The 230,686-nt window shown below is 53.7% G+C and carries 199 protein-coding genes and 5 pseudogenes (2 of these 204 only partly in view); 116 read left to right on the forward strand and 88 right to left on the reverse strand.

Going from position 1 to position 230,686, the window contains the following annotated elements; all coding sequences use genetic code 11:
- Both HCH_RS32370 and HCH_RS14175 read right to left on the reverse strand, forming a co-directional pair.
- A protein-coding gene (locus HCH_RS32370; protein WP_011396980.1) for a sensor domain-containing diguanylate cyclase crosses the window boundary here: on the reverse strand, nucleotides 1-446 show its start. Its footprint begins 1,222 nt before the window's first position; only the first 446 of its 1,668 coding nucleotides appear in the window; the start codon lies at nucleotides 444-446; its stop codon lies beyond the left edge, outside the window.
- 211 nt (nucleotides 447-657) lie between these two features.
- Nucleotides 658-984: a hypothetical protein gene (locus HCH_RS14175; protein ID WP_041598661.1), complete on the reverse strand. Its 327-nt coding sequence runs from the start codon at nucleotides 982-984 to the stop codon at nucleotides 658-660.
- Nucleotides 985-1,429: 445 nt separating this feature from the next.
- On the opposite strand from HCH_RS14175, the gene HCH_RS14180 reads away from it, so the two are divergent.
- Nucleotides 1,430-1,720 (forward strand): hypothetical protein, encoded by a 291-nt coding sequence (locus tag HCH_RS14180; RefSeq protein WP_011396985.1) that lies wholly within the window; start codon nucleotides 1,430-1,432, stop codon nucleotides 1,718-1,720.
- On the opposite strand, the gene HCH_RS14185 is transcribed toward HCH_RS14180, so the two are convergent.
- The 5 genes from HCH_RS14185 to HCH_RS14205 form a co-directional block, all read right to left on the reverse strand.
- Nucleotides 1,715-2,356: a hypothetical protein gene (locus tag HCH_RS14185; protein WP_011396986.1), complete on the reverse strand. Its 642-nt coding sequence runs from the start codon at nucleotides 2,354-2,356 to the stop codon at nucleotides 1,715-1,717. The two genes, HCH_RS14180 and HCH_RS14185, sit on opposite strands and share 6 nt — an antisense overlap.
- A gap of 4 nt (nucleotides 2,357-2,360) precedes the next feature.
- Nucleotides 2,361-3,950, reverse strand: coding sequence for a hypothetical protein (locus HCH_RS14190; RefSeq protein WP_011396987.1), 1,590 nt, complete (start codon nucleotides 3,948-3,950; stop codon nucleotides 2,361-2,363).
- A gap of 21 nt (nucleotides 3,951-3,971) precedes the next feature.
- The gene (locus HCH_RS14195; RefSeq protein WP_011396988.1) at nucleotides 3,972-6,182 is read right to left on the reverse strand and encodes an SAM-dependent methyltransferase; all 2,211 of its coding nucleotides are present in this window, start codon (nucleotides 6,180-6,182) and stop codon (nucleotides 3,972-3,974) included.
- A 13-nt stretch (nucleotides 6,183-6,195) separates the two neighbouring features.
- On the reverse strand, nucleotides 6,196-8,043 hold the full coding sequence (locus HCH_RS14200) for a hypothetical protein (RefSeq protein ID WP_011396989.1): 1,848 nt from the start codon (nucleotides 8,041-8,043) through the stop codon (nucleotides 6,196-6,198).
- A gap of 97 nt (nucleotides 8,044-8,140) precedes the next feature.
- Nucleotides 8,141-9,931, reverse strand: a complete 1,791-nt coding sequence (locus tag HCH_RS14205) for a hypothetical protein (RefSeq protein WP_011396990.1) — start codon at nucleotides 9,929-9,931, stop codon at nucleotides 8,141-8,143.
- A gap of 716 nt (nucleotides 9,932-10,647) precedes the next feature.
- On the opposite strand from HCH_RS14205, the gene HCH_RS14210 reads away from it, so the two are divergent.
- The 3 genes from HCH_RS14210 to HCH_RS14220 all read left to right on the forward strand — a co-directional run bounded on the left by HCH_RS14210 (nucleotide 10,648) and on the right by HCH_RS14220 (nucleotide 12,194).
- On the forward strand, nucleotides 10,648-11,040 hold the full coding sequence (locus HCH_RS14210) for a GFA family protein (RefSeq protein WP_011396991.1): 393 nt from the start codon (nucleotides 10,648-10,650) through the stop codon (nucleotides 11,038-11,040).
- Nucleotides 11,041-11,142: 102 nt separating this feature from the next.
- Nucleotides 11,143-11,442: a hypothetical protein gene (locus HCH_RS14215; RefSeq protein WP_148212569.1), complete on the forward strand. Its 300-nt coding sequence runs from the start codon at nucleotides 11,143-11,145 to the stop codon at nucleotides 11,440-11,442.
- A 332-nt stretch (nucleotides 11,443-11,774) separates the two neighbouring features.
- Nucleotides 11,775-12,194 (forward strand): hypothetical protein, encoded by a 420-nt coding sequence (locus HCH_RS14220; RefSeq protein ID WP_011396993.1) that lies wholly within the window; start codon nucleotides 11,775-11,777, stop codon nucleotides 12,192-12,194.
- A gap of 62 nt (nucleotides 12,195-12,256) precedes the next feature.
- Here the strand turns inward: HCH_RS14220 and HCH_RS14225 are convergent, their stop codons facing one another.
- From HCH_RS14225 to HCH_RS14240, 4 genes are all read right to left on the reverse strand, one after another.
- Nucleotides 12,257-13,744: an aldehyde dehydrogenase gene (locus HCH_RS14225; protein WP_011396994.1), complete on the reverse strand. Its 1,488-nt coding sequence runs from the start codon at nucleotides 13,742-13,744 to the stop codon at nucleotides 12,257-12,259.
- A 21-nt stretch (nucleotides 13,745-13,765) separates the two neighbouring features.
- Complete coding sequence (dapA, locus tag HCH_RS14230; RefSeq protein ID WP_011396995.1) at nucleotides 13,766-14,647, reverse strand: 4-hydroxy-tetrahydrodipicolinate synthase; 882 nt, start codon at nucleotides 14,645-14,647, stop codon at nucleotides 13,766-13,768.
- A gap of 341 nt (nucleotides 14,648-14,988) precedes the next feature.
- Nucleotides 14,989-16,554: an RICIN domain-containing protein gene (locus HCH_RS14235; RefSeq protein WP_041599570.1), complete on the reverse strand. Its 1,566-nt coding sequence runs from the start codon at nucleotides 16,552-16,554 to the stop codon at nucleotides 14,989-14,991.
- Nucleotides 16,555-16,999: 445 nt separating this feature from the next.
- Complete coding sequence (locus HCH_RS14240; RefSeq protein ID WP_011396998.1) at nucleotides 17,000-18,247, reverse strand: NAD(P)/FAD-dependent oxidoreductase; 1,248 nt, start codon at nucleotides 18,245-18,247, stop codon at nucleotides 17,000-17,002.
- Nucleotides 18,248-18,406: 159 nt separating this feature from the next.
- Here HCH_RS14240 and HCH_RS14245 point away from each other — a divergent pair, with 159 nt between their 5' ends.
- The gene (locus HCH_RS14245) at nucleotides 18,407-19,408 is read left to right on the forward strand and encodes a 4-hydroxyproline epimerase (RefSeq protein ID WP_011396999.1); all 1,002 of its coding nucleotides are present in this window, start codon (nucleotides 18,407-18,409) and stop codon (nucleotides 19,406-19,408) included.
- 119 nt (nucleotides 19,409-19,527) lie between these two features.
- On the forward strand, nucleotides 19,528-20,205 hold the full coding sequence (locus tag HCH_RS14250; protein WP_011397000.1) for a GntR family transcriptional regulator: 678 nt from the start codon (nucleotides 19,528-19,530) through the stop codon (nucleotides 20,203-20,205).
- 96 nt (nucleotides 20,206-20,301) lie between these two features.
- Here the strand turns inward: HCH_RS14250 and HCH_RS14255 are convergent, their stop codons facing one another.
- On the reverse strand, nucleotides 20,302-21,066 hold the full coding sequence (locus tag HCH_RS14255; protein WP_011397001.1) for a PEP-CTERM sorting domain-containing protein: 765 nt from the start codon (nucleotides 21,064-21,066) through the stop codon (nucleotides 20,302-20,304).
- A 184-nt stretch (nucleotides 21,067-21,250) separates the two neighbouring features.
- Nucleotides 21,251-21,937 carry a helix-turn-helix transcriptional regulator gene (locus tag HCH_RS32375; RefSeq protein WP_049780954.1) on the reverse strand — a complete coding sequence of 229 codons (687 nt, stop codon included), beginning with the start codon at nucleotides 21,935-21,937 and terminating at the stop codon, nucleotides 21,251-21,253.
- Between the two features lie 398 nt (nucleotides 21,938-22,335).
- Between HCH_RS32375 and HCH_RS14265 the strand changes: the two genes are divergently transcribed.
- The gene (locus HCH_RS14265) at nucleotides 22,336-23,307 is read left to right on the forward strand and encodes a hypothetical protein (RefSeq protein ID WP_011397003.1); all 972 of its coding nucleotides are present in this window, start codon (nucleotides 22,336-22,338) and stop codon (nucleotides 23,305-23,307) included.
- 295 nt (nucleotides 23,308-23,602) lie between these two features.
- On the opposite strand, the gene HCH_RS14270 is transcribed toward HCH_RS14265, so the two are convergent.
- From HCH_RS14270 to HCH_RS14290, 5 genes are all read right to left on the reverse strand, one after another.
- Complete coding sequence (locus HCH_RS14270; protein ID WP_011397005.1) at nucleotides 23,603-23,902, reverse strand: hypothetical protein; 300 nt, start codon at nucleotides 23,900-23,902, stop codon at nucleotides 23,603-23,605.
- Nucleotides 23,903-23,956: 54 nt separating this feature from the next.
- Nucleotides 23,957-25,420: a winged helix-turn-helix domain-containing protein gene (locus HCH_RS14275; RefSeq protein WP_011397006.1), complete on the reverse strand. Its 1,464-nt coding sequence runs from the start codon at nucleotides 25,418-25,420 to the stop codon at nucleotides 23,957-23,959.
- Between the two features lie 108 nt (nucleotides 25,421-25,528).
- On the reverse strand, nucleotides 25,529-26,302 hold the full coding sequence (locus HCH_RS14280; protein WP_011397007.1) for a helix-turn-helix domain-containing protein: 774 nt from the start codon (nucleotides 26,300-26,302) through the stop codon (nucleotides 25,529-25,531).
- Between the two features lie 264 nt (nucleotides 26,303-26,566).
- On the reverse strand, nucleotides 26,567-27,307 hold the full coding sequence (gene xdp1, locus HCH_RS14285) for an exosortase-dependent surface protein XDP1 (protein ID WP_011397008.1): 741 nt from the start codon (nucleotides 27,305-27,307) through the stop codon (nucleotides 26,567-26,569).
- Nucleotides 27,308-27,828: 521 nt separating this feature from the next.
- Nucleotides 27,829-29,451 carry a hypothetical protein gene (locus tag HCH_RS14290; RefSeq protein ID WP_041598663.1) on the reverse strand — a complete coding sequence of 541 codons (1,623 nt, stop codon included), beginning with the start codon at nucleotides 29,449-29,451 and terminating at the stop codon, nucleotides 27,829-27,831.
- A 360-nt stretch (nucleotides 29,452-29,811) separates the two neighbouring features.
- Between HCH_RS14290 and HCH_RS14295 the strand changes: the two genes are divergently transcribed.
- The 3 genes from HCH_RS14295 (at nucleotide 29,812) to HCH_RS14300 (ending at nucleotide 32,314) form a co-directional block, all read left to right on the forward strand.
- Nucleotides 29,812-30,141, forward strand: coding sequence for a hypothetical protein (locus tag HCH_RS14295; RefSeq protein WP_148212570.1), 330 nt, complete (start codon nucleotides 29,812-29,814; stop codon nucleotides 30,139-30,141).
- A gap of 183 nt (nucleotides 30,142-30,324) precedes the next feature.
- Nucleotides 30,325-30,522, forward strand: coding sequence for a hypothetical protein (locus tag HCH_RS33150; protein ID WP_011397012.1), 198 nt, complete (start codon nucleotides 30,325-30,327; stop codon nucleotides 30,520-30,522).
- 25 nt (nucleotides 30,523-30,547) lie between these two features.
- A complete protein-coding gene (locus HCH_RS14300; RefSeq protein ID WP_011397013.1) occupies nucleotides 30,548-32,314 on the forward strand; it encodes a bifunctional protein-serine/threonine kinase/phosphatase in 1,767 nt (588 codons plus the stop codon).
- Nucleotides 32,315-32,406: 92 nt separating this feature from the next.
- Here the strand turns inward: HCH_RS14300 and HCH_RS14305 are convergent, their stop codons facing one another.
- Nucleotides 32,407-33,210 (reverse strand): AraC family transcriptional regulator, encoded by an 804-nt coding sequence (locus HCH_RS14305; RefSeq protein ID WP_011397014.1) that lies wholly within the window; start codon nucleotides 33,208-33,210, stop codon nucleotides 32,407-32,409.
- Between the two features lie 205 nt (nucleotides 33,211-33,415).
- Between HCH_RS14305 and HCH_RS14310 the strand changes: the two genes are divergently transcribed.
- Nucleotides 33,416-34,333, forward strand: coding sequence for a serine/threonine dehydratase family protein (locus HCH_RS14310; protein WP_011397015.1), 918 nt, complete (start codon nucleotides 33,416-33,418; stop codon nucleotides 34,331-34,333).
- Nucleotides 34,334-35,048: 715 nt separating this feature from the next.
- On the opposite strand, the gene HCH_RS14315 is transcribed toward HCH_RS14310, so the two are convergent.
- A complete protein-coding gene (locus tag HCH_RS14315) occupies nucleotides 35,049-35,492 on the reverse strand; it encodes a DUF6210 family protein (protein WP_011397016.1) in 444 nt (147 codons plus the stop codon).
- Entirely contained in the window at nucleotides 35,489-36,061 is a 573-nt protein-coding gene (locus HCH_RS14320; RefSeq protein ID WP_011397017.1) for a hypothetical protein, read from the reverse strand. Before HCH_RS14320 ends, HCH_RS14315 begins: the two co-directional genes overlap by 4 nt.
- A 231-nt stretch (nucleotides 36,062-36,292) precedes the next feature.
- Between HCH_RS14320 and HCH_RS14325 the strand changes: the two genes are divergently transcribed.
- Together HCH_RS14325 and HCH_RS14330 are read left to right on the forward strand one after the other, a co-directional pair.
- A complete protein-coding gene (locus HCH_RS14325; protein ID WP_011397018.1) occupies nucleotides 36,293-36,793 on the forward strand; it encodes a hypothetical protein in 501 nt (166 codons plus the stop codon).
- Between the two features lie 431 nt (nucleotides 36,794-37,224).
- On the forward strand, nucleotides 37,225-37,500 hold the full coding sequence (locus HCH_RS14330) for a hypothetical protein (protein ID WP_148212571.1): 276 nt from the start codon (nucleotides 37,225-37,227) through the stop codon (nucleotides 37,498-37,500).
- A 463-nt stretch (nucleotides 37,501-37,963) separates the two neighbouring features.
- On the opposite strand, the gene HCH_RS14335 is transcribed toward HCH_RS14330, so the two are convergent.
- From HCH_RS14335 to HCH_RS14350, 4 genes are all read right to left on the reverse strand, one after another.
- The gene (locus tag HCH_RS14335; RefSeq protein ID WP_011397020.1) at nucleotides 37,964-39,544 is read right to left on the reverse strand and encodes an ABC-F family ATP-binding cassette domain-containing protein; all 1,581 of its coding nucleotides are present in this window, start codon (nucleotides 39,542-39,544) and stop codon (nucleotides 37,964-37,966) included.
- 381 nt (nucleotides 39,545-39,925) lie between these two features.
- Entirely contained in the window at nucleotides 39,926-40,456 is a 531-nt protein-coding gene (locus HCH_RS14340) for a phage tail protein (RefSeq protein ID WP_041598665.1), read from the reverse strand.
- An 18-nt stretch (nucleotides 40,457-40,474) separates the two neighbouring features.
- Nucleotides 40,475-41,002: a phage tail protein gene (locus HCH_RS14345; RefSeq protein WP_011397021.1), complete on the reverse strand. Its 528-nt coding sequence runs from the start codon at nucleotides 41,000-41,002 to the stop codon at nucleotides 40,475-40,477.
- 21 nt (nucleotides 41,003-41,023) lie between these two features.
- The gene (locus tag HCH_RS14350) at nucleotides 41,024-41,539 is read right to left on the reverse strand and encodes a phage tail protein (RefSeq protein WP_011397022.1); all 516 of its coding nucleotides are present in this window, start codon (nucleotides 41,537-41,539) and stop codon (nucleotides 41,024-41,026) included.
- A gap of 389 nt (nucleotides 41,540-41,928) precedes the next feature.
- Between HCH_RS14350 and HCH_RS14355 the strand changes: the two genes are divergently transcribed.
- The 5 genes and pseudogenes from HCH_RS14355 (at nucleotide 41,929) to HCH_RS14375 (ending at nucleotide 60,371) form a co-directional block, all read left to right on the forward strand.
- Entirely contained in the window at nucleotides 41,929-42,750 is an 822-nt protein-coding gene (locus HCH_RS14355; protein WP_011397023.1) for a sulfotransferase, read from the forward strand.
- A 63-nt stretch (nucleotides 42,751-42,813) separates the two neighbouring features.
- Nucleotides 42,814-49,488, forward strand: a complete 6,675-nt coding sequence (locus HCH_RS14360; RefSeq protein ID WP_011397024.1) for a DUF4347 domain-containing protein — start codon at nucleotides 42,814-42,816, stop codon at nucleotides 49,486-49,488.
- On the forward strand, nucleotides 49,485-59,270 hold the full coding sequence (locus HCH_RS14365) for a tandem-95 repeat protein (RefSeq protein ID WP_011397025.1): 9,786 nt from the start codon (nucleotides 49,485-49,487) through the stop codon (nucleotides 59,268-59,270). The genes HCH_RS14360 and HCH_RS14365 overlap by 4 nt, the downstream gene beginning before the upstream one ends.
- A gap of 31 nt (nucleotides 59,271-59,301) precedes the next feature.
- Nucleotides 59,302-59,520: pseudogene (locus tag HCH_RS14370) on the forward strand (IS3 family transposase); the annotation flags it as partial.
- Nucleotides 59,521-59,639: 119 nt separating this feature from the next.
- A complete protein-coding gene (locus tag HCH_RS14375; RefSeq protein WP_011397027.1) occupies nucleotides 59,640-60,371 on the forward strand; it encodes a hypothetical protein in 732 nt (243 codons plus the stop codon).
- A gap of 125 nt (nucleotides 60,372-60,496) precedes the next feature.
- Here HCH_RS14375 and HCH_RS14380 read toward each other — a convergent pair whose 3' ends face one another.
- Nucleotides 60,497-61,066, reverse strand: a complete 570-nt coding sequence (locus HCH_RS14380) for a TetR/AcrR family transcriptional regulator (protein WP_011397028.1) — start codon at nucleotides 61,064-61,066, stop codon at nucleotides 60,497-60,499.
- 127 nt (nucleotides 61,067-61,193) lie between these two features.
- Here HCH_RS14380 and HCH_RS14385 point away from each other — a divergent pair, with 127 nt between their 5' ends.
- From HCH_RS14385 to HCH_RS14425, 8 genes are all read left to right on the forward strand, one after another.
- Nucleotides 61,194-61,844, forward strand: coding sequence for a glutathione S-transferase family protein (locus HCH_RS14385; protein ID WP_011397029.1), 651 nt, complete (start codon nucleotides 61,194-61,196; stop codon nucleotides 61,842-61,844).
- 525 nt (nucleotides 61,845-62,369) lie between these two features.
- Entirely contained in the window at nucleotides 62,370-63,371 is a 1,002-nt protein-coding gene (locus tag HCH_RS14390) for a hypothetical protein (RefSeq protein ID WP_011397032.1), read from the forward strand.
- A gap of 146 nt (nucleotides 63,372-63,517) precedes the next feature.
- The gene (locus HCH_RS14395; protein WP_011397033.1) at nucleotides 63,518-63,844 is read left to right on the forward strand and encodes an ArsR/SmtB family transcription factor; all 327 of its coding nucleotides are present in this window, start codon (nucleotides 63,518-63,520) and stop codon (nucleotides 63,842-63,844) included.
- Complete coding sequence (locus tag HCH_RS14400) at nucleotides 63,841-64,341, forward strand: SRPBCC family protein (protein ID WP_011397034.1); 501 nt, start codon at nucleotides 63,841-63,843, stop codon at nucleotides 64,339-64,341. The genes HCH_RS14395 and HCH_RS14400 overlap by 4 nt, the downstream gene beginning before the upstream one ends.
- Nucleotides 64,342-64,444: 103 nt before the next feature.
- The gene (locus HCH_RS14405) at nucleotides 64,445-64,996 is read left to right on the forward strand and encodes a pyridoxamine 5'-phosphate oxidase family protein (RefSeq protein WP_011397035.1); all 552 of its coding nucleotides are present in this window, start codon (nucleotides 64,445-64,447) and stop codon (nucleotides 64,994-64,996) included.
- Nucleotides 64,997-65,430: 434 nt separating this feature from the next.
- Nucleotides 65,431-67,608, forward strand: coding sequence for a catalase/peroxidase HPI (gene katG, locus HCH_RS14410; RefSeq protein WP_011397037.1), 2,178 nt, complete (start codon nucleotides 65,431-65,433; stop codon nucleotides 67,606-67,608).
- Between the two features lie 414 nt (nucleotides 67,609-68,022).
- Nucleotides 68,023-68,334: a hypothetical protein gene (locus HCH_RS14415; protein WP_011397039.1), complete on the forward strand. Its 312-nt coding sequence runs from the start codon at nucleotides 68,023-68,025 to the stop codon at nucleotides 68,332-68,334.
- Between the two features lie 649 nt (nucleotides 68,335-68,983).
- Nucleotides 68,984-71,203 (forward strand): NADP-dependent isocitrate dehydrogenase, encoded by a 2,220-nt coding sequence (locus tag HCH_RS14425; RefSeq protein WP_011397042.1) that lies wholly within the window; start codon nucleotides 68,984-68,986, stop codon nucleotides 71,201-71,203.
- A gap of 161 nt (nucleotides 71,204-71,364) precedes the next feature.
- Here the strand turns inward: HCH_RS14425 and HCH_RS14430 are convergent, their stop codons facing one another.
- Genes HCH_RS14430 through slyA form a run of 3 tightly spaced genes read right to left on the reverse strand, consistent with a single transcriptional unit; the run spans nucleotide 71,365 to nucleotide 73,950 of the window.
- Nucleotides 71,365-72,399 (reverse strand): DUF2955 domain-containing protein, encoded by a 1,035-nt coding sequence (locus HCH_RS14430; protein WP_011397043.1) that lies wholly within the window; start codon nucleotides 72,397-72,399, stop codon nucleotides 71,365-71,367.
- Between the two features lie 12 nt (nucleotides 72,400-72,411).
- Nucleotides 72,412-73,467, reverse strand: coding sequence for an HlyD family secretion protein (locus tag HCH_RS14435; RefSeq protein WP_011397044.1), 1,056 nt, complete (start codon nucleotides 73,465-73,467; stop codon nucleotides 72,412-72,414).
- Nucleotides 73,468-73,494: 27 nt separating this feature from the next.
- Nucleotides 73,495-73,950: a transcriptional regulator SlyA gene (gene slyA, locus HCH_RS14440; protein WP_011397045.1), complete on the reverse strand. Its 456-nt coding sequence runs from the start codon at nucleotides 73,948-73,950 to the stop codon at nucleotides 73,495-73,497.
- A gap of 244 nt (nucleotides 73,951-74,194) precedes the next feature.
- Here slyA and HCH_RS14445 point away from each other — a divergent pair, with 244 nt between their 5' ends.
- From HCH_RS14445 to HCH_RS33160, 7 genes are all read left to right on the forward strand, one after another.
- Nucleotides 74,195-74,740 carry a putative adhesin gene (locus tag HCH_RS14445; protein ID WP_011397046.1) on the forward strand — a complete coding sequence of 182 codons (546 nt, stop codon included), beginning with the start codon at nucleotides 74,195-74,197 and terminating at the stop codon, nucleotides 74,738-74,740.
- Between the two features lie 288 nt (nucleotides 74,741-75,028).
- Nucleotides 75,029-75,856, forward strand: a complete 828-nt coding sequence (locus HCH_RS14450; RefSeq protein ID WP_011397047.1) for a phytanoyl-CoA dioxygenase family protein — start codon at nucleotides 75,029-75,031, stop codon at nucleotides 75,854-75,856.
- Nucleotides 75,857-76,011: 155 nt separating this feature from the next.
- Nucleotides 76,012-81,264, forward strand: coding sequence for a DUF4011 domain-containing protein (locus HCH_RS14455; RefSeq protein ID WP_011397048.1), 5,253 nt, complete (start codon nucleotides 76,012-76,014; stop codon nucleotides 81,262-81,264).
- 142 nt (nucleotides 81,265-81,406) lie between these two features.
- Nucleotides 81,407-81,871 (forward strand): DUF6985 domain-containing protein, encoded by a 465-nt coding sequence (locus HCH_RS14460; RefSeq protein ID WP_041598668.1) that lies wholly within the window; start codon nucleotides 81,407-81,409, stop codon nucleotides 81,869-81,871.
- On the forward strand, nucleotides 81,816-82,469 hold the full coding sequence (locus tag HCH_RS14465; protein WP_011397049.1) for a DUF6348 family protein: 654 nt from the start codon (nucleotides 81,816-81,818) through the stop codon (nucleotides 82,467-82,469). The genes HCH_RS14460 and HCH_RS14465 overlap by 56 nt, the downstream gene beginning before the upstream one ends.
- 255 nt (nucleotides 82,470-82,724) lie before the next feature.
- Nucleotides 82,725-83,255: a hypothetical protein gene (locus HCH_RS14470; RefSeq protein WP_011397051.1), complete on the forward strand. Its 531-nt coding sequence runs from the start codon at nucleotides 82,725-82,727 to the stop codon at nucleotides 83,253-83,255.
- Between the two features lie 61 nt (nucleotides 83,256-83,316).
- The gene (locus tag HCH_RS33160; protein ID WP_083769772.1) at nucleotides 83,317-83,778 is read left to right on the forward strand and encodes a hypothetical protein; all 462 of its coding nucleotides are present in this window, start codon (nucleotides 83,317-83,319) and stop codon (nucleotides 83,776-83,778) included.
- 217 nt (nucleotides 83,779-83,995) lie between these two features.
- Here the strand turns inward: HCH_RS33160 and HCH_RS14475 are convergent, their stop codons facing one another.
- The 7 genes from HCH_RS14475 to HCH_RS14505 all read right to left on the reverse strand — a co-directional run bounded on the left by HCH_RS14475 (nucleotide 83,996) and on the right by HCH_RS14505 (nucleotide 91,068).
- The gene (locus HCH_RS14475) at nucleotides 83,996-85,765 is read right to left on the reverse strand and encodes a hemopexin repeat-containing protein (protein WP_011397052.1); all 1,770 of its coding nucleotides are present in this window, start codon (nucleotides 85,763-85,765) and stop codon (nucleotides 83,996-83,998) included.
- A gap of 506 nt (nucleotides 85,766-86,271) precedes the next feature.
- The gene (locus HCH_RS14480) at nucleotides 86,272-87,024 is read right to left on the reverse strand and encodes an anti-sigma factor (protein ID WP_011397053.1); all 753 of its coding nucleotides are present in this window, start codon (nucleotides 87,022-87,024) and stop codon (nucleotides 86,272-86,274) included.
- Nucleotides 87,009-87,575: a sigma-70 family RNA polymerase sigma factor gene (locus tag HCH_RS14485; protein WP_041599576.1), complete on the reverse strand. Its 567-nt coding sequence runs from the start codon at nucleotides 87,573-87,575 to the stop codon at nucleotides 87,009-87,011. Before HCH_RS14485 ends, HCH_RS14480 begins: the two co-directional genes overlap by 16 nt.
- A gap of 309 nt (nucleotides 87,576-87,884) precedes the next feature.
- A complete protein-coding gene (locus HCH_RS14490; RefSeq protein ID WP_011397056.1) occupies nucleotides 87,885-88,091 on the reverse strand; it encodes a hypothetical protein in 207 nt (68 codons plus the stop codon).
- A gap of 262 nt (nucleotides 88,092-88,353) precedes the next feature.
- Complete coding sequence (locus HCH_RS14495; RefSeq protein WP_011397057.1) at nucleotides 88,354-89,319, reverse strand: hypothetical protein; 966 nt, start codon at nucleotides 89,317-89,319, stop codon at nucleotides 88,354-88,356.
- Between the two features lie 51 nt (nucleotides 89,320-89,370).
- Nucleotides 89,371-90,264: a calcium-binding protein gene (locus HCH_RS14500; RefSeq protein ID WP_011397058.1), complete on the reverse strand. Its 894-nt coding sequence runs from the start codon at nucleotides 90,262-90,264 to the stop codon at nucleotides 89,371-89,373.
- A gap of 255 nt (nucleotides 90,265-90,519) precedes the next feature.
- A complete protein-coding gene (locus HCH_RS14505; RefSeq protein ID WP_011397059.1) occupies nucleotides 90,520-91,068 on the reverse strand; it encodes a COG4315 family predicted lipoprotein in 549 nt (182 codons plus the stop codon).
- 301 nt (nucleotides 91,069-91,369) lie between these two features.
- On the opposite strand from HCH_RS14505, the gene HCH_RS14515 reads away from it, so the two are divergent.
- From HCH_RS14515 to HCH_RS14535, 5 genes are all read left to right on the forward strand, one after another.
- On the forward strand, nucleotides 91,370-91,837 hold the full coding sequence (locus tag HCH_RS14515) for a CesT family type III secretion system chaperone (protein ID WP_011397061.1): 468 nt from the start codon (nucleotides 91,370-91,372) through the stop codon (nucleotides 91,835-91,837).
- Between the two features lie 50 nt (nucleotides 91,838-91,887).
- Nucleotides 91,888-92,577 carry a hypothetical protein gene (locus tag HCH_RS14520; RefSeq protein WP_011397062.1) on the forward strand — a complete coding sequence of 230 codons (690 nt, stop codon included), beginning with the start codon at nucleotides 91,888-91,890 and terminating at the stop codon, nucleotides 92,575-92,577.
- Nucleotides 92,578-92,863: 286 nt separating this feature from the next.
- Nucleotides 92,864-93,481 (forward strand): TetR/AcrR family transcriptional regulator, encoded by a 618-nt coding sequence (locus HCH_RS14525; protein ID WP_011397063.1) that lies wholly within the window; start codon nucleotides 92,864-92,866, stop codon nucleotides 93,479-93,481.
- Nucleotides 93,482-93,484: 3 nt separating this feature from the next.
- Nucleotides 93,485-93,772: a YciI family protein gene (locus HCH_RS14530; RefSeq protein WP_011397064.1), complete on the forward strand. Its 288-nt coding sequence runs from the start codon at nucleotides 93,485-93,487 to the stop codon at nucleotides 93,770-93,772.
- A 44-nt stretch (nucleotides 93,773-93,816) separates the two neighbouring features.
- Nucleotides 93,817-94,419 (forward strand): DNA-3-methyladenine glycosylase I, encoded by a 603-nt coding sequence (locus HCH_RS14535; RefSeq protein WP_011397065.1) that lies wholly within the window; start codon nucleotides 93,817-93,819, stop codon nucleotides 94,417-94,419.
- 150 nt (nucleotides 94,420-94,569) lie between these two features.
- Here the strand turns inward: HCH_RS14535 and HCH_RS14540 are convergent, their stop codons facing one another.
- Entirely contained in the window at nucleotides 94,570-95,469 is a 900-nt protein-coding gene (locus HCH_RS14540; protein ID WP_041598671.1) for a LysR family transcriptional regulator, read from the reverse strand.
- An 87-nt stretch (nucleotides 95,470-95,556) separates the two neighbouring features.
- On the opposite strand from HCH_RS14540, the gene HCH_RS14545 reads away from it, so the two are divergent.
- From HCH_RS14545 to HCH_RS14645, 23 genes are all read left to right on the forward strand, one after another.
- Nucleotides 95,557-96,180, forward strand: coding sequence for a class I SAM-dependent methyltransferase (locus tag HCH_RS14545; RefSeq protein ID WP_011397067.1), 624 nt, complete (start codon nucleotides 95,557-95,559; stop codon nucleotides 96,178-96,180).
- A gap of 321 nt (nucleotides 96,181-96,501) precedes the next feature.
- On the forward strand, nucleotides 96,502-97,500 hold the full coding sequence (locus tag HCH_RS14550) for a hypothetical protein (protein WP_011397068.1): 999 nt from the start codon (nucleotides 96,502-96,504) through the stop codon (nucleotides 97,498-97,500).
- Nucleotides 97,501-97,702: 202 nt separating this feature from the next.
- A complete protein-coding gene (gene sctC, locus HCH_RS14555; protein ID WP_011397069.1) occupies nucleotides 97,703-99,424 on the forward strand; it encodes a type III secretion system outer membrane ring subunit SctC in 1,722 nt (573 codons plus the stop codon).
- Nucleotides 99,425-99,555: 131 nt separating this feature from the next.
- Entirely contained in the window at nucleotides 99,556-100,896 is a 1,341-nt protein-coding gene (sctD, locus tag HCH_RS14560; RefSeq protein WP_011397071.1) for a type III secretion system inner membrane ring subunit SctD, read from the forward strand.
- Between the two features lie 23 nt (nucleotides 100,897-100,919).
- Nucleotides 100,920-101,171, forward strand: a complete 252-nt coding sequence (locus tag HCH_RS14565; protein WP_148212572.1) for a hypothetical protein — start codon at nucleotides 100,920-100,922, stop codon at nucleotides 101,169-101,171.
- Nucleotides 101,155-101,379 (forward strand): EscF/YscF/HrpA family type III secretion system needle major subunit, encoded by a 225-nt coding sequence (locus HCH_RS14570; RefSeq protein ID WP_011397073.1) that lies wholly within the window; start codon nucleotides 101,155-101,157, stop codon nucleotides 101,377-101,379. Before HCH_RS14565 ends, HCH_RS14570 begins: the two co-directional genes overlap by 17 nt.
- Complete coding sequence (locus HCH_RS14575; RefSeq protein ID WP_148212573.1) at nucleotides 101,376-101,777, forward strand: hypothetical protein; 402 nt, start codon at nucleotides 101,376-101,378, stop codon at nucleotides 101,775-101,777. The genes HCH_RS14570 and HCH_RS14575 overlap by 4 nt, the downstream gene beginning before the upstream one ends.
- Nucleotides 101,778-101,779: 2 nt before the next feature.
- Nucleotides 101,780-102,193: a type III secretion system inner rod subunit SctI gene (gene sctI / locus HCH_RS14580; protein WP_011397075.1), complete on the forward strand. Its 414-nt coding sequence runs from the start codon at nucleotides 101,780-101,782 to the stop codon at nucleotides 102,191-102,193.
- 2 nt (nucleotides 102,194-102,195) lie between these two features.
- Nucleotides 102,196-102,993 (forward strand): type III secretion system inner membrane ring lipoprotein SctJ, encoded by a 798-nt coding sequence (gene sctJ, locus HCH_RS14585; protein ID WP_011397076.1) that lies wholly within the window; start codon nucleotides 102,196-102,198, stop codon nucleotides 102,991-102,993.
- Nucleotides 102,994-103,024: 31 nt separating this feature from the next.
- Entirely contained in the window at nucleotides 103,025-103,720 is a 696-nt protein-coding gene (locus tag HCH_RS14590; RefSeq protein ID WP_011397077.1) for a SctK family type III secretion system sorting platform protein, read from the forward strand.
- On the forward strand, nucleotides 103,699-104,328 hold the full coding sequence (gene sctL / locus HCH_RS14595; RefSeq protein WP_011397078.1) for a type III secretion system stator protein SctL: 630 nt from the start codon (nucleotides 103,699-103,701) through the stop codon (nucleotides 104,326-104,328). The genes HCH_RS14590 and sctL overlap by 22 nt, the downstream gene beginning before the upstream one ends.
- Before the next feature lie 290 nt (nucleotides 104,329-104,618).
- A complete protein-coding gene (locus HCH_RS14600; protein WP_011397079.1) occupies nucleotides 104,619-108,779 on the forward strand; it encodes an RHS repeat-associated core domain-containing protein in 4,161 nt (1,386 codons plus the stop codon).
- 10 nt (nucleotides 108,780-108,789) lie between these two features.
- Nucleotides 108,790-109,407 carry a hypothetical protein gene (locus tag HCH_RS14605; protein ID WP_041598673.1) on the forward strand — a complete coding sequence of 206 codons (618 nt, stop codon included), beginning with the start codon at nucleotides 108,790-108,792 and terminating at the stop codon, nucleotides 109,405-109,407.
- A gap of 296 nt (nucleotides 109,408-109,703) precedes the next feature.
- Entirely contained in the window at nucleotides 109,704-110,303 is a 600-nt protein-coding gene (locus HCH_RS35025; RefSeq protein ID WP_274377840.1) for an RHS repeat-associated core domain-containing protein, read from the forward strand.
- Entirely contained in the window at nucleotides 110,300-110,560 is a 261-nt protein-coding gene (locus HCH_RS33810) for a hypothetical protein (RefSeq protein ID WP_148212574.1), read from the forward strand. The genes HCH_RS35025 and HCH_RS33810 overlap by 4 nt, the downstream gene beginning before the upstream one ends.
- A gap of 19 nt (nucleotides 110,561-110,579) precedes the next feature.
- Complete coding sequence (locus tag HCH_RS14615; protein ID WP_011397082.1) at nucleotides 110,580-110,951, forward strand: hypothetical protein; 372 nt, start codon at nucleotides 110,580-110,582, stop codon at nucleotides 110,949-110,951.
- A gap of 53 nt (nucleotides 110,952-111,004) precedes the next feature.
- Complete coding sequence (locus HCH_RS14620; protein ID WP_148212575.1) at nucleotides 111,005-111,439, forward strand: hypothetical protein; 435 nt, start codon at nucleotides 111,005-111,007, stop codon at nucleotides 111,437-111,439.
- A gap of 8 nt (nucleotides 111,440-111,447) precedes the next feature.
- Nucleotides 111,448-111,840, forward strand: coding sequence for a hypothetical protein (locus HCH_RS14625; protein ID WP_011397084.1), 393 nt, complete (start codon nucleotides 111,448-111,450; stop codon nucleotides 111,838-111,840).
- Between the two features lie 357 nt (nucleotides 111,841-112,197).
- Nucleotides 112,198-112,521: a hypothetical protein gene (locus tag HCH_RS14630; protein WP_011397085.1), complete on the forward strand. Its 324-nt coding sequence runs from the start codon at nucleotides 112,198-112,200 to the stop codon at nucleotides 112,519-112,521.
- 75 nt (nucleotides 112,522-112,596) lie between these two features.
- Nucleotides 112,597-113,004, forward strand: a complete 408-nt coding sequence (locus HCH_RS14635) for a hypothetical protein (RefSeq protein ID WP_041598675.1) — start codon at nucleotides 112,597-112,599, stop codon at nucleotides 113,002-113,004.
- A gap of 34 nt (nucleotides 113,005-113,038) precedes the next feature.
- Nucleotides 113,039-114,073 carry an IS630 family transposase gene (locus tag HCH_RS14640; RefSeq protein ID WP_011397087.1) on the forward strand — a complete coding sequence of 345 codons (1,035 nt, stop codon included), beginning with the start codon at nucleotides 113,039-113,041 and terminating at the stop codon, nucleotides 114,071-114,073.
- A gap of 96 nt (nucleotides 114,074-114,169) precedes the next feature.
- The gene (locus HCH_RS33815) at nucleotides 114,170-114,364 is read left to right on the forward strand and encodes a hypothetical protein (protein WP_148212576.1); all 195 of its coding nucleotides are present in this window, start codon (nucleotides 114,170-114,172) and stop codon (nucleotides 114,362-114,364) included.
- Nucleotides 114,365-114,847: a hypothetical protein gene (locus HCH_RS14645; protein ID WP_041598676.1), complete on the forward strand. Its 483-nt coding sequence runs from the start codon at nucleotides 114,365-114,367 to the stop codon at nucleotides 114,845-114,847.
- 419 nt (nucleotides 114,848-115,266) lie between these two features.
- Here HCH_RS14645 and sctU read toward each other — a convergent pair whose 3' ends face one another.
- The 9 genes from sctU to HCH_RS14690 all read right to left on the reverse strand — a co-directional run bounded on the left by sctU (nucleotide 115,267) and on the right by HCH_RS14690 (nucleotide 123,673).
- Nucleotides 115,267-116,304 (reverse strand): type III secretion system export apparatus subunit SctU, encoded by a 1,038-nt coding sequence (gene sctU / locus HCH_RS14650; protein WP_011397088.1) that lies wholly within the window; start codon nucleotides 116,302-116,304, stop codon nucleotides 115,267-115,269.
- A 65-nt stretch (nucleotides 116,305-116,369) separates the two neighbouring features.
- A complete protein-coding gene (gene sctT / locus HCH_RS14655; RefSeq protein WP_011397089.1) occupies nucleotides 116,370-117,155 on the reverse strand; it encodes a type III secretion system export apparatus subunit SctT in 786 nt (261 codons plus the stop codon).
- 36 nt (nucleotides 117,156-117,191) lie between these two features.
- The gene (sctS, locus tag HCH_RS14660) at nucleotides 117,192-117,461 is read right to left on the reverse strand and encodes a type III secretion system export apparatus subunit SctS (RefSeq protein WP_011397090.1); all 270 of its coding nucleotides are present in this window, start codon (nucleotides 117,459-117,461) and stop codon (nucleotides 117,192-117,194) included.
- Between the two features lie 67 nt (nucleotides 117,462-117,528).
- Entirely contained in the window at nucleotides 117,529-118,176 is a 648-nt protein-coding gene (gene sctR / locus HCH_RS14665) for a type III secretion system export apparatus subunit SctR (protein ID WP_011397091.1), read from the reverse strand.
- Nucleotides 118,163-119,356 carry a type III secretion system cytoplasmic ring protein SctQ gene (gene sctQ, locus HCH_RS14670; protein ID WP_011397092.1) on the reverse strand — a complete coding sequence of 398 codons (1,194 nt, stop codon included), beginning with the start codon at nucleotides 119,354-119,356 and terminating at the stop codon, nucleotides 118,163-118,165. The genes sctR and sctQ overlap by 14 nt, the downstream gene beginning before the upstream one ends.
- Nucleotides 119,353-119,970, reverse strand: coding sequence for a type III secretion HpaP family protein (locus HCH_RS14675; RefSeq protein ID WP_011397093.1), 618 nt, complete (start codon nucleotides 119,968-119,970; stop codon nucleotides 119,353-119,355). The genes sctQ and HCH_RS14675 overlap by 4 nt, the downstream gene beginning before the upstream one ends.
- Nucleotides 119,967-120,479 carry a type III secretion protein gene (locus HCH_RS14680; protein WP_011397094.1) on the reverse strand — a complete coding sequence of 171 codons (513 nt, stop codon included), beginning with the start codon at nucleotides 120,477-120,479 and terminating at the stop codon, nucleotides 119,967-119,969. Before HCH_RS14680 ends, HCH_RS14675 begins: the two co-directional genes overlap by 4 nt.
- Before the next feature lie 13 nt (nucleotides 120,480-120,492).
- The gene (gene sctN, locus HCH_RS14685; protein ID WP_011397095.1) at nucleotides 120,493-121,839 is read right to left on the reverse strand and encodes a type III secretion system ATPase SctN; all 1,347 of its coding nucleotides are present in this window, start codon (nucleotides 121,837-121,839) and stop codon (nucleotides 120,493-120,495) included.
- A 163-nt stretch (nucleotides 121,840-122,002) separates the two neighbouring features.
- A complete protein-coding gene (locus tag HCH_RS14690; protein WP_011397096.1) occupies nucleotides 122,003-123,673 on the reverse strand; it encodes an ATP-dependent nuclease in 1,671 nt (556 codons plus the stop codon).
- 295 nt (nucleotides 123,674-123,968) lie between these two features.
- Between HCH_RS14690 and HCH_RS33165 the strand changes: the two genes are divergently transcribed.
- A complete protein-coding gene (locus HCH_RS33165) occupies nucleotides 123,969-124,499 on the forward strand; it encodes an REP-associated tyrosine transposase (RefSeq protein ID WP_011397097.1) in 531 nt (176 codons plus the stop codon).
- A gap of 294 nt (nucleotides 124,500-124,793) precedes the next feature.
- A complete protein-coding gene (locus HCH_RS14705; RefSeq protein ID WP_011397098.1) occupies nucleotides 124,794-125,195 on the forward strand; it encodes a cupin domain-containing protein in 402 nt (133 codons plus the stop codon).
- 392 nt (nucleotides 125,196-125,587) lie between these two features.
- On the opposite strand, the gene sctV is transcribed toward HCH_RS14705, so the two are convergent.
- The 10 genes from sctV to HCH_RS14755 form a co-directional block, all read right to left on the reverse strand.
- On the reverse strand, nucleotides 125,588-127,678 hold the full coding sequence (gene sctV / locus HCH_RS14710; protein ID WP_011397099.1) for a type III secretion system export apparatus subunit SctV: 2,091 nt from the start codon (nucleotides 127,676-127,678) through the stop codon (nucleotides 125,588-125,590).
- Complete coding sequence (locus HCH_RS14715; RefSeq protein WP_148212577.1) at nucleotides 127,675-128,058, reverse strand: tetratricopeptide repeat protein; 384 nt, start codon at nucleotides 128,056-128,058, stop codon at nucleotides 127,675-127,677. The genes sctV and HCH_RS14715 overlap by 4 nt, the downstream gene beginning before the upstream one ends.
- Complete coding sequence (locus HCH_RS14720) at nucleotides 128,055-128,456, reverse strand: hypothetical protein (RefSeq protein ID WP_011397101.1); 402 nt, start codon at nucleotides 128,454-128,456, stop codon at nucleotides 128,055-128,057. The genes HCH_RS14715 and HCH_RS14720 overlap by 4 nt, the downstream gene beginning before the upstream one ends.
- An 11-nt stretch (nucleotides 128,457-128,467) precedes the next feature.
- On the reverse strand, nucleotides 128,468-128,845 hold the full coding sequence (locus tag HCH_RS14725) for a YopN chaperone SycN-like protein (RefSeq protein WP_011397102.1): 378 nt from the start codon (nucleotides 128,843-128,845) through the stop codon (nucleotides 128,468-128,470).
- Between the two features lie 49 nt (nucleotides 128,846-128,894).
- On the reverse strand, nucleotides 128,895-130,028 hold the full coding sequence (sctW, locus tag HCH_RS14730; protein WP_011397103.1) for a type III secretion system gatekeeper subunit SctW: 1,134 nt from the start codon (nucleotides 130,026-130,028) through the stop codon (nucleotides 128,895-128,897).
- 247 nt (nucleotides 130,029-130,275) lie between these two features.
- Complete coding sequence (gene sctB, locus HCH_RS14735; protein WP_011397104.1) at nucleotides 130,276-131,433, reverse strand: type III secretion system translocon subunit SctB; 1,158 nt, start codon at nucleotides 131,431-131,433, stop codon at nucleotides 130,276-130,278.
- A gap of 57 nt (nucleotides 131,434-131,490) precedes the next feature.
- A complete protein-coding gene (gene sctE / locus HCH_RS14740; protein ID WP_011397105.1) occupies nucleotides 131,491-132,618 on the reverse strand; it encodes a type III secretion system translocon subunit SctE in 1,128 nt (375 codons plus the stop codon).
- Entirely contained in the window at nucleotides 132,615-133,175 is a 561-nt protein-coding gene (locus HCH_RS14745; protein WP_011397106.1) for a SycD/LcrH family type III secretion system chaperone, read from the reverse strand. The genes sctE and HCH_RS14745 overlap by 4 nt, the downstream gene beginning before the upstream one ends.
- A gap of 18 nt (nucleotides 133,176-133,193) precedes the next feature.
- Nucleotides 133,194-133,490, reverse strand: coding sequence for a hypothetical protein (locus HCH_RS14750; RefSeq protein ID WP_011397107.1), 297 nt, complete (start codon nucleotides 133,488-133,490; stop codon nucleotides 133,194-133,196).
- 221 nt (nucleotides 133,491-133,711) lie between these two features.
- Nucleotides 133,712-134,317: a hypothetical protein gene (locus tag HCH_RS14755; RefSeq protein WP_238385000.1), complete on the reverse strand. Its 606-nt coding sequence runs from the start codon at nucleotides 134,315-134,317 to the stop codon at nucleotides 133,712-133,714.
- A gap of 290 nt (nucleotides 134,318-134,607) precedes the next feature.
- Here HCH_RS14755 and HCH_RS32385 point away from each other — a divergent pair, with 290 nt between their 5' ends.
- The 7 genes and pseudogenes from HCH_RS32385 (at nucleotide 134,608) to HCH_RS14785 (ending at nucleotide 141,793) form a co-directional block, all read left to right on the forward strand.
- Nucleotides 134,608-137,298 (forward strand): LuxR C-terminal-related transcriptional regulator, encoded by a 2,691-nt coding sequence (locus HCH_RS32385; RefSeq protein ID WP_011397110.1) that lies wholly within the window; start codon nucleotides 134,608-134,610, stop codon nucleotides 137,296-137,298.
- A gap of 96 nt (nucleotides 137,299-137,394) precedes the next feature.
- A complete protein-coding gene (locus tag HCH_RS14765; protein WP_011397111.1) occupies nucleotides 137,395-137,790 on the forward strand; it encodes a CesT family type III secretion system chaperone in 396 nt (131 codons plus the stop codon).
- A 189-nt stretch (nucleotides 137,791-137,979) separates the two neighbouring features.
- A pseudogene (locus HCH_RS33170) lies at nucleotides 137,980-138,695 on the forward strand (IS5 family transposase); the annotation flags it as partial.
- Entirely contained in the window at nucleotides 138,693-139,013 is a 321-nt protein-coding gene (locus HCH_RS35220; protein ID WP_420794877.1) for an IS110 family transposase, read from the forward strand. The pseudogene HCH_RS33170 and the gene HCH_RS35220, both read left to right, overlap by 3 nt.
- Nucleotides 139,014-139,097: 84 nt before the next feature.
- Complete coding sequence (locus HCH_RS33175; protein WP_158304960.1) at nucleotides 139,098-139,571, forward strand: transposase; 474 nt, start codon at nucleotides 139,098-139,100, stop codon at nucleotides 139,569-139,571.
- Between the two features lie 324 nt (nucleotides 139,572-139,895).
- A complete protein-coding gene (locus tag HCH_RS14780; RefSeq protein WP_011397115.1) occupies nucleotides 139,896-141,044 on the forward strand; it encodes a hypothetical protein in 1,149 nt (382 codons plus the stop codon).
- Entirely contained in the window at nucleotides 141,041-141,793 is a 753-nt protein-coding gene (locus tag HCH_RS14785; protein ID WP_011397116.1) for a hypothetical protein, read from the forward strand. Before HCH_RS14780 ends, HCH_RS14785 begins: the two co-directional genes overlap by 4 nt.
- Before the next feature lie 111 nt (nucleotides 141,794-141,904).
- Here HCH_RS14785 and HCH_RS14790 read toward each other — a convergent pair whose 3' ends face one another.
- Nucleotides 141,905-142,567 carry a hypothetical protein gene (locus HCH_RS14790; RefSeq protein ID WP_041598679.1) on the reverse strand — a complete coding sequence of 221 codons (663 nt, stop codon included), beginning with the start codon at nucleotides 142,565-142,567 and terminating at the stop codon, nucleotides 141,905-141,907.
- A gap of 436 nt (nucleotides 142,568-143,003) precedes the next feature.
- Nucleotides 143,004-143,820 (reverse strand): annotated as a pseudogene (locus HCH_RS14795) (IS5 family transposase).
- A 491-nt stretch (nucleotides 143,821-144,311) separates the two neighbouring features.
- Between HCH_RS14795 and HCH_RS14800 the strand changes: the two are divergent.
- From HCH_RS14800 to HCH_RS14830, 7 genes are all read left to right on the forward strand, one after another.
- On the forward strand, nucleotides 144,312-145,550 hold the full coding sequence (locus tag HCH_RS14800; protein WP_011397120.1) for an ABC transporter substrate-binding protein: 1,239 nt from the start codon (nucleotides 144,312-144,314) through the stop codon (nucleotides 145,548-145,550).
- Between the two features lie 85 nt (nucleotides 145,551-145,635).
- The gene (locus tag HCH_RS14805; protein WP_011397121.1) at nucleotides 145,636-146,502 is read left to right on the forward strand and encodes a carbohydrate ABC transporter permease; all 867 of its coding nucleotides are present in this window, start codon (nucleotides 145,636-145,638) and stop codon (nucleotides 146,500-146,502) included.
- The gene (locus tag HCH_RS14810) at nucleotides 146,499-147,392 is read left to right on the forward strand and encodes a carbohydrate ABC transporter permease (RefSeq protein ID WP_011397122.1); all 894 of its coding nucleotides are present in this window, start codon (nucleotides 146,499-146,501) and stop codon (nucleotides 147,390-147,392) included. Before HCH_RS14805 ends, HCH_RS14810 begins: the two co-directional genes overlap by 4 nt.
- A gap of 11 nt (nucleotides 147,393-147,403) precedes the next feature.
- Nucleotides 147,404-148,522, forward strand: a complete 1,119-nt coding sequence (locus HCH_RS14815; protein WP_011397123.1) for an ABC transporter ATP-binding protein — start codon at nucleotides 147,404-147,406, stop codon at nucleotides 148,520-148,522.
- Nucleotides 148,512-149,324 carry an MBL fold metallo-hydrolase gene (locus HCH_RS14820; protein ID WP_011397124.1) on the forward strand — a complete coding sequence of 271 codons (813 nt, stop codon included), beginning with the start codon at nucleotides 148,512-148,514 and terminating at the stop codon, nucleotides 149,322-149,324. The genes HCH_RS14815 and HCH_RS14820 overlap by 11 nt, the downstream gene beginning before the upstream one ends.
- Nucleotides 149,305-150,093: an inositol monophosphatase family protein gene (locus HCH_RS14825; protein WP_011397125.1), complete on the forward strand. Its 789-nt coding sequence runs from the start codon at nucleotides 149,305-149,307 to the stop codon at nucleotides 150,091-150,093. The genes HCH_RS14820 and HCH_RS14825 overlap by 20 nt, the downstream gene beginning before the upstream one ends.
- Nucleotides 150,093-151,085 carry a LacI family DNA-binding transcriptional regulator gene (locus tag HCH_RS14830; protein WP_011397126.1) on the forward strand — a complete coding sequence of 331 codons (993 nt, stop codon included), beginning with the start codon at nucleotides 150,093-150,095 and terminating at the stop codon, nucleotides 151,083-151,085. Before HCH_RS14825 ends, HCH_RS14830 begins: the two co-directional genes overlap by 1 nt.
- Nucleotides 151,086-151,150: 65 nt before the next feature.
- Here HCH_RS14830 and HCH_RS14835 read toward each other — a convergent pair whose 3' ends face one another.
- The 4 genes from HCH_RS14835 to HCH_RS14850 form a co-directional block, all read right to left on the reverse strand.
- Entirely contained in the window at nucleotides 151,151-152,635 is a 1,485-nt protein-coding gene (locus tag HCH_RS14835) for a Ca2+-dependent phosphoinositide-specific phospholipase C (RefSeq protein ID WP_011397127.1), read from the reverse strand.
- A 980-nt stretch (nucleotides 152,636-153,615) separates the two neighbouring features.
- On the reverse strand, nucleotides 153,616-155,433 hold the full coding sequence (locus HCH_RS14840; RefSeq protein ID WP_011397129.1) for a tetratricopeptide repeat protein: 1,818 nt from the start codon (nucleotides 155,431-155,433) through the stop codon (nucleotides 153,616-153,618).
- 117 nt (nucleotides 155,434-155,550) lie between these two features.
- Nucleotides 155,551-156,582, reverse strand: a complete 1,032-nt coding sequence (locus tag HCH_RS32390; protein WP_011397130.1) for a PEP-CTERM sorting domain-containing protein — start codon at nucleotides 156,580-156,582, stop codon at nucleotides 155,551-155,553.
- 597 nt (nucleotides 156,583-157,179) lie between these two features.
- The gene (locus HCH_RS14850) at nucleotides 157,180-157,725 is read right to left on the reverse strand and encodes a COG4315 family predicted lipoprotein (RefSeq protein ID WP_011397132.1); all 546 of its coding nucleotides are present in this window, start codon (nucleotides 157,723-157,725) and stop codon (nucleotides 157,180-157,182) included.
- Nucleotides 157,726-158,001: 276 nt separating this feature from the next.
- Here HCH_RS14850 and HCH_RS14855 point away from each other — a divergent pair, with 276 nt between their 5' ends.
- Both HCH_RS14855 and HCH_RS14860 read left to right on the forward strand, forming a co-directional pair.
- The gene (locus HCH_RS14855; RefSeq protein WP_148212579.1) at nucleotides 158,002-158,325 is read left to right on the forward strand and encodes a hypothetical protein; all 324 of its coding nucleotides are present in this window, start codon (nucleotides 158,002-158,004) and stop codon (nucleotides 158,323-158,325) included.
- A 108-nt stretch (nucleotides 158,326-158,433) separates the two neighbouring features.
- The gene (locus tag HCH_RS14860; RefSeq protein WP_041598682.1) at nucleotides 158,434-158,649 is read left to right on the forward strand and encodes a hypothetical protein; all 216 of its coding nucleotides are present in this window, start codon (nucleotides 158,434-158,436) and stop codon (nucleotides 158,647-158,649) included.
- Between the two features lie 73 nt (nucleotides 158,650-158,722).
- On the opposite strand, the gene HCH_RS14865 is transcribed toward HCH_RS14860, so the two are convergent.
- The 8 genes from HCH_RS14865 to HCH_RS14900 form a co-directional block, all read right to left on the reverse strand.
- Nucleotides 158,723-159,394 carry a siderophore-interacting protein gene (locus tag HCH_RS14865; RefSeq protein WP_011397134.1) on the reverse strand — a complete coding sequence of 224 codons (672 nt, stop codon included), beginning with the start codon at nucleotides 159,392-159,394 and terminating at the stop codon, nucleotides 158,723-158,725.
- 111 nt (nucleotides 159,395-159,505) lie between these two features.
- On the reverse strand, nucleotides 159,506-159,958 hold the full coding sequence (locus HCH_RS14870) for a MarR family winged helix-turn-helix transcriptional regulator (RefSeq protein ID WP_011397135.1): 453 nt from the start codon (nucleotides 159,956-159,958) through the stop codon (nucleotides 159,506-159,508).
- Nucleotides 159,959-160,075: 117 nt separating this feature from the next.
- The gene (locus HCH_RS14875) at nucleotides 160,076-160,876 is read right to left on the reverse strand and encodes a substrate-binding periplasmic protein (protein WP_011397136.1); all 801 of its coding nucleotides are present in this window, start codon (nucleotides 160,874-160,876) and stop codon (nucleotides 160,076-160,078) included.
- Nucleotides 160,877-161,033: 157 nt separating this feature from the next.
- Entirely contained in the window at nucleotides 161,034-163,019 is a 1,986-nt protein-coding gene (locus HCH_RS14880; protein ID WP_011397137.1) for a hypothetical protein, read from the reverse strand.
- Between the two features lie 63 nt (nucleotides 163,020-163,082).
- Nucleotides 163,083-164,198, reverse strand: a complete 1,116-nt coding sequence (locus tag HCH_RS14885) for a VWA domain-containing protein (protein ID WP_011397138.1) — start codon at nucleotides 164,196-164,198, stop codon at nucleotides 163,083-163,085.
- Complete coding sequence (locus HCH_RS14890) at nucleotides 164,188-166,524, reverse strand: DUF5682 family protein (protein ID WP_011397139.1); 2,337 nt, start codon at nucleotides 166,522-166,524, stop codon at nucleotides 164,188-164,190. The genes HCH_RS14885 and HCH_RS14890 overlap by 11 nt, the downstream gene beginning before the upstream one ends.
- Complete coding sequence (locus HCH_RS14895; RefSeq protein ID WP_011397140.1) at nucleotides 166,524-167,618, reverse strand: ATP-binding protein; 1,095 nt, start codon at nucleotides 167,616-167,618, stop codon at nucleotides 166,524-166,526. The genes HCH_RS14890 and HCH_RS14895 overlap by 1 nt, the downstream gene beginning before the upstream one ends.
- Nucleotides 167,615-170,662 (reverse strand): WGR and DUF4132 domain-containing protein, encoded by a 3,048-nt coding sequence (locus HCH_RS14900; protein WP_011397141.1) that lies wholly within the window; start codon nucleotides 170,660-170,662, stop codon nucleotides 167,615-167,617. Before HCH_RS14900 ends, HCH_RS14895 begins: the two co-directional genes overlap by 4 nt.
- Before the next feature lie 295 nt (nucleotides 170,663-170,957).
- Between HCH_RS14900 and HCH_RS14905 the strand changes: the two genes are divergently transcribed.
- From HCH_RS14905 to HCH_RS14920, 4 genes are all read left to right on the forward strand, one after another.
- Nucleotides 170,958-171,452 (forward strand): type III secretion system chaperone, encoded by a 495-nt coding sequence (locus HCH_RS14905; protein ID WP_011397142.1) that lies wholly within the window; start codon nucleotides 170,958-170,960, stop codon nucleotides 171,450-171,452.
- An 18-nt stretch (nucleotides 171,453-171,470) separates the two neighbouring features.
- Nucleotides 171,471-172,622, forward strand: a complete 1,152-nt coding sequence (locus HCH_RS14910) for a hypothetical protein (RefSeq protein ID WP_011397143.1) — start codon at nucleotides 171,471-171,473, stop codon at nucleotides 172,620-172,622.
- Between the two features lie 100 nt (nucleotides 172,623-172,722).
- On the forward strand, nucleotides 172,723-173,115 hold the full coding sequence (locus tag HCH_RS14915; protein ID WP_011397144.1) for a GFA family protein: 393 nt from the start codon (nucleotides 172,723-172,725) through the stop codon (nucleotides 173,113-173,115).
- A 111-nt stretch (nucleotides 173,116-173,226) separates the two neighbouring features.
- Nucleotides 173,227-174,411, forward strand: coding sequence for an alpha/beta hydrolase (locus HCH_RS14920; protein ID WP_041598683.1), 1,185 nt, complete (start codon nucleotides 173,227-173,229; stop codon nucleotides 174,409-174,411).
- Nucleotides 174,412-174,598: 187 nt separating this feature from the next.
- Here the strand turns inward: HCH_RS14920 and HCH_RS14925 are convergent, their stop codons facing one another.
- Nucleotides 174,599-175,504 (reverse strand): LysR substrate-binding domain-containing protein, encoded by a 906-nt coding sequence (locus tag HCH_RS14925; RefSeq protein WP_011397146.1) that lies wholly within the window; start codon nucleotides 175,502-175,504, stop codon nucleotides 174,599-174,601.
- A gap of 189 nt (nucleotides 175,505-175,693) precedes the next feature.
- Here HCH_RS14925 and HCH_RS14930 point away from each other — a divergent pair, with 189 nt between their 5' ends.
- Together HCH_RS14930 and HCH_RS14935 are read left to right on the forward strand one after the other, a co-directional pair.
- Complete coding sequence (locus HCH_RS14930) at nucleotides 175,694-176,338, forward strand: glutathione S-transferase family protein (RefSeq protein WP_011397147.1); 645 nt, start codon at nucleotides 175,694-175,696, stop codon at nucleotides 176,336-176,338.
- 34 nt (nucleotides 176,339-176,372) lie between these two features.
- A complete protein-coding gene (locus tag HCH_RS14935; RefSeq protein WP_011397148.1) occupies nucleotides 176,373-177,347 on the forward strand; it encodes a pyridoxamine 5'-phosphate oxidase family protein in 975 nt (324 codons plus the stop codon).
- An 823-nt stretch (nucleotides 177,348-178,170) separates the two neighbouring features.
- Here HCH_RS14935 and HCH_RS14940 read toward each other — a convergent pair.
- From HCH_RS14940 to HCH_RS14965, 5 genes are all read right to left on the reverse strand, one after another.
- The gene (locus tag HCH_RS14940; protein ID WP_011397150.1) at nucleotides 178,171-178,524 is read right to left on the reverse strand and encodes a histone-like nucleoid-structuring protein, MvaT/MvaU family; all 354 of its coding nucleotides are present in this window, start codon (nucleotides 178,522-178,524) and stop codon (nucleotides 178,171-178,173) included.
- A 308-nt stretch (nucleotides 178,525-178,832) separates the two neighbouring features.
- Complete coding sequence (locus tag HCH_RS14945; protein WP_148212580.1) at nucleotides 178,833-179,546, reverse strand: DUF6882 domain-containing protein; 714 nt, start codon at nucleotides 179,544-179,546, stop codon at nucleotides 178,833-178,835.
- Nucleotides 179,525-180,469, reverse strand: a complete 945-nt coding sequence (locus HCH_RS14950) for a hypothetical protein (protein WP_011397152.1) — start codon at nucleotides 180,467-180,469, stop codon at nucleotides 179,525-179,527. Before HCH_RS14950 ends, HCH_RS14945 begins: the two co-directional genes overlap by 22 nt.
- Nucleotides 180,470-180,478: 9 nt before the next feature.
- On the reverse strand, nucleotides 180,479-181,645 hold the full coding sequence (locus HCH_RS14955; protein WP_011397153.1) for a hypothetical protein: 1,167 nt from the start codon (nucleotides 181,643-181,645) through the stop codon (nucleotides 180,479-180,481).
- Nucleotides 181,646-182,263: 618 nt separating this feature from the next.
- Nucleotides 182,264-183,652: a PLP-dependent aminotransferase family protein gene (locus HCH_RS14965; RefSeq protein ID WP_011397155.1), complete on the reverse strand. Its 1,389-nt coding sequence runs from the start codon at nucleotides 183,650-183,652 to the stop codon at nucleotides 182,264-182,266.
- 247 nt (nucleotides 183,653-183,899) lie between these two features.
- Between HCH_RS14965 and HCH_RS14970 the strand changes: the two genes are divergently transcribed.
- The 3 genes from HCH_RS14970 to HCH_RS14980 all read left to right on the forward strand — a co-directional run bounded on the left by HCH_RS14970 (nucleotide 183,900) and on the right by HCH_RS14980 (nucleotide 187,757).
- Nucleotides 183,900-184,508 (forward strand): FMN-dependent NADH-azoreductase, encoded by a 609-nt coding sequence (locus HCH_RS14970; RefSeq protein ID WP_011397156.1) that lies wholly within the window; start codon nucleotides 183,900-183,902, stop codon nucleotides 184,506-184,508.
- A gap of 91 nt (nucleotides 184,509-184,599) precedes the next feature.
- The gene (locus HCH_RS14975) at nucleotides 184,600-185,667 is read left to right on the forward strand and encodes a TlpA family protein disulfide reductase (RefSeq protein ID WP_011397157.1); all 1,068 of its coding nucleotides are present in this window, start codon (nucleotides 184,600-184,602) and stop codon (nucleotides 185,665-185,667) included.
- A gap of 26 nt (nucleotides 185,668-185,693) precedes the next feature.
- Nucleotides 185,694-187,757, forward strand: coding sequence for a protein-disulfide reductase DsbD family protein (locus tag HCH_RS14980; protein ID WP_011397158.1), 2,064 nt, complete (start codon nucleotides 185,694-185,696; stop codon nucleotides 187,755-187,757).
- Nucleotides 187,758-187,821: 64 nt separating this feature from the next.
- Here the strand turns inward: HCH_RS14980 and HCH_RS14985 are convergent, their stop codons facing one another.
- Nucleotides 187,822-188,211, reverse strand: a complete 390-nt coding sequence (locus tag HCH_RS14985) for a hypothetical protein (protein WP_011397159.1) — start codon at nucleotides 188,209-188,211, stop codon at nucleotides 187,822-187,824.
- A gap of 217 nt (nucleotides 188,212-188,428) precedes the next feature.
- On the opposite strand from HCH_RS14985, the gene HCH_RS14990 reads away from it, so the two are divergent.
- Complete coding sequence (locus HCH_RS14990) at nucleotides 188,429-189,406, forward strand: AraC family transcriptional regulator (protein WP_158304961.1); 978 nt, start codon at nucleotides 188,429-188,431, stop codon at nucleotides 189,404-189,406.
- Here HCH_RS14990 and HCH_RS14995 read toward each other — a convergent pair.
- Complete coding sequence (locus HCH_RS14995; protein WP_011397161.1) at nucleotides 189,375-189,710, reverse strand: YnfA family protein; 336 nt, start codon at nucleotides 189,708-189,710, stop codon at nucleotides 189,375-189,377. The two genes, HCH_RS14990 and HCH_RS14995, sit on opposite strands and share 32 nt — an antisense overlap.
- A gap of 334 nt (nucleotides 189,711-190,044) precedes the next feature.
- Between HCH_RS14995 and HCH_RS15000 the strand changes: the two genes are divergently transcribed.
- From HCH_RS15000 to HCH_RS15015, 4 genes are all read left to right on the forward strand, one after another.
- Nucleotides 190,045-190,617 (forward strand): TetR/AcrR family transcriptional regulator, encoded by a 573-nt coding sequence (locus HCH_RS15000; protein WP_011397162.1) that lies wholly within the window; start codon nucleotides 190,045-190,047, stop codon nucleotides 190,615-190,617.
- A 50-nt stretch (nucleotides 190,618-190,667) separates the two neighbouring features.
- Entirely contained in the window at nucleotides 190,668-190,982 is a 315-nt protein-coding gene (locus HCH_RS15005; protein ID WP_041598684.1) for an SDR family oxidoreductase, read from the forward strand.
- A 121-nt stretch (nucleotides 190,983-191,103) separates the two neighbouring features.
- Complete coding sequence (locus HCH_RS15010) at nucleotides 191,104-192,231, forward strand: MBL fold metallo-hydrolase (protein ID WP_011397163.1); 1,128 nt, start codon at nucleotides 191,104-191,106, stop codon at nucleotides 192,229-192,231.
- A 66-nt stretch (nucleotides 192,232-192,297) separates the two neighbouring features.
- The gene (locus HCH_RS15015) at nucleotides 192,298-192,945 is read left to right on the forward strand and encodes a nucleoside-diphosphate sugar epimerase (protein WP_011397164.1); all 648 of its coding nucleotides are present in this window, start codon (nucleotides 192,298-192,300) and stop codon (nucleotides 192,943-192,945) included.
- A 43-nt stretch (nucleotides 192,946-192,988) separates the two neighbouring features.
- On the opposite strand, the pseudogene HCH_RS33820 reads toward HCH_RS15015, so the two are convergent.
- A pseudogene (locus HCH_RS33820) lies at nucleotides 192,989-193,166 on the reverse strand (arsenical-resistance protein); the annotation flags it as partial.
- Between the two features lie 9 nt (nucleotides 193,167-193,175).
- Here HCH_RS33820 and HCH_RS15020 point away from each other — a divergent pair.
- Both HCH_RS15020 and HCH_RS15025 read left to right on the forward strand, forming a co-directional pair.
- Complete coding sequence (locus HCH_RS15020; RefSeq protein WP_011397166.1) at nucleotides 193,176-193,634, forward strand: LytTR family DNA-binding domain-containing protein; 459 nt, start codon at nucleotides 193,176-193,178, stop codon at nucleotides 193,632-193,634.
- 128 nt (nucleotides 193,635-193,762) lie between these two features.
- A complete protein-coding gene (locus tag HCH_RS15025; RefSeq protein ID WP_011397167.1) occupies nucleotides 193,763-194,989 on the forward strand; it encodes a hypothetical protein in 1,227 nt (408 codons plus the stop codon).
- 484 nt (nucleotides 194,990-195,473) lie between these two features.
- On the opposite strand, the gene HCH_RS15030 is transcribed toward HCH_RS15025, so the two are convergent.
- Nucleotides 195,474-195,725, reverse strand: a complete 252-nt coding sequence (locus HCH_RS15030) for a hypothetical protein (RefSeq protein ID WP_011397168.1) — start codon at nucleotides 195,723-195,725, stop codon at nucleotides 195,474-195,476.
- Between the two features lie 400 nt (nucleotides 195,726-196,125).
- Between HCH_RS15030 and HCH_RS15035 the strand changes: the two genes are divergently transcribed.
- The 3 genes and pseudogenes from HCH_RS15035 (at nucleotide 196,126) to HCH_RS15040 (ending at nucleotide 197,240) form a co-directional block, all read left to right on the forward strand.
- Nucleotides 196,126-196,449 (forward strand): substrate-binding periplasmic protein, encoded by a 324-nt coding sequence (locus HCH_RS15035; RefSeq protein WP_337998591.1) that lies wholly within the window; start codon nucleotides 196,126-196,128, stop codon nucleotides 196,447-196,449.
- 47 nt (nucleotides 196,450-196,496) lie between these two features.
- A pseudogene (locus tag HCH_RS35225) lies at nucleotides 196,497-196,541 on the forward strand (hypothetical protein); the annotation flags it as partial.
- A gap of 60 nt (nucleotides 196,542-196,601) precedes the next feature.
- On the forward strand, nucleotides 196,602-197,240 hold the full coding sequence (locus HCH_RS15040) for a substrate binding domain-containing protein (protein WP_148212581.1): 639 nt from the start codon (nucleotides 196,602-196,604) through the stop codon (nucleotides 197,238-197,240).
- A gap of 371 nt (nucleotides 197,241-197,611) precedes the next feature.
- Here HCH_RS15040 and HCH_RS15045 read toward each other — a convergent pair whose 3' ends face one another.
- Nucleotides 197,612-197,932, reverse strand: a complete 321-nt coding sequence (locus tag HCH_RS15045; RefSeq protein ID WP_011397173.1) for a BON domain-containing protein — start codon at nucleotides 197,930-197,932, stop codon at nucleotides 197,612-197,614.
- A 257-nt stretch (nucleotides 197,933-198,189) separates the two neighbouring features.
- Between HCH_RS15045 and HCH_RS15050 the strand changes: the two genes are divergently transcribed.
- Both HCH_RS15050 and HCH_RS15055 read left to right on the forward strand, forming a co-directional pair.
- Nucleotides 198,190-199,044, forward strand: a complete 855-nt coding sequence (locus tag HCH_RS15050; RefSeq protein WP_041598685.1) for a transglutaminase family protein — start codon at nucleotides 198,190-198,192, stop codon at nucleotides 199,042-199,044.
- Nucleotides 199,045-199,067: 23 nt separating this feature from the next.
- Nucleotides 199,068-199,850 (forward strand): transglutaminase-like domain-containing protein, encoded by a 783-nt coding sequence (locus HCH_RS15055; protein ID WP_011397175.1) that lies wholly within the window; start codon nucleotides 199,068-199,070, stop codon nucleotides 199,848-199,850.
- 43 nt (nucleotides 199,851-199,893) lie between these two features.
- Here HCH_RS15055 and HCH_RS15060 read toward each other — a convergent pair whose 3' ends face one another.
- Both HCH_RS15060 and HCH_RS15065 read right to left on the reverse strand, forming a co-directional pair.
- Complete coding sequence (locus HCH_RS15060; RefSeq protein WP_011397176.1) at nucleotides 199,894-200,631, reverse strand: hypothetical protein; 738 nt, start codon at nucleotides 200,629-200,631, stop codon at nucleotides 199,894-199,896.
- A gap of 51 nt (nucleotides 200,632-200,682) precedes the next feature.
- Complete coding sequence (locus HCH_RS15065) at nucleotides 200,683-200,982, reverse strand: hypothetical protein (protein ID WP_011397177.1); 300 nt, start codon at nucleotides 200,980-200,982, stop codon at nucleotides 200,683-200,685.
- Between the two features lie 546 nt (nucleotides 200,983-201,528).
- Between HCH_RS15065 and HCH_RS15070 the strand changes: the two genes are divergently transcribed.
- The 10 genes from HCH_RS15070 to HCH_RS15115 all read left to right on the forward strand — a co-directional run bounded on the left by HCH_RS15070 (nucleotide 201,529) and on the right by HCH_RS15115 (nucleotide 211,823).
- The gene (locus HCH_RS15070) at nucleotides 201,529-202,047 is read left to right on the forward strand and encodes a hypothetical protein (protein ID WP_011397178.1); all 519 of its coding nucleotides are present in this window, start codon (nucleotides 201,529-201,531) and stop codon (nucleotides 202,045-202,047) included.
- Nucleotides 202,048-202,504: 457 nt separating this feature from the next.
- Complete coding sequence (locus HCH_RS32395) at nucleotides 202,505-204,124, forward strand: sensor domain-containing diguanylate cyclase (protein ID WP_011397179.1); 1,620 nt, start codon at nucleotides 202,505-202,507, stop codon at nucleotides 204,122-204,124.
- Between the two features lie 201 nt (nucleotides 204,125-204,325).
- On the forward strand, nucleotides 204,326-205,684 hold the full coding sequence (locus HCH_RS15080; RefSeq protein WP_011397180.1) for a hypothetical protein: 1,359 nt from the start codon (nucleotides 204,326-204,328) through the stop codon (nucleotides 205,682-205,684).
- A 61-nt stretch (nucleotides 205,685-205,745) separates the two neighbouring features.
- On the forward strand, nucleotides 205,746-206,219 hold the full coding sequence (locus tag HCH_RS15085) for a hypothetical protein (protein ID WP_011397181.1): 474 nt from the start codon (nucleotides 205,746-205,748) through the stop codon (nucleotides 206,217-206,219).
- 553 nt (nucleotides 206,220-206,772) lie between these two features.
- The gene (locus tag HCH_RS15090; RefSeq protein WP_011397183.1) at nucleotides 206,773-207,333 is read left to right on the forward strand and encodes a hypothetical protein; all 561 of its coding nucleotides are present in this window, start codon (nucleotides 206,773-206,775) and stop codon (nucleotides 207,331-207,333) included.
- Between the two features lie 338 nt (nucleotides 207,334-207,671).
- Entirely contained in the window at nucleotides 207,672-207,845 is a 174-nt protein-coding gene (locus HCH_RS15095; protein ID WP_083769874.1) for a periplasmic nitrate reductase, NapE protein, read from the forward strand.
- A 113-nt stretch (nucleotides 207,846-207,958) separates the two neighbouring features.
- Nucleotides 207,959-208,228 (forward strand): chaperone NapD, encoded by a 270-nt coding sequence (locus HCH_RS15100; protein WP_011397185.1) that lies wholly within the window; start codon nucleotides 207,959-207,961, stop codon nucleotides 208,226-208,228.
- Nucleotides 208,229-208,278: 50 nt separating this feature from the next.
- Entirely contained in the window at nucleotides 208,279-210,771 is a 2,493-nt protein-coding gene (napA, locus tag HCH_RS15105) for a periplasmic nitrate reductase subunit alpha (RefSeq protein ID WP_011397186.1), read from the forward strand.
- A 9-nt stretch (nucleotides 210,772-210,780) separates the two neighbouring features.
- Nucleotides 210,781-211,227 (forward strand): nitrate reductase cytochrome c-type subunit, encoded by a 447-nt coding sequence (locus tag HCH_RS15110; RefSeq protein ID WP_011397187.1) that lies wholly within the window; start codon nucleotides 210,781-210,783, stop codon nucleotides 211,225-211,227.
- A gap of 2 nt (nucleotides 211,228-211,229) precedes the next feature.
- Entirely contained in the window at nucleotides 211,230-211,823 is a 594-nt protein-coding gene (locus tag HCH_RS15115) for a NapC/NirT family cytochrome c (protein WP_011397188.1), read from the forward strand.
- Nucleotides 211,824-211,865: 42 nt separating this feature from the next.
- Here HCH_RS15115 and HCH_RS15120 read toward each other — a convergent pair whose 3' ends face one another.
- On the reverse strand, nucleotides 211,866-213,506 hold the full coding sequence (locus tag HCH_RS15120) for a methyl-accepting chemotaxis protein (RefSeq protein ID WP_011397189.1): 1,641 nt from the start codon (nucleotides 213,504-213,506) through the stop codon (nucleotides 211,866-211,868).
- A 929-nt stretch (nucleotides 213,507-214,435) separates the two neighbouring features.
- Here HCH_RS15120 and HCH_RS15130 point away from each other — a divergent pair.
- The 4 genes from HCH_RS15130 to HCH_RS15145 all read left to right on the forward strand — a co-directional run bounded on the left by HCH_RS15130 (nucleotide 214,436) and on the right by HCH_RS15145 (nucleotide 218,040).
- Entirely contained in the window at nucleotides 214,436-215,332 is an 897-nt protein-coding gene (locus tag HCH_RS15130) for an adenylate/guanylate cyclase domain-containing protein (RefSeq protein WP_011397190.1), read from the forward strand.
- A 395-nt stretch (nucleotides 215,333-215,727) separates the two neighbouring features.
- On the forward strand, nucleotides 215,728-216,561 hold the full coding sequence (locus HCH_RS15135) for a polysaccharide lyase (protein ID WP_011397192.1): 834 nt from the start codon (nucleotides 215,728-215,730) through the stop codon (nucleotides 216,559-216,561).
- A 310-nt stretch (nucleotides 216,562-216,871) separates the two neighbouring features.
- Complete coding sequence (locus HCH_RS15140) at nucleotides 216,872-217,720, forward strand: DUF6502 family protein (RefSeq protein ID WP_011397193.1); 849 nt, start codon at nucleotides 216,872-216,874, stop codon at nucleotides 217,718-217,720.
- Nucleotides 217,717-218,040, forward strand: a complete 324-nt coding sequence (locus HCH_RS15145; protein WP_011397194.1) for a hypothetical protein — start codon at nucleotides 217,717-217,719, stop codon at nucleotides 218,038-218,040. Before HCH_RS15140 ends, HCH_RS15145 begins: the two co-directional genes overlap by 4 nt.
- Nucleotides 218,041-218,166: 126 nt before the next feature.
- On the opposite strand, the gene HCH_RS15150 is transcribed toward HCH_RS15145, so the two are convergent.
- Nucleotides 218,167-220,980: a filamentous hemagglutinin N-terminal domain-containing protein gene (locus tag HCH_RS15150; RefSeq protein WP_011397195.1), complete on the reverse strand. Its 2,814-nt coding sequence runs from the start codon at nucleotides 220,978-220,980 to the stop codon at nucleotides 218,167-218,169.
- 342 nt (nucleotides 220,981-221,322) lie between these two features.
- Between HCH_RS15150 and HCH_RS15155 the strand changes: the two genes are divergently transcribed.
- Nucleotides 221,323-223,683 carry a Calx-beta domain-containing protein gene (locus HCH_RS15155; RefSeq protein ID WP_011397196.1) on the forward strand — a complete coding sequence of 787 codons (2,361 nt, stop codon included), beginning with the start codon at nucleotides 221,323-221,325 and terminating at the stop codon, nucleotides 223,681-223,683.
- A gap of 120 nt (nucleotides 223,684-223,803) precedes the next feature.
- On the opposite strand, the gene HCH_RS15160 is transcribed toward HCH_RS15155, so the two are convergent.
- The 3 genes from HCH_RS15160 to HCH_RS15170 are packed head-to-tail and all read right to left on the reverse strand — an operon-like array spanning nucleotide 223,804 to nucleotide 229,495.
- Complete coding sequence (locus HCH_RS15160; protein WP_148212582.1) at nucleotides 223,804-225,993, reverse strand: CHAT domain-containing protein; 2,190 nt, start codon at nucleotides 225,991-225,993, stop codon at nucleotides 223,804-223,806.
- Nucleotides 225,994-226,014: 21 nt separating this feature from the next.
- Nucleotides 226,015-227,784, reverse strand: a complete 1,770-nt coding sequence (locus HCH_RS15165; protein WP_011397198.1) for a ShlB/FhaC/HecB family hemolysin secretion/activation protein — start codon at nucleotides 227,782-227,784, stop codon at nucleotides 226,015-226,017.
- A 10-nt stretch (nucleotides 227,785-227,794) separates the two neighbouring features.
- Nucleotides 227,795-229,495, reverse strand: a complete 1,701-nt coding sequence (locus HCH_RS15170; protein WP_011397199.1) for a caspase family protein — start codon at nucleotides 229,493-229,495, stop codon at nucleotides 227,795-227,797.
- 257 nt (nucleotides 229,496-229,752) lie between these two features.
- On the opposite strand from HCH_RS15170, the gene HCH_RS15175 reads away from it, so the two are divergent.
- Nucleotides 229,753-230,686, forward strand: partial view of a DUF4185 domain-containing protein gene (locus HCH_RS15175; RefSeq protein WP_011397200.1) — the 5' portion only. Its footprint extends 1,118 nt past the window's final position; 934 of the gene's 2,052 nt are visible here — the first part of the coding sequence; it begins with the start codon at nucleotides 229,753-229,755; its stop codon lies beyond the right edge, outside the window.

Consider the following 230,686-nt stretch of genomic DNA (forward strand, 5'->3'; position numbering starts at 1 on the left):
ACGTTTTCCTCTTGATTGAAAGAAAAGAAGATATTGCCGTGGGCTGACGGCGGCGTACGCAGAGGTTGCATCGTACTTGCCGTACTGGAGACAGGATGACGACTTTTATCGTAAACCGTGATGCTTCTGATATTCTCCCGGCCAGCCTTGGCGTCCTCTATGATGCTTTTTATGGTCCGCGCTTCGCTCTGATTCTCCCTGTTATTCCAGTTGCTGAGGCTAACGCGCATTTGCGTTCGGCTGGAGATCAGCGCGGTGCTTTCCAGCAGACTTTCTACGGAGCCAAGCAGGCGGTTCTTGTGGGCGAGTGAAACTTCAGACAGGCGGGACTCGATTTTGGAGTGGTATTGTTCGGTAGTGAAACTGTTCAGGTACTGCAACGTGAACATGAGAGGAAGTGACGCAACTAATGTAAACGCGACAATCAGCAAATACTTGAGCTTCATCAGCCGGTCCTAGCCAGGAATTCCATTGGGAGGGTAGTAAAAGATTAGTTAAGCCGCCGAGAACGCGCAAATCCCCAGTAACTTATTAATCAGGCAGACAAATAGCTTCCTTCTATTTGTCTGCAACGACAGGGCCTGCACATGTCAGGCCCTGTCTCCCTCGGCTCTCCGCCACGGGATTAATAACACAGTCAGATAGCCGAATCCCTATTCAGTGAGCCTGGTACAACTGAAAATATTGCATTGCCCATTTCTTGAATAAACTGTTTTTAGGATAACTATCTTCCTGCAAGCGCTCTTCCACAAATCGCTGCATTTGCGACACCTCGGAATTACGGGACGCAATGTCATACAAGCGCCGTATTTCAACCGCTTTCTTGGCGATGGAGAATTCATGGCGCTTTCCTGAATCTTCTACGATCCGCCCTATGGATATGTCCAGTATCGCGCCAAGTCGGCTTGCGTTTTCCTGGGGGCGAGACATTGTGGCGTTAAGGTCTTGTATACCGGCGGTCAGGGTCGAATAGTTGATGTACAAGGGAAGTTCTCCTTCTACTTCGGCGTCACACATACGAGAAAAGTTGTAATGCTGTCCAGAATATACGGCTGACGCCCGCCTGAGTATTCGTACCGCTACGCAAAAATGAACAGTCATATCCGTAGCGCTACTGAGTCGGAGCGAAAAAACAGTAGTAAGCGTGGTTTATGACCTGGGTCTGCGCCAGATAAGACGATGGTTATGTGAGTTCATTAAGCTGGCGCTCAGTAATACTACGGAAATATTCAATAGAAAGTTCCGTAGCCGCCCGCATTACTCTCTCGCCGATACTCGCCTAGAGTAACGACTTGGAGATACTTAACTCTGGACAAGTCTGGCGCGCCAGCGTCATCCGTTTTGCGCCAGACTCTTTTTTCTACATCCTTCAAATTCTGAATAATGGCGGCTTCACAAGGGCCGTGGCCATTATGTTTAGAGGTCCGCTATGAACAACGCCTTATTGATTGACGAAGCCTGGAGCAGGATTGGGGTTACTTACCGGAAACAAGAAGCGTTAACCTGCATCAACGGAAAGATGCGCCAACTCTCCGAACTGGAAAGCGACAAGGCGCTGTCGGAAGACATACTGCGGCAAATCAGAATCTGCAAAAACTGGATGGATAATCTCAAACGTCACCTTGGCGGAGACGACCATATCACTCACCACTGCCTGACCACCGATGAGCTCAAGCTATTGGAGAAGATGGTGGTGAAGCTGAACGACCACGGGTCATAGTTCCATCTTTTCAGCGGGCTGGCGATCAGCCAGAACATCACGCCAGGGAGAGGCTACTCTGTCAGGCGCTTTGGCTTTGAATCTGAAGTCGCAACTGACCCGGGTGTGGTCAGTCTGATTGGGGAAGGTGCCGTGTTTCAATAACCCTCCGTCCCACAGCAACGCTTCGCCATATTTCAGGTTGAGCGGCTGGTAACGGTTGCTGCCGTAGCCGGCTTCGCACCATACCGTCGCGGTTTCGAAGACGTCGGTGAACGGCAAATAACAGTTGATCTGGTCCAGACGACCGGTAACGTCCGCATCCCGGTGAAAGTCGCTGACGCAGCCTGTTCCAGCCAGATGCACGCGCATCTTCGGGTGGGCGGAATAGCTGATTTTGCCTCCGTAGCAGGGCGCCAGCACAGCGGCGATCCAGGCGTGATAAACCTTGTAGAACGGAGAATCGTCAGGCAGACGCTGCATGAGTCTGCGCAGCGTCATGTTGTCCTGATAATGCAGTTTTTCCCGGTTATTCTGTCGCCGCCACGCCACATGAAGCTGATCCAGCCGCCGCACTTTGAACACATAGTGCGACAGCACTTTCTGAAACGGGTACAGCTCCGTATCGTAAGTCAGAGTCAGGGCGCGGCTGAGCATGGCGTCAGAACTCCAGCGTGCTTTCGCTGCTGAGTGTTCGCCCGCGGAATTTTGTGGATATTTTCATCGTTCCGCTGACTTTTCCTGATCCGGCGTCAACGCCGCTGACGTCGATACTGTAGGTCTTGCCGATGGTTTTGCCGTCCGCGGCGTACAGCGTCACGGTGACGGTTGTCGGCTTGCCGTCAGCCAGGTTGGTGATCACTGTTTTCAGCGGTGAACCGTCGCTGCGGGCGATGGTTTTTTTATAGGCCGTCGTTTGTCCGTCCGCATTCTTCATTGTGCTGGTGTGAGTCGCATACTGCGGCGTAGACGCCTGCGCCGACGCAGCGAGAAGCTCGCTGGCTTCGATCGCCGCGTTAACCGCTGTGGGAGAAGTAAAGTTCTTCACTGTCTCGACTGTGCTGGAATCCTGCAAATTGGTGGTGGTGATTTTCGCATGCCCGCCTATGGGCTTTCTGCGATAGTTAAACACCGTATTCGCGTAGTCGGTCTCGGTCAGAAACAGGGGCGTTTGCGTATCCGGATCAAGGGTGCGGCTTTGGGTCTTGCTGGGCGCGCCATGGCTGTCGTAGGTTGAGTCCGTCATGGATGTCAGCTTCTCGTTCGCATCATATCCACGCGTGTGGACGGTGCTGTTGATCGCCCTCAGTTCGTTGTCGAAAGCCGCTCCCTCATAGGAGGAAACCACTTTACTGTGAAGTTTTGCGTCGACATAGTTTTGGGTGACGGCGTTAGAGGGAACGCCGTTTTGATATGAAACGACGGTTTTACTCTGGATGACGTTATTGCTATCGCTGACGCTGTAATGCGCTTCCCCCCCTGAAATCTTGTTGCGGGCGTTGAACTGGGTGTTTTTGAACTCGGTCAGCACTTGGGATTTCAGTTGTGCGGTAGCCGGGTCGAAGTTCTTGGTGTGGATTTGATCAATGGCTCCGGTTGAGGTCATGAAAACGTGAGACTGCGCGTTTTCCGCCCGTGCCGCGTTTTTGGAGGAAACGGAAAAATAGCCGCCGGTAATACGGTCGCCAATGAACTTGGTCTGGCTGTAATCGATGTCCGTATAGCCTTCCACGCCGCCCTGTCCCTCGGGGGAATAGTGGCGGAAAGCGCCGGTGGCGATCTGTTCGTTGTCGTACGTCACCACGCCGTCGCTGCGCAGGCGCTGAGTGTCTCCCCGTCGTGAAGAGAACTTGACCTGGCCGCTGTGGATAGTAGAGGCGGGCGTCCAGCGTACATTAGTGAAGTCTGCTTCCACCTGTTTGGCTACGCCGGAAGCGAAGCGATTGTGGATGTCCGTTTTGGCGGAGGCCACTTTGCCGTTGGTGAAGGTGAGGGTGGAGCTGTTGATGGGGCGCCCGTCTGTGTCGGTTGACGTATGACTGAGGGTTCCCCCTTGAACAGCGCCCTCCGGAGAGAGCTTCAGGTTGGCGTAATCGGTTTTGGAATAGGCGGCGACGGTCTGGCCGTCGGGGCCATAGTGGGTTGTGGAAGCGTTCTTCGGCAGGCTTGCTATTTCACCCGCCAATTGGCTGACGTTGGCGATATGCTCTGAGGCTTCGAGGTGATCGCTGAGTTCGTGTGTGGCGTTCAAGGCGCATTCCTCCTCAAGGTTCTAAAGAAGATGGGTTAAATAGCGATTGACGATGAGCGTGGTGAGGTTGAACTTTTCCCACTTGTGCCATAACAACAATCCTCCCTTACTGCTGTTGCGATAGACGATATCCGCCACATAGCCCGCGGCCCAATCAGGGAGCGACGGGCCGCAGTATGCGGGCGGCGTCTGGACGATGGATGAGCCGTAGCAGGTGAACGCGCCGTCCTCTTCGTTGGAACGGGTCACGCCGTACAGCTCAATCGTATTGATAATGGGGTCGCGTAAAAAAGTGGCCTCTCCCTGATGGCACGCTTTATCGCCGCCGCGCCAGCGCAGTGCGCCGTTGCTGAAAGAGAACTCAGGCACGGAGCGCTGATTGATCGTCAGTCCCGTTTCCGACAATGTGAATTGGTTGATGTCGCGGTGGAAACGTCCATCGGTTCTGACGGCGTATTCGCCGTAAACCGCGCGCAGGTCATCGCATTCGCTGAAGCCGCACGCCCGCGCGCTGAGCGCCTTGCGTTCAGGGTTGGCTTCCGCTGCGACGAAAGCGGGCTGTGCGCCGTCGAGGCTGGCGTCGCTCCAGATTTTTCCGATCAGTCGCCGGCCGCCATTGGCGTCTATATCCAGACGCAGAAAGCCATGGTGGGGAATATGAGCGTTTGCTTTCCAGCGAATCGCTCCAGCCTCGAAGGCGAAGGAGCGAATACGTTGATCGTTGATGTAGAGAATGCTTTTGTGACGATGTTTGCGAGCGCCGATGATCGTAATGACGAAACGTTGTTCCGGCTCAATATAAATACCCGTCCAGGGGTACAGGTTATTGCGGAAAATAAAGTCGACGGCGCCACCCAGGCGTCCCCATTCGACCTGATGTCCGCGCGACGCCAGCCAGGCCTCAAAGGCGACCCTGGCTTCGGCTTTCGGCAGATTTCCCAGGGCTCTCATTAATCCCGTCGCGAAAGATTTTTGCGTCAGGCAGGCGGTCACCATGGCCTCCGTCGCCGGTGAGCGGATATAGGCGCCCTTGGCGGCGATCTGTATAGCGCCGGAATCCCGCGACGCCAGCATCGCCCGTTCACGGTCCGATAAGCCGCTAAAGCGCGGATCTTCCAGGGCGGCGAGAGGATCGCGGCGATACAGGTCCTGTAAGCGGGTGTCGAAACGTAGTTCAATCAGAAAGCGACTGGCGGCGGTTTGGTCTTGCCACTGGTAGGAAGCGGGGATGCGAAAGCGTTTGAAGGCGTCGAACGCCTTCATCTCCCTCGGCCCGTAGCGGTCGATTTCCCTTAAAGGCGAGCGGGGCGTCAATAGCTTTTGTCCGGGCTCGATGACGCCGAGATCCACGGCGGTTTGATAATCCGTCGGGACCGCCTGCATGGGGGGAATATAAAACGTGGAGAGTCCGGTGATCTTGATCTGAATTTCCGGATTGTGCAGCGCGCTGAGCTTGTAGGTCTCAATGACCGGATCAATGGTGGGATAGCGGGAGCCGATGTAATGAGTCACCTCATAGTCGTCGCCGTAAACAGACTGCAGCCAATGGATGAAATAGGAGAACTTGTTATTCAGATAGCCTTGTCTGCGATAACCCATTTCCCCGATCAGTCCGACTTGCCAGAGCACCACATGAAGGCTGGCGTCCAGATGGCGACGCCGGATCAGGCAGTCAGTGGCTTCGTGAGTCTGCAGGCCGGGGTAACAAGGGTCGATGCCCAGGTCGGAGCAGAGCGTATCCAACGCGCACACGCCGGCTTTCATGGTGGCTTTGTAGCCTTCCCGTCGCGCCAGCTTAATCGCGCGATGGGTGGACAGTACGAATACGCCGGGGTGACCATAGAACACCACGACTACTTTGAGTCCCTCGCGCACCCAGTAGAGCTGGGCTTCCGTCATCTGCATGTAGGTGGTGTAGCGGACTTTGTCTTCCCCGTACAGCACGTACAAGTCCAGGGCGTCGGGTCGTAACTGCTTCAGCCAGACCACGGTGGCGGGGTCCGCCACGCAGTACAGCACTTTGTCCGCTTCCTCGATGAGGCGAATGTCGCCGACGGAGACGCCAATGGTTTCGATGCCGGTTCCCAGAATGATCAGCTCGCCTTGCTTCGAGCCGGCGGGAATTTCGCCTTCTTCCACCTCTCTGACTTTGTCTCTCAGCGCCGCGATGCCTTGCGCCAGTTCTTCCCAGTGCTTTTGATGCTCTTCGTATTTAGGGTAAGCGCTCGCCATGTATCGGTCTCCCTTAAAGAATTTTGGCGACGAATTTCAGGGCGACGCTGGCGCCGACTTTCAACGGCAGCGTTTTACCCTGATAGGTGTAGCCGGCGAGCGTGGTGTACGCCTTGGGCCAGTCGCTTTGCGCGGAGTACTGCGCCATGGCGTTGACCGCCGCGTTCTCGTCGTCCTGACTCCAGCGCCAGGCGCTGAAGGCCTGATCCTCGGCGTCGTTTTTCAGGGAGAGAATGCCGGAGACGGCCATGTTCTGTTCATCGGCGCTGGCGCCTTGATCCACGTAGTAGGAGAAGGTGGTCCAGCGTTCCTGAATGGTGTTGGCGGGGTTTTCCATGTAATCCATCAACAGACCCAGCGGCGCGGCTTCGGAAGGTTGTTCGTCGGCGTAGCTGGCCCCGGCTTTTTTGCCCCACATGCCCAACAGTTTCTGGGCGGCGGTCATGCCTCCCATCACGGCGGCGTTTTTAAGCACGAACTTGAAAATGGCGCCTTTGTTCGCCCACAGAGACTGGCCGATGTTCTTCACCAACGAGCCCAGGGCGGAGCTGTCGACATTGATATCGGTGTCGATGTCGGTGTCGATATCGGTCACGTTGTCGACGACATTGTCCACTACGGTGTCCACATCCGTGTCGATGTCCACGTCGATATCCACATCCACGTCCACCACCACCAGGGCGTCGATATCCACGTCAATGTCGACGTCAATATCCACGTCTACATCCACATCCGTATCCACGTCGGTATCGACGTCAACGTCTACATCCACGTCCACATCGGTATCCACATCCACGTTCACCAGATCGCCGTTTTCCGCCGCCGCGCTGGTGAACTTGCTGGATATCCATTGCGCGACGTTGCTGAGGTCGGATTTGACCGCGCTGATCACCGCCTGGCCCCCGGTTTTCAGCGCGTTGAACAGCGTGGGCAGGTTCTTCGCCAGGGCGATGACCGTCTGGCTGATCATGATGATGTTAATGGCGGTGTAGGCGGTGTACGCCAGGTCATAGGCGGACATCCACCAGGCCAGTTGCGGAACCTGATAGGGCTGGACAATGACGTCGTCGCCATTGACTTTGCCGGTAAAGAACAGCTCGTAAACGCCGGCGTCGCCGCTATGCATGATCATGTCCTGCATCACCGCGCTCAGGTTGACGCCGCTGGTGTCGGTGGCGCCGTTGGAGGTCAGCGTCCCTTTGCTCAACGTAAGCTCCACCGTGCTTCCGCTGGTGGGCTGGTAGAGGGCGCTGCCGTCGGCGCCCAGGATAATCTGGCCACTGCTGTCTTTCGGCAGCACCAGCGGAATAATGGGTTGCGGCGGCTGTGGGTTATAGCAGTAGAGGGTCAGGCCCTCGCTGCCCGCCCAGGCGCGCACGTCGTTTTCCGCCCAATAGGAAACGGAGGAAAAGGTGTTGTAGTCAAAGCCGACGTTGTTGTCGGAGAACCATTGGTTCAGCTTCTGGTTCTGTTGCGTCAGGTCGCTGTTGTTCAGAATGATGTCGTTGACCGCCAGCGCATTGGGGCTGTATGGACTGCCTTTGTAGGCTTTGTAGAACGCAAAGGCTTTCTGCGCGCTGGTGAGGTCGTCCGATGTGATGGTGACATTGGTGTCGCCCAGGATATTGGTGACCTGATTCAGCAGCGGCATGCCATCGGACTGGCGCGCAAACGATAAATTCTCCAGCGGGTTGGAAGGGGTGTAGGTTTTTTTGGAGTTGGCGGCGACGGAGTCCACTTTGGTGTAGACCGGATACATCGTGCTGGGATTATCCGCCGAGGCGCCGGAGGGCACGGTAAACGTATAGATATCAAGAGCTTCGCTATATTGATTGTCGATGTTAACCACATTCGCGGCCATGCGGATCTCCTTCAAGCGTGGGTAGGACGTGTCAAAGGCGACGACGGGACCGCGCGTCGTCGTGCAGCCCGTCGCCAATGGTCAGTGGGTTAGACGTTTAGAAGTCTTCGAACGGCTTGATTTCGTCTTCCGCTTTGGGATCGTCGTTGGCGGCGTCCTCTTCCGCATTTTTCTCGGAATTCTCGATATCTTCGCTGACTTTTTCGCTGGCGGCCTGATTGCTTTCGATCTGCGCCTTCTGCTCGCTGGAAATGGTCTGATCGAGGGACTCTGTCAGTGCGGAGGTATTGGCCTGAATGTCTTTGAATGCGCTGGTCTGCTCGGTGACGACATCATGGAGATTCTCTTCTGTGGCGCTGTTCAGCGCGTCATTGGAGTTCTTGATGCTGGTGGCGCTGGATTCCAGTTGCTCCAGCTGTTGGCCATTCATTTCGCTTTCATATTGCGCCTGAATTTCCAGCGTGCTGGCTTCGGCTTTCAGGCCTTCTTCCAGATTGATGGCGTTCAGGTTGTCATCAATGGAGCCCCGTTCAGAATTGATTTCATCCAGCGCGCTTTCGGTATCCTCTGGGGCGTTCTGCTGGCCATTGGTGAGCTTCTGCACGGCGGTGTCGATCTTCTCGTTGAGGGCTTTCTCTAAAGCTTCCTGCTGTTGCTTGAACAGATCCTCAGTGGTTGGCTCTTTGGCTTTGCCGCGGTTTTTGACCCACTTGAAGATGCCGTACAGGGTCGATCCTGCGAAATGCAACATCATCACCGCGCCGCCAATGGTCATGATGGAGTTGAACACCTGCGCGGAGTTTTTCGGGTGGAACAGGGTATTCCAGAATTCCGAACTCTGGTCGGTGCTCAGTTGCGGAGAGTCGAACCCAATACAGGTTTCCCCGGCGATGCTGCCGGTTATAACCGGAATGATTTGGGTGTCGGACGGGTTTTGGGTGAAGACGCGTTTCAATTGAAATGTGCCTTTCACCGCTACGTCTGGGATATCCGCGTTTACGTTGTCCACAAATAAGGCGTTAGTGTAAGTCAGCGTTTTCGCCTGTGATGAGTCAACATCCACGGTGCTGGTGTCAGTGGGATTTTTCGCTGGGGTAAAGGTGCAGGTGTAGCCCGCATTGGGTTTGCTGAGATCCAGCGCGGACGGTTTGGTTAAAGAGAGCGTGCCCACAAAGGACGTGGTCTTGCTGTCGCTGCTGTACAGGTAATAGGTCGTACTGTCATATTGCGCCCACACGAAAGGGAACTTGCTGTAGTAGGACTCCACCGCGACCAGGCCAGCCAGGGTGACGTTCTGGAAGCCCTTGGTGGACGCAAAGAAAGCATTGACGCTATTGGTGATGGAGTTCGCCACATTGTCGGAAGAATTCGCGCTGCCGTCCGCCTGACCCTGCGCCGTGGTTTGCGCGCCGTTCATGGCGGCTTCATAGTTCTTGGTTAACTGGGAGGTAGGGTAGGCGGCGATGGTTTGATAGAAAGTGGCCGCATTTGCGATGGACTGTTGTTCGGCGGTGGTGACAGTCTGCGCGGGAAAGGTCACGGGCGTGCCGAAAATATTTTGCATGACGCCGATATTGTCTACCGGGAAGTACCAGCTGGAGGTGCTGGCCAGCAGGTTATAAACCAGCGAATACTGCTGCTGTTTGGTATTGGGATCAGTGTAATACTGATCCAGATAAACCGTTCCGGAACCGTTCTGACTGATAACGGTTCCGCCTTCGAGCAGAGAGAGAATTTCCAGATCCTGATCGTAAACACTGGCGTTCTGTGTATCGCCAGGAGCCTGTGCGGTAGTAGGAGACAGAATGACGATATCAGAGGTGCAGTTATTGGTGATCACACACTCTTTGCTTTGGTCCGGTTTAGTGGTGGAAGCGGCTGTTGACATGGTACTTGTCCTTGTTAATCGTTGTAGTGAATAGAGAGTCCTTCGTACTACAAACTTCGCCTTGCGGCAGTGCGCGCGCTTCCTTACTCACGGCGCGAGAACAGAGGGGGTTCGGCTTATCTCGCATGTCCCGGAGAAGCGTGCGCGGGAACGCGCCATACTTTTCGGCGCATACTCAGAGGAATGACTCCCCTGATGCGTCATAACTGTTTAGTCAGGATTATCGGTTTAAGCAAGGCGACCACGGAGAAAAAACTAAAACAGTTTTGTCTTACTTTTTATGGGCTGATCGCGGCCGGTTATATCGGGACGTCAGGCCATTGTTATATATTGATTTATGATTTTTAGGTTTTTAATTAATGGCGCGTGAGTTATAAAAAATATTTATTCTATAAATCTAAAAAGTATATGCGACATCCCTGAAAGTTAAGCCGAACGATTAATGTGATAAGTCAAGTTAATAGTTTAAGAAAAAGATTAATAAGAGAAACTCAATGACATTATTGATGTCTACGCCTATGTTCACGGAAGAGCCGCGAGTTTCGCTTGTAGGCGCCGAAGCGTTCAAGGGCGCTAGAGTGCAAGAGGGCGCCATATCCTTGCGGAAGGACGCCATTATGGGGGGGAGGAATAATGTCGGCGTCACTCTTTGTGGGATACACTAAGGCGCTGATTCGGGGTTTGTCGCCTCGGAAATCGTTAAGGAGAGTTGAATCATGATTTCAGGTAGCTGCCTGTGCGGCAGAGTGAAATACGACATTACGGGAAAAGTGGGCGACATCATCCATTGCCACTGCCGAACCTGCAGAAAAGCCCACGGCGCCGCTTTTTCCAGCGTGGCGCGAGTCGACGACAATGACTTCAACCTGAAAGGCGCTGAGCACCTGAACGCCTTCGAATCCTCCCCGGGAAAATCCCGCTTCTTCTGCTCCCATTGCGGCACGCAGGTCTACGCGAAAAGAGAAAACACCCCCTTCATCATTCTACGACTGGGCTCCTTGGATAATGACCCACAATCCCAGGAAAAAAGCCACATCTGGGTCTCCGACAAAGCAAGCTGGTATGACATCAATAAAGAGCTGCCGGTGTATGAGGAGTATGAGTCGTAGGCTTGTGCGGGCTACAGGTATACCGTCTTAAAACATCAATGGGGTGTGTCTGTTGATCTCCATGCGTCGGTTTGCTCCAGTGTGCGTGGAGAATGGAGAAAAGTGCAGGAAGTTGTCTATTTATCTGACTCCCTTTCTTGGATGGATGAAAACGAGATACATTACCTCGTCAAAGGATTAAGCATTGTTGATGGTGATATAAAAAAGTCTCTTGGAAAGGATGCGTTTATATATATTGAAGAAATAGACTTTAATGAATGTGACTTTCAGCCAGAGGGGCTATCCTGCGCTATGGCTGGCTGGGTCAGAGAATATCTCGGTTTGTCATTGAAGGAAGTCAATGTGGAGTTTGATAAACAATCTAGGCGTTACAGGTTTTCTATCAATGGCGTTGATTTGTAGATCCACGATGACAGGTTGCTCCTAGTAATCAAGGGCCTTTCGTTACCTAAAGCAGCCTTGGGTTGTTCTGTTCTCTCTCGTCAAGCAGGTTCTCCCTAATTCTCTTGAACCCCTTCCAGAAAGTGATGTAGAACATTTAATTTCATCTTAACTTACTGTTTATACGCCAGTTAATTTACTATCGAGGCATCTTGGCGGTGTTTGAGCTGAGAGGTTAATGCGCCGGCTTTTGTTGGCGTTATTGATCATGTTGTATGAGCAGAAAGAGGTATCCAAAGGGGATTTATTTCCTTTGGGAGAAATTAGAAGTTTGGCGAGTAAGGAGAACAGAAATGCCAGATGCGAGAGAGCGTATTTCCGAGGCGACCAAATCCAGCAAGAGTTGGTTTGGTCAGCTGGTATACGGAACGAACAAGTTTCTTGCGGAGAATAAAGTGCCTTTGAGCGATCAAAGCGCCAACTTTGTGATAGAAAACGCCAGAAAAGCGAATGACGGCGTAATTTTTTCCAGCACGGCGCATAGACGGGAAGCCTGGCACTGGTTGCGGGAATGGCGCAAACCGCAGGATATGCAGCTGAATAACGCGATCAGCTCCTTGGACCCTAACTGGTATCTGAGAGGCGTTGTGTTGAATACGGCGGCTTCGTTTTGGAATTGCATCGACCCCGCCAGTGAAGGGCTGGAGTTCGCGCAAACAGGATTCGATCCAGGCGTTGACGCCTATAATTTATTTAAGCGTTCTGCAGGCTAGGACCTGACGGATTTTTGCCAACGCTGCGCGGTGATGCGCAGCGTTATTGGCGCAATTAGACTTTATCCCCCATACCACAGTGTCTTGGTCTGCACATACTGCTCCAGTGCTTCCAGGCCTTTGTCCCTGCCGCCGAAGCCGGAGGTTTTGTAGCCCCCAAAAGGCGTGGCGATGTCGCCTTCGGAGAAGCAGTTGATGGAGACGGTTCCGGCTTTGATTGCGCGGGAGACCCGTTGCGCGCGGCGCAGGTCGGAAGTGTAGAGAGAGGCGGCCAGACCGTAATTGGTGGCGTTGGCCAGATGAATCGCCTCGGCTTCGGTTTCGAATGTGGTGACTGCGAGCACGGGGCCGAACACTTCCTCCTGGAACAACGTCATTTCCGCCGTGACGCCATCAAAAATCGTTGGCTCGACACTCATTCCCGCACCCAATTTCAGGGCTTCGCCGCCCCGTATCAATTTGGCTCCTTCCCCTTTCGCGGTTTTGATGTAACCGCAGACCTTCTCGAAGTGCGCCGGCTCGATCATAGGTCCGATAGCGGTTTCCGGATCTTGTGGATCGCCGACTTTCCAGCCGTCCACCAAGCGCTTTTGCAGTATCTTGAGCAGCTTGTCTTTTACGCTTTTGTGAACGATCAAACGAGAGCCGCAACTGCAGTTTTCACCCATGTTCCAGAATGCGGCGGAGAGAATACTGTCCGCGATTTCCTCCAGCGCGTAGCTGTCTTCAAACACAATCTGCGGGCTCTTGCCGCCGCACTCCAGCACGATTTCCTTCAGGTTGCTTTGCGCTGAATAAGTGAGGAACAGACGACCCACCTCGGTTGACCCCGTGAAAGACACCATGTCCACGTCGGGGTGCAGCCCCAAGGGTTTTCCGGTTTCTTCACCGAGGCCGGTGACAAGCGTCAGGACATCTTTCGGTACGCCCGCTTCGTGGGCCAGTTGCACGATGCGGTAGGCGCTTAGAGAGGTCAGCTCTGCGGGCTTGATCACCAATGAGTTGCCGGCGGCGAGGGCGGGCGCCGCTTTCCAGGCCAGCATCAGGGCGGGGAAGTTCCAGGGCAGCACGGCGCCGACGACGCCGATGGGCTCCTTCACGATCAGCCCAAGATTGTCGCTGGCGGTGGGGGATATTTTCCCGAACAGCTTGTCGATGGCTTCGGCGTACCAGGCGATAGTGTGAATGGTGTCGGGAATGTCGGTATTCAGACACTCTGTGATGGGTTTGCCGGCGTCCAGGCAGTCCAGCGCCGCCAATTCCTCATGGCGCTCCTGTAGCAGCGCCGCCCAGCGCAACATAATGCGTTTGCGCTCAGCCGGCGACAGTCTCGACCATACGCCGGATTCAAAGGCGGCGCGACCGGCTTTCACCGCCGCGTCCACATGGCCGCCGTTGCACTGTTGCACCCGTCCGATCACTTGCTGGGTGAACGGATTCAAGGTATCGAAATGAGGCTCATGGTCATCGTCCAGACCTGGGATCAGCGCGCCGGCGTATAGTTGAGCGTCCCGCGCCAGTTGAAATACGTCTTCTTTTTTTAAGGGCATGATGTTGCTCCGTCCCTGTCGTTATGAATTTACGATGGCGGCCGCCAGAGCTTCCAGAAACTCCGCTTTGTCCTCTTCGCTGATCGGCGCCAGTGGCGGACGGGTGTCGCCAACGGGATAGCCCAGATAAGCGCAGCCGATTTTGGCCTTCTGGTTGTAATCCGCTTTCTCCTGATTCTTGAGGACAGGAAGGATCTTGCGCATGCCTTCGCGCAGGCGCTGATAGTCGCCAGCTTGCGCCGCGTCGATCAGCGCGACATGCTCCTTGGGAAGATAGTTGGCCGCGCCGCCGATCCACGAACGCACGCCCCAGAAGAAATAATCCGCCGCCTGATCATCGGAACCACACACAACCTGAAAGTCAGGCAGGTCGGCGTTGATCAGCGTCAGTGCGCGGCTGAAGTCGCCGCTGCTCTCTTTGATGCCGATGATGTTTTTGTCCCGGGCGAGTTCCATGACCGCTTCTATGCCGATTTCTACGCCGGAGCGGGCGGGAAAGTTGTACATGATGACCGGCATTCCCACTGTCGCGCTGACGCTTTGATAGTGCTGAATAATTTCATGCTGCTGAGGCAGACAGTAAATGGGCGGCGCCAGCATCAGGGCTTGATAGCCCATCTCTCTGGCTTCCTTTGCTTTGGCGATGGAGCCGGCGGTGTGGGTGTCGTTGACGCCGGCGATCAATAACGCGCGTTGACCGACATGTCTGGCGATATACGCCATCAAGTCGCGGCGCTCCTCCACGCTGAGCGTGTAGTACTCGCCGGTAGTGCCGCAGGCGACGACGCCGCGTACGCCGGATTCTATGAGGTGGTCGAGCAGTCGGCCCAGCGCCGGATAGTCAATCTGATTGCGGTTATCGAATGGAGTGACGACAGGAACCAGTACGCCATCTATGTTCATCCTTATTTCCTTTGCGATTGATCGTTTTTGTTTTTCCATCCAGCCGCCTTGGTTAAGGAAAGGGGCTGGGCTGGAGTTATCGCTCTTCATCTTATGCAAAGCGTATATTGTATACAATATACATTTCCGGGAAATTTAGGATTCTGGTTCCCGGGGGAGAGACAAACCGTTATCAACGGCCAAACCCGAAAGCGTGGCTATGGCGAGGATAGATGAAAGGGAGAGCGAGTGCGGGAAGGAGCCGGAGAGCCGGGATGTAGCTGAATCTGACGGAGAGTTGGCGTCCTTGCCATGGGGGAAATGTCCCTGTCAAAACATGAGGAAGCGATGCCTTGCCCGCATCAACGAGGGCCGGTTTGCGACTTCAGGACAGAAGGCAGATTGGCGGCGCTATCCAACTTATAGGGATACATATCGATATCGTAAAAAACGCTGTCCCCCTCATCCCGTTTCGGGTCGGTGGCGGACGAGCTGGTATAGACGTTGCCGGATGCGCTCATGTAGCCGGATTCGTTCCAGTGTGGGGAGCGGGCGTTCTCAAAATGGTTATTTTGAATTAACCCCTGCGCGCCATTGGAGGTGCTGATGGAGAAATAGGTGATGTTATTCCAGTAGTTGTTATATATGTGCGCGCGAGTATCCCAGCCATACAGCTTCGGATTGCGGCCGGAGGCGCGATCCCAGAAGTTGTGGTCTATCGTGACCTGGGAGTCCTGCGCCAGCATGGTGTAGTGGTGTTGATTCCCGCACACATAGGGATTGTAGCCGTCGAAGTGGTTCCAGCTCAGCGTTAGGTTACGGCTGTTCCTGATGTCAATATGACCATCGCTGATCATTCTGGTCCGAATGTGGTCCACCCAGATATGACTGGCGTTTTCAATGGTGATGCCGTCGCCGGCCTCCACCAAGTGTGGATTTACGCCTTCGATTGTTAAGTTTTTGACGATGATATTTTTTACGCCGTTAATAATCAGTGTTGCGCCGATGATGCGACTGTTTGCGCCTTGGCCCATCAGCGTTTTATCGGATTTGATATGTATCCGGCTTTCATCGCGGTTGACGGATACGGTGTCGTTGGTCGCACCGCCAAGCTCCGTACATGTCTGGCTACCGACCGGGACTCTATAGAAAGTCTTGTTCTGGTCCTGATAAGAAGGGCAGGTCATGGCGCATGCGCTGACTTTGCGCACTGGCGTACGGCAATCAATGGCGGTGTTGTCAGGAACAATCACCGTTTTAGCGCCCTCGGAAGTCAGGGCGGTAGTCAGCGTCTGACAGTTGGCGGCGACAACCGTGGCGCCGCCGGCTCCACCAGTGGTGGCGGCTAGGCCGTCAGCCCCTTTCTGTCCGGCGAAACCGCTGGCCTGGCTGCACTCGCCATCGACAGGATTGAAGTACCAGCGCTGCAAGCCGCTGCCTATGTCCGCCGACTGTACGATGCGGGCGCCCATATCCCGGGATTGCGCGGTGAGCGCTTTCTCGGTGTGGCGCGCCCGAATGCTGTATCCGCCAGTGCTCGACTTCACCAGGGACCATTGCTGGTTGAGACCGCCCCAATACGGCCATTGGATAAGCTCAGCGTTGTCATGTTGAGCCAGGTAGAGGACATCCAGCGCCAGGTTGGAATGTATGGCTTCAATTTTCAAGGCGCCGCCGCCGACATCCGTGACTCTGAACTTTTGATTGGCGGAACCCTTCGCGCGCCACTGTACCACCGCCGCTCCGTCCGCTTTGCTGTAGCCGCTGATATCCAGAACCAGTCCGGTTTCCCTGTTTACGATGCTGTAAGTTTTACCGCTTATTGGCGTTGCTTCACAGTTGGCCGCTTCAGCATATGAAGGGGAGAGCAATGTGCCGGCGAGTAATGACAGGCTGACAACGCAAAAGCCTATCCTGTGTGTTTTCATGTTCATCTTTTTCCCTGGAATTATTTACTTTGTATATTTGAGGAAACGGAGGGTGAATTGAATATATTTTGATGGCGATGAAGAGTATATGAAACAGGATTTCTTTTGTGAGGTTTTTCACGGGAAAAGATAAATTAACTTTGTTTTTGTAATTATTTATTTGAGGTTTATATTTAATGGGTTAAGCCTAATGGTTTATTTTGTTGCGAGAGCCTTGGGTTCAACCAATAAGTGCAGCGCCGCTGGGCGAAAGTGATTTTCAATAAATCATCCGCTTTTTTTAAGTTAACAATATTAATTAAATGGAATTCAATTAAATAACTGTGCGACAGATATTTGCAGTGCAAGTGTATATTTATGGTTTGGGTATGTTTCGAGTAATACTTATTATGACACTCCTTTCAGGGAAGTCAGGCGTGGAGTAGACGCCTGACTTTTCGATTTTTTAAAAGCGGCTCAGACGCAAAGACTGTATATCGACAGTTGGCGTCTGATCTGTCGCCAACTGACGCACTAACTCGCCGGTCAGCGCCGCCTGGGTCAGTCCCAGATGTTGATGCCCAAAGGCGAGGATAATCTGACGTCGCTCGCCGACACGATCAATGACCGGCAGTGAGTCGGGAAGAGAAGGGCGGAACCCCATCCAGGTCTCGCCCGGAGTATCGTCCAGGCTTGGCAGCATGGCGCGGGCGTGGGTGGCGAGCATAGTCGCTCTGCGCATGTTGGCGGGTTGCTTCAATCCGCCGAACTCAACGGTGCCGGCGAGACGCAACCCTTCGCTCATGGGAGTCATGATGAAGCGCCGTTCTGCGGAGGTCACGGGAATCGACAGGGACGCGCCGGCGTTGCGCAGCATCAGGTGATAACCCCGCTCTGTATCCAGGGGGATTGATTTGCCGGTCAGTTGTTTCACCAACGGTTTGGACCAGGCGCCTGCCGCCAGCACCAGTTTGGGAACCCGAATCTGGCCGTCGTCGCAGTGCAGTTGCACGCCATCTGTTGTCGGCGTGGCGCTTTTTACTGTCCTGTTTAGCACGGTTCCGCCCCGACTTTGGAAAAGCGCTCCCAGCGTGCGGGTGAGTTGATAAGGGTTGGCGGTATGCCCTGTCTCCGGGAAAAATACGCCATGTTTTATGGCGGAGCCCAGTCCAGGCTCCAGCTCTCGCACCTGACCGCCATCCAGAACCTGGGTTTTGACGCCGCGGGTGCGAAGCGTTTCGAGCGTGGTTTGATAGTTTTGAAAACTGGCGTTGCGCTCGAAGGTCAGCAATGAGCCATTGACGCGGATCTGGCTTTCCTCGCCCGTGCCCGCCAGCAGGCGACGCCAGGCGGGAAGCGAAGCGGCGTTCAAGGCTTGTAAGGCTTTACCGCTGCGGTTATAGGAGGCTTCGCGGGTATTGAGCATGAAACGGACCAGCCAGGGGGCGATATAGGGCAGGTAGGACCAGCGTATGGCCACCGGTCCCAGCGGGTCCATCAGCATGCCGGGAATTTTCCACAACAGGCCCGGCGTAGCCAGAGGGAGGATCTGTTCAGTAGCAAAATGGCCCGCATTGCCTCGGGAGCACCCTTCGCCGACGCCCCGACCGTCTATCAGGCTGACCTTCATGCCCGCTTGCTGCAGCGACAGGGCGCAGCAGACGCCGACTATCCCGCCCCCCAGTACCGTGATGTCCGTGTCCAGCTCTTGCATCGAAAGTCCTCTTCATTTGTGAAATTGAATATTGTATAAAATATACATTTATCTGGAGGCGGACAATCCGTAACCGGACGCTATGGTCGAAGATCTATAGACTCGCTCTAATGAACATCAAAGAATCACTGCAAAAATAAGACACGAAGGGACAAGGATATGAGAGAAGGCACGTTTTTCTGTATTGACGCGCATACCTGCGGCAACCCGGTGCGGCTGGTGGCGGGAGGTTATCCAGCCCTGACTGGAGCTAACATGAGCCAGAAACGGCAGTACTTTATGGAGCATTACGACTGGATTCGCCAGGCGCTGATGTTTGAGCCCCGCGGCCATTCCATGATGTCTGGTTCTATTGTGTATCCCCCTTGTTCCGAGGACGCCGACGCATCGATCCTGTTTATTGAAACCAGCGGCTGTCTGCCCATGTGCGGACATGGGACCATTGGAACCGTCACGGCGGCCATAGAGAACGCCATTATTCGTCCGCGGGTTCCCGGCAAACTGATCCTGGACGTGCCGGCGGGCAAAATCGCCATTGAGTATGAGCAGCAGGGCGCTAAAGTTGAAAGCGTCAAAATCTATAACGTGCCAGCTTATCTGGCGCACAGCGAGGTGGCGGTGCAGGTTCCCGAAATGGGCGAGTTGGTGGTGGATGTCGCCTATGGCGGCAACTACTACGCCATCATCGATCCGCAGAAGAACTTTCCGGGATTGGAGCATTTCAGCGTGGATCAGATCCTGCGCTTCAGTCCGTTGGTGCGTCGTATTGTCGATGAAGTGGTGGAGTGCGTGCATCCCGATGATCCGACGGTGCGGGGCGTGTCCCACGTGCTCTGGACCGGCAAGCCCACGCAACCCGGCGTGGACGCCCGCAACGCAGTATTCTACGGCGATCGCGCCATCGACCGTTCTCCCTGTGGCACCGGCACCAGCGCGCGGATGGCGCAGTGGTTCGCCAAAGGCAAGCTGAAAGTCGGCGATACCTTTGTGCACGAAAGCATCATCGGCAGCCTGTTCGAAGGCCGGGTGGAAGATGTGGCGACTGTGGGGTCGTATCAGGGGATACGACCCAGCGTACAGGGGTGGGCCAGAGTCTATGGCCACAACACCATCTGGGTGGATAGCGAAGACCCCTACGCCCACGGGTTTGAGGTGAAGTAGGCGGTGTAAGTCTCTATCAATTTCAACGCTCGCCGCCGTGAATTTTCTTGACTACTGTGGAGAGCGCCTAAAATGTTACTATCGCCGTTCTTTGACACCGGGATCATTTATTGTCCGTTATGAGCACCGCAGCCGTTTATAAAACCCGTACACAGATGGTCGCAGATATCCTGCGTAAGAAAATTCTCTCTGGAGAAATTGTGGCGGGAGAACCTTTGCGACAGGACGCCATCGCCAAAGAGTTCAAAGTCAGCCGTATTCCGGTGCGAGAAGCGCTGTTGCAACTGGAAGCGCAGGGATTGGTTTGCTTCGAGCCGCACAAAGGCGCCACGGCGACGGAACTGCGCCCCTCGGAAATTCGGGAGCTGTTTGAGCTGCGGGCGCTGATTGAATGTCACGTGCTGGAGCAGGCCATCGATAACATGACTGACCAGGACCTGGCGGCGGCGGAAAAAATTCTCAAAGCCTTCGAGGAAGCGGTGGAAAGCGGCGATCAGGTAGAAAGCTGGAGCGAGCTGAATTACGAATTGCATGCCGCCCTTTATCAGCCCGCTAACCTGCCTCAGGCGATGGAAGTGGTGCGAAGCCTTAATATCAAATCCGACCGCTACATCCGCTTGCAACTATTGTTTACCACCGGCATAGAAAAAGCCGAAAGGGAGCACGCGGATTTATTGGAATTCTGTCGCCAGCGCGACAAAAAAGCCGCGTCGGCGTTGCTGAAAAAGCATATTCTGGAAGCCGGCCAGGCCATTCATGACCTACTGAGCGAACAGGCGGGCGGCGCGAGCCACTGACACAGCAATATCGCCGCCACGCTTACAGTATTATTAATCAGGCGGCGATCCCCGCCGCCTCTCTTCTTTGCGAACGACTCTGGCGCGGCAAGCGGATCAGACGTCTGTCCGCGCTTTTGATCGCGCCGCTTTTCTAACGCCTGCGCCAAGCAAGCCTAAAGATAACAGCGCCCAAGCGGCTGGCTCTGGCACGTCATGGGGCTCGCCGGCGTCAAAGGGCGTAAACTCGCCGGCGATCTGCAGGCCGGTGATAGCGCCTTCAAAGATGGCGAAACCAAAGCCCAGGCCGAACTCGCCGCCGACGCCAGCGATGCTTCCGTCTACGGGATACTCGTCAAAATCCACCTGATAATAGATGCCGTCACCCCAGGAGCCGTCCGCTCTGTAGCGGCTATTGGGCGCATCCGGCGCATAACCGATCTCGCTGTATGCGGTCAGCAGTGCGAAGCTCAGATCTTCAGTGCCGTAGAGGGTCAGCTGATAGGGCGAAAAGCTGGCGCCGGAGAAAAAGACGCGGTTGATGCCGTCAATATCGTCCGGCGCGGCGCCGACTCCAGAGTTTGAAAGTTCGTTGCCGCCGGCATGATGATAGAGGGCATCCGCAGCATGGTCTGTCCAGGCGACGCTGGCGTCAAACTGTTGACCTTGTTCATCGCGCAAGTGGGTTGGGGTGTCGCCCGCCACGACCTGATTCCAGTGCGCCCCGCCGGCGCTGAGAATTCCGTCCGCACCGACGTAGGCGGCTTCAGCGGCGCTCGTCGTGAAGTCGATATTGATCACTGTGGCGGATGCGGGAAGCGCGCAAAGTGCGAACATGGTTGGCGCCAGGGATCGGCTGAGTTGTTTCAGTAGGGGATTCATAATGTGACTCCAATACGTTTGATGAGCGATTCTCCCAGTGGTCTGGAAGAGCGTTATACGTTGCGAGCGATGGTTGCTCTGCGTTGGAGTGAACTTTAAGAGATCAGGCGCGGGCCTTACTTGTAAATATCCGCTGTCTTCATGTCAAAAGCGCTCATTAAGAGAGCGCAAACGTCGAGCCGCGTCATTCCTCTCTGACATAGTCACGCAGATACGCCAGTAATTCCGGCACGCTGATTTCGGAATAAGCCTGCGCCAGTTCGAAGTAGCCATACTGGACCCAGTCGGCGTACCACATGCGATTATGGGACGGACTGTTAATGGTGATGAGATCCTGCCCAACCGCCAGGAATTCTCTGGGGCTCATGCCGTAGTACATTTTCACCGATTTGTTCAGATGCGACAGATCGTAGAAACCCGCTTCCGCCGCCGCATGGGTCAGGTTATGAGCGATACTGTAGCGCTCGAAGAAATACTGCAGGCGGCTGACAATCTTGTATTTGTTGTAGCTCAAGCCGTTTAAAGCGCTGAACAAGGTCATGAATCGGGTCGGGCTCAAATGCACTTGCGCGGCTATCTCGTCGACGGACAGATCGCTGGTTGGATTGCGAATGATATGCGCGACCGCCCTGGCGATACGCTTATCGTATTTCTTCAGCGTAATGAGGCTGTCCTCTCCATAGATGGCGTTGAACAGACACCAGGTGGCGATGGGATGTGGTATGTCGCTTTCGTCAAGATAGAATAAGGTTTGCTGCAGAGAATCATTATCCAGCTTGTAAATAACGCCTTCTGCGCAGAAGTCCCAGGAGTAATTGCGTAGCAAAAAGACATGATCTTCCGCGGCGGGATTGAGTGTAAGCAACGCCATCCGCGGCGCTTCCGAACTTATTGTAAACGGTTTGTTGGGGGCTAGCAGAAAGGTATTGGAACAATATCGCTCTCCCATAATTTCAATGACGAACGGCTGACTCCCCATTAACAGGGTGGGCGTAATACCCATTGAATGATGCGGCTGGCGTCGACCGTTGTAAAAGAGCAGGGACTTATCGCCCCATTCGTAAAGCTTTGGCTGCATGAAAGTGGATAAAAATAAGATAAAAAAGAGATGACAAGGCGTTATGTTAGCAAATGCGCGCGAGGTCAGCTTGCAATAACCTGCTGTGTCGGGGCTTGCAGGCTTGGTTTAAAACCACAGATAAACGCCTATAATCATTCAACAAAACGGATTTCCCCTGACCATCTGCAAGCTGGCTGACAAAACCCATCATGGCTACTCTCAAATACGTACTGGCGCCCCTCTGTTTATTATTCGCCGCCGCTCATGTGAACGCGGAATATTGGTGCGGCTACAGTGATGACAACATTCGCGACTGGCGGGTCAATAAGGCCAGCGAATGCCGCCTGCCGACAGGGGCGGGGGAGTTAGTGCTGATCGAGGCCGAAAAGCACTTCAATGTATCCAGCAATACCTGGTTTACGCCGGTGAAGGGACGTCATCCTGGCGCTATGTTGCGCAAGTGCGAAGGGGGCAAGGCGACCACTTTATCCGGCGACACCATGCTGACCACCGCTAAACTGCAAAAAATCTGTAGCCTGCAAAAAGACGGCGCGCATGACCTGCTGACTTCCGAGGGCGTTCAGGCGACAGTGGAATGCCAAAGCTATCAGGCCACGAATATTAAAATCCAGACGGAAGCCGGCGAGAAGGACTGTGGCGTGCCGGAGGTTCTGAAGGTGGCGACGCCGCATTTTAAAATTGAATCCGCCAAATATGGGCTCGATAGCGCGGACGTCACGCGACGGGGCATCGCTCCGGAAGAGGAGCTGTGTTCGCTGGCGGTGACGGACCCAACCTATCCTGAAGACCTCACTATTGCGTTTGTCTGGGGCGACGCAGCTTGTCATTTGACCACCTACTACAAGGATAAGCACGCCTGCGGCTGGTTCGCTAACGATAACGGCATGCGCGGCTCGAAGATGTCCAATTTTTACGCGCAACCGATTCTGGCCAGATTGTGCCAGAAGACGAAGAACGGCGAAGTGGCGGTGACCAAACCCTTTCGGCGTCTCGATAATCATGATGAGAGCCTGTCCTACGTGAAGGGCTATATCCAGTGCGCCAAAGGCGCGCCAACGGGCATCAGGCTGGCGATTAAACCCCTGGTTGGCGAAACTCAGGAAAAGCAGTGTCCCATACCAGAGGCGTTGCTGAAGGATAAGCCCGTTCATAAATCCTGACCGCCAAAGAACGGGCTCAGTGAGTCCCGTCCTCTTTGTTCTTGTTGCTGAGTTGCGTTTTGTTGTAGCGGTGTCTCAATTCGCCAATCGCTGCTGCGCTCAGAATGAGGACAATAACAAGTGCTACGTTCATGGGGTTTCTCCGTTTGCGTTGTTGATGAAACGGATGTTAGGGCGACCCCATGCGCCGCTGAATCTCGCGGCTATCCAATCGCTCTCTAATTTATCTCAAATTTATATTAATGCTTATAAATCAATGAATTGACAGGCTTGCACGAGTGTGAATCCAGGGCGCTCAATCGAACAAATGATTGTCGATCAGCACAGCGGAGACCTCGCTAAGCGGGATCACCGCATCAAAGGCTTCCCGATTGCGCAGTTCCTGCAGGCGGATCACTTTGGCGCCGACCTCTTTCAATACGCCGTGTAATTCGACGCCGGAGTTCAGCAACACACCGATTTTTTTATCCGCCTGTCCGCGCAGCACGTCCTGCAGGGAATCATTTTCTTTGATCACCAGTTTGGGCTCGGCGGAGAGCGGCGTCGTCGAAACAAGAGCGATCAAAAACCCAAGCAGCCAGGTTTTAGCATTCATGGTTAACCCCTTTGTCGTTGCAGACAAATAGAAGGAAGCTATTTGTCCGCCTGATTAATAATATAGCGCGCAGGTCTTTTCTACGACGGCGCCCACGACGGGCTTGAACGACAGCTGAATAGCCTTGGGCTGCTGCTGTTCGCATAGCAGATAGGCATCCAGTGAAGTTTTGTCATTGTGCTCCGGTCGCCACCAGCCCGCCGGCGTTAAGGCCAATTTGTCCGCGCCGGCGGCGCAGTGGTTATGCAGTTGGTCCTGGGTGAAGAAGTCGCTCACCGTCGCCCCGGTGCGCTGCGCATTGTGACTGACGACGCCGCATCCGACTGGGTTGGAGCCGCTGTCCGCACAGCGTCGCGCGCCCCATATCCAGCCGAACTCGATGGTGTCGATCCAGGTTGGATCTTCTGCGTTGAGAGTGCAGCTGGCGTCTTCATCGATACCGAAGTCGGCGAGTTCGTCACGGCGAACTCCGTACCAGTAATCCGGATCTTTGACAGCGTTAGGATGATTCATCGTTAATGCGGGCGGCAACGGGCAGTGCTTTTCCGCCGTCGGCGTTTGCAAATGAATGGATTGCGGCTGGTATTCCGCGCAGACCAGCGACGCGCGAGCGCCGCTTCGCTCGGCGATGTCGACTTCGCCGTCCCTTTGCGTCATGCAATGGTTTTTCAGGGTGACGAAACTCAGCAGGGTATTACTTTTATGCCCCAGCCTCTTATGGTTGCTTTCGCAGAAGAAGATGTCGCCGGCGATATCGCCCGCGTCCGGCGATTGATAGTAGGACGAATTGATCTTCGCCATGCGCTCGCCGATGGCCAGTCCAAACTGCCCTTGTTCCGTCTCCAACATGCAGGCGCTGGCGGGATCGATTCCCAGCCGCTCCATCCTACCTGTGTCGACGCCGCACCAATAAGCCTGCGCCGGGGGCGCATCCTCGCGCCCGTACATCAGTTTGCCGATAAGCGCGGTCCCCGCCAGCAGGAGTAACGCACCGCCCAGCATCATGGACCTTGCGCGTCGCGGTGGGGCGCCGGGCGTCATTGTATGGGGATAGGGAGTCACTTCCGTTATTGGTTCTGGCGGCGGCTCCGGCGCGTTATCCGGCGTACTGGTCTCCGGCTCGGGAGTCGGAGCGGGTGCAGGCTCTGCGGAGGGCGGGGGCGTAATATCCTGTCTGGGCGCATAGGGTATGACGGAGACTTCCTTGAGCAGGCGATACCCTTTTTTAGGAATGGTTTCGATATATTCAGGGGCTTCGCTGCTGTCGTTAAACGCTTTGCGCAACTGCCAGATGGCGGTATTCAACGCCTGCTCGCCGACATATTCGTTCTCATTCCAGACTTTCTGGATCAAGGTCTCCCGGCTCACCGTTCGGCCGGGATTCTCCGCCAGCGCGAGAAGGACTTTGCAGACTTTATCGCTCAGCTGATGTTCCGCTGCTTCGCGATAGAGACGGTTCGTTTCCACATTGATGCGCCACTCGCCAATCTGCATTTCTTCATAATCTCGGTCGGTCATGGGCGCTCCTGCGCTGAAAACGGTTGGACTGCATTATACAAATCCTTTACCGGATATCAGCACTGGAGTTAAGAGTTATTCTCAATTCACTGGGCTCGCCCAGGGGGTTCAAGCCACGCAGATCTTAAGTTCAGACTCGCTCAGCCATAACTGCGAGGGGCAGATGCCGAACAATAATTTGTGGCATTTATTTAAGTGCGCCAGATCCGCAAAACCGGAATCATGGGCGGCGGTGGTCAAATTACGACTGCGCGAAAACTGTTTGATGAAATACAACACACGAACCCCCAGGCGAAAACGCGAGAAAGAAATATGGGTTTCCTGCTTGAACAATCGACTGAGATGCGCGGCTGAAATCGGCATAAGTTCCGCATAATCGTCGATAGATTGGGAAAGATCCGGGTTCTTCAATAATAATTCGATTAACTTGCGAACTCGGCGATCCATTAAAGGCGGAGCAAGTGGATATTGTTTTGGATTAAGAATCTGATCCAATATCTCCCTGGCGTCATCGGCGCTCGGGCGTCTCTTATATAAGTCCCGGAAAGCGCGCGCAATGTCGCAAGCATCCAAAAAGTCAAAAAGAAGACCGTCCTGCTCACAACAATAATAGTTATAGATCAGGGTGGTTTTAATATTGCGCCAGAAATGAGAAGACACAAATGCAATGCGCTGGTTGCTTATAATAAAGTCGCAACGGGCATTAGCGGGAATCATCAGGCAACGAGTGGAAATAATCTCGCCACTCGCCAGTTTAACGTCAAATTCATTATCCAGACTGACAATGAAACTATCCGCAATATGGCGCCAATGATAGGTCCCGTCAAAGCGACCCATATAAAGACATAAGTTGTTCCAATGATAATACAGCGACTGATCCATTTTTCACCTCACGCATCGATAACATGTCAATGCGATCGATTATCGAGAGGCGACGTTTTTCATGAATCTCGCGGGTATCCGGTTTCTATCAAATTTCTCTCAAATTTATATTTATCCTTTAAAATCAATAAATTGATTGGGTGGTGTTGGCGCTTTAGACCTTGGATTCAATCAATAGCTGCAACTCTCAGCGAATCCAGTCACAAGGTTAGAAAAAAGCCGGCGCAAGGCCGGCTTGGAATCGGGCGCTACTTGGAGGCCAGGTCAAGAGGCCTTGCGACGGCGCGCCGCCAACAGGCCCGCCAGGCCCAGACCGAACATTCCCAGAGTGGCAGGTTCAGGACACTCTACAGTGTCGATGGTCAGCATTCTCAGTTTGAAATGATCGTTCAGTTCGTTGCACAGCTCGCCCAACTCACCGAAGGCCGGATTGTAAGCGCCAATCAACCAGAACTTGGAAACCAGATCCGTGCTGGTCGCGGTTTCTTTGGTCATGGTGTTGGAGTAATTGCCGGCCACGCTCCAGCCGTCGCTGAGCAGTCCTTCCCAATCTTTATCATTCAGATTGTAGGAAGAGGAGCCGCCTGTGTAGGCGAGTAGAGACACGTCGGAGTCGTAGGCGTACCAGCCGTTTTGAAACGAACTCAGGCTGACCGCTTCAGAGAAGGACAGCATGATCATGTCAAAATCGCCGTCGCGACCGGGGTCATTGTCAGTGGAATGTTCCGGGGAGGCGCAACGAGTCTTGCTGTACTCGTCGTCGTTGCAGACGCCAAGTCCATTCCAGCGACCCAGGCGGGCGTCTTCAATTTTATCGTCCGCAGGACCTTTTGTGTCGCTCCAGCCGGTTACAGTCAGGTTCAAACCATCTTTCGAATAGGAAAGAGAGTTATTGTATGAGCCGTAAGGAACGCCTTCAGTCAGGTCCCAGGTGATTTGGCTTGCATAGGCGGAAGACACCGTCAGCGCTGATAATAACAATCCCTTGGTTAATGTTTTTAGCATATGAATACTTCTCTCCATTGTAGATTTACTTAACAAAGCAAATCGACCTCAGCAACTCTTATGCCACCCGCAAATATCAATGGTTTCAGCTATATAACAAGTTTTTAATGTCAATTAATTTGACAAAACATAGAGCGGAAATAATGTCGCTTTAATGTGATTAATAGTTACATATATAGAGTGTATCGATTATAAAATGGCCAAAAATAAACAATGTTAAGCAAAACTAATCTAAACCTTATAGTTAATAAGTTGGGGCCTCTCTAATTGGTTCTCCGTTAAGGGATAGTCTCTTGGGGATAGAGCAATGAAAAAACCTAGGGTTTTCCAGTGTAAAGGTGGGATTACACTGAAAATGACCGCTTTATACCCTTTTGTTTAAAGGGGGGTTGGAAACTGTCAGCAAAGCATTAAATCAGTAAAAAACGACAGGCTATTCGAACGTCAGAATGTAAAAAGGCGATAATGGAGACGCGCCCATTATCGCCAAAGATAAAGCAGTTAAGGCTTAAAGAAACAGATTATTGGAGATAAAAGTTAACTGTCTTCTCTTCGCTCCATACGCGCGTCGCATGCTCGCCCTTTATGGAAATGACATAGCTGCCGGTTCGCCAGTTGCGGTAGGCGCTGGCGGGCGCCAGTTCCACGCTGTAGTTATACGAGTACGGGGCGTTGGAGGAGGTGGTGGTCAGCACGTTCCAATCGCTCCAGCACTGACTGGTGGTGGAGCCTGTCGTCGGGTTGATGCATTGTCCGTTACGGGTGATCTTGCGCTGGAAGCGCGACATCTTGTCGTTACTTTTCACATTCCAGCGAAACAGAACGTTGCTGTTGTCGCTTTTGCTCACTCTACTGGGAGACACAGAGGCTTGACTCAGCTTGAATGAACCTTCGCCGGTTATGTTGATGAACGCCGAATTGCTCAGCTTGCCCCTGTCGTCCTCCGCCACGACGCCCCATTCGCCGGTCTGGGGCAGCAGGTTATCTTTGGTTTTGAAAGACACGCTGTAAAGGGTGTATGAGCGATAATCGGCGTCGTACTCCACCCGGGATGAAAACGCCGGGGCGCTGCTGGTGACCGCGGTCGTCAACAGGTCAATGGTTTTTGCCGGCACGGATACTCCATTGGGCTTTTCCGTCAACCAAAGACGCTTGATCGGCGTTAAAGAAGTGAACTTATAGTTATTGCTCGCCTGATTGACCACTTGGGGGAAGAAGCTGCCGTTGATGCGGAAGTGAGGATCGCCGCCGCCGGCGAAATTCTCAATGCGCTCCACCCAGCTCTGATCGAAGAATAAGGACTCGTTGACGCCCGTGTTGTAACGTCCTTTGAAGGGGGCGACCAAACGCGGCGACATATCCATATGCGTATGCGTGCCGCGCAATCCCGCATCGCCAGAATAGCCAATTCGCGCCAGTCGTTGCAGGGAGCTGACTCGCGCCGGCAGCTGAATGCGGGAGGAGGGCGCAGGCGCGCAGTTATCCGGATATCCAGTTACATCGTTGATCATGACTGTCCCGCACTCCAGATGCAGCAAGCGCATGCTCATTTTGCTCCAACTGGGAATGTCGTCAACGCACTGCTTGAAGGCGGAGCCTGATGGAAACGCGCGAGCGCAATCTTCCGGCGTTTTGTTCAGATAGGTGGTCAAGAACAAATGATTGCCCGACGACCCCACCGGTTGGTTGGGGGCGTCTTCTACGCCGTCGTAAATGCCTGTCACAAAGGTGTCGGCCCCTTTCGGGAAAGGGTTAACGAGATAGTTGCCGGATTCACCGGTTTTGCCGAAATCAATGAAGCTGGTCCAGAAATCCGTGCCGCTGTGTCCATCGTAAACCGGTTTGCTGGCGTCTCCGTCGTACGGCTGAGTGCTGGAGGTATGGCTATGGTCATAATAGCGCCAGATGCCTCGGAACTTTTTCCGTTCCACGGGTAAGGTGATTTTCGGATAGTAGCGACGGGCGAACTCTTTAGGGTTGCTGTAAAACAAGCTGCTGGCCTGCGCTTCGGTAATGGCGCCGCTTTGCAGGTCTTTCCGCAACGGATTGCTAAAGTGATAGTCCTCAAAGCGCATTGTGGACGCTTTCTGCGCCGACTCGTCTGCGTGGGCGATGGTAACGACAGCCGCGGCGCTTATCGCCAACGCTAAAACGCCAGGGAATGTCCGCATAAATAATTGTGGTGAAGAACGGTTAGATTTTGTTGATAGAAATGAACGCGACATAGATAAATTTCCTTTTACTATGATTGGATCTGCGCTGAGGACGCTCTTCGTGCGGTCTCTGTCAACGCAGCGAAGCGAAGCCATCTTATCCACGAGGCATCTTCCTGACTTGTAAAAAAACGGCGCCTTTGGCGGCCTGAGATCTTGCGTCTCGAAGCGCGCCAATGACGGTTGTAGTTATTCTGTCATGTTCATGGGGTATACCTGTCGATAGCGTTTCTCAAATCCATTCTGATGCACGAATGGCCCCTTCAAATACTCAACAAAAGTCAGTTATCTATGCAAGTACGGTTGGTTGATCACTCTTGGTTGGCTGCCGGGGATGGAACTCTGGATACGGGGACGATGTTGTCTCTGGTCAATCGCAAGCTGGAGCAAATCAAAGACATTGCGCAATGGATTGTACGCAAAAGCGGAGAATGCGCCCTGGAGCGGGTGCTCAATTACACTGCCTTGATGAATGCGCTCTTGCGTTGTAAGGACTCTCTCTCAGACCATGACGACGGCTTCAGCCAGGAAGTTTTTTGTGCGCTCAATGCGCACGCCACAGTACAACTACTGACGGCGGAGCGGAAAATTCATTACGAGTTTGGCCACTTGGGCCTGTAAGCGAGCGGTTTCTCTAAGCCTCGGCAAGCAGGCGTTCAAATACAACCGCCACACTTTCCCCGTTCAGGATGAGCCTGAAAACCCTATTCGCGCCTCAGAGTTTTTCTATGCACTGATAAGGACATTACGCATGACTTTGGCTCCTCATAGGGGGGCGATCGCCAGGTTCCGATAGCAGGGCTTGTGCGCCTTATTGGCGCAGCATGGATCATGGGCGGCGATTTCTCCATCATGGACTATTTCATTTGGAACGAGATTCCTACAGCATTGGGCAATCTGGTGGGCGGTCTGGCTTTTACAGGACTGACCCGGTACAGCACCCACTACAAAACAGCGCCCAAGCGCAAACTGGCGGCGTCCGGAAAGCAGGCAATCGCTTGATTCAAAACGTCCGATAAGACACTACATGAGGACAGTGGCGGGTCCCGGCGTCGATGAGCGGGGCCAGATATATATGCGCAACGAGCTGATGCTTTCCTTTGGTCAATGGACCGATAAAGGCCGTAAAGAGATCAATCAGGACTTTCATGGCGGTTATGTTCCCAAGGGCGCGCAACTGACGGTGAAAGGCGCGGCGTTTGCAATGGCTGACGGCGTCAGCAGCAGTTCGGTTAGTCAGATCGCCAGTGAAACGGCGGTAAAAAGCTTTCTCGAGGATTACTTCTGCACCTCTGACGCCTGGACTGTGCAGCATTCGGCTCAGCGGGTGCTGAGGGCGACCAATTCCTGGCTTTACGCCGAAGGTCAGCGTAGCGTCTATCGCTATGACAAGGAAAAAGGGTATGTCTGTACGTTCAGCGCAGTCATATTCAAATCCGATGTTGCGCATATCCTGCATGTCGGCGACACCCGCGTTTACCGTCTGCGGGACGGTGCTCTGGAGCAGCTGACCCACGATCACCGTTTGTGGGTGTCGCAAAGTCAGAGCTGTCTAAGCCGGGCGCTGGGATTCAGAGAGCACATTGAAATCGACTACCAGCCGTTGCGGCTCAGGTTGGGCGACATCTTTATCATGGCCACCGACGGTGTGTATGAATACTGCGACGCCCATACTTTGATCGAGGCGTTACAGGAGCCCGATGACCTGGACGCTATCGCCAAACGCATGGTCGATCATGCGTTGGAGCAGGGCGGCAAGGACAACCTGACGCTGCAGATCATTCGCGTTGAGGCGTTGCCCGGTGACGTGGATTCTTTGTTTCAACAACAGGTCGAAACCATACCGCTTCCCCCGATTTTACAGGCCGGAGCGGAGTTCGACGGCTATCAAATTTTGCGATGTCTGCAAACCAGCCGCCGCAGTCATGTTTATCTCGCGTTGGATATCGTTTCCAAAACCAAAGTGATAATAAAGACGCCTGCGACGGATCAGCAGGGCGATCCCGCCTACCTGGAGCGCCTGCTCATGGAGGAGTGGATCGCACGCCGCATCAACAGCCTGCATGTGGCGAAGGCCGCGCAGTTCGAGCGACCGCGGGCCTATCTCTACACAGTGAGCGAATACATTGAAGGCCGAACGCTGAGCCAATGGTTGCGGGACCACCCGCGGCCGGATCTGGAAACGGTGAGGGGTATTGTGGAGCAGGCGGCGAGGGGGCTGATGGCGTTTCACCGTATGGACATGCTGCATCAGGACCTAAAACCGGACAACCTGATGATCGACGCGTCCGGCATAGTGAAAATCATAGATTTTGGCTCAACCCGGGTAGGCGGCGTCGCGGAAAACGACCAAGGCGTGCGTCAGCCCAATCTGCTGGGCGCAGCGCTGTACGCGGCGCCGGAATATTTCCTGGGCGAAGTCGGCTCCCCCGGTTCCGATCTCTATTCATTGGGCGTGCTGACTTATCACATGCTGTCCGGCGGATTCCCATACGGCGCCGACGTCGCCAAAACCCGCACCGCCGGCGCGCAGAAACGCCTGACCTACAAACCCGTGCTCAGCGAAGAACGAGATATTCCCGCCTGGATCGACGCCACCCTGAAGAGGGCCGTCCACCCCAATCCCCACAAACGCTACACCGAACTCTCGGAATTCCTCCACGACCTCCGCCACCCCAACCCCGCCTACCTCAACCAAACCCGACCGCCCATTCTGGAGCGCAACCCGGTGATGTTTTGGCAGGGGGTGTCGCTGGTGCTTATGGCAGTGTTGATCTGGCAGGTGATGAGTTGATGGGGCGAGATTCAGTCCTTTAACAATGTTGCACTGGGGAAGTATTCATCAGTAAATAAGGCGTCGCAGATGTTGAGTGAAGTCACCTCATATCAATACCCCGACGGCGCCACCCCAAACGCCTGTTTAAACGCCCGGTTGAAATGGCTTTGGTCGTAAAAGCCTACCCGTTGGGCGATGTGTGCGACGGATAGGGAGCCTTGGGTGAGCAGGGCGCAGGCTTGTTCCAGGCGGAGTCGCAGTAGCCAGGCGTGGGGCGTCATGCCTACTGTGCGTTTGAATTGGCGGAGAAAGAGGAAGCGGCCCAGGCCGCATAAGGTCGCCAAATCGTCCAGCGTGATTTTTTCAGACAGGTTCGCCAGACAGTAATCCTGCATGCGCCGCCACTGTGCATGGGAAAGGGCGTTGGGATCGCGTCCGGACCTGATAGCCCCTGTTTGCGTAAATAACGCATCCAGCACGGACAACCATTCTGACTGTATCGCCAACGTGGAAACCGCCTCTGAACACATGACGTTATGCAACCGGAAAAGTCGCGCCGCCGTTTGAGGGTCTTCAAATACATTGCCGAGCAGTTCCGGGCCAGTATGCGCGTCGCTGAGTTCAGCGCTGGCTTCCAGCATCAATTTCTGTGAGACCCGAAAGGTTCTCAATGTATAGGCGTCGCTGTCGCAGGCTCCGTCATGGATTTCTCCCGGCGGCATCAGCGAAATAAAACCGGGCCCCAGCACCTGAGTTTCCCCTTTGTACTGCTGCCGCTGCACGCCCTCCGTCACAATGCCGATGTGATAATCCAGATGATAATGACGGCCGAAATCAAACTTGGCGAAACGTCCGGCGCCCAGCACCAGACCGGGGATATGGGGGAGTCGTTGATAGTGGACGCTGTCGTTCATTGAGGGATGAGTCGCCAGGAAGTGCAGTAAAACATACGGAGCAAAAGCGCTGGTGTAAGCGGTTTAATCTGCATGAAAAAACCGGTCAGCGTCAATATTTTACAATCCCCGCCGTGGGGGCGACGCTATCCTTTGTCCTTCTTATACTTAACTCTTCACACCAAGTTGGATTTGGAAACTGGATGGATGCAAAAGGTAGGTCATCATGAGCCTTCATATTGAAACGCCGCTATTGGAGTCGCTTCCTCTTAGCGTTAAATCGGGACGCGCAGTCTGGCTTAAAATGGAAGCGCTGCAACCGCCGGGATCATTCAAAATCCGCGGCGTGGGCGCCGCCTGCGAGCATCACAAAGCGCAGGGCGCACAGCGTTTTATCTCCTCATCCGGCGGCAATGCCGGGCTGGCGGTCGCCTATGCGGGGCGACGTCTTGGGATTCCGGTGACGGTTTTCGTGCCGGAAACCACCACCGAAAGAGCCATCGAGCTGCTGCGTTTGGAGCAGGCGGAAGTCATCGTTCACGGTGGAACCTGGCAGGAGGCGAACGAGCGGGCCCAAGCGTTTGTCGGCGCATCGGACGCCTTTATCCATCCCTTTGATGATCCTTTGCTGTGGCGCGGCCATGCGACCATGATCGATGAGGTCGCCAAGGCGGGAATGAAGCCGGATGCCGTGCTGCTCTGTGTGGGGGGAGGCGGCATGCTCTCTGGCGTGGTCGAGGGATTGCAGCGTAATCAGTGGGCGAATGTTCCCGTTATCGCTGTCGAGACTCAAGGCGCCGCCTCTTTTCATGCTGCTTTGGAGGCCGGCCATAGCGTAGAACTGGAGCGCATCGACAGCATCGCCACTTCCCTGGGGGCTAAGCGAGTATCAACGCGCGCCCTGGAGTGTGCGAAGCAGCATCCTGTTCACAGCGTCGTCGTCTCTGACGCCAGCGCGCTATCCGCCTGTGAGCGTTTTTTGACGGATCATCGTATTTTGGTCGAGCCGGCGTGCGGGGCCAGTCTGGCGGTTGTGTATGAAAACCATCCTGTTCTGGCGTCGTTCGACAGGGTTCTGGTGATTGTGTGCGGTGGGGCGACAGCGACGATTGATCAGATTCGAAAGTGGGCGGAAGCGGGATAAGTTTGTCGCTCTGGGAGGCCCTTCGACAGGCTCAGGGCGAACGGGGGTTACCCAGTTGGGTAGTCTTCAGGATGGCCTTCGACGGGCTCAGGGCGAACAGGGTGGGGTTGTCGTTTGTGGTTTGCTTACGTGTCCTTTCCTTTATCGGAAAGGCGGCAGCGATCTGGCTGTCTGGATAATAACAACCACCAAAAAACCGTTCGCCCTGAGCTTGTCGAAGGGCGGCAGTCTCGCAGTGACCTTCTCGCAGTGACCTTGAGCAAAAATGACCCAACGGGAAATAACGTCCACTTGAGCCGACTGGGTTGGAGGCGCTCCGGAAAGCCCTTCGACGGGCTCAGACCTAACGGGCTGGGGTTATCGTTTGTGGTTTGCTTATGTGTCCTCTGCTTTATGGGAAAATCAGCAGCAATCTGGTTGCTTGGATAATAACAACCACTAAGAAACCGTTCGCCCTGAGCTTGTCGAAGGGCGGCAGACTCGCAGTGACCTTGAGCAAAACTGACCCAACGGGAAATAAAGTCCACTTGAGCCGATTTGGTTGGGGCGCTCTGGGAGGCCCTTCGACAGGCTCAGGGCGAACGGGGAGTGGTTGCTTTGTGCAGTTGGGTGGTTTTTCGGGGGAGGCCTTTGGACGGGCCCGGGGTGAACGGAGTGGCTGAGTCGGAGAATCTTTCTGGGAGGAACCTTTGGTAGATTTAATGCAAATGGGGCGTCAATCGCTGTTCTGCCAGGTCAGGACGCCTTTCCTTGGATAAGGGCCGAAGCCGCTAAAAAGTGAGCGGCCCTCCACTTCGACAATATTGATATGTATCCATGCTTCGTGGGATTGACGAAGCCTACTGCGGTCAACGCTGATTTGATCGTCAAGCGCGTACTCTTGCAAGATCGCTTCTATCGCCAAGGCGTCATCTTCGGAGATGCCGCGCGTTGCTCCTCCGCCAAACCAAGGTGGGCCGGTGAAGTAATTTTCCAGTTCATTTTCAGGGCTGACCAGATTCAAGTCCGGTATACCAATTGTGTTCGCAATGGGGATCAATACGCCTTCGTATTCGGGCTGCAAGCAGGCGGTCCCGCCGGTTTGATTGCTGTAAACCACCCCGGATTTACAACTGATAATAATGGCGGTTCCAACAACGTCGTAGAGTGTGATTTTCATGGTTGTGCGGCGTCTACCCAGCGCTTCTTCGACGCAGAATACTGTTTCGCCAGATTGCGAATGCGTTTATTGGCGCCCTGGTCAGCCAGCTGTTTCATCATGTCCCGATCCATATCGCTACGTTCCAGCAGGATTTCATGAAGGCCGGAATCCTGCAATTGCAAACAATCGCGAAAAAGGGACGGGGTTAAGCCGCCGGCTCTCAGGCGTCGCATCAGGGCGACTCGCTCAACTTTGTCGGTTGTCCAGTTTCCGAACTCCTGCGACCGGCGACTGAGCAAGTCGAATTGCGCGTCTGTCAGCCAGGGGGCAGACAGTAACTGAATAAACGCGCTGCCGCCCATCATGCTGTCTGGATCATTAAGCGTCAGGTCAACGAAATGGTTGAGCGCCTCATCCGGGGCGGCGACCCTGGTTGTGATCCAGTGCAGAAATGCGGCGTATCGGTAGTGCTCTGTATTGCTATCGCCGGTTTCCTCATAGACCTGCCATTGCCGTTTGAATAGTTCTGGATCGAGAATCTGATATTCCAGCCATTTGTCGTGATATCCCAGCTTATGTAATTCCATCGTTGCGCACTCCGAAAAAGAGAGGGCGATTCTATCACTTCCAGGCAACCAAGGCCTTGACGCCGTTAAGCTAGATGAAAATGTCAGACGTGTAACGCCCATGTATAACTCAGCGAAAACGTTAGAAATTCTTAAAACAAATCCCTTGGCGAATTAGGTAAGATTGGCGGCGACGCCAATAAAAACCAGGCGCAGTAAACAAGATAGAATATTACCTAAAAGAGAACCCTAATGAGCATTGAATCCTTTGTGGGGACCTGGCTGCTGGTCAGCAGTATTTCCGTAAGCAGCGAGATCGCGCAGGAGCCGGGCGCGGTCCGTCACGACAAAATTAAATCCGGGCTGCGCGGCGCAGGTCAGGAACTGATTGAGAAAGCCAAGCCCACCTCCGGACTGGCCTTGACCATTGACGATAATGGCGAGTTCAAAGAAGAAAAAGAAGGCGAACCCCAGGTCAAGTGGTTCGATACGGATGGCGTTCTGACACCCAAGGTCGTCCCGTTCAGCGGCGTGGTAAGGGCAAACAAGTCTGGCGTATTTTTACAGGCGGACGACATTCCTTCGTGGGCGGCGCCCACCGACCGATACTCCGTGATTCTTCGCTTTGACGACGGCGACACCACAATCAGCGACCAGATCTACCTGATTGACGATAAATTGGTGCGCACCGTGAACGTGGTGACAGATGAAGCCTATCTGGACCGCACTGTGATCGTTTACAGCAGGCTCTAAAAAAGCAACGCGGCGACCCTCGATGAACAACGGTCGTGGCGAGCTTGTCACTCATCGAAGAAGGGAAGCTTCGATAGAACTAAAAATACGCGCTTATAACTGTGAGACTTGCGGGATCGCTGAGGTTATAAAAAAGTTACTGCAGTGAACGCGGAGCATTGCGGATAAAACAGATACGATGGGCGACCACTCTCACCCTTGGGAAATAGCGGGCGACCTTCTTCTCCAGCCTTTTCCAGAGAATCAGCGTATCTATTCGCTCTAGAAAGATTTCCCGGCTAACCTTACGCTTATTATCCTGGTCTTCGGCTTCGGAGCAGCCATCTGTTCCATGAAAAGCATTCCTGCTGAGTCGGGCTGCCGTATTATGAATGATTCTGGGAGTTATTCAGAGGTTCCCTGGAGGCCATTGGACGAATGAAGGTAAAACCATGAAAGGCATTAACGACACTATAAAAGCTTTTATGCAACATTATGCAGAAGAATTCAAAGATTCAGAGGTTCTTCTGGTTCTCGAAAAAGAGTCGATAGAGTCAGAAAATGAAGCAAATAGCGTTTTAAACTTTCTTGATAGTATGTGCAAGAAGGTCCAAGAAGATATGGAGTCAGGAGTGGTCGTACTAAATCAGAAAGTACATACAACTGATGCGGAGAAAGTATGTGATGTGGTTGAAGACTACATTGAAGGATTAGGGTACGAATTCTAATCGAGTTTTTGCCCAACGATGTCTAATCTGGATGGTATTGACAGAAGCCTTAAGAAGGCGTAGAGGGGAAGCTACGGAAGAATAGATATAAAGCTTAAAAATTAGAATTTAAGGGATATCTGAAATTAATTCGATCATCTGATTTGAATATTAAAACTGCTCGGCGCGATGGGTGTTCGCTCACCCGAAGCGCCTAGCCGCAATCTTTTTAGTCTCGTCAGTTACCATGTCAAATTACCGCCTCACACTGGATACACATCCGATTTAGTCGAAATTCGCGGGCAAATATGTTGTTATCTGGAAGAAGGAAGCCGGGAAATGGAAACTGCATCGGGACATTTTTAACAGCAGTGCGCCGATTCCGCAGTAATCATACAGGCGTTTACCGTAATGTATCATCAAGGGCGATCACGCGTGCGCGACGCCCTGAACTTCTTCTTTCAGCCGCGCCGAAGCTGCATGCTCAGCCATCAAGGCACACCTCTTCGCTCACTCCAATATCGTCAATAAAATCCTGATCATGGCTGACGACTAACAGGCTGCCGGTGAAATCGCGAAGCGCTTGGGCGAGCATCAGGCGGGAGTCCAGGTCCAGGTGGTTGTCGGGTTCGTCCAACAACAATAGGGTATCGCCGGGTTGATGACTGATAGCCAGCATAGCGACTTTCATCTTTTCGCCGCCGCTCAAAGTGGCTGCCGCCTGATCCGCTCGCTCTCGTCTCAGACCAATGCCCGCCAACAGCGTACGTTGATCCGTTTCCGACAAGTGCGGGCAATAATGCGCCAGATTTTCCTGTGCGGACTTGGCGCTATCCAACAGCGTGAAATGCTGATCCAGATAGCACAGGCCGGCGCGCACCTGAATCTCTCCGTGAACCGGCGACAGTCGTCCGGCGATAGCTTTCAATAAGGTGGATTTGCCGCTGCCGTTGGCGCCGGACAGGCGGATTTTTTCTCCGAAATTGACAGAGAATGTGATGTCGCTTTCCTGTTGGATATAAGGCAGACGCACTTCGGTGATATCCAGAATACGGGAGACGCGTTTCTCTGTTTGGCCCAGGGACAGGCTTTGCTGTTTGAGCATCTCATGTTGCTTGTTCAGCTTGCTGAGCTGGTCCTGAACCTGCGCCATTTGGCGGTTCTGATTACTTTCCCGGGCGCCGCCAGCGCGCTCCGCGTCCTGCTTCCTGGTGTTCAGAAGGACCTTCGCCTGACTGCCTGAGCGCGCGACCTGCTTGCCCTGGCCAGCCCGTTGTTGCGCCTTTTCCCGATTCTTTTGCATGGTCTGGCGCATCTGTTTGATCTGCGTTTTCGCATGCTCGATGCGTCGTTCCTGACTGGCCAGCTCGTTAGCGCGCTGTTCGGCGTAAACATCATAGGCGCCGCCGTAGTGACGCACGCCGAGACTGTTCAGTTCCAGGATGTCGTCCACACAGCGCAGAATATCGCGATCATGACTGATGATCAGCACGCCGCCAGGGAAGCGCCGCATTTGCTCAACCAACCAGCGTTTGCCCTGTTCGTCCAGGTGGTTGCCTGGCTCATCGAGAATGAGATAGCCATAGTCGGATTGGAAAAGTTGATGTAGCGCGAGCCGGGTCAGCTGACCGCCGCTCAGGGCCTGACAGGGCAATAAGGGATCTACAGGCAGTCCCAGCACCGGCAGTTGCTGCTCCAGCTCTTCCCGCAGCAGCCAGTTGTCGCCGATCAACTCAAAGTCATGAGGATCGCATCCGCCCGCAGCGACGCGGGAGAGGGCTTCCAGCTTGTCGCGAACGCCCATAAAGTCGGCGACAGTTTCATACTGAACAAGCTTTTCTTCCGCGCCAATCTGTCGCAACCAGCCAACGCGACAAAACTGCGTGACGGAACCGGAGTAGGGTTTTTTATCCCTTGTGAGCAACGCCGCCAAAACAGATTTTCCCGCCCCGTTGCGACCCACCAGACCGGTGATTTTATCGTCCAGGGTAAACGTCAGATCGGAAAACAGGGTGTCGCCGTTATCGAAGCGATAAGTTAAGTTTTGCACGCTGATACTGGCCATAAAACCTCCTGTCAATGGCGGAAAGAGGCGCGCCTTGAGATAACGCCCGGAATAGTTCCCTGATGAAGGCTGGGCGAAAATGGCGTTGGGCGGCGCGCGGAAAAAACCGGGAGTAGAGTAGCCCAAACCGGTTTTTGTTGCTATAGCTAACTCATTAACAAATATAGATATTTCATTTAAAACTGTCGTTGCAGACAAATAGAAGGAAGCTATTTGTCTGCCTGATTAATAGTTATTTGCCTGAGAGCACATGCAGAGTTCGTGAGAAAGAATCTGGTCGCTGAGCTTTGTGAGGTGTCAGGTGAAAATACACTTGAGAAAATGGCGCCTTGGATAAGAAGCGAAAGGGCGCATAGCGCCCTTTTTTGCGGCGTATGTTGATTAATTGCGCTGTGGAAACACTCCGTCTAGTGCAATGCAAAATGGTATGGACAGATAGGGCTGTTTATTTTCATGCCCTGCCGATGCGCCAGTGACTGCAAGCATCTGGTTAGACATGGTAACCAGCGTACCCAAAGGAGGTTGCTTGTAGTCTGGTTGGGCGTCGCCTCCCTGATACGCAAATAACTGGTTCCCAGGTTCAGGGGTGGTTCCTGCGCTTGTAACGGCGCTTAGCGTATGATTATGAGAGGGAATTTGACTGGACGTCAGCTGGATCGTAGAGGCGCCGCCGCTTTGCCCTGGTTGGTAACTACTTAGCCCGACACCTGTCCCCCAGGCGATTGGGGCTCGCCCCTCCAGGTTTGGAAGTCCGAAAGTAGTGCTGCCATTTCCTCCGTAAAGAGTGCCAATGACGGCATATAACCCTGGGTTTTGGTTAATCGGATAGATTTGTCCGCTGCAGTACGCCCAGTTTGCAGGTGCGAATTGATAGGTGAACATGCGGATTTCGCCGTAAAACGGTTCAGACATGGCTCCTTGCTCCTATAGTTAGTTGCGGGTCGGGTAGGTCCCGGACATGGAAATAATAAAAGCCAGTGCGAGATAAGGCATGATGTTGGAGTGGGCTCCACCTCCGCTGTTGTTTCCGATCGCTTGTGGCGATAAGGTCGTGATGCCTGTCGGGTCTGTCGTCGTTGTATAGAAACTGATGGCGGTGACCCCTGTCACCTGGTTTGATGGACTGACATTCACCGTCACTGCGTTGTTAGACGCCTGCAGGGCGTGCGTATGAGGAGGGATATTCGCCATGGTCAGCGTCACCGTTTCCGTACCCGTGGCGCTGCCCAGCGGTCGAGTGGTCAACCCCGTCCCGGTTCCAGTGTGAATGGGCGCGCGCCCTCGCATGTCCGGTAGCGCAAAATTTACCGCTCCGTCTCCGCCGTAGGCTATTCCTAACAAGCTATATAGGGCGGACTGCTGCGCGATGGTAAGGATTTCTCCGTTACAAAAACTCCATTGCTGCGGAACATAAGCCCCCGCAAACATTCTGATTTCACCAAGAAAAGAATCTGACATGATGCATCTCCTTTGCTGTGACTAGTTGCGTTGAGGGTATGCGCCGGATAACGCGATACAGAAATTAATTGTCAGTGACGGCTGCATGTTCGCGTGAGGCGTTACGCTGCCGCTGCTGCCGCCATTTAAGCCAATCGCTTGCGAGTTCATCGTCGTCAGGTTGTCCGCAGGGCAGTAAATATCTGGTGTTTCAGCCAGTATGCGGTCGCTTTTGGGGCCGCCTTTATCCGCGGGAGACGATGAGGCGTAGACGGGATGGTTGTGAGCCCCCATGGTGGACTCAGTAATAGTAACTTGCTCTAACCCGCCGGTGACGCCTACTTGGGAGGAATATGACGCGCCGAGATGAACTGGCGTTCGCCCACGAAGATCCGGTAGCGCATAGGTGGATGTGCCGTTGCCGCCGAAGTAAATACCAATGAGAGAATACAATGCCTGGTTCTGGGTGATTTGCTGGATCTGGCCATCGCATTGCGCCCAGTCTTCAGGCGGAAAGCCAAATCCCATCATGCTTATTTGTCCGATATACGGAGTCATTGAGGCGTCTCCTTGTTTGATCCTTGTACAGCCCCGTTGCGCCGACAGGGCGTCAGCCAACAGGTGGCTATCGAGAGTACTAAACAGCCGGAATAGTCTGCATTTAAGGCAATGCATACGGGGAAGATTAGTTGACGTTTTTTTAGGCGGCAAGAAAGTCGAAGGTTTGCTGATGGCCTACATGCCACTGCCTCTGCAGGTCGTAAGTCGACTTTGTAATCGCTTCTTCGTCATTTGGTAATTTCTTTTTGCCGCGCCCTTGCGAAATAGCTGGGTGCTCTATACTTGCTCATAATCTGAACACAATAAAATCAGATCGAGATTGAGCAGTGGCCCTCTCGGGATAGAGGCCATATATCGTTCTTGGGCTGGGAGACAGTCATTATTTCATGGAAAGCCAGGTTCACTTCATTGCAGGCTTGCCCCGGTCAGGGTCTACGCTTCTATCCGGTATTTTCAGACAAAACCCCCGTTTTTACGCCGCAATCAGCAGCCCGGTTTGCGCCCTGATGAGTGGTTGTCTGGAGCAAATGGGGGCGGAGTCGGAGTTCTATACGCTGTTTGATGAGAATCGGCGCAAGCTGATCTGCAGGGGGATTTTTGACGCCTATTATCAACCGAATTCGGACTATGCCCTGATTTTTGACACTAATCGCATGTGGCCCGCACGTCTGCATCAGCTTGTGGAGCTGTTTGATAACTTCAAAGTGATCTGCTGCGTGCGTAATCCGGCTTGGGTCATGGATAGTTTTGAAAGGGTGTGTCGCTCCAATCCTTTTGAATACAGCCGCATGTTTAACCCGCAAAGTCGGCAGACTGTTTATACCCGGTGTGAAGCGCTTGCGGCGGAAAGCGGTTCGGTAGGTATGGCGTTGACGGCGCTGAAAGAAGCGTTCTATGGCGAGTTATCTGAGCGGCTGTTATTGATCGACTACGATCTGTTAACCCAATACCCGCAGAAAACCATCTCTCTCCTGTATCAGTTTATTGGCCAGCGAGAGTTCCCTCATGATTTTAACCATGTTGAGTTCGACGCTGATGAGTTTGATCACGCCATTGGCGTAAAAGGCCTGCACAGGGTGAGAAAGAAAGTGGAGTTCCGCCCCAGGCCCAGCATTTTGCCCCCCGATCTTTTCAAGAAATACAGTGAGTTGGCGTTCTGGCTTGATACCTCAGGGACCAATGCGAGTTGCATCGCGCCCAGGCAATAACGGCGTCAGGCGAAGGTTATGGTTTACACCGACATCCGTGATGTCCGATAGCGAGTCAGGCTTATGAGCAGATTTCTGTTGAATGGATTGACCTCCGTCTTTGTTTCGCTGGGACTGACCGGCGCTTCACACGCCGCAGGCGGCGGGTATTCCTACCAGGGCGGTCGCAGGGGAAGTTCCAGGGGCGCCGACTCAGGTCTCATGACTCTGGCTTCCGTTGACGCTCTCTCCGTAAGGGAGGTGCTGAGGGCGGGATGGAAGCGCGATGGGACAAAGCCTGCCGGAGCTGATGAACTGGAAATCACAAACGCCGCCGCTATCCGAGAGTTGGTGATCATCGACGACGCCGTGCCGGAAAAGCGCAGAATCTATGAAAAGCTGGAGCCAGGCGTGGCGTTTGCGACGTTGCGTCCAGGCGAGGATGGGCTGGCGCAATTGAGGGCGATTTTATCCCGCTATCGCGACCTGCGGGCTCTGCATGTTTTTTCTCATGCCGAAGACGGTGCGCTTTACCTTGGCGACAGCGTGGTGACCAAGGAGACGTTAAGTCGGGAAATCAATACGCTGGCGTCTCTGGACCAGGCGATGCAGGACGGCGCCGACGTCATGTTCTATGGCTGCAATCTGGCCCAGAGTGAAAAAGGAGAAGCGCTGCTGGAATTGGTGTCCGCCAAGGCCCGTGTGGATGTCGCCGCCTCTGACGACCTTACTGGCGCGGAGCGACTCGGCGGCGACTGGGACCTTGAAATCAAAAAAGGCGATATTGACGCCAAACCGCGTTTCGATTCCATCGCCATGGTGGATTTCACTGCCGTATTGCCCTATACCGGCACGCTGGGGCTGGGCGGCGTAACCCCGGGGTACGCCAACGCCAAGAGCTATACGATCGGCGGCACTTCTTACACCATAAAATTCAAATCCGGCGGCAGCGGCTCCAAAGATCTGTACAACTACAACGCAGGGTATATTTACATCGGCACCAGAGACTCCACGCAAACCTCGTCGAGTGTCTATTTCACCAGTGGAGAAACGTTCTCCCTTAACAGCCTGTACGTCTATCACGGTTTCGGCGCGCCGACCAAAACCATCAGAATTACCTCCAGTAAAGGAGGAACTCAGGACTCGACTGGCCCGGTGGCGGCAAGCACAGGGGCCACAATCAATTTTTCCGGCGCACAGTGGACGGACATCACCAGTTTTACGGTGCAATACTCAGACAATGCGAGTCTGGATTGGCTGAAGCTGGATAACATCAGCATCGCCAATCTTCAGAGCAGTATGGACTCTGACGGAACCCTGACGGCCTCCGCCGTCGTTACGGAACCTGTGGGGTTAAGCTCCACCGTGGACACAATCGGGGAGGCGGTGGATCTATTTGACTTCACCCTGACGGATGGCGGGGGCGGGGATGGCCTGCCCATGACCGTCAGTCAGGTCGTCCTGAATGTCACCGGAACCAGCTCGGATACGGAGCGGGGCAATATTATCTGGCGTCTGAATGGGAATGACGCCAGCTTTGTCGCCGGCAGCTATAACGGCGTTTCGGACACCATCACTTTTTCCAGCCTGAGCATTTCCGTTGCGGACAATACTAGCGAAACCTACACAGTCAGTGGTTATTACGGTACGCCCACCGGTTTAACTGAAGATCACACCGTTATCCTCAGTGTGGACGGCGATAGCGATCTTGTCGTGGGATCATCCGGCACGCAGATGGCGAGCGGGCAAAGCGCCGTCACCAATGGCTCCGGCGCAACCTTGGATGTCACCGCTTCCAAGCTGACGTTTTCGACGCAGCCAGCAGGCTCAACCTCAGGCTCGGCGCTGACCACGCAACCGGTCGTGGCGGCGACGGATATTTTCAGTAATGTGGATGTGGATTACGCCAGCAACATCAGTCTGTCGGAATCCAGCAGCGGCTTTTTGTCCGGCACAACGACAATGACTCCCGTCAGCGGCGTAGCCACTTTCACAAACGTGGCCTACACCGCTTCAGCGGACCAGGAAAACTTCGCTTTGACCGCCGCCGCTTCCGGGCTCAGTGACGGGACATCCAACACCGTCACTTCAGACGTGGTGGCGACCCAGCTGAGATTCTCCACACAGCCGGCGCCGACCAGCATTGATAGCGGCTCTTCCACCAGCTTCACGACGGTTCCGGTGGTGCAGGCGGTGGATGGCGCCAATACGTTGGATGTCGGTTACAGCACGGATATCGTGCTAAGCGTAACGGACCCCAACGATAGCGTGCTGGATGGGACCGTCAACAGCCTGTCTGGAAGCGGCGATGGCGACGGTTCCGGAACTACGGTGACGCTTACGCCCAGCAGCGGTTCCGTCACCTATACCAATCTGGCGTTGCAGTACACCAATGGCGGCGCGACCGATACCATTGCGCTGCGAGCCGCCTCGGGCGGGCTAAGCAGCGCGAACAGCTCGTCCATCACCTCTACTGTGAATAACGCCCCCGTCATCTCCAATCTAAACGGCGATTCCGTTTCATGGGCCGGCGTCGGGGGAACCGTGAATCTCGACGCCGGCGGCGACGCCGGCGGCAGCGATACGGAGCTGGATGCGCTCAACGGCGGCAATGGCGACTATTCCGGCGGGACGTTGACCGTACAACGGGTTGGCGGCGCCGTCACCAGCGATCTGTTCGGGTTTGACGTCGACGGTGCTGCGTTTTCCGTCAATGGCAGTGATCTGCAATCATTTGGGCAAAGCTTCGCCTCATTCACCAACGCCAATGGCGTTTTGTCGATCACGTTTAACAGCTCCAGCACGGCGGCCACGACGGCGCTGGTGTCGAATGTGATAAGCCGGATCACCTACCGCAACGATACGCCCGGAGGAGACGCCTCAGTCCGCTTCACCTTAAGCGATGGCTCCAAATCCACCACTGCGGACGCCAGTGTGCAGTCCGACAGCATTTACATCACCAATACCACTGATACGGCCTCCATTGACCGGACCGATGGCGTGAGTTTCAGCGAAGCCATCGCCATCGCCAATGCGGACGGAACCGGTACTCAAACCTTGATTCTCGCCGGCGCCCTGGCGGCGCAGACGATTTCCGCCACCTCCGCCTCCAGTCTGGTGGAGAGTCTGACTCTGGACCTGGATTCAGCCTCCGGCGCGACTATCTCTGGCGGAACGCTGACCCTTGGCGGCGGCGTTACGCTGACAATGAATAACGGCAGCGGCGACACCGGCTCCATCGGAACCGTATTTGCGGGAACCGGAAGCCTGAGCAAAACCGGCGCGGGCGCGCTAACGCTGACAGGAGCTCAGACTTACAGCGGAACCACCACGATCAGCGCAGGCGCGCTCAGCATAGCGTCTGACAGCAATGTGGGAAGCGGGCAGTTGGTGTTGAACGGAGGGACGCTGACGGTGACTGGATCGACCACGATCAACAACGCCATCCATGTGGCGGCGGACAGTACATTTAGCGTCAGCAGCAATGTAACTGCCTCCGGCTTGTTGTCGGGTTCTAACCCATTGACGAAAACCGGCGCGTCAACGCTGACCCTGTCAAATACGGGGAACGCCGCCTCTTTCAGCGGCGCGATGACTGTCTCGGCGGGAACGCTGGCGGTTTCCAGTGACGCTAATCTCTCCAGCGGCGTCATTACGCTGGATAGCGGCGTGCTGAACCTGACAGGCGCAACCTTTACCGTCGATAACGCCATCGTACTTGGAGCCGGAGGCGGTACAGTCGGGGCGCTGGCGGGGACCAAGGTCCTGTCCGGCGTGGTTTCAGGGAGCGGCAGTTTCTCTAAAACCGGCGGCCCCGCATTGACCCTGTCAGCCACCAATACTTACACCGGCGGAACTTCCATTAACGGAACAAACGGTTTGATTATCACAGATAGCGCCAATCTGGGTTCAGGGAATGTGACATTAAAAGTTAACAGCCTTCTCAGTGTGACGGGGTCGGGCGTCACCATCGCCAATAACCTGGTTATGGAAGGCGACGCCACATTGAGCAACGCCAACGATATTACCTGGTCTGGCGTGATCAGCGGCTCCGGCGCCTTGGCCAAATCAGGAGCGGGCACATTGACGCTATCCGGTTCTCAGACCCAGACCGGCGGGTTAAGCATCACCACAGGAAGCGTCAGCATCGCCGGAGACAGCAACCTCGGGTCTGGGACACTGACGCTGGATGGCGGCTCACTTATCGTGACCGGGTCCGGGATAACCGTCGACAACGCGCTCAGCCTGGGCGGGAGCAATGGGACGATCAGCAACGCCAGCTCCTTAACCTGGTCAGGCGTCATCAGCGGCTCTGGCGGGCTGACTAAAACCGGAGCGGGAACGCTGACGCTGAGCGCAACCAACACCAATACCGGAACTATTGCGCTATCCGCTGGAACCCTGGATGTCAGCGGCGCTGTCGGAGGCGCAGTCAGCGTCGCCAGCGGAACCACCCTGCAGGGCGGGGGCTCTATCGGCGGACTGGTGACGGTAAGCAGCGGCGGGACGCTACAGATAGGAAGCTCCCCTGGCGATCTCACCCTCGGTAACGGCCTCACCGTGAACAGCGGCGGCGCGTTGGTGACGCGCATCAATGGAACCACCGCCGGCTCTGGCTATGATCAATACAATGTCACCGGCGCCGTCACTCTGGGCGGAACCTTGAGCGTCATTGGCAGCTACACCGGCAACGGCGGAGATAGTTTCGTGATCATCAACAACGACGCCAGCGACGCTGTCAGCGGTATTTTCAACGGGCTGTCGGAGGGGGATAAATCCACGACGCTGAATGGCGTTCCTCTGACCGTGAGCTATCTCGGCTCCAGCGGCAACGACGTCACGCTTACCGTGGTCCCGCCCACGGTCACGGACGCCAGGATCTCCATTTCCGGAGCCTCAGGAACCAGCGGCGCGTTCAAAATTGGCGATGTCGTCACGACCACCTGGGATGACACCGCCGCCACCGGCGATAACAATGGCGACATCGCCAGCGTGTCCGTCGACTATTCCGCTTTTGGCGGCGGGGCGTCGGTCGCCGCGAGCAATTCCGCCAACACCTGGACGGCGACATACACCATCACGGCAGGCGTCGTTGATGGAACCAATTTGAATGTCTCCATCACCGCGACGGACTCAGGCGGCGTCAGTAAGACCACGGCGGACTCCACCAACGCGACAGTGGACAATATCGCGCCGACAGTGACCGCCGGCAATATTTCCCTGTCGGGAGCGTCCGGAACCAGCAGCGCCTACAAAATCGGCGACATCGTCACCGCCACCTGGAACAATACCGGCGGCGGCGATAGCAACAGCGACACGATCAGCGGCGTGAGCGTCGACTTCTCCGCTTTTGGCGGTTCTTCGGTAGCCGCCAGCAATAGCTCCGATACTTGGACGGCGACCTATACTATTCTCTCCGGCGCGGTCGACAGCACGAACCTGAACGTATTGGTGACGGCGACAGATAATGCAGGCAACGCCAAAACCACGTCAGGCTCGAATAATGTCACCGTGGACAACATCGCGCCGACACTGACCGACGCCAAGATTTCCATCGCGGGCGCCACCGGAACCAGCGGCGCCTACAAAATCGGCGATACTGTTACCGCCACCTGGAATGACACCGCCGCCACCGGCGACAATAACAGCGACACGATCAGCGCCGTAAGCGTCAACTTCACTGCTTTTGGCGGCGGCGCGGCGGTCGGCGCCTCCAACAGCAGCGATACCTGGACGGCCAGTTACACGCTGGTCGCCGGCGCCATCGACAGCAGTAATCTGAATGTTTCCGTGACAGCCACCGACAACGCCGGCAATACAGCCCTGGTAGCGGACACCAGCAACGCCACGGTGGATACTCAGGCGCCGACGGTCTCCTCGGTCACTTCATCGACCGCCAATGGGAGTTATAAAACAGGGGATGGCGTATCAATACAGATCCTGTTCGATCAATCGGTGGTTGTCTCCGGAACGCCGCAATTGCAACTGGAAACCGGAATAACAGACCGTAACGTCGATTACGCTTCAGGCTCTGGCGGCTCCACGCTGAATTTCGCTTATACGGTGCAGTCCGGCGACGCCAGCGCGGATCTGGATTACACCGGAACCGGCGCGCTCGGCTTGAACGGCGGAACGATCGTTGATGACGCAGGCAATGCGGCGACCCTGACCCTGGCCGCCCCGGGCGCGGCCAATTCCCTGGGCGCCAATAAGGCGTTAGTGATTGACGCCATCGCGCCCAGCTTGAGCCTGATTACGCCGGTCACGACGCCCACCACCGACAGCACGCCCAATATCACCTTCAGTACGGATGAGGTGGGAACCCTCAGTATGGGCGGCAGTTGCGGAACCAGTAGCTCCACCACGATCAGTAGCACAGGTAACCACAGTATTACTCTGACCCAGACTGACAACAGCAGTGCATTGGGAGATGGAACCTATAGCGACTGTACGGTTACGGTCACTGACGCGGTCGGCAACGCCAGCACGGCATTGGCGATTACCGCCTTCACGGTGGATACCACCGCGCCCAGCGGACATAGCGTGAGCTTTGACGACAGCACGATCAGCTCCACTGAAGCGAGCAGTCAGAGCTTTACCTTCGCCAGCGCGGAAGTAGGGGCCAGTTACAGTTACAGCATCTCATCCAGCGGCGGTGGAACCGCCGTCAGCGGTAGCGGATCGGTAACCAGCGCGAGTCAGCAAGTGACGGGGCTTAACCTGTCTGGACTGAACGACGGAACATTGACCCTGTCGTGACCTTGACCGATCCTGCTGGCAACGCCGCTACAGCAGTCACGAACACCAGCACGCTGGATAAAACCGCGCCGACGGGCCACAGCGTGAGCTTTGACGACAGCACGATCAGCTCCACTGAAGCGAGCAGCCAGAGCTTCACCTTCGCCAGCGCAGAGGTCGGCGCTAACTATAGCTATAGCATCAGCAGTTCTGGTGGAGGAACGGCGGTGACCGGCTCCGGCTCGGTGACCAGCGCCAGTCAGCAGATCGCCAGTCTGGATCTGTCTGGCTTGAATGATGGAACGCTCACACTGTCAGTGACTCTGACTGATACCGCCGGCAACGCGGCTACCGCAGTCACCGATACGGCGACGTTGGATAAAACCGCTCCGACGGGCCACAGCGTGAGCTTTGACGACAGCACGATCAGCTCCACTGAAGCGAGCAGTCAAAGTTTTACCTTCGCCAGCGCGGAAGTAGGCGCGGGTTTCAGTTACAGCATCTCATCCAGCGGCGGTGGAACCGCCGTCAGCGGTAGCGGGACGGTAACCGGCGCGAGTCAGCAAGTGACGGGGATCAACCTGTCTGGCTTGAACGACGGAACGCTCACACTATCAGTGACTCTGACCGATCCCGCCGGCAACGCGGCTACCGCAGTCACCGATACGGCGACGCTGGACAAAACCGCGCCGACGGGGCATAGCGTGAGCTTTGACGACAGCACGATCAGCTCCACTGAAGCGAGCAGTCAGAGCTTTACCTTCGACAGCGCAGAGGTCGGCGCTAACTATAGCTATAGCATCAGCAGTTCTGGTGGAGGAACGGCGGTGACAGGCTCCGGCTCAATCACTAGCGCCAGCCAGCAAATCGCCAGTCTGGATCTGTCCGGCTTGAATGATGGAACGCTCACACTGTCAGTGACTCTGACCGATCCCGCCGGCAACGCCGCCACCGCAGTCACCGACACGGCGACGCTGGATAAAACCGCGCCGACGGGCCACAGCGTGAGTTTTGACGACAGCACGATCAGCTCCACTGAAGTGAGTAGTCAGAGCTTCACCTTCGCCAGCGCAGAGGTCGGCGCTAACTATAGCTATAGCATCAGCAGTTTTGGTGGAGGAACGGCGGTGACAGGCTCCGGCTCAATCACTAGCGCCAGCCAGCAAATCGCCAGTCTGGATCTGTCCGGCTTGAATGATGGAACGCTCACACTGTCAGTGACTCTGACTGATACCGCCGGCAACGCGGCCACCGCGGTCACGGATACGGCGACGCTGGATAAAACCGCGCCCAATGGCCACAGTGTGAGTTTTGATGACGCTACGGTCAATGCGACGGAAGCGGCGAGTCAGAGCTTCACCTTCGCCAGCGCGGAAGTAGGGGCGGGTTTCAGTTACAGCATCTCATCCAGCGGCGGTGGAACCGCCGTCAGCGGTAGCGGATCGGTAACCAGCGCGAGTCAGCAAGTGACGGGGCTCAACTTGTCTGGGCTGAACGACGGAACGCTCACGCTGTCGGTCATTTTGACCGATGCAGCCGGCAACACCGCTACGGCTGTTACCGATACGGCGACGTTGGATAAAACCGCGCCGACGGGCCATAGCGTGAGCTTTGACGACAGCACGATCAGCTCCACTGAAGTGAGTAGTCAAAGTTTTACCTTCGCCAGCGCAGAGGTCGGCGCTAACTATAGCTATAGCATCAGCAGTTCTGGTGGCGGGACGGCGGTGACAGGCTCCGGCTCGGTGACCAGCGCCAGTCAGCAGATCGCCAGTCTGGATCTGAGCGGCTTGAATGATGGAACGCTCACGCTGTCAGTGACTCTGACCGATACCGCCGGCAACGCGGCCACCGCAGTCACCGATACGGCGACGTTGGATAAAACTGCGCCGACAGGTCACAGCGTGAGCTTTGACGACAGTATGATCAGCTCCACTGAAGCAACCAGTCAGAGCTTCACCTTCGCCAGTGCGGAAGTAGGGGCGGGTTTCAGTTACAGCATCTCATCCAGCGGCGGTGGAACCGCCGTCAGCGGTAGCGGGACGGTAACCGGTGCGAGTCAGCAAGTGACGGGGCTCAACCTGTCTGGTCTGAACGACGGAACGCTCACGCTGTCGGTCATTTTGACCGATGCCGCCGGCAACGCGGCCACTGCGGTCACGGATACGGCGACGTTGGATAAAACTGCGCCAACGGGCCACAGCGTGAGCTTTGACGACAGCACGATCAGCTCTACTGAAGCAACCAGTCAGAGCTTCACCTTTGCCAGCGCAGAAGTAGGCGCGGGTTTCAGTTACACCATCTCATCCAGCGGCGGTGGAACCGCCGTCAGCGGTAGCGGATCGGTAACCAGCGCGAGTCAGCAAGTGACGGGGATCAACCTGTCTGGGCTGAACGACGGAACGCTCACACTGTCCGTGACTCTGACTGATACCGCCGGCAACGCGGCTACCGCAGTCACCGATACGGCGACGCTGGATAAAACCGCGCCCAGCGGCCACAGCGTGACCTTTGACGACAGCACGATCAGCTCCACTGAAGCGAGCAGTCAGAGTTTTACCTTCGCCAGCGTAGAGGTCGGCGCTAACTATAGCTATAGCATCAGCAGTTCTGGTGGAGGAACGGCGGTGACAGGCTCCGGCTCGGTGACCAGCGCCAGTCAGCAGATTCCCGGTATTAATCTCAGCGGGTTGCCTGATGGAACCTTAACCCTGTCGGTCACTTTGACCGATACTGCCGGCAACACCTCCACGGCTGTCACCGACACGGCGACGCTGGATAAAACCGCGCCGACGGGCCACAGCGTGAGTTTTGACGACAGCATAATCAGCTCCACTGAAGCGAGCAGTCAGAGCTTCACCTTCGCCAGTGCGGAAGTAGGCGCGGGTTTCAGTTACAGCATCTCATCCAGCGGCGGTGGAACCGCCGTCAGCGGTAGCGGATCGGTAACCAGCGCGAGTCAGCAAGTGACGGGGCTCAACCTGTCTGGGCTGAACGACGGAACGCTCACGCTGTCGGTCATTTTGACCGATGCAGCCGGCAACACAGCTACGGCGGTCACCGACACGGCGACGCTGGATAAAACCGCGCCCAATGGCCACAGCGTGAGCTTTGACGACAGCACGATCAGCTCTACTGAAGCGACCAGTCAAAGCTTCACCTTCGCCAGCGCGGAGGTCGGCGCTAACTATAGCTATAACATCAGCAGCTCCGGCGGCGGAACGGCGGTGACCGGAAGCGGAACTATCGCCAGCGCCAGCCAGCAAGTGACGGGGCTTAACCTGTCTGGACTGAACGACGGAACATTGACCCTGTCCGTGACCTTGACCGATCCCGCCGGCAACGCCGCCACTGCTGTTACAGATACGGCGACGCTGGATAAAACCGCGCCCAATGGCCATAGCGTGAGTTTTGACGACGCTATGATCAATGCGACGGAAGCGGCGAGTCAAAGCTTCACTTTCGCCAGCGCAGAAGTGGGGGCCAGTTACAGCTATACCATCAGCAGTTCTGGCGGAGGAACGGCGGTGACCGGTTCCGGCTCGGTGACCAGCGCCAGTCAGCAGATCGCCGGTCTGGATCTGAGCGGGCTCTCTGACGGCGCCCTGACCTTGTCCGTCACCTTGACGGATGTCGCCGGCAACGCGGCGATGGCGACCACGGATACGGCGACCTTGGATACGGCTTCGCCCACCGGGCAGACGGTGAGCTTCGACGATGGCGCCATCAACGCCACAGAAGCCGCCAGCCAAAGCTTCACTTTCGCTGGCGCGGAGGTGGGGGCGACGTTCAGCTACAGTATCGCCAGTGCCGGAGGAGGGACCGAGGTTACCGGAAATGGTTCGATCACCAACGCGAGCCAGCAGGTGACAGGAGTGAATGTGAGCGGACTTTCCGATGGAACATTGACGCTGTCCGTGGTGCTCACGGATGCCGGCGGCAATGCCGCCACTGCTGTGACCGCCACCGCAACCCTGGACGCCACGGCGCCGAGTCTGGCGGAAACCACGCCGGTGTCGACGCCGACGTCGGATACCACGCCGAACGTCAGTTTCTCCAATACGGAAGCGGGGACGTTGGCGGTGGGCGGCAGTTGCGGCAGTGCAGCGGAAGGCGCTGCGCCTTCAGGAACGCAGACGATCACTTTGACGGGAACGGATAACAGCAGCGCTCTGGCGGATGGAACCTATTCCGGCTGTACGTTGACGGTGACCGACGCCGCAGGCAACGCCAGTCCGGCGCTGACCTTGACCAGCTTCACGGTTGACTCCACCGCGCCGTCCGGTTTCTCAGTGGCTTTCAGCGACACGACTCTCAACGCCAGCGAAGCCAGCGCCGGCGCTTTTGTCTTCACTGCCGGCGAGGTAGGCGCGGAATACAACTACAGCGTCACTTCCAGTGGGGGGGGAAGCGCCATAACCGGTTCTGGAACCTTGAGCAGCGCAAGTCAGAATATCTCTCTCGCAAGCCTGTCGGGATTGAGCGATGGTGCGCTGACGCTATCCGTGACGCTGACGGACGTTACCGGAAATGTCAGCGCAGCGCAGACCGCCAGTGCGACGCTGGACGCCTCGGCGCCGACGCCGAATCTCAGCAGTACAGCCTCCGACCCCGCCAATGCGGCGTTCACCGTTTCCATCAGCTTTGGCGAGACCGTCAGCGGCTTCGCTGTCAGCGATATTGTCGCCGCCAACGCGATCCTGAGCGCTTTCACTGATAATGGCGGCGGCAGCTACAGCGTGACGGCGACGCCGTCCGCAGATGGCGCGGTGACTTTGGACATCGCCGCAGACGTGGCCGAAGACGCAGCTGGCAACGCCAACGCCGCGGCGACGCAGTTCAGCATCGTCTATGACGGCACAGCGCCGACGCCGGCGATCAGCTCGTCCGCCGACAATCCAACCAGTGCGGCATTTTCTGCGGCCATTGCATTTGGCGAGAGCGTCAGCGGCTTTGCGATAGACGATATCGCGGCCGGCAACGCCAGTCTGAGCGGACTCACCGACAACGGCGGAGGCAGTTTCAGCGTTACCGTTACGCCGATCGCTGACGGCGCCGTAACCCTGGATATCGCCGCCGACGCAGCCCAGGATGCAGCGGGTAATAATAACGCCGCGGCGGCCCAGTTTAGCCTGACCTACGACGGCAGTGGTCCGACGCTGCAAAGCTCCACTCCCGCCAACGGCGCAGTGGATGTGGAATATAATGCGACCTTGTCGTTTACCTTCGACGAGGATCTGGCGATCGGCTCCGGCTCCGCCACCCAGATCAGCCTGTATCGCGCGGCAGACGATGAGTTGGTGGAAGCCATTGAGATCAGCTCCGCTCAGGTCTCTGTCAGCGGATCGACGGTCACCGTCGCTCCGGCGGAAAACTTTACGCCAAACCGCGCGTATTACGTACGCATCGGCGCCGAGGCGTTGACCGATACCCTGGGCAACGCCTATGCCGGATTGAGCGGCGGGCTCAGCTTCACCGTGGGGAATCATGTTCCTTCCGCCGTCGCGGATACGGTGGAAACGGACGAAGACAACGCCATTTCCATTCAGGTCCTGGCCAATGACAGCGATGTGGACAGCCAGCTCAACCCGGCCAGTGTATTAGTCTCCACTGCGCCGAATCATGGCGCTGTCAGCGTGAATACCGGGACAGGCGTCGTCACTTATGAACCTGAGGCCGACTACAACGGCGCTGACAGCTTTAGCTATACCGTGGAGGATGTGCATGGCGGGATCTCTTCCGCCGCCCTGGTCTCTATTACCGTGACGGCGGTCAACGATGCGCCGGTGGCGATGGCGGATGTCGCCTCGACTGATGAAGACACGATGGCGTCCATTGATGTCGCCGCCAACGATACGGACATTGATGACGTAGTGGATGCGACGACGTTGGCGATTGTCGCCACGCCGTCTCATGGCGCGGCGGTGGTGAACGCCGGTAAGATCGATTACACGCCGGACATTGATTTTAACGGAAGCGACAGCTTCACCTACAGCGTGAAAGACGGGCAGGGCGCTTTGTCCAATGTGGCCTCGGTGATCGTCAACGTGACAGGCGTCAACGATTTACCGAACGCCGCCAATGACAGTGTGACAACGGACGAGGACACGTCTGTCAATATCTCCGTGCTGGACAACGACGCGGATGTAGATGGTTCACTGCAAGCGTCAACCGTCACGGTTATTGCGAACGCCAGCCATGGCGTCGCCAGCGTCAACGCAGGCTCCGGCGTGATCCAGTATGAACCTGCGGCGAACTACAATGGCGCAGACAGCTTCACCTATATCGTAAAAGACAATGAAGGCGCCGCCTCCAATATCGCCACGGTCGCCGTTACGGTTAACAGCGTCAACGACGCCCCTGTGGCTTTGGATGACGCAGCGACGCTACTGGAAGACAGTGCGCATACCATCAATGTATTGGGTAATGACAGCGATGTGGACGGAACCATACAGCCAGCCACCGTAGAGATAATGGAGGCTCCTCTTTATGGCGACGTCAGCATCGACGCCGGCACTGGCGCGGTCAGTTATACGCCCTCCAGCGACTTTAGCGGCGTTGATCAATTCCTCTATCGGGTTCAGGACGACGGCGGAGACTGGTCAAACAACGCGACGGTGGCGCTGACGATTGAAAGTCTGAATGACGCCCCCCTCGCCAATGACGACAGCGCGGCCACCAATGAAGACGCCCCTGTGGTGATCGCAGTTCTGGATAATGATCAGGACGTGGACGGCGTACTGGACGCGTCCGCTATCCGTATCGAAAGCGCGCCAGGCTTGGGAACGGTGACGGACAACGGAGACGGCACATTGACTTACACGCCCAACGCCAATGAGTTCGGCGCTGACAGCTTCGAATACAGCGTTAAAGATGACGAGGGCGATAGTTCCAATACGGCGACGGTGACCCTCTCCATCGCGCCGGTCAACGATGCGCCGGCTATCAGTGGAACCCCGACGACGTCTATTTTGGAAGGGCAGGCATACCGCTTCATGCCGACGCTGTCTGATGTGGACAGCGGCGCGCTGACGGTCACTGCGGCGAACCGGCCAGGCTGGTTGAGTCTGAACGCAGTCACCGGCGCCTTAAGTGGAACGCCGCCGGTTGGCGCCGCCGGCGTATACAGCGGCATCGTCCTGAGCGTCAGCGATGGCCAGGCCTCAACGTCTCTGGCGGCGTTCAGCGTCACTGTCATTGGCGACAACGATACGGACGGCGCGGCCAATGACGTCGATACGGATGACGACAATGACGGCATGAGCGACAGCTTCGAATTGCTGTATGGCTTTAACCCCTTCGACAGCAGCGACGCGGCGGAGGATCTGGACGGAGACGCGATCAGCAATTATCAGGAGTCCGTGGACAACACCAACCCGAACGACGCCAGCGATTACGTCGATACCACGCCGCCGGTGGTGGTCGCGCCGGAAGACATCACTATTGACGCGATAGCGCTGTACACACCGGTTACGTTGAGACAGATGTTGGGGCTGGCGTCCAATGCTTCGGACGCTGATGTGGAAGCTATTCTGGCGGTATTGGCGACGGATAATGTGGATGGCGACAATTGCTGCAGCGTGCGGGCGCAGGGGCTGTTGAACAATACCGCGTTGTTGCCGCCAGGACGCAATTTCATTACCTATCGCGGCGTGGACCGCAAAGGCAATGCGGCGACCGCCACGCAGGTCGTCAATATTCGTCCCCTGGTGTCGGTAAATAAGGATCAGATCAGCGTGGAAGGCGCGACCGTACAGTTCCGGGTGATTCTGAACGGAGAGTCGCCGTTCTATCCGCTGACGATCCCTTACCTTATCGATGGTTTCAGCACCGCTTCCGTCAGTGATCACGATCTCAGCAACGGCGGCGTCACCTTCACTAAGTCCGGCAATATTGGGCAGACGGAGGTCAGCGTCAGCATTGCGCTAACCGCGGACAGCATTACGGAGAACGAGGAGCGTCTGATTATCCGCCTGGACGACCGCACCTCCAATGGGGAAGATCTGGCGGGCGGCTATGATCCGACCAATATCTACGACATCAATGCAGGCGCCAAAATCAGCCATGTCATTACTATCGTTGAACGCAATGTTGCGCCGGACGTGACATTGCGTCTGCGCCAGAATGGGCTGGACACCATTCAGGTCACTCCCGAAGGAGGGCCTGTAACGGTTGTCGCCACCGTCACAGATCCTAATCCGGGCGATACGCATCGCTACAACTGGACTGCGACGGACAACTCGCTGGCGGATACAGACGGCAATACCGGTAACAATCAGCTTGTATTCAATCCTGCCGGTCTCGCCAGCGGTCGCTACAAAGTTCAGCTGACCGTCGCGGATTCCAGCAACGCCACCGATGAAGCCAGGCTGTACTTCCGAATAGTGGCCGCGCTGCCGACGCTTGATCCGACTGTAGATTCGGACGGCGATGGCGTAAACGATGCAGAGGAGGGCGTCGCTGATGGCGATGACGACGGTATTCCAGACTATCTGGATAATATCGTCGCCACCAACGTGCTGCCGGAAGTGGCGTCGGAAACCAGCTCCTATCTGGTGGAATGCGACCCTGGCGTCCGTTGCCGCCTGGGGCAATTCGCCATCCTGGGCGCCAATGGCGGCGCGCGCCTGGAGCCGGAGGAGTTGCAGACGTTGCCCGATATCCGTACGGACGACCTGTTTGAGCCCCTGGGAGGCGTGTTCGATTTTGAGGTACATGAGCTGCCTACGTTGGGCCAAAGCGTCCGCGTGGTGCTGCCGCAAGACCAGCCATTGCCGGCCAACGGCGTCTACCGGAAGTTCCAGAACAATAGCTGGACGACATTTGTGGTCGACGCCAACAATGCGCTGCACTCCGCGCCGGGCAACCCTGGCTACTGTCCGCCGCCGGGAGATGACAGTTGGGAGACTGGCCTGATCAGCGGTTATTACTGTCTGCAATTGACTATTGAAGATGGCGGCCCCAACGATGCTGACGGACTGGTCAACGCGGCGGTGGAAGACCCTGGCGTGGTGGCGGTGGATAAACGCACGCCTTCCGATATTGAAAGCGAGGGCGGAGGTTCCGGCGGCGGCGCTATCAACGGGACGCTATTGTTAGCGCTGCTGGGACTGAGCATCCTGTCCCGGCGCTACCTGCAATTACGCACGTCAGTCCTGGCGGTGTTTTTGATGGTCAGCCTGGGTGCGCCTGATGTCTCCCATGCGGCGGACTGGGAGGCTATGAAGACGCGCTTGCAGGACCGCGGATATCTGGAGTTCGGCGCTTATCACGTCAGCGGCTCCCAGGAAGCAGGGGAGTTCAAGCGCGGTTTGGAAAATGAAGACGTCACGGTAGGCGTCAACAACTATGACGTCTCCCGCTACGGCTACCAGTTTCTCGCCGGCTATCGCTATCACCAGCATATGGCGGCGGAAATCGGTTTCCTCGACCTGGGGAACGTCAAAGTCAACATGAGCGCCAGCGCACTGACCCCGGAAACACTGGAAGACGCCGTGGAAAAACACTACCCCGTCAGCGGCTCCGGCTGGACCCTCTCCAACCGCTTCCTATGGCCTGTGCGTGAAAAAATCACCCTGTCGGCGGAAGTCGGACTATTCCTCTGGGAAGGCGACATCCAACTCAGCGGCGCCGACATCAATCCAGACCTCAAAGGCGACGCCGACCCACTACTGGGCCTGGGCCTCAACTACCGCCTCCACAAAAACATCGACGCCTCCGTACGCCTGAAACGCGCGTTCTTCGAAGGCCAACATGCGGATTTGATGGGTGTGGGAGTGATTTGGCGGTTTAAGGGGGATTGATTCATCGCCGCATGTACTTGGGCTTTGCTGCAGCATGAGCGGCAAAGGCAATTGCTATGACAATGCCTGTATGGAAAGCTTCTTTCACTCCCTGAAAGTGGAAGCGATTCACGGGGAGCGATACGCAACCCGACAAGAAATGCGTGAAGCCGTGTTTGAGTATATCGAAGTGGAATACAATCGGACCCGTCTTCACAGCGCCAATGGGTATCTCAGCCCAGAGAGTTATGAAGCATCGAAAGTCGCTTAACGATGTGTCTAATCTTTGCGGGCAGGATCACTCCACCAAAGGGGCGGAATTGCGCGCTTATATGTATGAAAAAAGAGCAGCCAAGAAAAATTTACAGATGAGCAAAACAGGTTAGGCGGATGCTAAAAAAGCTGTTTGGAACGCTAATGACTGGCAAAGGGCCTGACTTCTCAGTGAGAAACGCCAAGGTGTGTCATATCGGCGGCTATGAATTGCGTTATACATTGCCGGGTAATGTTTATTTGCCTGGTAAACCAAGGGATACGTTGCCTTCTCAGGTGAACTTGAAATCAGACTACTTTGAGCCGTTTTCGACAAAAAAGCTAAATAGGACTTTTATTCAAGTTGCATTTGAATGGTGGTCCTATAAAGGAACGATTGTTCAAGGTGATCTTGGTCAATTAGGAAAGTTATGCTTAACAATAGACGTTAACAAGATTGAGCCCCACTCCACTGTAAAGAAAGGTGATATTGATTCTTTCATTCAGTATTTGAAGAACGATTATTGGCGCTACTATGAAGCTGAGGATGGCGTTAATCAGGAAGTCAGGCGGAGGTTTGCAAAAAATGGAATGGACCCTGATGACGTTCCCAGTCAGTTCCTGGTGCAAATTCCCGATGAATATACTCAGGAGAAAATAAACGGCGCTACTTGGCTTTCATATAATTTGACTGGTGAAGGAACGGCTGGATTACGTAAATCATACTATTGGGCAGTTCCTCTAAGTGATGAATATTATTTGACGGTTTCTTTTGACATGACCTTTGAGCAAGGCGATAAGGACGATCGTTTACACAGAATGCTGAATGACGCTCGCAGGATCATGTCCGCTGTTGAGCTGCGTGAATAAAGCGTTGTCCTAATGAGTGGAGCGGAAAGGCGGCGTAATCCGATCACTATGCTTGCTCACTGAGATGGTAAAACTGTTTGCGGTGTTATGAAGCAAACTATTCGAGTCAAGTATTGTTGAGCCAATCATAATTTACGTTCCACCAAAGCCGCCTCCCGGCAAACCTCCAATAACGATCCCGCCAGTTCTTCATCATTAATCGCCCGGGCGATGGCCATGCCGCCGATCATGACGACGGCTGTGCGCATGGCTTGTTCTTGGGATGCGGCGTCTTCCGGGTTCAGGTGTTGTTGCAGGGCGTTGACGAAGCCTTTGAATACCCGGGTGTAGGTGTCGCGTACTTGTTCTTCCCGTTGCGCGATATCGGTGGTGAGAAAGGCTAAGGGGCAGCGGGCCTGGTCTCCCCGACGATGTTCTAAACTCAGATAGCCATTAATTAATGCCTCTAACTGCGGCGGCTGGTTGTCGTCGGGCTGCAGCATGGCGCGGCCTTGAAGGGCGGAGGTGACGATGGCCTCTGCGTAGAGTTGGGTTTTGGATGAGAAGTGGGCGTAGAAAGCGCCGCGGGTCAGACCGGCGTGGGCCATCACGTCATTAATGCCTACTTTGTCAAAGCCATTGAGCGCGAAGAGTCTCGCTGCGCTGTCCAGAATGCGTTCTCGGGTCTGTTGTTTATGTTCGGGTTTCCAGGGCATTTCAGGCTCGCTTCAGGATTCGTGAGGGGTGGTTGACAGCATAAAGCAATCGAAAAATATGTTCTTGAACATATTGTGTTGAAGGCTAGCATGTTGTTCGACACTAACAAAGACAGGAAATTCGATAATGAGCGCACAAGTACATATTCTGGGACCGCAATTCAGCACCTTTGTTCGTACCGTCATGTTGTGCTGCGAGGAAAAAGGCGTTTCCTATAGCCATGGCTTCAGCGTCAATGGCGAGGAGGTGGAGTATAAAGGCCCAGAACACCTCAAACTCAACCCATTTGGTAAAGTGCCGGTGCTGATTCACGGCGACCGTAAACTGTACGAAACCGCATCCATTTGTCGCTATCTGGACGCGCAGTTCGAGGGGCCCGCACTGCAACCGGAAGACGTGTATCAACGGGCGCTGGTGGATCAATGGTCAGCCGCGATTTCCTTGTACATCGATCAGGCGGTTGTGCGTGAGTATCTGCTGGAGCTGGCTTTCCCTAAAGGTGAAAACGGCGAAGTGCGTTGGAATAAAGTGTCCGAAGCGCAGCCTGGTGTGATCAAAATGCTGCAGGTATTGCAGGCACAACTGGGTGACGCCGACTTCATTTGCGGCGAGCAATACAGCATCGCCGACGCTCTGGTGACGCCTATGCTGGATTATCTCTCCAACCTGCCGCACGCCGCCGAATTGATTGCGCCAGACTCCACTCTAAGTGCTTATGTCGGGCGCATGAGACAACGCCCCGCCGCTAAAACCATATTGACGGCGATGGCGAGATAGGCTGGCTTATAAAGGTATTAATATGGCAATGATATTGGAATGTTAATAATCAGGCGCATGGATGCGCCTGCGCGGCGGCTAGCCGCGGGAGACGTGGCCTGACCTGTGCAGGCCACGTCGTTGCAGACAAATAGAAGGAAGCTATTTGTCTGCCTGATTAATAAGGCGCGAGCGCCTTGAACCGGTTTGAGGGAAATATTCCTGGGTTCAAGGCATCGTCGCCATATTGAGGCGTGCATTTATCCAGCCTTGCTGATCGCAGGCTATGTTCAGGAAAAAGCCAGAAATAGAATTTTCAGGACGCATTGTGAAGAAGCGCAGGAAGGCCAGGCCGGTGATTCATTGACCACTACAGACTGACAAAAACTGGAGCCAGACTGGCTGGGCGAATGACGGCGGCTTTATAAACCGATCTAGCGCTTTTGGCGGATATAAGAAGGGGAGGATATTCGCATAGAATCAAGCTTCATCAGTAAGAATTACTCCTTCAAATCAAGCTGTTTCCAGTGTTAAGGATAATCGCGAATGACAGTGTTCTATTACCAATCATTTAATTCAAACGCCAGTAAAACCCGAGACGCCATCGCCGCCTTGTCGCAATCACATGCGCGCAGCACCCATGACAAAATGGCCTCTGGAGAAATATTGACCGCTCGAAAGAGACCTGCGCCGGACGACGGGGATGCTTCAGCTCCACCCAAAAAAGTGGCCAAGCTGGCCTCGCCCACGGTTCATGGCGCGCCGCCGACAACCCCCATTTTTGGCCCTCCAATGCGGCTGTTTATGGAGCCTGCAGGGGCCATGAACAAAGGCTCCCTGACGGTCGTGCAGTTTCAATCACTCGTGCAGGGCAAGGCGCGTGAGATCCATCAGGATGTGATCAGGGCCATCGGGGCTCCAATAGATCTGGGGGTATTTGGAGAGATAGACGGCAACCATCCCGACTGGAACTTCCTGAAGGACCACTTCGGAGATCTGCAGCACGCGGTTTCAACGGGAAAAGCCTGCAATAGTTTTAGCGTCTATGACTGCGCCAAGCTCAAAGCCGAAATCATCGGGTCAGGGGATGGTTGGATAGCGGTTAAGAAGGACTGGATCAACATTGCGTTTGTGCATGTTCCCAACGCAATCGCCAAGGATAAAGCGCGCGTCCAGCAGTTTTACCGGGATATCAACCAGGCCTTCATGACAAAAGGAAAAGGCTGGCTGGATGTCGTGATGGGAGACACTAATCAGAGCAGCCGAGGATTTACCGCAACGGCGATCTCCGAAGCGCTGGATATCCCGTTCGCCAATGCCGGCGATTCGCACGAATTCACCACCGCCGATACCCATGACAATCTCTTTCACGGCACGAACAGCAATGGCAAGGATGTCTACGACGTGGCTGTTTACAATACCCGTTCGATAGAGTGCAAAAAGTTCGACTATATCTCCCAGGCGGCTTCCTCCGCCAACTCCGCGGTGGCCTTCACCGATCATATGGGCATGGCGCTTTCGGTCAGCAAAAGAATACCCTTCGTTTGAAAACATATGGGCGGTAATCGTGCGCGGAGCCGCCCATCTTCCAGCCTTTCTCCGTAATACCGCATAAAATTTCATCAACCCTGTTGTGCAACCAAAAAGTTGCGCATACACTTGCAACCGAATAGTTGCATAATTGTTGCGATATCATGAAACGAGATATTTTCCAGGCGATCGCCGATCCGACACGCAGAGCCATTATGGTGTTGATCGCCGCGCAGGGCATGACGCCCAACGCCATCGCCGACCATTTCGAAATGACCCGTCAGGCGACTTCCAAGCATATTCAGATATTGAATGAGTGTGGTCTGGTGTCGCAGCAGAAGCAGGGGCGGGAAATCTTTTACCAACTCAAGCTGGAAAAGATGCAGGAAATAGACATTTGGCTGGAGCAGTTCCGAAAGTTGTGGGAAGACCGTTTCAGCCAGCTCGATGCGCTGTTAAACACCCTCAAATCAGGAGATAAAGAGCAATGAATGCGAATCTTCAGTTCGACTTCCTCGTTGATAAGGAAAACAACACCATTACCGTCAAGAGAGAGTTTCAGGCTAAGCGCCAACTGGTCTGGGATTGCTACACCAAAAGCGAGCTGCTGGATCAGTGGTTCGCCCCCAAGCCGTTCACCACGAAAACCAAAACCATGGACTTTCGCGAAGGCGGTTACTGGCGCTACGCCATGATTGATCCCGAAGGAACGGAGTACTGGGGGCGATTGGACTATCAAACCATCCGTCCTATTGAAAACTACACAGCGCTGGACGGATTCACTGATGCTTCCGGCGAGATCAATCCCTCGCTACCGCGCTCAAAATGGGACGTGACTTTCGAAGAAAAAGCGGAGCACGCATTGGTTCATACCGTCATTGCCTACAACACCCTCAAAGATCTGGAAACGGTCATCCAGATGGGCATGAAAGAAGGACTGACGTCGACACTGGAGCGACTGGACGAGTTGCTTTTGACTTTCAAGTAAGCATCCATGGGAACTTCAAGTATAGTGTGATGAAAAACCGGGGGCGGCCTGCTGGCTTGCTTCCGGTTTTTGCTTATCAGGACAGGAAAAAGGAACAGACAGAATGGGGCAGCAGTTTTCAGAAATCTCAGACAAATTGACTCAGTTTATCCAGGAACAGAAGCTGTTTTTCGTGGGAACAGCCGCCCGTGAGGGCAGGGTGAATATTTCTCCCAAAGGCATGGACTCCCTGCGGGTGCTTGGCCCCAATCGCGTCATCTGGCTGAACGTCACGGGCAGCGGCAACGAAACCTCGGCGCATATTCAGGAATGTCCCAGAATGACCGTTATGTTCGCCGCATTCGAAGGAAATCCTTTGATTCTACGCCTGTACGGCGAGGCCAAAGTGATTCATAGAAATGACCCGGAATGGGAACAACTGCTCGCCCATTTCAACCCCATCCCCGGCGCCAGACAAATCTTCGACCTGAACGTCGATCTGGTGCAATCCTCCTGCGGCATGGCCGTTCCCTTCTACGACTACGTCGAAGACCGTGAACTGCTGAAAAACTGGGCCGCCAAGAAAGGCGACGACGGCATCAAAGACTACTGGAAACAAAAGAACGTAGTCAGTCTGGATGGCAAAGAAACGTATGTTGTTGAGAAGAGTGTTTGATAGTCGTTAAGCGACGATTATGTCCATCTCATCATCTTTAAATGATCCTGCCGATAGTTTTCGTCAATTTTTTCTTTCTGTTGTTTTTGTGGGTTTATTGCGGCCAGGCGGCTGCTTGGCCGCTCGGGGCGGGCGATTTGGGTGAGGGCGTTTGGCGACGCTCATTATCGAGTCCAAACCGGGCGAGTTTGCGCCAGCTTTAATCCACGCCGCCGCTAACCGCGTATTCATCCCTAAATGGATGGATACGCTCCAACAATACGCCTCAAACAGCCTGAGCCGCAGGCTCTGCTATCCTGTGACTGATACCTGTGACTGATAATAGCTATCGTTATAATCAAGAACCTATATTGGTCAATTTGGCTGCGCACGTACTATAACTGAATCACTGGACGAGACCTGTTAATAGCTTGAATACGAATGGAGAGAACGCAATGTCTGATAGCAAATGTCCCTTTCATCACGCGCCAGCGGAGGGTACATCGAACCGGGATTGGTGGCCCAACCAGTTGCGGCTCGAAATCCTCCACCAGCGCTCTGCTTTATCCAATCCACTGGGTGAAGAATTTAACTACGCGGAAGCGTTCAAAAGTCTGGATCTGGCGGCGATAAAGCAGGATCTGACGGCTCTGATGACTGACTCCCAGGATTGGTGGCCCGCGGACTTTGGCCACTATGGTCCTTTGTTCATTCGTATGGCGTGGCACAGCGCTGGCACCTATCGCACCGGCGATGGCCGTGGTGGCGGCGGAACCGGCAATCAACGCTTCGCGCCGCTGAACAGCTGGCCGGATAACGTCAACCTGGACAAAGCGAGACGCTTGCTGTGGCCGATCAAACAGAAATACGGTCAGAAGATTTCCTGGGCAGACCTGATGATTCTCGCAGGCAATGTGGCGCTGGAGTCGATGGGCTTCAAAACCTTCGGCTTCGGCGGCGGACGTGCGGACATTTGGGAGCCGGAGCAGGATATATACTGGGGCGCAGAGAAAACCTGGCTGGACGACAATCGTTACTCTGGCGACAGAGACCTTGAAAACCCTCTGGCCGCCGTGCAAATGGGGTTGATCTATGTGAACCCGGAAGGCCCTAACGGCAATCCTGACCCGGTTGCGGCGGCCAAAGACATTCGCGAAACCTTCGCGCGCATGGCGATGGATGACGAAGAAACCGTCGCCCTGATCGCCGGCGGACATACCTTCGGCAAAACCCATGGCGCCGGCGACGCAGCGAATGTCGGGCCGGAGCCGGAAGCGGCGGGCCTGGAAGAGCAGGGCCTGGGATGGAGAAGCAGCTACGGCTCCGGTAAAGCCGGCGACGCTATCACCAGCGGCTTGGAAGTCACCTGGACCGAGACGCCGACCCAATGGAGCAACAACTTCTTCGAAAACCTGTTCGGCTACGAGTGGGAGCTGACCAAGAGCCCCGCCGGCGCTCATCAATGGGTTCCCAAAGGCGGCGCTGGCGCGGACAAAATTCCCGACGCGCATGATCCCTCGAAGCGCCACGTTCCAACCATGTTGACGACGGACCTGTCACTGAGATTCGATCCGGCGTATGAGAAAATCTCAAGGCGTTTTTATGAGAACCCGGATCAACTGGCTGACGCATTCGCCCGCGCCTGGTTCAAACTGACCCACCGGGATATGGGGCCGCGCGCACGCTACCTCGGACCCGAAGTGCCCGCCGAAGAGTTAATCTGGCAAGACCCGATTCCTGCAGTGGATCATCCGCTGATTAACGACCAGGATATCAGTGCGCTGAAGAGCAAGATTCTGACGTCAGGCTTATCCGTGGCGCAAATGGTGTCTACCGCCTGGGCTTCCGCTTCAACTTTCCGCGGTTCCGACATGCGCGGCGGCGCCAATGGCGCGCGCATTCGTCTGGCGCCGCAGAATGAGTGGGAGGTCAACCAGCCCGATCAGTTGGCGCAAGTGTTGAAAACCCTCGAAGGCGTGCAGGCGGAGTTCAATAGCGCCCAGTCTGACGGCAAGAAAGTCTCGTTGGCGGACATAATCGTACTGGCGGGCTGCGCCGGGGTTGAAAAGGCCGCGCAAAACGCCGGACACACCATCAAGGTTCCTTTCTCCCCCGGCCGTATGGACGCGTCTCAAGAGCAAACTGACATTGAGGCGTTTGAGGTGCTGGAGCCTATTGCGGACGGCTTCCGCAATTACATGAAAGGCAAATACGCCGTGTCGCCGGAAGAGCTGCTGGTGGACAGGGCGCAACTGCTGACCCTGACCGCACCGGAAATGACGGTTTTGATCGGCGGTATGCGCGTTCTCAACGCGAATGTCGGTCAGAGCAAGCACGGCGTTTTCACCCAGCGTCCTGAATCCCTGACCAATGACTTCTTCGTGAACCTGCTCGATATGGGCACGGTCTGGAAAGCGACCTCGAAGGAGGAGGATCTGTTTGAAGGGCGTGACCGAGTAACGGGCGACCTGAAATGGACCGGCACGCGCATAGACCTGGTGTTCGGCTCCAACTCGCAACTCAGAGCGCTGGCTGAGGTGTACGCCAGTTCCGATGCGCAGGAGCGCTTTCTGAAGGACTTTGTCGCCGCCTGGACTAAAGTCATGAACCTGGACCGCTTCGATCTGGCGTAAACGGGAGAAGCGCCAAGCCGTCAAAACGCCTGTCCATATCCGGACAGGCGTTGTTCGTTACGGAATAACCGGCGTCAGTCGCCTGCTTCCAGACGTTTCTCCATCCAGACAATGGCGGCGCGACAATTCCATAAACGCTCCTTGTCCTGCCGACTCATAACTTGATCTCCGCCTGTTAGCTCTCCTGGGAGCGTTGCTACTTGATTCATTATTGCATGGGCGTTCGTCGAGAATAGTGTTCCGACTGCTTCACAGAATGCGGACAAACCTCATCAACTTCCACATAAGAGGCGTCCCGGTTGCATCTATAATTGTCCCCACCGGGTGAAGATTTGTCGTTATAAACATGGTAATATCAGTGCCCTGTTTATAATATGTATGACGCGACGATGTTAGGGCTTATATATCCAGAATATGACTTACACGATCGAATACCTGGGCGCCGATACAGACAAACAGACCGCCATCGCGGCGGTCGAGCTGGCGTTGCTGCGCCATGGCGATTGGGGGAGTTACGGCGACTTCGCCAAACCCATAGAACAGTTATTAAACGAATACAAAATCACCATTGAAGAGCTGCCCGAGACTTTCTCCGTCTTATTTATTTCCCCTGCGCCACAGAGCGGTTTTGAAGTCTCTTTTTCAGTATTAAAGGCGGATTTATCCATTGATAAACACAGCGTCGTAATTGGCGTTGATTGCCCTCCGCCGGAAATTGGCGAATAAGCTCTTTTAATACGCCCGTCTGCAAAGTGGCTGATTTATTCAGCGAAGAATTGGTCTATTTTTATACATCTGATACGCATGTTGCGGATTTGGCGTTTGCAGTCTTTCCCCTTATGCTGGCCGCCTGCTTGTTTGACGGCGTGCAGGCGTCGGCGGGAATTGTACTGACCGCTTTCAAAGACACGTTTTTTTCATTCGTATCACTACTTATATCTTATTTCGGAATCTGCATCCCCATGGTATTAGTATGGGGTAACGTTCAGGGTGAGGGGATCGTCTACGATCTGTTTTTCTCCATGACGGTAGGCTTGTTTATTTTATGCATTTTGCAGGTTGCGCGTTTACATTACGTCTCAACCTATGGGCGGAATACTCTTATAGCTAACCGGCCTAAACAGAGTCGCGCTGTATAGCCTACTCTTATCGATCAAACCCACCCTGTAGAAGAAGAGTTTTTTGACAATTGGCGTCGTTGTGAACAGCGGTAAGTTGTTCCCGCCTTTAATACAACTTATATAAAATAAGTGTGGTTTTCAGGTATAATGCGGCGCCAAAAATTTACACTGCCTTTTGTGTATAAAAAAGCGGCGGCCAAAAGCTGTTCGTTTTTCCACACTGGGTGACCTTGCCACAAACCTAGGGGGACTTAATGCCTAGTAATACCAAAATCGTCTATACACTTACTGACGAAGCGCCTCTACTAGCCACCTATTCTTTTTTGCCGATCATTAAGAAATTCGCCTCAGCTGCTGGCGTAGACGTAGAAACCAGCGATATTTCTTTGGCGGCGCGAGTTCTCGCTAATTTCCCTGAATGTCTCTCTGAAGAACAGAAAGTGCCTGACGCGCTGGCGGAGTTGGGTGAGTTGGTAAAACAAGCCGACGCCAACGTTATCAAGCTGCCGAACATCAGCGCCTCCATTCCGCAGTTGAAAGCGACGATCAAAGAACTGCAGCAGCAGGGCTTCAACGTGCCGAACTATCCAGAAGAGGCGGTGACTGAAGAAGAGAAGAAAATCGAGCAGACCTACACCAAAGTGCTGGGCAGTGCGGTAAACCCGGTCCTGCGTGAAGGCAACTCCGATCGTCGCGCGCCTGCGGCGGTTAAACAATATGCCCGTAAGCACCCCCACAAAATGGGCAAATGGAGCCAGGCTTCCCGCACTCACGTTGCGCACATGCGTGAAGGCGATTTCCACGCGACTGAAAAATCCGTGATCATCGATCGCCCCATGGTCGCCAGAATTGAATTTGTCGGCAAAGATGGCGCGGTTGAATTGAAGCGCGAACTGAAGCTGCAGAAAGACGAGATCCTGGACAGCATGCGTCTGAGCGTCAGAGAGTTGTGCAAGTTCCTGGAGCAGGAAATGGAAGGCGCGCGTCGTGTCGGCATCCTGCTGTCTCTGCACGTGAAAGCGACCATGATGAAGGTGTCTCACCCCATCGTATTCGGTCACGCGGTGAAGGTGTTCTTCAAGGACGTGTTCAAGAAGCACGCGGAAACCTTCAAAGAGCTTGGCGTTGAGCCCAACAACGGTATGGGCAACGTGTACGAAAAAATTCAACAGTTGCCAATGTCCAAGCGCGAGGAAATCGAAAAAGATATCCTCAACTGCTTCGAGCACCGTCCCGAACTGGCGATGGTGAACTCCGACAAGGGCATCTCCAACCTGCACGTGCCTTCTGACGTCATCGTTGACGCCTCCATGCCTGCGATGATCCGCGAAGGCGGCAAGATGTGGGGCGCGGATGGCAAGCTGAAGGACACCAAAGCGGTTATCCCGGACTCCAACTACGCCACCATCTACCAGGAAGTCATCAACTTCTGTAAGCACCACGATGCGTTCGATCCCACCACCATGGGCACCGTACCTAACGTGGGTCTGATGGCGCAGAAAGCGGAAGAATACGGCTCGCACGACAAGACCTATGAACTGGACGCAGACGGCGTGATGCGCATTGTCGACGACCAGGGCAATGTGCTGATGCAGCACGAAGTGGAGAAAGGCGATATCTGGCGCGCATGTCAGACCAAAGATCTGCCTGTCCGCGACTGGGTGAAACTGGCGGTTACCCGCGCTCGTCTGTCCGGCATGCCGGCGATTTTCTGGCTGGACGAAGACCGTCCCCACGATATGAACCTGAAAACCAAAGTTGTCGAGTATCTGAAAGTGCACGACACCGACGGTCTGGACATCCATATCATGGGCTACGACGTCGCTATGCGCACCACGCTGGAGCGTCTGCGTCGCGGCAAAGACACCATCTCCGTCACCGGCAACGTTCTGCGCGACTACCTGACCGACTTGTTCCCCATTCTGGAACTGGGCACCAGCGCCAAAATGCTGTCTGTCGTTCCATTGATGGCGGGCGGCGGCCTGTTCGAGACCGGCGCCGGCGGTTCTGCGCCTAAGCACGTACAACAGTTCGCAGAAGAAAACCACCTGCGTTGGGATTCTCTGGGCGAATTCCTGGCGTTGGCGGTATCTTTCGAAGACATCGCGGTCAAAACCGGCAACAAGAAAGCCGAGATTCTGGCCAAGACGCTGGACAAAGCGACAGAGAAACTGCTGATGAACGGCAAATCGCCTTCCCGTAAGGTCGGTGAGCTGGACAACCGCGGCAGCCACTACTATCTCGCGATGTACTGGGCCGAAGCTGTTGCCGCGCAAACCGACGACGCTGAACTGGCGGCGCAATTCGCTCCTCTGGCCAAAGAGCTGGCGGCGAACGAAGACAAAATCGTCAGCGAACTGCTGGCCAAAGAAGGCACCCCAGTGGAAATGGGTGGTTACTACCACGCAGATCCCAAACTGGTCAGCAAAGCCATGCGTCCAAGCGACACACTGAACGCGCTGATCGACGGCTAAGCAACTTTCGGCGCGACGTTACTTCTGTGAGTTGTTAGTGATGTGAATCGTAAGTAATGTCCGCCGAACAGGCTTAAGAAAAAGGGAGCAATCGTTGCTCCCTTTTTTGTTATGGCTATTTGCTTAAATCACGTTCACGCAAGCCCGTAAAACTTCCCAACTCAATGACTAAACCGCGTCGCCGCAAACTGGTTCAGCACGCGATGCACCAGGTAGGTGGCGAGTAGCGTCACTACGATGGCGAAGAAGATGCTGCTGATTCGGTAGAGCCCGCTGAAAACCAGGTCGCTGGTGGGGGAGAGATACTGGCCGAACAGGATGCCCAGGGTGGTCAGGCCGCCGAATCCCGCCCCGGAGCCGCTGGACTCTTTGACATGCAGATAGCTAAAGAACAACGCGCCGATCCACAGTAGCGGGATGACTAACAGCAACACGCCAGTCCAATCATACAGAATCACCTGACACAGCAAGCCAAAGGCGACGCCCAGCAGTGTTCCCATGGCCCGTTTGCGGGCGTAGCCCAAGGCGCCGTTCCAGTGCATGGGGAACAACAGCAATAAGGTGGTGGCCTGAGCGGACATGGAGTCATTCAGATCGAAAATCTGAAACACCAGAAACGACAGGGTCGCCAACGTGGCGCCCATCAACGCTTCATGGCGCATGCGATGAGATCCTTTTGGCTCCGCCGGTGGTGGGGGAGGCTGGCGAGGGGAGGCGTCGGGTATTAAAAAGGTGGCCAGATAGGCAATCAGCACGGATAAAAGCCCCGCCAGGATATTGCTGATCACCAGATCATTCAGGTCCACGCCAGGATAGCTGGCGAAGTGCAGCATGATGCTCAGGCTAAGCACGCTATTCGCGCCGAACAGAAACAAAGGGCCTTTCGACATGCAGGCGAATTTGTAGAGAAACAACCCGAAAGCGATCAGCGTCATGATTCCGGGATGCGCGCCGAATAAGCCGCTCAGCAGAGCGACTTCGAGCCCGCAGATCACTGATGACGCCACCAGTTGGCGCGCCAGATGCGCGTTCATCACCGGCGCCAGGCCAAGCAGCAACACCGGCGTGACAGTAAAAAACACGCCATAGTTCCAGCCAAACAACTTACTGATGGTGAACCCCAACACCGCGCCAGTGGCGATGCGCAGGCTCTGGCGCAAGTCATTCTCGGAGAGTGGATGATCCCATAATCGCATAACAGCGCCTGCTTAGTAGATGTAGTGCAACAAGCTGAGGAAACGAATCTGCGCCTTGGCGAAGGTGGAGAAAATCGCTCCATCCGGCAGCAGTTGCACCGTGGCCCGTGCGCCGGACGGCAGATGTTGCGCGTCGGCGTCCAGTTGCAGATGCAGGCGCATACGCTGCGCGTCGCGCACCCAGCGGTTGGATTGCGTGGGCGTCGCCAGACGACCGTCCGCATCGAACTGGCCGGCGCTGACGCCCGCGTCGAGACTGGTGAGGTGAGCCTGAAATACCTGTCCAGGTTTGCCGTCAAAGGCGACCAGCGCTTCATTATTCAAGTCAAAGTTGCGCAGACTTTTTTCGCGAAAGTCAGCGATGACGTCCAGATTGTCGGAAACCAGCGCCACCAGGGGCGACCCGGCGACGGCATAGGCTCCCGCCTCAAGCTGCAGGTTGGTGATGACGCCGTCTTCCTCCGCCTTGATCCGGGTGTAAGAGAGGTTCAATTGCGCCTGCTTCAACTGGGTTTCCGCGGTGCGAATGGTCAGATTGGCGTCGCTCAGTTCGCCCCGGCTGACTTCCAGTTCCTTCAGATGCGCCTTCATCGACGCCAATTTCGCCTGCGCTGTCGTCGCGTTGCTTTCCGCCGTATCCAGCTGTTGCTGAGACACTACATTGCGCTGGAACAAGGTTTTCAGGCGCAGGGCCTCGCGATTTTTCTGGCTTAAAGTCGCCGCGGCGGCATCCACATCCGCCCTGGCGGCGGCGATGGACGCATCCAGTTGCGTGTTGTTCTGTTTGACCCGCTCCAGATTCAACTGCGCCTGCTCCAGGGCGATTTTGAACGGCTCAGGGTCAATGTCGAAAAGAATATCGCCTTTGTGGACGGGTTGATTGTTCTCTACATGCACCGCGGTGATCGGACCGCTGATGCGGGGAGACACTTTGGTGACGATACGCGTCGCCATGGCCTGGGGCGTCAACGGCATGGCGATGTCAGCGATGAGAAAGTAAGCGAAAACAAGAACGAATACGATGCAGGAGTATTTTATCCACTGCGCGAATTTTTGATCGGGGGTCATACACTCTTACTTCTTTCAATAAAAGGACTACGGATTCTCAAACTCAAGGGCATTGAGAGCGATTTGCTCCAGCATGGCGCCGAGTTTTTTCTGGTCGTTTTCATCTATGTGATTCAGCAAGCGCCGACGCACTTTGAGTATGTGGGCTTCCATTTGCGCGATCAGTGATTTGCCTGCATCCGTCAGGCTTACGATGCGCGCCCGCTTGTCGTGGGCGCAGCTGTGCCGCTTGATGAGCGATTGTTCTTCCAGCTGTTTCAATGTGCGCATCAGCGACGCCAACTCGATTTCCAGCGCCTCCGCCAACTGTTTCTGGCTGAGGTTGTCCCCCAGACGCTGCAGCTTCAATAACGCGGTCCAGCGCGGATAAGTCAGACCCAGCGGGGCCAGTTCCCGGTCAGCGGTCATTTTCCAGAGTCGGGAAACGCGGCCAAGCTGCTCCGCAAGGGAAAGATCTTTGAAGGTATTGGAAGGGGGATTCATGACGAGACGCTCAATTTAGTTAGCATGCTAAACAATGTAATATGCTTAGCAAGCTAAGTAAATGCGAGAGGCAAAGGAATCAGGTAGGGAGATGTACGCAGTAAGAGGATTTGGGGAGAAGTTACCGTACTCGTATAAAACGTAACAATTTGTATCGGGCGTGACGGGAAGCGCTTCAGAAAGCTCGCTACCTGTATTGATAATTCTTATCAAACACATCAACAGCAAGAAAAAGGAAAACAATATGGAAGTCTATTTGATTGGACATGGCGGCTGGCTGGAAGAAGATGGTTACTTCGATATGCCGAGAAACGTGGTGCTCCATTTTTACTGTCCTCACACCAAAAAGTTCGACAGTAGTTGGGAGAGTGCGGTCAGATCCGGACAGGCTGTCGCTCACCCGGACTTCAGCCATGAAAGAGGTCCGCAACGCTGCCGTAACTACCGCTTGGCGCACCCTGGCGGCATCAAATCGAAAGTCGGCTACGACTCCCTGCATCCCCTGATTCCCCCGCACTATATTGGCGCCAACTTGCGTGATCAGTTGAACTGCGCCGTTAAGGATCGCGTCACCCACTGGTACGTACACCTTAAAGATATCCTGAATTCCATCAGGCCCAACGGCGCTGTCTGTCATGTGCATTGGCTCGCCTGCCGCGACGACCTGAAAGGCATCGCATCGGACTTTGAAAGAGAAGCTCAGGGAATGTATGGCGGCATATACGGCGGTGAACCGAAAAAAGCCGTTGGCAAGCTGAACATGAAAGATTTCCAGCTAAAATTCAGATAAGACATCGATCGCCGGCAAGACTGCTTTCCGGGGAGCATTCCTCGCTCCCTGGACTTAGGTGGTTAGCCGGCGTTTTTTTCGATTTGATACGCCTTAGTTCATCCTCCTCCGCAGCCCGTCATCTCCTCACAACAGCTTTTAGTTTCTTGCATAAACAGCTGATAAATTTAAGGTTGTCGCGAATTTAACGCATCCGTTACACTGGCTTGAATTTTCCCTATATCCCTGCGCTAAGCGTGATAGCCAAAGGCTTGGTCTATGTCGGGATACCAGACAAGGACTTATGAGATGCTGTCAGAACAACAAAAAGCCCAGTATGCAAAGGATGGTTATCTATTGTTGCCGGATTTGGTGACGCAGCCGGAGCGTGAGGCGTTAATCGCACGCGCCTACGCCATCATCGAAGAAGATAATCTGGAACAAGCCGCGCGTTTTTCCACCATTGATCGCGCTCAGGTCAATAACGCGTATTTTCTCGGCTCCGCTGAAACGATTCGCTGCTTTTTCGAAGAGGAAGCCTTCAGCCCAGAAGGTGAGTTGCTGCAGCCGCGGGCCCAGTCCATCAACAAAATCGGTCACGCGCTGCATGATCTGGACCCGGTCTTTAAACGCTTCGCGCAGCGCCGCGAGTTCGGCGATATCGCCCGAGATTTGGGGCAATCACACCCCTCGCTGTATCAGACCATGGTGATTTTCAAGCAACCGCGCATCGGTGGGGAGGTCACCTGGCACCAGGACGCCACTTTTTTCTATACCGAACCGGCCAGCGTTATTACTTACTGGTTCGCTCTGGAAGACGCCACCTTGCAAAACGGCTGTCTCTGGCTGGAGCCCGGTGGTCATCAAGGCCCCTTGCGCGAACGCTATTTGTGCGAACAGGGCGATCTAAGCATGCGACCTCTGAGCGACCAACCCTGGCCAACTAAAAGTGGAACCCCTATGCCCGTCAAGGCTGGCAGTCTCCTGGTATTCCATGGTCACCTGCCACACTACAGCGCCCCCAACCGCTCCGACAAATCCCGCATCGCCCTGACGTTTCATGTGGTCGATGGGGCTTGTGAGTATGCGCCGGAAAATTGGTTGCAGCGGGGAAGCTTGGGGAGCTTTTCATTGTGAGGGTGGGGGGGAGCTATAAAGTTCTGCGTGAAGATTTCTAAACCCTATACTGTATGCAACAGTCCTGGCCCGAGAAAATGTTACTCATTTATACAGCCGCCAAGGGCTGATCACCGTCGTTTTATAGATGTATTGTCGATATGAGGGACAAGCCCATGTCTGGTCAGGACGCGTCGCCGCTCAAGATCCACGCAACCATAGTCGAAAAGATCAATTTTGCCTGCCATCAGAGCGCTTATGCCGTGTTGCGCGAGTTAAAGATCGAGAATTCGAGCGCTGATGATCTCCATGACCTGGTCGTCACACTGGAGGCCGCGCCGGCGTTCCTTAGAACGAAAACGTGGACGATAGACAGTCTCTCCGCAGACGGACAAATCGTGATAAAGGATCGTGACTTGGAGTTGGACGGCGGCTTTTTATTTGGTTTGGCTGAGTCTATGCGTGGAAGCCTCAATATTCGCGTCAACCGTGCAGATGAGCTTCTTGCAGAGCAGGCGGTTGACGTTGAGCTACTGGCCTCCAATGAATGGGGCGGCGTCAGCTTTATGCCCGAGCTTTTGGCCGCTTTTTGTACGCCCAATGACCCCGCTGTCGACCGCCTGTTGGGACAGGCCGGCAAAGTGCTGCGAACGGCGGGCAAGCCGGACGCCATTGACGGCTATCACGCTAAAAGCCGGGAGCGGGTATGGCTGATCGCCTCCGCGATCTACTCCGCCATGGTCAAATTACAAGTAGGGTATGCGCTGCCACCCGCCAGCTTTGAGCGCAACGGTCAAAAAATTCGACTGCCGAATCAGATTGAAGCCAACAAGGTCGCCACCTGTCTGGACACAACGTTGCTGTTCGCCGCGGCGTTTGAGCAGGCCGGGCTTAACCCCATACTGGTGTTAACGGAAGGGCATGCCCTGGTCGGACTCTGGCTGCAGCCTGAAGATCTCTCAAGCGTCCTGGTGTATGAAGCAGAGGTTTTTCGCCAGCGTATCCCGCTGAAAGAGCTTATTCTGATAGAAACCACGTTAGTGACGACGCATCCCCCAGCGCCGTTCTCCAAAGCGGTGCAGGCCGGGAGTCTGGCGGTGTCTTTGGAAAAGGATAACGAGTTCATCGCGGCTATTGATATTCGCCGGGCCCGGGCGCATCGCATAAATCCGGTCAGTCTGCAGACTCCCCGATCCCAGTTCACTGAGTCAGACGGTGAGGGCGAGAACATAGAGCCGGGGTTAGAAGAGGCGCCGTCGTTGCCCTCCTATTCCGTTCCCGACGAGGAAGATCTGTCCGATAGCAGCCCGGACGGCCGCCTGGAGCGCTGGCAGCGTAAGTTATTGGACCTGTCCGCGCGCAACCCGCTGCTTAACCATAAGCCCGGCAAAACCAGTCTGGCTTTTGTCTGCAGCGACCCCGGCGCTTTGGAAGATGTACTGGCGACGGGGGCGCGAATTTCTATCGCGCCGTTCCCCAGGTTTCATGCCCAGGAACAAGATCAGGATATCTATCGTCAGCGCACCGGGGACGATTTGAAGGAAGAATATGCCCGGGACGCGTTGTCGAAAAAGCAGCTGCTGGTTGAACTCTCGCAAGAGGAGCTGGATAAGCGCGCGGTTGAAATATATCGCAAAGCGCAGACCTCCCTCAAAGAAGGCGGTTCTAACACCCTGTTTCTGGCGATTGGTTTTCTGCTCTGGAAACAGAAAGACAAGGACGACCGTCGCTACCGCGCGCCGTTGATCTTGCTGCCCGTTTCTCTGGAGCGGAAGTCCGTTCGCAGCGGCGTCAAAATGACCGCCAGCGAAGACGATCCCAGATTCAATACCACGTTGCTGGAGATGCTGAAGAAAGACTTCGGCATTGATATTGGCGGCCTGCATGGGCCCTTGCCGCAGGACCATAGCGGGATCGATGTGGAAGGCGTCTGGAATAAAATCAGACATGCGATCAAAGACGCGCCGGGGTTCGAAGTGGTGGAGGACGTCGTCCTGGGCCATTTCTCTTTCGCCAAGTATTTGATGTGGAAAGATCTGGTCGATCGTTCCGAGTCACTGAAACAGAGTGCGGTGGTGAAGCATCTTCTGGAAACGCCAAGAGAGCCCTACGAAAGCGATATCCGCTTTGTCGACCCTGGCGACATAGATAAAGAATATACGCCGGCGGATTTGCTGACGCCTTTGCCGGCGGACTCGTCTCAAATGTCCGCTATCGCCACGGCGGATCGGGGCAAGAATTTTGTCATCATCGGGCCGCCGGGAACCGGGAAAAGCCAGACCATCGGCAACCTTATCGCCCACATGATGGGCAAAGGCAAGAAAGTGCTGTTTGTGTCAGAAAAAACCGCGGCGCTGGAAGTGGTTCACCGGCGACTGAAAGACATCGGCCTGGGCCATTTCTGCCTGGAGCTGCATTCCAATAAGGCGAAAAAAGCCGATGTCCTGAATCAGCTGCGCGCCTCCTGGGAGAGCTTTTCGCAATCGAAAGTCAACGCATGGCAGGCGGAGGCGGAGCGGCTGAAGGCCCTGCGCGACCGCTTGAACCAGGTCGTCAACGCTCTCCACACACGTCGCCGAAATGGTTTGACCGCTCATTACGCCATCGGCGTCAAAGTCCGGGATAACGAGCTTGCGGCGAAGGTGAAGCTAAGCTGGCCTAATGCGGACTATCATGATGACTCGCAGCTGCAAAAGCTGCGGGAAGCCGCGGAGTTGCTGGGTATTCAGGCAAAGGCCGTGGGTGAACTGGTTGATCACCCATTGAAAGTAATCGCAAATTTCGATTGGCGTCCCCAATGGCAGGAAGAGGTGGTCAGCGCCGCCGGGCAATTGCAGGCCAGCGCCAAACAAGCGGCGAAAGACCTGGCTGTGTTTGAGGGCGCCTTGGGAGTCAGCTTTGGCGATGCCGACTTATCTAAACTCGGTGCGGTGGAAGAGCTGGGGCAGGTATTACTGGACTCCTACAGGACACAGGCGTCGTTCGCCCTGGAGCCGGACGGTCCCGACCGTCTGGAGGCGCTGGAAGAGGCCGTTGGACAACTAAAAATCTATATCGACGCGCAATCCAGGCTTAGTTGTAAGTATGAAGCTCTGGCATGGAAGAAGCTTGATGCTGACAGTCTCGACATACAGTGGCGAGACGCCAATCAGACATGGTGGCCAAAAAGCTTTTTCGCCAAGCGAAAAGTGCTGAAACAGATGCGCCAGAATGGCGCTCTGGGTGATCCAGATCCCAACAACGATATCCCTGTCCTGAAGCAGTTGCGAACCACCGGCGAATACATTGATCGTCTGGATGGAATGCTGAAAGGGTTGCGCGACTGGAATGCCCATGACTCAGATCCGGATGTGATCGCGTCTCTCAAGCTGCTGGGGTCTCGCGCCCGTATTGCGGTGAGTAAGCTCGCCGACGACGCTGATGGATTGATCTTCCTGCGATCGAAAATCAGAGGCCTGCTATACGACGCCAACGACCTTCTGGCCCCGGAGGCGACCGTTGGAAAAGGCATTGCAGATTTTTTGTCGTCACTGGAACGACTCAAGGCGATCAGCCAGCAATTTGAGGGCTTGATTGGCAATACGCTGAATGGGCATCTGCCGAGTGAGGCGTCGGCGTTAGAGGCGATAGACGAACTTTGCCAGGGAATAGTAGAACGTCATCACTCCCTGAGAGACTGGTGCGGCTGGGTGCGCAGACGTTCTGAAGCAATAGATCTCCAGATGGGGCCGTTGGTGGAAGCGGTTGAAAACGGCGATGTAAACCCCGAGGACCTTATTGATATCTTCGAGGCCGCCTATTGCGCCTGGTGGTCTTCAGCGGTGATCGGAGAGGATGAAGTCCTCAGAACTTTCTCATCGCCGGAACATGAGTCGGCCATTCTTCATTTCAGAGATCTGGACACCCAGTTCAGTGAACTTACGGCGCAGTATATTGCGGCGAAACTGGCAGGCGAGATTCCCGACCCGGACGACATCAAACGCAGTTCCTCCTGGGGCGTTTTACGTCATGAGCTGCAGAAGAAAACACGGCATAAGCCGGTTCGGGAGATGATGGAGGAAATTCCCGACGTGGTAACCTCATTGGCGCCTTGTCTGATGATGTCGCCATTGTCCATCGCCCAGTTTTTATCGGCGGAGCAAGCGCTGTTTGATGTGGTGATTTTCGACGAAGCCTCGCAGATCACGGTTTGGGACGCGGTAGGCTCTCTGGCGCGGGGCAAACAGGTCATTGTCGCGGGCGACCCCAAACAGATGCCGCCCACTAACTTTTTCGCCCGCTCTGACGATGACCCCGATGGGGATATCGACGCTGAGGGCGATCTTGAAAGTATCCTTGATGAACTGATCGGCGCCAGTATCCCGCAACGGGTGCTGAACCTGCACTATCGCTCGCGCCGGGAGAGTTTGATCGCTTTCTCCAACAGCCGCTATTACGACAGCTCCCTGATTACCTTTCCGGCGCCGGTGCATCCGGACAAAGGCGTTTCACTGGTTCGCCCGGAAGGCTTCTATGCCAGAGGCAAGGCCCGTCATAATCAAGGCGAAGCGAAGGCCATCGTGGCGGAAATTGTACGCAGAATTACCTCCACAGATCCGAAAGTGCGCACTCAATCCATTGGCGTGGTCACATTCAACACAGAACAGCAGACGTTAATCGAGGACCTGCTGGATAAAGCCCGTTCCGATGATCCTTCCATTGAGTGGGCGTTCTCCGAAGAGTCGACCCTGGAGCCGGTATTCGTGAAGAACCTGGAGACGGTTCAGGGAGATGAGAGGGACGTCATACTGTTCAGCATTACTTATGGTCCGGATGAAAGCGACCATGTGACGATGAACTTTGGACCGCTGAATCGTAACGGTGGCGAGCGACGTTTGAATGTCGCGATGACTCGGGCGCGCTCTGAAATGATCGTCTTTTCGACGATGAAGCCGGAGCGTATTGATCTCTCCAGAACACAGGCCCGAGCGGTCGCCGATCTCAAGCATTTTCTTGAGTACGCAGAGCGGGGCGCTTCCGCCTTGGGCGCCGCCGTGCATGGTTCAATTGGCGACTTCGAATCGCCCTTTGAAATTGCGGTGGCGAGGGCCTTACAGGATAAAGGCTGGATCATTCACCCGCAGATTGGCGTTTCCGCATACCGTATCGATCTGGGGATCGTGCATCCTGACGCGCCGGGCCTATATCTGGCGGGCGTCGAATGCGACGGAGCGATGTACCATAGCTCCGCCTACGCCCGCGAGAGAGACAAGATCCGCCAGGCGGTGCTTGAAGGGCTGGGGTGGACGCTGTTCAGAGTCTGGTCAACCGACTGGTGGACGAACAAGGCCAAGGCGCTAGAAGACCTACACGCCATGCTACAACGCCACCTCGAAAAAGTGCGTGAGGAAGAGGCACGGAAGGAGGCTGGCGCAGAGGCAGTCAGCTAGCGGGTGGTTGATGCATTGCGTGAGAAAGTCCCCGCAGTGTTCTTCCAATGGAACCATGGGGCTGGTGGATGTATCTTCTGGAATCAGAATTGGAAAAACGCGGATGTGGGTTATACAAATTATTAGGCATCAAGGATCGTAAGTGGAAATAATCAAGAATATTGGGTCGGGCGAATTTGGTATAGAAGGCGAAGTCTACTTTCGCTGCTTCGATAAATATATTGCGCTATCCGTAGAAGGCGAAAATATCGAATTTGCGCAAATGTGTGCGGAATACCTAAATGAGCTAACCGATGATGTCATAAGTTCTTTATGCGAGGCCTCTATCAGGTATTGCAATGGCTTTCTTGAGGCAATTGGTGAGCCGATAAAGACCTTTGAAAAACCTACAGAAGTTCTTAGCTTGATTTATCCGAGCGTATTGTTGGTTCCAAGTCCAGGAAATGAGCGCGAGCCAGTAATCCACATGGAGCTAAATTGTGAGTGGGAGCCAGAGCATGGTATGGAATGGGTTGTTCGAGGTAATAAGGTGCTCTACGTAGGCGCCTTCAATGGTGAAGATCCTTGGTCCGATTTTTGTCAAAAGAAAGCCTGGAACTATGCCTAACAAAGGCAAGCACAATCACCCAATGCAAATAGCCACATTGGGCTGGACCTCGCTGATGATCGCCTCAGGCAAATCGCACTATATGGTGAATAATTGGCCATATTTTTCCCCCATGGGAGGTGAAAATGGCGCTCAATATCTCAAATTCGCTACTTTACTCGCTATGCCTTGGTTTCCGGGGCTCTCTTCTGCAGAGCATTTCCTTAAAATCGTATTTTTAGCAATTTTCTGCCGCTTTAATAAGACTTCAAGCAAGAAACGAAGTGCGATTCCCCTGCGTACTCTATGGATTTACTGTCTACTATTCAACCATGTAGTGCGATTTGCCTGGGGGAAGCGGGGAGAATTAGTAGAAAAATATCACCTTGATAAGCTTGAACAGCTTATATCAGTGCAATTATCAAAATTGCAGCTCTCAAATGAAACTCACTGGGTGAAATTGGTTGTGTCAAATGTAAGTGGTAAGATTGAAACTGTAGCATTGACTGTTGATGGTATGCAATCTGACGAAGTAAACAAGGAAGTTTCATCATATAGTTGGCCTGCTTCTAAACAGTTTTATATGGTTATACTATTTTTTGTGGTGGGCAAGGCATAATGAGGCCTTAGTATTCAGAGGAGGCATCATGGAAATCTGGAAAAACCACGAAGAGGCAGAGGCATTAAATGAAGATGTCGACGGTTATATTCCATGGTTCAACAACAAGCCTCCATTGTTGGCGCCGAAATAATTAAATGCTAACAAGGCCTTTAAATTGACGTCTTTTCCGTCGCATACCACTACGCTGCCAAAAAAAATAACTCCAAATCCACCAATGATGGTGGCTTTAGAAGCCCGACTATGGAGACATAAATGAGTGAGTTTAGTGAAAGTTATCACCTGCGTACCAAGAACAAAGAAGAAGGAAAAGACTTATTAAAAAGGCTTGGTGTCCGTGGGGTAGTGTTTGATGAATCCAATAACTGGATAACAATACTGCCGGAGGGCGATTTAAATTCACAAAAAGATAATGTCGCGGCTTACTATAGTGGTATGGTTCTGCACTATATGTTTGCTGAGGATCACGCCTGGGTTGTGAATTTGTTTTCTAATGGCGTTTTGATAAGTGCATATGTGTGTGCATGGGACCCGGAACTGTATATTGAAAAAGATAAATTAGATGTTCAACGCTTTGTCGACTTGCTAATTGATCAGGGCGACCGTGAAAAGCTGATTCAGCTATTTTGTCTGGACACATTGGACGACATTTTTAGCGAGATGCCTGCTTATAAATTGGCTGACCTTCTCGGTATTGAGCATTACCAATGGCTGGCGGGGCATGATATACCTCGACATGGCGAAGAAATTGTAAGAAGTAATCCTGGAGCTGAGTTGGTTGGCTAATTCACCTCTAATAGTCAGCAGCAAGCGACCCCTGTGCTGGGCGTTATACACCTTGAGAGTTATGAGCAATTACATAAGAATTGAACGAATCCCCTATGAAGAGCCTTACCATGTACAGCTTGTTTGGAATGCATCCAATGGTAGTGTTTCAACGTGCTTCGAATATTATGACAATGCAGATTCATTAAAAGAAATTGCTGGTGGATTAGAAAATTTTCCCCGGCACAGCAGTGACGTTTTCTTATATGAAATTGGCTCTGAGAAGCCCGAAGATAATTTTGCGTACTATTTCAGGCTTAGAGCTTTTACTACTGATTCACGTGGTAGCTCGGCGCTTCAAATTCGATTTAGCAACAACAGAGATTTACCATACCGAGAAATAGTCGAATTCTGTATCGAAGCTGAACCAGCAGCTATAAATAGGCTCGGCAAGCTCTTTCGAGAATTTTCAAATCTAAATCAAGAATACATGGCTTGGTCAGATACCGAATCATTTATAGGCAGCAAGCACGAATATACATAACAAAGCCAAGTGAATTGCCCGAGCGAAAAGTGCATGGGCTGGACCTCGCTGACGCTCGGCCTGTATTGACGTAAACAAGGCAGCTCTGCAACAGATGCAGCGCCAGGGTGGATAGTTTCTGAATAGATGGCTTCTGAACGGATAGCTTCTAAACAGATAATCATCGGGGGCGGCAGGTACTGCTCTTCCTGCATGCCCCCGACGAAATAACCCCTTATTACGGATTCAACAACCCAGGCCAGGTGGAGTTATTCACCGGTTTGGGATAGCCGTCGTCTACTTTATCCTCGCTGATGTTATAGCGCAGGTAGCGTTGGCCGGTCAGGAAGATGTAGCCGCGGCTGTCGCTCCATTTCACGGCGGCGGTGATCTCCGTCGCGTAGCTTCCCAGTCCGGGCCAGGTGCTGTCGTTGATTGGTTTGGGGTAGCCGCTGTCCACGGCGTCGCTGTTGATGTCGTAACGTATGTAATCGCCGTTGCTGAGGAAGAAATACACTTTCTGATTATGCCAGCGCAGGGCGGCTTCGATTTGATCTTTATAGGGCTCCAGGCCGGGCCAGGTGCTGTTGTTGATCGGTTTGGGGTAACCGCTTCTTACCTTGTCGCCGATGTTGTCGTAATTGATGTATTGACCGTTTTTGAGGAAGTAGTAACTGGTTCCCGCGTCTTTTTGAAAGCTGGCGGTGATCAAATCCCGATATGCTTCCATGCCCGGCCAGGTTTGATTATTGACGTTCTTCGGGTAACCGCCGTCGGATTTGTCCAGCACCTTGTCATAACGCACATACTGCTGGTCGTTGCGGAAAAAGTAAGCCTTGAAAGCGTCTTTGCTCAATGCGGCGTCAATCTGGAAGTTATTGATGCGCAGCGCCAGTGGGGTGTTATTGATTTCCACGACATAATCCGTGACGCCCGCTGCGGTCATATCTGGATCAGACCAGCCGCGATCCATGGAATAAACCTGATCCACTAACTCGCCGTTACGGTAGATATTCGCCGGTTTCTGCTCATCGGTATACCAAGTGAAACGCTGGGCGGTGGAGCCGTCCTCCATGAGTTTGCGCACCCCCAGATCGCCAATCAACGGCAAGCCGTCCAGGCGCCAGGAAGCGTCAATAGTCACGCCAAGATGACGTAACACGGTAGGAGCGATAGAGGCTTGCGACGGATAGCCGTAGAGCGAATTGAACTCGGTGTTGGGAATGTCCGTCACCTGTTGCGAGAACTCCGCGTTCATCGGCTGATTGGACCCGATAAAGATGGTCTTTTCCGGCTCGGTCTGATTGCCATGACCGCACCCGACGATGGGCGTACGACCATGATCGGTGGTCACCAGCACCAGCCAGTTGTCGGCGTTCTGATTCTGCAGGCTGGCCACTTTATCCAAGAGCTGTCCCAGGCGACGGTCAGAGTCCTGCACGGCTTTATCGTAAGCGCTGCCGAAACAGCTCGCATGGCCTGCATGGTCGGGGTCGTCCAGATGCAGGAAAACAAAATCAGCGGACGTCTGGGAGAGAGTTTGCAGCGCGCGATTGACCACTTCTTCGTCATTAACGCCGCTGACGACCTCGTCGATATTGGCGGCCTCATTGGCGAAGAAGTTGGTGTTGATGGGCGCCCAGTTGGCGATGCTGGCCACATAGGCGTCAGGGTTGGCGTCTTTAACCCGTTTGAACAGGCCGGGGAACTCCGGGTTGGCCAACCCCGCGTCGTTGGAATTGACCCCGTGTTTGGACAGCCACACGCCGGTCAGTATGGTCGCCCAACCTGGCCCGCTGATCGTTGGTTGCTCCGACGCCGCGCCTTGGATACCGCCGGTGTAGGCCTTAGTGATGTTGAGCCGGTCAAAGTTGGGCGTGTTCAATCGTTGAACCTGCTCCAGTTGCAGACCGTCAATCCCGATCAAGAGAACTTTATTATCCGCCACAGCCAAAGACGTCATCGCCAGCAGGCCAACGCCCGCCGCGCAACTCTTCCAGTTAAGCATAATCTCTCCTAGGTTTATGGGTTTATCTGGTATATACCAGCCAAAAAAGAATAGCTGCGATTGGTGACAGTGGGGTTAACGTAATATGTACTTTGTTCGATTCTGGGAACTGGGTTTAATTGTGGCTTTCAGGCCAGGGGAGGAGAGTGCTGAGAGTGGCGAAATTGTCTCTGTCCCATACTGAAGACTAGAATCTTCTCTTTTTAAAGTTGGTCTCCACCAAGGAACGCCGAATCATGACAAAAGCGCCAGAGCCGCTGTATTGCAGCGACGCGTGCAGGAATAAATTGCAAGTTAGATCGTTCAGCGTCTGTCCCGTTTGCCATCAGAGTTGGGATGCGCAGCAGCCGGATGGAAGCCGGCATTATCGCAATAATGCGTGGAAGATGTGTGAGGCCTGTTCCCTGGCTAATCGGTGTTGTGTGGTCTGTGGCGCTAAAGTAGCTCGTTGAGCTTTCTTGTATAAAGCAGCGCTAGTGAGAACCGACCAAAAACGGCGGGAACAGCTAACTTTGCCAGCCCGCCACTTTCACGCATAACCCTTTGGCCAGCAGTTGTGCGCTGGGCTCTCCCGTCGCAGAGCCGCCGGGTTCTTCGATGGAAACGAGCAAGTGTTCCGCGCTTTGAATTAACCCCCATTCCTGCTGTGACAGACCTCTTTGCGTTTGCCCCATCAGTTCAATGGTTCCTAAACTGCTGACGGTATTGTCGTCCCTTGAAACGGCCCACAATTGTAATGTTGCATTCTGGCCGATGACGGGTTTTTCCACGATATTCAGGGACAACAGACGCGCCGTCTTGTCGACGGTCACCACCATGACCGCCTGTTCGTCCGCATTCTCCATCACCGCGACATAGTTAACGCTGGGCGCAAGGGACGCCTGGCCGGGATGGATCTGCTCCGTGCCTGACAGAAGAGGATAGAGCGCGAGACACAGCGCCAACGACAGGGTGGCGGCGGAGAGGTATTTGTAGAAGCTCAGCTTGCGTAATAACTTCTCCATCAACTGACTGGGCGCATCGTTGATGCGGGCGGAGATGGCGTTCCAGGTAGCCGTTTTGGGCGCTACCGGCGAGGTATTCTCATGCAGCGGCTGAAACTTTTCTTCCCACTGTCGTACTCTTCTCGCGACGCTCTCGTCTTCGCGCATAATGGCTTCGAAGCGCTTGCGCGCCTTGCCTCGCAGCGCGCCGATGACGTAATTGGACGCCAGGCGGTCCAGAAGCTCCGGATTTTTGTATCTCAATGGCCGAGGCATTGCGCTAACCTCCCAAGACCCCGCTTCAGCCAGATTTTGACGGTATTAACGGGTTTTTCAATATGCACGGCGATGTCTTCGCGGCTATAGCCGTAGTAATAAGCCATTAAAATGGCGTTGCGATTCAACACATCCAGCGACCTCAGGCAGCGGTGGATGCGGCATTTTTCGTTTGAGTTCACGACCTCGCGCAGAGGTGACTCGACGAGGTCTTGCTCCAGCAATTGCTCTATTTCATCGTGTCGCTCGCGCCGCCTCTGTTCCCGGCCTTCCGCCTTCAGCTTATCCAGCGCGCGATAGCGCACCAGAGACGTCATCCAGGTCATCGGCTCGCTCAGGCCGCGACGGTATTCATCCGCCTTATGCCATATCTGCAGAAACGCTTCCTGCAGAACGTCGTTTGATAAGTCCGTGTCTCGTAAAATGATCATGGCTACTCCATTGAGCTTTGGCGCGACGCGTTTATAAAGCTGCTCCAGCGCCTTCTGATCTTTAAGCGCAATTCGCGCCAACAGATTTTCCAGTTCGTCCGGGTCGAAAGTGTTTTCCATGGCACTAAAAAACTCGCCCCGACCCATGCGGAATGCGGGGCGTCCTTATTGTTGAGTCACTTGGACGACGTGATGGGATCAGCCTGAAAGCAACGCGATTTTGAAAACGCGTTCAGATAAACACGTCGCCATCTCCATTAGAAAAACGAGCGGCCCTCATCCATTTACGACGCCCGGAGAGGAAAAGTTACAGCAGAGGAAAACTTTTTTGTCGGTATTTCTCCGGGAGCGTTCTTTTATTCTGCGACTCTCTGCGGCTGCTCATGTCACGCTGGCGCAGAGAGGAGAAGAGGGCGCTTATAAAGGTGGTTACGGTTGCGCGGCGTACCACACATTGCCGACGCCGTGGCCAGTGGCGTCGCCCTGGGCGCCGGCGCTTGCGTAGGTGGCGCTGCTATAGGTTTTCTTGGCGTAGTCGTCATCGCAATAACGATCCGCCTGTCCTTCTGCATGGGCGGCGGAGGTGAAACCAGTGAAAGCAACCATCAAGGCGGTCAGTGCGGCGAAATGTTTCATGAGAATGTCCTTTTAATCTGTAAGTTGAACGGCGTTGTTGTGATCTCATTGATTAAGACGACGCCGACGCGGTGTTTGGATGCAGAATATTTTTTATTTCTCTAATTTTTTTGGGTGGAGAGTGTGAAGAAAGTGAGTTTGACGATGCGTCGCCATCGACGCTCAGGACTAAGCCAAGGCATAGTATTAAGCTAAGGTGTAGAACGGGGTCGCCCCGCCTTCCATGGAAAGCAGGGCGGTTCCTGAATCACGGGCTCAACGATTATTGAATCATCTGCGCAATGTGCTCAGGCAACTCAGACAACAGGGCGAGTCTGGGCGGCGTGGTCGTCAGATCCAAAACCTCGATATTGTCGGTCGCTTCGCCATCGATGGTCACTTTGGGCGCGCACACCAGATACTCCACATTCTTCGTGCTGATGGCGACGCGCAAGCCGTCATCGTCAGTGCGTACGCCGGCTTCAAAGGCCTCCGCGACGCCACGCAGGGTGAACCGCACAATGTGGTCGAGATTCAGCAGCTCCAGCTCTTCAGCATGTTCGCCTTTGTCGATGACGGTGCAGAATCCTGGCGATGTGGACACTTTGACCACGGGCTTGTTGGTCTCGTCCAGAAAGATGCCGTCGAAATCCTGACTGCCTTCGCGTCCAGGCGGGCTCACGTTGAAGAAAGGGGCGCCTTCTGTGGCGCCGTTGTTGTCCCGTTGCTCGCCGACAACGCCCAGCACCAGAACATCCACGCCTTCGCCGCCGTCGAAGAAGTCGCTGCCGTCCCCTGGCGTCCAGATGAAGAGGTCGTCGCCGCCATTGCCGAAGGCTCTGTCGCGGTTGTCGGCGCCTTTGTTGTCGCCGTCGACGCTGGAATTGAAGTCTTCGGTACCGCCGATCAGGATATCGTCGCCCGAGGCGCCGAGCATGACGTCCACGCCCAATCCGCCGATGAGAGTGGAGTCAACGCCGTCTTCCGCCTGAAGGACATCCCCTGCGCGCTGGCTCTGGTTTGGAGAGCCTCCCGGACCGCCGGGATTGAAAGACAACAGCGCGGAGCTTTTTGTGTTCAGATCCGTCCCCTGAATAACGGTGAAATTCTTCTGATTGATATCGCCGCCGTTCTGGCCGTCGTTATTGTCAGGACCTTTGTCGCCGTCGCCAGAGCTGGAACAGCCGGCCGCTGTCATCATGATGGACAAAATGATTGCGCTGCTCAGCGCATGCTTTGAGTGGTTCATACTGTATTCCTTGGTCGATTCTCGGTTCAGTTGGAGTAATGCGTCTAACGCCTAGCGAGCTAAACGGGCTGAAGATGTGGCGGCCGTGGGCGGCAGATCGTCCAGCGTGACTCTGACGGGAGGCGTCTGGGAGATGTCATAGACTTCTATTTCGTCGCCGGACCGCGAAGGGCACACGACAAACTCCGTATTTTTTAAATGAACCGAGATTCTCAAGCCTGTATCCAGCGTATCCGGATCGATATTGGGATCAGCTGCGATGGCCTCATCGAAATTATTGGCGGGGCCTCTCAGGATAAACTGAACCAGATGATCGAGGTTCAGCTCACTCATGCCCTCAGTGGATTTATCCAGAATTCGGCAGAAGCCGGGAGTTTGTTCAATCCTCAGTTCTGGAAGGCCTACGTCGGGGTTGATAAAAATGCCGTCGAAATCCTGGCTTCCTGGCGTACCAGGAGGACTAACGTTAAAGAAAGGGGCCAAATCCGTATTGCCGTCATTATCCTGGGACTCGCCAATCAGGCCGATGACCAGAATGTCCTGGCCTTCGCCGCCGTCGAAGAAGTCATTACCGTCTCCAGGCGTCCAGACGAAAATGTCATTGCCCTTGCCGCCGAAGGCGCGGTCGCGATTAAAGCTGTTGAAGTCTTCGGTGCCGCCGATGATGATGTCGTCGCCGTCATAGCCGAACAGGACATCAATCCCCAGGCCGCCTATCAGAATGTCGTTGCTCTCGGTACCGTATATCTGATCTCCAAACTGCAGGCTTTGATCGCCGCCGCCATTGGAGCCGCGATTGGCGGAGTAGAGTTGGTTGATGGCGGCGTTTGCGCCTTCGGTTGAATTCAGATCATTGCCAATGACGATGTCCGCCTGCGCCAAAGACGCGCCTCCAAAAAGAGCGAGGGAAACGGCGGTCGCCATCCAGGTTTTCGACAAGTTCATACATTTACCCTTTACGTGTTATTTAAGTCGTATTGTTTAAATCAAGGTCATCGATTGATGTCTGGTGTTGACGGCCGTCATCACCGTTACGACACCCACGGAAAAAAAGTTACAGCTACGGAAGATTGTTTTCGGGGGCGCAAAGCGGCATTGGCCCAAACGTTGCGCCTGTTACTGGAAGTCCTTTATCGACGCCGGCGGCTACTTCTGCGCCGGCGTATTCAGAAAGAGAAGGGCGTTACCGACGTCCTATCTCTATGGCTGCGCGGCGAACCACACATTGCCTACTCCATGTCCGGTTGCGTCGCCTTGCTTGCGATCGCCGACCCACAGGTACAGTGGCTGGTTTTTGTACGCCCACTGATAGGCGCCGTCTTTACGTTCGACCACTGTGAACTCACCCCAGGTTTTCGCGTTCTGTTGCGCCAGGAATGGAGGCCAGCTATCCGCGCAGCCGTCGTAACAGGCGGACACGCCGTTGCTGTCTTTAGTGAAGGTGTACAGCGTCATGCCTTGAGCATTAGCGAATACTTCGCCGACTGATGTGGAAACTTTGGTGACGACGGTAGCGGAGGCGCTGGCGACGGTGGAGGTTTTGACAAAGCCGCCGGTATTCCCGTATCCATCGCTATAACCATTGGAAGCGCCATAGTGATAGGAACCTGCGCTGGCGGAGGTTTTAACGTTGTAGCCTGGCTTGTCGTTATCGCAGTAACCACCCCGATCCGCCTGCCCTTCAGCATTAGCGATAGAAGTGAAACCAGCGGCGATCAGAAGAGCGGTCAGTGCGGCGAACTTTTTCATGATTTTTCCTTTTTAAAATTGTGTGTATGTGGTCGGGCCTGAAGACCCTGTATTTCGATCTCGTAGATAAAGACGACGCCGCTTTGGGATTTGGATGCAGAAAGTTAAAAAAAATTTTTGGACACAGTTTTTTTATGTCTTTCAGGTCCGTGTTTAGCTTCGAACCCGGGTTAGATACAAAGGCGTCGCCGGGTAAAGAAATAGACCTGTCAGCCAGTATGTAACCACGCTCGTCATCGCTAATCTGTCAGCAATGATTTCAATAAATCTGCAATAACGATGGATAGAAAGGAGTGTTCGAATGAGCGCACAAAAAGACGCTTTCTCGCAGTGGTTAATGGAGCTTAACAGCCAATGGGGACTGGATTGTCTGGAGCTGGACGCAAATAACCAGTGCCATTTGTTGCTTGATAATCATGAACTGTCTTTCGCCCTTAGCAGTGATGAGCAGGAGTTGTCGCTATGGTCGCCAGTGGCGTCCGCCGACTCGTTCCTGGGGGATGCAGAACGGCTGACGCAGCTTCTGGTTATGAACTTCAACGACACAGCTTCATTGGCGGGATCAACTTTCGCAATGGATAGCGACCGCAGACGCCTTCTGTTATGTTTCCGTGTCGCAATCCAAGGGCTTGACGCACACACGCTGGGAAATATCCTGCGGAATTTCGGTGAAACTATCAGTCATGTTGTCGGGGAGTTGCTGGTGTTGGCGAACTGCGGAAAAGAGAGGCGTGAGCCTGCAAACAATTTTCCTTACCTGAGACCCTAGTGGCGGCCGAAGCCGCGTTCTTCCAATCTATATCGAGATGTCTAAGGAGCATGAATATCGCCTTTAAATGCCTGGCCTGCGGCGGCGGTGGCAAAAACGGGTTCAGAGAAGTCGAGGGCTTCCCGATCGCCGCTTATGACGGGGTCATTGATTGGAGTGACTACACCGATGAAATCCCCCCGTTAAATGACAATAATTGGTGGATGCGATCTGAGGAAACGCCTGTGCCTGGCGACAGCCGGGTGATTAACGTCCGCCACCCTTTTAACGAGAGCGCAGCAGAGGCTTTTTGGACGTTATATACGCCAGCGTGCTCCAGTATTAATGGCTGGGAAGAGCATCTGGAAGAAATAGACGCATCGGCATTTGTGAAATGTCAGATAGAGCGCGTTCTTTCCTACACGGAACAGCAGGCCTGGCTCAAAGTGAAAGTGCTTGAAACCATAACCTTTGTGGAGGTCTTGAATAAGACGCCGCAAACGGAAGAAGGGCTGCCTATCGTCAATAACACATACCAGTTTGAAGCTTTTGATCTTCAGCGTCTGAATGACTGGATGTACTTCTCTGGTTCGGCGGAAGGAGATCTTGGTAACTGGATGTTGATCAAGCAAGTCGATGGCGAGGCGAGGTTGATCGCCTTTGGCGAATGGTCTTTTCACCAGCAATGCGCCTACCTGGGGAACATCTCAATCAGCGATGAGACGCTGCAAACGCTTAAAAGCTGGTGTCGAAATATCTAGTAAGTGCGCATTGGCAAAACCTTTTCATCATAGCCTGTCAAAGCGCTTTTAAAGCTGCGTCCATACAGATCTATTCTCTTCCTTTCAATACATCCCCGTCTTTCCCTTGTTCGCCAATTTCAGGTTGGCGACGGGCTTTTGGGTTGACATATTAGGATGGTCGTCCTATTTTTAGCTCTAGGACGTGCGTCCTAAAACGTGGCGTTACTTGGTCGATTGCGCATCTCAGGGGAGCCGTTCGGACAAGTCGCCTGTAACGTTACTTCAATTAGCGATCATTAAGACAATGAGCAATCTCTCCACACGCGGGCTGATAGTGGAAACGGCGGATCAGCTGTTCTACCAGCAAGGCTTTGAACACACCTCGTTCTCGCATATTGCCGAAGCCATCAATATTTCCCGCGGCAACTTTTATCACCACTTCAAAACCAAGGATGAAATCCTGGAAGCCGTGATTCAGCTGCGTCTGGCCAAGACCCAAGAGATGCTGGATCGTTGGGAGGCGGACGGAAAACATCCGCGGGAGCGCATTCAAAGCTTTATTCAGATTCTGGTCATGAACAAGGCGAACATAAAGCGCTACGGCTGCCCAGTCGGTACGCTGTGCTCAGAACTGGCGAAGCTGAACCATGGTTCTCTGGCTGACTCCAACGCTTTACTCACGCTCTTTCGAATTTGGTTGCGCAAGCAGTTTGTATTGCTGGGTCGCGAGGCGGACGCGGATCAGCTGGCCATGCATGCGCTGGCCTTCAGCCAGGGCGTCGCCACGCTGGCGAATGTGTTCAAAGACGAAAAGTTCATTAAAAACGAAGTTAATCAGATGCTCGACTGGTTGAAGCTATGCGAGGAGAACATAACTTCCTCTGAGCCTGCTTCCGCGCCGGAGCCAACAGGAGAAAAATAATCCATGTTTATCGTGCTGCTGAAATTTTCAAACAATAAAAGTCAGGCTGGCCAATACATGTCAGCTCACAAAGACTGGATCAAGCAAGGCTTCGACGACGGCGTCTTTCTTCTGGTCGGGAGCCTTCAAACCAGCGCAGGAGGAGGGATAATGGCGCACAATACCTCACTGGCGGAGCTGCAAGAGAGAGTCAACGCCGACCCATTCGTGGCCGAAGATGTCGTATCCGCGGAAATCATTGAAGTCGTCCCGTCCAATACCGATGCCCGCTTACAGTTTTTGATGAACTGAAAAGACTTGCCTCCAACTTCAGACCTACACAAGGATAAAGATTAATGTCCGTCACGATAGAAAGTGCAGAGAGCAAACCCCGTTGCAGCTGGAGCCAGACGCCGGATTTTCATGCCTATCACGACAATGAATGGGGCTTCCCGGTGAGGGATGATTTTCGTCTATTCGAGAAGCTCTGTTTAGAGAGTTTTCAATCCGGTCTCAGTTGGAGATTGATTCTCGCCAAGCGGGAAAACTTTCGCGCCGCCTTCCACCATTTTGACTTCAATAAAATAGCCGCGTTCACGGAAGAGGACGTTAATCGATTACTCAAAGATGAAGGCATCGTCCGCCACCGGGGCAAAATTGAAGCCGTCATCAACAACGCCAAATGCGCCCAGGCGCTGGTGGAGATAGAGGGATCGTTAGCGACTTTCATCTGGCGCTTTGAACCCGCCCACGACCAACGCCAAAAACCACAGACCGCCTCAACCTCCCCAGAATCCGTCGCCCTGTCGAAAGCCCTCAAAAAAATGGGCTGGAAATTCGTCGGCCCAACCACCGTATTCGCATTCATGCAGGCCATGGGACTGATCAACGACCACACGGAAGAATGCGCCATCAGGGCGGAAGTGGAGCGCTCGCGAGAGGTTTTTCAGAGGCCTTGAGATTGCTCAAGCCTTCCGCTTAAAAGATGCCTGATTCGGCCAAGCGCTTAGTGTACTTTATCAACCGACAAACCCGGGGCGATCCATTATTCGTACCTTCTTGGATTATCAAAGAGGCTTCTTCGGTTGCGGTTAATCTGAGAGGGGACATCAAGACAATTCCCCCACCAAAAAGTCAAAAACGGTTCTGACTCTCAGGTTCATTTTCAGTTCTCGATGAGAGACGAGCCAGCTCTCGCCTTTGAATACCTCGTAATGAGGGATGGCTCTTTCGACCGTCTGCTCCGTATCGCCGATTTCAATTGGCATTACGCCGATGCCTACGCCTTGTTTGGTCATTTCCCAGTGTGCTAAGTGGCCGTCAGTCTTCACTGGAAAGTTTTTGTCGCTTAGTTCAAATCCATGCTCTTTCAGCGCCTTGATATAGGCGTCATTGTTGGTGCTGAAACCCAGGAAATGGGCGTTGCTGAATTCCTTTGGAGTTTTCGGACGGCCGATCCTGTCCAGGTAGCTTGGCGCGGCATAAAGCGCTGCTTTTATATCGCTGAGTTTTCTGGCGATTAAATCCGGTTGAGTAGGGCGGAACGCGCGGATGGCGATATCCGCTTCCCGACGTTTTAAATCGCTGGCTATATTGGATGCGATGATGTCGATATGGAGGCCGGGATATAGCGCTCTCAGCTTCATGATGATGGAAGGCAGGATAAAGGCGGCCGTCACCTCTGTGGCGGAAATAACTATCGTTCCCTCCACCGAACGGGCATGTCCCGAAGCGGCCATGGATAGACCTCCCGCCGCCTCACCCATAGCGCGAACATAACCTAACAACGCCAACCCGTTAGGCGTTAGCTCCAGTCCTTTTGACCCTCGTTCGAACAGTGCGACGCTAAGCTCTTTTTCGAGTGCGCTCACCTGCCTGCTCAGTGTTGGCTGGGAAATGCCCAGTGCGCGAGCGGCGGCCGAAAGAGATCCTTCTTCCGCCGTAACCAGAAATGCCCGCGCCTGGTTCCAATCAAAATTTACCGGTCGCCATTCCATACAAATATGCATAACCTTCATTCATATTCAGGAATGTTAGCAATAACTGCGTATAGGTAAAATCTTAATCTTTAATCGACACCTGCCAAGAGGACTCAAATGGACTTCTCAATTAAATTCTGGGACAAAGCCGCTGAACGATACGCCAGAAGACCGGTGGCCGATGTCGGCGCCTATGAGAAGAAGCTCGCCGTTACACAACAGTTTCTGAGAGCCGATATGCGCGTACTGGAATTTGGTTGTGGAACTGGCTCGACGGCGCTCGTTCACGCGCCCCAGGTTGCTGAATACGTGGCGACGGACGCATCCTCGAAAATGATAGATATCGCCAGAGCGAAGCTACGCGATCAGCCTGTCCCGGGATTGAAGTTTGATGTGGCGACATTGGATGATTATAACGGGCAGTCAGAAATCTATGATGTGATTCTTGGACTGAATATTCTGCACTTACTGCGCGACCCGGATCAGGCGATACAACAGGTGTACAGGTTGTTGAAACCGGGTGGCGTTTTCATCAGCAATACCGCTTGTTTATCCGATACGCGGCCCTACCTGCGGCTTATCACACCCGTGGGCAAGCTGTTGCGACTCATGCCATACGTGAAGTTTCTGTCCCGTAAAGGGCTTGAAGCGAGCATCGAAAGCGCAGGGTTTGAGATTGAGTACAAGTGGATTCCCGAGACGACAAAAGACGTGTATTTCCTGGTCGCAAGGAAAAAGTAGTTAAGCGGATTATTAATATGGCAATGATATTGACATGTTAATGATCAGGCGCATGGATGCGCCTGCGCGGCGGCAAGCCGCGGGAGACAGGGCCTGACATGCGCAGGCCCTGTCGTTGCAGACAAATAGAAGGAAGCTATTTGTCTGCCTGGTTAATAAAACGTAGTTCTAAAACCTGTCCGTGTTCTGCAAAATAGATCCCCCGATCGATACCTCCCACTATCTGGCATGACTACTTTGCCTCTATGGTCCGCAGATTTTTCCGTCTGCGGCGCCAGTATCCATCATTTCTTCATATGTCGATAAGGCGAGGTATCTATTATGACTATTATTGACGGCGGTGGCGTGGCGCCAATCGCCCCTCAAAACCATGTTCAGGCTGGCGGCGGAGTGGCTAATCAACCCGGCGCTCCTGCGTTGGCGCGCAACCCCAATCCTATTGCCCATCAGGATCAGAATGGCCGTTCTATGTTCAGCGGCTTTTTTGAAGGGGTGGCAAACTTCAAGTCGGCGGTCTACAACCGTCTGCCGAACAATCCGCTGCGGGATATGTCCGTCAGGGAGCAGAACTACAGGGTTCCGCTCTCTCGTATGGAAGGCAATGCGGAGACGCTTTTTAACGATATGGACCGGGCCAATCACCATGAGCGGCTCAGGGAACAGGCCTTGACCTCTTTTAGCGGGACGCATCACGCTACGGGCGACGCGGCCCAGGTGGCGGGGCAATTTCAGGAATTTCTGGCGTTTGATGTTGATAATTTAAGCGCGGATGAAGTCCGGCAAGCTGAAGATAATGCGCGGCAACGGTCTGACAATTGGTCTGATGGCGTACCTGGGACTGAGCATGATTTCAATATCAGGCTGCAGCAGGAGAAAGAAATCATCGCACTGGAAAAACTGGCGCAGTTCGATCATCTTCCGCCTCTGGATGAGTCCCAGGAGCACAATCGGATGTGGGGAGAGCTGAGTGTGGGCGCGTCTCTGCAAAGAAACGTCACCATGCAGGAAACCCGTGATCAGCTCTCTTTCTTCGGGCGTCAGCTTTCGGTCTTTATGAAGAAAGAAGGATTGGGATTCGATGGTTTGATAGACAGGAAGACGGCGCAGCTGGTGAGGGATCAGGAATTGGACGCCAATACCCGTTTCGATGACCTAAACAATGATCAGCAGATCGACGTTTATAAGGCGGTGCTGAAATCCGCGTCCACCGCTAACCCGAACCTGATGGATAAATTCCAGAAAACCATAAGCAGCAACCTGCAGGCTGGCGCCGCGAACTTTATGTCGTTTCTAAATCGCATGAATATTTTCTCCAGCTAAGAGGCGATGATTTGAGCGTCATCCAGGCTCGTCAGTGGTGAGATAGATATTGGCGAGACTTGATGGCGCTGGCTTTTTGTCTTTCCGCCATGTTGCACAAATACATCGGTAGGCTGATATGGCCAAACCGTCCACCCCTCTAATCTGACTTCAGTTTGAATCCACAAGGCTGCTTAGCCTGCACAAACCAGAGGAATAGAAGATGAGGCCGCTACTGTCATTAATCGTATTGTTAATGTGCCTGTCGAGTGCGGCGGTGCGCGCTGAGGGATGGCCGTGGGCCAAACTCAGCTACGCCCATTATGCGGAAAATGAGCCCGTTCAGGAGCTGTTGCAACAATTCGCCGCTGCGATCAATACGCCGGTGGTGGTCAGCGATAAAGTTCAGGGCGTGGTCAACGGCCGCTTCGAAAAAGCGCCAGCCCGAGACTTTATCGACAGACTGGCCAAGCTGCACAGCCTGCTGTGGTACTACGACGGCCAGGTGCTCTACGTATACGGCGCCAGTGAAGTGGAGACAGATCTGATTCATCTGCAGGACGTCTCATCTCAACGCCTGATCAAAACCCTGACGAACCTGGGCGTGCTGGACCGACGCTATACTCTCAGGGCCATTCCCGGGGAAGGAATCGTAATGGTGTCCGGGCCGCCCCGTTATACCCAGCTGGTTCAGGAAGTGGCGGATATTTTGCGCTCTGGACAACAGGATAAGCCCAAAACCGGCGACGCCTTTGTGGTGCAGGTGTTTGAACTCAAGCACGCCTGGGCGGATGATCGCTCCATGGTGGTTGGCGGCCAAAGAATAGCGGTTCCCGGCGTGGCTTCTTCGTTGCAGGCGATTCTAGGTCGGCGCATATCTGAACCGACCGTCAGCGCAATTGCGCCGAAAACCCTTCCCAAACTGAAAGGACAAGGGTTGGTTCAGGGACGTTACGGACCGACTGAAATTACGCCCTCTCAGGAGACCAACCGAGAAATCGTCTCCGTGCGAAGCGAGGAGGGCGGCGTCAATTCGGAAACGGCGGGCTATATCATCGCCAATGAGCGTCTGAATGCGGTCATCGTGCATGATCGTCAATCTAAAATGCCTCTTTATCAGAACCTTATTGACACTTTGGACCAGCCTAGAAGCCAGGTGGAGATTGAAGTTTCGATTATCGACGTGAGTACGGATCGTCTGAACGAAATGGGGTTTGAGTGGCGGATCAATGGACGCAACGGCAGCTTCACTAATGCGGACTTCTCTCAAGGCGCTTTGCCGCGCAGTCCTAACGAGCTGTCGTTTGTAGTGGGCGACGGCGCTAACTTCTCTACGTTGCTGACCAACACGCAGGATCTCTTTCTGTCGCGCATTCGGGCTCTGTCGGAAGATGGCGACGCCAGCGTGCTGTCCCAGCCGACGATTCTGACCCTGGATAACATCGAAGCGGTGTTGGATCACAGCACCACCTTTTTCGTGCGGCTGGTGGGCGATCGGGAAGTGGACCTGTTTCCGGTGTCCGTCGGCTCCGTGGTCAGAGTGACGCCGCACATCGTGAAAGGCGATCTCAGCGATAAAATTCATCTGAATATCAATATCGAGGACGGCCAGCAAACGGGACAGGCGGTGGACGACATACCCGCCGTCAGCAAAAGCATCATCACTACCGAGGCTCTGGTGAACGACAACGGCAGCCTGCTGGTCGGCGGCTACTATTTCAATCAGGACTCCACCAATCGCAGCAAGATTCCCGTGCTGGGCGATATCCCGTTATTAGGGCGCCTGTTCCGCACCGACGGCAGTCAGCTGCAGAAACGAGCCAGACTGTTTCTGATCTCACCCCGCATCGTCGGCTCCAACACGGCTGAAATTAAATACAACCGCCGGCTGGAATCCCTGATCAACAAGTATCTGAGCACGGCTCCGGAACTCTTTACGCCATAGAAGCCAATTAGGCCTGTGGATATATGGTTGCAGGCGCGTCTCTACGGCACTGTTAACGCAAGCGCGGCGACTTCCATACAGCTTCGCCGCAACCCAAACGCTTCACTCACCAGCCGGACACAAGTACAGCAATGACTAGCGCACAATGGATGATCAAGTTGCTCTCCGGGCCTCACGCAGGCGCGGAAATGCGCCTCGAAAACCGCGCCTACCGCGTCGGCGCCGCGGACGACTGCGATATCGTGCTGCACGATAAGCTGCTGCCTGACCTGGCGTTTTCACTGATCGTAGAGTTTGGCGTCGTGCGCCTGCAGCGCGACGTGGAAAGCATTGCGTTGACTCATGTGGGGCGCGAGATTGAGGACCTGGAGATCGCGATCGAGCCTTATGGCGTCTACTCGCTGGGGCTGCTGCATTTCTGCTTCGGTCCCGCTGACGCGGCCTGGCCGGACATTCCGCTGCCGACGCTTCATCACACGGCCGAATCCAACGCGTCTAATCTTCCTGCCGCCACAGAGTCGGAGCATTCGAACGACCCCGTGAACAAGCGTCAGGACAGCGGCCGCAGGGGGCTGTCACGACGCTCAAAGCTCATGCTGCCGGTATTTCTGTGTTTCATTGCTGGCGGCGTAATCTTCAACAGCCGCTTTCTTGACGCAGGCGTTATCCAGCCGCAAGCGTCCCTGGATCTCGCCGGTATTGTCGCCCAGGACTGGCGTTTCGAAGGACTCGCCGTCAATCCACAGACCCAGAGCAACGGCGCGAACAAGTGGCTGATCAGCGGTTACGTCGATACCGCTGCGCAAGCGGCGGATCTGAAGCAGCGTCTGCAGGCGCTGAATGCGCCATTTGAGCTGGATCTTCGTGTCATGGAGAACGTCAAACGCTCAACGGAGACCCTGCTGCAACAGTTTCAGTTATCACATCTGGCGGTCAGTCTCGGAGCTCAGCCCGGCGAGCTGGTGATCAGCGGTATTGAAACAAATTTGGACAACTGGTTGCGACAAAAAGAGCTGCTGCTTGCCGACATTCCCGGTCTGACTCACATTCAGGACCGCGTAGAGAGGCCGGAAAGCCGGTTGAACCAGCTGAAACAGTGGTTGCAGGAGGAAGGGCTCGATAAAGAAGTGCTGGTCAATGCGCAAGATGGGCGTTTGTCCATCACCTCCGATATTCGTCTGGAGGACTCCGAGGCGTGGCGGCGGGTTCAACGCAAGTTTCAGGAGCGCTTCGGCGGGACGCTGGATCTGTCTGTCATCGCCGACGCTCGGCCCACGCTGGCGATTCGTAGCGTCAGCCTGGGCGCGGTTCCCCATCTTGTGCTGGCGAACGGGCGCCGTTACGGCCTGGGAGCCCATGTCAGCGATGGCTATTTTCTGGAGCAGGTCGCCAAGGATGCTGTCGTCCTGCGGCGCGGCGAGGAATTGATCAAGTATCGCGTCGGCCCCGGCGCGGCCCCGTCAGATCCATGACAACGGAACCACAGGAGAAGCAAATGGGAGACAACTTTAGCGAACGAACGCCGCAAGAGTGGCTGCAGTTGCTGGTGGATTATCAGCGGCAACTGCAAGCGCGCCTGAGGGTGGGATGCCAGCCGTCAGAGTATTACCTGCTGGCGGATCTGGATGCGGCGGTGGATCTGGTGATCCGCCGATTTAACCGCCCTCAATTTAACAACGCGTTTTTTAACGAGTCTCGAATAAACAACACTGACGATGGAGGAAGCCGATATGGCGTTCAATTTTGATGCAATCAACGATGCAATGGGTCGCCAGGCGACATTGAAGGAGGAGGAGTTGCGCTCCTTCGCCAACAGCATGGACCCCAATAACTCCTCGGACCTGATCAAATTTCAGCAGAAGGTCCAGGAGTGGGGACTGATCACCAACCTGCAGAGCACGACGATCAAGTCCCTCAAGGACACCATCGCCAGCATCGTGCAGAAAATGCAGTGAGCGCAGACATGGACGCCAGTATCGACGACTTGGTTCTGGATAAATTAATTCTGCGCAAACTGGCTCTGGAAGCCTTCGACATGCTGCTCGAAGGCGCTGTCGACGACGCCCGCAAAGTGCTCACGACGGTGAACCGGATCAAACCGGACAACCCCGCGTCGACCCTGGGACTGGCGTTGGCGGAGCGACTGCAGGAACCAGGGCGCGGCTGCGGACATAGCGTCGGAGACGGCCAGAACGGCGACCCGGTGTTGAGCTGTTTCCAGGGTTTGATCTGGTTGCAGCATGGGCGCGAAGAGGAGGCGAGGGCGCTGCTGACTAAGGCGTCCCAGTCGCCGGACGCCACCGCCGCCAGACTGGCGCGAGACATCATTCAGCATGAAATAGAAGGCAGGTAACCATGGACCCTATCAATATTCAATACAGCCTGAATTTTCTCAATTCAGATCAACTCGCCGCCCCGGAACTGACGGCTGACCCGGCGGCGCTCGAGCGCTTTCAGCAAAGTCTTCAGCCACAACCGGACGCGTCTGCGCACTCAACATCGGACGGCTCGCCTGTCATATTGGGCGTTGAGGCGTCGGAGAACACGCTGGGAGATAAAGTGCTGCAAGGCATGCAAAGCGTAAAGTCCGGCTATGACCAGCAAATGGAGGCGATGCAGCTCACCCTGAACAGCGCCGACCCACTCAATATGAGCGATATGCTCAAGCTGCAGATGGACCTCGCCCAGCTGACGCTGCAGGGCGAGCTTATCAGTAAAACCGTCAGCAAGAGCACGCAGAACCTGGATACGTTGCTCAAGAGTCAGTAACCATGAAAAACACATCCACCCCATACCGATTCTTTCGTCGAACGCGGCTCTTGCTGGGCTTTCTGTTCGTGTTCATCTTGAGCGGTTGTAAAGAGACGCTGTACAGCGATCTGACTGAGAAAGAAGGCGCGGAGATGCTGTCGATTCTGCTGGAGGAGGGCCTGGAGGCGGAAAAAGTCCCAGGCCAGAAAGGGCAGACTGTTGCTCTTAGCGTTGAGCGCGCGCAGTTGTCCCAGGCGATTCGCCTGCTAAAAAGCCGGGGCTATCCCCGCGATGACTTCACCAGCGTCGGCGAGCTGTTCAAGAAAGACGGCCTGATCTCATCGCCCCTGGAAGAGCGGGCGCGCTACATATACGGGCTGTCTCAGGAGATCGCCGCGACCCTGTCGCAACTGGACGGGGTGATTACCGCCCGCGTACATGTGGTCATGCCGGAGGTGGAGAACAAAAAAGCGCCGTTGAAGGTGTCCTCCGCCTCGGTGTTCATCAAGTATGAAAGCACCGTCAATCTGGACGACTTCGTGCCGCAGATTAAGTTGCTGGTGAACAACAGCATAGAAGGACTCAGCTATGACAACATCGCCGTCGCGCTATTTCCGACCCAGGCCGCGCCGGTCACTGGCGGCGCTACGATGGAAAGCGTGCTTTCCGTAAATGTGGCCGCCGGCTCGATTGATCGCCTGTATGGATTGTTCGCCATTGGCGGGGTGCTGTTGATCTGCGCTCTAGGCGGCAATCTGCTGTTGTATCGACGTATAAAACAACGCAGCGCTCACACACTGGCCATAGAGCAGGCGTAATGTCCACGGTGACCCCAAGGTGAGTTCGTCAATGCGAGCAGAACTTCTCATTCAGGCGGCCCGATTTAACGGCGCGCCGGGCATTTACGCTGACGCCAGCTGGTTCGCGCCCTGGCTGACGCCAACGCGTTTAGCCGCCATGCGACGTCGGACTGACGCCGCAAGAACCTTGAACCGTTTTTTGCTGCAACAGCCCGAGCCTTTAGAGTCCGTCGCCCCGGAGGCGTTTTCCGATCCGTTGCTGCAGTTGCTGACGCAAACTACGTTGAATATCCCCCAACTCGCCATGTGGGCGGGATTGGCGCTCCATCATCGGAGCTTGAAGCGAATCATTTGCGGGCGTCGTCAGCGCGAATTAAAAGTCGCGTTCGGGGAGGAAGGCTATCGTTTCGCTCTGGAGCGGGCGCAGTTTATGCTGGGCGTCGCCTGGGATCATATCCCCGCGTTGGCCGACTCAGATATGCCGGCAGTCTATAAAATGATCCAATGTGCGGGAGTAACGTTGCTGGCGACGGCGTCAGCGAATCTGCCGCCACCTGCGCAAAAACGCCTGGCGTTTTTCTTCCCCAAGCAACAGTCCCATTGCTTCGCGCATTGTCCTACAAATGATGAAATGCCCGACATAACGTTGGATGAAGGCCACCTTGACGCCGTGGAAAAGGCGAGGGGATTGCTCTTTAAAATTGCCCAGGAGGTCATGTCGAAATGGAAGCCAATTTCATTTTAATCAGAAACATACAAGAGAAAGTTAAAGTTAGAAATAGCCTTATTAAGGCGTCTGATTACCAGTCCTGGTATGACGCGGACAGGCTCCTCGACGCCGCCCGCGCCGAAGCGGATGCAATCCTGGCTGACGCGAAAAGACAGGCGCAGGCGGCGCTGGAAAGCGGCTATCAGGATGGTTTGGCGAAGGCCAAAGAGGAAAGCGCGGATCGCCTGATCACCGCCAGTATGCGGGCCCATCAGATGTTGCAGATGGCGGAATCGGATTTGATTGAGCTGGTGAAACTCAGCGTGGAGAAACTGTTTGGCGATATCGGCGATGCAGTGAAAATCGCGAGCCTGATTCAAACCGGCCTGGCGTCCTTGCGCGAGGACTATCGCGTCACAGTCCATGTCGCGCCAGAAATGGAAGCTCAAGTGAAAGCGGCGTTGCCGGATGTCCTGTCTCACTTTCCGGGCATCGAATACTTCGACATCACAGCGGACCCAAGACTTCCTCGCGACGCCTACGTACTGCAAGGAGACGCCGGCATTATCAAAGGCTCCATCTCCGACCGCTTCGCCAAGCTAAATACACTGGTGGAACAAGCCCTGTCCGCTCCCCAAGAATAAATGCTCTCTGGGAGCGCGGGCGGCCCGCCCGCACTCTTATCAAACTATTTGTCTACCGTGGCTAAACGCTCCAGAAAGCGGACACTCTTGCACTTCCCGAACACTTACCCTACAGGGCATTTATCTGCAGGACTGCACCTACGGCATATGCCGAATGGTGGATTGGGCCGCCAACAGGCCAAACGTACAATGTAGCGCGCCCGGTCGCCAATGCGGCCAGATTTGTCGCTTTCCCAAGTACTATTTATCCGTCTCCGCCCCAGTGGCCTTCAACAAGGGATGTTTCCTGCATGCATTACCCCCGTCGTTACCAAGTCAAACATCACTTGGATATCGTCGCCGATGAGTTGACGCGTATTGAATCGCCCACCACCGCCATCGGTTATATCGAGAAGTGTCTGAGCGACGGAGACGGGCGCGGCAAAGAGTTCGACGCCTTCATCGCCTCGCTGCAGGGAAGTCATTTTCAGTCCACCTCAAACAAGTTTCCCGGCCGCACCGCAGCGTCGTTCAATACCTGGCGCAACACCCTGATTCGCGAAGCGCGCCATGGCAATGTGTTGCTGGTGGTGGATAGTTCGGAAAAACCTTTCCATCCGCTGATTATTGAGAAAGACAAAACGCTGACGCCGGGGCAGTCCAACACCCACGCCGCCACCCAGTTGCTGAATCGCCTGAAGCCGGTGAAAACGCCCTCGCCGAAACGTCCGGCGGGGACTGCTGCGGGCGGCGCGGCCGCCTCCAATCCCATGGCGGAAAGCCATCCGTCTTTCAACGGCAATGTAGGCTGGGCGAGCGTCAAGGGGGAGAAAACCAGTTATGGCGCGCCGCCGCCCGCCTCATCCGAGTCCAGTCCTGAAGAAACGTCCGTCAGCGACGCCAGCGGCCACAACGATAACGGCGACACCCAGACCGCCAACGACGAAGCCTGCGTCAGCGGCGATCCCGTGAGCATGATCACCGGCGAGGAGCTACTGGACCTGGTGGACTTCACCTTGCCCGGTCCCATGCCTTTGGTGTGGAAACGCACCTACAAGTCTTCCAACAACCATCAGCGCGGCCTGGGCGTGGGCTGGACCCACCTGTTGTGTCAGACCCTGGAAGAGGACAACGGCCGCATCACTTTCACCAGCGACGAAGGCCGCTATATCGACTTCCCGCGTCCCCTGATCGAACAGTCCAGCCGCAACGCGGCGGAGCGCATGACCCTGCATCGGGTGGACGAGAACACCTATGCGCTGCAACAGCTGGGACAACCGGATAAAGTCTTCGTCGGCGGCAATGGCGCCTATCGCCTGGAAGCCCTGATAGACGCCCTGGGCAATCGCATCGACATCGCCTATTGGCAGGACGTGGAAGGTTATGCGCATCCCATCACTATCCTGCAAGCCAACTGGGGACCGCGCCTGCATATCCTGCACAACGCCCAGGGCCTGATGTGCGAGATTCAGTCGATCCAGAGCAACGGCGCCTTCGCAACCCTGGCGAGCTACGACTATGACGAACAGCAGGACCTGATCCGCGCCGCAGACCGGGCCGGCGCCAGCGAAAGCTACGCCTACCGGAATCACATCATCACCCGCCGCACCCTGAAAACCGGCTTCAGCTTCTATTTTGAATGGAGCCAGTACAGCCCCAGCGGCAAGTGTCTGCGTCAGTGGGGCGATCGCGGCATTTACGATTACCGTTTCGAGTGGGATACCCAGAACAAAGTCTCCCACGCCTTCGACAGCAACGGCGGCAAGACCACTTACTACTACGACCACCGCGGCAAGATCATCAAGGAAATCGATCCCGAGGGCGGGGTCACGCGCATGGCCTACAACAAGAACGGCCAGCTGATCGAGCACATAGACCCGGAAGGCGGCGTCACCCGCTACGTCTACGACGAGCAGGGCTTATTGACGCAACTGACCGACGCCGCCGGCGCGACCTACAAAATCCGTTACAACCACCGCGGCCAGCCGGTGGAAATGATCAATCCCCTGGGCCACAGCTGGCGTCGCGAGTACAACGGCAAAGGGCTGCTGACCTGCGTCACCGATCCGCTCGGCAACCAGACCCGCTACGCCTACAACGAACGCGGCCTGCCGCAAACCATCACCGACGCCGCAGGCAATGAAAAAACCTTCGTCTGGAACGCCATGGCGCAGCTGGTCAGCGAAAGCGTCAACGGCCGTCGCACCGAGTACCTGCTGAACGAAGACGGCGATATCGGCGCCGTCGTGGACGCGGACCAGCGCACCACGGAATACGAGTACGACCTGCTCGGCAACGTCACCCGCGTACAGCATCCGGACGGCTCCGCCGTGCAGCTGCGCTACAACGCCAACAGCCAGCTGACCCACTTTATCGACGCCGCCGGTCGCTGCACGGAATACCTGTACGACGGCCTGTCCCAGGTGCGCAAAAAGATCGACGCCAACGGGCAGGTGTTTGAATACCTGTACGACAAAGAACGCAACCTGATTGGTCTGATCAACGAGAAGGGCGAGCGCTACAAGCTGGGCTATGACCGCAATGAGCGTCTGATCCGGGAAATCGGCTTCGACGGCCGTATTCAGGAGTATCAGTACAACCGCGCGGGTCATTTGATCTCTCATCTGGAAGGCGTTCACATCGACCTGCCGTCGGAGCAGGCCAACACCACCCGCTTCAGCCGCGACCCCTTGGGCCGACTGCGGGAAAAACACAGTCCGGACGGTGAAATCAGCCAGTTCCACTACGACGCGGCGGGACGGCTCACTGAAGCGAGCAATCCCCACCGACAATTGCGCTTCGCCTACAACGCCCTGGGACAGTTAACCGAAGAGCGTCAGGACCAGCATGTGCTGCGGCATGATTACGATCCCCTGGGCCTGCGCACGCAAACCCAGTTAGCGGACGGAACCCGGTTGAACTTCGCTTACGATCAGCACGGCCTGTTTAGCGAAGCCCGCTACAACGATAACCTGCTGACGCAGATCACCCGCGACGCACAGGGTCGTGAAGTCGCCCGCCAGCAGGGCGCGCTGCAATCCCAGTACGAATACGACCTGATGGGGCGACTGAGCCGCCATCGCGTCAACCATGAAGCCAACAAAACGCAACTGATCGACCGTCGTTATCAGTACGACCACCATGGCAATCTGGCGCTGATTGACGATCTGCAAAAAGGCGCGACCCGCTACCATTACGACGCCCTGGACCGCCTCAAGCAGGTGGAGAGCTACTGCAACGAGCAGTTCGACTTCGACCCGGCGGGCAACATCCTGAGCGGAGAAAGCGATAGCGCGGTGAAAAAAGGCAACCGCCTGCAATTCCATGGCGACCGCCATTTCGAGTATGACGACGCCGGCAACCTAGTTCGAGAGCGCCGCGGCAAAGGCGGCAAACTGGAAACCCGTTACGTCTACAACAAGCAGAATCAGCTGGTCGCGGTGGAGAAAGACGGTCAGCGCACCGAATACCGTTACGACGCCTTGGGACGTCGCATCTCCAAACAGGACGCCTTCGGGCAGACGGAATTCCTGTGGAACGGCGACGTGCTGCTGTCGGAACAAAGACAACACCTGCGCAAAGTCTACGTCTACGAACCCGACACCTTCCGTCCGCTGGCGTTCATCCAGGACGAAAAAGTCTACCACTACCACCTGGATCACCTGGGTACGCCCCAGGAAATGACCGACGCGGAAGGAACCCTGGTCTGGTCCGCCCGCTACAAAGCCTACGGCGCTCTGGCCCTGCAAGACGTGGAAAGCGTCCACAACCCGCTACGCTTCCAAGGGCAGTATTACGACGAAGAAACCGGCTTCCATTACAACCGCCACCGGTACTATGATCCCCAAAGCGGCCGCTTCATCAACCAAGACCCCATCGGCCTCCTGGGCGGCGCCAATGCCTACCAATATGCGCCGAATCCGGTGGGATGGGTTGACCCGTTTGGGTTGACGGCGAAGAAGGAAGATCCGGGGCGGCAAATGTCTGCTATCAGTGCAGCCATTGCAATTGGACCAAGGGCTCTAAATGACTTATCAAACATCCCTGGCGGCAAAGGTCTTGTAGAGGATTTGATTGGTGTCTCTGGGAGGTCGTTCTCTGAAGCAGGGCAGCTTGCAAACCAGCAAGTTGCTGCAGTTGCACTACAAAAGCTTAGATCAGGGAAGCCTGAGGATATTGTAATTGCCTTAGAAAGGCCTATTTTTGGTAAAAGCGGGGACCTTATATCCCAACTTGACATAGAAACTGCTACAGAAATTATCGAAGTCAAAGGAGGTCTAAGAACTCAGTCCTCTTTAAACCCTAAAAAACAAAAGCAGTTCTATGCTGAACTAAATGAGGCGAAGCGTACTGGTAAAGACCTGGTGTATCATTTTGACGGCCCAGTGAACCCTAAGCTAGCAGATAAGCTTGAGAAAAGAGGGGCTAGGGTAGTTCAAGATAAAATCGATATTTCTACACTTGAAGATTAATGGCTTATATATGGATAGAGATTTAAACTCCAATATTTATCTTTTTAATGACGAGTATTTTGTCGACACTATAAAGAAGACGCAAAATATATTGGATAAATTAGGTATTAAAATAGATGGGAAAAGCACCCTGTTTTTATACGATCCCGAAATGGAAGAAGATTTTGACATCGAAAGTGCCATAAATATTGATAACATTATAGATAGATTTAACACTTGGCCTCAGCTTGGATGTGTAGGTCTTAGATATAAAAATGGAAGTATAGATGTCTCCTACCTAAAAGAACCGAAAGAAACATTTTTGAGATGTGTGCAAGTATCATTTTCAGAAAATATTTATACACTAAAAAATGAAATTTCGTTTATTGTAAAAATCATAGTTTCACTCCATGAGGGGTTGAACGCCTTTCGAACAATTTCTGACATTGAAGAGCAGGCTTTGAGTCATGATGTTGTGACTACTTATAATAAAAATTATTGGCTGGATGTGATGTCAAGAGAAATGATGAACAAATGTGACTTTATCCCTTCAGGAAATATACACAAGCTAGGAAGTGGTAGTTTTGCCTTTATAGTCGACAAAAATTATATGCCTAAAATAGCCTCAGCAGAATCGCTGAAGTTGTAAAATAACTGCGTACAGTTTTTTTCATGGTGGATATGATAGTAGGCGGTATGGATCGAGACGAATGAGCCAGGGAAGAGTTGGTTTTTCGAAGTTTGGTTAATGAGAGGGGGGGGGCAAAGCTCTGTGCTAGCCAAGTTATTTTCTGGCCAAATCTCACTGAGTGCTTTACATAAAGAGTTTTAGTGGTTGATTGGTGACAAATCATTCTGTTCCCTCCCTAGGAAATGACCGACGCGGAAGGAACCCTGGTCTGGTCCGCCCGCTACAAAGCCTACGGCGCCCTGGCCCTGCAAGACGTGGAAAGCGTCCACAACCCGCTACGCTTCCAGGGGCAATACTTTGACGAAGAAACCGGCTTCCATTACAACCGCCACCGGTACTATGATCCCCAAAGCGGCCGCTTCATCAACCAAGACCCCATCGGCCTCCTGGGCGGCGCCAATGCCTACCAATATGCGCCAAATCCGGTGGGATGGGTTGACCCGTTTGGGTTGACGGCGAAGCCAGGGGATTGTCCTCCGACTTCCCCTGCACTCAAGGACAGTGTTTACAGTGCTGAAAATATCGCACAGCGTGCAGCTGAGTTTAACTACCTGCGAGAGTTAGATATAAAAAATAACGCCATGTTATCAGCTCAACAAAGGGCTAAGCTGATCATGGAAGATATAGCGCAAATGCCTGCGCTAAAATCAATCATTGCTAAAGTCAAAGAAATGGACCCTAGCGCCAAAGTTGGCTTTAGAGGAAGTATGACCACAGGCATGAAAGGACCACACAAGCTTGGTCAAGCGAAGCAGAGAGTAAAATTCGATGAAAGCGTTGCTTTCAAAAATGATAAACCCTATACAGATGAGCAGGGTTGGGATGTCGACTTTTTGTTGTTAGTGACGCAATGAGAAGTAATCGCAATAGATGGCAAGGACTGAGGTCTTTAGCTTCTGATGATTTAATAAGTGATATAGACGATCTAGACATTCAATTAAAAAGCAAGTATCCGAAAGGTCAATCGATAAAAAATAGATCATACAAAAATGAACACGATGACCCAACTGGATTTAAAAAGGAGGAAAAAATAGATTTTAGAATATGGAATAGCGAAGAAATATCAAAAAACATGAAAGACGGAGACACTCCCTCTTTCATAGACAGCTAATAACTATCTGGAGCCACAAGTGAAACACCCTGGATTTATAGGAATGATATGTATTGAGCCAGAGCTCGAAATACATACAGTTTTTGAAAAGATAAAAAATACGTTTAACTTTATAGAATTCAAAGAGATTCACAGAGATGACGTTGTCTCCTTTATTGCAGAGAATAGTAATTTTAGAGTTGCCCTATACGGAGCCCCACAAGACGCCCCTAATGCATTATATGGGCTTGATTATGTAAGCTACACAGACTCGTTACTGCCTTCAGACCTTGAAAAAGAAATAAAAGAATATAATGATTTTGAAATACATATTTTCTCCAAAAGATATGAAATATCATCTCAATTGGCAAGTTGGATAAAAAGAAAAACAAATCTTAATGCATTCAAATAAGAATAATGCGGAGCTCAAATAGACAAAAACTATCCCCTGCACTACCTCTGCCTATGAAAATCCCCGATTTCCACCATCGCGGGCGCAAAGAAGCCAGCCATTTTCTACAGAACGTGAATCCAGAACTTGTAAATGCTATTGAGAAGAAGTTTCCTGGCATGGTTAAGCACGTAGAAATACCAATACATAAAGTGCAAGAAAAAGACTGGATCGGGCCGCCTCAAAATATAACCGACTTAGATGTTCTATTAAAAAATGGAGTAGTCATTCAAGTTAAAACGGGAAAAGGGAAAGGTCTCGTTCAGCAACTTCAAGATAGCTCAGATATCACAAGAATGCCCGCTATTGGTTTTGATGCCAATAAGTTTGCAAATTCAGGAAAACCAGATATTTCGTGGAACTTAAAAGGAAATGTCCAAAAAGCTGGCTTCCAGTTTACCAACGATGTTGATGAGTTATTGGATATGATTTCAAAGTACAGAGAATAGGCATTAGCATGAAAGACTTTATTATTTTTACACCTTCACATGTAGTTTTGAACAATATCAGCCTGCTTTTCTCTGGCACAGAATACTTTATGAGCGTCGACCATGCTGAAATATATATTTCAAAAAAAGAAAATGAAGAGAGCTTTTTCAAGATTAGAGACATTCCTAGTATCATTGAGTCATATGACTCGGAAGAGTTAGATTTTGTTTATGAAAATATTTCCTCATCATTTAATGTGTATTTGTGCAACTATAGAAGCGTCGAATTTGCCAGGCATATAATCAATATTATTGCAAAAAAAATTTCTGTGGTAGTCGATAATGACTTTGATCAATTGATGACGGGAGAGGAGTTTCTGAGAAGAACTATGCAAGAACCGGATTGGGATTGGACTCGATAAGCTCAAAATAATACCTGTACATTGAAGGTAGGTAGTATGATACGGGTCTCAAGCGTTCATCCAGGATGGAAGTCTATAACCACTACTTTGATAGTTTGGGGCGACCCAGGAAATGATCTATGCTAGGGAATGCAGCGTCCATTTCAACCGCCATCGGTACTATGCTTCCCAAAGCAGCCGTTCCATCAACCAAGACCCCGTCGGCCTCCTGGGCGGCAAGCTAAGGCTATTGCTGCCTCAAAAGTCGGCTCAAAATGCTCATTTATTCACGCTTTTTCGACGACTTTTTCCTTGCACTGGCAGCCTCGCCAACGTTTTTCAGAGATTCCTTAAATAATTACGAAGAAACATATAAAAATGGACAAGAAAATGGCAAGTAAAGACGTAAGAATACCTGAAATGTACTTAAGGAAGATTGAAGCCGCAATCGGCGCCACCATCGACCCAAACGAGGAGAGTATGTTTTCAAGCTTTCAAGAGGTTGATGAAATAACGAAATCACGAGCCAGGGATATTTACTACAAACTGGATGAATTGAGAGCTGAAAGTTATCTTAAGTATGTACTATCAGAGAAGCTCGACCGCAGTCATATCTTTTCATTTTTAGTAGATGTGATAATTGGCGGTATGGATCTGGACGAATGGACCAAGGAGGAGCTAGGTTCTTCGGACCAAGATTAATAGAGATAAAAGAGGATTCGAAACTATCTATCAACCAATTTATGCTTTGGCCAAGTTTTATTAGACGTGATAGCAATGGAAGATAATAAAGTAGCAGCAAGTATAATCACAAACAGCACCAATGGAATTCTAAGCATCACTGTCACTTTTAGTAACACAGGAGAAACAAGCTACTTCCTGAACAAAAAGCTTGCCTTCCATAATGGTATATACACAATTTCATGCTTGTCATTAAATGCAGAAGGAAAAGAGATAAAAAGAAGGATAAATATAAAAGTAAAGCCATCTTCGTTTCCTGATGACTATATAGAAATCAAGCCTCATAGCTCACACAAGGGCAGTCTTATTCTAAATGAGTACTTCAACCTGCCTGATTCAGGAATCATTTCGATACAGTACCAAGCTTCGCCCAGAAACCCTATAACCGGGGATGTTGACGTCATTAATTCAGCCATAACAGAAATAGAAATTGGAGACTATTAATCCGGCGCCGATATAAGCATGATACAATGCCCGGATGATTATAGATGATGCTCGCTCATTACCTGCCGCCGCGCAGGAAGAAAAAAGAAAACAAGCCGTGCGACTGCGCAAGCAGGGATACAGCTATCACGAAATAGCCGATAAGGTCGGCGTCCATAACCTGACGGTAGGGAAATGGATCAGAGCTTATGAAGCGCAAGGGTTTAGCGGGATTAAGTCAAAGCCCCGCGGACGAGAGCCCGGTTCGGGACAGCGACTGACGCTAACCCAGGAGAACCGGATCAGGCTTTTGATTACCGATAACAGCCCGGATCAGCTCAAGCTGGAGTATGCGCTTTGGACCCGTAAGGCGGTGCAGCAGCTCATTGCGCAGGAGACGGGAGAACAGCTGGCGATCCGAACGGTCGGCAATTATCTGGCCGCCTGGGGTTTCACGCCACAGAAACCGGCGAAAAAAGCGTATGAGCAAAACCCGTCTCTAGTCGAGAAGTGGCTGAAGGAGGACTACCCGGTCATCAGCGGACGAACCAAGGCGGAAGGGGCTGAGATCTATTGGGGGGACGAGACAGGGCTGCGAAGCGACGCCCAGCATGGGCGGGGCTATGCGCCCCAAGGGAAAACGCCGGTGATTCGCCTGAACGCCAGGCGGGAGTCGGTCAATATGATCTCGGCGATCAGCAACCAGGGCAAAGTGAGGTTTCAAATCTATGATGGAACGATGGACGCGGACCGGTTGACAGGGTTCATGAAGCGGCTGATCAAAGACGCCAGACGCAAGGTTTTCCTGATACTGGACAATTTGAGAGTCCATCACGCCAAGGTGGTGAAAGCCTGGCTTGAGGAGAACCGGGACCATATTGAAGTATTCTATTTACCCGCCTATTCCCCGGAATTGAACCCGGACGAATACTTGAATTGCGACTTAAAAGCGGGAGTTCACGGTGGTAAGCCGGCGCGAAAGAAAGGGGATCTCAAAAAGAAAGTTCAATCACATATGTGTATGTTGCAAAAGAAACCTGAGAGGGTGAAAAAATACTTTAATCACCCAAGCATCAAATATGCGGCATAGAATGCCTATATCGATGCCTGGTTAATAACCTCTGATGACATTCTCATTAAAGCTTTTGAGTATGAAGGACAACTCGTAACAATTAATAACAGAGGATTGGCTGCTTTAAGCAAAGCAGGACTAAGACCTACAAATATCAAAATAGTAGAGCCTACAAAAAAAGAATTGAATCGACTACTTGATGAGCCTATTAACTCAAACCTAAAAATACCAGGCGAGAAAATAGCAATAACACCTGGGAAGAATGATTTAGAAGTACTGGAAATAATTGAAACACCAAAGGACTCATAAATGAACAAGCAAGTGCTGCTAAATGTACAAGTTCCATGGCAAGTCAGTCCATCGACACCTGATTTAACTCTGAATTTTTCAGAGCTAAACCAGGAAGGTTATATTGAGTTTTTAGGTCTTTTCGGGAAACATACGAATCTAGGAGAAAAGATAATTACACTTTCTTTCAGTGGGCTAGGGTGGATTAAGGTAAGCCCCCCATTTAGCGACAGAAGTATCTTGGATGAATCAGCCTTTGATTTAACAAAGATAACAGGTATGCGTCGTATGGGGGAGTCTATATCGGACTGGATGAAGCGCTTTGATTCTGAGTGGAGTTTATCTAATACTTGCCCAGACTCACAGTTTTACACGGTCGAAAACTCAATTTTTAGCCAAGAGGTTAATGCAGGCAAGTGGGGTTGCAAGCACTTTATTCTAAGCGGAGAGCGCTCAAGTGTGGAAATACTTGCCAGAGCATTTCAGTGGAGTAAGAAAAATTAATAAGTAAAAAACTTTTATTTTTCCGCTTATCATTTTTTCATAATTTTAAATGAAGAACTCATGACGGTGCTTCAGTCTAACCTTAAGTAAACAGGAAGAGTTACTCTGGATGCTGATGGTTCGTTAACATCTATTAGATCCAGTAAGTAGCCAAATAAAAATTTTCTAATAAAATAGGCGACTTACGACCACTCAATCTGATCATATTTTGCACCGTGAAGTACGTCAATCATCTTAAGCCCGCTGAAATGATGACTTCTCCAAGCTCAGTGTAACATTTGATGCAGAAAAACCGATATCCGAGGCTAAGATAATGCGAGTCCCTTTTGGCGCGAAGTTGAAGAGGTAATAGACATCTGGTCATTAAACCACAACAGCTGATGCAGGCTTTCGGATTAAAACCTCTTACCTGCAACCTCCTAACTCTCCAACCCAGCCACCCACTTCAACACTTCCGCCACCGGTTCTATCAACTCTGAAGGGATGTAGTTCTCCAGCTCTGCCTGGGCGTATAGGGCGCGGGCGAGGGGGATGTTTTCCATGATGGGGACGCCTTCTTTGGCGGCGATTTTCTTTACTCTTTGGGCGGTGGTGTTTTTGGCTTTGAGAATGACGGTCGGCAGGCTGCGTTTGTCGCCGTCGTAGTAGATGCCGATGGCGATGTGGGTGGGGTTGGTGACGATGACGGAGGCTTTTTTGATTTGGCTGATCATGCCGCCGTCCAGCATTTCACGGTGAATCTGTTTGCGTTGGCCGATGACTTCCGGGTTGCCCTCAGCGTCTTTGTATTCCCGTTTCACTTCATCCTTGGTCATGCGCAGTTGTTTTTGGTGTTCGTGCTTCTGATAAAGAAAATCCAGCACTGCTACGATCACAAACGCGACCATGGACACCATCGCCAGTTGCAGCATCAGGTGGCCAATAAAGGGCATGATGCAGTCTGAGCCGCAGTGGGGGAGTTTGCGGATGTCGTTGAGATTGGCGGTGATTACCCAGTAGATCAGGATGGAGAGGAACAGGATTTTTACGATGGACTTGAGCAACTCCATCAGGCTCCGTACTGAAAACAGCTTCTTGACGCCTTCCACCGGGTCGATTTTCTTAAGATCGAACTTGACCGACTCCATGGCGAACAACGGGCCGACATGCCCGACATTAGAGACCACTGCAGTGACGATCACCAACAGGATAAAAGGGAGCAGGATGTCCAGACTCTTCTCGAACACGCCATTCAGCACCGCCTGCAATGCTTCCCCGAAAGGCTGACCGTAAAAGCGCGCGGGCAAATCGATCAGGCTTTGCAGCGCTTCCACCAAACTATAACCGGAAGCGAACAGGAGTCCGTACATGGCGATCATCATGGCGGTGGAAACCAGCTCTTTACTGTGCGCCACCTGACCCTTTTTACGGGCGTCGAGGAGCTTTTTCGGGGTGGGCTTTTCGGTCTTTTCACTCATTGCTTTGGCTTTCTTACATTTATCTGTATGGGGGGTCGTGAAGGCTTACACTAACTGATGGTTGTTCAAGACAAGAGGTTAAACAGCGGTTGCAGCAGACCGTCGATATCCGCCAGCAGCTCGCTGAAATAACGGATTACAAAGCCTGCGTAGACGCACAGCAGCGCCAGTCCCACCGCGCTTTTCAAGGGCATCGCCAGAATGAATACGTTCAGTTGCGGGGCGAAGCGGCTGATCAACGCCAGACCAAACTCGGTCAGAAACATCACGATCACCACCGGCGCGCCCAGCAGCACTGTGAGGCGCATCATCGTATCCAGCTGCGCCAGGAAAAACGCCGGACCGGAAACGGGGAAAGACGGGAGGAACTCAAACACCGGCCAGACTGAATAGCTCTTGTACAGCGCATAGAGCATCAGCAGAAACGTCCCACTGATAAAGAAAAGGGTGACCAACGATTGCGTCAGCAGAATCCCCAACGGAGAGGTTTGCGATCCGGACAACGGGTTTAGCGCGCTCGCCATCGTTGCGCCGCGCTGGTTATCAATGAAAAAGCCCACCGATTCGATAGCCCAGAACGGCATCACCAGTACAAATCCCATCGCCAGACCAATGCCGACTTCTTTAACGATAATCAGCAGCAGATGCAGCCCGTCCAAAGTCTGGGCGTCCAGACCATGTTCGACAAGGGGATAGGTGATGAGGGAAAAACTGGCGGCCACACCGTTGCGGATCATCGCGCCGCCCAAAGACTGTTTGGACAGAAACGGCAGCATCATAAACATCGCCAGCATGCGCGCGGACGACATAAAGAACACAAACAACGTGTGGGAGATTAGTTCGATATTCATCAGTCGTTCTTCGCTTGCATCAGCTCTTCATTTGCATCAACCGGCCACATCGGGAATCGCGTCGAATACCAGCACCGTGTACTGGTACATCTCCATGCCGAGCCAGCGCGCGGTCAGGTAAAGGGTGGCGACGATGGCCACCAGTTTCACGGCGAACCCCAGGGTCTGCTCCTGGATCTGCGTCACCGCCTGCAGCAGGCTTACCAGCACGCCGGTAAAGGTCGCTACCAGGATCGGCGGCATGGAAAGAATCAGCACCAGCAGCAGCGCTTCCGTGGTGTATTGAATAACGTCGGCTTCGGTCATAGCTTCACTCTCTGTCATCCGGTTTTATCGGTCTCTACTCAAACGCTTATCCATGTCTGCGCCTGTTCTATTGATAGGCGAGCACCAGCCCATGGATAAGACGCGTCCATCCGTCCATCAGCACGAATAACAACAGCTTGAAGGGCAGGGAAATGGTCATGGGGGAGACCATCATCATGCCCATGGCCAGCAGGATGTTGGAGATGATCAAGTCGATCGCCAGGAAGGGCAGATAAATCAGAAACCCGATTTCAAAGGCGCTGGTCAGTTCGCTGGCGGTGAAGGCGGGAATCAGCACGAAAAAACTGTCTTTCTCCAGTCCTTTCGCGACATCTTCCGGCCAGATTTCCGCCGCCGTCTCGTGAAAGAACGTTTGCTCATCCTCCGAGCCATGCCGTTGCAGAAATTCTTTATAAGGTTGCGAAGCGGTATCCATCAGCGCTTTCAGCTCCTGGGTATTCTCCAGAGAGATCGGTTTAGTGCTGAGTTCGTTGTAAGCAGAGATACCCACCGGCGCCATAATGTAGGCGGTCAGGATGATGGCTAACCCGTAGAGCGCCATGTTCGGCGGGATCTGCTGGATGCCTAAAGCGTTACGCAGTAACCCTAAGACTACGGCGATCTTCACGAAGGACGTGGCCATCACCGCAAAGAAGGGAATCAGAGCGATGCCCGCCAACCCGAGGGTCAGGTAAAAAGGATCAGGCAACGTCATGCTCATTCTCCTGTTCTTTCTGCTGCTCGCTATCCTGTATGGGTCCAGTCTCAGCAGAGACAGCAGGCGGGAGCGACAAGCGCGTGATGCGGGCGCCGATCTGATCGCCGACCTGCACCAGCTCGGCTTCCGCGATCGCCTGACTCTGAACCAGCAGCGTGACGGCGCCGGATAAAGGCTTGTCGAGGGCGATCGTTTGCCCGGGCGCCAGAGACTGAATCTGGGTAAGCGTGGCGGTGCGTCGGGCGACCTCAAAGACCACCTCAACGGGAAGGTCATGCAGCGGCTGCAACGGCGCGTCGTTGTTGGGAGTCGTTGTGTGTGTCATAGGTTGATCCGTGTTGATATGGGTGAGAGTGATATCCTGGCGCTGCAATGTCCCGTAGCCCAAACGCCTGCCGCAGACGCTGAGCGCGACGGAAAAAACGCCAACGGCGGGTGAATCGCCAATTGGATTGATCGAGGCTGGCGGCAGCAGAACCATGTCGTTCAACTGCAGCTGGCGGAGTTCGTCATAAGTGAGTTTCGGGCCATTGATGTACGCGCTGAGCGCCAGAGGCAGATGAGTGATGGCTAGCGTCGAAGACGAATGCGACCCGTGGCGTGGCCACCTTTCCTGCACCAAACCGAAAGCGCCCTGCGCCAGATCGAGAGCCTCATGAGAAAGGACGACCGACGCCCAACCTGTTTGGCGACCATAAACACACCGACAAAACAGGCTGACGGAATCCTGCTCCTGGGCAGGAATGGGAAGTATCGTCTCGACTTCAATGTGTAAGCCGCTGGCCGCGGATATCTGATCAATCAACGGCGCCAGCGCAGCCTGCAGCAACGCCAGTTGCAGCATTGCCGGGATTTTCTCAAACGGCAGCGACGCTAACGCTTCTTCATTGGGCTGGCCTGCGTGGTCGTCTAACGCTGAGAGCAGAGTGTCCAAAAAGCGTTGATCGAAGCGTAACGACGCCGAGGATTGATCAAGTCGAAGTTGCACGCTGAAGTTAAGAAGACGAGCTTCTTTGGGAGCGACAAACTGTACCTCAAGAGGCCTCGTCGCCAGTTCAAATCGGGTTCCTGCACCAATAGGAAATAAAGATTGCAGCCGCAGCGTAAACGGGTCTACCTGCGGGAGCGCCAACCGCTGCATGGCGACGGAGGCCGCATGTATACGCAAGGCGGTCACAGCGGCCTCCCGATAGATTCAGCAGGCTGGGCGGAGGCGTTGGCCATCGAATCCGTATCGCGTCCATCCACAATGTCTACTTTGACCTTGACGCCGTCTTGTCCGTATCGGCGCTGCAATGATTGCAGCAGGCTCGCCCGGCTCTGATGCAGTTGCTGATAACTGGCGGCCGCCGCGGTGGCGAACTGCACCGTCAAAACGCCGTCCACTTTGGCGATACTGAGCGTGGTATCCGGCAGTTGCGGGCTTTTCAGATCCATCCTGACTTCCTGCGATCCGGGTGTTTCGGCGCGCTTCACGTACATCTGGTCAACCAGCTTCGCCACCAGATCCGCAAGTTCCTCCGTCGGCGACGTCGGCGTCGCCGCGGCCGTCATGCCGGGTTGATAGCGGGGCTCATGCAATGGGGAGAGATAACCGCCTTGCAGTGAGTGAAGGGCTTCGTCTCTCTGATCGGAACTTTCCTGCTCCCCACGTTCAAGCTGCCGCTGAAAGCGCGCTAACGCCTCTTCATCCAACGCTGGTTTTCTGTGCTCATTGCTGCGAAATTTGGGCGCATCATGTTGCTCTTTTGCGGCGCTCCTGATTTCCCCTTGCGGGCGCTGCGCATTCATCTCGACGCCTCCATCCCCAAACTGAAACCCGCCGTAGCCCCGGCGGGACATCGAAGGCTGTCCGCCGCCATTTCTTCCGCCTGCTGCTCTTCAAGGCGGATGCGGTTCTGCTGCAGTGCGCCCTGGAAATCTTCGGCCAGAATGGCGAACTTTTCCTGTGCTCTTTGCGCTGCTTTCAATTGGTCCAGCGCGGCTTGCAGTTTTTGTTCGGCGGCGGTTTCCTGCGCTTGAATCTGTTTGAGCTGGCTCGCCAGATCGTTACTTTGCACTTTGAAATACGTCACCCGGCTGTTGTAGTCGTCTACCTCTTGCAGGCTGGCGGGTTTACCGGCCAATTCCGCAAACAGGCGGTCGCTTTCGCGGCGACGCCATTGCTGAAAATCGGTGAATGCGTGGGCGGACTGACTTCTGCGCTCGCGCAGGTCTGACAGGGCGATTTCGAGGCTTTTGACCTGTCGGGCCTGACGGTTTGTCCGGTGCTGTTTGATTTCGGCGATGCTGGCGATCATGGCTGAGTCTCCGTTAGTGTTGGGCCAGGGATTGCAGTTGAGCCAAGGTGTCCGCCATGGAGCAGGGGGCGCCGTCATGCTGTCTCAGGAACTGGTTAATGGGTTCGATGGCCTTGATCGCGGCGTCGGCGAGCGGGTCTGTTCCCGGCTGGTATTCCCCGATCCTGACCAGCAGCTCGATTTCCTTGTAGCGGGCCAATAGTTGCCGCAGCCGCCGCGCCTGTTGCAGTTGTTCCGGCGTGGCGATGTCGTTCATCAGGCGACTGCTGCTGGCGAGAATATCCACCGCAGGAAAGTGGCCGGATTCCGCCAGCGCGCGGGATAACACGATGTGACCGTCCAGAATGGAGCGCACTTCGTCCGCCACCGGCTCGGTCATGTCGTCGCCTTCCACCAGTACGGTGTAGAGCGCGCTGATCGCGCCTTTGGCGCCAGGGCCGGCGCGTTCCAGCAGTTTGGGCAGGGTGGCGAAGACGGTGGGCGGAAAGCCTCTGCGCGCCGGCGGTTCTCCCGCCGCCAGACCGATCTCCCGCAACGCTCGGGCGAAGCGGGTGACAGAGTCTATGAGAAGCAAAACCCGTTTGCCTTGATCGCGAAAATGTTCAGCGATAGCCGTGGCCACGTAACCGGCCTTCACCCGCTCCATGGCGGGCCGGTCGGAAGTGGCGGCCACCACCACGGCGCGTTGCATGCCTTCTGCGCCCAGATCCCGCTCGATAAACCCTCTGACTTCGCGACCGCGTTCGCCGATCAAGCCGATGACGACGATGTCGGCGTCCGTATGGCGGGTGATCATGGAGAGCAGGGTGCTCTTGCCGACTCCGGCCGCCGCGAACACGCCCATGCGTTGCCCCTCGCCACAGGTGAGCATGCCGTCAATCGCACGCACCCCGGTGGTCATGGGCGTTTCCACCAGTCTGCGGGTCAATGGGTTAGGGGAGGCGCTGATAATAGGATAAGGGACGCCTCCAGTCAGGGGCTCGCCGTCATCAATAGGCGCGCCCAGGCCGTCCAGCACCCGTCCCAAAATACCCTCGCTGATCTGGATCTCATGGCTGCGGCCGGTGGGAATCACTTCGGTATGAGCGGACAAACCTTCCATCTCACTCAACGGCGTCAACAACGCCTCCTGCCTGGAAAAACCGATCACCTCCGCAAGAATCGAACGCTGCGACTCCGGGTCCACCAACTCACAAATCTCACCGATCCGCACCCCATTCACAGACGCCTTAACAATCGTCCCCACCGCCTGCGTCACCCGCCCCCGCACCTGCGAAAAATCCGCCTGCTCCACCAACGACCGCAACAACCTGGTCCTGGACGCGGAAAACGCGCTATCACTGAAGACTGTCTGATCCATAGCATCCACACCCTGAAAAAACACCGCGAAAGCGGATTGATGTTTGGTTTAGGGGCAGATTAGAGGGGGAGAGGGAGAGGCTGTATCAGCCGGGGGATCTAATTTTTGGGGGGAGCTTCGGTTTTAGAGCTAGAAGCCGGCTCAGGTAATGTCATATAAGTTACTATTTGGGGATGCCTTTTCTTTTTGGGTTATCAAACCAGCCAGCTATTTTTTCAATGAAAGCCCAAACATCCCCGTTTGATGGTTTTAGATATCCTTCGGATGCGGGATCCTCTCCCATTTTTTCAAAAACTTCGACCAACCAACTCGGGCCATGGCCTCTCGCATTCAACTCTAACAACCATGATTCAAGTTCGCCGTTTGGTACAATAAATAATCCATAATCAGACAACTTATCAAACAAGTTCTCTAGGGTTTCTTTTACCTCTCCTTTAAGCAATTTTATCCCGCCACCTCTTTTCATATCTTTACCTGTAGCCTCAAATTTCCTTTTTATTTCTAGCCGAGTATGAGACAACGATTTTCGTTCAATTTCAGGGACGAAACCACTTTCCAAGAAACTAGCCCATACGGTACCTCCTTCTTTTAAAATATCAATATCGACTATGCCTCCTACGGGTATGCCAAGCTCCCTGAGAGGCTTTATTATCGTTTTTACCGTCTGTTTATTCTGCGCATGAAGAAAAAGGCAGTTTTGTATACCTTTCCCATTGGAATATTTAAGTAAACGATCGTTGATCTCTTGATAAAATGCGCGATCTGCATCTGACTCTGTAACAATGATAGACTCATAAAATAGACCACTAAGTACACCTGTTGAGCGTAACAACGGATTTCTCATTAGTGTCAAGATTTCTTTGTTGGGAAGTATTCTTGCTGTTGCCACTTGATTTTTATATGTTAGTCTTACGATATTTATTGGTGCTCCAGACTGTATGCAGCCCATTACAAAGTTCGGACTATGAGTTGATACAAATAGGCGCTTATGTGATCCGGAAATAATGCCAGAGATTTCTTTTCCCAGCTTAAATGAGAGGGATGGGTGTAAAAAAGCTTCGGGCTCATCTATTAGTAATACAGATGGATCTCCGGCTATTACTTCAATTATCATCCCGGTAAAAGCTTTTACACCATCACTGGTTTGAGTAATTGGCGTTGCTTTTGAGTGAAACTCTATTGCTTCTTGATGTAGGCCTTTCTCTTCCATTTCATCTTTAGGCGCTACTTTAGATAATCTCAAATTTAGTCTCCCCAAGTTCGTTGGGTCAACTACTAGGTATTCACCAAAAGACTCGTGAACTATTCTTCTAACCTCCTTTCTTTTCTCATCACTTCTGAACAAGACTTGGAAGCTTGAATTTGCTGGGTGTTGAAGGTTTCCCGCACTCTGCTCGTTAATCAGAATTGTTCTACTGCTACCGTTTAAAATAAGACTGTTGTAAGACAAATACCATAGGCAAGCGTGACTTGGCTGAGAATTCGGATTTTCTAAAGCGTTGATGAACTTGTGTTTTAGTACGTGGTGTCTTTGCCCTTTCTGACCAACAAAAATATGCGTTGGACTCAGTGACTCACCAGGGATTGGTGCTAAAACAACACTGTTAACAATACTCTTAATATGTTCATCGGATATGCCATTTAATTCTATGCTATCTATGATTAGGTTTTCTTCGTGAACTCGTCCTATTTTACAATACTGATGTATTTCAGTAAGAACTTTGCTCTTACCCGAATTGTTTGGGCCAACAAAAACAGTAACTGGCATTGCCTCTATCGTCTCTTGCTGGAGGCCCTCAGCTCGACCAAATTTCAGCTTTATGCTCTTGATCATGTATATATTCCATCGATCACAACGGACTGCTAACAGTTTAATGAATGCTTAGGGGCAGGATTACAGAAGCTACCTATCTCCACTTGATACTGGTTAAAAGATAGCACATTCATCAAAGCTTACTTCGGGACTTATAATTGATGCGGGCGAGCCGCCCGCGCTCCCGATTCGGCCTCTTGGTAGGTCGGAAAAGCGCAGCGCCTTCCGACATCTCAGCTTTCCAGTCTACATATCTGTAGTGGTTTGCTATATGGTCATAGACAGCTTGGGAGTTAGGTGAAAACAGGGAGGTGTTGTGCGGTATCGGAGGAATTATGTTGCAGGCGGGACCTACTTTTTTACGGTGAATTTGCTGGAGCGCAATCAGACGTTGCTGGTGGATCACGTCCATGCTCTGCGTGAGTCGGTGCGGTGGGTGAAGGCGCGTCGGCCTTTTGATATTGATGCCTGGGTGGTGTTGCCTGATCATTTGCATGCGATCTGGACATTGCCTGAAGATGACGTCGATTATTCCTCTCGCTGGCGTGAAATCAAAAAGCGTTTTTCCAAGTCTTTGATCATTAACGAACCACGACCAGAACCCAGAAAAATGAAAGGCGAACGGGGGATTTGGCAGCGGCGTTTCTGGGAGCACACCATTCAGAATGAACAGGACTATCAACGCCATTTTGATTACATACATATAAATCCGCTTAAACATGGGTGGGTATCACGAGTACGTGATTGGCCTTTCTCCAGTTTTCATCGGGCAGTTTCCGAGGGAATTTATTCGCTTGATTGGTGTGGAGGGGATGAAGCGTCAGGCTGTTTTGGTGAGTTTGAATGAGGGGGAATGGTTGAGCGAAGGTGTTGGATGGCGCTTCGCTTATCCAACCTACGTTAAGTTCAGGTCGGTTGGAAAAGCTGAGGGCCTTCACCAACGTCGCTACGTTGACATATAGGTAGGTCGGAAAAGCGCAGCGCCTTCCGACGCTGCTTTCGTTATTCTGGTGTACCTTTATTGGATTGATGGCGCATGGGACCTTTTGTCTGAAGGCGCTGCGTTTTTCCGACCTGCTTTTGTTAGTGACACACGGGTCGTGGATTAGAGATCAACACAACAATACAAGTGAGGGCACGTATGAATCTGGATAAAGATATTGTGACGGTGAGGCCGGAGGGGACGATTGATACGATTCAGAAGTTGCCTAATTATGTGGGAATTTCCGGGAAAACGGCGGGTTCTACCGGGATTTCGATGAATATTGTGGTGATTCCGCCTTCGGCGCGGGCGGAGCCGCATTTTCATGATGGGTTTGAGACGGCGATTTATTTGTTGAAGGGGAATGTTAAGACCCTGTATGGCGAGAATTTGTCGAAGTCGGTGGTGAACAAAGAAGGGGATTTTATTTTTATTCCTGACGGGGTGCCGCATCAGCCGATCAATCTGAGTGATACGGAGGAAGCCATTGCCTTGGTGTCCCGTAATGATCCCAATGAGCAGGAGAGTGTCCAGGTGTATCGGCCGGATCAGTCGGCTTGATGGGTAATGATTGATATGGCGACCAGGGATAGGAAACAGGGCCTGATTTACGCGGGCCCTGTCCTTGTCAGGCTGTCAATTTAACACTGCTTGTCTGTTGGAATAAGGAGCCTCTGAAAAACGTTGGCGAGGCCGTCAGGGCAAGGAAAAAGTCGGCGAAAAAGCGCAGTTTATCGAGAATAAATGAGCATTTTGAGCCGACTTTTGACGCCGCAATGGCGGCCGCAGGTAGTTTTTCAGAGGTTCCTTAATATTAATATGGCAATGATATTGACATGGTAATATCTGGCGCATGGATGCGCCTGCGCGGCGGAGAGCCGCGGGAGACAGGGCCTGACATGGGCAGGCCCTGTCGTTGCAGACAAATAGAAGGAAGCTATTTGTCTGCCTGATTAATAGCTCAGCGCGATTCTTCCCAGCGGCTGAATGGTGATTTCCGGCGTCAGGTCCTGGTAGGAGAGGATGGGCAGTTGGCGCATGTCTCTTTCCAGTAGTTTGCGCAGGTAGCGGCGCACGTCCATGGAGGTGATCACCACGACTTTTTGCGCGCCGGGATTCAAGTCGCCCACGGTGCGTCTGGTGATTTCCACGATCTTGCGGGTGGTGTCCGGCTCCAGGGCGAGGTAGGCGCCGGAGGAGGTTTGGCGTACGCCGCCGCGGATGGCGTCTTCCAGTGACTGGTCCAGCATATACGCCGGCAGGATATTCTGGCCGTTGCTGTATTTGTAGCTGATATAGCGGCGCAAGCTGTTGCGCACGTACTCCGTCAGCAGCACGGTTTCCTTCTCTTTTTGGGCCCATTCCGCCAGGGCTTCCAGAATGCTGCGCAGGTTGCGGATGGAAATGTCCTCGGACACCAGACGCTGCAGTATCTCGGTGATCTTCTGAATCGGCAGCAGACGCTGCACTTCCTTCACCAGCTCGCCATAGCGTCCTTCCATTTTCTCCAGCAGGAAGCGGGTTTCCTGAATGCCGATGAATTCCTGCGCGTACTTTTTCAGGATGATCGACAGGTGATAACTCAACACCCGGGGTGGGGTCAGGTAGGCGACTTCCATCTTGTCCAGCGAGGTCTGATGACGTTGCTCCACCCAATAAGCGGGCGCGTCAGGCAGCAGTTCCACTTCACTGTTATGCTCGATGGCCAGCAGATCCAGTTGCTCCTTCTGATCGCGCACCAATAACTGCCTGGGCTTGATAAAGCCCTCCGCAATCGGCGTTTCCTGCAGATGAATTTTATAGCGACCGTCGCTCAAACCGTGATTGATGCGCAGATGAATGCCCGGAAACGGCACGCCCAGATCGAGATACAGAGAGCGGCGGATTTTGAGAATTTCCTCATTCAACGCATTCGGGTCCAGGGCGTCTTCCGCGTCGGCGGCAATGTCCACCAAAAGCGGGACGGTAAAAGTAAACTCTTCCGCTTCGTTGAGCTGCGCCTTGCTCGGCGGCTGGCCGGCGGCCGCCATGGCGGACAGTGGAGGATGCTTGTCCGCGCTGGCGTTCTTGGATTGCCGGAGCGTGAACACGCCAATTCCCGTCAAGGTTAACGCCAGCACGATAAAGGTGAGGGTGGGGAAGCCTGGAATCAGCGCGAAGGTGAACAACAGACCGCCGCCGATCAGGATAGCCTGGGGCTTGCTGACGATCTGGTTGGCGATGTCCGCGCCCAGGTTTTCCGATTCGTCTGTGGTCACGCGGGTGACAATGACGCCAGCGGTGATGGCGATAAACAACGCGGGAATCTGCGCCACCAGTCCGTCGCCGATGGTGAGAAGGGCGTATAGCTCCAGGGCTTCGCCGGAGGTCATGCCGTTTTGCAGCGTGCCAATGGCGATGCCGCCGAGGATGTTCACCGCAATGATGATCAAACCGGCGATGGCGTCGCCTTTGACGAACTTCATGGCGCCGTCCATGGAACCGTACAACTGGCTTTCTTTCTGCACCTGAGAACGGCGGTGACGGGCTTCGTCCACATCGATCACCCCTGCGCGCATATCGCCGTCGATGCTCATTTGTTTGCCGGGCATGGCGTCCAGAGAGAAACGGGCGCTGACTTCCGCCACCCGTTCCGAGCCCTTGGTGATCACCAGAAACTGCACCACGGTGATGATCAGGAAAATAACCAACCCCACCACCAGATTGCCGCCCACCACAAAGCCGCCGAAGGCTTCGATGATAGAACCCGCATCCGCCTGCAACAGAATCAGTCGCGTGGTGGTGATGGACAGCGACAGACGAAACAGGGTGGTGATCAGCAGCACCGAGGGAAAGGCGACGAACTCCAGCGGCGAACGCAGATACACCCCCACCATCAGCAACACCACCGCCAGCCCCATGTTGACCCCGATCAGGATATCCACCAGCACCGTGGGCAAAGGCAGAATCATCATGAAGATGATCGCCACCAGCATGGCGGCGAACAGAATATCTTTGCGCCCGGCGATTAATTGCAGGGTCTGGTTCAGGCGTGCGAGGGTCATGACGGAGTCCTTGTGGCTAAGAATTGCAGATAGTGAGTCAGCGCGGGCTCCCTTTGTCCCAGCTTGAGATGGCAATGGCTGCGCAGCAGCGACAACCGCGCTTCCGACGCGCCCTGTAACCGTCTCTCGCAGGCCTTGCAGTACTTCAACGCCAGTTCGTAGCGGCCGAGCTGATAACACAGATAAGCCATCTGTCGCAGCGGCGCGGGATCGTCCGGCGCCAGTCTGATCAGCAGACGCAGCAGCGGTTGCGCCTTGGCGTACTGACGGCATTGCAGAAACACAGTGGTCACTTCCTGCAGCCAGACCGCCTGCTGCGGCTGTAGTCTGCTCGTGGCGCTGACAGTAGGAAGCGGGGCGACGGATGGAGTCGGACTCATGGCTTTTCCAGGGCGCTCAGATTGCTGCGCAGCCATTGCCGGTCTTCATACAGCGCGTTGAGAATGGCGACGGCGCTTTGCAGGGTTTGCCGGAATTCGGGGTCGCTGCTGGCCTCCGCCTCTTGCTCCAGCGCCGCCAGCGCGGATTGGGTGGACGCGGCCACGTCGTCAAAATCCTGAGGGTCGACCCCGGTGGCGCCGGACGGCCCAATCAGGGTGCGCAGCATCTCCTGACTGGTCGCATGACGCAGAAACAGCTTCTCCGTGTGCTGGACGACGGATTCCCCTCGCGGCACGAAAGGCCGGGAAGGGGCGTTGGCGGTCGTACTGGCGTCCTGTCCGTCGTTATCGTGGACACGAATGCTTTGCACGCCTTCAGTGAAAGTCACCAGATCCATGGATCACCTGCCTATTGATTCAGTTGTTGATGAAGATAATCGAGCACGCCCAGCGCCTCGTTGAGACCGGCGATGGACAACTGCTGACGGGACAGCGCGACGATGAAGGCCAGTTGACTGGCGCCTTTCATCCCGGTGTGCGCCCGCAACGGCAAGGGCTGGTCGTAATGCACCGCGCGCAGCGCTTTGGGGATCAAGTCCGCACAGTCGTACTCGCTGATTTCCTGCAGCCGCACCAGTAGCAAACCCTGTTCGTGAGGCTCGATCATCAGCGTTCCCGAGCGCTCAAACGCCAGCGTCAGCGGCTCGCCGCGCCAGATAAAATCGGCAAATCCCAATTGTTGCAGGAACTCGGTAATCGTCAGGTGAACGGCGGCGTCCTGCATCATGAGCGGGGCTCCTTGGCGACTGGGAAAATGGCTTTCACTTTGGGCCTCGTTAAGGTTGTTCGGCTTCTTGCTCAATGCTGAGATCCAGACGTTCCTGGATGACGGTCAGCAGCTTGTCCCGCTCAAACGGGTCGCGGTACGCTTTCAGCGGAATGGCCCGCATCAGCTCCTTGAAACCGCGCCAGAAGTAGATGGTCATGGCGGGCGGAATGTGTAACGCCTTCAATACGCCGCCCAGTTGTTCCACGCCGATCCATTTCTTTTCCAGCAGGGCGAGCAGTTGCTCCATCAGCGCGTATTTATTGAGCGGGGCCTGAGAGCGGTAGATTCTCTCCAGTTGCGCCAGAAAATCGCGGCACTCCGCGTCCAGTCCTTCCAACGCCTGCAGCGCGTAGAGATCTTCGATAATCATGCGCAGGCGCTCTTTGGGCAGGGAAGGGCCTTCCGATCCCAGGTCAGCGCCCAATGCGGAAATCAGGTAGGAGACGGATTCGGAGAAACGCTCCTCGCCATACTGGGCCAGAATCTTGCGGAAGGTGTCGGTGAGACTGCCGTAATCCAGCACCGCGTCCCGATACAGGTTGCGCAGCCCATTGACAGAGCCGAGCTGACGATCGCTGAACTGGGTGGCGACCTCCGCCACATTGACGCCTGCGAGAATAGCGGCGCCCTGTTCCTCCAGCATGTCATCCAATGCGGCTTCCACAGACGCCAGCAGCGCATCCACATTGGCGTCCCCCGCCTTGCGTTTGCCTCGCAACTGATCCCGCACAAAGACCAGCGCCAGATACTGCTGCGACAGATCCTCAAATTGCTGCGCGGCGCGCTGACGGATCTCCGCTTTGGCGGGATCATTCTGGATTAACAGCTGATGCAGAAACGGCTTGAGCTGCTTTTCCTTATCCAGTTCTCTGGCTTTTTCCACATAGGCCAACGCGCGCTCCAGCGCCTGGGCTTTATGCAGCGGGCGTTCTCCGATCTTGCGTTTGCTCAGGTCATCGCTCTTTTTCTCGGAACGCAGAAAGGACATCTCCTCCGCCGCAGAAGCGAACAATGACTTGTCATGGCTCGCCAGACTCACTCCCTCGCCCCGCCAGTTTCCCGCCGCGACCGAGGCGCTCATCGCATCGGCGCGATAGCTCCTGTCCGTCTGCAATGAAACGCCGCCTGTGAGGTTAGACATAGACAAAACCTGTGTGATACCGAAAAACGACAGGGAGCGGAATCGCCGCCAAGCCCGTTTAAGTTGTTGCTAGTGTTGCGTTCAGAGGCGGGAAGAGAAATAGATCGGTGGATATAAACGGATGTCGTAGCAGACCAATAGAAGGAAGCGATTTGTCTGCCTGGTTAATAAGAAAAAGAGCCGGCGCAACAGGCCGCCGGCTAAGTCATGGCTAATCAACGCGGGACAACAAAAGGCGAGCGCTTTATCAGGCCATGATTTTGCTGTTGACCTGGGCGCGGGAGGTGATGAATTGATCCAGGAAGTCCTGAATGGCTTTGGCGCCTTCGCTGGCGGCGCGCACGAACTCCACTTCGCTTTCCACGTCCGCCTGGGCTTTGGTGGCTTGCGCGTCCTGCTGCTCTTTCTGCGCCCGATCCAGTTCTGCGGAGTAGCTCAACGGCGCCGCGATCAGACCGCCAAAGCCGGTAAAGAACTGGCCGACGACCATGCCGATGCTGCTGTAGTTTTGCGCGTCGGACATCAGCTCCTTGTGCCTCACCTCCGTGGATTTAGCTGACGCATCCGGTCCGTCGTTCTTGCCTTTTGGGGCGTCCGCCTGTTCTTTGGCCTTGTTGGCGGCATTGGCGTCCGGCGCTTTTTCTGCGTCGGCGTTTACGGGCTTAATCGGCGCTTCCGTTTCTACAGCAGGCTTGCTCTGGCTGCTTTGAGCGGACCCGTTGGCCGGCGTTTTGTTCACCGGGGCGGCGTTGGCGGTAGGAGGCGTTTGTCCAGCGTTGCTTTTGCTGGCGGTGGACGCGGTGGAGCCCGTATTGCCCGGAGTGGGCGGTTTAACCGCAGGCGTCGGCATCTCCAGTTCCAGCGTTTTTGATGGCGCCGGAGCGTCCAGTTTGGGCTTGGCGATGTCCAGTTTCATGGCCTTGTTGGTCTGACTGATCGCTCGGGCGCCGCCATACATGCCAAGGGCGCCGCCGGCCATGGACATGGCCCCATTCACTACCGACGCGGCGAGGTCTTTCCGGGCGGCGCTTTTGATCTCTTCCGCTTTCGCTTCCAGGGCGGTCCACTGGGAAAGATAGGCGTCCTGTCTGGACTCGGCGGCCTGACGGCGCATTTCGATAAAAATCTTATGAATCGCCTCCATGATTTTGAAAGTGTCGGCGCCGTGATTGGTCCCGTTCAACTTGAAGCTGAGGGCGCCGGCGTCAAACTCTGATTCGACGGTGGACGGCGCGTCCAGCAGTCTTGCTGCGGGCGGGAAGGGCGTCTCCACGTCTTGCTGTCTTGACGCCGTCAGGGCGGGCGGTTGCGCGGTGCGCGTAGCCGATGCGGACACGTTTTGCGTTGAATACAGGGACGCCGGCGCCGGTATATTGAGCTCCAGGCCGGTATTGCTGATGTTCATGGTTTTACCTCAAGGGTTGCGTGTAGGAAAACATTGCCAGTCAGGTTTGCGTCGGGCTCAGGCCATATCCCGGATCAACGTCTGATTGGTCTGCTGTTCCTGATTGATGTAATTGACCATCTGACTCAGGGTGCTTTCGCTGTTTGAGGTCAGACTCTTGATATGCTCAATCGCCTGCTCGATGCCGGCCTGATTCTGCATGATCACCTTGCGCACCAGGGCTTCCTCGGCTTTGGCGTCATTCGCCTCTTTGGTGTGTACGGACGCATCGACGCCCGCCGCGCCGCCGCCTACTTGCGCGCCGCTGGACACGAACAGCGACATATTGCGGGCCTGATGCAGCAACGGCCATTCGCTGAGGGACTGCGCCAGCTTGCTGAGACTGTTCGTCGCCGCCTGGCTGGAAGACGACGCGGTCGCGCCGGCCTGGGTCGCCGCGCCAGCGGTCTTGCCTGCGGAAGCGGCGGAGGAGGCCGTCTTGCTGGAGTTGGAGGCGACCGAGGCGGCTTTCCCCGCGGAGGTGGTGGCGGAGGCGTACATACCCGCTCCCGCTGTCCCGATGATCAAGACGGCGGCCACAATCACTGATGCGACGATGGCGTTGGCCGGTTCGCCCATGACGTTGGCCAGGCCTTTGGCGATGGCGTTGGTCAGTTCCGACACCGCGCTTTTGCCGGTGGCCATGCCGACCATTTGGTCCACCGCCAACGCCATCATGACGCCGCCGGCGATGGCTCCGGCGCCGGTCGCGATCATCGCCGCCCCGGCGATCAAAGTGGCGGCCGCGGCGATCCAGCCGAACACTTTGGCGAACATGCCGGACTTCTTGGCCTTTTCCATCTCGTTGATGGATTTTTGCAGGGCTTCCATCACTTCTTTGTGGCGTTCCTTGTTTTCCTGGGCGAGAAACTTGGCGTCTTCTTTGCCGCTTTTGACGCCTTCTTCGTCCAGCTTCACCTGCAGACTTTGCAGCGCCAGCAACAGGTCGACGGTGGCTTTAGGCGGCGTCAGCGACACCTGTGAGGTTGCGCCGCTGCGGTTGTCGGTTTCCACCGCCGGCAACTGGGTAAAAGAATCCGCCGCGCGCGAAGTCCGCGTGGCGTTATTGGTTGCCTGGCTGGCCAGAAACAGCTCCGCCAGATCGCCGTTCAGGATGTCTGTCGGCAAAGCGCCTATCGTAGTCATAGCGCGTCTCCTTGATTGTATAGAGGGCTGGATGGAGGGTTGGAAATCGGCTTGGCGTGAAAGCCGGACTGAGGTTGGGTTTTGTTGTCGATCGCGCCCAGCAGTTCCTGCGCCTTGTGATAAGTCGCCTGATGCTGGGGGCGTCCCTGGGACCAATGCAGCGCCGCGGTGAGACCGTTGCGAGCCTGCTTCAGGTCGTTAAGCGCCAGATAGCACTTGGCGGCCTGTAGCGGCGGCACGGGATTATCATGCTGCAGCAGGGCGGAGTAGGAATAGGCTTCAATGGCCTCCGCATACTTGCCCAGAGACTCGCGGCAAGCGCCCAGTCCGGTCCAGAAGCGCACGTCCAGGTGGCTGTACAGACAAAGAAAAGCAAAGGTCTTTTCCGCCTGCTCGAATTTGCGCTGCTGATACAGGTTGTAGCTGATCGTATAGATCGCCTCGATTTCCTCCTGCGTGATGCCGCGGGCGATGGCCAGAGCGCCGCCGCCCTGCATAACCTGTTGCAGCAGCGCGGCGGCGTCTGTGCTGGTGAATGGGTTGGTTTGTTGCGTCACAATGCTTCTCCTTTTGCGTCAAATGCGATTGATCAGCCCAAGTTGAATGCGCGCCAGCTGTAGTCGCGGCGCAGTGGGCTGATGATCAAGCGCGTGTTCGGAACGGTTGCGCAATGCATGCTCCCGTCGCGCCAGTTCGCCGCGCTCCGCCTCTGACAAACGGCTCTTGCCGCGTGCAATCAAAGGAGCCAGGGTTTCCCGGTTCACGCCCCATTGCGCCATCAGCGCGTCGGTGTCGGCGAACGAGGCGGTCACCGACGCGTGCAGCCGCTCCATTTCGTAAATAAGTTGTTGGGAAAGGGTTTCCGTAGACATAGTCGTGTCTCCTCCTGTTTCGCCAAGGGCGACTCAAGCCCGATCCGGGACCGGGCGTTATTAATATGGCAATGATATTGGCATGTTAATAATCAGGCGCATGGATGCGCCTGCGCGGCGGCTAGCCGCGGGAGACGTGGCCTGACATGTGCAGGCCACGTCGTTGCAGACAAATAGAAGGAAGCTATTTGTCTGCCTGATTAATAAGCAAAGCAACAGCCTTAGATCTTGCCGAGGATGCCCTGGTTGGTCTGGTGGATATTGCTGTTGGTGTTAGATGGCAGGGTCAGCGACTCATCCCGTTTCTTCATCAGCGAGCTGATGCGGATCATCTCCAGCTGACTGCGACTGTTCAGGCCGTCGATAAAGGCTTTGAGGTTCTCGATGGAGGTTTCCCACTCATCGCTGTTCTGACAGAAATCGTAGCCGTCGCTATCCAGGTACAGGCCGCTGTGAGGCACGCCTTTGTGCTCCTTGTCGTACTTGCTGAGGCCCTGCTGAATGTCGTGCTCTTCGAAGAAATCGATCATCTCCGGCGGCATGGTGCTGTTGCCTTTGCCTTCCAGCTTGCCTTTCTCGGTTCTGGCGATGGACAGCATCGCATTGGCCTCTTTCAGCAGATTGTTCAGCGCGGCCATGCTTTGCAGTTCATCCGCCAGTTGCTGCTCCAGGTTATTGGCGCGCTCGATCTCCAGAAACATGATGAGTTCCGCCAGGCTCATGACCTGATTATTGATCTGAAATTTATCTCCGCCGAGGGAAGAAATTCCGCCGATGTTTTCCATGGTGTTTCCTCTTTCAAAGTAAGCGGCGAGTCGCTTGGTCATATGCGGTTCGCCTGTTCAGTTAGCTATGGCGGACGGGCTTGGCGCGGGACGCGCAAGGCGTCGCCGTCGCAGCCAGATCCGCCGACAGGGCCAGTATTTTTGAAAGCGGGGGAGCGACGACATATATCGACCGGCTGATTTTGCCGCTGAAAATTTTTTCGCGAGACCCTGTAACTTTTTCCGGAGGGGCGGCGTAAATGAGTTAAACGGCCGCTGAGCAGCGGTCTGAAAACTCGCCACGCAACGATGGCCGATAACAAGACGAACAAATAACGACACAGGTAAACGACATGGACACAGGGCAGTTTTTAAAGGGAAAGTTTTCCTTCCCTTTGGCATCGCAAATCGTTATTTCCCGCAGCCGTTTGACGCGCAAGCTGGATGCGGCCAGACAGGCGCAGATTCATTGTCTGACGGCGCCCGCCGGGTTTGGTAAAACCACGCTGATGCAGGATTGGGCCGCCCCGCAGAAAGGCCGCGTTATCTGGTTCACGGCTGAGCGCAGCGATAACCGTCTCTTGCGCCTGGGCGGCGGACTGTTAGCCGCTTTCGCCAACGCCGGTTATGGTTTTCTGGGCTGCAAAGAAGAGCTGGGTTTGCTCAATGAGCCGAGCGGCGCGGCGCATTGGAGCCGCTTGTTTATCGCCGAGCTGGAGACGGCTGCGCGTCGCACTGGCGCGTCACTGACCCTGGTGCTGGACAATCTGCATTTACTGGACGCCCCCGAGGCCATTGCTTTGCTTTCCTGTCTGGTGCGTGACCTGCCGGCCCCGCACCGCTTATGTCTGCTATCCAGAAATCCGCTTGCTCCGGCGCTGTTCGCCTCCACGTCCTGGAACCGGGTTCAGCACCTCAACGCCGACGAACTGGCGTTTACGCTGGAGGAAGGCAAACAGTATCTGCGGGCGTTGCAGGCGGAAGGGCTCCTGGGGCGTTATGCCGCTCCTGGTTCTCCTGGCATGCAGACGCAGCTCAGCGAACTGTGGCGACAAACCGATGGCTGGCCGATCTTCTTTTGCGCCATGGCGCACCGCATGGCCAACAGAAACACGCCGTTCGCCGCCAAGGAAGAACTCAACACGCTGCCTGACTTTCATCGCTATATGGAAGAGCAGGTGATGCAGCCGTTGCAGCTAGTGCAAAAAGACATGCAGACGCGATTACGGGAGCTGGCGCCGATTAGCGAATTCAATCGGGATCTGCTGAGTCAGTGTCTGCTGCCCGGCGAATCACCCGCTTTGATTCAGGCGATGATTCATTACACCGGCCTGATCGTCAAAGTGGCGCAAACGGGTGATGAATACTGCTTGCGTCGACCACTGCGGGAGCATCTGCGCCAGGACGCAACATCGACCACGGAGGCGTCTGCTCTGTTCAACAAGGCGTTCAGATGGCGTTTGGCCAACAACCAGGGCAGGGCGGCGATTACGCTGTGTATTGATAACGGCTATTGGCGGGCCGCTGTGCATCTGCTGGAAAAGCTGTATCCCTCCCTTGTCAGTGCTGGATGCTGGACGCAGGTGGTTCAGTGGCTGGCGGCTGTGCCGGCGCATATCGTCGGGCAACGTCCGCTTTTGCAGATGTTGTTGGGGCGGAAGGCGCTGTTTGAGTCGGCGCCTGCGTCAGCGCTTGTTCACTTCAAGCAGGCGCAGACGTTGTTGTCGTCCGCACAGGAGCTGGATCATCCCGACGGGGTGTACGACGCCTCCTCCAGGGCGAAGTGGCTGCAGGAGGCGTCCGCCCTGATAGCGTCTACTCAGGCGCTTTACGTCACGGGTCATGATCAGTCTCTTGCTGAGCAAGATTCGTCTTGCCTGTTGACCCGCTATCACCAGGGGCTGCATGCACTGCATCAGGGGCGTTTGCATGAGACCAGAAAGCGACTTAACGAAGTCATGGAGGCGGCCCTGGCGGATGATCCGGGGATGTTGACCCAGGTGATCCCTGTGTTGGGCTGGCTGCATTATCTGACCGGAGAAACGGACCTGTGGCGCAGTGGACTGGCCTCGCTGCGGGAGCGCATCGCGCCAGGTTGCGATCTGTCGCATGGGTTCGCCTGGACCAGCGCATCGACCTTGTTCGGTCTGCTGGAAAACGCTTCCACGGACGACGTGAAGCAAGGATTGCAAGACGCCTCTGTGTTGCATGGTCTGTGTGCGCCAGTGGAGCTGCGCTTCAATCTGGCGGCGGCGCAGGCGTTGCTGGCGATTCGTGAGGCCCGTTGGGATGAGGCGGGAGAAGCGTTGCTGGAAGCGGAAGTACTGCAGCACTCAATACCCGATCCTGTGCGGCGGACGCTGTTTTCATTGCCTGCGCTCAAGGCGCAAAGACTGCTGGCGCAAGGCGGCGAGCGCGAGGCGCTGCACCTGTTGCAAGCCTGGGGTGGTCACTATGACCAGGCCTGTTTCGCCACCCAGCACGAACAGTTAATACTGAGCGAGATTCTATTTGCGCTGAACCGTCCCGAAGAAAGCCTGGAACCGGCGCGTCAGGTGAAAGTTTGGGCGGAGCAAGGTCGTTGCGGTCTGTTGTTGACGCGCGCGCTGGCGATCGAGGCGTTGGCGCTGCAAAAGCTGGGGCGAGAGGAAAAAGCGCAGCAGGTGTTTCACGACGCGTTGCATGTCGGTCGCATGACCAGCAGCCTGCATTCACTGGTGAGAAAAGACGCGCCGGAAATGAAACCTTTGTTGTCAGCGGCCAAACAGCAGGGGCGTTATCCCGCCTATGTCGGCAGATTGATCGAACATTACGGCCAGGATATCGACCAGGATGACGACGACAGCGCCAATCTCGCCGCTTTGAGCAAACGCGAGAAACAGGTGCTGGATCTGCTGGTGACCGGCATGTCCAACCCCGAAATCGCCGACGCCCTGTGCCGCTCTCTGGGCACGGTGAAGATTCACGTCCACAACATTTACCGGAAGCTGGGCGCCGCCAATCGGGTGGCGGCGATCAACAAATACAACGTCGCCACCGCCTGACGCCTTCCGGGAAAAACAGAACCAAACCTGAACAACCTCCGACGCCTCAAGGCGTCTGGAGCAGGATACTTACGCCTTAAACTCAAGGAGACGCCCATGCACACCTACAATCAGTTCGAAAGCCTGTTATTTCGTTTCTGCCAACGCCACCAGATCGCCATGATCCGGCCGGACGCCAATCTGCACTATGTGGTGTATATCGATAATCTGGCGGTGCGCTGCTTTTCCCAAGGCGGGAGCATCTATTTGCAAGTTGATCTGGAAGAACTGCCGGGAGCAGGGCCGGAGCACACCCAAACCGGCAAACACCTGATGCAACAGTCGCTACTGGACAGCTTACAAACCTCCAGCGTCGTCGCACTGGACCAACAACACCGCGTCATCCTGTTCCAGACACTCCCCCTGGACGACTGCCAGCTCCACGACCTCGAAACCGCCATGGAAACTCTTGCTAATCAGGCGGAAGCTTATGGGGGGATGTTGGGGCATTGATGAGTTTGGGGGGCGATTAACGGAAGTAACCGCCAAACGCGACTCCTTAATAAACAGGTATGTTTATAGCGCCAGACCTGGACCGCGCTGTAACCTGAACTAGGGCGTGTTGACGTTTCGTCATAGGTGATAGATAGGCGCAAACTCGTCATATTGTGGTTCCCACACCAACAACAAGGCGAGTTTGCGATGCCCCGATTGATGCTCAGTGACGAGCTTTGGTCGAAGCTAAAAGAGATCATGCTGCAAGAGCGAATCTATAACAAGCCCACACTACGAATGATGGTGGAAGGCATGCTGTACCGAATGCGGACGGGGTGTCCCTGGCGAGACTTGCCAGGGCAGTTTGGCGACTGGAATTCGGTGTTCAAAAAATTCAATTCCTGGTCTGCCCAAGGCAAGTGGTTGAGGATCTTCCGGAGCTTGGTCCGCGAGCCGGATTTGGAATGGGGGTTCATTGATGGCAGCTATGTGAAGGCCCATCAGCACAGCGCTGGAGCCTGTACGGAAGAGCCTCAGGCGATTGGAAAGAGTCGGGCGGGCAATACCACGAAAGTGCATCTGGCCGTGGATGCCTATGGTCTTCCAGTGGAATTTGAGATCACAGGAGGCGAGGTCAATGACTGCACGGCGGCGGAGTTGATTGAAAAGCTTCCCTCGTCAGAGGCGATTGTCGGAGACAAAGGCTACGACAGTGAACGAGTGCGGGAACAGATCAAAAGGAAGGGGGCCAGGCCGTGATACCGAGAAAACGAAACTCTGTCAAAGGTAATGACGATATGGATTGGGGTTTATACAAGTATCGCCATTTGGTGGAGAACGCCTTCGCCCGACTCAAGCAGTACCGGGCCATAGCGACGAGGTATGACAAGTTGAAGAGAAACTATGAAAGTATGGTCGCCATGGAGTCTTGTGGCGGTACCCATTACTGGGAGCGGTATGCTGAAGCCGCTGGCCACTATGTCAAAGCCATTTCGGCACGACAAGTGAAAGCCTTTCGCCAAGGCCAGAAAACCGACGCAAATGATGCGTTGGCGATTGCGGTCAGGCAGCCTCACATTAAAACCAGCAGAGTGATCTCGGCGCAAGAGCAGTGTTTGCAAGGAATAGAGTGCATGCGCGACCTGCTGGTAAAACAAAAAGTGAGCCTGAGTAATCAGTTACGCGGACTGCTACTGGAGTTTGGGCTCCCCATTGCTCAGGGGGATCGCGCATTAAATTGAGCCGTACCGGAAATACTAGAAGATGCCGGGAATGATCTGACATTGTCATTTCGCTCGGTACTTTTGACTATGTGGCGGCATTTTTTGAGAACCGTTGAAGAGATCGCCGACATCGAGCACAAGCTGGCCGAACTGATCAAAAAAGACGAACAGTGCCGACGCCTGCAGGCTCTGGAAGGAGTGGGTCTGGTAGGTGCTTTACTGTTAAAAATCGTATTAGGCAACCCAGGACACTTTAAAAATGGCCGTGAAGCGGCCGCCTGCGTTGGCCTCACCCCCGTGCAACATAGCAGCGGCGGCAAAGAAAGAATCGGCTCGATCTCCCGAGTCTCGGGTAACAGCAGGCTACGTAGCGCCCTGTTTCAAGGGGCGTTAGCGACCATTACCCAATTGGAAAGGCGTCCCTGCCGAACCCAAAAAGAGGTGTGGCTGAGTCAGCTGGTAGCCAGACGGGGTAAGAAAGTGGCCGCCATTGCTTTAGCCAATAAAACCGTACGGACAGCGTACGCCTTGCTCAAGCAGGGCAAAGAGTATCAGCCGGAATTGCTTGCGGCTTAATTGAGTATTGTCCAAGAGAGAGCGAAACCAACAGGTAGGACCAACCTTCAAGTGACTGTTAGGGCCTGAAGTGTTTATCACTGGGCAACAGAAAAGTCAGGAAGGTGCGAAAACATCAGTGGCCAGAGGTAGCGCCTCAATGTGAGCCCGTATATAAGACAGCATCCAACTTGTTTGAGTAGAATTCTCTTTGACAACAAACGGGAGTCCATATAAGACCCTAGGGTTTACCCTATCAGCCTATTGGTCTCAGCCAAGCGGGTAATTGGCAGAGGTGTGAATATCGCTAGCATTGTGCTTTTCTACTCAACTAAGGAAAGCTCTGTGCAAGAAAGCAACCTCCCCGCCCAACACCAGCTTATCGACTTGGAAAACCCGCTGCCTTCATGGAATCTAAAGCAAAAGAAGGCTGGCAAGAAATTGATGATCACCAAAGAAGCCGATACCTTCATGCGTTCACTGAACATGTATGATAAAACGCAGGTTTACAACGAGGCGCTCAAGCTGGCCAGTGACGGCGGCTATGGATGGAACAGCAAGGGCTTCAAGAAAGAGCCTATGTTTACGCGGCAAAAGATGTGCCCGGGTGGAATCAGCTTCATGTACAGCGTGAACCCTGAGATGATTGTGATTAACCGAATGCAGCTGGAGTTAGAACCTACAGGCCTAAGAACTCCTGCAAAGATGCAGCAAATGGGATTGTTCGAAATAAAGCGTACATCCGATGTTCGGTGGCATGAAGGCTCTGACGGTAATGATATTAATAATTTGCCTAACGCATGGGGCAGTCCTATTCCTGTCAACACAGTCAATACAGAGCATGTTGCTATCAACGGAATGTCAAACGATCTGGATAAGGCCAGATGGCTGATGGGGGTCCACGTGGACACTGCCTACTGGAGCGACAACGCAAAGGCTTATACTCTGGTCTACAATCCCACTCGCGGCAAATTCGACATCTTTGAGTGTATTCAAGACAGGGTCTCCACCTCGAAGCTGGCGGAGTTCCTGGCAGTTATGCTGATAGAGAGTCAGAAAAAGGGCGTTAAGCGTAAATGGACCGCCCATAGTCAGGGTGGCATTATCATGACCCGAGCGGTGGAACTGGTGAATATGCGTGGCATTAGCTTGGAAGGGCAACGCGTTTCCATTCATGCAGGCGGAAACTTTAAGAAGCGCGCTGAAAATGCTTTTACAAAAGCAGGAATGACCATAGACGAAATCAGACGGGATCACCCCGATGATTTCGTGCCCAACCTTTTAGGCTTTAACGATCTGTCTCCCGGTTCGTTTATTCGTTGCATTCGTAGTGCGAGACTGGTAACGGGTGACAAGCGTCCTGTTGAAGCCAGCCCGCATACATTACCCTACATCGGGAGAGAGTCAGCTATCCGACACTTACAGATGAATGGTTATCACAGGAAAGCGGAGAGGCTGGCCAAGCTAACCATGAAGGAATTTGACTTATTATGATCAAACAACCGGTGAGGCTGCTCTTAACAGGTAAAGGGCCGAACTTTTCCAATCTGACCGCAAAGGAATGCGGTATAGGTGAATACAGATTACGGTATAAGCTACCTGGCAACCCTATTAATACCGGGAGACCTAAGAAGCCCACACCTGAGAGAGTCAACTTACAGCGCAATATATTTGACTCGTATAGAGTTCAGCAGAAATTTAACCGCACTTTTGTTCAAATGGAATTCGAATGGTGGGCGTATAGAGGGCTGTTCTTACAAGGCTACTTTGGTAGGCTTGGCGATTTAAGTGTCACAATTGACGTTAACCGAGCAGAGGCACACATCCCACTTGTTGATGGAGGCCTCGATAGTCTGGAGGTATATCTTAAAAAGGACTTATGGGAGTATTACGAAACTGAGAAAAACAAGGATGGAAAACCTGGGGCTAACTGGGAGCAACGAAATCGAGTGGTTGACAATAACCCGTATGCTCAAGCGCAAGCTTTGCAGTTGGTTCATTTGCCGGAAGTGTATGAAAGGGAAAAAATCAACGGTGTAGAGTGGCTACAATATCAAATCAATGGAGAAGGTATTCCGGGACCCAGATATACTTACTATTGGGCTTATCCATTGACTGACAGCTATTACTTAACATTCAGCTTTTGGTTAACAACAGAAATTGGTAATAGGGACATGAGAGCCCAGCGCATGTACGAAGACGCTAAACGCATCATGTCCATGGTAGAACTGAGCAAAGAGTAATGGCGCTCGCCCCGTCTCACGTGAGAGAAAACGCGGGGCTAGCCGCAACCAAAGAGACTGTTCGAACTGATTCTGAGGTCTGCTCTACTAATTTGAACACTATCGAGCGTACTAATTGACGCGCTTGTTAGCATTTAAACTACCTCTAAAGCTCAATAATTGCTCATTGAGCTGTGCTAGATATTTATTCTTGGTTTCAATTTCTAGCTCAAGAGCCTCTACTTTTCCTTTTTCAGATGAAGCAATTTCGCAAATATTATTATTGTTATTCCCTCGCTTCTCACACTCTGCCTGATCAAGCATATATTCTGACTTCAAGTTATAATGACGGTCATGCAAAGCTGATAGGTTTCCTATGATCTCCACCTCTTGCTTCTTAACATAGGAGATATACTCGAGCATTTCTTGGTAACCTTCACAGTCACTTCTTCCTATCTTCAACGCGTTAGCACCTTCTATTTCACATGTTTCGATATTACTTTCAAGTTGAGATATTCTAGAGTTTAATATATTTTCCTTAATACTAAATATTTCCTTGTATTCTGCCAGCCTTTCAGTAGTTCTCTTATCGTTTTGCTGGTTTATAGTGGCAAGCGTACTTTGCAAACTTGTTATTTGCTGTTGAAATGAAGAGTTCTGTCCTGTTAAAAAATTCATATCTCTATCCATTTTTTCGATCACTAAAAAGTAAATGATCGACGAAACCACTGCTCCTGTTGATACAATCAGAGTCAAACTGTATCCAAATATATGATTTTTAACCTGATCTAACATGCTTATCCCTTACTTGAATGATCCTTCGGAATGCTAACATTTGTATATCGCGCATACGAGTTTTTCAATTTCAAGACTTCGAAGATACCCCCCTCCAGATCACTGATTCCTGTGTAAAATCCCGGAAAGTCAAACTACCCCATTTTCGAAGAACCGAACCATTCAGTACTACAAAGCGTGCGAGTATCTTGACTGCTTCGTTAACGAACACCCTGTGCCGACCTCATTTCCATGACAAAGCGTATTTAAGCAAGCTATAGCTGGAGAGTTGCTCTCCGTGTGAGTGCGTGGATTGAAACGTGTCGCCGAGAGATTAGGGCACTGAGGCAGCGGAAGTCGTCCCCACGAGAAGCGACTTTTTCTCACTTAAAATTCAAAACGCCTCAATAATTTTCAATAGATGAATTTCAGCACTTAGAGGCAGTTATTAGCCCGCTCAATTCATAGACACCCCTGATGCCGCCAATGCCTTCATCGCCGTCGGTAGCATCAGGCACACGAATGCAATGAAGTGAAAGCCCGCCAGTACGGTCGACAGACGCTCATAATCCCGGCTCAACCGCCGAAAGCGCGCCATCCAGCCAAAGCTGCGTTCCACCACCCAACGCCGCGGCAGCAAAATAAAGCCCTTCTTCGCCTCAGTGTGCTTAACCACCTCTAACCGAATGCCATGCTGTTCGGCTTGCCGGGCCGCCGATTCGCCGGTATAGCCTTGATCGACGAAGGCCACTTCCACCGACTCGCCCGTCACTTTCTGCACCTGCTCAGCCAGAGCCGCCACCTGATCCCGGTCCTGCTCGTTAGCAGGTGTGATCCGCAACGCCAGCAACTGCCCCAGCGTATCGACCGCCAGATGCACTTTTGAACCCTTGAGGCGCTTGGCTCCATCGTAACCGGCGCGCGCCCCGCTTTCCGGTGTCGACTGCAAAGTCCGGCTGTCGAGGATCATGGCGCTGGGCTGGGCGTTGCGCTTGTCAGCAATCCGGATCAACTCGCGCAAATCATGCAACAAGGCTTCAAACACGCCCGCGTCAATCCAGCGGCGGGTTTGCTGATACACGACCTGCCAGGGCGGCAGGTCGTGCGGCATCTGGCGCCAAAGCAAACCGCCCCGGGCAATATAGCGCAGGGCGTTAAAGACCTCGCGCAAGTCATGCACGCTGCGCGGAAGATTCGGGCATCAGCGCCAGATAGGGCGCTACAAAAGCCCATTCTTCATCGCTGACATCGGTTGGATAAGGTTTTCGAGTGATCGTCTGCACCCACAAATGATAACCGAATCAACCGCTCATGATAGCCACTGCGTGGCAAGACGATCGAAAATATTCGAGTGTTCAGAAATTGTTCGGGTTAATAACAGCCTCTAGGCCTATAATGATTGAGCGCTTCCCCTCCCATTATCAGCAGTCGCTTGTCTGAGCATAACGAAAAAGCTATTGCCTTAGAGTTCTCATTGTCCAACCCTCTCTGAATTTACCGATAGATTAAAGACCGTTTTTTGTGTCCTGGTGGACTAAACCACCTCTAAAGACCCACCCTGCACGCGCGTGCACTAAAAACCTTAAACCTGCCTTCACCTTGTTGTCATCTGGCCGCCGCACACTGCATTTCGTGAGCGCCGCCACGAATTATCAGGCCGATGCCGGGATCGCTTCCGCTGGTTGGAAATTTTGCACACGGGTGCAATGGGCGGGGCGGTCGCTGGTCAATCACTGACATACATCGTTATAACAAGGGGTCAATCATGTTGAGTAGAAGTGCATTATCACTGGCGCTGACCGCGTCTCTGACACTGGGCGCAGCGGGCGCCAACGCGGCGGATCTGGTGATTGCCGGACGCGACGGCATCTACGGCCAGGCGTTGGATGCGACGGTTGCGCGTTATAAGGAAGCGCACCCCGACATGGATATCGAATTACTGAAACTGCCCTACGGCAGTCTCTATGAAAAGCTGGTGATCTCCCTGCGTGAGAAGTCCGGCGCCTATGATTTGGTGTTGCTGGACGACACCTGGGCCACGGAGTTCATGAGCAATGGCTGGCTGGCGAATCTGGAAGAGCAGGGCAAGATTACCGGTGATTTCATCGCCGCCACCCTGGATATTTCCCGCTATCCCGTCGCTCAGGGACCGGCTTATTCATTGCCTGTCGTCGGCAACGTGGCCATGTTCGCCTACAATCAGGCGCTGTTTGATCAATACGGCCTGAGCAAACCCGCCAACTGGGATGCGGTGAAAGTCGCCGCCAAAACCATTTCCGCCAAGAACCCGGACACCAGCGGCGTGGTGTTTCGCGGCCAGAAGGGCAACCCCATCGTCACCGGCTTTCTGCCCCTGTTCTGGGCCCATGGCGGCGTTATTGTCGATGACGCCGGAAAGCCTCAAGTGAATTCAGCACAGGGCGTGCAGGCGCTGGAATCCTTCCTGGAGCTGAAGCAATACGCGCCCAAGGGCATCGAAGTGTATAACTCCACGGAAGTCCGCGACGCCATTCAACAACGCAAGACAGCCATCGCCATTGAAGTCTGGCCGTCCTGGGCGCCGTCCATGGATGATCCCAGCCAATCCAAAGTCGTACAGGAGATGCAGGTGATCGCCGCGCCGGGGCAGGTGAACGGTTCGTCGCCCATGCTGGGGATCTGGCAGATGGGCGTGACGGCGGATGCGAAGCATGACAAGAACGCCCGCGACTTCCTCAACTACCTGACCAGCGCGGAAAACCAGAAAACCCTGGCGCTGGAACTGGGCCTGCCGCCGACCCGTCGCAGCGTGTACACCGATAAAGACGTCGTAGCGAAGTACCGCTGGTATCCCAATCAATTGGAAGCGTTAGAGCACGGCAAAGCGCGCCCCCGCATCAAGCAGTGGAACGAAGTGGAGAGCATTCTGGGGGATTACCTGCAACTGGCGATGATCGGGCAGATGGACGCGCGCACCGCGCTGGATCAGGCCAATCGCAAGATCGACCGGGCGCTGAAGCGTTAACGAACGCGCCACCGCAACGACTTTTTAAGAACAAGCGCGCAGGCGGCGAAGCAGGCTCTTCGCCGCCGTTTTCATGGAGATTTAAATGCTGTTTCGTTCCCGCCTGCAGTTACTTCTGCTGATGTCACCCGCCACACTTTTGTTGGCGATGCTGACCCTGTATCCCATCAGTCAGATTCTGATCAATGCGTTTTCCTATGTGGATTATGTCGGCGCTGAGCGCCAGTTCGTCGGTATGGACAACTTCGTGGAGTTGTCGGAAGACTGGTTTTTCGCCGGCGCCATCAAGAACTCCTTGAGTTTCTCGGTGCTGGCGTCGCTGCTGCAGGTCGGCCTCGGACTGGCGCTGGCGGTGCTGTTCGACCGTCAGTTCGCCGGACGCCGTTTTGCGCTGCCGGTGATCATCTATCCGATGATGCTGTCCACCCTGGTGTGTTCCGCCATCTGGCGCGCCTGGTATCACTATGACTTTGGTTTTTTGAACAATGCGCTGCTCAGCCTGGGGCTGGAGCCGGTGCAATGGCTGTTTGACCCGGACATGGCGCTGTTTTCCGTGATGCTGGTGGATATCTGGCAATGGACGCCGATGGCGTTCCTCATCATTCTCGCCGGCCTGCAATCCATTCCCGCGGACATCAAGGACGCAGCGCTGACCGACGGCGCGCGGGGCTGGCGGCGGTTTCGCCATATCACCTTGCCGTTGATCATGCCTCAGGTGCTGTTGGCGCTGCTGCTCAGATCCATCGACACCTTCAAGCTGTTCGACAAAGTCTACGCCTTGACCGGCGGCGGGCCGGGGAACAGCACGGAAACCCTGTCGCTGTTTATCTACAAACAGGGCTTCAAGTTTTTCAACTTGGGGCTGGCGTCCGCCGCGGCGCTGTTGATGCTGGCCATCGCCTGCGCGCTGAGTGCGGTGTATGCGTGGCGCTATGTGGGAGCCAAGTCATGAGTGCGATCAAGCCAACCTCCGCCCCGGCTTTTTCTGATTCCGTTGCGGCGCCTTTCTCCGACGTCTCACGTTTGTCCGCGCGAACCCTGGGGTTTTACCTTGCTCTGGGCGTGACGTTGGCGTTTTTTGCGCTGCCGATCGTGTGGATGGCGGGCATCGCCTTCACGCCGTCCGGCGAGTACGTCAGCGACAATCTGAGTCTGCTCCCGGCGCATCCGACTCTGGCGCACTTTGAAGTCTTATGGCGGGATGGGTTTCCCGGACGTCTGGGGAACACCCTGATCGTCGCCGTGGGCGCTACGTTGCTGGCGTTGTCGCTGGGCTTTCTGGCCAGTTACGCTCTGGTGCGTTTTCGTTTTCCACGCCGCTTGGATCACGCTTTTCTGCTGTTGGTGCTGGTGATCAAGATGATGCCGCCGATTGTGGTGGCGATCCCGCTGTTTCAATTGCTGAAAGGCCTGGGACTGCTGGACAGCAAGCTGGGCCTGATTCTGGTGTATCAAGTCTACACCCTGCCGTTTTGCATCTGGATGCTGCTGAGTTTTGTGCGCGACGTGCCTCTGAGTCTGGAAGAAGCAGCCAGTCTGGAAGGCGCCGGATTACTGCGCCGCTTGTGGCATATCGTGCTGCCCCTGTGCGGCCCGGGACTGGCGGCCACCTTTATTTTCACCCTGATCATGGCCTGGAACGAGTTCCTGTTCGCCTTGCTGTATCTGTCTACGCCCAGTCACTTCACCTTGCCCCTGTACGTGTCCAATTTCATCACCGAAAACGAGACTTTCTGGGGACAACTGATGGGGATTGGCCTGCTGTCATCTTTACCCATGCTGTTGATGGCGGGATACGTTCAACGTTATTTACTGCGTGGCTTCGCCATGCAAATGAAATAGGAATTTCTCCGATGGCTTCCGTTACATTGCAAAACCTGGGCAAGCAATACAAAAAACAGACCGTGCTGCGGGATATCCACTTACAGGTCAGAGACGGCGAGTTTCTGGTGTTGGTGGGGCCTTCTGGCTGCGGCAAATCCACACTGCTGCGCATGATCGCCGGGCTGGAAACTGTTTCCGGCGGCGATATCCGTATTGGCGAGCGCCTGGTGAATCAGTTGGACCCGGTAGACCGTGGCATCGCCATGGTGTTCCAGTCCTATGCGTTGTATCCCCACATGACCGTGTGGGACAACATGGCGTTTGGCCTGAAAATGGCCGGCGTCGCCAAACCGGAGCGGGAGCGGCGCATTCAACAGGCGGTGGAATTGCTGCAACTGCAACCGCTGGTCCAGCGCAAACCGGCGGAGCTGTCCGGCGGTCAGCGTCAGCGCGTGGCCATTGGGCGTGCGATCGTGCGCAAGCCGGAGGTGTTTCTGTTTGATGAGCCGCTTTCCAACCTGGACGCCAAACTGCGGGATCAGATGCGGGTGCAACTGTCCGAACTGCATCAGCGCCTGGGGGCCACCATGATTTACGTCACCCATGACCAGAAAGAAGCCATGACCATGGCGGACCGCATCGTGGTGATGCGCAATGGCGTTATCGAGCAAGTGGGTACGCCCCTGGAGTTATATCATCAGCCCGCCAACCGCTTTGTCGCGGAGTTTATCGGCTCACCCGCCATGAATTTTCTGCCCGTGCGCATGAGGGCGCTGACTGCCCGTGATGTTTCTCTGGAGCTGCCGTGGGGGCAGGCGATTCAGGTCGACGCGTCCAGATTTAACTTGAATGCGGGGGGAGCAGGCCTGAAAGCTGGCGTGCAACTAGAGCTGGGCATACGCGCTCAGGGGCTCGTCATCGACGACAGCAGCGACCTGCGCATGCAGGTTGACGTGGTGGAGGAGCTGGGCAATATCGCCTATGTGCATGGACGTATTCAAACGCATCGTCTGATCATGGAGACAACTACCCGAGCGCCTCGCGCCGGAACCGAGGTGGGCGTCAGATTAAAGCCGGACATGCTGCATCTGTTTGACGAGCATGGGATGAGTCTGACCTCGCAGATGGAGCGCGCCCATGCTGCTTGAGATTATCGGAACCGGCGAAGCCTATGACCGTTTTCGGGTGAACGCCGCGGTATTGGTGCAGGAACAGGACTTTCGCCTGCTGATCGATTGCGGACCTACTGTGCCTCAGGCGCTGTGGCGTCGCCAACTGGCTGCGGACGCCATTGACGCCATCTATCTGACCCACATTCATCCGGATCATGCGTCCGGCCTGACCGCACTGCTGAATCAATGGGCCTCCACCGGGCGACGGCGATCCTTGCAGATTCTCTGTCAGCCCGGCCAGCAACCGCATCTGGAATGGATGTCCGCTTATGCGGCCTGGCCTGAACAGTTGCCTTTCGCTATCCAGTGGCGCGACGCCGCCCGGACCACGGAAATCGGCCCCTGGCGCCTGCAGACGGCGCCGACCCAGCACAGCGTCAGCAATCTGGCGCTGCGCCTGGAGCAACAAGGGCCCGCCCGCCATGCTCGAGGCTCTCTGTTTTACAGCGGAGACGGCCGTCCGACCGCGGCGAGCGCCAGCTTGATGACAGGATGCGTGATGGCCATGCAGGAGTGTTTTTCACCTTTGGAGCAGGGCGAGGGCAGCCATCACGGCGATTTGCCCGGCTGCCTGCGTCAGTTGCAAACCGCCCGTCCCCGGCATTTGTTGCTGTATCACATTGAAGACGGCCAGCATAACGCAGTGGCCGAAGCCATCCGGCCTCGCGTCGACGTGTCGGTGGCGGAGGACGGGGAGCGCTGGTGCTGCGTTACCGGGACGCAACTGGACACATCCATGGGAGAGCAAGGAGAGCGCTATGCAGCGGGAGCAGGCTGAAGCGATTCTGCGGGAAGCCGGTGAACTGGCGCTGAGCTATTTCAGTCAGCGCGCCTGCTTGCGGGTAGAGCGCAAGGCCCGCCAGGATCTGGTCAGCGAGGCGGATCGGGAGGTGGAAAGTCTTATTCGGCGGCGTATTCAGGCGGCCTGTCCCCGAGACCGGCTGCTCGGCGAAGAGTTTGGTCTGGCGGCGTCCGGTCAGGGCGATGATTCCAACGCCAGTATTTGGGTAATCGACCCCATCGACGGCACCACCAATTTTCTGCGCGGCATTCCGGAGTTCGCCATCACTCTGTGTCGGGTGTGCGACGGCGCGCCAGATATCGGATTGATTTATCATCCGGTGAATCAGGAAATGCTCTTCGCCGCTCGCAGTCAGGGCGCCTGGCGCAACGGCGTGCGTCATCAGATCGAGCCGACGCCGGTAACCTTGGATAGCGCCGTATTGGGGTTGGGCTACAATCTCAGGCCAGGCAACGCGCAGCGGGCCATCGCCATGATGCGCAGCTGGACCGAGGCGGGCTGCGTTACCCGGCAGACGGGCTCGGCGGCGGTAGGCATCAGTCAGGCGATATTGGGGCGGACAGATGCTTTCTACGAGCCTCAGCTGAACAGTTGGGACGCTCTGGCGGGTCAGCTCATCGCCACTGAGGCGGGCTTGCACAGTTCCCCATACCTGAGCGGAGAGCGTTTAACCCGGGGCGGACCGGTGTGGATCGCCCGACCGGAACTGTTTGATCTGGTCAGGGAAGAGGAGACCGCCTGGTGATGCAGGACAAACGCATTACATCTGATGATGTGGCCAGATTGGCGGGCGTGTCCCGCTCCGCCGTCTCGCGCACTTTTACTCCTGGCGCCAGCGTGTCGGAATCGACGCGCAACAGTGTCATCGCAGCCGCCAGAAAACTCGGGTACCGCCCCAACGCCCTGGCGCGCTCACTCACGGGACAGCAGAGCGGTCTGGTGGCGGTGGTGATGGCGGAATTCGCCAATCCCTATGAATCTCAAGTGTTTTACGCGCTGACCCAGGCGCTGCAGAAGCTGGATAAAGTCTCCATGCTGGTGACGCCGGATGAATCCGGCGACATCAACAACTCATTGCAGTTGGTGGGCGCTTATCAGGTGGACAGCGCGATTATCGCCGCCGGTTCGTTGTCGCTGCAGGCGACGCAGATCTGTTTGACCATGGGCATTCCCTCGGTGTTGATGGGCCGCGACGACCCTTTCGGCAAAATCTGCTCGGTGCAGACCGATAACCGCATGGCTGGACGCCTGGCGGCGGAGCATCTGGTGAATTCCGGCGCCCAGCGACCCGCTTATATCGGCGGCCGTCCCGACGGACAGGCTTCTCAGGAGCGCAAGCAAGGTTTCTTTGACAGTCTGCGGGACCAGGGCGTCGAACCGCTGGGCCATTGCGACAACCCGGATTACAGCTATCAAAGTGGTTATCAAAGCGCCCTGGAATTACTGCAACGCCGTCCGGAGATCGACAGCCTCTTTTGCGCCTTCGGGGCCATGGACGCGATACGTCAACAACTGGGCCGAAAGACGCCGCAAGATATCCAGTTTGTCGGCGCGGATAACGTGCCCATGGCGGAATGGCCGGGTTATCAGCTGACCACCATCAGTCAGCCGGTGGAGCTGTTGGCGCAGGCGGTCATGGAAAATCTGGAGATCATTCTGACCCAGGGCCAGGCCATGGCCCGCTCCCGCCGCGTCGCCCCCTGGCTGGTGTCGCGGGCGACCACTCGTAATGCTTGATGGCTGTCGCGACTAAAAAGCCCCGCTGAAACCGTTCAGAAGGGCTTTCCCGCAGTCATTCAGGGCTAAAACGCCGTCTGCGGCCAGTCCGACACGGACTCCAGGTAGAACTTCTGATTGTCGCCGCCGCTGCAGCGCCAGATTTGCCATTGCTCAGAGGACTCTGCGGTTCCGCCGGGGATATCCATGCAATGGCTGCCGTTGCTGTCCAGGTTCTGGAACGCGCCGTCCTCGGTGATGCGCCATTTCTCGGAACTGCCGCCGTCGCAATTCCACAAGTGCATTTTGTCGCCGTTGTCTGCGGAGCCGGTACTGAAATCAGCGCAGTAGTGGTTATCGCCTTTGGGGCGTAATTGGCCTTCCGCGGTATACACGAACTGCTGATTATCCCCGCCGCCGCAGGCCCAGGACAGCAGGTCGCTACCATTGCCGTACTGCGCCTTATCCACATCCAGACAGTATTCCGGCCTCACCTTGGGTTTGATTTTGAAGTATCCCGGCAAGCCCCTGCGTTGGCCAACCAGGGGAATGGAGCTGGCGGTCCAGCCAGGCGTGGAAGAGGGCGAGTCCAGATCCCAACTGATCACGGAGACGCCATGGGCCACCGCCAGCCAGGCGCTTTCGTAGGCAGTATTGGCGAAGTCTCCCGCGGCGCCCCAGAGATGCATGATCTGTTTATATTGAGCCGCGCGGTTGGCGGTGAGCTGGTAATGGTCGCCCGCTTTCACGTTGCCGCAGAAAAAGTAGCTGGAATGTTCGGCGGACATAGAGTCGATGGCGCCGGAGAATTCGTCCGCGTCGGCGGTGTCGATGTCCGGGCACAGGAAGGTGGACTGAGCGCCGAAACGATTCATCAATGCCGTTTCCATACGTCCGTTAACGTCGCCGATAAAGCCCCCGGTCAACACCACAATCAATTTGCCTTTCAGCTCCGATACCTTCGGCCAGCCCACGTTTTTCAGGGTGTTGCGATAGTTGGACTGGAAGTGCGGGTTGAGATGGTTGATCAGATCCTGATACTGATAAAACCGGTTACCGAGGCGGCTGTTCAGGTAATTGCCGATGAATTCATCGAGCTGTTCCACTTCTGAGGCGTACCAGGCGTTCAACGGGTCCCAGCTTGCCTTCATATCGACGAACAGCACCAGGGGCATGGCGTTGGGGTGGTCGTTCATCCAGCTCACCACATCGTCCAGGCAATGGCCAAGCTGATCGTTGCTTGCTGCGCTGCAGTTCTGATTTCCCGGCGAGGCGCTATGGGAGACATAAGGGCCCTTGTCCCAGCTCTCCCAGTCGCCGCGGTCAATGACATCCAGCTCCAGGGTGCGATAACCGCGTTCAAGCCACTCGCTCAAACGACTTCCATGTTCAAAGCTGTTGTGAGGTTGCGCGTAATACAGCTCGTCAAAACGATGATTGTCATTGGCGGCTTTCGCCTGGAACGGCGGATAGAACGTTTCACCAGCGTTGGCCCCTGTGCTGAATCCCAATGAGAGTGCGACGGAGCAAACGGCGGCCAGGACGGCGGGCGTTTTCCATTTGAATAACATGCGATATCTCAACTCTGCTCAATTTCCGGCCAAACGCCGCCCAGGCTCGCAGCAAGAATGCTGAAAACCTCAAGTGCGCTTGACGCGGAAGATGTGTGATATCCAGAGCCGAGAAACAGATGCGCCTCTCGGCCCCGGCGTTTGCAGTGGCCGCCACGATGTCATCTTGAAAAAAACAAATGACAGCGCAGTGAAGCGGAGTTGAAGGTTATTCGTGCATGGGCGTGCAACGGGATGGCGGGCGACGCCGTCAGGATCACTATGCCGCGGCGCGATCTCTTTTCTGACGGCGCCGTAAATCGGCCTTGAAACGGCGGGCGCTACAACAGCGGCCGGAATTAACAGAAGGTCGGAAAAGTGCAGCGCCTTCCAAAGCCATGTTCATGCGCAACTAAAATCGTTTTAAAACAATCTATTAGGGATGATATTTAAACTCAATTGTTGGATGGCGCTGCGCTTATCCAACCTACTTTGATGTGTGAAAGATGTCGGGGGAAGTGCGGGCGGGGCCGCCCGCGCTCCCAGGACGGTCAGGGCTTGAGCAGGCTTTGTGTTTCGTCGCGAGTTGGGTCGGTCGGAAAAGTGCAGCGCCTTCCGACGCTGTGTTGTCGCGCGAATAAATGCATTTAAATTCAATGGTTTGAGATGGCTTGTTAAACCTGATTGTTGGATGGCGCTTTGCTTATCCAACCTACGTTTATGAGTTGGAAGATGTCGGGGGAAGTGCGGGCGGGCCGCCCGCGCTCCCAGGACAGTCAGGGCTTGAGCAGGCTTTGTGTTTCGTCGCGAGTTGGGTCGGTCGGAAAAGTGCAGCGCCTTCCGACGCTATTTTTTCATGTAAGTAAATGCAATTAATTCAATGGATTGAGATTGTTTGTTAAATCCGTTTGTTGGATGGCGCTTTGCTTATCCAACCTACGTTTATGAGTTGGAAGATGTCGGGGGAAATGCGGGCGGGCCGCCCGCGCTTCCGGATCGGGTTAGTTTTGCAGTTGTTTTTCTGCGTCGGTTTTCCAGGGGGAGGCCAGGCCCAGTCTCAAGGAGGATTTGAACAGGCTTTGCGCTTCCGCTGCTTGACCGCTTTTCTGCTTCACTTTGGCGTAATGGTAGTTGATGGTCGGGTTGTTGGCGGCCAGCTGATAGGCTTTGCCGATGTTGGTTTCCGCGTCGGCGACTTTGCCCTGACGGAATTGTATCCAGCCCAGGGTGTCGAGAACCGTGGGATTGATGGGAGCGAGCTTCGCGGCTTGCAGCGCCAGGGTTTCCGCTTCCTTGAGTCTATCCGTTTCACCCAGCAGGTACGCCAGATTATTCAACGCGCCCAGGTGGGAGTCGTTCAGACGCAGGACGCGACGATAGGCGTCTATCGCCTTATCGGTCTTCTTGTCTTCTTCATACAGGGAGCCCAACAGGAACAAGCCTTCGTGAGACTCTGGATTATTTTTGACCAGGATTTCCATTTCCTGCTGGGCCTTGTCCAACGTCCCCAATTGTTTCAGCGCTACGGCTTTGGCCATGCGCAGGGAGCTGGAGTCCGGCGCCAGTTTCAGCCCTTTTTCGAACAAGTCCGCAGCGGCGGCGTAGTCCCGGGTGAAGGCGTGAAATGAGCCCGCATACAGATAACTCTGCGGGTTATCCGGGTAGGTTTTCAAAAGGTCGCTGTATACCGCCTTCGCCTTGGAAGCGTCGTTTTGTAACTGATAGAGGCTGCCCAGGCGCTGATAGTAAGGAAAAGGGGTCTCGGAGCGTTTCATCAGGTCTTTGTAGACGCTTTCCGCCAGCTCATGTTTGCCGGATTGCGCGAAGTAATCGCCGGCCTGGACCGCCAGATTTTCCGGCAGCGCTTTGTCTTTCAACGCACTTTGATAGTCGCTGACGGCTTTATCGTGATCGTCTTTTTTGGCGTAAGTCAGCGCGCGCTGAAAGTACGCCAGTCCCCAGTCCGGCTTCAATTTGAGCAATTGGTTGAAGCTGTTGAGGGAATTATCCAGCTGGTCGGCGTCCCGTTGGGCGATGCCCAGGGCCAGCAGGGGCGCTGGTTGTTGGGGCGATAGTTTCAGCGCTTTCTGGAACAGGGGAATAGCCGCTTCCGGACTTTGACTGGCGACGTAAGCGTTGGCGAGCAGCACCAGGCCGACGGCGTTGTCGCTGCTGACGTCAATGACCGGGGAGAGCAGTTTGATGGCTTTGCCTGACTCGCCATTCCTGACGTATTGCTCCGCCAGATTGAGTTTGACGCCGACGTAGTCCTCTGGCGTGTTGGCCAGGCCTTTCTCCAGGTGTTCAATGGATTTGGCGACCTCGCCTTGCTCCTGGAAGATCAAGCCCAACCGTTGGTGGGCGCGGGCGTCGTTGTTGTTGTAACCGATGGCGGTTTTGTAGGCGTTAAACGCCTTCTTGGGTTCTTTCAAGGCGGTGTGAACATCGCCTTGCTTGGTCCAGGCGGAGCTTTGCGTGGGCGCCAGCTGCGTGGCTTTTTGCAGCAGCTTGAGCCCCTCGTTGAGTTTTCCCTGCAACGCCAGGACGGTTCCTTTCAGCTCCAGCGCCAGTGAGTTATTCGGCTCTTTGGCGAGAATCTCATCCAGCAGCTTCTGGCTCTGCATAAATTTTTGCTGGCGTATCAGGTCCAGCGCGGTGGCGAGATCCTGATTGGCGGGTTGCAGCTCGCTGCCGGCTGGAGGCGCATCAAGAAAGAACAGGCTAGTGTCGGATTGGCTGGAGCTGGGTTGTGTAATCGCGGCGTGACTGCCGCCTACAGCGAAAAAGATTGCCAGCGCGAGAGTGAGGCGTTTGTTCATTGATAGGGACCTTATAATTCTCAGACAAATAAGCATCATGCTTTTGTGAGAGTGTAATCCAATATGCGGGATAAAAAAAAAGGGCGTTTAACAACGCCCTTTATTGTAGCGGATTACTTAGCTTTTTCTGCGGCGGGCCAACAAGCCAACCAGACCCAGACCCATCAACGCCAGGCTGGCGGGTTCTGGAACGGTTGCGCCGACAACGATATGGTCGCGTTCGGTAGCGACTCTGCCGCCGTCAACCGTGGCGTAGATGTCGAAATCGTAGGTGCCGGGGGTAGTGCCGGTGAAGGTGACTTCAAAATCATAGGTCTCAACGCTGTCACGGGTGAAAGATCCGTTATAGGACGCAGGTGAGACTGATACCATGCCGGGAGGCGCGCCGGAGATATCGAGCGCCACTTCAGTATAGGAAGAAATCGCGGTCGAAATTGCGTCATTGATGGTGTCCACTAATGTAGACGTGTCGATGCCTGCGTGATAGGTGCCGCCGGTCGCCGCAGTAATGCGGGTGGCCTGGCCGGTTCCGTCAAGACAGAAACCGAATGAGCAGTTGGCGACGTCAATGGCTTCCACTTGGATGCTGGCTGCCTGCAAAGCGGCGGTTGCGCTGGCTTCGGTTGAGCCCAAAGAGGGGTCATGGCCAGTGGCGTCGCCGAACCACAGCAGGATGCGCTCAGCGTCCGGACGCCAGGAAACAGTGGTGGCGACCTGTTCCAAAGCGAAGATATTCGCTTCGGGGAAATCGCCGCCGCCGGAGGCGGTCCAGGTGTTGATCGCTGCTTGCGCCGCTGAGGTGTCGCTGGTCATATCGGTCAGGGTGCGATAAGCGAAGAAATCGCTGGCGTCACGATAGCCGCCTACCCCGAAGTTGATGTCGCCGAAGCCCGCTGCTGTGCTCAGTATAGAGCTGGCTGCGGCTTTAACGGCTGCTATTTCTCCACCCATACTGCCGGTTTCATCCATCAGGAAGAATACGTCTACCTTGGATGTGCTCGCTTCGGCGTCAACAGTGACTGTTTTGGTGATAGTCACGCTTTCGCCGACACCAAGCGTCGCGGAGAAAGTAGTGGGAGAGATGGAATCCGCCATCGCCGTAAACGGCAGGAAAGCGGCAAGTGCGAGTGAGCAGGCTAATCTTTTCATTGTTACCTCCTGGTGTGGGTTGTAGTTAGTTTGATACTGCAATGAAAAATTCTTGAGATTGCTCAGGGAACCTATAAGGCACAAAACAGGCCAATCTCATCAGAACGCCATCTGTCAGGGCTCTCTTTAACTCTTCTGCAAAGTGGCTCCTCAAGAACTGTAAATTTGTTATATAAGTATTTTCACTAAGGGCCAAAAGGCTTATTCCATTGGGTGTAATTTGGCAAGAACAGAGGGATTTGTATACAAATCTAAGCGTTTGTTTTGTATCGTTTTTGTGTGATCTAACGATAGGCCTGCACGCCCCCGGCGCTGGGGATAGATTGAATTTCAATCAACCTGAAAATTAAGAAGGTGTAAATTCTTTGAACGCTGTCAGGGCGTCTATTGAAAACTCAGGTTAAACGTTAATTGTTTGTGTGAGGCGGGAAAAATAGCGCTGATGGCGGATAACCCATCAGCGCTCAAAAATGGCTATTTAACCAGCAAAGGAAGAGGCTTTTGCGCGGCGGTTAGCCGCGGGAAACAGGGCCTGCATGTACAGGCCCTGTCGCTGCAGACAATTGGAAGGAAGCGATGTGTCTGCCTGATTAACAATTAAGGCTGGGCGGCGTACCACACGCTGCCTACGCCATGGCCCGTGGCGTCGCCTTGCTGACGGTCGCCCACCCACAGATACAGAGGCTGGTTCTTGTAAGCCCACTGATAAGTCCCGTCTTTACGGCCGACGATCGTGAAGTCGCCCCAGGTTTTAGCCTCTTTCTTGGCGAAAAACGGAGGCCAGCTGTCTGCGCAGGAGTCGTAGCAGACAGACGCGCCATTGCTGTCTTTGGTGAAGGTGTACAGCGTCATGCCTTGCGTGTTGGCGAATACTTCACCGACAGAGGTAGTGACTTTGGTGACAACCTTAAAGGAGCTGGCGCTGGCGGAAGACGTTTTCAGCAGGCCGCCGGCGTTGTCGTAGGAATTGCTATAGCCGTCAGCGCTGGCGTAACTATTGGCGCTGTAGCTGTTGCTCTTGGTGGCGCTGGAGCTGGAATATTTCTCATCGCAATAACGATCCGCTTTGCCTTCGGCGAATACAGCGGAAGTGAAACCAGCGGTGGCGATCATCAGAGTGGTCAGTGCGGCGAACTTTTTCATCTTTCTATCCTTTATCTATCTAAGTGTGATCTATCTAAGTGTGGCTAGCGGGTCGCGGACCCTGAATTTGAAACTCGTAGATAAAGACGACAGGGATGCGGCATTTGGATGCAAAGAAATTAAAAAAATTTCTGAGCCAGGATTACCTTCATGCTGTCAACTCCATTATTTCAATGGCCCTCTATTCTGAACGACCAAAAGATTGGCGTCGTAGGGCTAACCTGGATTATTGTCGAGGGTAAGCAAATTCTTATTTCTTTTTGGGGGAGAAAGAAAATGAACTTCGATAAATTTAAAGAAGAGACGTTAAAAGGCCTGCGCGCCTCAGCGGAATCCTATGCGGAGATGATTCTGTCCGAACCGGAAACCATGGCGGAATTAACCGACGCCAGCGATGAGGCCGAGCGAGAGGAGATCATTGACGAAATCGTCGATACGGCATGGGAACGCAACGGCGAAGCCTGGTTCGAGCGTTTTGTTATCGAGCCGGGACTACCCGACGACGTCGAACTGAGTGAGCTAATGAAAATACTGAGACCCAGCGCCAAATACCGGGAATGGGTGCAGGCGGTGATTGAGGAGAGGGTCTCGGAGGGTTGAATATGGTAAAGTCCGCCCCCGAAATTTGTAGTGGTTAGTTAAACAACACATGCTGGTAGCAATTTTGAAGGGCGCTCTCTTTTAGGTATTTTCCTAAAGGAGAGAAGAGTGAAGAAACGAGAAGTTCGTCTTATCAAGGCGTTTGGGCGCAATGAAGCAGGGCTGGCGGATTTACCTAAGAAGGTGTCCGGCACAATGGTTTCGAGAGTGGTTCTGGGGGAAGAGTCCGGCTGCTCGCGCTGCTTTCCCCACGGTTTTGAAACCGTCAACGCCAGAAGTCCCCAACGCAGTTGGAAGACGCATCGTAAAACCAGATGGAAATAAACGGTGATAAGGGCGCCAAAGTGCGCTCAACATCGCTGCTTGCAAAAGAGAACGGGGCTTTACGCCCCGTTTTTTAATTCAACGCCGCCTTCAGCACTTTGTGTTCATCTTCGCTGACGCCGAGTTTCCAGTAGCTGGAGATGTACAGGTCGCTTTTTTCCAGTCCTTCCTGGGCGCGGAAGTGGTCTCGCAACTGGCGCATGCTGTTGAGTTCGCAGGCGCACCAGACGGAGGGACGTCCTTGCAGCCAGGGGAGGTCGCGCACTTTGTTCAGCAGCAGGTTGCTGTCGGCGCCGGGATGGGGATTAACCAGCCAGTGTACGTCGAGGTTGGCGGGGGTCTTGAGGGGCTGGATATCCGCCTCGCTGATCACCTCAATCACCACATGTCCTTTGGCGTCGCTGGGCAGTTGCTCCAGATTAACGCTGATGGCGGGCAGGGCGGTCATGTCGCCGATTATCAGAAACCAGTCCGCTTCCGTATCGACCAGCTTTTTCGGGCCGGGGCCGCCCACCATGATATGGGCGCCGATTTCCGCATTGACCGCCCAGGTGGATGCGGGGCCGCCGTCCTCATGAATAACGAAATCAATGTCGATCTCGTCGCTGCGCTGCGCCCTCACTGTGTAAGTGCGCATCAGCGGGCGCTGCTCCCCGTCGCGGGGAAACATCAGTTTGACGTAGGCGCTTTCCTGGTCGGCAGGAAAGCTGTGGATGCCGTCGCCCCCCAGGGTGACGCGCAGCATGTTGGGATTGATTGTCTGCGAACCAGGGTCAGTTCGCGTGGCGCAGGTCTGCTCATTGTATCCTCGTGAATTCAGTAAAATTTGGATTCCCGTCGCCGGGAGCGTCTGTATTCAGTGTTTGAGGTTTTCCGCCATCGCATTCGCGAGTTTGACGAACTCCCGGATCTCATCAGCATTGAGGCCTTGCGCCATGCGGCTTCCCGCCAGCGCCTCCACCTCTTTTATTGTCTTGTACGCGTCGACGCCTTTCTGAGTTAATTGCAGTAATTGGCTGCGACGGTCTTCAGGGTTGTCGCGTTTTTCGATCAGCCCTTCCTCCAGCAGATCTTTCACCACCCGCGTGATCTGAGCCTTATCCCGCTGCAGGCGCTCTGCAATCACCTGGGCGGTACAGACAGTGTTCTTTTCACGGGCGTGGTTGATCACTTTCAGTGAGCGTATGTGAGAGACCGCCAAGGTCAGGTTGACCTCCTGATAGGCCTGACGCATCGCGCGCTTATAGGCATGAAGCAGGCGGTGCAGGGACTCGCCGACGTTGGTTTCAGGGATATGGTTTTCTGACATGGTTCACAGCTGTTATTAGTTGACTGTGTCAACCATAATCGCATTGGTTGATACTGTCAACTAAAAACACTTGGGTTATTTGACTGCCTGATTAATAAAAAAGTTGAGGCGGGAAGGTCAGTGCGCCGAGATTCTGGCGGGACTGAGATTGGGGTCTATTTGCAGATTGCTCAGTCTTCCGGAGTCATGCAATTGCTGCATGCCTTTATCGAACTGCGCTTTTAGCCAATCATGGCGAGGCGTTTTCTTCGAAAAGATCAGATACAGTTTCGCTATACGCAGCGGCTCCGGCAGGTATCTGATTTGATGACGCTCCGGCGCGTCAAAGTGCTTTCTTAAGATCTCCAGGCCTACGACCAGATCACTGGGAAACAGGTCGATATGGCCCTTGATAAGTTGTCTGAAGCTCGTCATTTCAGAGTCGCTGCGGCGCACCGCAAACAATCCTTTCCGTTCGGCCTCATCCAGCTTATCCCCGTAGTTGTAGCCTAATATACCGCCAATACGCAGCTTGGGCTCTTTCGAGGGCGACCAGATCTCATCCAGTGACTGGGCGTTATTCTTCGAATAGAAGAACACGGTGCGCTCCGTGATGATCGGCATTTCACTGAATACGAAATTAGGCTCCCGCTCCGCGGTTTTTTCCCACGCAATGGTGGCGTCCAGATTTCCTTGCAGGCAGAGAACGAAGCTGCGATTCCAGGGATGGAAGTGATACTCCACATCGATATCCACCAAAGCGAACGCCTCGGTGACAATTTGGGAGGTGGGGCCAAAGTGGGGCGCGTCCTCAGAAATATAAGGCGGCCATTCGCCACTGCCGATATGAATCACTTCCTTCGCCGCCGCTGGAGCGCACCAGAATAGCGCCAGTTCCAGCAGCAAAAAGCTTGGAAGATTTTGTAAACGCCAGCGCATCAGTGTCACCCGAGTAGTCGTGCATGGCATCTAATAGCGTAGCAGATTGGCTGATTCGGCGGAGACCAGCTTGACGTTATTATTAATCAGGCAGCCAAATAGCTTCCTTCTATCTTATCTGCAACGACTTTCGTTCGGCGTATTACATTGCATCCGGTTACTTGCAAAGCCGCAGGTAAATCAGCAGGTTAAGCAAGGCGGAAGGGTTGGTTGCGGCGTTGTCGTCGCGCCAGTCAACCGCGGAGGACATGATTCGGCTTAGCCGGTGCAGTCCTATCTCATCGCATTGCTGCGTTAATTCCCGCCACTGGGATTGAACGCCGGGAGAGGCGCGCCTGAGTCCAGTAATCAGTATGTCGCACAGTAACTGGTCTACCTGCTCCAGTAGCCGGGACAAGGCGGTCCGCGCCAAGGCGAATCGGTTTTCCGCCGGTAGCGCATGAGCGACGGGCGTTCCAGGCAGGCTGTCGTCGACATAGGGCTGCAGCATCATGGCTTGTTGATTCACGGAATACACAACACTGACGGGCTCGATCATCAACCCATGCGTGTGCTCCGTGACTGAGCCGGCGACATAACTGATGTGCGAGCCATGCATTCGCAGCAGCTGCAACAGCGCTTCGGCGCCTCCCGCTCCACGGGTCGAGTAAGGGAACGCAAGCGCCATACGGGCGCCTTTGGCGTCCACAAGGTCTGCTGTGACGCACTGGGACGCAGTGTCGAAACGGGGGTTGGCGACCCCGGCCACTTTGAGCGCATAGAAGTTTTCATTGGCCTTGAGAGACCGAAACGGCCCCGCCAGGCGACTGGCCAGACGCCTGAGGAGTTCGTCAAAATCCTCCATTAACAGGTTCTGACGCAGCGTCGACCATTGATAGGACTGCGGATTAAGCGCCGTCTGACGACCAAACGTCATACGATTATCCAAGGACAGCTTCGCCCCTGAGGTTAGCACCTGCCCCTTGCCGTAGTCCCGGATAGAGTGTTGCAGCACATACAGGCGTTGGGCGATCTGATAATAGGAGAGGGGGGCGTCTTCGTCCTTCGAGGTTTTTTGACGCTTCTCCAGAATCACCAGCGCGCCAGTGTCAACGCTCTGTAGAAACACCTCCGCGAAGACGCCGCCATGATCCACCCGCATGCGACAGCCCAGGCCTATATAACGTGACTTGCCGGTTCGCTCCCTGGCCCTTTTCGGCCCTCCGCCTCTCACCACCACTTCCGGCGCTGGAAGCGTCGGCGAGGCGAGAGCGCGCTGCCGACAGAGGAATTCGCCCATGTGGCGGATCGCCTGAGAAGGGGAAAAAGAGCCGTCCCGGCGATTGTAGCGGTCAATCTGCTCCACCAGACGCTCACAGTGGCTGGCCGGCCACAGCCAGTCATGAGCCTGCAAACGTCGGGCGGCGCGGCGGAGCTTATCCCGCAGACCTGGCTCCAATTGAGACAGTCCGCCCTGCAGCAGGCGAACAAACAGGTCGCCGACGGACTGCAACGCTTCCGGCTCGACAGGGGGACGTGGACAGGTGCTGACGTAACCGGCGGTCTGGCCCTGCGGGAGTCGCCGGAACGCCAGGATGGCGATAATCGCCGCCACCGCCGTCAGTTCCTCATCGCCATCGGACTGCACATAGCGAGGATCGCCCGGCGCCAAAAAGCGGACCGCCACGCCGATCGTCTCGATGATCGCCAGGGGTTTCTCACTGAGCGCCAATTCCGCCAGTACGCCCTCCTGAAACCACTTGTTCGCTTTGCGGATTTGCGCTGGGGTGTAAGCCTTGGCCATCAATTCGTCGCTGATGTCTCCCGGATTCCAGGCGACCGGGACAGGACTCTCGGCGGCTTCCGCGCGCATTTCCTGATAGGCCAGCACCAAGGTAATCAAATGGCGGCAGGTGGTCGTGGACGGGCAGGTGCAGCGCCCTTGTGGAAAGGCCTCATTCGCCCCCAGTTGCGTGATCGCGCCATCCGGCCAATGCGCCGCCAGATTGCCGGCGTCATCCTCGGACAAAAGCGTCTGGTCCGCGTCCCGTTCTGCGCTCAGCTTCTCCAGTTCTTTCTGCGCTCGCTTGACGGTTCCCCGGTTGGAATAGCCTTCCAGGTCCTGCAACGTCATGCTGAGTAAATCATCACGGCGCATGGTCATTCAAAGTCACTCACTGTTGGTGCTCAACATTATCGATTTATCGTTTTACAGCGTCGCCGGTCGTCACTCGATGACCTCGGACACCCAGTTGGCCAGCTCGCCCGGGGTCATGCAGCCCACTTTCGCGCCGATATTCGCCATCTGTTGCGCAATGCGCTGGTCATAAACCGGATTGGCGCGCTCATCAAGCGCCGCCAGTCCCAGCACCTGCACCCCGCTTTCCACCAGATCCTGGGTGACGCTCAACAGGCGGCGAGGGTCGCCGCCTTCACAAAAGTCAGAAATCAGCACAAGAAGGGTCTTGGTCGGCTGAGAAACCAGCGAGGCGCCATATTGCATGGCGTGGCCGATGTCGGTGCCGCCGCCCATCTGAACTTTCATCAGCGTCTCCACCGGGTCCTGACAATGATCGGTGAGATCCACAATATTGGTGTCGAACACCACCAGATGAGTGTCCAGCGCCTGTATTCCCCAGAAAATGGACGCGGTCACTGCGGAGTAGATGACGCTGTCCATCATGCTGCCGGATTGATCCACCAGGATGATGAGCCGCCATTTATCACTTTGCCGCCGAATGCGGGAATGGAAATAGGGCGTTTCGATGACCAGTCTGCCGCGCTCGCGGTCGTAGTGTTTCAGGTTGCGGCGAATGGTCTCTCTGGCGTCAAAGTTCTTCGCGATCTTGAGATGGCTGCGCTTTAAGCGATGAATGCGTCCCAGAAACGGATGGCGCATCGGGCGGGCCAGCTTTTCCAGCAGTTCAGAGATCACCCGTTTCGCCATGGCTCGCGCCAGGGCGAGCACTTCCTGGTTCATCAAATGTTTGGTGTGCAGAATGGCTTTCAGCAGGGTCAGACTCGGCTGCGCCCGCTTCAGCAGCTCAGGGTTCGTCACCATCTCCTGAATCTGGTAGCGCTCCAGCGCGTCCTTCTCCAGACGCTCTATCGTTTCCTTGGGGAACAGTTCATGAATGCCGTTGATCCACTCGGGAATGGTGAGTGACGATTCGTCCAGCGTTCCGCCGCGGATATTGCGATTGTCCCGGCGATATTCCTGCCCGTAAAGGTATTCCAGCAGCTGATCCTGTTGGCGCTGCTGCGGCGTCATGGAGGGATTCAGGTGTTCGCTGTCGGTTTCGCCCAGTATCAGGCGCCATCTTAATTGCTGCTCAGCCTTCATCGACGCTCTCCAGATCAATGCCATATTCCCGGGCGGTGGCGAGCAGGGCGTTTTCAAACCTCATGGCGTCTTCAATCTCCTTCAGTTCTGGAGTGAACGCCTCAACCTCTGTCCCTGTGTGTGCTGGCGCTGCGATTCCGGGCAAATGATCCGCCAAATACAGTTTTTCCCGCGGGGTGAAGTAAGTGAACGCCAGACGCAGGCTGGGCAGCGCCTGCATAAAGGCGTGCGCGTCATAACCCTGAATCACCTGATGAATCACATTGATCAAATCCGGATGCCGCTGCACGGTCTCTCTGGCGATGCGAAACAGACCCACCAGAAAGTCGCCCAATTCCGATGTGGCGATCTGCCGGACAAAGGGGGTGATGCTCTCACCGGGCGTGACGCCCAACATAAAGCAGGCGCCTAAAGCCGCTCCCCGAATTTCCGGCGATTGCTCCGGCTCTTTGCACTGGCTTTGCAAGCTGTCCGCAAAAGGCTCTCTGGACCAGTCCAAATCCTGCGATAACGCGAAATGACAATGCAGCAGAGTGCGAATGGCCTCCACAAACTCAAAGCCCTGGTCGGGACGCCCCAACGAGTCGAGCAGAAACAGCGCGCGCTCATATAAAGCGTTACTCAGGGGGCGGGTGGCGTCGACATTATCCCACTCAAGAATATCGTCATATCGTTGCAGATAGCTCAGGTGGTTCAAGGCGGAGACCACTTCCACAAAATCACTGCAAAGACGCGTCTGCTGCGTCAACTCCATCATCAGATTACGGGCGTGGCGGCCCAGCCCGCACAGTGCGGTGAGAATAAGCAGCTCCGCCGTGTCGCCCAGGCGGCCTTTGCGTTGCATCATTTCCAGCAACCGCTGATTGGCGGCTTCCTCCAGTGAGGCTCCGTATCTGGAGGCTTCGATTTTTCCCGCGTCGAATTCCGGCGTCCAGCGCAGTTTCCATTGCGCCTGCGCCTCCATAAGATCGTCCCGGGCGACGAAGTCCGGCGAGGACACTAATTCAAATCCCGCAACGTTCAGAAGTTGCAGCCGTCGCAATATGCGGTTGCGCTGCAGATCGCCGGCTTCGAGCAAGTTCAGCGAGACGAGGCGAGGCGTCGTTGTCGGCCATAAATCCAGTGATCGCAGGAGAGCGTCAATGTCCCTCGCCAAAGGCGGCAGGCTTGTCTCATCGTGCAAGCGTCCCTGACGATCTCCCCGGAATACCTCATGAATCACCTCGTGCATGGGGTGATAGCCGCCATGGGCCAATTCATCTTTGATAGTGGCGCTGCTCAGTCCGTCGAACAGGTCTTCGCGCCAGGGCGCGGGGTGGCCGCGCAGGGCCGCCAGGGTCTGGACGCTGCACTCCGCGGCAATGCGGTCGGCGGTGCTGAACGTGAGTTTACGCTGGCGTAATCGCTGCGCAATGGCGTCGATAAGGGGCTGCGCCTGAAATTCGCCACCGCCGGAACGCGCCGACCAGACTTGATGGTAAAACTCCGGTCCGGGCATGCCGGACTGATACCCGGTCAGCGCATCCAGACGGGCGTAACTGTATGGGGTGAGGGCGGCGCCCTGTTCCCGCCAGGCCGCGGTCTGCGTAGAGGCGGCAGAAATCGGGGGCGGCGTCTCCGCCGTAATCAACTCAGACAGCGCGGAGGTGTGAAAGCCTCCCGTCACCACCAGAATGTCGCCGGATACGCGTTCGCCAACGTCTCGAATCCGGTCAGCCATATAGCGCTCCCGGGCCAGATTGACTGGATCGGGAGGCAGCCCACGCTGCGCCCGGTCTTCGTCTTCAAAGGTGCGAATCGCCAGGCAAAAGGCGGCGACTTTCTGTTTCAGTTCGTCAGGGGATGCCGGATCGATTTCAAACAGCTCGTCCCAGGCGGCGTCAAAGTCTTCCACTTTCAGCGTCTGACACAGCGCCTGAATGTATCGGCTGCGCCTTAATTCACCGTCGGCGTAGCGATGCTCCTGATCCAGAACTTCCTGGTCTGCGCTCTGCAGTCGCAATGCGCAGATCTCCGGCCAGGGCAGGTCAATGAACGCCACCTCGCACTGGAGTGCCTTCGCCGCCTGCAGCGCGCGCCACTCAGGGCTGTACTCGCAGAAGGGATGGTAGGCGCCGGCCCGGTGGTCGTCATTGGCGACGTAGGTATAGATCGCCAGCGGCAGCTGATGGGAGAGGAACAACTCCTCCCGTTGCGGGTTATATTCGCTGGGCCCTTCGATCAGGATGGCCTGCGGCCGCAACGCCAGCGCATAGTCGAATACTGCGCGGGCGCAGGCCGGACTGTGATGTCGAACCGGGAAAAAATGAATACGGTCAGACAGCATCAGTAGTCACTTAGCGCCTGTTTCGCATTGGCGAACTCGGTCCAGGCGGCGCCTTTGCGCTTACCCGCCACATGATGCAGATAGTGTCTGATCTTTTTCAGGTCTTCACTGGAGTCCTTGGCGGCGGTGGAGCCCAGCGCAGAGACGAGATGCTCTGCGGTCAGGGCGCCCTGATTGTAATAATACCCTTGCACGCAGGCGGCGAAAGCCACAGACACGGATTCCGCCGTACTCATAACGGAGTTAAGCGGCTCCAGAGCGCCGCCGCCGATGACTTTGGCGTTGCGTAATTCATGAAACACCGTCACCAGCACCTCGGCTTTGTCCACCGGCAGAGTCATCGGTATGCCGGCGTGTTGCAGCAAGGCGTCGGTTTCTCGCGCCACTAACGCCACTTCTTCCTCAATGCTGGCGATGGGTTGCACCGTTTCAAAATTGAGGCGGCGTTTCAACGCCGCACTCATTTCATTGACGCCTTTGTCCAGGGTGTTGGCTGTCGCGATCAGATTGAAGCCCTGGCGCGCATAGACGGCGCTCGCCCCCTGTTCCAGCTCGGGAATATGCAGCACCCGGTCGCTCAGAATGGAGAGCAGGGTATCCTGAATCTCCAGGGGGCAGCGGGTGATTTCTTCAAAGCGCACCAGTTTGCCCTGTTGCATACCCTGATACACCGGCGCCGGAACCAGGGACTCAGGCCCCGGCCCTTTTTCCAGCAGCAAGGCGTAGTTCCAGGTGTACTTGATCTGGTCCTCCGTCGTGCCCGCCGACCCCTGAATCGTTAATCCGGAGTCCCCGGAGATCGCCGCGGCGAGCAATTCGCTCAAATAACTCTTCGCGGAGCCCGGCGGCCCGATCAACATCAGGCCGCGATTGGTCGCCAGGGTGGCTACGCAACGCTCCACAAAGCGCCGCCGCCCCACAAACTTGGGACTGATATTCTGGCGTTTGTCGCCCAAAATAAAGTCAATGACCGCCAGGGGGGAGAGGTTCCAGCCCGGCGGTTTGACGCTCTTGCGGTCTTTGGCGGCCAGTTGCTCTAACTCTTCAGCGTAGCGTTGCTCCACCGGCGGGCGCTGCAGGGCTAGATCGCTCATTGTTCGGCCTTCGCTGCAAGTTGATTCAGGTCCTTGATCACTTCACTGATCACCAATGGGTCCACTTGCTTCAAAGGCAGTATTTTATCTTTTTGATCCCAGCCATAACCGGAGGGCTGGCGCATGCCTTTCACGAAAACAATCTCGGTGGTTTCCAGTGTTTCATCCGCTTCGATATACCCCATGCCGACGACGCCTTCATAGTTGACCACGGCGGTCACATTGGCGGCGGCGAACTGCTTGGAGTGCTCGTCGAACCCACCTGCGTCCATGGCCTCGCCCCGGGCCCAGCCTTGTTTTTCCAGACCGAAGACCAGCGTAGGGGCCGGCAGCTTCATCTTTTCGAAACGGGACATGGATTGTTGCTCCAGCTCTTCCTCACTCAGGGCGAACACCGGCCGGCTGAGCTGTTGAAAGGGAGGCAGCAGTTCATAATCGCTGAACATCTCGCCCCAGGCGTTTTTGTCTTCCTCCGTCAGATGCAGGGGATGAACAAGTCCGACTTCGTCAAATCCGTCCAGCGCCAAGGGATCATCGTTGACGTCAGCAAAATCCTGTTCGTCGGTTAAACGAAACGTCCCCGCCAGCTGACCGTTCTGGTAACCGCCCCAGAGCAACAATCTCGCCAGGTGCGTCATCAAGGGATGACGGGCGATCAGAGCATCGAAGTCCTCCGCCTTCCAGCGACGGCCCACCACCATGGCCTGTTCCAGCCGCTCCGCCTGAATCTTGGCCATATCGCGAATCTGCTTCTTCACCAGCTTCCACTCCTGCAGGGAGTCGTTGGCCAGCTCTGCGTCATCCTTGGCGGATGGCTTGGGCGGGTTGTCGCGAAGCTTGCCGCTGTCGTCCTTGAGTTTCGGCTTCAAATCGGAGCCCAATACGAAGTGAAACTGACGGGGGCCATAGTCAAACACCCTGCGGCCTTTTTCATCCAGCCCGCAGTCCGGGATCACCATGTCTTCGAGTTCCGCCTTGGTCAGTCCTTTTTCGGCGGCGATTTGCTCCATGTATTCCTGGGCTTTGGACTTAACGCCTTTAAATTTCACCTTCTGGGAAATGCCGCTGAGTTGCATCAAGGCGGTTTTAGAGCCGATCAACCGCAACACTTCCAGGCCGGACACTGCTCGCTGGTGTTGGGATTCTCCAGGCCATTTACGGATCAGCGGGGTCAGTTTCATGACTGATTCGTCGCCCCCGAGGTAGCCCATCGCCATCATGGCCCATTTCTCTTTTGAGGGCGCGCCCTCCGATAGCCAGGCTTCAAACAGGGCCCAGGCGAACGCGTCAAGACAGCCGCCGTCTGTTTGTTCTTTAAGTTGCTGGAAAAAAGGCGCCTGTTGGCTGTCCGCCGTTTTCAGGGTCAGGAGCAGCGCCGCGACGTGCTGTGCGTTGAAAGCCCGTCCTGCCATGATAATCGGCGGAAGGTCGTTGGCGTCGATCCAATCCACCGGCTTCGCCTTGGATTTCGGGGTGAGTCCCGTCTGCAACCAGTCTGGCGTCTCTGCGTCGGTAAGCGGGTTGTCAGCGGGGTCCTCATAGTTAAGCACCTCGTCTATTGTCTCCGCGAGGGTCGGTTGATGCGCCGCCGTCTGCTGCATCAGGTCCGCGTACCCTTTGCGCTTCATCAGTCGCAATGCGGCCAAGGCGTCCTGACGCAGCGCTCCCGAACGATGACTGGCGATGCAGTGCGCCAGCCCGGTCACCGCCGCCTGTGGATGTTCGTCCAGCCAGTTTTTCGCCATCTTCGGCGCTTTTGACGCCTTGGTCAGGGACAGCATGACGGGAGCGACTTCCGCTGCGTTGACGGCAATCAGCGCGGATAACTGGTTTTCCGCCTGATCCCGGTTGGATTCCTGTTTCAGCGACTCCTCGATGTAGTCCAGATGCTGAAGCCCGGTGTGAGCCAGCCAGGCGCGAATATAGTCAGGGTTGGACAGGCGTAACTTCAAGCGCCGGAAATGGCGGCTGACCTGTTCCGGGTCCTGTAGACCGAAAATGACTTCCTGGGGTTTGTGGTAATGGTCGTGCCAGGCGTCGCCGCTATATAGCTTGTCGTCCCAGGACTCCACCACGTCCGTCAACAGATCGGACAGGCCCAGTACGGCGGCCAGGACGAAGTAGTTGGTGGTCTGATAGAAATTGGATACGGGCCAGTTCGCCACGCTGACGTGGGCCCGCGCGGCGTCTTTCAGGCGCTCGATTCCCGGCGCCGACAGTAGAGGAAGCACATATTGCAGACCGCGCACCCGCTCCCATTGAAGATCGGCGCCGTGATAGCGGGCTTCTTTTTCCGTAAGCGCCAGATCCAGAAATTCCTGTTCGGACAGCAGATTGAACGCCGGGATCATTAACCAGGGCGTGCTGGGCGCTTCATTGTAAAGCATCTGCTTATAGTCCACCGGCTTGGAGAAATCCCATTCCTTCAGGTGTTTTTTACGCTCAGCAATGGTCCTGCGGTTGTTTGACATGGCGACGAGCCAAAACGCGGCTTCCTCTTTGCTCATACGCAATGGCGTCTCGGCCGTTCGCCAATCAAAGTCGCCCAAGTAACTGGACTTATCGATTCGTATGCCGGAGAAGGTTTTCTGCAACTGCTCAAGATTAAAAGGACGCGGCGGGGGAATCTCCGTCTCTTCCCGGGGCCGCCAGGGCGCCCAGCGCCAGTCAACCGGAAGCAGCCCCAGAGAGACCGGCTCTTCAGCGTAAGCGGCGATGGGTTTGGTTTCCGTGGCGGTCGGCGTCGTTGCGGACGCTTCTGAAGTCGTTTTCTTTTGCGAAGACGTTTTGGCTTTGGGGGGCTCGGTTACGGCCTGAGCGGGAAGGGAGCCTGTCGCGGCGCTGTCTTCGACATACCCTTTTTTCAGTTTGGCGGCGATCTGCTTATCGTGCTCAGACTTCGCTTTTGCCTCTGAGTCAAACTCTTTGGTTTTTAACTGCCCATCCGTACCGGCTCTACCGTAACGGACGGTGTACTGATTTCCCTGTAAGTCTATTTCCCAGAACTTATCCGAAGCGCCGTCTTTTAATGTCAACCTACGCATCCGCGTCCCCCTGAATCTTATAAGTGAACAATGAAATCAATAAAGTAAAAGCCGCACTCTAGCCGACTGAACGTCGAGATAAAACCAAAAACGCAACATTAATTCCTGAAAGTCAGACACTCAATGGGCCAGTGCAAACAGGCGTAAAAGTAACGCTATTGGCGAGGCAGTTATATAGGTCATCCGCAAACAAAAAATAGACCGGTCGATAGATAACCAAGTCTCTTATCCCTCCCTATTCTGTGGCCTGTAACGACACATTCTGCACTTAAAAATCAGTATATGGAGCACACACATGAACGGTAGAGAAAAGTTATCTCTGGTGCTGACGGAGCTCGGCGGCTTCATTGGACTGCCTGACTTTCATCGCAAGGAGGACCGGCCCCCCCAGCTTGTGTTTGACGACAACATTATTGTCAATTTCGAGCTTTGTCCCAATGAGGCTTTTTTAATTATCTACAGCAGTCTCGGTGAGGTTATCGGCGCTTCCAGCCACTCACTGGAAGCCCTTAACGCCAGATACAGGCTGCTATTAGCGGCCAATCTGTTCTGGCGAAACACAGGCGGCGCCACAGTGGGGGTGAGCGACGACGGCCTCGTCATCATGAGTTATCAGCATCCCGTCGAGGAGTTGGATGTGCGCGCGCTGGAATCGCTACTGGTCACTTTTGTGGACTGCGCCGAGTCATTGAAGCGCTCTCTAAAGGACTCAGCTGAACAGACTGAGGAACTGCCTGATCCTCGCCAGACATCCCCCATCCACTCCACTGACCACTTAGTTAAAGTTTAAAACTCAGGAGCCCATCTCATGCCGAATCCAATTACTCTATCAAGTTTTGTGACCGCCGCCCGTCAGAACGAAGGAAGACTGGTGGTTAACAACAATAATACTGTGGCCGCCTCAGGAAATATGGGTGACCGCCATGTCACATCCGCCAGCGCAGAGAAGAAGATAAATAGTGATAACCAAAACGCGAATAACGAATTTGCAAAAGTAATGCGGCAAGCCTTTGGAGAAAAAATCGCGGGGCAGGCGATAGGGACCGCTCTCCAAGACAAAACGCAAGCCTTAACCGGCAGAACGGTTTTAAACGTCTTTCAGCACGCCAAACAGCTGCAAGACGACAGGGGGCTCTTAGGGAATATGTACGCGTCTCTGATGGACAGGGTCGGCCTGGCGCCCAGCAAAAGTCATATCAGAGAAACCTGGCATAACTTAAAACCTCATGTAAACGTTGAACAAAGAGCGCGCGGCGAAAGCGACGCTACTGTCGACTCTCTTGATCTGCATGACATGCGTTCTTTTGCGACCTTTGTCCCTAAAGGCGTATCAGAAGCGGCGGCGATGGAGTTTCTGATGACCCATGACGACGGCAAATTGCTGATGGCGAACATTGCCCGCAATACCGCCAATTGGGATGACTCAACCGCCGAGAAGAAAGCCAGCAATACTCAGACTCGGCTTAATATCGCCCTGCAACAGGTCATGTCGGGAGAACGGCTCCCCACGCGCTTACAGCTCAATGTGGGCGATGAATTGGTCAAAATTACCAAACGTGGAGAGACGCCCAGCGCTTATTCGCCGTACTTCACCACACGGGCTGCGTTAGAACAGGCTATTCGTACGGTGGACAAGTCGGACCCGAACCGCTCCATCGCCGCCGTCTTCGGATTGCCCCTTGGAAGCATTGATGCTAAAGATGTGTATGACGTTCATGTGATAAGAGTGACTCAAGCGACGTCGGTTCTCACCTCCACCGTTGCGCCGACTGAAGAGCTGGGCAGTCACGTGAAGACGCCGGGAGGCGCCATGCAGATTCTAATGAGCCGGGCGGATGCTGAAAACGTGACGACCACCATTAAGGAGAGGGCGGACACCAGTGGTGTAGGAGCCAGCGTGATACGCACTGTCGGCGATTTGTTTAAAGTCGCCCAAAGCCAGCTGGGGTTTGGCTCCTGATCTCATAAAACCTAGTCTTGCAAGGCGTCTTGACGGACGCCTTCTGTGATTTGGCTGTAATAGAATTCTCAAAGCCAATCGGCATTGGAGGAAACGCAACATGCAACAATTCACCGGCGGTTGCCTCTGCGGCGCCGTGCGTTTGACGGCGACGGGGCGTCCTTATCGGGTGGGTGTGTGTCATTGTCTGGATTGTCGTAAGCATCATGGCGCGCTGTTTCATGCGTCTGCGATTTTTCCTCAGGATGCGGTGACGATTGAAGGGGAGGTGGGCGACTACGCCGGGCGCTGTTTCTGTCCTCGTTGCGGTTCGTCCGTTTTTTCACGCACCGGCGACGAAATCGAAGTGAACCTTGGCGCTTTGGACGCTCCGGATCAACTCACGCCCACCTACGAACTCTGGATATGCCGCCGCGAGTCCTGGTTGCCGCCGTTTCCCCTCTCCAAACGCTATGAGCGCGATCGAGACGACGCCAGTCGCTCTGAAGAATAAGGCTTGCACAGCTCACTATCTTGGCTATAAGTGAATTAGATTTTTCAGATTTGACCTCACATGACGCGCATAAAAAATTCCGCCCTTTCCTCTGCAAGCTTGCGAGCGCTGATGCGCTTTCTCATTTCGTTCGTGGCGTTTCTGTCTTTGGCCTCTTGCCAGAAGTTAAAAGAAAGCCCGGAGTTCACGGCATCCAGCCATCTGCCGCAGTATGGCTACCAGTCAAACTTTGAAGATTACGTCGCCGAGACCAAAGCCTGGCTGCTTGAGAACAGAGCCTTCAAAACAGAAGACCGGCTTAGCGAACTGGAAGCCAATCTTCCATTCGAAATGGCGCCCAGGCGCCCGAATAACAAAAGCGTCCTGTTGGTGCATGGGCTAGGTGACTCGCCATTCTCTTTCATCGATATCGCCAGTCACCTCGTCACCCAGGGCTATTTTGTGAGAGCCATACTGCTGCCGGGCCATGGCAGCAAGGTCGCCGACCTCAACCTGGCGACATTGGAGGGTTGGAAGGCGACGCTTCAGCATCACATTGCGCTGTTGAAGGCCCGATCGGATGAGGTCTGGCTGGGTGGTTTCTCCACGGGGGCGAACCTGGTGACCTCGGCCGCATACGATGACGAAAAGATCGCCGGCTTGATCCTGTTTTCGCCGGCGTTTGAAGCGCGTTCGCGACTATTGGTTTTCTCAAAGTACGTCAAGTATTTCATTACTTGGGCGGACCAGGATGAAGAGTCCAACTACTTAAGGTACAACTCGCTGCCCATGCATGCGGCGGCGATGTTTTATGAAACAGTTTTGGATGTGCGGGAGAAAATGAACGACTCCGGGTTTGCCAGACCGGTGTTCATTCTCGCCAGCGCAAACGACAGCATCATCGACACCCAATATCTGCGGGATCGCTTCGGCCGGACCTTTACCCATCCCGGCAGCCGGCTGATCTGGCAAGGCGATGATATCGCCGACCGCGACCCTCGCATCCTGACGTATAACATGCACCTGCCTGAACTCAGAATCGCCAACGGGTCTCACATGGGCGTTCTGTTTGCGCCGGAAAACCCGGAGTACGGCGTCAATGGCAAGCTGAGAATCTGCGACAACGGCCAGTCGCAGGGAAATCAAATCCTCTGCGAAAGCGGCGCGGAAACCTGGCGTACTGCCTACGGCGGCGATGGGTCTGATAACGCAACGTCCCGACTCACCTTCAACCCATACTTTGCTGAGCATATGGAAGTGCTGGACAGGGTCATGGCGTCGGACTCTGATGGCGCCAGAGTTGTCGAGTCAGACTAGCGTCGCTCCAAGCTACTTATTAATATGGCAATGATATTGGCATGTTAATGATCAGGCGCATGGATGCGCCTGCGCGGCGGCAAGCCGCGGGAGACAGGGCCTGACATGCGCAGGCCCTGTCGTTGCAGACAAATAGAAGGAAGCTATTTGTCTGCCTGGTTAATAGTCAAGCCAGGTCGTTCAGATATCACTGCAAAAAAAGAAACGGATTCTCTCTGAGCTTTTTTGCGGCCAGATCAATAAAACAGCGGGTCTTGGCGTTGGCGCGGCGGCCTTCCAGGTGAATGATATTGACCGGCAGCGGCTCCTCTTCAAACTCGGTTAATACCCGTTGCAGCCTGTTCGCTTTCAAATCCTCGGCCGCCTGATAGGACATCAGCGTCGTTAATCCGTGACCCAGTAACGCAGCCTTCCGCGCGGCGCCGTTATGATTGCAGCGTAAGCGCGGGGTTAATCGAACCAGTTCTTTGTTTCCATTGATCTGAAAATGCCAGCCATTGGTATATTCAAACGGCGCGGGAAAAATGACGCTGTGATTAATCAGGTCTTCCGGTTTTTCCGGGTAGCCATAGCGTTTGAAATACTCCGGCGAGCCGCAAATGATCTTTTTAACATGGCCGACGGTAGTGGCGTACAGGCTGGAATCCTTGAGGCGGCCGATACGTATCGCCACGTCAAAGTCTTCTTCTAAAAGATTGGCGACCCGGTCCAGCAGAATGATCTTTACTGATACGCCAGGGTGTTTCGCCAGATAGTCAGTGACAATCGGCATGATGTATGTTTCGCCAAATAACACAGGCGCTGTAACAACCAGAGTTCCGGTGGGCTTGGCGTAAGTCCCCGCCGCGGCGGCTTCCGCCTCTTCCAGATCCTCCAGTATGCGTTTTGCATCCTGTAAAAAGCGGGCGCCGGACTCGGTTAACCTCACCAATCGGGTGGTGCGGTTAAATAACTTCACCCCCAGCCTTTCTTCCAATGCGGCGACAGCGCGACTGGCAGCCGGCGCGGAAAGCCCCAGGACCTCACTGGCGAGGCTGAAACTCTGTTGTTTCGCCACTTCAATAAATACCTGCATGGTTTGCAGTTTATCCACGCCGCCACCTTGGTTTACATCGTCAGATTATTGCGTCGAGTGTAATAGTGAATTGTAAATTTCGTCAATTACATCGGCATTTGCATGAATAATACTGCTCATCAACCGCTTAATTAGCTCAACCGCCCCCACAAGGCAGCGGCAATATCTTGAGAAACAAGAGAAAACCAAGGAAAACAGGAGAAAACCATGAACGCTGAATTTCCCAATATACAAGCGCCGATCAAACTCTATCGCAACCCGATGTCCGGGCATTGCCACCGCGTTGAGCTCATGCTTTCTTTCCTGGGGTTGCCATACGAAACGATAGATCTGGATATGGCGAACGGCGCGCACAAAGCGCCTGACTACCTGAAAATCAACCCGTTTGGGCAGGTTCCCGCCATTGACGATAACGGCGTCGTAATGGCGGATTCCAACGCCATCATTACTTACCTGGCGCAGAAATATAGCCATGGCGACGAGTGGTCGCCCAGAAAACCGGAGCAGGCGGCGGAAGTGCAGCGTTGGCTCTCTGTCGCCGCTGGAGAAATTGCACAGGGTCCCTGCGCGGTGCGCCTGGTTAAGCTTTTTGGCATGAAGCTGGATTATGACAGAGCCAAAAGCATTACTGAGTCACTGTTTGGCGTCTTGGAGCCTCTGCTGACGAGCCGTGAATATCTCGCTGGCGATCGCATCACCCTGGCGGATGTGGCGGGCTATAGCTACATCTCCCATGCGCCAGAGGGGGGCGTCAGTTTGCAGCCGTATCCCGCCATTCGCGCCTGGCTGGAGCGAGTTGAAGCACATCCGGGCTTTATCGGCATGAAGCGCTCTCCCTTACCGCCAATGTAATTCTCTCAGACTTAATCCAATAAAGGAGCTGGCAATGACTCAGCAAGAAAACTCTCCGTTTCACGCGGCGGAAATCGCGGTGCAAGAACGGCTTGGCGTTGTGGATCAGGTGGCGCAGTACAGCAGGGGGATTCGCAAGGCGATGCCGATGCAGCATCGGGAGTTTTTTGGCGGGCTGCCTTTTATTGTCCTGGGGCTCGTGGATACGCAGGGTTATCCCTGGTGCATGCCGCTGTTTGGCGAAGAAGGCTTTATTTCTTCTCCTGCCGACACCCGTTTGGAGTTGCGGGCTCTGCCGGCGCTCACACATCTACTGGGCCTTAATTTCGCTCCAGGCCAAAAGGTGGGCGCGCTGGGCATTCAGCTAAGTACGCGACGACGCAATCGTGTGAACGGGGTGATTGGGGAAGTGACCGCGACAGGCTTCAGCATTGATGTGGAGCTTAGCTTCGGCAATTGCCCCAAGTACATACAAACCCGGGACCTGCAGTGGGCCAAGGGAGAGCCCGCCGCCATGGACGTTGATAACGCAGCGATCGTCGCCGGCATAGCTGAGAACGCAAAGCCGTTGATAGCGCAGTCAGATACCTTTTTTATCGCTTCCCGCACCAAGGTGATAGACAGAGATCCTCGTCATGGCGTTGACGCTTCCCATCGTGGCGGCAAGTCGGGCTTCGTGAAAGTGGAGGGCGATACCCTGTTCTTTCCTGACTTCAGCGGCAACCGTTTTTTCAATACCCTGGGCAACATTGAATCCGACGGGCGAGTAGGGTTGTTCTTCCCGGATTTCTCGACAGGGAGCGCCCTGTTGGCGGTGGGACGCGCCGAAGTGCTATGGGATCATCCCTCGGTGAATGAGTTCGAAGGCGCGCAGCGCATCATTGCCGTCAAAGTGGACCAATCCACCTATCTCGAAAAGTTCATGCCGATGACGGGGGAACTGCAAGAGATTTCCCCGGCTCTCGACGGGACTGGCCTATGGAAGGATCATAAGGTAGCGCAGAGGTAGAGATTGATATTCGCCTTGTCTTTAGGCGCGGTTACTGCCGGGTGTTTCAATCATCAGGTAAAAAAATAGAATTGATAGAATTTTTCATACTCGCCAGAATCCTTTAGGTGATCCTTGGATTAATAGAATAAGTGCAGCACTTTGGATAAGTTGAATTAATCAGCCAGTTAGAGGTATGGCCGGGATTCTGGAACACGGGGCCACAGTTGCTGTAACCAATTGATTTTAAAGCCGTAAAAAGACAAAAAAATTTGAAATCCGCCTGTTCTGGTTATTTTTTGCTCACCCCTCGTTCCAGCGCCTTGACTGCTTCCTGCACAGGAAGGGGTTTCCATCAACCTGGAGGATGTAAAACACTTGTCACCTTACCATAGTTTCGGGACCAATCTGTTGGGCAGCTATCATCCCGATCTGAAAAAGAAGCTGGACCCCATTGCTCTTAAACTTGACCTCAATGAGTAACAACCTTTGATATCAGCTTCCAGTATCCTATGCGAAAGGGATCGATTATTAGCTATTGGTACACAGAGATGAGACGTCATTTTCGGAGTAGCGTCTGGCTGTGATTGAGAGTCAAATGTAAGGGATCAATATATATACCGTCTTTTCACAGCAGCGACACGCAAAGCAAAGCCGAAGCGCGCATGTCCGGACGACCGGATGTGCTTCAAAACCGGGGGCACCATTGGCTATACGCTACGAACATTCTCAACCGGGCGACCTTCGGATCGAACGAGGCGCAAACTAACGCAGTGCTCAACCTTGGTACAGACTATCCATATCAACTCTAATGTCGCTGGCTTAGGATGGTATTTCCAGTGAATTACGAAACCAACCAGCTCTCGACTTTTTCCTTCCCGTATTTCTGTTTCCACGTGTTCAGCGTCTTGTGGTTGCCGCCGCGCGTCTCCACTGTTTCACCAGTTTTGGGGTTCTTATAGACCTTGACGGGACGTGGGGCTCGACGTTTTCCAGAGGATTTGGCTGGAGCGGCGTTTGCGCCGAACATACTTAATAGATCTTCGGAAGACATCTTATATTTGGACATCAACGCTTCAAGTTTCTTTTTGAATTCGAGACCCTTTTTGAGCTCATCGCTTTGCTCCAAAGACGCGATTTTATTCTGCAGCGCTTCAAGCTCAGCCAAGGCATTTTGATAGGCATTTAATTTTCTCATTATATAGTCTCTTGTCAGTCATTATTCTGGATCGATAAGCCTATAAACCACAGCTTTAGTTTAAGTATAACGTACAGAATTATTGTATTAAATTGCTGATGTTAAAGGGCTCTTGATTAAGAGATGGCCGGGGAGTCCTTTTTCCGGCCCTCTTTGGATATTCAAGAATGACTGTTTGAGATTATATTTTTACTTTATGGGTCTGAAAGGCAGCCAGATGGAGGATGAGATATCTGGCCGTGCGCCTTTCAGTGAGTGGTAAAGTAAAGTTTGAAACGACAATATCAGGTCACGTTGTCCACATACTTTTATTGCAAATTACCTGTCGCATCCTGGGTAAGTGGAGTGATTTGCGACACATAGTCTTGCTCATCCAAAGTGATCGTGATCGTTCCATCATCCCTGTTTGCATTCCAATGGCGACCGTTCTGTATTACCTCGAACCCTATTTGCTGAAGGAACGATAATGTTGGCTCCAGATGGCGGTGCAAATGCTGCTGCAGCGCATACTGCATCATTCTACACAGCGGATGTGGCGTGAGCCGTGGGAGCGGCTCTGGGTGCGAGACCAGAATGCAGCCATGGATGGTGTTGGTGAAACGTAGAATCTCTATCACATAGCTCTCGTTTAGAATGCCCGCGGAGACAGCGCAGAGACGCAATGGGTCCACCTTTGGTATACCTCCTGCGTCAACCAGATGCTTCATTCCATTTACAGAGAACCATTCCTTCAATTGGAGGCTCGATTGAATCAACGGAGCCGGCATTGGGTTGGGACTGGCCCACGCCCAACAAAATGATTGGTCGTTAGTGGAGTAAGTACCCAGAAGCTGAATCGGCATTTCCTGATTGTTATACCACGCGACACCTTGGTGTAAGTCGTATCCCTCCGGCGCATCCTCTCCATAAGCTAGTCGCAGGGCTTTGTGGCGATAAAGTTGTGGTAAAAGATGTTGATGAAGCAGATCGTCGAATTGTTGCATTGTCAATTCTTGCTCCCTTACGATGATATTTTCATCCACTCTTTATCCGCGCCAGGCCAATATTGAATTATCCATGAATTTTCCTGTTGCTCCCCTGGAATAAAGTAGATAGCTTTTTGAGTCTCAAACACTCCTACAGGATTTCCTTTATCTTTGAGGCAAATGAATTGCCCGTCTTTTAACTCAAAGATTCCTTTCGATCCGCCTGCTAGGAAAATTCGCTCGTTTAAGCAGCCTATGCCATACCAAGTGTATTCCGGCGAGCCAATGTCTACAAAGCCATCTTTTGCATTGCCTTTGAGCAAGTCTCCGCTTCGACCGCATATGTAAACTTCAGATTCGCTTATTACTTTTACGTCGGTAAAGACTTCCCCTTCCGGCAAATGATCCGGGTAGGGAATTTGTTTCCAAGTTTGGCCATCATAGTGATGAATTTTCCCGTGATAGCCGACGATATAAATATCATCAGGACCGGAACCATCCATTGCAGTTGAGACATTTCCAATATCATGCTCACTCCAGCACTGTCCATCCCAGTGATAGGCTTGGCCTCTAAAGCTGCTCGCCCAGACATCGTTGTTGGATGTGCCCCAAACAGCTTGAAGTAAATTGTTGGCGACGTATGTAACGTTCCAGTCCTTGTCTGCAGCTAATTTTTTATACCTAAAACTGGGTTGAGGTGGAGTAGGGAAAGTAACGTCAGCATCGGTGTAGGCATTGCCGGATCTGTCAACAACCCATAAATTGCCCTCTGGCGACATCCACATGGCGTTCAGTTGAGTGTCGGCCCAAAGAACTTGAGGCGGGCGCTGGCCGAGCACAATACCGTTTTTGTCAGTAGGACTCTTTGTTATCGTGCCTACGGCAGAGACTGCATCGCCTTCATCATAGTGTGTAAAAACCTCATATATTTCCCCTTTAAGGTTTTCACATACACCTAAAACTTGGTTTATTTCGTACATTTCGTCTCCTTAGAAGTCTTCGCCTGTGCGAATGTTGCCTGCTGGCACGTCACCACCACCAATCAGGTTGGAGCAAAGTGCGTCCATATCGCAACCACAACTTTCCAGATAGAGCTCATACTCCTTTCTAATACACTTAGCCACAAGTGCCGCGTCATCAGCCGGAACGCGAGCCCTATACTCATCTTTCGCCCTCATTATATTGGTCATTGGCAGAGACATGGCGGTGACGTACTCCATGTGATCCAGCCACTCCGTCACAGTTGCGTATCTGCCTTCGTCTTGAAGGTCCTTGGCGAACTTTGCTTCCTCATCGGTTAAATACCGATGCTCTGTACCATTGGATTGGCCATCGTACACAAAATAGGTAATCGCATTCCCTTCGGTATAACTTCCAAACTCAGGCCTAATTGGTACGGCGGATCGCTTTTCTTTTGAGGCGGCGTTTCTAGACCTGGCCATGAAACATGAATGCGGCACAAAATGCTCGCGTTGATATCCGGTTAATTTAACTCCTTGAAGCGTTCGATAGGGACCAACCGTGATGCCATGCTTGTCAAACAGTTCCTTTCGTTTTTCGGGATCATTTACGATCTCGTTTACTTCCTGCTCGGTATAGAGCTTGGCTGTCGCATTGTCACTGGCGCCTTCCTCCGAGGTTTGCTCAGAATTTTGGCCTGGCTTAATTGGTGGAAGAGGCCTCCGCTCTTGCGGCACGCTCTCCCATCCAAGATTGCCATTGAACGAAGATACTTCGCTGACCTTGCCTGTAACCGCTGGAGGTGGCGGCGGAGCTGGATCGGCGGTTCTGATTAGCCAAGAGCCTACGCGGTAATCCGCATTGGTTGGTGCAAGTCCATCTGGCGTTTCCTCAACTATGGGCATGAATGGCTTTTTCTGGTCGGTGAAGATCAGTAGGACGTGGCCATTCTTTACATCGTTCAGAAACTTATGGCGCCATGGCGGAAAACTGCTTACCCCTCGACCAGGAAAGGCATTAAGCGGTGACCCGAAGTGATTGCCAGCAAGGTGTTTGGAAACCTTATCCATTTCGGGTTCGATGGATAAGCACCTTTCCAAAATGCTGGCCGCCACAAAAGGGGACTCGATATAAGGCAGCTCGTCGACGGTGACGTCGAACATATGCTTGATCTTGTAATAACGGGTGGAGATCATTCAACAGTCATCCTTGTTAAGCTGCTTTCGATAGGACTGAGCGACGAAAGTTCTTCGACTTTCTCATTGGTCCGATGCTTGACGCGGTAACGGCGGCTAGAGTACATGCGGACATATCCCTTGTAAGACGTCATTCCTGATGGAGACGACGCGGAGCACAACAAATAAGTTACGATTGATTACAATACAAGAATATTTTACTTGTGAGAGTGGATGGGCAGTATCGGCTATAGGGAATAGCCCCCTGGAAATAGAGCCCGCTCCCGGCTTGACGTGGTTGGCGCGTTGAGATTAGAAGTGCAACACTTCTTTTATTTTAATTTTATCAGGCGTCGCAGATGGACTCGCAATCTCAAAAATCCCCCCAGGACATCGCGGACGAGGCGATACGCCGCTACCTTCCCGAATACGCGCCGGACTTGGCGCATCGCCCCCGGGGAAGGCTCCCCGCATTCGCCAACGCCCCGCCTAATGACTGTAAGAGGCTTTACAGGAATATGAACCTGGAAGAGATGACCCGGTTTATAAGCCTCTAGCGTTAGGTCATTCATAATAGCCATTCTTTGGGATATGCATCTAAGCTTTTCCACCAAATAGCGCTTTCAGCGACATACGCCTCTACAGTAACTCCAGCGTCTGCTGATAGGGGAGACGCAGCGCCGAGATCGCTTCTTGCTTGGATTTGATATTGGTGTAACCAATGACCAGTCCGTATTTCCTGTGTTTCTTCTGGGCGTAGCACATTGAAAGCGGCAGCACTTGCAGATTATGCGACTGCCATATATGGCAAAGCTCTCTGTCTTGGGCGCCGTGCTTCAGGAAGGCGACAATATGCATGCCGCCATTCTGGAGCGGCATATCGAAGAAGTCGCCATAAATTTCTATGAACGCGTCCCGCACCATTCTTCTTCTGGACTCATACAGAGAACGCATGCGCTTAAGATGTTTGAAGAAAGCGCCGGAGGATATAAATGACTCCAGAATTCTCTGCGGGAGTAGAGGCAACCCTGTCTCAACGATTTCCGCTGTCTCATAGAACTGAGGGATCAATGCTTTGGGGATCACCACATAAGCCGTGCGCAGTGAGGGCATGATGGTTTTGCTGAACGTCCCGACGTAGATCACCCGGTCAAAGACATCCAGGCTCTTTAACGACGGGATATTCTTTCTGGAGAAGTGAAATTCCCCGTCGTAGTCGTCCTCGATAACCCACGCCCGGCGCTCCTGAGCCCAATTCAGTAATTGATGCCTTCTTGGCAAAGACAGGCTGACGGTAAGTGGGCTTTGATGGGAAGGGGTGATGATGACGAGTTTGGCGTCATTATGATGAGTCTCTAGAAAGTCGACATTAACGCCTTCCGAATCGACGGGCGCGTAGTGGAGATTTTGACCCCGTCTCTCTAACAGCTTTTGCCCGAAGAAATATCCTGGTTCCTCAAATACGACTTTGTCTGAACTCGACGCCATGGCCTCAAGTATGAGCCTAAGGCTGGAATTATAGCCGTTGGTGATGAAGACCTGATCTGCGGTGCAGTTGACGCCACGCGAAATACTAAGGTAGTTGGCTATCGCTTGCCGAAGGGGGAGATGCCCCATGACAGGCGGGTAATTCATGTCTTCATAGGTCATGGAGCGGACGGCCTTCCCGGAGAGAAGCAGCCACTTTTTGTAAGGAAACTCATCCAGAGATGGAATGCCAAGCTGAAAGAAACCGCGAGTATCGCGAAGGTCTACGACCGTTCTTAAATCAGGGTCCTCAAGCCTGGTCGGCGACTGATTCCAGTAGGCGCTATCAATGACCAGATCCGGGTTAACAACCGTTCCCCTGGGGCCCCGACTGACAAGGTAGCCCTCGCCAATCAAAATATCGTAAGCCGACTCCACCGTCTTTTTGGCGACCCCGAGCTCCTGCGCCAGACTGCGTATGGATGGCGCTCGTTCGCCCGGCTTCAGGTCGCCTCGGTGTATAGCGCTGATAAAGCGATCATAAATATCTTTGTAGCCCACTCTATGTCCTACCTAAAAATACAGCTTTTGTACCCTTAAAGTACGTCATTTTTGCTCATAATTCACCACCAGTCTTCCCGCCGGATGGCGACCTGGGCGAGCCGCGGGAGACAGGGCCCGACATGGCAGGCCCTGTCGTTGCAGACAAATAGAAGGAAGCTATTTGTCTGCCTGATTAATAGTGTGAGACGCCCTGCAGTTGACTGACCGCTAATTGCGTTAAGCCCCAATCTCAAAGGAGAGCAGTATGAATCTCTTGCACATCAAAGTGAGTCCAAACCTGTTTGGTTCGGCGTCGAGGGAAGTGTCCGACTATCTTGTCGACCGGCTGAAAGTGAAACACCCGCAGCTCAATGAAACAGTGCTCGACCTGTCGCAGGAACCCTTGCCGCACCTGGATGGATTTACTATCGAGGCGTTCTTTACCGAACCCGAACAACGAACAGAGCAGCAGAAAAACGCCGTCAGGCTCTCAGATAGAATGGTCGATATGCTGTTCGCCAGTGAACTGATCGTCCTGTCGTCCCCCATGTGGAATCTGGGGTTGCCGTCAGTATTAAAGGCCTGGTTTGATCACATCACCAGGGCGGGGCGGACTTTCCGGTTTACTGATGGCGGCGACAAGATCGGGTTGGTTGCAGATAGAAAAGTGTATGTTGTAATGGCCAGCGGCAGCGCTTTTTCGAATGGCCCGTATGTCAGTCACGACCAGTTCACTCCTTATATAAACGTGGCGTTCCAATACGTTGGAATCCGTGATTTGAATTTCATCCGAATAGATGGAACCCACGACCCGCTCACCCGCGACGTCGCTGTACCCAAGGCGATTTCAAGCGTTGATGAAATGATTATTTAGAGGAAGGCCTGCTGAGTTTCAGAGCAGGTTTCTTCTCCAACCGTTTCCGACCTTTCCGATACATAAGCTTAACAAACTCAGGAGCAATGCTATGCCAACACAGTTCAAGGGCTTGATGAAAATACCATTGGTTGCGTTTTTATCTCTATCTGCATTTTCTCAATCCGGCTATGCAGAAGAGGTCGATTATTCAGCCGAGGGTGAGCGAAGAGCCAAGATTGCCGGCGAATCTCTGATTGGCGCGCCGGCGCCCAAAATCAGGATTAAAGATATTGATGGCGAGACCATCGATCTTGCTCAAGTGTATGGCGAGAAGCCTGTCTATCTGAAGTTCTGGGCCACCTGGTGCGCGCCCTGCCGTGAACAAATGCAGGGGTTTGAAGAGATTTTTCAAAAGTACGGCGACAAAATTCAGGTGGTCGCGATCAATACAGGGATCAGTGACAATCAGCAATCCGTCACTGCGTTTCGTGAAAAAGCGGGACTGACAATGCCCATCACCATCGACGACGGAGAGCTGGCGCGTGCGTTTCAATTGCGCGTCACTCCACAGCACGTACTAATCGATAAAAAAGGTGAGTTTGCTTATTTCGGACACAAGGATGATCAGGAGCTGCATCAGGCGCTGGATCGCGTTGTAGCGGAAAAATCCGCCGAAAAGCCTTTGAATAATCCTGTGTTAACCGCCAAAGATAATGGTTACCAAGTGGGAGACATCGTGCCGAATGTCTCTTTCTCACCCATTGACGCACAACCGCTGAGTTTCAAATTTAACACGCCTGACAGCAAGAAAGTGGCCGTGGTGTTCTTTGCTCCCTGGTGTGAATGGTATTTAGAGAAGACGGAGCCGAAAACATCAAAAGCCTGCACTCAGGTTCGTGAACTGCTGGAGAGCCAATCAAAGCAATCAGATGTGCAATGGGTGACCGTTTCCACCAACTTATGGTCCTCGCCTGCTGATCTTAAAGACTATCGCGCGAATTATGGGGCCTCCATGCCCATCGTGTTTGATGAAGATGGAAAGTTGTTTAAGCAGTTTGGCGTTAATCAAGTGCCAACCATCGCCGTCATCGAGCCTGACGGCATCGTTAGCCTGAAATCTTCGATACAGGATGACGATTTTGACGCCGCTTTGAAAACCATTGCGAATTTCAAGTAACTTAAATTAATCAGAGTAGGCGCTGTATGCAGTTCCTGATGAAAATGATGGTGTGGCTGGTCGCCTTGATAGGCTCTCTGCAAGTTCTGGCCAGCGAACAAACGGATGATCAGCGCCTGCTTTCAATATCCATTCTATTGGAATCAGAAAATCCCGCCGCTGGCGGCGAGTACGAGCTGGCGTTAACTATGACGCCCAAGCAAGGGTGGCATGGCTACTGGCTTAACCCTGGCGACGCCGGCTTTCCGACCCGGCTTAGTTGGCGGCTTCCCCAGGGCGTGAAGATAGGGGAGGCGCAATACCCTGCACCGAGTCAGCTCCTCACTACGGATATCATGAACTACGTTTATCCTGGTGAATATACTCTGCTGACGCTTATAAAGATTGATAAAGGTATTGCGGCCGGGAGTTCATTGCCAATAAAGCTCGACGCCAGTTATTTGGTTTGCAATTCCACCGCGTGCCTGCCTGAACAACAGACTATTGAAACCTCTATCATCGTCGGGGATGGAAAAGCCTCTGACAGCCGCATAGATACATTCAGTCAATGGAGACAAAAACTCCCCAGACCTTTAGCCGCGAAAGGGCGGTTTTCCGTCGATAACGGAAAGTTTGTTCTCGCCTTACCCTTGCCAGACTCAATCAGAAGCGATAACGCCCATATCTACCCGATCATGAATAATACGATCGTAAACAGCGCCAGGCAGTCATTCACCCATGACGGCGATACTCTCAGAATGCAAACTAACGCAGGTGATGAATTGGGGGAGTTATTTCAGGGCGTCTTAGTGCTGGATAACGGCGTTGCCCTGAGCTTTGAAGCGGATAAAGCAGACCCCGCCGCATTGATTTCCGACAGGGCAAATAGCAATGGCTCCGCCAGTAAGAACACATGGGTGATCGGATTTGCGGCTTTCTTCGGCGCAATCCTGGGCGGCCTGTTGCTCAACATCATGCCCTGCGTGTTCCCTATATTGAGTCTGAAGATATTAAGCCTCACCCAGCAAGGGTCTAAAGAAGAGGCCAGGACAGGCTCTGTTGCTTACACGTCTGGCGCCATATTGGTATGTGTTCTACTGGGCGGCGTGATCCTGGGCCTGAGAGCCGTGGGGCATCAAATCGGTTGGGCCTTCCAGCTACAGAGCCCTGCGGTGATCGCCGCGTTGATCGTATTAATGAGCGCAATCGGCTTCAATCTGGCGGGGTTGTTTGAAATCGGGACACTGACTTCCGGGTCTCGTTTGCAAGATAAAAAAGGGCCAATGGGCGACTTTTGGACCGGGGTTCTAGCGGCGTTTGTCGCCACGCCCTGCACGGGTCCGTTTATGGCGACCGCTTTGGGGGCGGCCTTAGTCTTACCCACCGGCATAGCCTTTATGATTTTTGCGGGCCTGGGTTTCGGCATGGCGTTACCGATATTGCTGGTGGGCTTTATTCCCGCGCTACGCGCTCACTTCCCCAAACCCGGCGCCTGGATGACGACCGCAAGGCGCGTTCTTTCTCTGCCGATGTTCATTACCGTAATAGGCTTGGTCTGGGTTTTGATGCGCCAGGCCAATAATGACTATGTGCTATCGGTGCTCGCAGCCACGATGTTATCCACGGTTGGTTTATGGGTTACCGGTCTGTGGCAACAGAGTCAGCGCAGGGGGGAATGGTGGCCCGCCATCGCATTAACGCTATTGCCTTTCTGGGCGGTGATCAGCTGGATTCCGCCTGCTCATGCAGCGGCGCAGATTGAGCAAAAACACGTCTCAGAAGCCGTTGTGTTTAGTCAGGATAAGCTAGAGGCGGCGCTGGCGGAGAACGATGTGTTTTTGTACTTCACCGCTGACTGGTGTCTGACCTGCAAGGTGAATGAGAAAACGTCTATTGATCAGAAACAAGTAAAAGACGCATTTGAACAAAACAGCGTAGTAACCATGGTTGGCGACTGGACGAACGGCGATAGTGAGATAACTGAATTTCTGTCGCGACATGGCCGCTCAGGCGTGCCTTTGTATTTATGGTATAGACAGGGGGTAAGTAAACCCACGGTTCTGCCTCAGATCCTGACGCCATCGATATTAGTTCATCAGGCAGGCAAATAGCCTCCTTTAGCTTCCTTCGATTTGTCTGCAACGACAGGGCCTGCGCATGCGCAGGCCCTCAAATCTACCGAGGCTCCTGGCATTGGTCGTTCACCCAGATGGTGCAACCTTGGCCAGGGCCTGGCGTACCGGTTCCTCCGCCTACGGAACAGCCCAATGCGCCATTTTGTGTGATACTGCCGCCATCGCTCAACGTCGCCATGAAGTAGTAACGGCCGTCTGACGACGTTGATGTACAGCGCGCAACCATATAGCCGAGGCCCTGATCTTCAATGATTGCGCCATATTCCGCGCGCCACGTTTGTGACGTCAAATATGTGGCGTCACCCGATACGAAGGTGTCGCACGCAACGCGCCCTGTACCGAGATACTCGCAAATGGTATTGGTTCCAGCCGCCAGAGCGGCGTCTGTTCCCAGCAGCAACGTTGTGGCGATCAGAAGTTTGTAGTTCATAATGTTTTTGCTCCTATCCAGGCTATTTTTCCTGCCGCGTTATGCGGCGAATTCAGTATCCTGACTCGCGCCCGTATGAACCATGACCGCCTGTTTTGTTAAATTGACCTGCTGTTTTGTTTGCTGAGGAACTCAATAGAAATAGGGGAGTCTGAGTAGGATTGGCAATCACCCATAATCCAATTCAGGAGCCGCTCATATGGACAGTGTGGGTTTCATGTCTAAGGCTAGAGCATTTCCCCAAGAGCCGTTGTTACGCCAAGTGCTGTTCAATCTCAGGATTAGTGGGAGTTTATACTTTGATAGTCAGTTGCACGGCGATTGGGGAATGGCGGTGAGCGCCTCTGAATATATACAGTTTCACTGCGTCGCCGCCGGGGTTTGTTGGTTAACCACTGCGACGGAACAGGTTCGTTTGTCGCCTGGCGACATCGCACTGTGCATGCGGGGGCAAGTTCATACGCTTTCTTATGCTCCTGATGTGGCGCTGGCGACTGATCAGGCGTACCTGGAAAGTTTGCGGCAGGGCGCGCCGCTGTTTCGTGAGGGCCCGTTTAATAATCGGTTGCTGTGCGGTCATTTCGCCATCATGGATAGAGATACGGTTCCCTTTCTTGCAGCCTTGCCTGATTTGCTTGTTGTCCGTCATCAGAGCAAATCTGTGGAATGGGCGAATGCGTTGCGAGGCCTTTTAGAAAGCAAGAAGGAACTGGAGAGCAACGATAATCCAGTCAGTAATCGTTTGGCGGAAGCCTTAATGATCCGCTTCCTGGAAGGCTACTTTCAGCAGCAATCGCAACAAGGTGAGCCGGTGGGCGTGATACAAGATAGACGGATCGCCCGGGCGTTGAATATTTTTCATCGTCGGTATCATGAGCCTCTCACAGTGGAGCAAGTCGCAGGCGCCGTGGGGATGTCGCGCTCTGCATTTAGCGTTCTTTTCAAAAGGAACTTGAAACAGGGTCCGATGGAGTACTTGAATAGCTGGCGTTTCTACCAGGCGCGCAAGATTCTTCAACAAAGTCACCGCCCTTTATCTCAAGTTTCTCTTGATGTGGGGTACGCTTCTGAAGCTGCGTTTAGCCGCGCTTTTAAGCGACGCTACGATATCACTCCCGGCGAGTATCGACTTTCGGCAATTAATTCGAAATCGGTGGCGGTAATCAGGAATGGGAGATTGGCTGCAACGCGATAATGGCCATACCCGCCAGAGCCATGGTGGCGCCGAGAAAGTCAAAACGGGTTAATCCCACCCCTTCAACAAAATGGAGCCATATCAGTGCGACAACGACATACATTCCACCATACGCGGCGTATGTGCGGCCAGCAGCGGTTGGGTGTAGGGTCAGTAACCAGGCGAATATCGCCAATGACAGGGCGGCGGGAACAAGCAGCCATAACGACTTGCCCTGTTTGATTACCAGCCATGGTAGATAACAACCAACAATCTCCGTTATCGCCGTGACGGCGAACAGGAGGGTTATCTTGAGTAGCGCCATCGGCTCATTCCTTCAGTGCGGTTAATGTAAAAAAGCTAGAGGCGGGACCATACTTTGTCGAGGCTTTCTCCCTCGGCCTCTTGCTCGGCGGAATTTCCATCAGCTTCCGCCAGTTTAGTATTGCCACCTGGAGCTGAACAAGAGGCCGTTGAAAGTCCATTCCTGTGGAGTATCAATGGAGCGGGCTTTTCAGACCGGTTGAGGAGGGGGAGGGGAGGATTATTCAAGTGAAAGGGGATAAATTGTTAGCATCATCCCGGTCTGGGTAAGCTCAAATACAAAAGGATACATTTTTCTCTTGAAGCCGAATATTTATTCGGTTATGGTGGCGCTTATGAAACCTAAAGATGAGAAGAAACTTGAAGCCGTGATTACCGCCACCTGCCGATTAGCGGCGGAACGCGGCCTCTTCGGTTTGACCCTGGCCCAGATCGCCAAAGAAGCTGGCATTGGCACCAGTACGCTTTATGTTTATTTCCCAGACAAAGAAGCGTTGTTCAATGAGGTCTATCGCCAGGCCAAGAGGGAGGCTCTGAACTTCTACTTCACTGGCATTGACCAAACCCTGCCGCTCAAAGGCAAAGTGCGCAATGTATGGAATAAGATGCTCGATCATCGCCTGCAACGCTTTGATCAAGTAACCTTTATGGAACAGTTTGTCGGTTCATCCTTCATGAGCGATGAAAGCCGCGCCTTTGTCGAACGACACGGTGAAGGACTGATACAGATGGTTGTTGAAGGACAGAGAGAAGAAATCCTGAAACCGATCCCGATTCCTTTTATTAGCTCGCTATTTTTTGGATCAATCCGCGAAACTGCGCGTCTTATTCGCGCCGGTTCGATTACTGATACCGAAGAAGCCCGTGAGATTGCCTTCCAGCTTTGCTGGGATGGCATACGATCCTGAGTATTTTTTTAACTTTTAACCGAATTTATATTCGCTATTGGAGAAATATTATGATGACTAAAACTAACCCTGTTGTTCTGATCACCGGCGCCTCAAGCGGAATCGGGCATGCGGCCGCTGTTTTGTTCGCTGAACAGGGCTGGAATGTTGTCGCCACTATGCGGAAGCCCTCCGACGGTGAGGCGTTGACCCACAGCCCGAACATCAAAGTGTACCCGCTTGACGTCACCGATTCTGCCTCTGTGGAAGCCGCAGTGGCAGAAACCCTTAATAAATTCGGGCGTATAAAGTCATGTATCTCGCAGGACCGGACGCAGAACAGGGGTTTGAATTGCATCGAAGCCTTCCTGAAGAGAAGAGATTAGAGATGGTCCGCCAACACGCAGGCTTGTGATGGACGCGACATATTTCTGTGAGAGGTTATCTCTACTGCACTCTTAGAGGGACAGCCTCGTCTGTTAAACACTTCGGAGAAAGAGCATACCAATGAAGATAATGAAGTTTCCCTACCGGTATTTAGTGCTTGGCGGCCTTGTCGTAGGCGCCGCCGTAAGTATGTCATCCTGCCAGAGCTTTCCTTATGCTGATTCACCGCAGGCTGGACAGAATGCTTTTGAAAACACTCGGCCAAGGCAAGCTCCCGGCTTTGTGAAAACATTCAATATCTATTGGGATTTTGTATTTAACAAAGGGGAGGACACTGTACCGAGTAAACCGCTACCGGTGCAGATTATGACTCAGGAAATGCTGTCGGCTGCGCCGGATGGCAGCCTGTATCGGCTCGGCCACTCCACTGTTTTATTGAAGCTGCATGGCAACTATTTTCTGACAGATCCGGTTTTTTCCGAACGCGCCTCGCCGGTGCAATGGATGGGGCCGAAGCGTTTTCATGCTCCTCCTATAGCGTTAGAGGATTTGCCGGCGATCAAGGCGGTTATTTTCTCACACGATCACTATGATCATCTCGATTATGAAACCGTCCTGGCGCTGGCTGATAAAGCAGAATGGTTCTTGGCGCCACTCGGTGTTGGCGACCGACTAATCGATTGGGGCATTGACGCACATAAGGTCAAACAACACGATTGGTGGCAATTCACTGATATTGCCGGAGTGCGTTTTATCGCTACTCCTGCTCAGCATTTTTCCGGTCGCGGGTTACTGGACAAGAACAAAACGCTGTGGGCGTCCTGGGTCATCATTGACGATGATCTTCGGATATTTTTCAGTGGCGATACGGGCTATTTTAATGGCTTCAAAACCATTGGCGAGAAATACGGGCCGTTCGATATTACTCTGATCGAGTGCGGCGCCTACGACATGAAATGGTCAGATATACACATACAACCGGAAGACGTCATAAAAGCGCATGCAGATCTACGTGGCCGCTGGTTGCTTCCTATTCACAACGGCACCTTTGATCTGGCGATGCACACTTGGTATGAGCCGTTTGATCGCATCGCTGAATTGGCCAGGAAGCAAGGCGTAGCGCTGACTACACCGCGTATGGGAGAAATGCTAAGTATACAAGCGCTGCATGTCGCATCGCAGTGGTGGCGCCAGATGAGCAATGACCCAGTGCAACAGGAAAACGCATCCGAAATGGCAATGGAGTAAGACAATGATAGAGTTCAGAGTCAATGGAGAGGAGCATCGCATCCGCTCAAAGAGGAGTATCGACGTATGACAAAGCGAACTGTGATCATTGCAGGAGCCACCGGCTTGGTAGGGGAGGAGGTTCTTAAGGGGCTGTTGGACGATAAAACGGTGGCTGAAGTGCACAGCCTGGGCCGTAGAGTTCCAACAATTCAGCATCCTAAACTGATTCCCCATGTAGTCGACTTTACCGCGCTACCTCCGCTGCCAGCATCGGACGAGGTCTATCTTGCTCTGGGAACGACAATAAAAAATGCCGGCAGTCAAGAAGCCTTCCGTGCTATCGACTTCGATGCCAATCTGGCGGTTGCCAAGGCGGCAAAGATGGCAGGCGCCAGAAAAGTGGGACTGGTGAGTGCGATGGGCGCTGATTCTGGCTCGAAAATTTTCTACAGCCGTGTCAAAGGAGATCTTGAGAATGCATTGGCTCAAATGCAGTTCGAAAGTTTGGTTATTGCACGCCCATCTATGCTTGTTGGGGATCGGGAGGCTATCGGTCAACCGGTCCGGCGGGGGGAGATTCTTGCATCTGTGCTTGGTAAGGCGGTTGGTTTCCTATTTCCGTCAAACTACAAGCCGATCAAAGCGGCGGCGGTTGCAAAAGCACTGCTGACCGCTGTTCCAACTTCCAAGGGTAAATCGGTTTTACTATCCGGTTCGATGCAGCGGCCTTAAAACTCGATGGGATTGGTAGGACAAGATGCATGGTGGTAGCTTCCTATACCCGGTACGCAAACCAATGACGAGTGCGGTTAGCAAAATAGACCAGTGACAGCATCACCGGCACTTCCACCAGGACACCGACAACTGTGGCCAGAGCGGCCCCGGAATGCAGGCCAAACAAGGAAATCGCGACCGCCACAGCTGGTCCCTATCAGGCATGCCGGTGCTGCGATTTTATCCTATTGACGAAGTCAATCGCTACCGGGGGCCTGTCGGCAGTTGAAAGTCACTACATCCGCAGCTTGCATGAGCAAGCGCAACGCAACTTTAGGCAGAGTAAAGAACTGATTGCGGACGCCTATCTATTCGATGCCGTAAACCGCCTGGAGAAAAACCTGAACGCAATTGTATTCGTCCAGTCAGCGCCGCCATATTGTACGGTGTACGACAATTGCGGCAGAAAAGACGGTTTTGACGTGCGCGCCAACTTATCCTCACTGGGGATGTACTTTGACGACAGTCACCTCATCCAGATCCACCGCAGCTATATGATCAATCCGCTATTTGCCGAGAGCGTAGCGCGCCACGAACGTGATTATCAGTTAGTACTGAAAGACGCGTCCGGTAAGGAGATAACGCTGCCTGTCGCCAGAGCGAGGGTAAAAGTACTCCGTCAGAAACTGGCGCACTTGTTTACTTAGGCTTTCGCCAATCCGACCTTGACGCTTGACCAGAGAACGACTCCGAACCTGATGTCAGATTCATACAACCTGTTGTTGTGACGCTTTGCTACACTGTCGCTAGCGGGTACGAAAAGTGAGAGGGCGCAGTGGCGAAAGACAACAAGACGCAAAGCCAACAATTCAAACCAGAATGTAATTTGACGACGCCTTCCATTAGCGCCGATGTATACGCGCGGAGGATGAAGGACTATGTGCGTGAAGCCGTTTTGCGCGAAGATAAATTTTACGAACACAACTGTTTGACCATCTCGATTACCCCGACATTCAGGTTGAGCAACCTGGAGCTGACTAAAATGCGTGAGATGGAAGAGGGCAGTGGTTGTTTCCAGTTCACCAACAGCAGTCGTCGAATTCGCATATCCCCACAGCAAGAAGGCTATCCCATCGGGGTCGAAAACTTACCTGAAAATGCCCAATCATTGCTGCAACAACTAGGCATCAAATGGAAGCTTACAGAAGCGCAACACTGCGAATGGCACTTTGAGTTTCCATGGGTGATATACGCTTACCTGCTGAATAAAGAGTTGAGGGGATTAAGGGAAGAACTCATACGCCTGAATCAGCAGCATATCGATATCGACATTGGGCCCTCGTTGCGGGCGTTTAACGACAAATATCTTGAAAAGGCGCTTCGTAAGCGATTTTCCAAACTGGCGGACAAGCCAGATTTGCTACACGCTATTTTGGATCACTATGTAGCTGACGATGTATGGAAAACAAAGCTGTTCCAAATTAGCACGGGCCTGTTCAATTACAGGCTGGACGTTTACTTTGAGGCCCTGGCCAAGGAGATGGCGTCTCATATCTCGGTCGCTGGAGAAGAGGATAACGGAGTAACGCGCATCCTGTTGGATCGACCAGAGTTGTTTCAACAGCCAATGACATATCGTCTATACCGGCGTCATGGCGAGACGCAGAATGGCGATATCAGCGCCTGCTGCGTCTTGCTGCCAAGTCATTACGACGAGGAAGTGGACGATTTCTATCTAGCGGAGCTCAAGCAGATCAGTCGCAAAGTCAAAAAACCTTTAAGTTGGTATGACTCTAAGACGCTGCTAGGCGTTATTTATGACGTGCTTTGTCTGAATGTTTTCTATCCCGCTTTAGCCGCCGTCGGATTCTGTGAAGCTGACATACAATGGTGCGAAGGCGATGATGACTATGATACCGCATGGATTCGCCAACGCCTCGCCAAACATAAGAAGAAAATAGTTCAGGATTGGGACGCCGAAACGGTGGCGAAAGTTCTGGACTACGTGGTGGAAAACGACGCAATCAAAGGTCGGGTTCTGGCGTCGATATTCGAACTCTGACGCCTGCTGCATATCTTGATATTCAGCCAGGCGTCACTCACAGAGCCCTTACAATTTCTTTAAGCGCACATTACCTGTAATGGATTATTTTTGTGGAAAAATGCGGATGGAGCATGCCCTAGAATTTTCTTGTAAGTGATGCTGAAGTGCGGCAAATCAACAAACCCTGCGTAAGATGATAAAGTCAGTCCACGAAACAAGCACCGCCAATTAAAAGAGTCTAAGGCCACCAGCCTAAATATTACGAATGATGAATCCGGAAAAACGAGCGATCTCTTTTTCCGTGTTTCACATGGCTGGCATGACGTGCTTGCCAGGCCGTCTCCTGAAGAGCGCTTCAACATGCACTGGCTGAACTGGATGGCTTGAATCAGGACCTGTGCGCAAATTGTGAGTATCAAATTTGATGTGGCATGCGCTGCCGAATCCCAATACTTAATTTAACATAATATATATTATGCGCACTTATGGATGGGAGAGCGATCTAAGGTTGAACTACTCTTGGAAAAACAACAAAGTCTTCAATACGCATATCCTGCTCCTGCCTAGGTCGTACAAACCTGCTATTAAATTCCTCTAAAGCCGCATTAATGAATGGACCTTCGTCATATTCCGGCAAATCTAGCACTCGTTCCTGAAAGAAATGATCATCATCAAGCTCGTCCGGAGGAATGCTTAAGGTTCTTATCTGATCATCAGTTAACTGGAATGCGATGGTGCGCGTAAAAATGGTCATGATGTCTCCTAAAAGAAAGCGTGTCTGTAAAAGTAATCTATAGCCGAAATTTGAAGGAATTGCTCATGTGAATTCAAAACCATAAAAAACACACATGATCAAACACGAATGTTTTCTCCTTTGCGTGCGTGCTGGCCTCAAACACAGATGCTGGTGCGAGCGTGAATCCTAATAACTTTTGCTGGTGAAAGATAATGCCTGGTCAGGTCATTTGCTTTGGATAGTTTTGCGGTTGGTGAGTTTTGGGATTTTTGGGTGGTGAACGCGAATAAAACCGTGCGAGCAGCAATATTCGTCATACATGCAATGTCCACTAATTGACATTAGTGGACATAATGGCTTTATTACTCTGAGTTGCGCTTCCTTTGGTTCTAACTGGACGCCCAACTAAAATGGAGTGGTGGCGGGGCCGATGGCCGATACCATACGCGTGGTTTGCGAGTCGATGGCGATTGAATGCAAGCTGTCAGCGTTCCCTTGGCGACGTGCATTAAAAATGACGGAGGATGGTGATGTGGACGGCCTTTTCGCGGTTGTCAAACTTCCCGAGCGCGAAAAGTATATGTATGTGACCGAGCCTATCATCGAATCCGCCTACGGTGTGTTTGTACCCACTTCCTCCAGCCTGAAATATTCTGCCCCGGTTGATCTGGATGGTTACACAGTGGGCGCCTACGGCCCCTCTGCAGCTTCCAGAGCATTGGAGGAGATCGCTATCTATTAAAAGTCGCAGATACGTTGAGTTTTTCTCGGGCGGCAAAATCGTTCGGCGTGCCGGCGTCCTCCATCTCCCGTCGCATATCCGACCTTGAAGCTGATCTGGGTGTGGAGTTGCTGCATCGCACGACACGCACAGTGCGTCTTACAGAGATAGGGATGATTTACGTAGAGCAGGTCCGTGCAGGGGTGACTCAACTTGATGTTGCCGAGGAAATGGTCGGCCTGCATAGCAGAACGCCAAGCGGCACGCTACGCATTAGCGCGCTACCAAGTTTTAGCCAGTTGCTGCGACCTGCAGTAATTGCATTTAACCAACGCTATCCGGATATTCTGCTGGATCTGTATTTTAATGATGCCGTTGTCGAGATGGGCCGCGATCGCATTGATATTGCCATCCGCAGCAGCCTTTTGACTCAGGAACGAGTGATAGCCCATAAAATCCACAGCCACAAGTATCTTCTGGCGGCCTCTCCAGAGTACTTAAAAAACCATGGGGCGCCCCGCACTCTGGAGGACCTGCAGGATCACCCAGCCCTACTCTACCGAGGGCCAAATTCAGTCCTTAAATGGTATGGTCAGGACGCTGGTGGATGGTATGAAGTGCCGATTTCCCCCCTTATTATCAGCAACGATGGGGAAACCTTGGTGGCAATGGCGCGCCAACATCGCGGCCTGGTGTTACTGCCCGAATGGGGGCTGAAATCATTTATTAACCGCGGCGAACTGGAAGCCATTACTTTGAACCAACCAATATCCGTTCGTCGTGGCGCTGAGGCCAGCCTCTACATGATCTAGCAGGTATCAGATACCTAAAGTTAAACTGGCGGTGGATTTCCTGATTGAGCACTTGACTCAGCATTTAACCGAGATCTGACCTCACCCACGGTTCTGATCTGCTTGTGTATTCGCTTATTTGCCGTTTTACGCTTTACGGCAAACCTTCCTTAGCTTGGTTAAAGACGGCGTCGTCAGGCGAATTATCGAAATGTATGGACTAAAACCGGCGCTATAACGGCTGATCTGAGGATACTTTTCATCCCATCGCTGGGCAAACTTGTCCAACTCTGACAGCGCTTCCTCCATTATTTCGCCTGTTGACACCCCCTTCAGGTACAGCCAAGACAAGGCTGAGAGGAGCAGTGTTTTCTTGCCCAAGTATTCGGCGTCTAATGTCTCATGACGACATCGGGATCAAAGGTCAGGCCTTTCGTCTCTACCTTTTTTACCCCGCGCACGCTCTTGGCGGCTTTCACTGCTGCTATTTGTTCACCGGCGCTGTGCAAGTGGCCGGTTAACGTCACCACACTGTCTTTAGTGCACACTCCGACGCTGAGTCCGGGCGACTTTTTGTCGAGAAACAACGAGGATTTAACCTTCATGGTTATCCAGCTGTCTTTAATGAAGCTGTTAGCCTCTTTTGTCGAGCTTTCTGAGTTTGCGGCCGCCGTTGGCGAAGCGTCTTCGGCCTCAACTTTATTTTTGTCCATGTCTGCACCTCCTGTTACCTGTTTCACATTGGAAAGACGAGCATATACTCGAGAATGACGGTAGTCGGTGCGCTACCGCACTGACCTGTATGTGAGACAGGGCCTGACATGTGCAGGCCCTGTCGTTGCAGGCAAATAGAAGGATGCTATTTGCCTGCCGGATTAATATACTGCGGTTTCACCGCCCCTCGTCCGCAAGACGGCTGGCGCCCGATTCTGACGTTCTCACCTCACCACACAGGATGGCGTATTTCGGTATGAAGCGATACAAGATCGGGCATGAGACAACCTATTCCTTCTCCGGCTTGGTGCAACTGTACCCGCATACGCTGCGGCTGCGTCCCAGAGAGGGCCATGAATTGCGGATTGAGTCCTCCAGGCTGGATATATCCCCTCCTGCGACCCTGCGCTGGCATCGTGACGTGGAGGGAAATTCCGTTTCCATCGCCAGTTTTATCGACAAAGTGAAACGGTTGAGAATATACAGTGAAGTCCTCATACAGAAATACGACCTGGCTCCTCTTGATTTCCTGGTGGCGGACTACGCCGTGGACTATCCATTTCACTATTTGGATGAAGACAGAGCGGTGCTCGCGCCCTACCTCAATGACGCGTGCGGCGCTGATAACGTTGGGCTGTCCGACTGGATCAACAAGCTGTGGCGGCATGAAGAACGCATTCAGACAATTAGTCTCCTGCTTCGGTTAAACCATCGCATTTTCCAAACTATCGCTTATCGCAAACGCGAGGAGGAAGGCGTTCAGAGCGCGGAACGCACCCTCTATCTTGGCTCAGGCTCCTGTCGGGATTCCGCCAACCTTTTTATGGCCTCCGCCCGACGGCTGGGCTTCGCCGCCAGATTCGTCAGCGGTTACATCTATGTCAACGGCATGTCGATGCAAGCGGGCTCCACGCACGCCTGGGCGGAGGTGTTCATTCCCGGCGCCGGCTGGAAAGGCTTTGACCCCACCCGGGGAACGATTGTCGGAGCTGAGCACATCGCTGTCGCTGTCGCCAGATTGCCAGAATCGATCCCTCCTATCGCGGGCGACTTTTTTGGCGTTCCTGGTTCATCCATGGAGGTGAATGTCCGGGTAACGGACATCACTTAAACCTCCTTCCCGAGACCTCGCCAATGTGGTTAAAAACAAGCTGTGAACTCCTATTCGACATCGCAGTTCCCACGCCATTTATCTTAATGTTGCGCCCACGAAGCGGCGCGCAACAGTGGATCGCCTCCGAAGAATACTTACTCTTCCCAAGCGTTCCCGTTTTCGAATTTACGGACGACTACGGCAATCTTTGTCAGAGACTGGTGGCGCCGCCTGGGACGTTTAAAATCCATACTTCCGCCAGAATCATGACTTCCGATCATGTTGACGAGGAGCCCGGCGGCGCCTTTATCGACGTCCAACGCCTGCCCGACAATGTCCTGAAGTACTTGTTGCCCAGCCGATACTGCGAGTCTGACTGTTTTAATGACATGGCGCGTGAAATTACCTTGAATCAGGACCCCGGCTACGATCAGGTGGCGGAAATTGAAAGCTGGCTACGTAGAACCATTAAATTTCAACCAGGAAGCAGCTTAACGCCGCTGTCAGCGATCGAAGTGAATAAAAATCAGGTAGGCGTATGCAGAGACCTTGCCCATCTGGGCGTCGCCCTTTGCCGCAGCCTGAGCATTCCCGCCCGCATGGTGGTGGGGTATTTGCACGCCTTGCGCCCTATGGAGTTACACGCCTGGTTTGAAGCCTTCGTTGCCGGACGCTGGTATACCTTCGACGCAACTCAAATGTCTAAACGAGGCGGCTACGTCGCGATTGGCTATGGCAGGGACGCAGCCGATGTGGCGATCTATAACCAGTTTGGCCCAGCCGTATTTCCTATTGAGCAAAAAGTGTGCGTCGCGCTGGCGTAAAACAAAATTAGATTCTGTTCCGCACCGTACAGATTGTTCTGATCTAATCTTTGTGGGGAGGATCACCGTTTAACCAGCCCTCCTCTTTCATATTCTTTAATGCGACTTCAAGATTTGGAACCAGGGCCTGGTGCTTCTTGTGCAGATACAGGTAATTCTCAACAAGTTCGACCGCGCCCACCCGTTTAATACCCATTGAAGCGTATTTCTCTTCTCGTAATAAAGGATCGACGATTGTCGCCAAGTCCACATAGACATCGCTCCTTCTCAACTGTAGTCGCTTGAGCGCAGATTCTGCGCTGTAGACCAGCTCCAATCTATTGCTTAGTGGTTTCGATAGCATGCTTACACACCGAATTACGCCAATGCGGCAATCTACTCGGTAAATCGACTTTGCAAGGGCTTCCCACCCAAATACATCCAACCTCAAAGCGACATTGGAATAAGCGACAAATTCCATGGTCCATAAAGGAACATCTACGCGGATGAGGTCGCGATAATGCGAGTTATAATCCTTAACTCGACCAGGTAAACCATCCACGTATCCAGAGTTCGCCAGAGCGCCACTACGCTCAGAGGGGAAGACCTTTAGCTCAAGACCATAACCAATACGACGAAACGCCTCGGAGTAGAAGTTTGTATAGACCTCTATTTGCGGCGATTGGCTCAATTGGGACGATACGGCCAGCACCAACTTTTTTTCATTCGCCCAGCAAAAATTAAAAGATGTATAAAGCGGAGCCAATAACGCCATTAAACAGGCAATACATTTGTACTGCATATAGATCCCGTTGACGCCGTTAGAGCGCTATTGAAGCCACCATCGTTTTTGCTATCGATATCGCCGAGTATCCAGATCCTTGTCCGTTTCTCGCCCCGCCGCAGTAGACTCACCAGCATGTATAATATATTCCTGCGAGTTGATAGCTCCGTCCTGATCAAGATCAATGGCGGCCCAGTTATTGAGCAATTCCACGTTGGTGTTGGCTTCTCGTTTATCTATGACGCCGTCCTGGTTTGCATCAAGGCTCGCAAAGTTAGCATCCGAGGACAGCCCTTCCCTATCCGGCTCCGTACAGGCTGCGGTAATAGCCAGTAGCAACGACAAGCAGACAACATTGAGTTTATTCATGATGATCACCTCACTGTGACTCGGTAAAACCGATTTTAGTCCGCACTGGATTTATCCTTCTCCATTATCAGCAACTTCAAAATTATCCTTGCCTCTGCGGCTTCCCATGCGTGTTATCTCGCGTATAGACAAATACAACTTCGGCGCCAGAATAATTATTTGCCTTGTTATCAGCGAAGTATAGCCTGCTTCGGTATAAGTGGGGGGTCGTGAGAGTAAAGATGTCCCTTATTTGCGACGCTTGATTTATTAATAATCAGGCGCATGGATGCGCCTGCGTAGCGGCTAGCCGTGATCAGCTGATTATTCAGTAGCGACATTGCGGCAACGCCTGCTGATTATTTTTCCTCACTAATCCTTCATAAAATTAGGTAGCTACACCCAACTAAAAAAATAGAATTTAGGAGTGAAGACTTCATGATGTCCCAAGAAGCTTCCCATAGTCCGAAGAGTTTTCTGAAAGTAGCGCCCGTATACGTTGCCTTACTCGACATGACGGTCGAGTAAACATTCTTTCTTACTTCTCACAATTGAGGAGGCGCACGTATGCTATCGAAAGAACAACTCGATACTTTTCATGAAGTCGTCAATATCGCCATGGGACAAAGTTCCTGCCGACTTGCGAATCTGGTTAACCATTTTGTCATCCTATCTGTCCCTCGCCTATTTGTCCTGACGCCTGCTCATGAACGAAGGCCGGAACTTTATTTTCGCTATTACCGTAGCGTTATTATCCAGCAGAGTTTTTCAGGCGGCTTAAAAGGCGAAGGCTTAGTAGGAATTCATGACATGACTGCACATCATTTAGAGCAGTTTGTGGGACTTGATTCTGTCCCTGATCAAAATGAGGATGAGCTCTACCTTGACCTTGGTTGTCTTTTGGTTGGCTCTTGTGTAACGAGCGTATCGCATCAATTGATGTTGGGCAAAATCAGGTTTTCTCAACCCACGCTTTCGGATTGTAACGTCTTGGCAAATGCGAATTCCGGCCACGACTCAGTACAGAAAAGCAGCGACGCTTTACTGGTGAATATTCTACTGAAAGTTGAACGGCTTGCCTTTTAATGGAGACGCGGAATGGTCAATATCTATACGATGTGAGGATAATCAGAAACTTAAGTGACTCAAAATTGCAACATTGTTATTGGCGTATTTATTTCGACATAAGATGCCAGATCGAGTTCGAGCGGAAATGTAAGCCTTACACTTGATTTTTCTTCGTTTTATTCTAAAGATGACGCCTTCAAATATAAGGATTGTTAATATTTTCCATAGCAACCATATAACCAGCAAGAATAAGGAAGCGCTCCAAACAGAGTTTCCCATCCGTCACACAAAAATAATTCTTAAACGAATTAGTCCTATAAAACAGTAAGCGTGTAGCCATTAATCCCCCTCGCTTTTAAGTAAAAAAACAATTCCCTGAAAAAGATAACAAAATAGTTTGTACCCCCTGGAATTATTCACTACTATCACAAGATGATAAGTTGACGCTTAAATTTGCCGTGGCAGGGAGAAGCCAATGAAGCTCAGATACCTGCTGGTTTTGGCGTTTACTTTGGTCGCTTCCTTGCCGCTACTGTTCACCTTGCTTCATTTAAATAGCTTTATCACAGAGCAATATAGAGGGAAAATCGATAAGCGGCTTTCTGAAATGTCTCTTTCTTATAAAAACAATATTCGTAATTCTATAAATGACCTGACAGCCAGGACGGAGTTGATATCTAGCCGCACCCAGATGCGCACAAGCCTTTACAAATGGAATCAAGATAAAAAATCAAAGGAGCTATCTCTCATTAGGAGAATTATATTTGATGCTAAATTGGGAGGGAGAAACATTGAAAGCATCTCTATATACGACAACCAATACAACCTCGTAGCTTCGACCTCCAGCAAGGCAAAAGAGCTGAATACTCCGGATTCATTTAACGGAATACAATCAGTGAATATAGTCGCTAAAGAGGGGGCGTATTATATTTGCATCTCTCTACAGCTTGTTCTAGGCGATTATGTAATTGGAATAGTCAATGTTAGCTACCCTATCACTGAAGTTATTCGCGAAGCCACACATCTTTTGGGCAGTACGGAGCAACATCTTTTTGCAGTCAGACAGGATGGCGACATATTGTTAGTGCTATCACCAGAATCTAAAATGGCGAGCGTAAAGAGACTTTCATGGCAAGATATTTTAGATTCGACGCCTATCAAAGAGGCGATGTTAGGTAATGAGCGCATACTGAGGTATACCACTGATTATAAAGGGGAAATAGTAATAGCATCGACGAGATATCTGCCTGAACTTGACTGGGGAGTTGTAGTAAAGATAAATAAAGAAGAAGTGTTATCCCTGATCAATACAGAAAGGTTCAACCTATTTACAATAGAAGCAATGATTGTTCTATTTTCAATTGGATTCGGAGTGGCGATCAGCTCGTATATTTCAAAGCCTATTGACAGACTGATGAAGTACACTGAAAACCTCTCCGCCAGCAATGTTCCCGAGAAAGAAAACACCACAAGAATATTTGAAATAAACAAGCTTACCGGAAGATTTAATAAAATTCTCGGAGCGATTGATAAGCTGGACAAAGAAAATATAGAACTAAAAGAAATGGCCTTGCGCGATCCTTTAACAGGCATACATAACCGGCGTTTCTTCCAAAATAGATTAAGTTATGAATTTGGCCGTGCAAAGCGCTATAAGTCCGACTTAATATTAGTCCTTCTTGATATTGATAAATTCAAGGAAGTCAATGACAATAAAGGACACGGCGCCGGAGATGAAGTTTTAATAAAGCTTGCATCATTTTTAAAGCACTCGTTAAGAATTTCAGATATTGTCGCCCGGATTGGTGGTGAGGAATTTTGTATTATATTGCCAGAGAAGTTAGATCCAGATGTCAGAAGCTTTATTTTTCGGCTGCATAGAGACATATCATTGCTTGAGTTTAATTACATAAATGATCCTTTTCATATAACTTGCAGCATGGGGGTCGCCACATTGAAAACTGAAACAAGAGACCCTGGTGAAATATTAAAACAGGCGGATGATGCGCTGTACTGCGCAAAACGAACTGGAAGGAACCGAATTATATATGAAGATGAATTATCTGTAGTCGTAGATATTTCCTCAAAGCATTAACGATTTTCTTAGTCAGATTCGAAAATTGGGCGACATGACTTCCTCCCCTAACCTGCTTGTAAAGAATGAAAGATTAGCTATATATACTATTGGTCAAGTAGACAAATGTTGATCTGACAGACAAAGATTAACCAGGCGGACAAATAGCTTCCTTGTCAATACAGACCGGGAATACACGGGCTTTGCAGGAGCGCAAAAAGCATGGATCGGCCTCCTTCTTCATCAAAACTCAGCCATTTCACCTCCTGGAGTCTTTACGTCTTCACAGCACTCTCTCTTTCCCTGCAGATTCACGCCAAAAGTCTCTACGTCGATATAAACGCCTCTCCCACGGGAAACTGCACTAAGTCGTCGCCCTGTCAGTCTATTAATACCGCGATATCGAAAGTAGCCGAAAACGACGTGATCAATGTGGCCGAGGGTGTTTACTTTGAAGATGTGGACTTCGGCGGACTAAGTTATTCTCTGTCGCTGGAAGGACAAGTAGTCGTTACCGCTCCCACCACTCTTAATTGCGGCGCCGACTCGGTGGTCTACTGCCCGGTGCTTGTGCCAGAGGAAGACCTGGACATCGCCATCGAAGGCTCGGGATTGTCCTATAACGCCGACTTAGGGATATGGGTGGGGGTGTCTGATAATGGTGACGAGCTGGTTCCGCAAAAAGCGGGGCGTTACATGATTTTCTATTTCGATCCCACTAAGATCAGCATCGACGGAAAAATAAGCGTCAGCCCCCTTCTCTCCGAATCGCAGGCGCAAGAATGGCAAATGTTCGATTTGGAGGGCATTACTTATAATCCCAGCAGCGGCGTTTACTACGCCATGTCCTCGCTTTCTCTGCATAAAAGTAACCCGGCCAGGGATACCTGGTATCGCTATCAGGGTTACAACTTCACCTTGAGTCCCAGCAAAAGCGGGGGTTATCAGGCCAACAATCTCACCGCCCTGTCGCTGACCAAGCGTCGGGATCTGCGGGAGTGGGTGATCTCATCGGGAGGAGTTAACTGGCCGGCCAGTTCGGATACTTCGCAAAATGTGCCGCCAGCCATCACAGGACGGGCCGAGACCGGCAATGGCATTAACGTGGAAGGGGTTGCTTTCGCTGGTAGCAACAGTTCTGGAGATAATATATTCCTTGGTTTTAGGGGGCCATTATTCCGCTCCGTTACCCCCTTCCACCTATACGATGCCCTAGTTCTATCCACGACTTTTAACGGCAATGCGGAGCCCATGCCTGATCAACAATTGTTTGTAACGGGTATCAAAAACGCAAAGTTTTTTAAGCAGGGCATTCGTGGCCTGGACTCTATCCCTAACTACACTGGATGGTTCGTCGTCATATTCGGGCAAACCGACACGCAGATTGAGCCCCTAAATGTATTTCTATGGAACTCTGATAGCGGCGAAGTACAAAGCGTTCAGACCCTACCCAACAATTTCGTGGCGGAGGGCGTCAGCGCTGTGAAGGTAATAGAAAACAGCTCGAAATCCGTACTGATATATATGATCGATGACAGCCAAGCCTATGTCATGAGTATGGCGCTAGCCTTCTCTCCCTAGCTAGGCGCCAAGTGGGGCCCTGAATGAACTATAACTTAAATTCATAGTGGCAGGATTGATCATGAAAAATACGCTTCTTCTTATAGTATTATTAATCCCTGCTTTGGCGACAGCGGATAACACCATCACTTTCACGGGAGATGTTGACGTCAGCGACACGCTGACAGTGGATGGGGACATTAAAGCAGGTAAAGATATCAAGTTCAGCGACGGCACCAAACAATCTACAGCGGCTGACAACTTTCCCTCGGGAACCATCGTGCTTACTTTGAACTCTTCATGCCCGGATGGCTGGAATGATATCGACGATTCTCTCAAAGGGCGTTTCGTTGTCATTACGCCTGACGGCGGCACAGTCAAAGGCACAGTCGGCGACTCAATGGACGATTTAAGCACCCCGCAGCACACGCATAAAATCGACGAAAGCACCCGCTATGGCGGCGGCAGTCGCACGGCTAGCCGCGCTGATGAAACTGACGAAGCGAGCGATGGTTGGCTACCTTACGTTCAGTTAAACGCCTGCGTTAAACAATAGAGATCAATTACCAAAAGACTCAGATGGATATCTGAAGTGTATTATCGGCTGCAATACGGCGACGCCCTTAATCAACAACACCCAAAGCGCGTTGTAGGACCGTGGCATGCGTTCGCCCATGAGCACATCCCAGCAGACTAAAATGCCGAAACTCATCGGGAACGGGGGGAAATAAAGAGGTCGTCGGTGCGTGTCGTCGGTAATTCTTACAATGAAAGGATTTGTAGAAGTAAAAGTTACAATCAGACAAGCCAAGCTCAAAGCGCTGTAGCGACACACGCCAGTGAGATGCGCTTTTATTGTTCCAGCATGTTTTGAAAGCGCCCACCGTCTTTTGGACCTGGTTCTCTGTCTCATGATGAAGCGCTTATTCAGACACATTCATCCATAAAGGCCTGGCCGCCGCATCCGATTCTCTCCGATCAGACGAAGACTTAATCATTCCGAAGACAGGATAAGCCGCGAGAAACAATAGAGGGGAGTCTCATTTGGCACAATATCTGTACATAGCCATATATTCGATACTCTTATATGGCGAACACGGAGTTGGAAAATGAATACCCTTAAGAAAGAAGCCGATCTTGATATGCATGTTATCGGTGAAACTTATCCATCAAAGGTAGCGGTGGTCTTTGACACAAAGGAAACAGCGGACGAAGCTATCGATGCGCTGGTTACTGAGGCTGGCTTTTCACGCCAGCAAATTAAGTTGATAAATCCAAATGACAGGCAGGACGTCCACCTGGGGGCAAATCTTGAGCCTGAGAACAAAGGTATCCTCGCCACCATGATCAGGTCGCACGTCGTGATAGGTGGAGGCATTGTTCTTCTTTCTATCCTTCTCGCCTGGCTGCTGGTTACGGCAGGCCCTCCCGCAACGCAATCCAGTCCGGGCATGACGTTCCTTGGAGTGTGTAGCTTAGGATTGTTTCTAGGGCTGATTTTGGGAGGAGCTGTTGCTTTACGTCCAGATCATGATCTGGTGATCGCCAAAATTCGGATGGGCAAAGACGCAGGCAAGTGGGGGGTTGTAGTCCATACGTCTCATGATGATAAAAAACTCGCCAGACAAACTTTAGCCAGGTTCTCCAATACAACAGTGGAAAGCTTATAAGCCTATATCTGAATAAAATTCACCTTATATTCCTATTCAAATTTTGACGGTACATCGGTGGCTGACTCCTGCAGTCTTCCGAACGTCTCAGACGAACCCAGCGGCGGCCGGTTGTGCCTCCCTTTCCGCCAAAAGCCCCTTCTTCCATTTGTCCGCAACGACAGGTCTGCACGGGTCAGGCCCCGTCTCTATCACTCTCTTTCTCTGTCTACTCTTCTATTACCTGCCGGTTTTTGATCTGATTTGCGTCCGACTATCACTTGGACTAACTTCTTTAGACAACCTCTGCATGCATGTGCAGATATAGCAGGACAGCTGTAATGGCGTTGTGGGGTCATATGAAAAATTCTATTGAAGCTCCCGAATCCGCTAACACGGAAAAAAAGAGAGAGCTCACCGTCTTTATCTTTCTCGCAGTAATATTGGCGCCTGTCCTTAGCGTCGTCATCGTTGGCGTCTACGGATTATCTGTCTGGTTATTACAGCACTTTACCGGTCCGCCCGCCGGCTGACGCCACTGAATCAATCAGTGTTATTGGGTTCGCCGCCGCAAGAGGTTGGGACAAAGCCATCAGAAGCATCATGGCTGTACGCATACTGACGCCATCAATATGAAGGAGGAAGCATGGAACAGGATGAACATATCGTCAGTTTCCTTATTCAGTGCGCACCGCAGCGGGTTACTTTCCTCTCACAACAGTTGCATCAGCCTCCGACACAAGAAGTCACGCATTCAGAGCACGTCGGCAAGATTGTTGTGGTGATGGCGACTACCTGTAGAGAAACGGTTTCTAATTTTCTGAACGACACGCCCCATTTGGCGGGCGTTTATAGCGTCAATCTGATCTATCACCACTGTGAGCGCGCCAGCGAGCTCGACCGGAATATGTCTTAACGGAAGCTCCTTTCGCTTTATAGCGCTCCCCAGAGCACAGGTAGTGCGATATGACTACACGAAGAGAGTTCATCAAGCGTTCCGCGGCGGTAACCGCCGCCTGCACCGCGGGCATCAGTCTTTCTGGCGAAGCCAGCAATGTCATTACTGATTCGGAATACACCCGCCTGAAGTGGTCCAAAGCGCCCTGCCGGTTCTGCGGAACAGGCTGCAGCGTTAATGTCGCGGTTAAGGATAATCAAGTGGTGGCGACTCACGGAGACATCCAGTCGGAAGTCAACAGAGGCCTTAACTGCGTCAAAGGGTACTTCTTATCCAAAATTATGTACGGAAAGGACCGGCTTACTCAGCCGTTGCTGCGTAAGAAGAACGGGGAGTATCACAAAGACGGCGATTTCACGCCGGTGACGTGGGATGAAGCTTTTGACGTGATGGCGAAGCAGTTTAAAAAGACGCTCAAAGAAAAAGGGCCAACCGCTGTCGGTATGTTTGGCTCAGGGCAATGGACAGTATGGGAAGGCTATGCGGCCGTCAAACTGTATAAAGCCGGATTTCGCTCCAATAATATTGACCCCAATGCGCGCCATTGTATGGCGTCTGCGGTCGCAGGGTTTATGCGGACGTTCGGAATTGATGAGCCCATGGGCTGCTATGATGATATCGAACATGCGGACGCCTTCGTTCTCTGGGGCTCCAACATGGCGGAGATGCACCCTATCCTATGGACGCGAGTGACTGACCGCCGCTTAAGCCATCCCCATGTCAAAGTCGCCGTCCTGTCGACCTTTCAGCACCGATGCTTCGATCTGGCCGATCTACCCATTATCTTCACGCCCCAGGCGGACCTGGCGATATTGAACTACATCGCCCGATATATTATTGAAAAGGACATGGTCAACTGGGACTTCGTTAATAAACACGTCCGTTTCAAAGTCGGCGCTGCGGATATTGGCTATGGTTTGCGCCCGGAGCACCAGTTGGAACTGGCGGCGGCGAACGCCAGCAATCCCGGCGGCGCCAAAGACAGTTCCTTCGAAGAATATAAAAATTTTCTGCAACAGTATGACGCTCAATTTGTCTCGAAACTATCCGGGGCGTCCAAGGAAAAGCTGGATCAATTAGCGGAGCTTTACGCCAATCCCAAGACCAGAGTCACCTCCTTTTGGACCATGGGCTTCAATCAGCATACGCGAGGCGTATGGTGTAACAATCTCGTCTATAACCTGCACCTGTTGACAGGAAAAATTTCCAGTCCCGGAAACAGTCCCTTTTCGTTGACCGGGCAGCCTTCCGCCTGCGGCACCGCACGTGAAGTGGGTACGTTCGCTCACAGACTGCCCGCCGACATGGTGGTCACCAACCCTAAACATCCAGAGTTTGCTGAAAAAACCTGGAAGATACCGCCAGGGGTCATTCCTGACAAACCCGGATACCACGCGGTCCTGCAAAATCGCAAGCTCCGCGACGGAGAACTGAACGCCTATTGGGTCCAGGTTAACAATAACGTGCAGGCTGCCCCCAACATGCTGGAAGAAACCCTGCCGGGCTATCGTAACCCCAATAACTTTATCGTGGTTTCCGAAGCCTATCCCACTGTAACCTCACAAGCCGCTGACCTTATTCTGCCTGCGGCAATGTGGGTTGAAAAAGAAGGCGCATACGGGAATGCGGAAAGAAGAACACAATTCTGGCGTCAGTTGGTCAGTGCGCCAGGAGAAGCAAAGTCAGATCTTTGGCAGATAATGGAGTTCTCCAAACGCTTTACGACAGATGAAGTCTGGCCGGAAGAAATACTTTCCAAGAGCCCGGAATTCAAAGGTAAGTCTTTATTTGACGTGTTATTTGCAAACAATAGCGTGAATAAGTATTCCATTGAGGAAATAGACCCGAATTATAAAAATCACGAGTCTGAACACTTCGGTTTTTACGTTCAGAAAGGCCTGTTTGAAGAGTACGCTATTTTTGGCAGAGGCCACGGTCACGACCTGGCTGAGTTTGATCGCTACCATGAAGCGAGAGGATTACGCTGGCCCGTCGTAGACGGTAAAGAAACCCTCTGGCGATTCCGCGAAGGCTCGGACCCCTATGTCAAAAAGGGCGCTGGATATCAGTTTTACGGGCATTCGGACGGTAAAGCGATAATCTTCGCCCTGCCCTATGAGCCACCCGCTGAGTCTCCTGATCAGGATTATCCCTACTGGCTTGTGACAGGTAGAGTTCTTGAGCACTGGCACTCAGGGAGTATGACCCAGCGAGTCCCCGAACTTTATCTCGCAGTGCCTGACGCCCTGGTCTATATGCACCCTGACGACGCCCGCAAGCTCGGCGTTCGCAGAGGCGATGAAATCAAAGTCGTGTCCCGCCGCGGCGAAATGCGCAGCCGGGTGGAAACCCGCGGCAGAAATAAACCTCCCGTAGGTTTGGTGTTCGTCCCGTGGTTCGACGCCAGTCAACTCATCAACAAATGCACCCTGGACGCGACGGACCCCATTTCCAAACAGACTGACTTCAAGAAGTGTGCGGTCAAGCTGATCAAGGTATAGGGGGATGCAATGAAAAAATGGCTTATTCTTCTCGCTCTACCAGTTATCACCGCGCTGGTCTGGGCGGAAAACATTGCAACGCTGCGAAACGCGCCTTTAGATGAAAATCCAGAACCGCCCTATATCCCACAGGTACTGAACGAGGATATCAAGCGGGAACGGGCCTACCCTATGCAGCCTCCCACGATCCCGCACAAGATCGATAACTATCAGGTGGACCTCAATAATAATCAATGCATGCATTGTCATAGCCGGCACCGCATTGAGATATCGCAGGCGCCAATGGTTAGCGTCACCCATTATATGGACCGAGAGGGAAATTTCCTGGCGGAGGTTTCTCCACGACGCTATTTCTGCAATCAGTGCCACGTGCCGCAGACCAACGCCAAACCGCTGGTTGAGAACAATTTTAAGGACATACGGCAGATCATTCAGGATAAGCGTAAGGAGCAATAGCTATGAGAGCTATGCGCTGGATAAAGCCGCTATGGCGTACGCTCAATCGCCCAAGCGTCCACTTTTCTCTTGGCTTTCTGGTTATGGGAGGCTTCATAGGAGGCATCGTATTCTGGGGGGGCTTTAATACCGCCTTAGAAGCGACGAACGAGGAACGCTTTTGCATTAGCTGTCATGAGATGGAAAGTAACGTCTATCGTGAGCTTCAGGACACCATTCACTGGGCCAATCGCTCAGGCGTCCGCGCCACCTGCCCTGATTGTCATGTCCCCCACAATTGGACCGATAAGATCGCCAGAAAGATGCAGGCGTCCAAGGAAGTCTGGGGTTGGCTCTTCGGTACGATAAACACCAAAGAAAAATTCGAAGCAAACCGGCGGGAACTGGCTGAGCATGAATGGGCGCGTTTTAAGGCGAACAACTCTCTTGAATGTCGAAACTGTCATTCCGTCGAGTCTATGGACTTCACTCGCCAAAGCAAACGGGCTCGTGAGGCGCATGCAGGCTTCCTCGTTACTGGTGAGAAAACCTGCATAGACTGTCATAAAGGCATCGCCCATCGCTTACCCAACATGGCGGACGTAGAAGACTGGTAACCGTCAGCTCACGCCTGGCCTGTTATGGAAAGCTTCAAAGTTTCAATTAACCTTAAACTGCCCGGCCTGTTGGATAAGGATTGCGCTTACCTGGCGAAGGCTTTCGCATGACGACCTAACCTGGTCTATAGACTCCGAGTTTTCCTCCGCAATTACGGCGATGTTGCTGACGTTTTTGTTTATTTCTTCTGAAACCAAACTCTGTTGTTCTGAAGCCGTAGCGATTTGGTTATTAACGTCGTTGATTTCGGTAATGGACGTTATGACCTTGTCCAACGCATTCTCGACACGTTGCGTCTGTTCTTGCGCTCCACGCGCTTTATGGAGACTTTTTTCCATCGCGGATACGGCTGAAGAGGCGCCGGTTTGCAGTTTTCCAATCATCTCATTAATTTCCTGAGTGGAGTGCTGGGTTTTACTGGCCAAGGCTCTCACTTCATCCGCAACGACAGCGAACCCCCGCCCCAGCTCTCCCGCCCGCGCAGCTTCTATTGCCGCATTCAACGCCAGCAAGTTGGTCTGTTCGGCGATACTCTCTATGACCGTCAGTACGCTGCCGATGTTTACCGTCTCAGTTTTAAGCGCCTCGATCGATAAAGTCGTCCTGTTCATTTCGGCGGCAAGTTCATCCACTGTCAGCAATGTATTTTTCATGATAAGCCGTCCTTGATCAGAATCAGTGTCCGCATCAGCAGCGCATTGCGCAGCCCTGTTTGCATTTTGAGCAATTTCCTGCGCGGAAGCTGACATTTGGTTCATGGCGCTGGCGACTTGATCCGTTTCCTTTTGTTGATTCTGGGCGTTGTCAACGCTCTTCATCGCTGCGTTGGATAACTCATCCACAGAAAGAGTCAGCAAACCAATAGATGAAGTTACATTGGTGACTAAATTTCTGATTTTATCTACGAACGTATTGAACTGTACGGAAAGAGCGGCAAGCTCGTCCCGACCCTCCGTTTGCAGATAGACCGTTAAGTCTCCGTCGCCAGAGGCGATATCGCCCATCCTTTCTAAAGTTCTATTTAGTGGGTTCGTAACGCTGTTGGCGACGATCATGAGGATAAACAGTAAAAGGAGAATGATAATGCTCACCGTCACAAGCACTTCAATCATCTGCTGGAATAAAACAGCTTCGACATCATCGACATAAACCCCTGATCCGACTATCCATCCCCAGGGCTCGAAACCTTTCACATAACTGACCTTGGCCACGGGGTCCTTATGTCCGGGTTTCGGCCAATAATAAGGCACAAATCCAGCTTTATTTTGTTTCACCACGGAAACAAACTCTCGAAAGAGATAAACGCCATTCGGATCTTTTAAATCATATAATCTTTTTCCATTCAGCTCAGGCTTTATGGGATGCATGAGCACAGTATGATTGAGGTCGTTGATCCAGATATATTCGCTGCCGGCATAACGAATGCTCTCAATTGTACGCAGCGCCTGCTCACGCGCTTTGGCTTCCTCCAGCGTCCCATCCGCCGCTTTCTTCTGATACGAGGCGATGATGCTTATCGCTGCGTCGACCGCATTTCTGGCGCTTTCCTTTTTGCCGGCCATGAGATTTTTGCTGGCGTTAAAGTACGTCATTGTGACGACGGCGAAGAGACCAACAACGAAAAGGAACAAAATCAGGTAGAAGCGATGCCGAATGGTAATTTGGCGCAAGTAGCTCAACATTAAGACCCCCTTGGTAATGCGTAAGGGTTACAAGGTCATTGGTGGAGCCAGTCACCCAACGACTATGGAAGTCGTTCAGAATTGGCCTGTATATTTTTTAACCTTGTCGAATAACAAGGATGCTGACCTGGATCAATTCTGCAGCCATAAACTATTATTAACATGGCAATAATATTGGCATGTTAATAACACGGCGCAAGCATGCGCCTGCGCGGCGACGAGCCGGATTAATAATAGTATCTCTGTGGTTATTGAGACTCATTTTGCCTGACAAGAATTTTGACATTTTCCGTCTTGAAACCAATATATGACCCTGGAGTAACATCAGCATCGTAGTAGGAATTTATCGGGCCTGACGTATCAACGATCAATCCAGTAGTCTCATCGCAATCAATTTTGACAACTTTAACGGTAATCCAACATATCCCGCCATGGGATGTTAAAGTCACCATGTCTCCCAGATTTGGGGGGCTCTTTGAATCAAGCGGCGATTTCCCATATATGCTGATTAGTCCCGTTATTGGTATCCCATTTTTTCATCTGAAGTCTCGATTTTCCCTGCCTTCAAAACTGTCGTTGCGATTAACCTTAAAATCACATTTAAAGATGACTTGAAGGCCTGTTTCATTATCGTAGATCTACCGTCGCCTGCCGACGCTGGAATGTGATAGTTTGCAAATTGATTTATTCTCGCCACAAGTTCCATCAAGTTCCGAAAAGTATAAGAACTTTCACATTATTTTTCACTTAAGGATAATTACGGTTATAACGGTAACAAAATAAATTTGTGTGTTACCAATCCATTACCAGAAAGCATGATAAAGCGCCTTGTTGCTTTATCATTCCGTGCTATACCTAAACTAATCCAAGGAAAGACGTTTGACGAGTTATGGATATTTATATTGACTGAATAACATTCGGTAATCGCCATGGCTCAGAGTTCCGCCGTATTATTTGCCGATATTGCAGGCAGTTCCTGTCTATACAAGCAGATTGGAGATAAAAGAGCGAAGGAGGCGGTCTTCTCCTGCTTCTATCTTATGCAGCGTCTTGCCGAGGAGCACGGCGGGACGGTGGTTAAAACCATCGGCGACGAACTGATGGTGCGATTCCACACTGTGGATGAGGCTGTCAAGACCGCTTGCGCTATCCAAAGGGAACTGGAGCCGAGTGTGAATAGTGGTCCCGGTCTGTCAGTAAAGATAGGCATTCATTTTGGACCGGTTATTGTCGAGAGAAATGATATTTTCGGCGATACCGTCAATACAGCCGCCCGCATGGTTTCAATCGCCAACGCCAAACAAATTGTCGTTAGCGAGGAAGCCGCCGCAGTCCTGTCCGCCGAGTTCCAAGCTCAAATAACCACTTTTGACTGCGTAAAAATAAAATCATTCCAGAGAGACTCTATCCTGTATCTTGTCGACTGGCGTCAAAGCGGCGGCGACAGCGGCTTCTCAACCATGATCAGCTTTGACAATCATGATCTGAAATCGCATACGACCAGTAAGGGAATGCATTTGGTCTATCAGCGCAGGGATATTGTGCTGTCGCCACAGCTGGATAGCTTTAACGTGGGGAGAGACCAGGATATATGTGATTTGATATTGCAGGTTCAATATGCTTCCAGGAAGCATTTCTGGATTGAGTATCGACGAGGAAAGTTTGTTTTAGTGGATCACAGCACCAATGGAACCTGGGTCAAAATGGATGATGAAAAAGAAATTTACCTGAAACGCGAAGAACTGCCTTTGTGGGGACGCGGCGTTATAAGCGCCGGTCAACCCCTCGCCTGCAATCAGTCCCATCGCATCGAATTCTTTCACTGAAGACGCCATGCAGTCCTCCTGACACACGCAGTCATCCTGACACATACAGTCATCCTGACAAAGGAGGCGATTGCTATCTGAAGGCGGGCTATTCGCCAGAGGCGCTCGCTCTAATAATTCATCGGGACGTTGTGGATTTCTATAGCCGCCAAGGGGCGGGTCGTAAAGCTCATAGGGATCGGCCCCGGTAATACAACCTGATCCGGCTTCCATATAGGGAGAAAATATTGACGTGGGAATTTTTACCGCATAGTATTTGCGGGAATATTTACCTCTGACGGATTGCGCCGCCGGCGTCTCCCTTTGCACTGCCGATGGGCGCTTACAGGTAAATATAAAAAACGGCGCGGCAAGCTTCTTAGACCGACGCCTTCAATAACTTAAGGGAAAGAAACATGGCCAGTAAAAAGAGTCTTATCGCATCAGCAGTTCTATTGGGGCTGTTTTCGACAGTGTCACAGGCGAAAATCCTGTATCAGGCGGATTTTGAGCACACCAACATTAAAAAGTATGGAAATGGGTCCGGTAACTGGCCTCAGATATCTCAAAAAAGCGAACCTTCCTGCGATGGCGACCGCTCAATGAAAGTCGAACTGTACTTTGATCAGAAGAAAAATAAGTACAACTACCGGACGGAACTCACCAACATGCAACAGTTCCAGTTCGGCAAAGAATATTGGGTAAGTTTCGCGGCATTCATTCCCAAGAATTGGAAGAATGATGGTAAGTATGACGACATTATCATGCAGGTTCACGGCACGCCTGACACGAATCTGGGAGAACACTACCGCAACCCGCCCTTAGCGCTGAGCATTCAGGATGGGAAATGGGTGGTCGGCGTTCTGGCTGACACCCGTAAGTTAACTCCCAAACCCGGCAAAGGCGTCAAGAAGTACACTCTGAGCAAGAAATACGACAATATCGGCGCTGTGAACAAGGGTAAGTGGACGACCTTTGTGATGCAATTTAAAGCCTCCCCTCAGAAAGACGGCTACCTGAATGTATGGGTTGACGGTCGGCAAAAGGTAAAACACACCGGCGGCATATTTTTTAATGACGCCAAGGGGCCTTACTTCAAAGCCGGCCTATATAAGCCCGGCTGGAAGAAAGGAGCGAACTGGAGCGGACAAATGACCGTCGGCGGATACCGCCTGCACTACTTCGACGCTCTTAAAATCGGCGACCACAAATCATCCTTCAAGGATATGGCGGTTCAGTGCGGCTCCTGATCGCTCCCCTTCTCCGCAAACGAAGTTATTAACATGGCAGTACTCTCCCATGTTAATAATCAGGCGCATGAATGCGCATGCGCGGCGGCTAGCCGCGGGAGACAGGGCCTGACACGCGCAGGCCCTGTCGTTGCAGACAAATAAAGGAAGCTATTTTGCCTGATTAATAGAAACTGAAACTAAAGGAATTGATGCCGTCCCTGTATGTAGAATGCAATGTAGCTCAGGGAATCCAGGGCTTGAGGTATATTTTCCCTCGAAATCTATTTAGAATTCAGCGTTTATTACTGGCTGATAAAAAGGTTTGAGCTTGGCTGATTCCAATATTCCGACTGCGGTAAAAGAACCGCCCGCCGCCCTGAGTAAAGCGCTGGCCCACCTGCTGCGTCCCTTGGTGCGCCTTCTTCTGCACTTTCAGATTACCTACCCGTCTCTGAGCAATCTCCTGAAACAGGTTTATGTAGAGATGGCCGAACAGAGCTTTCCTTTGGATGGAAAGCCGCAAACGGACAGCCGCATCAGTCTGCTTACAGGCGTGCATCGCAAAGACGTCAAGCGGCTGCGCCACAGCCCGACGGAGCCCCCCTGCAATGCGACGGCTTCCTTGGGTTCGCAACTGATCGCCCGCTGGCTGAGCGAGAAGGAATACCAGCATTCCGACGGAACTCCAAAAAAGCTGCCTAAAGCCGCCGATAAAGGTCCCTCCTTCGCCTCCCTCGTCGCCTCCGTCGCCAAGCACGATATTCGCCCCGGGGTGGTGTTGGACGAATGGCTGCGGCTGGGGGCCGCTCATATTGACGAGGACGGCTCCGTCTGCCTGAACACGGAAGCCTTCGTACCGCAGCACGGGTTTGATGATAAAGCCTACTTTTTTGGTAAGCACCTGCATGATCACATCAGCGCCGGCGCCAACAACCTTCTCGGCGCCCTTCCTCCGCAATTTGACCGCGGCGTGTTCTACAACCGCCTGACGCCAGAGTCCATTGAACAGTTGCAGGGCTTGATTGAACAGCAGGCAAGCGCTCTATTGAAGTCAATCAATAAAGAAGCCAAAAGCCTGCAGGAGCAGGATAGAGGCAAGAGCGGAGCCAGACAGCAATTCAACCTGGGGGTTTATTTTTGGGTGGAAAAAGAACAGAAAAAGGAACGCGGTCAATGAAAACCAAACTGATTACTCTGCTTGCTATTGGACTATGCGTCAGCGCTGTCCACTGCGCCGCTGCTGTTAAAGTGAACGAATCCGGCGCGGAAGATGGCGAAATCGGCGGTATCGGCGGCACTGGCTACCGTAAATTCACCCTGCCTGAACAAACGGAACAATCCCCGGCGGAACAGGCGCGCGCCAAAGAAGCAGTCCTGGCGCCAGCCGCCTCCGGCAATACAGAGTCCCCCGAAGAAATAACGCCCTCGCCAGAGGGTGACGATGTTCTCGACGAACAGCAGAGGACGGAGAAAGCGCTGATAACTACAGACTATTAATCAGGCAGACAAATAGCTTCCTTCTATTTGTCTGCAACGACAGGGTCTGCACACGCCAGGCCCTGTCTCCCGCAACTCGCCGCCGCGCAGGCGCCTGATTATCAACATGCCAATATCAATGCCATATTAATGATGTCCACAGACTCCAGCGGACAGCCAGGATGACGCGTCCGCCTCAGCGTCCCGCGCCGCCTGATCTGAGGGGCTGAGCTGATAATCCTGCGGGCTTCTGTCGGCGCTCTGCGCCGCGACCACAAAACTGCTGTTATTATCCCGGACGGCGGCGGAACACTTGTCCCGCATCAAATCAGATACGTCCATAAACTGCAGCTCAACCTGAGACGCGCCAAGGTCTTCCGAGGTCAAACCGGCGTTGATGTCCAATACGCCATCGCCGCCGCCAACGGAGGAAACGTCTATCTGGCTGTCCCGGTCCGCCAGAAAAGAAGATCGGGCGTTGATATGGATGCGTCCGCCGTCTCCAGCGTTCGCCGTCGCTTCCACCTTGCCGTCGCGAACAAGAATAAAGTCCGCCTGCAGGAGAATATTACCGCCGTCGTGACGGCCGGCGGGCGTTTCCGCCCCCGCAGTGGTTGAGGCGGTAATGGAGGATTCGTCAATAACAAGCGTGCGCCCGGCCTCGATATTTATATCGCCGCCGCCAGCCTGGTCAGCCCGCGTGGCGATTACTGAGTTGTTCAGCAACACGTTCTCATGCCCGGCGATGACCAGACCGCCGGCGTCGCTGAGACCTTCCGAAGAGGAGGTGACAAGGGAGTCGGTGAGCGCGACGTTTCCACCGGAAAGGCTGATCGCGCCCGCTGCGCCGTTCTTTTCCGACTGAGAGACAATCCTGACGCCGGTTCCCCTTAGCGCTTCCTCCGTGCGAATGTCTATGCGTCCGGCGGCGCCGAGCCCCTGGCTTTCCGTGGACAACAATGCGCCGCCCAAATCCGCCTCTCCCGCTCGGATTTCTATATCTCCGCTGTCTCCGGGCTTCCACTTGATCACTTCTAAAGTTTCATTATCCTGCAACTCCGCATAGGTATTGCGGTAAGTGACGGAGCTGATCACCGCTTCCCGCCCCGCCTTGACGCGGCCCTGCGCGTCGATATTGATGGTTCCGGCTTCGCCAAGTCCGTGGCTGTCGGAAGCAATGTGCGCGTTATTTATGACTATGTCGCCGGTTTTAAAGCGAATATCCCCTGCGTCGAATTGGCTGAGATAGGAGCCCTCTTCATCCCGGTCTATCCCCAACAACCTGCCGGCGCTGCTGTAACTTGCCGTGGAAATCAATGTTGCGCCTTCAGCGGAGCCAATCGTAATCCCGCCGCCTTGCGTGAACACGCCGTCTTTTTCTACGCCGGTCTCAAAAGTGACGCCGCCTGAGCGCCCTCCTAATATCTGCGCGCAGGACGGACACGCGGCGGCGGCCTGGGAACCGCTGGTGGAGGTAATGGCGCTGTCGCCGCCTACGGCGATGGTATACGCGCGTAAGCTAATATCTCCAGCGTCCCCGGGAGCGGTATAGGAGTTGCTGGAAGTGTCTATGACGGAATCAAAAAAACGCAGGCTGCGGGCGGCGGTGAGTGAAATGTCTCCGGCGGTGTAGGCAGACCTGTCTGAAGTGGATAAAGTCGCGTGATTGGCTATGTCGAGATCCCGCGCGGTTATGGATATGCCCCCGGAAATATTTGTAGCGTCCCGGTTATCGCCATTGTAATCGGACCTCACGACGCCTCCATTCATATAAAACAGTCCTCCTGTAGACAGGGACACGCCCGCCAGGTCGCCGTAGTCCGCCGTTTGCCGCAAATCGGCGCTGAGCAGGCGCACGCCTTTATCGCCATGCAGGCGAACGCCGCCTACCCGCTCCGACTGCATGGCGATGCGGGTTTTATCCAGAGTTAAGGTTCCTGATGCATCGACGTTAATGTCCGCAGCGCTTTCAAGAGTGACGCTTTCGATAAACGTCGAATTCTCATTGACGATTGCAACGTCGCCGCCGCGAATGTCGACGGCGCCGGCGTGATATATTTTGTAGACGAGGCTGTTATGCCCGTCCAGGGTTTCGATATAACTGGTGCGTAACAGAGAGTCCACGAAGCGGATATTCGAACGCTCTCCCTCAATCATGACGAATCCCGCCGGAGAAGAAACCGGTGCGGAAAAGGCGACGGAAGCCGCTCCTTTCACTGACGCTATCAGGACGTTGAAGTAACTGGCCAGCTCACTGACCTCGTCAAAATCCAAGCCTTGGCTTTTAACGAGAAAGGTCGCCCCATTCACCGTCATGCCCTCTCCATCCGGACAATCGTTGCAGCCCGCAACCAGGGAGAAGACATATTCCCGTTCGCCCTCCTCACGCAGATTTAGATTGAATCGAGCGCCGTTGATGCGGATGGTCTTATCCAGCTCTGGATTATCAATAAAGCCAAACCCAGAAGGATCGCCCGTCATGGTGAAAATGTCTGCGCCGGGGGTGGCGGCGTGCAAAGCCGCGCCGTCGGAGAACTGAATACTGTCGGCGGCGCTCAAATAGAAGGAGCCGTTGACATTCACCGTCGCATTGTCGCCAAACACAACGCCATTAGGATTTATAAACCAGAAATTCAGTTTGTCAGGCGTGTTTAATTCCCCATCAATAAGCGAAGCGCTATTACCCGTTACTCGGGATATCAGATTTTTAATATCCGGCGACTCGGAAGTAAACGTAACCGATTCTCCGCCATTAATATTGAACGTGGTAAAACTATGAAAAAGATTACTGCCGACTTTGGTTCCGTCATTTTCGCCGATAACCGAGTTTCCGGACAATACATCGCCGGGTGCGCGGTCGCCGACGCTGCCGTCGAACACTATTTCCGCATGGCTCGGCTTCGCCAGAAACAATATATAAAAAGTGACAAATAAACACCTTTTAACTTTGACGATTTTCACTTGAATCCCCTATATATCGGACATTGACGCCGCTACAGCCAGCGGGTAGGCTATGTTACCTTTTTCAAGGGAGCGCGCCTATATGGCTGGCGCGTCAAACCCTGTACGGAAGCAACCTTTTATACTTCCAACTACAAAGGCGTCTATTTCATTTAAATATACTTTAATTGCTCAGCGGCAGTTGCTTATTCTAAATATTGAATACGCCGGGGACGCTTAAATATTTGATTGTCCGCCGGATTAATAACAGAACACTTATTCCAATAAATTGATTAATAACCCAAAGTGTTGCACTTATTCTATTAATTCAAGTTCTATTAATCCAAGATTTAGGGATGCGCCATGACCTCTTTCCATAAGCGGTTAATTATTATTTCATTCATCACGCTGTTAATGTCCGCCTGCGGCGAATCCACATCTACCCCGCCGTCGCCAAGCATCGCAGTCGCCCAGGAAACCACCACACCGGCCTCTTTTTCTCAAGTGGAGCTGATCGGTTCAGCAACTGCGTCCGGCGCGCCTATTACCCATATCAACTGGGCGCAAGTGCACCCTGAGACAGGTAAAGCTACGATAGAGTTGGTGTTTGAAAACGGTGAGTGGCGCCCTGTTGCGGGAAGCCTGACGGAAATAAGCAGAGCGCTGCAGGATGTAAGAAGCAGTGAGCTGAGTATAAAAATCAGGGCCCCGGAAGTCGCCCGCGAAGAGCGCGTCTACTATCGGTTCAGCGCCACTGACGCAAGCGGAAACAGCGCCTCAAAAATAGTGACGCTGGATATCCAACCGCTAAAAAACAGCGTCACCATAGCCGCTTTAAATTCTCGTTATGACGAATTGGACGAAAAGGCGGAGTTCCAGATAATCCTGGCCAGTCCGAGTAAACATAGCGTAAACGTGGGCTATGAAACCGTCGAAGGTGATGAAACCGGATCTCCGTCTGATGTTGACGGCCCTGCCGACGCCGACAGGGGCGATTTTGAATACACCCGCTCACAGGTCATATTTGCAGCGGGAGAAACGAGCAAAATCATCTCCATCGCCATTACTGACGATAATGTCGCGGAAACGGACGAAGTGTTCAGCGTCAAACTCACCGACGCCTCATCCAGCGGTTATGAGAACGTTCAGGTGGGAGCGCCCGGGTCAGCGGCGGTGGTGATCGCCAAAAATTTTTCTCTTCCAGGCTATGTCCGTTTCTTTCATGACTTTCAGGATATTCCCCTCGCCAGTCAGTCCGACGAAGCGCTGCAGTTATGGGACAAAGGCGGCAGTAACATGAGCGCCGGTTTTCACTACGGCTCATTGACCGCGCCGACGGAAACCGGTAACGCGTTCTGGAAAGTTCGGGCGAACGGCGATGCTGCGCTGATTGAGTTTCCTTACCCGGCGCGGCTGATTAAGTTCGCCATGCGCTCGCTTACGCAAGACGCTCAGGCGCGCATCGTTCTGGTGGATAGCGACGCCGCCGAGCTGAGCAGGAGCCTGGACGTCCCAAGCGCATCGTGGCGCGAGTTTGAATATCTGGCGCCGGAAGGGCGACTTATACAAAAAGTGAGACTGGACTCCACCGGTGAAGATCTTGCGCTGGACAATATCGAGTTTTACGCCAAAGTTCCTGAAGGCGCTATCCCCAAACCGTCGGGAAGAGTCTATATCCAAGGTAAAGGCGTGGAAGGCCGCGAGTCCGTTGTGATGGAGGCGGAGGATTACACCTGGAGCCTGCCTTCGCCCCACGGTAACAGTTGGACGCGGGTGCATGAAGGCGTCACCCATCACGCCGCCGGGGCCAGCGGCGGTTTCGCGATGCGCGCGCCGATGCAGTATGAAGGCTCCGACGAAGATTACTCGTCCCGCGCCCGTTTGGATTATATCGTCGACTTCCTGGACGCCGGCGTATATTACGTGTGGGTGCGCGGCGTGGGATTCAGCGGCGAGAAGAACGCCGTCAATGTCGGCCTTGATGGCGTGGGAGCCCGTGACGATAGCGGATTCAACCTGACCTTCGCCAGCCGTGGAGTATGGAGTTGGGGCAGTGATCCCACTCCTCCGCCCGAACCCGTGCCCGGCCAAGTGAAACGCTCAGTCACCGTAGCCGCGCCGGGCCTGCATACCCTTAATCTATGGGTGCGCGACGCTGAGATTATTGTCGACAAGATTCTGCTGGTAAAAAGCAACGACGGCGATGACTACGAGCCCCCAAGTTACGAGCCGGATTACGCCGGCCCCGCGGCGGTGCGAACTTTTTCGCAAAGCGCTGATGGCCGCGTCATCATTCAGGCGGAACAGATAGGGGGCGTCACCTCCGGCAACGGGCAAAGTTGGCGGTTAGTCGCTGACGCGGGCGCCGATGAGGGGTACGCCATGCAGGCGACTCAGTTGGAAGGCGAAACGGTGGACCAGGGCTCGCGCAACGCCCGCATGGATTATCAGATCAACTTCACCGGCGTCGGCGACCATTACGTATGGATGAAAGGCTATAGCGAAGAGGGTGACACCGATACGCTATACGTTGGCCTTAATGGCAAGGTAGTCGCGGAAATGCGCTTCCCCCATTATCAATGGAACTGGACCCGCAAACAGGATAAACCGATAAAGATACCCGCAACCGGCGTGCATACTTTAAACCTGTGGATGAAAGAAGCCGGCCTGAAAGTGGATAAAATATTGCTTACCTCCGACCGAGACGAGGCGCCGACGGACTAGAACGCGGGAGACAACGCCTGACATATGTATGCAGGTCCTGTCCTCTCAGACAAATAGAAGGAAGCTATTTGTCTGCCTGATTAATAATAAGTTCTCTCCAGCGGCGCCAGGACGAAACGCTCACATCCAGGCTCCGATCAGCAGAAAAGGCGCCCACAGGCTGGGATGACTGGAGCCCGGGCGGCTCAACATGCTCACCTGAGCCTTCCGCAGCGCCTCTGCCTTGCTCTGCCCGGAATTGTTCAAGTGAGCGTAGAACTCGCCGATCAATTGCGACGCCGCTCGATCGTTGATAAACCACAGCGTAGCCAACGCGCTGCGCGCGCCCGCTTTGATCGCCACCCCGGCCAGACCCAGCGCCGCCTGATCGTCTCCGACAGCGGTCTGGCAGGCGCTCAGCACCAGCAGGTCCAGGGGAGCGCCGGTATAACGTCGCAATCCCACGCTGTCCTGCAGACTGTCCAAGGTTAGTCTGCCGTCATAGGTCAGCAGAAAAGACTTAGTGTGGTCGCTGTTAAATTCCGCATGCGTGGCGAGATGGACGATGGAGTATTCGCCTTGGGCTATTTCCCGTTTGACGGCCTTGAGCACGAAGTCCTTATCCTGAATGCGACGCGCCGGGAACAAGGCTTCGATGCGCCGCAACTCCGCGGCGACACCGGGTATCGGGGCGAATCCCTGGGCGCCGGCCGCCAGTCCACCGGCCAGGACGCGCACGCCGTCGCGCTGAAACGGCGCAGGTTCGGTGAGGGTCATTCCGGGGGTTGTGGCGATGGCGAACTGCTCTATCAGAAAGGTCTGTCCGTTATGCAGGGCGGCGAAGGGTATGGTGCGCAACGAAGCGTCGGGGACGACTATCAATGTGCTCACATTCTGCCGTTGCAATTCACTCTTGACTGGCTCGATGAACAACGAATACAACTTTTGGGCCGGCGCCAGGTAACCGGCGCCGGAACTATAAGCCTCAATCTGGGTGCGAAATTCAATGGTCAGCGCCTGCAACTCGGAAGCGTTCACCTGCAAGGTGAACTGCCGGGCCCCGTCCGGCATTAGCACTATCAGCTCGGTGCGGTCCGCCAGGGAGACGGGATAGAAAACGGCGCCTCCTCCCGCTATTTCTGTGAGTTTAGTCTGGCGCTCCGGCAGCGCCATGCACTCGCTGTTAAAGTGGTTCTCCACTTCCGCCAGCTTCATGGACTCCAGCGCGTCCATCACTTCCTGCAGAATGCTCTGTTTACCCTCGGCGTCCGTCATTGCCGCCGAACGCGCCAGCATCATATCCGCAAATCCGTAATAAAGCGGACGGATCACCTCCCTGAAATTTACCAGGGAATGGTCCTGCACCCTACTCTGGATACGGTTGAGGGAGGCGATCGCCTGACGATAACTGCGCACCGCGCCGACGCTGTCTCCGGATTGCCGAAGCAGAAGGGCCATACGCCACTGCCATAGATACAGGCTCTCCTCGGCGCCGACTTCCTGGGCTGCGAACAGAGCCCGGCGGGTGTAATCCAACGCCTCCTCCACCCTGCGCTCTTGCTCGTACAGTTGTCCGATATAACCCAGCGCGTAGCTTTCTTGCGCTTTATTGTCAGCCCGGCGCGACATTGCCAGCGCCTTCTGCAAAACCTGGAAGCTTCGTAAACGATAATCCGCGGCGTTCAGACGCGCCCCCGCCTCCAGATACAGTCTGCCAAGCCGTAACCACTGAGGCGTCGCCGCCGGGGCGTCGCCTAAAAGCGCCAGATCCTTCGCATTCGAAGCCAGGGAATCAGCAAGCGTTCCCCATTGACCATGATCCAGATACGCACGGGTTAAGTTCATTCCGGCCCGCACCCGCAGTTCCAGATCTTCGGCCACGCTCGTCATAGCGTACGCCTCTTTAAAAAGCGCGATGGCGCGAAGCGGTTCACGGCGGGCGATTTTGACCAAGCCCAGGTCATTCGCCGCAGCTGCTTTCAAGGGGCCGTCATCCGCCAAGGTCAGCGCCTGCGTCAATAAGCTTTCCGCCTCCTCCCACTGTCCTGTCGCGTAGCGCAGCGCCCCATACGCCCGCCACAGACGCGCCCGCATAGTACGATCAGATAACTGTCCGGGCAGCGTTGGATTGTTGTTCGCCAGCTCAACGGCTTTATCGAGCCGCCCCTCGTTACGGTATGTCTCCAACTCCCGCAGGAGGGTCTCCGCCTGTGCGGCTGAAGTTGGTTGCCGCGCCATGACGTCAGCGCATGCAATAAGCGCCAATAGACTGGCGATAAGACATGCTCTATGGAGTTTCCCGTATGCAGCCATGGCGTTTATCTTGATCACTCGACTCTGTATATCCCGTTTTTAAAATTCGTGGAGATACTGCACGGAAAAGTGCAACCCCTTATCCTGCAAATCATCGCCGTCGGTGCGTACGTTATCTTTCTGCAGCGCTTGCGCCCAGAACAGGTCAACATGTAATCCCGGAAGCGGGTCACCCTGCAAACCCAGGCCCACACTATAGATATCCACCTTTTCACTGGCGTGAGCGCTGCTGGATTCATCCCAGGACAGGCCGCTGTCGATAAAGGGAATCAGGCGTAATTTATAGCGGTCCGCTCCCGACTCCCCCGTTAACACGGGCAGGCGCAGCTCCGCTGACAGGGACAGGCCGTTGTCCCGGACAAGCTGGTTCTCCCTATACCCGCGCACACTGTCGCGCCCTCCCACAGAATACTTTTCCATGGAAAAAAGCGGCGCGAACGCCTTTTGCCCCGAAGCTCGCAGAATAAACCGTCCGCCTTTCCAGACGTCCATCCGTGTTGCATATTGCAGTTGTCCCAATAGCGCGAAAAACACCCCGTTGGGCCCCTCTCCGCCCCCATCTTCCGTGTCAGTTGCACCCAGCACGTCCAAGCCTCTGCGGGCGCTCAGAGAGGCGTATATCGCCTGATCCCGGGTGCGAAGCATCCAGTCCAGGCCTAACTGCAGGGTGGTTGTTGAGGTTTGTCCCTCCACTGCGCCCTCAGAGAAAGAAAAAGGCTCACCCAGCAGAAAAGTCTCACTTTGTTTATGCGCGAGACTCAGGTTCGCCGTCAGCGTAGCGTTGTCGGACAAGTAAAAGGGCTGGGAAAACCCCAGGGAGTAGCTGGAAGAAACGGACTCAATGTCCAGTTGGTCAAAGGGTTCCTCCACCACTCGGGAATCGGAAATGTCATAACTTAATAAAATGCGACTGTCGAAGCGGCTGACAAAGAAGGCGTAATCAACGCCGCCGCTGGCGACCCCGGCTGAGCCGTTCAGGGTTAACGATAGGCTGTCGCCGTACCCTGTCAGGTTGTCGTCGGAAAAATTGAGCGTCGCCTGTTCCGCCCCGACGCTGGGCGTGCGGCGGTTATCCAGGGTCAGGCTGATGCGTTTGGAAGCCGCCTCCCTGACCTGAATATCCAGATCCGCTTCGCCCAGACCGCCGCCTGGCTTCAATTGAGCGTGTATTTGCGCGATCAGGCGATCTTTCTGCAATTGGCGCAAGGCCTTCTGCAGCTCTCCGGCATTCAGAGGCTGGTTGGTTGCCGGCAATATCCGCTGCAACAGATAGGCATCGGCGATGTCATCATTCCCCGTCAGATTGACGGAAGCCAGCCGCCCCTCTACGGCGATCAGCCTGACCACGCCATTGGACACTCTTTGATCCGGAATGACCACGCCGGAATTCACATATCCGCGTTGCAAGTACATGATCGATAAAGTCTGCCGTATTTCCTGTAACTGCTCCATGGTGATCCAACGCTGCAGATAGGGCGCGAACACCGGGTCCGTATCGGCCCGGCTCAGGACAGTGCTGCCCTCAAGAACCAGAGCGTTTAGCAGAAAGCGAACCTGACTTTTCAGTTCCGCCTCCCGTTCCGATTTCTTCAACGGAGGGAGTACCTGCTGCAAAACCTGGGGGGGGGCTCCCGGCTCTGAAAGCATGGGCTCATTAAACAAAGGCTTTACCGGCGACGTCAGCTTAACGCCCCTGGTATTTTCTTCAGCCTTGGGCGATTCTGCGGCGAGCACGGACAAAAGCAGACAGGCCGGACCGATAGCCCCGGGTCTGGCGAGCTGGTTGAGGATGAGGCGTAGCTTGGGCATCAAAAAATATCTATTCCGCCCTGGTTCGTAACTCTAGGCGGCTTACTCCAAGTCTCTTTCCGCTTTGCGAAAACAAATCAAGGAGTGGTTCGGACAATGGGTGATCAAAAGAAAAAGACTGGCCCGCCAGACGATTGAGGACATCCTCTTTAGCGGGCAGCAGCAAGGCGTAAAGAGCGTCTTTGCCGAAAGGCGGGTATACCTTGGCCTGCTCGGGCCAATCCAGGACGCCTTTATTGAACGGAACGTCATTGTCCGCCTCACGCCGGGGATAAAGCACCGTTACGCCGCCTTGAGGATCAAAATCGAGCAGCAGCAAATAGCCGCGCCGCGGCAATTCAAACCGAAACCCGAATACCTCGCCGGCCACAGCGGGAGATTCGCTCTTCCCTTCTCTTTGCAGCTCACCCCTGAATTCGTAGGCGTTAGCGTCAAGCATGGCGTCGATCCGCAGCAGCCACTGCCGGTAGCGCAGTTGACGCAACACCTCCGAGTCAGTGGCGGCCAGCTCCGCAAGCAGTCCTCCGTCGCGATCACGGACTTCGAGCATATTCTCTCTGGGCGCCTGCGACAGATGGATATCTGCATTGTCCTTGACAGTGGATAGGTTTGGCGCGGCCTTAAGCAGCGACGCGGTCAAACTGTGCGCTGCCGCCGCAACCTTAAGCACGGGGGGACGGTTGTCCTCCCTGCGCCGGGATGAAGTGGTTTTGTCCACATCGCCCAGAGCTATTGTCTCCAGAAAGAAGACTGCTTGCCGACTCAGTTCTCCGTCATCCTGTTCCAGCGCCGGCAGCCCTTGCGGCGTCTGATTAAACCGCCGCTGACGCATGCGCCTTTCCACCGTTTTTTGCAATTCCGCATAACTGACCTGACCGTCCCTATCCACATCGGCGTGCGCTGGGGCGTCCAGCACTGTCAGCAGGGTGTCGGTAAAGGCGCCGTGGGGGCGGTTGTCAAAAGTGGGGAATTCATGGAGGCGTGCGGTGGGAATTTCCTGCGCCGCTTCATATTCGGCGGATGCCGCCAGGTAGTACAGATTTTCGTATGGATAGGGCTCGTCTTTGGCGCTAATCAGGCTTACCAGTCCGCCTGCGTCTGTCGGGTAACCCGCCTCTTTCTCGGCGCCCGCTCCCGCCGCAATATCCCAAAAGCGTTCAGGCAATCCCTTTTCCGTTGTGCTGCTCCTCACGGTGTTGCCGGAGTAGCAGGCGTCTATCGCTACAAATATATGACGCCCGCCTTCGTCCAGCCTCTTCAGCCGAGGGCGTAAATCCGCCCTGCCCACGATCAGCTTGGTCATTAACTCATCGAGATTTTTGACGCCGGCGACGTCATAAGGGATAAAAGCGCCGGAAACAGCGGGCAGCGGTGCGCCTATGTCGGCGTCCATTTTGCTGGTGCCATGCCCACTGAAGTAGATGAAGACATTATCGCCGGGACGACTTTCCGCAATCAGTGCGTCGAGCGCTTTTATAATGCCGTCCCTGCTGGCGGCGGCGTTAAGCAGGACGGTAATATCTTTGGGCTTGAACTCCCATTTCTCCGTAAGCATGCGCTGCAGCGCCCGGACATCGTTTACCGGGCCTTCCAGCCTGTGTTCGGGATATTCGCCTACTCCCACCAGCAGCGCGAGGTTAGCCGTCCAGCCTTTGAGGGGAACCGACAGGCAAAGTGCTGCGATGATAAATGCCGTGTTGAGCTTGATCATTTCTTCTTCAGTCAGTTAGCGCGGCTCCAATAGCGACGTGATTCTACGTTAGTTGTTAACTTATGTAACTATCGCCAGTTGACCTAGTCCTTACGCAAACCTAACGCTTCCTGTCCGGTTGGGAATCAGCCATTGTTTAAACGCTTGACGAGGGAAAATTTACCGCATATTGTTTGCGGGAATATTTACCTCAACAAAAAGAGGAGAATATTCACTGAGCAGCCTGAGAGTCAAATGAGTTCAAGGAGCTATAGAAAATGAAATGTATTGATCACTATAAACCCACAGTCCTGGCGGCGCTGATCGCAACGATCTCCGCCGCCGCACTGACGGGAACGGCGGCGGCGACGGATTCGCAGCTTCATGATAGCGCTGCGTCTGCAGAGGTAGTGTTGGAGTTTGTGGATAACGCCGTCGCCTTCCAGAACGGCGTGCATCTGACAGATGAAGACGGCGCTTCGGTCTGGGTGGTGGAACCCGGCGACAGCGGCGGACTTGCGCTGAAAAAACCAGCACAAACGCTGAACATCCGTATCGCTTCCGACTCCTTCGGCAGTGTGAAAGTATTTGACGCCAATGGCGGCCTGCTGCAGGAAATCCCCGTTGGCTCCGGCGCAACCACTGCGTCCTATGACGCCAGGGGCGGGTCTCCCGTTAACCATATAGAACTGGAGAACCAGGGAACCGGCGTCATCACTGTTGATGACATCAATATTGGTGGGACAGTGTCTCAGCAACCGGAACCCATCGTCGAAGTTCCCGTAACCCAGTCCCGAAGCGCGCCTTCAATGTCAATCAAAGCCGCTTGTCCCGCTTATTCTGGAACGCATTCCAGCTATTCTCAGGCGTTCGATACAAGCCAGAAAACCTTCGCCAATATAAAGAGAGGCGGCCATCTACAAGTGGATTTTTGCAAAAAGGTCTCTGTCAGCGAACTGACTGTTAATTATGGCCGGGCGGAGAAAGAGCGCGGCTGGCTGACGGGAAGTAATGATGGAAAAAACTGGGACAAGGTCGCGGTTCTCAACCCAAACGACAACGTTTCTGTCCGCACGTATAAAATCGGCGCCAAAACCGGCTACCGTTACTACCGGATTATCTCTAACGGCAGCAGTTCTCACCGGGATTTCACCCCTTATTACGATGTGAAATTCAAGACCGGCGACTCCGGCGGTTCCGATCCTTCCGATA

Source organism: Hahella chejuensis KCTC 2396 (assembly GCF_000012985.1).
Classification (GTDB): domain Bacteria; phylum Pseudomonadota; class Gammaproteobacteria; order Pseudomonadales; family Oleiphilaceae; genus Hahella; species Hahella chejuensis.

Coding starts and splice junctions, on each gene's coding strand:
- HCH_RS14180 (WP_011396985.1), top strand. CDS start 1,430: ATGAACAACGCCTTATTGATTGACGAAGCCTGGAGCAGGATTGGGGTT.
- HCH_RS14185 (WP_011396986.1), bottom strand. CDS start 2,356: ATGCTCAGCCGCGCCCTGACTCTGACTTACGATACGGAGCTGTACCCG.
- HCH_RS14195 (WP_011396988.1), bottom strand. CDS start 6,182: ATGGCGAGCGCTTACCCTAAATACGAAGAGCATCAAAAGCACTGGGAA.
- HCH_RS14200 (WP_011396989.1), bottom strand. CDS start 8,043: ATGGCCGCGAATGTGGTTAACATCGACAATCAATATAGCGAAGCTCTT.
- HCH_RS14205 (WP_011396990.1), bottom strand. CDS start 9,931: ATGTCAACAGCCGCTTCCACCACTAAACCGGACCAAAGCAAAGAGTGT.
- HCH_RS14210 (WP_011396991.1), top strand. CDS start 10,648: ATGATTTCAGGTAGCTGCCTGTGCGGCAGAGTGAAATACGACATTACG.
- HCH_RS14220 (WP_011396993.1), top strand. CDS start 11,775: ATGCCAGATGCGAGAGAGCGTATTTCCGAGGCGACCAAATCCAGCAAG.
- HCH_RS14225 (WP_011396994.1), bottom strand. CDS start 13,744: ATGCCCTTAAAAAAAGAAGACGTATTTCAACTGGCGCGGGACGCTCAA.
- dapA (WP_011396995.1), bottom strand. CDS start 14,647: ATGAACATAGATGGCGTACTGGTTCCTGTCGTCACTCCATTCGATAAC.
- HCH_RS14235 (WP_041599570.1), bottom strand. CDS start 16,554: ATGAAAACACACAGGATAGGCTTTTGCGTTGTCAGCCTGTCATTACTC.
- HCH_RS14240 (WP_011396998.1), bottom strand. CDS start 18,247: ATGCAAGAGCTGGACACGGACATCACGGTACTGGGGGGCGGGATAGTC.
- HCH_RS14245 (WP_011396999.1), top strand. CDS start 18,407: ATGAGAGAAGGCACGTTTTTCTGTATTGACGCGCATACCTGCGGCAAC.
- HCH_RS14250 (WP_011397000.1), top strand. CDS start 19,528: ATGAGCACCGCAGCCGTTTATAAAACCCGTACACAGATGGTCGCAGAT.
- HCH_RS14255 (WP_011397001.1), bottom strand. CDS start 21,066: ATGAATCCCCTACTGAAACAACTCAGCCGATCCCTGGCGCCAACCATG.
- HCH_RS32375 (WP_049780954.1), bottom strand. CDS start 21,937: ATGGCGTTGCTTACACTCAATCCCGCCGCGGAAGATCATGTCTTTTTG.
- HCH_RS14265 (WP_011397003.1), top strand. CDS start 22,336: ATGGCTACTCTCAAATACGTACTGGCGCCCCTCTGTTTATTATTCGCC.
- HCH_RS14270 (WP_011397005.1), bottom strand. CDS start 23,902: ATGAATGCTAAAACCTGGCTGCTTGGGTTTTTGATCGCTCTTGTTTCG.
- HCH_RS14275 (WP_011397006.1), bottom strand. CDS start 25,420: ATGACCGACCGAGATTATGAAGAAATGCAGATTGGCGAGTGGCGCATC.
- HCH_RS14280 (WP_011397007.1), bottom strand. CDS start 26,302: ATGGATCAGTCGCTGTATTATCATTGGAACAACTTATGTCTTTATATG.
- xdp1 (WP_011397008.1), bottom strand. CDS start 27,307: ATGCTAAAAACATTAACCAAGGGATTGTTATTATCAGCGCTGACGGTG.
- HCH_RS14295 (WP_148212570.1), top strand. CDS start 29,812: ATGCAAGTACGGTTGGTTGATCACTCTTGGTTGGCTGCCGGGGATGGA.
- HCH_RS14300 (WP_011397013.1), top strand. CDS start 30,548: ATGAGGACAGTGGCGGGTCCCGGCGTCGATGAGCGGGGCCAGATATAT.
- HCH_RS14305 (WP_011397014.1), bottom strand. CDS start 33,210: ATGAACGACAGCGTCCACTATCAACGACTCCCCCATATCCCCGGTCTG.
- HCH_RS14310 (WP_011397015.1), top strand. CDS start 33,416: ATGAGCCTTCATATTGAAACGCCGCTATTGGAGTCGCTTCCTCTTAGC.
- HCH_RS14315 (WP_011397016.1), bottom strand. CDS start 35,492: ATGAAAATCACACTCTACGACGTTGTTGGAACCGCCATTATTATCAGT.
- HCH_RS14320 (WP_011397017.1), bottom strand. CDS start 36,061: ATGGAATTACATAAGCTGGGATATCACGACAAATGGCTGGAATATCAG.
- HCH_RS14325 (WP_011397018.1), top strand. CDS start 36,293: ATGAGCATTGAATCCTTTGTGGGGACCTGGCTGCTGGTCAGCAGTATT.
- HCH_RS14330 (WP_148212571.1), top strand. CDS start 37,225: ATGAAAGGCATTAACGACACTATAAAAGCTTTTATGCAACATTATGCA.
- HCH_RS14335 (WP_011397020.1), bottom strand. CDS start 39,544: ATGGCCAGTATCAGCGTGCAAAACTTAACTTATCGCTTCGATAACGGC.
- HCH_RS14340 (WP_041598665.1), bottom strand. CDS start 40,456: ATGTCTGAACCGTTTTACGGCGAAATCCGCATGTTCACCTATCAATTC.
- HCH_RS14345 (WP_011397021.1), bottom strand. CDS start 41,002: ATGTCAGATTCTTTTCTTGGTGAAATCAGAATGTTTGCGGGGGCTTAT.
- HCH_RS14350 (WP_011397022.1), bottom strand. CDS start 41,539: ATGACTCCGTATATCGGACAAATAAGCATGATGGGATTTGGCTTTCCG.
- HCH_RS14355 (WP_011397023.1), top strand. CDS start 41,929: ATGGAAAGCCAGGTTCACTTCATTGCAGGCTTGCCCCGGTCAGGGTCT.
- HCH_RS14360 (WP_011397024.1), top strand. CDS start 42,814: ATGAGCAGATTTCTGTTGAATGGATTGACCTCCGTCTTTGTTTCGCTG.
- HCH_RS14375 (WP_011397027.1), top strand. CDS start 59,640: ATGCTAAAAAAGCTGTTTGGAACGCTAATGACTGGCAAAGGGCCTGAC.
- HCH_RS14380 (WP_011397028.1), bottom strand. CDS start 61,066: ATGCCCTGGAAACCCGAACATAAACAACAGACCCGAGAACGCATTCTG.
- HCH_RS14385 (WP_011397029.1), top strand. CDS start 61,194: ATGAGCGCACAAGTACATATTCTGGGACCGCAATTCAGCACCTTTGTT.
- HCH_RS14390 (WP_011397032.1), top strand. CDS start 62,370: ATGACAGTGTTCTATTACCAATCATTTAATTCAAACGCCAGTAAAACC.
- HCH_RS14395 (WP_011397033.1), top strand. CDS start 63,518: ATGAAACGAGATATTTTCCAGGCGATCGCCGATCCGACACGCAGAGCC.
- HCH_RS14400 (WP_011397034.1), top strand. CDS start 63,841: ATGAATGCGAATCTTCAGTTCGACTTCCTCGTTGATAAGGAAAACAAC.
- HCH_RS14405 (WP_011397035.1), top strand. CDS start 64,445: ATGGGGCAGCAGTTTTCAGAAATCTCAGACAAATTGACTCAGTTTATC.
- katG (WP_011397037.1), top strand. CDS start 65,431: ATGTCTGATAGCAAATGTCCCTTTCATCACGCGCCAGCGGAGGGTACA.
- HCH_RS14415 (WP_011397039.1), top strand. CDS start 68,023: ATGACTTACACGATCGAATACCTGGGCGCCGATACAGACAAACAGACC.
- HCH_RS14425 (WP_011397042.1), top strand. CDS start 68,984: ATGCCTAGTAATACCAAAATCGTCTATACACTTACTGACGAAGCGCCT.
- HCH_RS14430 (WP_011397043.1), bottom strand. CDS start 72,399: ATGCGATTATGGGATCATCCACTCTCCGAGAATGACTTGCGCCAGAGC.
- HCH_RS14435 (WP_011397044.1), bottom strand. CDS start 73,467: ATGACCCCCGATCAAAAATTCGCGCAGTGGATAAAATACTCCTGCATC.
- slyA (WP_011397045.1), bottom strand. CDS start 73,950: ATGAATCCCCCTTCCAATACCTTCAAAGATCTTTCCCTTGCGGAGCAG.
- HCH_RS14445 (WP_011397046.1), top strand. CDS start 74,195: ATGGAAGTCTATTTGATTGGACATGGCGGCTGGCTGGAAGAAGATGGT.
- HCH_RS14450 (WP_011397047.1), top strand. CDS start 75,029: ATGCTGTCAGAACAACAAAAAGCCCAGTATGCAAAGGATGGTTATCTA.
- HCH_RS14455 (WP_011397048.1), top strand. CDS start 76,012: ATGTCTGGTCAGGACGCGTCGCCGCTCAAGATCCACGCAACCATAGTC.
- HCH_RS14465 (WP_011397049.1), top strand. CDS start 81,816: ATGGTGAAGATCCTTGGTCCGATTTTTGTCAAAAGAAAGCCTGGAACT.
- HCH_RS14470 (WP_011397051.1), top strand. CDS start 82,725: ATGAGTGAGTTTAGTGAAAGTTATCACCTGCGTACCAAGAACAAAGAA.
- HCH_RS33160 (WP_083769772.1), top strand. CDS start 83,317: ATGAGCAATTACATAAGAATTGAACGAATCCCCTATGAAGAGCCTTAC.
- HCH_RS14475 (WP_011397052.1), bottom strand. CDS start 85,765: ATGCTTAACTGGAAGAGTTGCGCGGCGGGCGTTGGCCTGCTGGCGATG.
- HCH_RS14480 (WP_011397053.1), bottom strand. CDS start 87,024: ATGCCTCGGCCATTGAGATACAAAAATCCGGAGCTTCTGGACCGCCTG.
- HCH_RS14485 (WP_041599576.1), bottom strand. CDS start 87,575: ATGGAAAACACTTTCGACCCGGACGAACTGGAAAATCTGTTGGCGCGA.
- HCH_RS14490 (WP_011397056.1), bottom strand. CDS start 88,091: ATGAAACATTTCGCCGCACTGACCGCCTTGATGGTTGCTTTCACTGGT.
- HCH_RS14495 (WP_011397057.1), bottom strand. CDS start 89,319: ATGAACCACTCAAAGCATGCGCTGAGCAGCGCAATCATTTTGTCCATC.
- HCH_RS14500 (WP_011397058.1), bottom strand. CDS start 90,264: ATGAACTTGTCGAAAACCTGGATGGCGACCGCCGTTTCCCTCGCTCTT.
- HCH_RS14505 (WP_011397059.1), bottom strand. CDS start 91,068: ATGAAAAAGTTCGCCGCACTGACCGCTCTTCTGATCGCCGCTGGTTTC.
- HCH_RS14515 (WP_011397061.1), top strand. CDS start 91,370: ATGAGCGCACAAAAAGACGCTTTCTCGCAGTGGTTAATGGAGCTTAAC.
- HCH_RS14520 (WP_011397062.1), top strand. CDS start 91,888: ATGAATATCGCCTTTAAATGCCTGGCCTGCGGCGGCGGTGGCAAAAAC.
- HCH_RS14525 (WP_011397063.1), top strand. CDS start 92,864: ATGAGCAATCTCTCCACACGCGGGCTGATAGTGGAAACGGCGGATCAG.
- HCH_RS14530 (WP_011397064.1), top strand. CDS start 93,485: ATGTTTATCGTGCTGCTGAAATTTTCAAACAATAAAAGTCAGGCTGGC.
- HCH_RS14535 (WP_011397065.1), top strand. CDS start 93,817: ATGTCCGTCACGATAGAAAGTGCAGAGAGCAAACCCCGTTGCAGCTGG.
- HCH_RS14540 (WP_041598671.1), bottom strand. CDS start 95,469: ATGCATATTTGTATGGAATGGCGACCGGTAAATTTTGATTGGAACCAG.
- HCH_RS14545 (WP_011397067.1), top strand. CDS start 95,557: ATGGACTTCTCAATTAAATTCTGGGACAAAGCCGCTGAACGATACGCC.
- HCH_RS14550 (WP_011397068.1), top strand. CDS start 96,502: ATGACTATTATTGACGGCGGTGGCGTGGCGCCAATCGCCCCTCAAAAC.
- sctC (WP_011397069.1), top strand. CDS start 97,703: ATGAGGCCGCTACTGTCATTAATCGTATTGTTAATGTGCCTGTCGAGT.
- sctD (WP_011397071.1), top strand. CDS start 99,556: ATGACTAGCGCACAATGGATGATCAAGTTGCTCTCCGGGCCTCACGCA.
- HCH_RS14565 (WP_148212572.1), top strand. CDS start 100,920: ATGGGAGACAACTTTAGCGAACGAACGCCGCAAGAGTGGCTGCAGTTG.
- HCH_RS14570 (WP_011397073.1), top strand. CDS start 101,155: ATGGCGTTCAATTTTGATGCAATCAACGATGCAATGGGTCGCCAGGCG.
- sctI (WP_011397075.1), top strand. CDS start 101,780: ATGGACCCTATCAATATTCAATACAGCCTGAATTTTCTCAATTCAGAT.
- sctJ (WP_011397076.1), top strand. CDS start 102,196: ATGAAAAACACATCCACCCCATACCGATTCTTTCGTCGAACGCGGCTC.
- HCH_RS14590 (WP_011397077.1), top strand. CDS start 103,025: ATGCGAGCAGAACTTCTCATTCAGGCGGCCCGATTTAACGGCGCGCCG.
- sctL (WP_011397078.1), top strand. CDS start 103,699: ATGGAAGCCAATTTCATTTTAATCAGAAACATACAAGAGAAAGTTAAA.
- HCH_RS14600 (WP_011397079.1), top strand. CDS start 104,619: ATGCATTACCCCCGTCGTTACCAAGTCAAACATCACTTGGATATCGTC.
- HCH_RS14605 (WP_041598673.1), top strand. CDS start 108,790: ATGGATAGAGATTTAAACTCCAATATTTATCTTTTTAATGACGAGTAT.
- HCH_RS33810 (WP_148212574.1), top strand. CDS start 110,300: ATGAGAAGTAATCGCAATAGATGGCAAGGACTGAGGTCTTTAGCTTCT.
- HCH_RS14620 (WP_148212575.1), top strand. CDS start 111,005: ATGAAAATCCCCGATTTCCACCATCGCGGGCGCAAAGAAGCCAGCCAT.
- HCH_RS14625 (WP_011397084.1), top strand. CDS start 111,448: ATGAAAGACTTTATTATTTTTACACCTTCACATGTAGTTTTGAACAAT.
- HCH_RS14630 (WP_011397085.1), top strand. CDS start 112,198: ATGGACAAGAAAATGGCAAGTAAAGACGTAAGAATACCTGAAATGTAC.
- HCH_RS14635 (WP_041598675.1), top strand. CDS start 112,597: ATGGAAGATAATAAAGTAGCAGCAAGTATAATCACAAACAGCACCAAT.
- HCH_RS14640 (WP_011397087.1), top strand. CDS start 113,039: ATGATTATAGATGATGCTCGCTCATTACCTGCCGCCGCGCAGGAAGAA.
- HCH_RS14645 (WP_041598676.1), top strand. CDS start 114,365: ATGAACAAGCAAGTGCTGCTAAATGTACAAGTTCCATGGCAAGTCAGT.
- sctU (WP_011397088.1), bottom strand. CDS start 116,304: ATGAGTGAAAAGACCGAAAAGCCCACCCCGAAAAAGCTCCTCGACGCC.
- sctT (WP_011397089.1), bottom strand. CDS start 117,155: ATGAATATCGAACTAATCTCCCACACGTTGTTTGTGTTCTTTATGTCG.
- sctS (WP_011397090.1), bottom strand. CDS start 117,461: ATGACCGAAGCCGACGTTATTCAATACACCACGGAAGCGCTGCTGCTG.
- sctR (WP_011397091.1), bottom strand. CDS start 118,176: ATGACGTTGCCTGATCCTTTTTACCTGACCCTCGGGTTGGCGGGCATC.
- HCH_RS14675 (WP_011397093.1), bottom strand. CDS start 119,970: ATGAATGCGCAGCGCCCGCAAGGGGAAATCAGGAGCGCCGCAAAAGAG.
- HCH_RS14680 (WP_011397094.1), bottom strand. CDS start 120,479: ATGATCGCCAGCATCGCCGAAATCAAACAGCACCGGACAAACCGTCAG.
- sctN (WP_011397095.1), bottom strand. CDS start 121,839: ATGGATCAGACAGTCTTCAGTGATAGCGCGTTTTCCGCGTCCAGGACC.
- HCH_RS14690 (WP_011397096.1), bottom strand. CDS start 123,673: ATGATCAAGAGCATAAAGCTGAAATTTGGTCGAGCTGAGGGCCTCCAG.
- HCH_RS14705 (WP_011397098.1), top strand. CDS start 124,794: ATGAATCTGGATAAAGATATTGTGACGGTGAGGCCGGAGGGGACGATT.
- sctV (WP_011397099.1), bottom strand. CDS start 127,678: ATGACCCTCGCACGCCTGAACCAGACCCTGCAATTAATCGCCGGGCGC.
- HCH_RS14715 (WP_148212577.1), bottom strand. CDS start 128,058: ATGAGTCCGACTCCATCCGTCGCCCCGCTTCCTACTGTCAGCGCCACG.
- HCH_RS14720 (WP_011397101.1), bottom strand. CDS start 128,456: ATGGATCTGGTGACTTTCACTGAAGGCGTGCAAAGCATTCGTGTCCAC.
- HCH_RS14725 (WP_011397102.1), bottom strand. CDS start 128,845: ATGATGCAGGACGCCGCCGTTCACCTGACGATTACCGAGTTCCTGCAA.
- sctW (WP_011397103.1), bottom strand. CDS start 130,028: ATGTCTAACCTCACAGGCGGCGTTTCATTGCAGACGGACAGGAGCTAT.
- sctB (WP_011397104.1), bottom strand. CDS start 131,433: ATGAACATCAGCAATACCGGCCTGGAGCTCAATATACCGGCGCCGGCG.
- sctE (WP_011397105.1), bottom strand. CDS start 132,618: ATGACTACGATAGGCGCTTTGCCGACAGACATCCTGAACGGCGATCTG.
- HCH_RS14750 (WP_011397107.1), bottom strand. CDS start 133,490: ATGTCTACGGAAACCCTTTCCCAACAACTTATTTACGAAATGGAGCGG.
- HCH_RS14755 (WP_238385000.1), bottom strand. CDS start 134,317: ATGACCAAGCGACTCGCCGCTTACTTTGAAAGAGGAAACACCATGGAA.
- HCH_RS32385 (WP_011397110.1), top strand. CDS start 134,608: ATGGACACAGGGCAGTTTTTAAAGGGAAAGTTTTCCTTCCCTTTGGCA.
- HCH_RS14765 (WP_011397111.1), top strand. CDS start 137,395: ATGCACACCTACAATCAGTTCGAAAGCCTGTTATTTCGTTTCTGCCAA.
- HCH_RS35220 (WP_420794877.1), top strand. CDS start 138,693: ATGGAGTCTTGTGGCGGTACCCATTACTGGGAGCGGTATGCTGAAGCC.
- HCH_RS14785 (WP_011397116.1), top strand. CDS start 141,041: ATGATCAAACAACCGGTGAGGCTGCTCTTAACAGGTAAAGGGCCGAAC.
- HCH_RS14790 (WP_041598679.1), bottom strand. CDS start 142,567: ATGTTAGATCAGGTTAAAAATCATATATTTGGATACAGTTTGACTCTG.
- HCH_RS14800 (WP_011397120.1), top strand. CDS start 144,312: ATGTTGAGTAGAAGTGCATTATCACTGGCGCTGACCGCGTCTCTGACA.
- HCH_RS14805 (WP_011397121.1), top strand. CDS start 145,636: ATGCTGTTTCGTTCCCGCCTGCAGTTACTTCTGCTGATGTCACCCGCC.
- HCH_RS14810 (WP_011397122.1), top strand. CDS start 146,499: ATGAGTGCGATCAAGCCAACCTCCGCCCCGGCTTTTTCTGATTCCGTT.
- HCH_RS14815 (WP_011397123.1), top strand. CDS start 147,404: ATGGCTTCCGTTACATTGCAAAACCTGGGCAAGCAATACAAAAAACAG.
- HCH_RS14820 (WP_011397124.1), top strand. CDS start 148,512: ATGCTGCTTGAGATTATCGGAACCGGCGAAGCCTATGACCGTTTTCGG.
- HCH_RS14825 (WP_011397125.1), top strand. CDS start 149,305: ATGCAGCGGGAGCAGGCTGAAGCGATTCTGCGGGAAGCCGGTGAACTG.
- HCH_RS14830 (WP_011397126.1), top strand. CDS start 150,093: ATGCAGGACAAACGCATTACATCTGATGATGTGGCCAGATTGGCGGGC.
- HCH_RS14835 (WP_011397127.1), bottom strand. CDS start 152,635: ATGTTATTCAAATGGAAAACGCCCGCCGTCCTGGCCGCCGTTTGCTCC.
- HCH_RS14840 (WP_011397129.1), bottom strand. CDS start 155,433: ATGAACAAACGCCTCACTCTCGCGCTGGCAATCTTTTTCGCTGTAGGC.
- HCH_RS32390 (WP_011397130.1), bottom strand. CDS start 156,582: ATGAAAAGATTAGCCTGCTCACTCGCACTTGCCGCTTTCCTGCCGTTT.
- HCH_RS14850 (WP_011397132.1), bottom strand. CDS start 157,725: ATGAAAAAGTTCGCCGCACTGACCACTCTGATGATCGCCACCGCTGGT.
- HCH_RS14855 (WP_148212579.1), top strand. CDS start 158,002: ATGAACTTCGATAAATTTAAAGAAGAGACGTTAAAAGGCCTGCGCGCC.
- HCH_RS14865 (WP_011397134.1), bottom strand. CDS start 159,394: ATGCTGCGCGTCACCCTGGGGGGCGACGGCATCCACAGCTTTCCTGCC.
- HCH_RS14870 (WP_011397135.1), bottom strand. CDS start 159,958: ATGTCAGAAAACCATATCCCTGAAACCAACGTCGGCGAGTCCCTGCAC.
- HCH_RS14875 (WP_011397136.1), bottom strand. CDS start 160,876: ATGCGCTGGCGTTTACAAAATCTTCCAAGCTTTTTGCTGCTGGAACTG.
- HCH_RS14880 (WP_011397137.1), bottom strand. CDS start 163,019: ATGACCATGCGCCGTGATGATTTACTCAGCATGACGTTGCAGGACCTG.
- HCH_RS14885 (WP_011397138.1), bottom strand. CDS start 164,198: ATGAAGGCTGAGCAGCAATTAAGATGGCGCCTGATACTGGGCGAAACC.
- HCH_RS14890 (WP_011397139.1), bottom strand. CDS start 166,524: ATGCTGTCTGACCGTATTCATTTTTTCCCGGTTCGACATCACAGTCCG.
- HCH_RS14895 (WP_011397140.1), bottom strand. CDS start 167,618: ATGAGCGATCTAGCCCTGCAGCGCCCGCCGGTGGAGCAACGCTACGCT.
- HCH_RS14900 (WP_011397141.1), bottom strand. CDS start 170,662: ATGCGTAGGTTGACATTAAAAGACGGCGCTTCGGATAAGTTCTGGGAA.
- HCH_RS14905 (WP_011397142.1), top strand. CDS start 170,958: ATGAACGGTAGAGAAAAGTTATCTCTGGTGCTGACGGAGCTCGGCGGC.
- HCH_RS14910 (WP_011397143.1), top strand. CDS start 171,471: ATGCCGAATCCAATTACTCTATCAAGTTTTGTGACCGCCGCCCGTCAG.
- HCH_RS14915 (WP_011397144.1), top strand. CDS start 172,723: ATGCAACAATTCACCGGCGGTTGCCTCTGCGGCGCCGTGCGTTTGACG.
- HCH_RS14920 (WP_041598683.1), top strand. CDS start 173,227: ATGCGCTTTCTCATTTCGTTCGTGGCGTTTCTGTCTTTGGCCTCTTGC.
- HCH_RS14930 (WP_011397147.1), top strand. CDS start 175,694: ATGAACGCTGAATTTCCCAATATACAAGCGCCGATCAAACTCTATCGC.
- HCH_RS14935 (WP_011397148.1), top strand. CDS start 176,373: ATGACTCAGCAAGAAAACTCTCCGTTTCACGCGGCGGAAATCGCGGTG.
- HCH_RS14940 (WP_011397150.1), bottom strand. CDS start 178,524: ATGAGAAAATTAAATGCCTATCAAAATGCCTTGGCTGAGCTTGAAGCG.
- HCH_RS14950 (WP_011397152.1), bottom strand. CDS start 180,469: ATGTACGAAATAAACCAAGTTTTAGGTGTATGTGAAAACCTTAAAGGG.
- HCH_RS14955 (WP_011397153.1), bottom strand. CDS start 181,645: ATGATCTCCACCCGTTATTACAAGATCAAGCATATGTTCGACGTCACC.
- HCH_RS14970 (WP_011397156.1), top strand. CDS start 183,900: ATGAATCTCTTGCACATCAAAGTGAGTCCAAACCTGTTTGGTTCGGCG.
- HCH_RS14975 (WP_011397157.1), top strand. CDS start 184,600: ATGCCAACACAGTTCAAGGGCTTGATGAAAATACCATTGGTTGCGTTT.
- HCH_RS14980 (WP_011397158.1), top strand. CDS start 185,694: ATGCAGTTCCTGATGAAAATGATGGTGTGGCTGGTCGCCTTGATAGGC.
- HCH_RS14985 (WP_011397159.1), bottom strand. CDS start 188,211: ATGAACTACAAACTTCTGATCGCCACAACGTTGCTGCTGGGAACAGAC.
- HCH_RS14990 (WP_158304961.1), top strand. CDS start 188,429: ATGTCTAAGGCTAGAGCATTTCCCCAAGAGCCGTTGTTACGCCAAGTG.
- HCH_RS14995 (WP_011397161.1), bottom strand. CDS start 189,710: ATGGCGCTACTCAAGATAACCCTCCTGTTCGCCGTCACGGCGATAACG.
- HCH_RS15000 (WP_011397162.1), top strand. CDS start 190,045: ATGAAACCTAAAGATGAGAAGAAACTTGAAGCCGTGATTACCGCCACC.
- HCH_RS15005 (WP_041598684.1), top strand. CDS start 190,668: ATGATGACTAAAACTAACCCTGTTGTTCTGATCACCGGCGCCTCAAGC.
- HCH_RS15010 (WP_011397163.1), top strand. CDS start 191,104: ATGAAGATAATGAAGTTTCCCTACCGGTATTTAGTGCTTGGCGGCCTT.
- HCH_RS15015 (WP_011397164.1), top strand. CDS start 192,298: ATGACAAAGCGAACTGTGATCATTGCAGGAGCCACCGGCTTGGTAGGG.
- HCH_RS15030 (WP_011397168.1), bottom strand. CDS start 195,725: ATGACCATTTTTACGCGCACCATCGCATTCCAGTTAACTGATGATCAG.
- HCH_RS15040 (WP_148212581.1), top strand. CDS start 196,602: ATGATTTACGTAGAGCAGGTCCGTGCAGGGGTGACTCAACTTGATGTT.
- HCH_RS15045 (WP_011397173.1), bottom strand. CDS start 197,932: ATGGACAAAAATAAAGTTGAGGCCGAAGACGCTTCGCCAACGGCGGCC.
- HCH_RS15050 (WP_041598685.1), top strand. CDS start 198,190: ATGAAGCGATACAAGATCGGGCATGAGACAACCTATTCCTTCTCCGGC.
- HCH_RS15055 (WP_011397175.1), top strand. CDS start 199,068: ATGTGGTTAAAAACAAGCTGTGAACTCCTATTCGACATCGCAGTTCCC.
- HCH_RS15060 (WP_011397176.1), bottom strand. CDS start 200,631: ATGCAGTACAAATGTATTGCCTGTTTAATGGCGTTATTGGCTCCGCTT.
- HCH_RS15065 (WP_011397177.1), bottom strand. CDS start 200,982: ATGAATAAACTCAATGTTGTCTGCTTGTCGTTGCTACTGGCTATTACC.
- HCH_RS15070 (WP_011397178.1), top strand. CDS start 201,529: ATGCTATCGAAAGAACAACTCGATACTTTTCATGAAGTCGTCAATATC.
- HCH_RS32395 (WP_011397179.1), top strand. CDS start 202,505: ATGAAGCTCAGATACCTGCTGGTTTTGGCGTTTACTTTGGTCGCTTCC.
- HCH_RS15080 (WP_011397180.1), top strand. CDS start 204,326: ATGGATCGGCCTCCTTCTTCATCAAAACTCAGCCATTTCACCTCCTGG.
- HCH_RS15085 (WP_011397181.1), top strand. CDS start 205,746: ATGAAAAATACGCTTCTTCTTATAGTATTATTAATCCCTGCTTTGGCG.
- HCH_RS15090 (WP_011397183.1), top strand. CDS start 206,773: ATGAATACCCTTAAGAAAGAAGCCGATCTTGATATGCATGTTATCGGT.
- HCH_RS15095 (WP_083769874.1), top strand. CDS start 207,672: ATGAAAAATTCTATTGAAGCTCCCGAATCCGCTAACACGGAAAAAAAG.
- HCH_RS15100 (WP_011397185.1), top strand. CDS start 207,959: ATGGAACAGGATGAACATATCGTCAGTTTCCTTATTCAGTGCGCACCG.
- napA (WP_011397186.1), top strand. CDS start 208,279: ATGACTACACGAAGAGAGTTCATCAAGCGTTCCGCGGCGGTAACCGCC.
- HCH_RS15110 (WP_011397187.1), top strand. CDS start 210,781: ATGAAAAAATGGCTTATTCTTCTCGCTCTACCAGTTATCACCGCGCTG.
- HCH_RS15115 (WP_011397188.1), top strand. CDS start 211,230: ATGAGAGCTATGCGCTGGATAAAGCCGCTATGGCGTACGCTCAATCGC.
- HCH_RS15120 (WP_011397189.1), bottom strand. CDS start 213,506: ATGTTGAGCTACTTGCGCCAAATTACCATTCGGCATCGCTTCTACCTG.
- HCH_RS15130 (WP_011397190.1), top strand. CDS start 214,436: ATGGCTCAGAGTTCCGCCGTATTATTTGCCGATATTGCAGGCAGTTCC.
- HCH_RS15135 (WP_011397192.1), top strand. CDS start 215,728: ATGGCCAGTAAAAAGAGTCTTATCGCATCAGCAGTTCTATTGGGGCTG.
- HCH_RS15145 (WP_011397194.1), top strand. CDS start 217,717: ATGAAAACCAAACTGATTACTCTGCTTGCTATTGGACTATGCGTCAGC.
- HCH_RS15155 (WP_011397196.1), top strand. CDS start 221,323: ATGACCTCTTTCCATAAGCGGTTAATTATTATTTCATTCATCACGCTG.
- HCH_RS15165 (WP_011397198.1), bottom strand. CDS start 227,784: ATGCCCAAGCTACGCCTCATCCTCAACCAGCTCGCCAGACCCGGGGCT.
- HCH_RS15170 (WP_011397199.1), bottom strand. CDS start 229,495: ATGATCAAGCTCAACACGGCATTTATCATCGCAGCACTTTGCCTGTCG.